The sequence below is a fragment of the Saccharothrix sp. NBAS 001 genome (assembly GCF_056640475.1).
This window is the reverse complement of record NZ_CM153251.1, coordinates 10,159,026-10,389,711: the sequence shown is the minus strand read 5'-3', so window position 1 is coordinate 10,389,711 and position 230,686 is coordinate 10,159,026. Positions and strand designations below refer to the sequence as shown.

199 protein-coding genes and 4 pseudogenes (1 of these 203 running past the window's edge) are annotated in these 230,686 nt (G+C 72.5%); 103 read left to right on the top strand and 100 right to left on the bottom strand.

The annotated features are described in order from the left end of the window. The 3 genes from AC0HI0_RS47120 to AC0HI0_RS47110 form a co-directional block, all read right to left on the bottom strand. A protein-coding gene (locus tag AC0HI0_RS47120) for a S8 family serine peptidase (protein ID WP_480929958.1) crosses the window boundary here: on the bottom strand, positions 1-2,271 show its 5' portion. 1,188 nt of this gene lie to the left of the window's left edge; only the first 2,271 of its 3,459 coding nucleotides appear in the window; its start codon is at positions 2,269-2,271; its stop codon lies off the left edge, out of view. 296 nt (positions 2,272-2,567) lie between these two features. Beyond that, entirely contained in the window at positions 2,568-2,777 is a 210-nt protein-coding gene (locus AC0HI0_RS47115) for a hypothetical protein (protein ID WP_480929957.1), read from the bottom strand. A 98-nt stretch (positions 2,778-2,875) separates the two neighbouring features. Beyond that, on the bottom strand, positions 2,876-3,439 hold the full coding sequence (locus AC0HI0_RS47110; RefSeq protein WP_480929956.1) for a hypothetical protein: 564 nt from the start codon (positions 3,437-3,439) through the stop codon (positions 2,876-2,878). Positions 3,440-3,716: 277 nt separating this feature from the next. Here AC0HI0_RS47110 and AC0HI0_RS47105 point away from each other — a divergent pair, with 277 nt between their 5' ends. After that, positions 3,717-5,084, top strand: a complete 1,368-nt coding sequence (locus tag AC0HI0_RS47105; RefSeq protein ID WP_480929955.1) for a lamin tail domain-containing protein — start codon at positions 3,717-3,719, stop codon at positions 5,082-5,084. Between the two features lie 54 nt (positions 5,085-5,138). On the opposite strand, the gene AC0HI0_RS47100 is transcribed toward AC0HI0_RS47105, so the two are convergent. From AC0HI0_RS47100 to AC0HI0_RS47050, 11 genes are all read right to left on the bottom strand, one after another. Continuing rightward, a complete protein-coding gene (locus AC0HI0_RS47100; RefSeq protein ID WP_480929954.1) occupies positions 5,139-6,035 on the bottom strand; it encodes a GNAT family N-acetyltransferase in 897 nt (298 codons plus the stop codon). Next, positions 6,032-6,925: a hydroxyacid dehydrogenase gene (locus AC0HI0_RS47095; RefSeq protein WP_480929953.1), complete on the bottom strand. Its 894-nt coding sequence runs from the start codon at positions 6,923-6,925 to the stop codon at positions 6,032-6,034. The genes AC0HI0_RS47100 and AC0HI0_RS47095 overlap by 4 nt, the downstream gene beginning before the upstream one ends. A 58-nt stretch (positions 6,926-6,983) precedes the next feature. Beyond that, positions 6,984-7,976, bottom strand: coding sequence for a dihydrodipicolinate synthase family protein (locus AC0HI0_RS47090; RefSeq protein ID WP_480929952.1), 993 nt, complete (start codon positions 7,974-7,976; stop codon positions 6,984-6,986). Position 7,977: 1 nt separating this feature from the next. Next, positions 7,978-8,997 carry an NAD-dependent epimerase/dehydratase family protein gene (locus tag AC0HI0_RS47085; RefSeq protein WP_480929951.1) on the bottom strand — a complete coding sequence of 340 codons (1,020 nt, stop codon included), beginning with the start codon at positions 8,995-8,997 and terminating at the stop codon, positions 7,978-7,980. A gap of 2 nt (positions 8,998-8,999) precedes the next feature. Next, positions 9,000-9,836 (bottom strand): carbohydrate ABC transporter permease, encoded by an 837-nt coding sequence (locus tag AC0HI0_RS47080; RefSeq protein ID WP_480929950.1) that lies wholly within the window; start codon positions 9,834-9,836, stop codon positions 9,000-9,002. Beyond that, positions 9,833-10,735 (bottom strand): carbohydrate ABC transporter permease, encoded by a 903-nt coding sequence (locus AC0HI0_RS47075; protein ID WP_480929949.1) that lies wholly within the window; start codon positions 10,733-10,735, stop codon positions 9,833-9,835. The genes AC0HI0_RS47080 and AC0HI0_RS47075 overlap by 4 nt, the downstream gene beginning before the upstream one ends. 2 nt (positions 10,736-10,737) lie before the next feature. Continuing rightward, a complete protein-coding gene (locus AC0HI0_RS47070) occupies positions 10,738-11,967 on the bottom strand; it encodes an ABC transporter substrate-binding protein (RefSeq protein WP_480929948.1) in 1,230 nt (409 codons plus the stop codon). A gap of 26 nt (positions 11,968-11,993) precedes the next feature. Next, entirely contained in the window at positions 11,994-13,247 is a 1,254-nt protein-coding gene (locus AC0HI0_RS47065) for a Gfo/Idh/MocA family protein (RefSeq protein ID WP_480929947.1), read from the bottom strand. A 32-nt stretch (positions 13,248-13,279) separates the two neighbouring features. Further along, positions 13,280-15,400, bottom strand: coding sequence for a hypothetical protein (locus AC0HI0_RS47060; protein ID WP_480929946.1), 2,121 nt, complete (start codon positions 15,398-15,400; stop codon positions 13,280-13,282). Next, the gene (locus AC0HI0_RS47055; RefSeq protein ID WP_480929945.1) at positions 15,397-17,439 is read right to left on the bottom strand and encodes a hypothetical protein; all 2,043 of its coding nucleotides are present in this window, start codon (positions 17,437-17,439) and stop codon (positions 15,397-15,399) included. Before AC0HI0_RS47055 ends, AC0HI0_RS47060 begins: the two co-directional genes overlap by 4 nt. A 243-nt stretch (positions 17,440-17,682) precedes the next feature. Continuing rightward, entirely contained in the window at positions 17,683-18,480 is a 798-nt protein-coding gene (locus AC0HI0_RS47050; protein ID WP_480929944.1) for an IclR family transcriptional regulator, read from the bottom strand. A 187-nt stretch (positions 18,481-18,667) separates the two neighbouring features. Here AC0HI0_RS47050 and AC0HI0_RS47045 point away from each other — a divergent pair, with 187 nt between their 5' ends. From AC0HI0_RS47045 to AC0HI0_RS47020, 6 genes are all read left to right on the top strand, one after another. Further along, positions 18,668-20,032 carry an aspartate aminotransferase family protein gene (locus AC0HI0_RS47045; RefSeq protein ID WP_480929943.1) on the top strand — a complete coding sequence of 455 codons (1,365 nt, stop codon included), beginning with the start codon at positions 18,668-18,670 and terminating at the stop codon, positions 20,030-20,032. Then, positions 20,026-21,213: a mandelate racemase/muconate lactonizing enzyme family protein gene (locus AC0HI0_RS47040; RefSeq protein ID WP_480929942.1), complete on the top strand. Its 1,188-nt coding sequence runs from the start codon at positions 20,026-20,028 to the stop codon at positions 21,211-21,213. Before AC0HI0_RS47045 ends, AC0HI0_RS47040 begins: the two co-directional genes overlap by 7 nt. Continuing rightward, the gene (locus AC0HI0_RS47035) at positions 21,210-22,052 is read left to right on the top strand and encodes an amidohydrolase family protein (RefSeq protein ID WP_480929941.1); all 843 of its coding nucleotides are present in this window, start codon (positions 21,210-21,212) and stop codon (positions 22,050-22,052) included. Before AC0HI0_RS47040 ends, AC0HI0_RS47035 begins: the two co-directional genes overlap by 4 nt. Then, complete coding sequence (locus AC0HI0_RS47030) at positions 22,049-22,894, top strand: SDR family NAD(P)-dependent oxidoreductase (protein ID WP_480929940.1); 846 nt, start codon at positions 22,049-22,051, stop codon at positions 22,892-22,894. Before AC0HI0_RS47035 ends, AC0HI0_RS47030 begins: the two co-directional genes overlap by 4 nt. Beyond that, on the top strand, positions 22,891-23,709 hold the full coding sequence (locus AC0HI0_RS47025) for a fumarylacetoacetate hydrolase family protein (RefSeq protein WP_480929939.1): 819 nt from the start codon (positions 22,891-22,893) through the stop codon (positions 23,707-23,709). Before AC0HI0_RS47030 ends, AC0HI0_RS47025 begins: the two co-directional genes overlap by 4 nt. Positions 23,710-24,134: 425 nt before the next feature. Further along, entirely contained in the window at positions 24,135-24,959 is an 825-nt protein-coding gene (locus AC0HI0_RS47020) for a trypsin-like serine peptidase (protein WP_480929938.1), read from the top strand. Between the two features lie 517 nt (positions 24,960-25,476). On the opposite strand, the gene AC0HI0_RS47015 is transcribed toward AC0HI0_RS47020, so the two are convergent. After that, positions 25,477-26,262, bottom strand: coding sequence for an ABC transporter permease (locus tag AC0HI0_RS47015; protein ID WP_480929937.1), 786 nt, complete (start codon positions 26,260-26,262; stop codon positions 25,477-25,479). Further along, positions 26,259-27,071 (bottom strand): ABC transporter ATP-binding protein, encoded by an 813-nt coding sequence (locus tag AC0HI0_RS47010; RefSeq protein ID WP_480929936.1) that lies wholly within the window; start codon positions 27,069-27,071, stop codon positions 26,259-26,261. Before AC0HI0_RS47010 ends, AC0HI0_RS47015 begins: the two co-directional genes overlap by 4 nt. A 61-nt stretch (positions 27,072-27,132) precedes the next feature. On the opposite strand from AC0HI0_RS47010, the gene AC0HI0_RS47005 reads away from it, so the two are divergent. Continuing rightward, the gene (locus AC0HI0_RS47005; RefSeq protein ID WP_480929935.1) at positions 27,133-27,999 is read left to right on the top strand and encodes a TetR/AcrR family transcriptional regulator; all 867 of its coding nucleotides are present in this window, start codon (positions 27,133-27,135) and stop codon (positions 27,997-27,999) included. An 82-nt stretch (positions 28,000-28,081) separates the two neighbouring features. Here the strand turns inward: AC0HI0_RS47005 and AC0HI0_RS47000 are convergent, their stop codons facing one another. The 4 genes from AC0HI0_RS47000 to AC0HI0_RS46985 form a co-directional block, all read right to left on the bottom strand. Further along, the gene (locus AC0HI0_RS47000; RefSeq protein WP_480929934.1) at positions 28,082-28,972 is read right to left on the bottom strand and encodes an alpha/beta hydrolase; all 891 of its coding nucleotides are present in this window, start codon (positions 28,970-28,972) and stop codon (positions 28,082-28,084) included. 161 nt (positions 28,973-29,133) lie between these two features. Next, the gene (locus AC0HI0_RS46995) at positions 29,134-30,021 is read right to left on the bottom strand and encodes an alpha/beta hydrolase (RefSeq protein ID WP_480929933.1); all 888 of its coding nucleotides are present in this window, start codon (positions 30,019-30,021) and stop codon (positions 29,134-29,136) included. Further along, positions 30,021-32,441: a beta-glucosidase gene (locus AC0HI0_RS46990; RefSeq protein WP_480929932.1), complete on the bottom strand. Its 2,421-nt coding sequence runs from the start codon at positions 32,439-32,441 to the stop codon at positions 30,021-30,023. Before AC0HI0_RS46990 ends, AC0HI0_RS46995 begins: the two co-directional genes overlap by 1 nt. Continuing rightward, positions 32,434-33,039, bottom strand: coding sequence for a TetR/AcrR family transcriptional regulator (locus tag AC0HI0_RS46985; RefSeq protein ID WP_480929931.1), 606 nt, complete (start codon positions 33,037-33,039; stop codon positions 32,434-32,436). The genes AC0HI0_RS46990 and AC0HI0_RS46985 overlap by 8 nt, the downstream gene beginning before the upstream one ends. A 118-nt stretch (positions 33,040-33,157) precedes the next feature. On the opposite strand from AC0HI0_RS46985, the gene AC0HI0_RS46980 reads away from it, so the two are divergent. From AC0HI0_RS46980 to AC0HI0_RS46945, 8 genes are read left to right on the top strand one after another with little or no spacing between them, the layout of a single operon-like run. Beyond that, complete coding sequence (locus AC0HI0_RS46980; protein WP_480929930.1) at positions 33,158-34,489, top strand: DUF3089 domain-containing protein; 1,332 nt, start codon at positions 33,158-33,160, stop codon at positions 34,487-34,489. Continuing rightward, entirely contained in the window at positions 34,489-36,975 is a 2,487-nt protein-coding gene (locus AC0HI0_RS46975; RefSeq protein WP_480929929.1) for a family 78 glycoside hydrolase catalytic domain, read from the top strand. Before AC0HI0_RS46980 ends, AC0HI0_RS46975 begins: the two co-directional genes overlap by 1 nt. Positions 36,976-36,988: 13 nt before the next feature. Further along, positions 36,989-38,497: an ABC transporter substrate-binding protein gene (locus tag AC0HI0_RS46970; RefSeq protein ID WP_480929928.1), complete on the top strand. Its 1,509-nt coding sequence runs from the start codon at positions 36,989-36,991 to the stop codon at positions 38,495-38,497. Positions 38,498-38,501: 4 nt separating this feature from the next. Continuing rightward, entirely contained in the window at positions 38,502-39,440 is a 939-nt protein-coding gene (locus AC0HI0_RS46965) for an ABC transporter permease (protein ID WP_480929927.1), read from the top strand. Next, entirely contained in the window at positions 39,437-39,640 is a 204-nt protein-coding gene (locus tag AC0HI0_RS46960; protein ID WP_480929926.1) for a hypothetical protein, read from the top strand. The genes AC0HI0_RS46965 and AC0HI0_RS46960 overlap by 4 nt, the downstream gene beginning before the upstream one ends. Next, a complete protein-coding gene (locus AC0HI0_RS46955) occupies positions 39,637-41,475 on the top strand; it encodes a dipeptide/oligopeptide/nickel ABC transporter permease/ATP-binding protein (RefSeq protein ID WP_480929925.1) in 1,839 nt (612 codons plus the stop codon). Before AC0HI0_RS46960 ends, AC0HI0_RS46955 begins: the two co-directional genes overlap by 4 nt. Continuing rightward, positions 41,463-42,278 carry an ATP-binding cassette domain-containing protein gene (locus AC0HI0_RS46950; protein WP_480929924.1) on the top strand — a complete coding sequence of 272 codons (816 nt, stop codon included), beginning with the start codon at positions 41,463-41,465 and terminating at the stop codon, positions 42,276-42,278. Before AC0HI0_RS46955 ends, AC0HI0_RS46950 begins: the two co-directional genes overlap by 13 nt. Beyond that, complete coding sequence (locus AC0HI0_RS46945) at positions 42,275-42,865, top strand: TetR/AcrR family transcriptional regulator (protein WP_480929923.1); 591 nt, start codon at positions 42,275-42,277, stop codon at positions 42,863-42,865. The genes AC0HI0_RS46950 and AC0HI0_RS46945 overlap by 4 nt, the downstream gene beginning before the upstream one ends. Before the next feature lie 8 nt (positions 42,866-42,873). Here AC0HI0_RS46945 and AC0HI0_RS46940 read toward each other — a convergent pair whose 3' ends face one another. From AC0HI0_RS46940 to AC0HI0_RS46925, 4 genes are all read right to left on the bottom strand, one after another. After that, on the bottom strand, positions 42,874-43,239 hold the full coding sequence (locus AC0HI0_RS46940; protein ID WP_480929922.1) for a PLD nuclease N-terminal domain-containing protein: 366 nt from the start codon (positions 43,237-43,239) through the stop codon (positions 42,874-42,876). A gap of 96 nt (positions 43,240-43,335) precedes the next feature. Further along, a complete protein-coding gene (locus AC0HI0_RS46935) occupies positions 43,336-44,199 on the bottom strand; it encodes a hypothetical protein (protein ID WP_480929921.1) in 864 nt (287 codons plus the stop codon). A 25-nt stretch (positions 44,200-44,224) separates the two neighbouring features. Further along, on the bottom strand, positions 44,225-44,752 hold the full coding sequence (locus AC0HI0_RS46930) for a hypothetical protein (protein WP_480929920.1): 528 nt from the start codon (positions 44,750-44,752) through the stop codon (positions 44,225-44,227). A gap of 136 nt (positions 44,753-44,888) precedes the next feature. After that, positions 44,889-45,368, bottom strand: coding sequence for a hypothetical protein (locus tag AC0HI0_RS46925; RefSeq protein WP_480929919.1), 480 nt, complete (start codon positions 45,366-45,368; stop codon positions 44,889-44,891). 265 nt (positions 45,369-45,633) lie between these two features. On the opposite strand from AC0HI0_RS46925, the gene AC0HI0_RS46920 reads away from it, so the two are divergent. The 4 genes from AC0HI0_RS46920 to AC0HI0_RS46905 all read left to right on the top strand — a co-directional run bounded on the left by AC0HI0_RS46920 (position 45,634) and on the right by AC0HI0_RS46905 (position 48,394). After that, entirely contained in the window at positions 45,634-46,275 is a 642-nt protein-coding gene (locus AC0HI0_RS46920; RefSeq protein ID WP_480929918.1) for a response regulator, read from the top strand. Positions 46,276-46,347: 72 nt separating this feature from the next. After that, positions 46,348-47,520 carry a sensor histidine kinase gene (locus AC0HI0_RS46915; protein ID WP_480929917.1) on the top strand — a complete coding sequence of 391 codons (1,173 nt, stop codon included), beginning with the start codon at positions 46,348-46,350 and terminating at the stop codon, positions 47,518-47,520. Further along, positions 47,511-47,837, top strand: a complete 327-nt coding sequence (locus AC0HI0_RS46910; RefSeq protein WP_480929916.1) for a DUF4429 domain-containing protein — start codon at positions 47,511-47,513, stop codon at positions 47,835-47,837. Before AC0HI0_RS46915 ends, AC0HI0_RS46910 begins: the two co-directional genes overlap by 10 nt. Next, the gene (locus AC0HI0_RS46905; RefSeq protein WP_480929915.1) at positions 47,834-48,394 is read left to right on the top strand and encodes a hypothetical protein; all 561 of its coding nucleotides are present in this window, start codon (positions 47,834-47,836) and stop codon (positions 48,392-48,394) included. The genes AC0HI0_RS46910 and AC0HI0_RS46905 overlap by 4 nt, the downstream gene beginning before the upstream one ends. A gap of 52 nt (positions 48,395-48,446) precedes the next feature. Here AC0HI0_RS46905 and AC0HI0_RS46900 read toward each other — a convergent pair whose 3' ends face one another. The 5 genes from AC0HI0_RS46900 to AC0HI0_RS46880 form a co-directional block, all read right to left on the bottom strand. Then, positions 48,447-49,703 carry a DUF7224 domain-containing protein gene (locus tag AC0HI0_RS46900; RefSeq protein WP_480929914.1) on the bottom strand — a complete coding sequence of 419 codons (1,257 nt, stop codon included), beginning with the start codon at positions 49,701-49,703 and terminating at the stop codon, positions 48,447-48,449. Then, complete coding sequence (locus AC0HI0_RS46895) at positions 49,700-50,416, bottom strand: ABC transporter ATP-binding protein (RefSeq protein ID WP_480929913.1); 717 nt, start codon at positions 50,414-50,416, stop codon at positions 49,700-49,702. The genes AC0HI0_RS46900 and AC0HI0_RS46895 overlap by 4 nt, the downstream gene beginning before the upstream one ends. A 54-nt stretch (positions 50,417-50,470) precedes the next feature. Next, positions 50,471-51,304, bottom strand: a complete 834-nt coding sequence (locus tag AC0HI0_RS46890) for a DUF6585 family protein (protein ID WP_480929912.1) — start codon at positions 51,302-51,304, stop codon at positions 50,471-50,473. Positions 51,305-51,410: 106 nt separating this feature from the next. Next, entirely contained in the window at positions 51,411-52,043 is a 633-nt protein-coding gene (locus AC0HI0_RS46885) for a response regulator (protein ID WP_480929911.1), read from the bottom strand. Further along, positions 52,040-53,164, bottom strand: coding sequence for a sensor histidine kinase (locus tag AC0HI0_RS46880; protein ID WP_480929910.1), 1,125 nt, complete (start codon positions 53,162-53,164; stop codon positions 52,040-52,042). The genes AC0HI0_RS46885 and AC0HI0_RS46880 overlap by 4 nt, the downstream gene beginning before the upstream one ends. 198 nt (positions 53,165-53,362) lie before the next feature. Between AC0HI0_RS46880 and AC0HI0_RS46875 the strand changes: the two genes are divergently transcribed. Next, entirely contained in the window at positions 53,363-53,611 is a 249-nt protein-coding gene (locus AC0HI0_RS46875; RefSeq protein WP_480929909.1) for a hypothetical protein, read from the top strand. A gap of 117 nt (positions 53,612-53,728) precedes the next feature. Beyond that, positions 53,729-54,160 carry an organic hydroperoxide resistance protein gene (locus tag AC0HI0_RS46870; RefSeq protein ID WP_480929908.1) on the top strand — a complete coding sequence of 144 codons (432 nt, stop codon included), beginning with the start codon at positions 53,729-53,731 and terminating at the stop codon, positions 54,158-54,160. 72 nt (positions 54,161-54,232) lie between these two features. On the opposite strand, the gene AC0HI0_RS46865 is transcribed toward AC0HI0_RS46870, so the two are convergent. After that, complete coding sequence (locus tag AC0HI0_RS46865; RefSeq protein ID WP_480929907.1) at positions 54,233-55,243, bottom strand: alpha/beta fold hydrolase; 1,011 nt, start codon at positions 55,241-55,243, stop codon at positions 54,233-54,235. A 106-nt stretch (positions 55,244-55,349) separates the two neighbouring features. Further along, entirely contained in the window at positions 55,350-58,025 is a 2,676-nt protein-coding gene (locus tag AC0HI0_RS46860) for an ATP-binding protein (RefSeq protein ID WP_480929906.1), read from the bottom strand. 179 nt (positions 58,026-58,204) lie between these two features. Between AC0HI0_RS46860 and AC0HI0_RS46855 the strand changes: the two genes are divergently transcribed. Together AC0HI0_RS46855 and AC0HI0_RS46850 are read left to right on the top strand one after the other, a co-directional pair. Continuing rightward, positions 58,205-59,827 carry a tannase/feruloyl esterase family alpha/beta hydrolase gene (locus tag AC0HI0_RS46855; RefSeq protein WP_480929905.1) on the top strand — a complete coding sequence of 541 codons (1,623 nt, stop codon included), beginning with the start codon at positions 58,205-58,207 and terminating at the stop codon, positions 59,825-59,827. A 179-nt stretch (positions 59,828-60,006) separates the two neighbouring features. After that, positions 60,007-61,038, top strand: coding sequence for an alpha/beta fold hydrolase (locus tag AC0HI0_RS46850; protein WP_480929904.1), 1,032 nt, complete (start codon positions 60,007-60,009; stop codon positions 61,036-61,038). A gap of 300 nt (positions 61,039-61,338) precedes the next feature. On the opposite strand, the gene AC0HI0_RS46845 is transcribed toward AC0HI0_RS46850, so the two are convergent. The 10 genes from AC0HI0_RS46845 to AC0HI0_RS46800 form a co-directional block, all read right to left on the bottom strand. Next, positions 61,339-61,896 (bottom strand): hypothetical protein, encoded by a 558-nt coding sequence (locus tag AC0HI0_RS46845; protein ID WP_480929903.1) that lies wholly within the window; start codon positions 61,894-61,896, stop codon positions 61,339-61,341. Positions 61,897-61,938: 42 nt separating this feature from the next. Further along, positions 61,939-63,204, bottom strand: a complete 1,266-nt coding sequence (locus tag AC0HI0_RS46840; RefSeq protein WP_480929902.1) for a cation:proton antiporter — start codon at positions 63,202-63,204, stop codon at positions 61,939-61,941. Between the two features lie 101 nt (positions 63,205-63,305). Next, complete coding sequence (locus tag AC0HI0_RS46835) at positions 63,306-64,184, bottom strand: alpha/beta fold hydrolase (protein WP_480929901.1); 879 nt, start codon at positions 64,182-64,184, stop codon at positions 63,306-63,308. 434 nt (positions 64,185-64,618) lie between these two features. Next, positions 64,619-65,350: an alpha/beta fold hydrolase gene (locus AC0HI0_RS46830; protein WP_480929900.1), complete on the bottom strand. Its 732-nt coding sequence runs from the start codon at positions 65,348-65,350 to the stop codon at positions 64,619-64,621. Between the two features lie 41 nt (positions 65,351-65,391). Continuing rightward, positions 65,392-65,982: a TetR/AcrR family transcriptional regulator gene (locus tag AC0HI0_RS46825; protein ID WP_480929899.1), complete on the bottom strand. Its 591-nt coding sequence runs from the start codon at positions 65,980-65,982 to the stop codon at positions 65,392-65,394. 24 nt (positions 65,983-66,006) lie between these two features. Further along, positions 66,007-66,846, bottom strand: coding sequence for an ABC transporter ATP-binding protein (locus AC0HI0_RS46820; protein WP_480929898.1), 840 nt, complete (start codon positions 66,844-66,846; stop codon positions 66,007-66,009). Continuing rightward, entirely contained in the window at positions 66,843-68,699 is a 1,857-nt protein-coding gene (locus AC0HI0_RS46815; protein ID WP_480929897.1) for a dipeptide/oligopeptide/nickel ABC transporter permease/ATP-binding protein, read from the bottom strand. The genes AC0HI0_RS46820 and AC0HI0_RS46815 overlap by 4 nt, the downstream gene beginning before the upstream one ends. Further along, complete coding sequence (locus tag AC0HI0_RS46810) at positions 68,696-69,637, bottom strand: ABC transporter permease (RefSeq protein WP_480929896.1); 942 nt, start codon at positions 69,635-69,637, stop codon at positions 68,696-68,698. Before AC0HI0_RS46810 ends, AC0HI0_RS46815 begins: the two co-directional genes overlap by 4 nt. 64 nt (positions 69,638-69,701) lie before the next feature. Beyond that, the gene (locus tag AC0HI0_RS46805; protein WP_480929895.1) at positions 69,702-71,237 is read right to left on the bottom strand and encodes an ABC transporter substrate-binding protein; all 1,536 of its coding nucleotides are present in this window, start codon (positions 71,235-71,237) and stop codon (positions 69,702-69,704) included. Between the two features lie 267 nt (positions 71,238-71,504). Then, positions 71,505-72,482, bottom strand: a complete 978-nt coding sequence (locus tag AC0HI0_RS46800; protein WP_480929894.1) for a methyltransferase family protein — start codon at positions 72,480-72,482, stop codon at positions 71,505-71,507. Positions 72,483-72,753: 271 nt separating this feature from the next. Between AC0HI0_RS46800 and AC0HI0_RS46795 the strand changes: the two genes are divergently transcribed. Then, the gene (locus tag AC0HI0_RS46795; RefSeq protein ID WP_480929893.1) at positions 72,754-73,476 is read left to right on the top strand and encodes an SDR family NAD(P)-dependent oxidoreductase; all 723 of its coding nucleotides are present in this window, start codon (positions 72,754-72,756) and stop codon (positions 73,474-73,476) included. 71 nt (positions 73,477-73,547) lie between these two features. On the opposite strand, the gene AC0HI0_RS46790 is transcribed toward AC0HI0_RS46795, so the two are convergent. After that, positions 73,548-74,897: an amidohydrolase gene (locus AC0HI0_RS46790; RefSeq protein WP_480929892.1), complete on the bottom strand. Its 1,350-nt coding sequence runs from the start codon at positions 74,895-74,897 to the stop codon at positions 73,548-73,550. Positions 74,898-74,998: 101 nt separating this feature from the next. On the opposite strand from AC0HI0_RS46790, the gene AC0HI0_RS46785 reads away from it, so the two are divergent. The 6 genes from AC0HI0_RS46785 (at position 74,999) to AC0HI0_RS46760 (ending at position 81,476) form a co-directional block, all read left to right on the top strand. After that, on the top strand, positions 74,999-76,108 hold the full coding sequence (locus AC0HI0_RS46785) for a zinc-binding dehydrogenase (RefSeq protein WP_480929891.1): 1,110 nt from the start codon (positions 74,999-75,001) through the stop codon (positions 76,106-76,108). A 17-nt stretch (positions 76,109-76,125) separates the two neighbouring features. After that, the gene (locus tag AC0HI0_RS46780) at positions 76,126-77,082 is read left to right on the top strand and encodes an aldo/keto reductase (RefSeq protein ID WP_480929890.1); all 957 of its coding nucleotides are present in this window, start codon (positions 76,126-76,128) and stop codon (positions 77,080-77,082) included. Positions 77,083-77,111: 29 nt separating this feature from the next. Continuing rightward, positions 77,112-78,089 carry an alpha/beta hydrolase gene (locus AC0HI0_RS46775; RefSeq protein ID WP_480929889.1) on the top strand — a complete coding sequence of 326 codons (978 nt, stop codon included), beginning with the start codon at positions 77,112-77,114 and terminating at the stop codon, positions 78,087-78,089. Continuing rightward, positions 78,086-79,069, top strand: a complete 984-nt coding sequence (locus AC0HI0_RS46770) for an alpha/beta hydrolase (RefSeq protein WP_480929888.1) — start codon at positions 78,086-78,088, stop codon at positions 79,067-79,069. The genes AC0HI0_RS46775 and AC0HI0_RS46770 overlap by 4 nt, the downstream gene beginning before the upstream one ends. Beyond that, on the top strand, positions 79,066-80,280 hold the full coding sequence (locus tag AC0HI0_RS46765; protein ID WP_480929887.1) for a multidrug effflux MFS transporter: 1,215 nt from the start codon (positions 79,066-79,068) through the stop codon (positions 80,278-80,280). Before AC0HI0_RS46770 ends, AC0HI0_RS46765 begins: the two co-directional genes overlap by 4 nt. A 236-nt stretch (positions 80,281-80,516) precedes the next feature. Next, positions 80,517-81,476, top strand: coding sequence for a helix-turn-helix transcriptional regulator (locus AC0HI0_RS46760; RefSeq protein ID WP_480929886.1), 960 nt, complete (start codon positions 80,517-80,519; stop codon positions 81,474-81,476). A 4-nt stretch (positions 81,477-81,480) separates the two neighbouring features. On the opposite strand, the gene AC0HI0_RS46755 is transcribed toward AC0HI0_RS46760, so the two are convergent. Then, positions 81,481-81,891, bottom strand: coding sequence for a hypothetical protein (locus tag AC0HI0_RS46755; protein WP_480934550.1), 411 nt, complete (start codon positions 81,889-81,891; stop codon positions 81,481-81,483). Positions 81,892-82,057: 166 nt separating this feature from the next. Then, positions 82,058-82,804, bottom strand: coding sequence for a class I SAM-dependent DNA methyltransferase (locus AC0HI0_RS46750; protein ID WP_480929885.1), 747 nt, complete (start codon positions 82,802-82,804; stop codon positions 82,058-82,060). Positions 82,805-82,992: 188 nt separating this feature from the next. Here AC0HI0_RS46750 and AC0HI0_RS46745 point away from each other — a divergent pair, with 188 nt between their 5' ends. Beyond that, complete coding sequence (locus AC0HI0_RS46745; protein ID WP_480929884.1) at positions 82,993-84,549, top strand: lipase family protein; 1,557 nt, start codon at positions 82,993-82,995, stop codon at positions 84,547-84,549. Between the two features lie 84 nt (positions 84,550-84,633). Here AC0HI0_RS46745 and AC0HI0_RS46740 read toward each other — a convergent pair. Beyond that, a pseudogene (locus AC0HI0_RS46740) lies at positions 84,634-85,386 on the bottom strand (methyltransferase); the annotation flags it as partial. Between the two features lie 189 nt (positions 85,387-85,575). Here AC0HI0_RS46740 and AC0HI0_RS46735 point away from each other — a divergent pair. Beyond that, on the top strand, positions 85,576-86,157 hold the full coding sequence (locus AC0HI0_RS46735) for a GNAT family N-acetyltransferase (RefSeq protein ID WP_480929883.1): 582 nt from the start codon (positions 85,576-85,578) through the stop codon (positions 86,155-86,157). 1,380 nt (positions 86,158-87,537) lie between these two features. Continuing rightward, the gene (locus AC0HI0_RS46730) at positions 87,538-88,164 is read left to right on the top strand and encodes a helix-turn-helix domain-containing protein (protein WP_480929882.1); all 627 of its coding nucleotides are present in this window, start codon (positions 87,538-87,540) and stop codon (positions 88,162-88,164) included. On the opposite strand, the gene AC0HI0_RS46725 is transcribed toward AC0HI0_RS46730, so the two are convergent. The 3 genes from AC0HI0_RS46725 to AC0HI0_RS46715 form a co-directional block, all read right to left on the bottom strand. Continuing rightward, complete coding sequence (locus AC0HI0_RS46725; protein WP_480929881.1) at positions 88,103-89,305, bottom strand: MFS transporter; 1,203 nt, start codon at positions 89,303-89,305, stop codon at positions 88,103-88,105. The genes AC0HI0_RS46730 and AC0HI0_RS46725 overlap by 62 nt on opposite strands. A 260-nt stretch (positions 89,306-89,565) precedes the next feature. Then, positions 89,566-89,778 (bottom strand): hypothetical protein, encoded by a 213-nt coding sequence (locus AC0HI0_RS46720; RefSeq protein ID WP_480929880.1) that lies wholly within the window; start codon positions 89,776-89,778, stop codon positions 89,566-89,568. 49 nt (positions 89,779-89,827) lie between these two features. Then, positions 89,828-90,316 carry a hypothetical protein gene (locus tag AC0HI0_RS46715; RefSeq protein WP_480929879.1) on the bottom strand — a complete coding sequence of 163 codons (489 nt, stop codon included), beginning with the start codon at positions 90,314-90,316 and terminating at the stop codon, positions 89,828-89,830. 81 nt (positions 90,317-90,397) lie between these two features. Between AC0HI0_RS46715 and AC0HI0_RS46710 the strand changes: the two genes are divergently transcribed. Next, complete coding sequence (locus AC0HI0_RS46710) at positions 90,398-91,456, top strand: SMP-30/gluconolactonase/LRE family protein (protein ID WP_480929878.1); 1,059 nt, start codon at positions 90,398-90,400, stop codon at positions 91,454-91,456. On the opposite strand, the gene AC0HI0_RS46705 is transcribed toward AC0HI0_RS46710, so the two are convergent. The 6 genes from AC0HI0_RS46705 to AC0HI0_RS46680 all read right to left on the bottom strand — a co-directional run bounded on the left by AC0HI0_RS46705 (position 91,443) and on the right by AC0HI0_RS46680 (position 99,254). Further along, the gene (locus tag AC0HI0_RS46705; protein ID WP_480929877.1) at positions 91,443-92,207 is read right to left on the bottom strand and encodes a glucose 1-dehydrogenase; all 765 of its coding nucleotides are present in this window, start codon (positions 92,205-92,207) and stop codon (positions 91,443-91,445) included. The two genes, AC0HI0_RS46710 and AC0HI0_RS46705, sit on opposite strands and share 14 nt — an antisense overlap. A 153-nt stretch (positions 92,208-92,360) precedes the next feature. Further along, positions 92,361-95,174: an AfsR/SARP family transcriptional regulator gene (locus AC0HI0_RS46700; protein ID WP_480929876.1), complete on the bottom strand. Its 2,814-nt coding sequence runs from the start codon at positions 95,172-95,174 to the stop codon at positions 92,361-92,363. 231 nt (positions 95,175-95,405) lie between these two features. Beyond that, on the bottom strand, positions 95,406-96,368 hold the full coding sequence (locus AC0HI0_RS46695; RefSeq protein ID WP_480929875.1) for an iron-siderophore ABC transporter substrate-binding protein: 963 nt from the start codon (positions 96,366-96,368) through the stop codon (positions 95,406-95,408). Then, positions 96,365-97,210 carry an ABC transporter ATP-binding protein gene (locus AC0HI0_RS46690; RefSeq protein WP_480934549.1) on the bottom strand — a complete coding sequence of 282 codons (846 nt, stop codon included), beginning with the start codon at positions 97,208-97,210 and terminating at the stop codon, positions 96,365-96,367. Before AC0HI0_RS46690 ends, AC0HI0_RS46695 begins: the two co-directional genes overlap by 4 nt. After that, entirely contained in the window at positions 97,210-98,238 is a 1,029-nt protein-coding gene (locus tag AC0HI0_RS46685; protein WP_480929874.1) for a FecCD family ABC transporter permease, read from the bottom strand. The genes AC0HI0_RS46690 and AC0HI0_RS46685 overlap by 1 nt, the downstream gene beginning before the upstream one ends. After that, a complete protein-coding gene (locus AC0HI0_RS46680; RefSeq protein ID WP_480929873.1) occupies positions 98,235-99,254 on the bottom strand; it encodes a FecCD family ABC transporter permease in 1,020 nt (339 codons plus the stop codon). Before AC0HI0_RS46680 ends, AC0HI0_RS46685 begins: the two co-directional genes overlap by 4 nt. A gap of 680 nt (positions 99,255-99,934) precedes the next feature. Between AC0HI0_RS46680 and AC0HI0_RS46675 the strand changes: the two genes are divergently transcribed. After that, positions 99,935-100,429, top strand: coding sequence for a hypothetical protein (locus tag AC0HI0_RS46675; protein ID WP_480929872.1), 495 nt, complete (start codon positions 99,935-99,937; stop codon positions 100,427-100,429). Positions 100,430-100,835: 406 nt separating this feature from the next. On the opposite strand, the gene AC0HI0_RS46670 is transcribed toward AC0HI0_RS46675, so the two are convergent. Beyond that, positions 100,836-101,366: a hypothetical protein gene (locus AC0HI0_RS46670; RefSeq protein WP_480929871.1), complete on the bottom strand. Its 531-nt coding sequence runs from the start codon at positions 101,364-101,366 to the stop codon at positions 100,836-100,838. Between the two features lie 452 nt (positions 101,367-101,818). Between AC0HI0_RS46670 and AC0HI0_RS46665 the strand changes: the two genes are divergently transcribed. The 5 genes from AC0HI0_RS46665 to AC0HI0_RS46645 all read left to right on the top strand — a co-directional run bounded on the left by AC0HI0_RS46665 (position 101,819) and on the right by AC0HI0_RS46645 (position 109,423). Beyond that, positions 101,819-103,300 carry a class I adenylate-forming enzyme family protein gene (locus tag AC0HI0_RS46665; protein WP_480929870.1) on the top strand — a complete coding sequence of 494 codons (1,482 nt, stop codon included), beginning with the start codon at positions 101,819-101,821 and terminating at the stop codon, positions 103,298-103,300. Between the two features lie 136 nt (positions 103,301-103,436). Beyond that, the gene (locus AC0HI0_RS46660; RefSeq protein WP_480929869.1) at positions 103,437-104,141 is read left to right on the top strand and encodes a TetR/AcrR family transcriptional regulator; all 705 of its coding nucleotides are present in this window, start codon (positions 103,437-103,439) and stop codon (positions 104,139-104,141) included. Beyond that, on the top strand, positions 104,141-106,759 hold the full coding sequence (locus AC0HI0_RS46655; RefSeq protein ID WP_480929868.1) for an ABC transporter ATP-binding protein/permease: 2,619 nt from the start codon (positions 104,141-104,143) through the stop codon (positions 106,757-106,759). The genes AC0HI0_RS46660 and AC0HI0_RS46655 overlap by 1 nt, the downstream gene beginning before the upstream one ends. Next, the gene (locus AC0HI0_RS46650; RefSeq protein WP_480929867.1) at positions 106,756-108,489 is read left to right on the top strand and encodes an ABC transporter ATP-binding protein; all 1,734 of its coding nucleotides are present in this window, start codon (positions 106,756-106,758) and stop codon (positions 108,487-108,489) included. The genes AC0HI0_RS46655 and AC0HI0_RS46650 overlap by 4 nt, the downstream gene beginning before the upstream one ends. A 118-nt stretch (positions 108,490-108,607) precedes the next feature. After that, on the top strand, positions 108,608-109,423 hold the full coding sequence (locus AC0HI0_RS46645; protein ID WP_480934548.1) for an alpha/beta fold hydrolase: 816 nt from the start codon (positions 108,608-108,610) through the stop codon (positions 109,421-109,423). Between the two features lie 22 nt (positions 109,424-109,445). Here AC0HI0_RS46645 and AC0HI0_RS46640 read toward each other — a convergent pair whose 3' ends face one another. From AC0HI0_RS46640 to AC0HI0_RS46625, 4 genes are all read right to left on the bottom strand, one after another. After that, on the bottom strand, positions 109,446-109,775 hold the full coding sequence (locus tag AC0HI0_RS46640; protein WP_480929866.1) for a plasmid stabilization protein: 330 nt from the start codon (positions 109,773-109,775) through the stop codon (positions 109,446-109,448). 72 nt (positions 109,776-109,847) lie between these two features. Then, a complete protein-coding gene (locus tag AC0HI0_RS46635; protein ID WP_480929865.1) occupies positions 109,848-110,264 on the bottom strand; it encodes a PRC-barrel domain containing protein in 417 nt (138 codons plus the stop codon). A gap of 426 nt (positions 110,265-110,690) precedes the next feature. Next, the gene (locus tag AC0HI0_RS46630; protein WP_480929864.1) at positions 110,691-111,734 is read right to left on the bottom strand and encodes a WxL protein peptidoglycan domain-containing protein; all 1,044 of its coding nucleotides are present in this window, start codon (positions 111,732-111,734) and stop codon (positions 110,691-110,693) included. A 79-nt stretch (positions 111,735-111,813) separates the two neighbouring features. Next, positions 111,814-113,766 (bottom strand): purple acid phosphatase family protein, encoded by a 1,953-nt coding sequence (locus AC0HI0_RS46625; RefSeq protein ID WP_480929863.1) that lies wholly within the window; start codon positions 113,764-113,766, stop codon positions 111,814-111,816. Positions 113,767-114,090: 324 nt separating this feature from the next. Between AC0HI0_RS46625 and AC0HI0_RS46620 the strand changes: the two genes are divergently transcribed. Then, entirely contained in the window at positions 114,091-114,432 is a 342-nt protein-coding gene (locus tag AC0HI0_RS46620; RefSeq protein WP_480929862.1) for a hypothetical protein, read from the top strand. Here AC0HI0_RS46620 and AC0HI0_RS46615 read toward each other — a convergent pair. Further along, positions 114,392-115,273, bottom strand: coding sequence for a hypothetical protein (locus tag AC0HI0_RS46615; protein ID WP_480929861.1), 882 nt, complete (start codon positions 115,271-115,273; stop codon positions 114,392-114,394). The genes AC0HI0_RS46620 and AC0HI0_RS46615 overlap by 41 nt on opposite strands. 222 nt (positions 115,274-115,495) lie before the next feature. On the opposite strand from AC0HI0_RS46615, the gene AC0HI0_RS46610 reads away from it, so the two are divergent. Then, positions 115,496-118,375, top strand: a complete 2,880-nt coding sequence (locus tag AC0HI0_RS46610; RefSeq protein WP_480929860.1) for an AfsR/SARP family transcriptional regulator — start codon at positions 115,496-115,498, stop codon at positions 118,373-118,375. A gap of 79 nt (positions 118,376-118,454) precedes the next feature. Here AC0HI0_RS46610 and AC0HI0_RS46605 read toward each other — a convergent pair whose 3' ends face one another. Then, positions 118,455-120,203, bottom strand: coding sequence for a Xaa-Pro dipeptidyl-peptidase (locus AC0HI0_RS46605; protein ID WP_480929859.1), 1,749 nt, complete (start codon positions 120,201-120,203; stop codon positions 118,455-118,457). Positions 120,204-120,352: 149 nt separating this feature from the next. Further along, entirely contained in the window at positions 120,353-120,928 is a 576-nt protein-coding gene (locus AC0HI0_RS46600) for a dihydrofolate reductase family protein (RefSeq protein WP_480929858.1), read from the bottom strand. Positions 120,929-121,225: 297 nt separating this feature from the next. Between AC0HI0_RS46600 and AC0HI0_RS46595 the strand changes: the two genes are divergently transcribed. Then, entirely contained in the window at positions 121,226-121,852 is a 627-nt protein-coding gene (locus AC0HI0_RS46595) for a maleylpyruvate isomerase family mycothiol-dependent enzyme (protein WP_480929857.1), read from the top strand. Here AC0HI0_RS46595 and AC0HI0_RS46590 read toward each other — a convergent pair. Continuing rightward, positions 121,836-124,601 (bottom strand): AfsR/SARP family transcriptional regulator, encoded by a 2,766-nt coding sequence (locus AC0HI0_RS46590; RefSeq protein WP_480929856.1) that lies wholly within the window; start codon positions 124,599-124,601, stop codon positions 121,836-121,838. The genes AC0HI0_RS46595 and AC0HI0_RS46590 overlap by 17 nt on opposite strands. 296 nt (positions 124,602-124,897) lie before the next feature. On the opposite strand from AC0HI0_RS46590, the gene AC0HI0_RS46585 reads away from it, so the two are divergent. The 9 genes from AC0HI0_RS46585 (at position 124,898) to AC0HI0_RS46545 (ending at position 132,784) form a co-directional block, all read left to right on the top strand. After that, positions 124,898-125,440: a class I SAM-dependent methyltransferase gene (locus tag AC0HI0_RS46585; RefSeq protein WP_480929855.1), complete on the top strand. Its 543-nt coding sequence runs from the start codon at positions 124,898-124,900 to the stop codon at positions 125,438-125,440. A 193-nt stretch (positions 125,441-125,633) separates the two neighbouring features. Then, positions 125,634-126,869 carry an ArsB/NhaD family transporter gene (locus tag AC0HI0_RS46580; protein WP_480929854.1) on the top strand — a complete coding sequence of 412 codons (1,236 nt, stop codon included), beginning with the start codon at positions 125,634-125,636 and terminating at the stop codon, positions 126,867-126,869. 573 nt (positions 126,870-127,442) lie between these two features. Next, positions 127,443-128,243 carry a helix-turn-helix transcriptional regulator gene (locus AC0HI0_RS46575; protein WP_480929853.1) on the top strand — a complete coding sequence of 267 codons (801 nt, stop codon included), beginning with the start codon at positions 127,443-127,445 and terminating at the stop codon, positions 128,241-128,243. 198 nt (positions 128,244-128,441) lie between these two features. Beyond that, a complete protein-coding gene (locus AC0HI0_RS46570; protein WP_480929852.1) occupies positions 128,442-129,407 on the top strand; it encodes an AvrD family protein in 966 nt (321 codons plus the stop codon). A 58-nt stretch (positions 129,408-129,465) separates the two neighbouring features. Beyond that, positions 129,466-130,173, top strand: a complete 708-nt coding sequence (locus tag AC0HI0_RS46565) for an AAA family ATPase (protein WP_480929851.1) — start codon at positions 129,466-129,468, stop codon at positions 130,171-130,173. Further along, complete coding sequence (locus tag AC0HI0_RS46560) at positions 130,170-131,183, top strand: beta-ketoacyl-ACP synthase III (RefSeq protein WP_480929850.1); 1,014 nt, start codon at positions 130,170-130,172, stop codon at positions 131,181-131,183. Before AC0HI0_RS46565 ends, AC0HI0_RS46560 begins: the two co-directional genes overlap by 4 nt. Continuing rightward, positions 131,180-131,422 carry an acyl carrier protein gene (locus AC0HI0_RS46555; protein ID WP_480929849.1) on the top strand — a complete coding sequence of 81 codons (243 nt, stop codon included), beginning with the start codon at positions 131,180-131,182 and terminating at the stop codon, positions 131,420-131,422. The genes AC0HI0_RS46560 and AC0HI0_RS46555 overlap by 4 nt, the downstream gene beginning before the upstream one ends. Continuing rightward, on the top strand, positions 131,419-132,000 hold the full coding sequence (locus AC0HI0_RS46550) for an AAA family ATPase (protein ID WP_480929848.1): 582 nt from the start codon (positions 131,419-131,421) through the stop codon (positions 131,998-132,000). The genes AC0HI0_RS46555 and AC0HI0_RS46550 overlap by 4 nt, the downstream gene beginning before the upstream one ends. 106 nt (positions 132,001-132,106) lie before the next feature. Beyond that, a complete protein-coding gene (locus AC0HI0_RS46545) occupies positions 132,107-132,784 on the top strand; it encodes a thioesterase II family protein (RefSeq protein ID WP_480929847.1) in 678 nt (225 codons plus the stop codon). Here the strand turns inward: AC0HI0_RS46545 and AC0HI0_RS46540 are convergent. From AC0HI0_RS46540 to AC0HI0_RS46530, 3 genes are read right to left on the bottom strand one after another with little or no spacing between them, the layout of a single operon-like run. Next, positions 132,774-133,496, bottom strand: a complete 723-nt coding sequence (locus tag AC0HI0_RS46540; protein ID WP_480929846.1) for an HAD-IB family hydrolase — start codon at positions 133,494-133,496, stop codon at positions 132,774-132,776. The genes AC0HI0_RS46545 and AC0HI0_RS46540 overlap by 11 nt on opposite strands. Continuing rightward, on the bottom strand, positions 133,493-134,551 hold the full coding sequence (locus AC0HI0_RS46535) for an acyl-CoA dehydrogenase family protein (RefSeq protein WP_480929845.1): 1,059 nt from the start codon (positions 134,549-134,551) through the stop codon (positions 133,493-133,495). Before AC0HI0_RS46535 ends, AC0HI0_RS46540 begins: the two co-directional genes overlap by 4 nt. Then, positions 134,541-135,395, bottom strand: a complete 855-nt coding sequence (locus AC0HI0_RS46530; RefSeq protein ID WP_480929844.1) for a ScbA/BarX family gamma-butyrolactone biosynthesis protein — start codon at positions 135,393-135,395, stop codon at positions 134,541-134,543. The genes AC0HI0_RS46535 and AC0HI0_RS46530 overlap by 11 nt, the downstream gene beginning before the upstream one ends. A 120-nt stretch (positions 135,396-135,515) precedes the next feature. On the opposite strand from AC0HI0_RS46530, the gene AC0HI0_RS46525 reads away from it, so the two are divergent. Beyond that, a complete protein-coding gene (locus AC0HI0_RS46525) occupies positions 135,516-136,196 on the top strand; it encodes a ScbR family autoregulator-binding transcription factor (RefSeq protein WP_480929843.1) in 681 nt (226 codons plus the stop codon). Here AC0HI0_RS46525 and AC0HI0_RS46520 read toward each other — a convergent pair. Both AC0HI0_RS46520 and AC0HI0_RS46515 read right to left on the bottom strand, forming a co-directional pair. Further along, on the bottom strand, positions 136,130-136,594 hold the full coding sequence (locus AC0HI0_RS46520) for a flavin reductase family protein (RefSeq protein ID WP_480929842.1): 465 nt from the start codon (positions 136,592-136,594) through the stop codon (positions 136,130-136,132). The genes AC0HI0_RS46525 and AC0HI0_RS46520 overlap by 67 nt on opposite strands. A gap of 103 nt (positions 136,595-136,697) precedes the next feature. Continuing rightward, positions 136,698-137,162, bottom strand: coding sequence for a nuclear transport factor 2 family protein (locus tag AC0HI0_RS46515; protein WP_480929841.1), 465 nt, complete (start codon positions 137,160-137,162; stop codon positions 136,698-136,700). A gap of 219 nt (positions 137,163-137,381) precedes the next feature. On the opposite strand from AC0HI0_RS46515, the gene AC0HI0_RS46510 reads away from it, so the two are divergent. Beyond that, complete coding sequence (locus AC0HI0_RS46510; protein WP_480929840.1) at positions 137,382-138,029, top strand: NADPH-dependent F420 reductase; 648 nt, start codon at positions 137,382-137,384, stop codon at positions 138,027-138,029. A gap of 24 nt (positions 138,030-138,053) precedes the next feature. Here the strand turns inward: AC0HI0_RS46510 and AC0HI0_RS46505 are convergent, their stop codons facing one another. After that, positions 138,054-138,413 (bottom strand): ArsR/SmtB family transcription factor, encoded by a 360-nt coding sequence (locus AC0HI0_RS46505; protein ID WP_480929839.1) that lies wholly within the window; start codon positions 138,411-138,413, stop codon positions 138,054-138,056. Positions 138,414-138,604: 191 nt separating this feature from the next. Here AC0HI0_RS46505 and AC0HI0_RS46500 point away from each other — a divergent pair, with 191 nt between their 5' ends. Beyond that, positions 138,605-140,038, top strand: coding sequence for an MFS transporter (locus AC0HI0_RS46500; RefSeq protein ID WP_480929838.1), 1,434 nt, complete (start codon positions 138,605-138,607; stop codon positions 140,036-140,038). A 94-nt stretch (positions 140,039-140,132) separates the two neighbouring features. On the opposite strand, the gene AC0HI0_RS46495 is transcribed toward AC0HI0_RS46500, so the two are convergent. Beyond that, entirely contained in the window at positions 140,133-141,284 is a 1,152-nt protein-coding gene (locus AC0HI0_RS46495) for an LLM class flavin-dependent oxidoreductase (RefSeq protein ID WP_480929837.1), read from the bottom strand. Between the two features lie 294 nt (positions 141,285-141,578). Here AC0HI0_RS46495 and AC0HI0_RS46490 point away from each other — a divergent pair, with 294 nt between their 5' ends. From AC0HI0_RS46490 to AC0HI0_RS46480, 3 genes are all read left to right on the top strand, one after another. Then, on the top strand, positions 141,579-142,481 hold the full coding sequence (locus AC0HI0_RS46490) for a TIGR03619 family F420-dependent LLM class oxidoreductase (RefSeq protein ID WP_480929836.1): 903 nt from the start codon (positions 141,579-141,581) through the stop codon (positions 142,479-142,481). A gap of 186 nt (positions 142,482-142,667) precedes the next feature. Then, positions 142,668-143,294 carry a TetR/AcrR family transcriptional regulator gene (locus AC0HI0_RS46485; RefSeq protein WP_480929835.1) on the top strand — a complete coding sequence of 209 codons (627 nt, stop codon included), beginning with the start codon at positions 142,668-142,670 and terminating at the stop codon, positions 143,292-143,294. 5 nt (positions 143,295-143,299) lie between these two features. Next, positions 143,300-145,456, top strand: coding sequence for an MMPL family transporter (locus AC0HI0_RS46480; protein WP_480929834.1), 2,157 nt, complete (start codon positions 143,300-143,302; stop codon positions 145,454-145,456). Positions 145,457-145,536: 80 nt separating this feature from the next. On the opposite strand, the gene AC0HI0_RS46475 is transcribed toward AC0HI0_RS46480, so the two are convergent. After that, on the bottom strand, positions 145,537-147,171 hold the full coding sequence (locus tag AC0HI0_RS46475; RefSeq protein WP_480929833.1) for a cation:proton antiporter: 1,635 nt from the start codon (positions 147,169-147,171) through the stop codon (positions 145,537-145,539). 343 nt (positions 147,172-147,514) lie between these two features. Here AC0HI0_RS46475 and AC0HI0_RS46470 point away from each other — a divergent pair, with 343 nt between their 5' ends. Continuing rightward, the gene (locus tag AC0HI0_RS46470; protein ID WP_480929832.1) at positions 147,515-148,585 is read left to right on the top strand and encodes a hypothetical protein; all 1,071 of its coding nucleotides are present in this window, start codon (positions 147,515-147,517) and stop codon (positions 148,583-148,585) included. Between the two features lie 7 nt (positions 148,586-148,592). Here AC0HI0_RS46470 and AC0HI0_RS46465 read toward each other — a convergent pair whose 3' ends face one another. Both AC0HI0_RS46465 and AC0HI0_RS46460 read right to left on the bottom strand, forming a co-directional pair. Continuing rightward, positions 148,593-148,745, bottom strand: a complete 153-nt coding sequence (locus tag AC0HI0_RS46465) for a hypothetical protein (RefSeq protein WP_480929831.1) — start codon at positions 148,743-148,745, stop codon at positions 148,593-148,595. A gap of 59 nt (positions 148,746-148,804) precedes the next feature. Further along, positions 148,805-149,998 (bottom strand): Fic family protein, encoded by a 1,194-nt coding sequence (locus tag AC0HI0_RS46460; RefSeq protein WP_480929830.1) that lies wholly within the window; start codon positions 149,996-149,998, stop codon positions 148,805-148,807. A gap of 302 nt (positions 149,999-150,300) precedes the next feature. Here AC0HI0_RS46460 and AC0HI0_RS46455 point away from each other — a divergent pair, with 302 nt between their 5' ends. The 3 genes from AC0HI0_RS46455 (at position 150,301) to AC0HI0_RS46445 (ending at position 153,932) form a co-directional block, all read left to right on the top strand. After that, positions 150,301-151,311: a hypothetical protein gene (locus AC0HI0_RS46455; RefSeq protein WP_480929829.1), complete on the top strand. Its 1,011-nt coding sequence runs from the start codon at positions 150,301-150,303 to the stop codon at positions 151,309-151,311. Between the two features lie 175 nt (positions 151,312-151,486). After that, positions 151,487-153,526, top strand: coding sequence for a protein kinase domain-containing protein (locus AC0HI0_RS46450; RefSeq protein ID WP_480929828.1), 2,040 nt, complete (start codon positions 151,487-151,489; stop codon positions 153,524-153,526). 31 nt (positions 153,527-153,557) lie between these two features. After that, positions 153,558-153,932, top strand: coding sequence for a hypothetical protein (locus AC0HI0_RS46445; RefSeq protein ID WP_480929827.1), 375 nt, complete (start codon positions 153,558-153,560; stop codon positions 153,930-153,932). Positions 153,933-154,460: 528 nt separating this feature from the next. Here AC0HI0_RS46445 and AC0HI0_RS46440 read toward each other — a convergent pair. Together AC0HI0_RS46440 and AC0HI0_RS46435 are read right to left on the bottom strand one after the other, a co-directional pair. Further along, a complete protein-coding gene (locus tag AC0HI0_RS46440) occupies positions 154,461-155,816 on the bottom strand; it encodes a serine hydrolase domain-containing protein (protein WP_480929826.1) in 1,356 nt (451 codons plus the stop codon). 160 nt (positions 155,817-155,976) lie between these two features. Continuing rightward, positions 155,977-156,225 carry a hypothetical protein gene (locus AC0HI0_RS46435; RefSeq protein WP_480929825.1) on the bottom strand — a complete coding sequence of 83 codons (249 nt, stop codon included), beginning with the start codon at positions 156,223-156,225 and terminating at the stop codon, positions 155,977-155,979. Positions 156,226-156,480: 255 nt separating this feature from the next. On the opposite strand from AC0HI0_RS46435, the gene AC0HI0_RS46430 reads away from it, so the two are divergent. From AC0HI0_RS46430 to AC0HI0_RS46360, 15 genes are all read left to right on the top strand, one after another. Beyond that, positions 156,481-157,152: a hypothetical protein gene (locus AC0HI0_RS46430; RefSeq protein ID WP_480929824.1), complete on the top strand. Its 672-nt coding sequence runs from the start codon at positions 156,481-156,483 to the stop codon at positions 157,150-157,152. 816 nt (positions 157,153-157,968) lie between these two features. Next, positions 157,969-160,962, top strand: coding sequence for an AMP-binding protein (locus AC0HI0_RS46425; RefSeq protein WP_480929823.1), 2,994 nt, complete (start codon positions 157,969-157,971; stop codon positions 160,960-160,962). Further along, positions 160,947-162,479, top strand: a complete 1,533-nt coding sequence (locus AC0HI0_RS46420) for an HAL/PAL/TAL family ammonia-lyase (protein ID WP_480929822.1) — start codon at positions 160,947-160,949, stop codon at positions 162,477-162,479. The genes AC0HI0_RS46425 and AC0HI0_RS46420 overlap by 16 nt, the downstream gene beginning before the upstream one ends. Then, positions 162,479-162,718: an acyl carrier protein gene (locus AC0HI0_RS46415; RefSeq protein WP_480929821.1), complete on the top strand. Its 240-nt coding sequence runs from the start codon at positions 162,479-162,481 to the stop codon at positions 162,716-162,718. Before AC0HI0_RS46420 ends, AC0HI0_RS46415 begins: the two co-directional genes overlap by 1 nt. Before the next feature lie 2 nt (positions 162,719-162,720). Continuing rightward, positions 162,721-163,869, top strand: coding sequence for a hypothetical protein (locus tag AC0HI0_RS46410; RefSeq protein ID WP_480929820.1), 1,149 nt, complete (start codon positions 162,721-162,723; stop codon positions 163,867-163,869). Further along, positions 163,866-164,801, top strand: a complete 936-nt coding sequence (locus AC0HI0_RS46405) for a TauD/TfdA family dioxygenase (RefSeq protein WP_480929819.1) — start codon at positions 163,866-163,868, stop codon at positions 164,799-164,801. Before AC0HI0_RS46410 ends, AC0HI0_RS46405 begins: the two co-directional genes overlap by 4 nt. Further along, positions 164,791-166,254 (top strand): AMP-binding protein, encoded by a 1,464-nt coding sequence (locus AC0HI0_RS46400; protein ID WP_480929818.1) that lies wholly within the window; start codon positions 164,791-164,793, stop codon positions 166,252-166,254. Before AC0HI0_RS46405 ends, AC0HI0_RS46400 begins: the two co-directional genes overlap by 11 nt. Before the next feature lie 8 nt (positions 166,255-166,262). Then, positions 166,263-167,186 carry a TauD/TfdA family dioxygenase gene (locus AC0HI0_RS46395; protein WP_480929817.1) on the top strand — a complete coding sequence of 308 codons (924 nt, stop codon included), beginning with the start codon at positions 166,263-166,265 and terminating at the stop codon, positions 167,184-167,186. Between the two features lies 1 nt (position 167,187). Beyond that, positions 167,188-168,240 (top strand): hypothetical protein, encoded by a 1,053-nt coding sequence (locus AC0HI0_RS46390; RefSeq protein WP_480929816.1) that lies wholly within the window; start codon positions 167,188-167,190, stop codon positions 168,238-168,240. A 32-nt stretch (positions 168,241-168,272) separates the two neighbouring features. Further along, positions 168,273-170,057, top strand: coding sequence for a carbamoyltransferase family protein (locus AC0HI0_RS46385; RefSeq protein ID WP_480929815.1), 1,785 nt, complete (start codon positions 168,273-168,275; stop codon positions 170,055-170,057). A 50-nt stretch (positions 170,058-170,107) separates the two neighbouring features. Further along, positions 170,108-170,392, top strand: coding sequence for a phosphopantetheine-binding protein (locus tag AC0HI0_RS46380; RefSeq protein WP_480929814.1), 285 nt, complete (start codon positions 170,108-170,110; stop codon positions 170,390-170,392). Continuing rightward, positions 170,389-171,837 carry a condensation domain-containing protein gene (locus AC0HI0_RS46375; protein ID WP_480929813.1) on the top strand — a complete coding sequence of 483 codons (1,449 nt, stop codon included), beginning with the start codon at positions 170,389-170,391 and terminating at the stop codon, positions 171,835-171,837. Before AC0HI0_RS46380 ends, AC0HI0_RS46375 begins: the two co-directional genes overlap by 4 nt. Continuing rightward, positions 171,830-173,383, top strand: coding sequence for an AMP-binding protein (locus AC0HI0_RS46370; RefSeq protein ID WP_480929812.1), 1,554 nt, complete (start codon positions 171,830-171,832; stop codon positions 173,381-173,383). The genes AC0HI0_RS46375 and AC0HI0_RS46370 overlap by 8 nt, the downstream gene beginning before the upstream one ends. Next, on the top strand, positions 173,364-173,588 hold the full coding sequence (locus AC0HI0_RS46365) for an acyl carrier protein (RefSeq protein WP_480929811.1): 225 nt from the start codon (positions 173,364-173,366) through the stop codon (positions 173,586-173,588). The genes AC0HI0_RS46370 and AC0HI0_RS46365 overlap by 20 nt, the downstream gene beginning before the upstream one ends. Continuing rightward, a complete protein-coding gene (locus AC0HI0_RS46360) occupies positions 173,585-174,823 on the top strand; it encodes an MFS transporter (protein ID WP_480929810.1) in 1,239 nt (412 codons plus the stop codon). Before AC0HI0_RS46365 ends, AC0HI0_RS46360 begins: the two co-directional genes overlap by 4 nt. A 46-nt stretch (positions 174,824-174,869) precedes the next feature. Here the strand turns inward: AC0HI0_RS46360 and AC0HI0_RS46355 are convergent, their stop codons facing one another. Next, positions 174,870-175,481, bottom strand: coding sequence for an isochorismatase family protein (locus tag AC0HI0_RS46355; protein ID WP_480929809.1), 612 nt, complete (start codon positions 175,479-175,481; stop codon positions 174,870-174,872). A gap of 158 nt (positions 175,482-175,639) precedes the next feature. Here AC0HI0_RS46355 and AC0HI0_RS46350 point away from each other — a divergent pair, with 158 nt between their 5' ends. Both AC0HI0_RS46350 and AC0HI0_RS46345 read left to right on the top strand, forming a co-directional pair. Then, the gene (locus AC0HI0_RS46350; RefSeq protein ID WP_480929808.1) at positions 175,640-175,915 is read left to right on the top strand and encodes a hypothetical protein; all 276 of its coding nucleotides are present in this window, start codon (positions 175,640-175,642) and stop codon (positions 175,913-175,915) included. Positions 175,916-175,964: 49 nt separating this feature from the next. Next, a complete protein-coding gene (locus AC0HI0_RS46345) occupies positions 175,965-176,492 on the top strand; it encodes an SMI1/KNR4 family protein (protein ID WP_480929807.1) in 528 nt (175 codons plus the stop codon). Positions 176,493-176,515: 23 nt separating this feature from the next. On the opposite strand, the gene AC0HI0_RS46340 is transcribed toward AC0HI0_RS46345, so the two are convergent. Next, positions 176,516-176,932 carry a peptidase inhibitor family I36 protein gene (locus AC0HI0_RS46340; RefSeq protein WP_480929806.1) on the bottom strand — a complete coding sequence of 139 codons (417 nt, stop codon included), beginning with the start codon at positions 176,930-176,932 and terminating at the stop codon, positions 176,516-176,518. Between the two features lie 163 nt (positions 176,933-177,095). On the opposite strand from AC0HI0_RS46340, the gene AC0HI0_RS46335 reads away from it, so the two are divergent. Next, positions 177,096-179,894 (top strand): AfsR/SARP family transcriptional regulator, encoded by a 2,799-nt coding sequence (locus AC0HI0_RS46335; RefSeq protein ID WP_480929805.1) that lies wholly within the window; start codon positions 177,096-177,098, stop codon positions 179,892-179,894. 316 nt (positions 179,895-180,210) lie between these two features. Here the strand turns inward: AC0HI0_RS46335 and AC0HI0_RS46330 are convergent, their stop codons facing one another. From AC0HI0_RS46330 to AC0HI0_RS46300, 7 genes are all read right to left on the bottom strand, one after another. Then, positions 180,211-180,561, bottom strand: a complete 351-nt coding sequence (locus tag AC0HI0_RS46330) for a hypothetical protein (protein WP_480929804.1) — start codon at positions 180,559-180,561, stop codon at positions 180,211-180,213. Positions 180,562-180,592: 31 nt separating this feature from the next. After that, positions 180,593-181,249 carry an ABC transporter ATP-binding protein gene (locus AC0HI0_RS46325; RefSeq protein ID WP_480929803.1) on the bottom strand — a complete coding sequence of 219 codons (657 nt, stop codon included), beginning with the start codon at positions 181,247-181,249 and terminating at the stop codon, positions 180,593-180,595. A 15-nt stretch (positions 181,250-181,264) separates the two neighbouring features. Next, positions 181,265-183,223 (bottom strand): hypothetical protein, encoded by a 1,959-nt coding sequence (locus tag AC0HI0_RS46320; RefSeq protein WP_480929802.1) that lies wholly within the window; start codon positions 183,221-183,223, stop codon positions 181,265-181,267. Between the two features lie 102 nt (positions 183,224-183,325). Then, on the bottom strand, positions 183,326-183,667 hold the full coding sequence (locus tag AC0HI0_RS46315; RefSeq protein ID WP_480929801.1) for a lactococcin 972 family bacteriocin: 342 nt from the start codon (positions 183,665-183,667) through the stop codon (positions 183,326-183,328). Positions 183,668-183,814: 147 nt separating this feature from the next. After that, complete coding sequence (locus AC0HI0_RS46310) at positions 183,815-184,561, bottom strand: response regulator transcription factor (RefSeq protein ID WP_480929800.1); 747 nt, start codon at positions 184,559-184,561, stop codon at positions 183,815-183,817. Positions 184,562-185,274: 713 nt separating this feature from the next. After that, positions 185,275-186,654 (bottom strand): MFS transporter, encoded by a 1,380-nt coding sequence (locus AC0HI0_RS46305; protein ID WP_480934547.1) that lies wholly within the window; start codon positions 186,652-186,654, stop codon positions 185,275-185,277. A gap of 570 nt (positions 186,655-187,224) precedes the next feature. Continuing rightward, positions 187,225-187,659, bottom strand: coding sequence for a M15 family metallopeptidase (locus AC0HI0_RS46300; RefSeq protein ID WP_480929799.1), 435 nt, complete (start codon positions 187,657-187,659; stop codon positions 187,225-187,227). 183 nt (positions 187,660-187,842) lie between these two features. Here AC0HI0_RS46300 and AC0HI0_RS46295 point away from each other — a divergent pair, with 183 nt between their 5' ends. Together AC0HI0_RS46295 and AC0HI0_RS46290 are read left to right on the top strand one after the other, a co-directional pair. Continuing rightward, entirely contained in the window at positions 187,843-188,538 is a 696-nt protein-coding gene (locus AC0HI0_RS46295; protein WP_480929798.1) for a response regulator transcription factor, read from the top strand. Next, positions 188,531-189,640, top strand: coding sequence for a sensor histidine kinase (locus tag AC0HI0_RS46290; RefSeq protein WP_480929797.1), 1,110 nt, complete (start codon positions 188,531-188,533; stop codon positions 189,638-189,640). The genes AC0HI0_RS46295 and AC0HI0_RS46290 overlap by 8 nt, the downstream gene beginning before the upstream one ends. Here AC0HI0_RS46290 and vanX read toward each other — a convergent pair. The 5 genes from vanX to AC0HI0_RS46265 all read right to left on the bottom strand — a co-directional run bounded on the left by vanX (position 189,616) and on the right by AC0HI0_RS46265 (position 195,615). Continuing rightward, positions 189,616-190,224, bottom strand: a complete 609-nt coding sequence (vanX, locus tag AC0HI0_RS46285; RefSeq protein ID WP_480929796.1) for a D-Ala-D-Ala dipeptidase VanX — start codon at positions 190,222-190,224, stop codon at positions 189,616-189,618. The genes AC0HI0_RS46290 and vanX overlap by 25 nt on opposite strands. Next, positions 190,221-191,252 (bottom strand): D-alanine--(R)-lactate ligase, encoded by a 1,032-nt coding sequence (gene vanA, locus AC0HI0_RS46280; RefSeq protein WP_480929795.1) that lies wholly within the window; start codon positions 191,250-191,252, stop codon positions 190,221-190,223. The genes vanX and vanA overlap by 4 nt, the downstream gene beginning before the upstream one ends. Then, positions 191,249-192,211, bottom strand: a complete 963-nt coding sequence (locus AC0HI0_RS46275) for an NAD(P)-dependent oxidoreductase (RefSeq protein WP_480929794.1) — start codon at positions 192,209-192,211, stop codon at positions 191,249-191,251. Before AC0HI0_RS46275 ends, vanA begins: the two co-directional genes overlap by 4 nt. A 331-nt stretch (positions 192,212-192,542) precedes the next feature. Beyond that, the gene (locus AC0HI0_RS46270) at positions 192,543-194,006 is read right to left on the bottom strand and encodes a trypsin-like serine protease (RefSeq protein ID WP_480929793.1); all 1,464 of its coding nucleotides are present in this window, start codon (positions 194,004-194,006) and stop codon (positions 192,543-192,545) included. A 58-nt stretch (positions 194,007-194,064) separates the two neighbouring features. After that, positions 194,065-195,615 (bottom strand): S8 family peptidase, encoded by a 1,551-nt coding sequence (locus AC0HI0_RS46265; RefSeq protein ID WP_480929792.1) that lies wholly within the window; start codon positions 195,613-195,615, stop codon positions 194,065-194,067. Positions 195,616-195,845: 230 nt separating this feature from the next. On the opposite strand from AC0HI0_RS46265, the gene AC0HI0_RS46260 reads away from it, so the two are divergent. Next, the gene (locus AC0HI0_RS46260) at positions 195,846-198,683 is read left to right on the top strand and encodes an ATP-binding protein (RefSeq protein WP_480929791.1); all 2,838 of its coding nucleotides are present in this window, start codon (positions 195,846-195,848) and stop codon (positions 198,681-198,683) included. Positions 198,684-198,772: 89 nt separating this feature from the next. Here the strand turns inward: AC0HI0_RS46260 and AC0HI0_RS46255 are convergent, their stop codons facing one another. Continuing rightward, the gene (locus AC0HI0_RS46255; protein WP_480929790.1) at positions 198,773-200,143 is read right to left on the bottom strand and encodes an alpha/beta hydrolase; all 1,371 of its coding nucleotides are present in this window, start codon (positions 200,141-200,143) and stop codon (positions 198,773-198,775) included. 328 nt (positions 200,144-200,471) lie between these two features. Here AC0HI0_RS46255 and AC0HI0_RS46250 point away from each other — a divergent pair, with 328 nt between their 5' ends. After that, a complete protein-coding gene (locus AC0HI0_RS46250; protein WP_480929789.1) occupies positions 200,472-201,377 on the top strand; it encodes a zeta toxin family protein in 906 nt (301 codons plus the stop codon). A 36-nt stretch (positions 201,378-201,413) separates the two neighbouring features. Here AC0HI0_RS46250 and phoU read toward each other — a convergent pair whose 3' ends face one another. Beyond that, positions 201,414-202,100 carry a phosphate signaling complex protein PhoU gene (gene phoU, locus AC0HI0_RS46245; protein ID WP_480929788.1) on the bottom strand — a complete coding sequence of 229 codons (687 nt, stop codon included), beginning with the start codon at positions 202,098-202,100 and terminating at the stop codon, positions 201,414-201,416. Between the two features lie 312 nt (positions 202,101-202,412). On the opposite strand from phoU, the gene AC0HI0_RS46240 reads away from it, so the two are divergent. The 3 genes from AC0HI0_RS46240 to AC0HI0_RS46230 all read left to right on the top strand — a co-directional run bounded on the left by AC0HI0_RS46240 (position 202,413) and on the right by AC0HI0_RS46230 (position 205,373). Continuing rightward, positions 202,413-203,222 carry an ABC transporter ATP-binding protein gene (locus tag AC0HI0_RS46240; RefSeq protein ID WP_480929787.1) on the top strand — a complete coding sequence of 270 codons (810 nt, stop codon included), beginning with the start codon at positions 202,413-202,415 and terminating at the stop codon, positions 203,220-203,222. Then, the gene (locus AC0HI0_RS46235) at positions 203,219-203,980 is read left to right on the top strand and encodes an ABC transporter permease (protein WP_480929786.1); all 762 of its coding nucleotides are present in this window, start codon (positions 203,219-203,221) and stop codon (positions 203,978-203,980) included. Before AC0HI0_RS46240 ends, AC0HI0_RS46235 begins: the two co-directional genes overlap by 4 nt. A 112-nt stretch (positions 203,981-204,092) precedes the next feature. After that, positions 204,093-205,373: a serine hydrolase domain-containing protein gene (locus AC0HI0_RS46230; RefSeq protein ID WP_480929785.1), complete on the top strand. Its 1,281-nt coding sequence runs from the start codon at positions 204,093-204,095 to the stop codon at positions 205,371-205,373. A gap of 63 nt (positions 205,374-205,436) precedes the next feature. On the opposite strand, the gene AC0HI0_RS46225 is transcribed toward AC0HI0_RS46230, so the two are convergent. Continuing rightward, complete coding sequence (locus tag AC0HI0_RS46225) at positions 205,437-205,877, bottom strand: hypothetical protein (RefSeq protein WP_480929784.1); 441 nt, start codon at positions 205,875-205,877, stop codon at positions 205,437-205,439. 366 nt (positions 205,878-206,243) lie between these two features. Here AC0HI0_RS46225 and AC0HI0_RS46220 point away from each other — a divergent pair, with 366 nt between their 5' ends. The 7 genes from AC0HI0_RS46220 (at position 206,244) to AC0HI0_RS46190 (ending at position 213,458) form a co-directional block, all read left to right on the top strand. After that, positions 206,244-206,549 carry a PE domain-containing protein gene (locus tag AC0HI0_RS46220; RefSeq protein WP_480929783.1) on the top strand — a complete coding sequence of 102 codons (306 nt, stop codon included), beginning with the start codon at positions 206,244-206,246 and terminating at the stop codon, positions 206,547-206,549. A gap of 4 nt (positions 206,550-206,553) precedes the next feature. After that, positions 206,554-207,180 (top strand): DUF3558 domain-containing protein, encoded by a 627-nt coding sequence (locus AC0HI0_RS46215; RefSeq protein WP_480929782.1) that lies wholly within the window; start codon positions 206,554-206,556, stop codon positions 207,178-207,180. Further along, complete coding sequence (locus AC0HI0_RS46210; RefSeq protein WP_480929781.1) at positions 207,180-208,442, top strand: WXG100 family type VII secretion target; 1,263 nt, start codon at positions 207,180-207,182, stop codon at positions 208,440-208,442. The genes AC0HI0_RS46215 and AC0HI0_RS46210 overlap by 1 nt, the downstream gene beginning before the upstream one ends. Positions 208,443-208,444: 2 nt before the next feature. After that, positions 208,445-209,164: an ESX secretion-associated protein EspG gene (locus tag AC0HI0_RS46205; RefSeq protein ID WP_480929780.1), complete on the top strand. Its 720-nt coding sequence runs from the start codon at positions 208,445-208,447 to the stop codon at positions 209,162-209,164. A 162-nt stretch (positions 209,165-209,326) separates the two neighbouring features. Then, positions 209,327-210,574: a hypothetical protein gene (locus AC0HI0_RS46200; protein ID WP_480929779.1), complete on the top strand. Its 1,248-nt coding sequence runs from the start codon at positions 209,327-209,329 to the stop codon at positions 210,572-210,574. 27 nt (positions 210,575-210,601) lie between these two features. After that, on the top strand, positions 210,602-211,087 hold the full coding sequence (locus AC0HI0_RS46195; RefSeq protein WP_480929778.1) for a hypothetical protein: 486 nt from the start codon (positions 210,602-210,604) through the stop codon (positions 211,085-211,087). Between the two features lie 130 nt (positions 211,088-211,217). Then, positions 211,218-213,458, top strand: coding sequence for a tetratricopeptide repeat protein (locus tag AC0HI0_RS46190; protein ID WP_480929777.1), 2,241 nt, complete (start codon positions 211,218-211,220; stop codon positions 213,456-213,458). A 46-nt stretch (positions 213,459-213,504) separates the two neighbouring features. Here the strand turns inward: AC0HI0_RS46190 and AC0HI0_RS46185 are convergent, their stop codons facing one another. Next, positions 213,505-214,119, bottom strand: a complete 615-nt coding sequence (locus tag AC0HI0_RS46185; protein ID WP_480929776.1) for a TetR/AcrR family transcriptional regulator — start codon at positions 214,117-214,119, stop codon at positions 213,505-213,507. A 91-nt stretch (positions 214,120-214,210) separates the two neighbouring features. Here AC0HI0_RS46185 and AC0HI0_RS46180 point away from each other — a divergent pair, with 91 nt between their 5' ends. Next, positions 214,211-215,158: a ketopantoate reductase family protein gene (locus AC0HI0_RS46180; RefSeq protein ID WP_480934546.1), complete on the top strand. Its 948-nt coding sequence runs from the start codon at positions 214,211-214,213 to the stop codon at positions 215,156-215,158. Between the two features lie 339 nt (positions 215,159-215,497). Here AC0HI0_RS46180 and AC0HI0_RS46175 read toward each other — a convergent pair whose 3' ends face one another. The 3 genes from AC0HI0_RS46175 to AC0HI0_RS46165 form a co-directional block, all read right to left on the bottom strand. Continuing rightward, entirely contained in the window at positions 215,498-217,951 is a 2,454-nt protein-coding gene (locus AC0HI0_RS46175) for a tetratricopeptide repeat protein (protein WP_480929775.1), read from the bottom strand. Positions 217,952-218,031: 80 nt separating this feature from the next. Beyond that, positions 218,032-218,877, bottom strand: coding sequence for a hypothetical protein (locus AC0HI0_RS46170; protein WP_480929774.1), 846 nt, complete (start codon positions 218,875-218,877; stop codon positions 218,032-218,034). Positions 218,878-219,412: 535 nt separating this feature from the next. After that, positions 219,413-220,951 (bottom strand): alpha/beta hydrolase, encoded by a 1,539-nt coding sequence (locus AC0HI0_RS46165; protein WP_480929773.1) that lies wholly within the window; start codon positions 220,949-220,951, stop codon positions 219,413-219,415. Positions 220,952-221,351: 400 nt separating this feature from the next. On the opposite strand from AC0HI0_RS46165, the gene AC0HI0_RS46160 reads away from it, so the two are divergent. From AC0HI0_RS46160 to AC0HI0_RS46145, 4 genes and pseudogenes are all read left to right on the top strand, one after another. Further along, on the top strand, positions 221,352-221,795 hold the full coding sequence (locus tag AC0HI0_RS46160) for a hypothetical protein (protein WP_480929772.1): 444 nt from the start codon (positions 221,352-221,354) through the stop codon (positions 221,793-221,795). Positions 221,796-222,091: 296 nt separating this feature from the next. Then, positions 222,092-222,337, top strand: a complete 246-nt coding sequence (locus AC0HI0_RS46155) for a hypothetical protein (protein WP_480929771.1) — start codon at positions 222,092-222,094, stop codon at positions 222,335-222,337. 518 nt (positions 222,338-222,855) lie between these two features. Beyond that, positions 222,856-223,116: pseudogene (locus AC0HI0_RS46150) on the top strand (transposase family protein); the annotation flags it as partial. After that, the gene (locus AC0HI0_RS46145; RefSeq protein ID WP_480934545.1) at positions 223,068-223,472 is read left to right on the top strand and encodes a transposase family protein; all 405 of its coding nucleotides are present in this window, start codon (positions 223,068-223,070) and stop codon (positions 223,470-223,472) included. The pseudogene AC0HI0_RS46150 and the gene AC0HI0_RS46145, both read left to right, overlap by 49 nt. A gap of 98 nt (positions 223,473-223,570) precedes the next feature. Here the strand turns inward: AC0HI0_RS46145 and AC0HI0_RS46140 are convergent, their stop codons facing one another. Next, positions 223,571-224,668 (bottom strand): DNA cytosine methyltransferase, encoded by a 1,098-nt coding sequence (locus tag AC0HI0_RS46140; protein ID WP_480929770.1) that lies wholly within the window; start codon positions 224,666-224,668, stop codon positions 223,571-223,573. A gap of 247 nt (positions 224,669-224,915) precedes the next feature. Between AC0HI0_RS46140 and AC0HI0_RS46135 the strand changes: the two genes are divergently transcribed. Next, positions 224,916-225,878, top strand: a complete 963-nt coding sequence (locus tag AC0HI0_RS46135) for a NaeI family type II restriction endonuclease (RefSeq protein WP_480929769.1) — start codon at positions 224,916-224,918, stop codon at positions 225,876-225,878. A gap of 63 nt (positions 225,879-225,941) precedes the next feature. On the opposite strand, the pseudogene AC0HI0_RS46130 reads toward AC0HI0_RS46135, so the two are convergent. Continuing rightward, positions 225,942-226,058 (bottom strand): annotated as a pseudogene (locus tag AC0HI0_RS46130) (7-cyano-7-deazaguanine synthase); the annotation flags it as partial. 183 nt (positions 226,059-226,241) lie between these two features. Here AC0HI0_RS46130 and AC0HI0_RS46125 point away from each other — a divergent pair. Both AC0HI0_RS46125 and AC0HI0_RS46120 read left to right on the top strand, forming a co-directional pair. Then, positions 226,242-226,832 (top strand): DUF6884 domain-containing protein, encoded by a 591-nt coding sequence (locus tag AC0HI0_RS46125; protein WP_480929768.1) that lies wholly within the window; start codon positions 226,242-226,244, stop codon positions 226,830-226,832. 35 nt (positions 226,833-226,867) lie between these two features. Then, positions 226,868-228,149: pseudogene (locus tag AC0HI0_RS46120) on the top strand (IS256 family transposase). Between the two features lie 133 nt (positions 228,150-228,282). Here the strand turns inward: AC0HI0_RS46120 and AC0HI0_RS46115 are convergent. After that, positions 228,283-228,861, bottom strand: coding sequence for a hypothetical protein (locus tag AC0HI0_RS46115; protein WP_480929767.1), 579 nt, complete (start codon positions 228,859-228,861; stop codon positions 228,283-228,285). Between the two features lie 25 nt (positions 228,862-228,886). After that, positions 228,887-230,053 (bottom strand): NucA/NucB deoxyribonuclease domain-containing protein, encoded by a 1,167-nt coding sequence (locus AC0HI0_RS46110; protein ID WP_480929766.1) that lies wholly within the window; start codon positions 230,051-230,053, stop codon positions 228,887-228,889. Between the last annotated feature and the right edge of the window lie 633 nt (positions 230,054-230,686).

The window sequence follows — 230,686 nt, the reverse complement described above, 5'->3', positions numbered from 1 at the left end:
CTGGGACACCGCGTAGATGTCCTCTCCGCCGAGGTCGGTGACCACGAGCGCGCCCTTGACGTCGCCGTCGCGCTCGGCGGTGCGCAGCTTGTGCGGGCCGGGCGCGAAGTACGGGCTGGAGTCGGCGTAGCGCACCGGGAAATCGAACTCCCGCAACGAAACCCGGGGCTGCGCGGCCTTGACCGTGGTCGCGTAGTTCAACTGGGGCAACGGATCGCCGAACGACAGGCCGTAGACCGGCGTGGAACCCTCGACCGCGCCGCCGACGCCGGAGTTCCGGCCGGGTGCCGTCGGCACGCTCAGGTCGACGTCGCGGTGCAGGGGGCGCACCCGGTCGTCGCCGAGGTCGACCGCGATCGGCTTGCCCTGCTTGGCGTTCACCTCGACCGACACGTCCCGGGTCAGCGAGATCCCGCCCGCGACGTCGGTGATCGAGACCGGCGCGTACCAACTGGCGAGCGGGGAGTGCTGTTCCACGCGGCCGAGCACGGCGTAGTCGGAGACCGGCAGGCGGGTCGTGCCGACGCCGTCGGCGTCCAACCGGAGCACGCTGGACTGGCCGGACTTCAGGTCGACCAGGAGCAGGTACTCGTCGAGCGGCGGCTTGCCGTCCCGCCCGACCACCTTGGCGGTCAGCGCGTGGCGTTCCTCCTGCACGTACGCGCCGACGGCGGTGGTGACGGCGATGCCGGGCGCGGAAGCCTTGACGTGCCCGAAGAACGTGCCGTTGCCCTTGGCCGGGTCGAGCCGCACGACGACGGGCGCGGTGCCGTGCGCGGGCACCAGGACGGTCGGCGGCACGGTGAAACCGGTCCCGAGGTCGTGCCGCAGGTCGAGCGTGACGGGCTGGTCGCCGTCGTTGCGGTAGGTCACGGTCTTGTCGACAACGCTGGTGTGCGGCCATTCCAGCAGCCCGAACGACAAGCTGCCGACGTCGGCCCGGACCGCCTGCCCGACCGCGCGCCGCACGTCGAGCAGGCCGGTGCCGACGTGGTCCGGTGTGCCCGCGACCTCCTGGACCGACCCCATCAGCTGCGCCTTGAGTTCCCGCGCGGTCCACGTCGGGTTGCGCTGCGCCAGGATCGCCGCCGCGCCGGCCACGTGCGGCGCGGCCATCGAGGTGCCGGTCAGCCGGGCGTGCAGGTCGTCCACCGCCTGGTCGGGCAAGGTGTCCCTGGCCCGTGCGGCGACGATGTCCGTGCCGGGCGCGGCGATGTCGGGCTTGACCGCGTAGTCGCCGTGGCGCGGCCCGCGCGAGGACGATTCGGCGAGCACGCCCTGCTTGGTGAGGTTCGCGACGGCCAGCGCCTCGTTCGCCGCAGCGGGCCCGGACACCTTGCGGTAGGTGTAGTTGTTGCCCGCCGCGACCACGAACAGCGTGCCGGTCTCCGCCGTGAGCCGGTCCACGGCCAGCGACAACGGGTCGGAGCCGTCGCTCTGGTCGCCGCCCAGGCTCAGGTTCACCACCTTCGCGCCGATGTCGCGCGCGGCCCACTCCATGCCGGCGACGACCGCGCTCTCCGGGCAGCCGAACGCCCCGCAGACCTTGCCGACCGCCAGGTTCGCGCCCTTGGCGACCCCGGTGTACCGGCCGCCGCGCCCGGCGACGGTGGCCGCGACGTGCGTGCCGTGGCCGTCGGTGTCCTGGACGCCCTCCCCGGTGAAGTCCTCGGCCGCCGTGACCACACCCGCCAACTCCGGGTGCGCCCGGTCGTAGCCGGTGTCCAGCACCGCGACGGTGACCCCGCCGCCGTCGAACCCGGCCTGCCACGCGCCCGGCGCGCCGACCATCGGCACGCTCCGGTCGAGCGTGACCTCCGCCTTGCCGTCCAGCCAGAGCTTGTCCGCGCTGCGCACGCCCACCGCGCGTTGCGCCCACCACCGCGCGGCTTCGGCCTTCGGGACGGCGCTCGCGGCGCGGAAACCCTTGGTGAGCAACGGGATCCGGTCGGTGTGCGCGTCGTCGTAGCCGAAGTCGCGCAACGCCGTGATGTCGAAGAACCGGCGGTCCACCCGGTCCTGGGCCACCTCGGCGAGGGCGTCCTCCGGAACGACGTACTGGTGGTCGTCACGCACGTAGCGGGCGAACCGCGCGCCCGGACGGCCCTCGACCCGGACGAGCGCCCCTTGCCCGTCCACCACCACCTTGTCGCCGGTGATCAGCGTGATGGTCCCGGCCTGGCCCTGGACCACCGGGGCCGCCTGCGCCGTGACCGGGTTCGACAACCCGGCGATCAGCGCGACGACCGATAACGAACGTGCTCCGCGCACGTGTCCTCCCCCAGAAGTGGCTCTGCTTCCTCCTTCAATACTCGCCAGGCCGTTCCGGCGTTGCCTCGAAGCGGAGACCGGACACGGTCCCGCCGTGGGAAGAAGGCGGGTGGGCGGGGGCTGGACGGGACGGCCTGCGACCGGAACGGCAGACCGCGCACCACTACGGACGCACCCGTCCCCCACGCCGGACGCAGGGCCGCGCCGCCGAAGCCGAGCACGTCCGCCCCCGGCTCAACACCCTCCCCGGCAGAACTCCACCGGGACCCCGAACCGCCACGCCCCAGGCCGTGCCATCACCGCGAACGCCGCCTGAGGTGGAAGACGACCAGCAGGACGACGCACAGGACCCCGACACCGCCCGCCGCCAAACGCCAGACGTTCTCCAAGCCGAAGAACTGACCGAGTGCGTTGACCCCACAACTGGCCGCCAGCACCAGCCACAACACCACCTGCACCGCGACACCGCCGGTACGAACCTGCTCCACCTGGTTGTGATTGCTCATGACCGGAAACCTACGAGCGCGCCGCGCCCGCGACGATCCCGCGCACAGCCGGACCGGGGTAGTCCTGGCACTACCCGCCGGCCGGGCGCGGACGCCACTCAGGCCGGGGGCAGGCGGTCCAGCACGCGCCGGGCGAGGTCGTCGGCGGCCGGGCACACCTCGGCCTCGGAGCCCTTCACGACCAGGGTGACGGCGAGCGCCGGCCGGTCGTCCGGCTCGCCGGTCGCGGTGTGCACCAGGACTTTCAGCCGGCACACTCCCGGCCCGCCCTGCCGCTTCGCCGGGCGGTCGTCGAGTTCGGCGGCGTCGCCCACCCACGCGACCACCGGGGGCGCCTGCACCAGCAGTCCCGAGTCCGGCCGGCCGTCCGCGCCCTCGCTCAACGCCCACGCGCACGTGCCCGGCGTGGTCACGACCCCGTCCCGCGCCGGCGCGCCGACCGCCGCCGAGACCTCCGACGTGGTGAGCAGGCCGCACAGGTCGTCCGGCAGGTTCCTCGGGTCGGGGACTTCGTGCTCCCGCATCGCCGCCACGTCGGGAGGGAACGTCGACGGCGTGCCGCTGCCGGTCGGGCCGGTGCCCCGGACGGGCTCATTGGTGCAGGCGACGCACAGGGCGAGCGCGACCAGTGCCGCCGCCGACCGTGCCACGAGGTGCTTCACGGGGCGGAATCGTAGCTGGTCAGCACCCCTCCGACGATCATGTTTCCCACTGGCAAGGAATAGCGCCACGTCACGACCTCAAGCCGCCCTTGGTGATCGGTCCGGCACCCGCCCCGCAACGCACCGCCCGCATGTGCAGATGCTGTTGGCCGGACGTTCAATTCTCGGCCGGAGGTGTGCAGCAAGCTGCATCGAGGAGCGTCAGCTCCGGTGTCTGTTGGCCCCCTGCGAGTAGGAGCGGACTTTGCGCGCACCAGGTAGGCGTCTCACGATTGCGGTGCTGGCCGTCGCGGCGGTCGGGTTCTCCACCCTCCCGGCGATCGCGGCACCGGCCGCGGCGGACGTGCGGATCAACGAGGTCGAGTCCAGCGACGGCAGTCCGGGCGACTGGGTCGAGCTGGTCAACACCGGGACCACGGCGGCGGACGTGTCCGGCTGGGTGGTGAAGGACGACGACAACTCGCACGTGTTCACCGTCCCGGCCGGCACGTCGGTGGCCGCCGGCGGGTACCTGGCGCTGGACGTCGACCCGGTGTTCGGCCTGGGCAGCGCCGACTCGGCCCGCCTGTTCCGCCCCGGTGGCAGCACCCTGGTGGATTCGTACAGCTGGACCAAGCACGCCACGACGACCTACGGCCGCTGCGCGGACGGCGTCGGCTCGTTCACCACGACCACCGCCCCCACCAAGGGTTCCGCGAACGCGTGCCCCGGGGGCGGCAACCCCGCCGCCGCGTGGCCCGGCGGTTCGGCGGTCGCGAACGCCGACGCCGCGAACGCGTTCGGCGGCAACCTCAGCGGCCTGGCGTTCGACGGCGCGAGCGTGGTGTGGGCGGTCAAGAACGGCCCCGGCACCCTGTACCGCCTGGTGCCCAACGGCACGACGTGGCGTCCGGACACCGCCAACGGCTGGGGTTCGGGCAAGACGCTGCGCTTCGCCAACGGCAGCGGCGACCCGGACGCGGAAGGCGTCGTGGCCACCCCGGACGGCCTGTTCGTGGCGACCGAACGTGACAACAACGGCAGCGCGAGCGCCCTCAAGGTCCTGCGCTACCCGACGTCCGGCTCCGCCACCACGCTGTCCGCCAACGCCGAGTGGAACCTGACCGCCGACCTGCCCTCGGTGGCGGCGAACAGCGGCCTGGAAGGCATCACCTGGGTCCCGGACTCGTTCCTGACCTCCAAGGGCTTCCGCGACGAACGCACCAACGCCGCCTACACCCCCGCGAGCTACCCGAACCACGGCACCGGCCTGTACTTCGTCGGCCTGGAAGCCAACGGCACCATCTACGCCTACGCCCTGACCCAGTCCGGCGGCAGCTACACCCGGGTCGCCACCATCGCCAGCGGTTTCCCCGCCGTGATGGACCTCGAATTCGAGCCGGGCACCGGCCACCTCTGGGCCGCCTGCGACGACACCTGCCAGGGCCGCACCAAGACCCTGGACGTCAACGCGCAGGGCACCCTGACGGTGACCAACACCTACGACCGCCCCACCGGAATGTCCAACTACAACAACGAAGGCTTCGCGATCGCCCCGCAGTCCACCTGCGCCTCCGGCCGCAAGCCGGTCCTGTGGGCCGACGACGGCAACACCAACAGCCACGCCCTGCGCAGCGGCACCGTGAACTGCACGGCTGCCCGCTGACCGGACCCACGTCGGGCTCGTCGGCGTCCAACGCCGGCGAGCCCGCACCACGGCTCAGAAGTAGTCGGCCGGCCAGTAGACCGCGCGCGGATCCTCCACCAGGCGGGCGTCGCCGAGTACCGGCCGGATCATGCCGGTCCGGTCGTCGGCCTGTTCGGCGGTCCGGAAGAGTGCCGGCAGGGCTGCCCGCACCGCCGGGTCGAGGGGCGCGCGCAGGTGGCCTTCGCGGACGTCGCGGGCTCGGGCTTCGGTTGTCAGCGCGGTGAACAGCGGGGCGGCGGCGCGGTCTTCGGCGAGGGCGATCTCCACCACGTCCCCGTCGCGCCAGTCGACCACGGCGTAGGCGAGCGGGGTGCCGTGTTCTTCCAGGAGGAGGACCTGGTCGTGGCCGTACCAGATCGGCACCCGGTCGGCCCAGTCCTGGGGTGTTCGCACGACGGTCAGCGGGCGGTCGGCGTTGTGGCGGGTGTGGAGCCGGTCCAGTACCGGCCAGTCGCCCAGGCTCCCGGTGGTGACCGTCCACCCCGGTGGCAGGGTGCCGGACGTGAACTCGCCCTTCAGGTGCGGGCGGGCGAAGGTCGACCAGCCCGACCCCTCGTAGACGCCGGGGGTTTCGGTGAACAGCAGGGAGAAGCGGCAGTTCTCGGCGGCCATCGCCGCTGTCGCCAGGCCCAGCAGGTGTTTCACCAGACCACGGCCCCTGGCCCGGGGATCGGATGCCACGCTCGACACGCAGCCGGCGCGGTGGACCTGGCCGTCACCGCGGACCGGGCGCGGTAGCCAGTAGAGCGCGGCCAGGACTTCGTCGCCTTCCCGGGCCACGAAGGTGCGGGAGGCGTTCCGCTGGTCCAGGGTGTGCAGGGCGATCACCGGGGAGCCGGGGAAAGCCTTGTCCCACAACGCGTGCAGGGACGCGATGTCGGCGGCCTTCAGGGTGTCGAAGGTGGTCAACCCATCCTCTTCAGCGACTCGGGGCCGACCTCGTGCCGTAGTGGCCTGCCCGTGCGGAAGCGCTCGATTTCGTCCAGTACGAGGGAGCCTTGGCGTTCGCGCGCCTCCACCGTTCCCGCTGCCTGGTGGGGCGTCAGCAGGACGTTGGGCAGCGTGCGGAACTCGTGTGACCGGGGCAGCGGCTCGTCGTCGAAGACGTCGATCGCGGCGTCGATCCGGCCGGTGCGCAGTTCCGCCAGCAGGGCCGCTTCGTCCACCAGCCAGGAACGGGCGGTGTTCACCAGGGCCGCGCCGTCCGGGACGAGGGACAGTTCGCGGGCGCCCAGCATGTGCCTGGTCTCCGGGAGCACGGGGGCGTGCAGGGCGATGATCCGGCTGCTCCTCAGCAGATCGTCCAGCGGGACGGCCGGGACGTCCGGCTCGCCCGCGAAGTACGGGTCGTAGACCTGCGCTCGCGCGCCCAGCGCCCGCACCAGGTCCAGGTAGGCGCGGCCGGTCCGGGACGCGCCGACCACGCCGATGCGCGCGCCCAGGATCTCGTGCTGCGGCGGGACCCGCTCGGCCTTCGACCACTCGACGCCGCCGCGCAGGGCGTGGTCGAAGCGGTGGACCTGGTGCAGCAGCGCCAGGGTGAAGGTCAGGGCCACCTCGGCGACCGGGCGTGCCATGGCCTGCCCCGCCTGGGTCACCTTGATGCCGCGCGCGAACACCTCGTCGGTGACGAAGAACTTCACGCTCGCACCGATGTGGGCGACCAGCTTGAGAGCCGGCGCGAGGTCCAGGAGCCCGCCGTCCAGCGGGGTCATGCCCCAGCCGGTGACCAGGATTTCGGTGCCGGGCAGGGAGGTCGCCAGGTCGGCGGGGTCGTCCAGGACGCGTGCGTCGCCCACGCCTGCCGGAAAGAGCCTGTCGCGCAACGGCTGTGGCACGCACACCAGCGCGGTGGGATCAAGCGAGCCAGTCATCTCGGTGCTCCGCCACGAAGTCGTCGTCCACGAGCCACGGGTAGGCCGCCGTCACCCTGGTCAGTTCTTCGGCCTGTCCCGGCGAGAGGCCCTCGTCCGGGTCCAGGCACCACGTCCCGGCCAGCAGTCCCTGCCGCCGCAGCACTTCGTGCACACCGGCGATGCAGCCGGCGAAGCCGTGCAGCGAGTCGAAGACGGCGGCGTTGGCGTCGGTCAGCTCCTCCGCCCGCGCGGACCACCCGAGCGGGTCGGTGTGCAGCTTCTCGAACATCTCCACGGCGGCCCGGGTCCACACCGCCCACTGGCCGAGCAGCCCGCCCCGGAACCGCAGGCCGCCGGGGAGCGTGCCCAGCAGGTCGCCGATGATGTGGTCGTCGTTCCCGGTGTACAGCACGACTTCGTCGCGGCGGTCGGCGGCGGCCACGCCGTGCGCGACCTCCAGCGTCCGGTAGCGGTCGAACGGCGCGACCTTGATGGCCACCGTGCCGGGCTGGTCCGCGAGCGCACGCCAGAACGACCGGGACAGGTCGGGGCCGCCGATCGCCCGCTGGAGGTAGAACCCGATCACCGGCAGCACTTCGCCCACGGCCCGCGCGCGGTCGAGCAGGTCCGCCTCGGTGGCACCGGGCACCAGCGGCGACAGCAGGACGGCGTCGTAGCCCAGTTCGGCGGCCAGCTGCGCCTCGGCCACGGCCTGCGCGGTCGGGCCGCACGCGCCGGCGATCTTGACGACCTCGGCGGCGCGGTCGGATTCCGCGATCGTCCGGGCCGCCAGTTCCAGCACCGGCCGCAGCAGGCCGGCGGCGCGGATCTCGAACTGCGTGGTGTGCACGCCGACCGCCACGCCGCCCGCGCCCGACGCCAGGTAGTACCGCGTCAACGCCCGTTGCCGGCGCTCGTCCAGCGCGCGGTCGGCGGTCAGCGCCAGCGGGTGGGCGGGGACGACCGCGCCGGACATCAGGGGTGCCAGGGACACTTCAGAACCTCCCGTCGCGCACGGCGAACTTGGTCGGCTTGCCGGACACCGGCATGCCGCGCGCCAGCCAGTCGGCCTGCCAGTCGAGCAGCACGCCCAGCGGCACCTCGGGGTAGCCGAACAGGGTGTGGCACAGCGTGGCGTCGTTGAGCAGCGCGGTGGGCGCTTCCGCGCCGACGATCTCGGCCTCGGTCCCGAAGCGCTCGGCGAACATCGACGCGATCCTCCGGACCGACGCGGTCTCCGGCCCGGTGAGGTTGAGCGTGAACGTCTCGGTGGAGGCGTGCCCCAGCGAGCGCAGCGCGACCTCGTTGGCGTAGCCCTGCCACACCACGTTGACCTGCCCCGTGGTCACGTCGACGGGCTCGCCCGCCAGGACCGCCTGGCCGATGTCCACCAGGACCCCGTACCTCAGGTCGACCGCGTAGTTCAGGCGCAGCACGCTGACCGGCGTGCCCGTGGTGGCCGCGTGCTGGAACACCCGCTCCCGTCCCAGGCAGGTCATCGCGTACTCGCCGACCGGGCCGACCGGATCGGTCTCCACGCAGCCGCCGGACTCCAGCGGCGACAACGGGTAGACGTTGCCGGTGGAGAAGGTGGCGATGCGGGAACCGGCGTAGCGCTCGGCGACCCGCGCGGGCAGCGCGGCGTTGACCACCCAGGCGAGGTGCGGGGCGGTGGCGGTGCCGAACTTCGCGCCCACCATGAACACCACGTCCGACGCGTCCGGCAGCGCGGCCAGGTCGGAGTTGTTCAGCAGGTCGAACGCGGCGGTGCGCACCCCGTGCCGCTCCAGCAGTTCCGCCTGCGAGCGGTCCGACCAGCGCGACACCGCCCACACCGCGTCGCCGGTGCGGCCGGCCGCGTCCAGGCCGCGCCGGGCCAGCCGGCACAGGGTCGGGCCCATCTTGCCGCCCGCGCCCAGCACGACCAGGTCGCCCGAGCCCTCCGCGAGGTCGGCGACCAGGGCCGGGGACGGCGTGGTGAGCCGGTCTTCCAACGCGGCTTCGGTCTCGAACATTCTCATCCCTTGATTCCGGACATCGTGACGCCCTCGGTCAGGTAGCGCTGACCGACCAGGTAGGCGAGGAAGATCGGCACGAACGCCACGGTGGCGCCCGCCAGCACGACGTTGAGGGGCACGTTCTGCTCCTGCAACGCGGCGATGCCCACGGTCAGCGTGCGCATGTCGGTGCTCTTGCCGACGATCAGCGGCCACAGGAAGTCGTTCCAGTGCCACAGGAAGATGAACAGCCCCAGGGTGGCCAGGATCGGCTTGCACAGCGGCAGCACGATCCGGGAGAACACCCGCCACTCCGACGCGCCGTCCAGCCGCGCCGCCTCGAACAGCTCGTCGGGCAGCGCGCCGATGAACTGGCGCATCAGGAACACGGCCTGCGCGTTGGCCAGCGTCGGCACGATCAGGCCCCAGTACGTGTCCACCCCGCCCACGCCCGCGACGAGCACGAACAACGGGATCAGCGTCACGTGGTAGGGCACCATGACCATGGCCAGGAACGACCAGAACATGGTCTCCTTGCCGGGGAACCGCTTCTTCGCGAACGCGTACCCGGCCAGCGCCGAGAGCAGCAGCACCAGCACCACGCTGATCAGCGAGTAGATCAGCGTGTTGAGCGTCCACAGCGGGATGTCACCGCCGCCGAGCACCCGTTCGTACGCCCCGGTGTCCACCGGCCAGGGCAGCAGGCTGCGCGGGAACTCCACCGCGGCCACCGGCTTCAGGCTCAGCACCACCATGGCGTAGAACGGGAAGATCGTCACCACCGAGGCGACGCCGAGCAGCACGGCGCGCACCACGCGGCCGGTGCGCCCCGGTTCGAGGGCCCGTGATCCGCTCACTTGTCCCTCCCGATCATGAGTCGTTGCAGCAGCGCGACGAACAGGGTCAGCACGAACAGCGCCACGCCGAGCGCGCTGGCGTAACCCAGGTCGAAGTACTGGAACCCCTGGTCGTACAGCTCCATCACCAGGGTGTAGCTCGACCGCGCCGGGCCGCCGCCGGTCATCACGTACACCAGGTCGAACACCTGGAACGAGTTGGTGGTCTCGATGACCGCCAGGAAGAAGATCGCCGGGCGCAGCTGCGGCAGCACCACGTAGCGGAACCTCTTCCACGGCCCGGCGCCGTCGACCAGCGCCGCCTCCTCCTGCTCGCGCGGGATGTCCTGCAACCGCGCCAGGACGATCAGCATCCCGTAGCCGAACCTCGACCACACCGACACCAGCACCAGGGCCGGGATCACCAGCACCGTGGACGCCAGCCAGGACCCGCCGACGAGTTCGCCGAGCGGGCCGGAGGAGGAGAACAGCCAGGTGAAGATCGTCGCGGCGAGCACCAGGCTGGTGATCACCGGCAGGAAGAAGATCGAGCGGAACACCCGCGCGCCGCGGAAGGACCGGCGCACCAGCAGGGCGAGCCCGACCGACGTGCCGACCGACAGCGGCAGGTAGAGCACCGTGAAGAGGACGGTGACCTTCAGCGACTGCCAGAAGTGCGGGTCGTCGAGCATCCGCGTGAAGTTGTCGAACCCGGTGAAGGTCGGGCTGTCGCCGATCGTGTACTCGAAGAAGCTCAGCAGCACGCCGGCGATCGCCGGGCCGAACCGGAACGCCAGGAACAGCAGGAAGCAGGGCAGCACGAACACCAGGCCCCACCACGCCTCGGGCCGCATCCGGCGCGGCTTGCGCCCGCGTCCGGGGAGCGCGCGGCCCGAGGTCCGCTCAGCGATGACCGTCATCGCTACTTGCCGATCTGGCTGTTCGCCGCCGAAGCCGCGTCGGACAGGGCCTGCGCCGGGCTCTTGGCACCGATCAGCGCCGCCTGGATCTCCGGGGCGAGCAGGCCCATCACGTTGCGCGCCTTGTCGTGCACGGGCGCGCCGACCATCTGGTCGAGGGTCTTCTCCATGTCGGCCTTGGGGCCGCTCGGGTACAGCGCGCCGGTCGACTTGTACGGCGAGAAGTAGCCGGAAGCGGTGTCGTACTCCTTGGTCACCGCCGGGCTGGTGGCGAACGCGAGCCACTGCCCCGCCGCCTCCTTCGCCTTGGACGCCTTCAGCATCGACAACCCGCCGACCGAGCCGTAGCCGACCTGCCTGGCGTCCTTGAGCGGCGGGTAGATCTTGATGTTCTCCGCGCCCCAGAACGACTCCACGTCCGCCGGGACCTGCTGCCAGGTGCAGGCCACCTTGTTCTGCGCGAGGTGGGTCTGCTCGAACGCCGGGATGCCGGTGATCAGGTCCTTCTCCACGTACCCGCCGTCGACCAGGTTCTTGAGGAAGGTCAACGCCTTCTGCCCCTCGGGGCCGTCGAACGCGACCTTGCTGCCGTCGGCGTTGAAGACGTTGCCGCCCGCCTGCCACAGCAGCGGGTAGAACGACTGGTTGAGCGTCGCCGACGGGTCGCCGTAGTAGTTGGTGACGTCGTAGCCCTTGGCCTTGAGCGCGGGGGCGATCGACAGCACCTCGTCCCACGTCCTCGGCGCCTGCACACCGGCGTCGGCGAGCACCTTCTGGTTGCACATCAGCGGGTTCGAGCCCATCAGCACCGGCGCGCCGAGCAGCTTGCCGTCGACCGTGACGGCCTGCTTGACGTTGTCCCGGTAGTCGGACCTGCGGTCGTCGGCGAGGTACTCGTCCACCGGCTGGAGGAGCTTGGCGAACTTGGGGATCTGGTCCGGGATCAGGTACACCAGGTCGGGTCCCTTGTTCCCGGCGATGGCCGTGGTCAAGCCCTCTTCGCGCTTGGCCCACGGGTAGATCTCGACCTTGACCTTGACGTTCGGGTGGTCCTTGGCGAACGCGGCGACCTGCCCGTCCCAGAACGCGCGGTGCTGCTGCTCGTTCGGGATGACGGGGTAGACCCACATGGTCACGTTCTGCTCGCCGTCGGCCCCCGACCCGCCGGAACAGGCGGTGGTGGTGGCGGCGATCGCCGCCAGCAGGGCGGTCGCGGTGGTGCGGAGTCGCATAGCGGTCCTTTCGGGCGGGGGTGATTTCAGGGTTGGGGCACGGCGACGACCGAGCCCGAGTGCCGGGCGCGCTCGGCGGCGAACACGGCGAGGTGACTGGCCAGGGACTCGACCGGGCCGGAGCGGATCAGCGCGTCGTCCCCGGTGGCCAGGGCGGTGACGAAGGCGTCCATCACGCCGTCGTCGCCGCCGCCGTGGCCGTCCCCGGCGGTCATGGCGCTGTCCAGGTCGGTCTCCCGGACCTCACTGCGGCCGGTCCGGAAGTCCAGCACGTCGACCCGCTCGCCGTCGCCGATCAGCCGGCCGTGGGTGCCGAAGATCCTGGTCTGCCGGTGGGTCTGCTCGGTGAACGCGGTCATGGTGAAGGTCGCCGTCGCGCCGCCCTCCAGCTCCATCGCCAGCACCTGGTGGTCGACCACGTCGTTGTCGCAGGCGTACACGCACCGGCCGTAGGGCCCGGTGCGCAGCGCCTCGGTCAGCCCGGCCTCGTCGGTGGCGTCGGTGACCGCGGTGACCGGCCACACCGCGCCCTTCTCGCGCAGCACCGGGAAGTACAGCTTCGGCGCGGAGTACGGGCACTCCGGTTCGAGGCGGCAGTCCAGGCAGCGGTCGGCGGCGTCGGCGGGCCGCCGGTCGGGCCGGAAGTGGCCGAGCCCGCCGAAGCTCGCGACCCGGCTGATCCGGCGGCCGGTCACGAACGACAGCCAGTCGACGTCGTGGCACGACTTGGCGATCAGCATCGGGCTGGCCAGCGCCTCGCTGCGCCACGGCCCGCGCACGTAGGAGTGGGCGGCGTGCCACCAGCCGACCGGTTCGAGGTGGTCGACGCTCATGATCTCGCCGAGCACCCCGCTGCGCAGCACGTCCAGCACCAGGTCGGTGTAGGGCGTGTAGCGCAGGACGTGGCACACCGCGAGGCGCACCCCGGCCGCGGTGACCGCCTCGACGACCTCGCGGCACTCCTGCTCGGTGGGCGCGATCGGCTTCTCCAGCAGCAGGTCGTGGCCGGACCGGGCGAACGCGATGGCGGGTGCGACGTGGTCGCGGTCCTGGGTCGCCACGATCACCGCGTCCGCCTCGACACCGGCGGCGTGCATGTCCTGCCACGTCAGGTGTTGCGCCACGCCCGGGTGCGCCGCCGCGATGATGCCCCGGCGGTGCGGGTCGGGGTCGGCGACGGCGACCAGCCTGGCCCGCTCGGGGTTCCGCTCGATCCACGAGGCGTAGGTCTGGCCCCGGTTGCCCGCACCCGCGAGGGCCAACGTAACCGGTCGGGACATGGGTTTCTCCTGCTGCTTCCTGGTTTTCGCGGTCAGAGGACGAGGTTGCCGGTGGTCTGGACGCGCGGTCCGTCGGCCGGTGCGGTCCGGGCCACGCCGTCCTCCACGCAGGTCGTGTGCTGGAGGATCGACGTGCCGCCGAATGCCTCGGGCGCGAGCGTGAGCTTCCCGCCGGAGAAGTGCGCGCCCACGGCGGTGTAGACGTTCTTCCCGTTCGGCACGGCCACGTGCGCGGTGTCGCCGTCGCCGGCCACGCTGCGGTAGTCGCGCAGCTCCCATTGGACGGTGCCGCCCGCCTCGTTGCGCGACAGCAGGGCTTTGGCGCTGTTGGTGCCGGTCAGCACGGCACCGCCGCCGACGTGCACGCGCTGGTCCTGCTTGCCGGACAGCCGGAAGCCGGTGCCGGACACCGTGCCGCCCCGGACCTTCAGCACCGACGCGGACACCGGGAGCGGCGCGCCGCCCTGCTTGCCGTTGAGCGTGCAGTCGGTCAGGTGCAGCTCGCCGGTCCCGTTGCACGCGTTGTTGTCCAGATTGGACAGCGTGGTGCGCACGAGGTGCACCGGCGCGGTGACGTTGCCCTGCACGATCTCGGTGCCCGGTGAGATGGTGAAGTCGCAGCCTTCGATGGTGTTCGGCCGGTTCGACCGGTTGGAACTCTGCGAGACGACCAGCCGGTCGTCGGCCGAGCAGCCGCGCAGCTGCACGCCGTCGGCGTTGACCCAGATCATCCCGGAGCCCGCCAGGGACGGCTTGCGGATGACCCGCACGTCCTCCAGGGTCAGGTCGGTGACCTTGACCCGGGCCACGAACCACGAGCAGACGTGGCGCTTGACGGTGATCCGCTTCGCGGCCGAACCCCAGGCCGCGCCGGAGTTCGCGAAGGTCATCAGGCCGGAGTTGCCGACGTAGACCAGGTCGTGCTCGTACTGGCCGTGCGTGACGAACGGGCCCTGGTCGTCGCCGTCGCCGTGGCAGTTCTCGACCAGGCCGTACGCGGAGGCGGTCCAGTCGTTGAGGTGGCGGGCGTTGGAGGTGTGGCAGTCGGCGACGTGGCCGTAGAGGCAGTAGATCTGCTGGGTCAGGTAGCCCGCGCCGCCGAACGTGACGGACTTCGGGTTGGCCAGCGAGCAGGCCCTGGTCTGGAAGTGCGTGCACCAGCGGCGCATCACGACCGGCCAGAACGTCCCGCTCGCGTCGATCCCCGAGACGTCGCACCAGGTCGCGTACTCGTAGGCCACGGGGTGCGACCCGGTGTACTCGTCGGTCCCGGTGCCGACGAAGACCATGTTGCGCACGTGGACGCGCTCGACCGGCTCGACCCTCGTCCAGGTGATGCTGCGCCCGGCCTTCAGCTCCCAGCCGTTGAGGTAGTTCACGCGGATGTGCGTGCCGTCCACGATCTGGGTGACCTGCAGGAGCTTCTGGAGTTCGCGCTCCCAGCGGCCCGCGCCCTGGTCGACCTCGGCCGCCCACCACTGGCCGACGGCGAACTTCGCCGAGTCGCCGACCTCGAAGACGTCGGACAGCTCGGGGACGTCGGCGGTCAGCCGCGCGGTCACCACCGCGTCGGTGACCTTGCCCTGGAAGAACATCACCGCGCCGAACGGGTTGTCGCGGGTGTTGTTCTCGATGCCCTCGGTGCGGATGGTGTGCCCGCCGAAGTCCAGTTCCAGGTCGGACCGGGTGTACTTGTGGCGACGGGTGAACAGGAGGTCGGTGTGCGCCTCGACGCGCTGGACGGCCGGGTCGCCGACCAGGGCGTCGAGGGCGTCGTCGGCGGGCTTGGCACCGTCGAGGATGCCGAAGGTCCGGAAGTCGCCGACGCCGTCGTGCAGCTGGTGCCAGCGCCCGACGCCGGGGCCGCCGAGGACCGTGCCGCCGTTGGCCTTGGTGGTGGAGACCGAGTTCCAGCGCACGAGCATCCCGCCGCCGTCACCGGCCCGGTGGTACCCGGCGACCTGCACCAGGGTGCCGTTCGGGATCTTCCGGCGGTCCAGCGAGAGCAGTTCGGCGACCGTGGAGATGCCGTAGACGGAGTCCTTGAGCTTGTCCGACTTGTCGGCGCCCGCGATGCCGGGCGCGAGCAGGGCGAGACCGCCCGCGCCGCCGACGGCGAGCAGGGCGCGACGGGACCTGTTGGTTGCGCTCATGTCGTACTCCTGGAGACGGTCAGGTTGCCGGTGGTCTGGACGCGCGGCCCGTCGGCGGGCAGCGTCCTGTCGAGGCCCTCCTCGACGCAACGGGTGTGCAGCAGCGACGACCCGTCGCCGAAACCCCCCTGCGCCAACGTGAGCGTGCCGCCGCGCAACCGCGTGCCGACGGCGGAGTAGTGGTTGGTCCCGGCGGTGACGGCGATGTGGGCGGTGCCGGCGTCGGCGGTGCTCAGGTAGTCGCCGAGCTGCCAGCGGACCACGCCGGTGCCGGTTTCCCGTGACAGCAACGCCTTCGCGGTGTTCGTGCCCTCCACGACCGCGCCGCCGCCGATCGAGATCCGCTGGTCGCGCACGGCGCTGAGCCGGATGCCGGTGTTGCCCCACCGACCGCCGGACACGACCACCTCGGCCGCGCCGACCAGCATCGGCGCGCCGGACCGGCCGTCGACGACGGTGTCGGTGAAGTGCACCGCGCCGGAGCCGCGCAGGACCGCGCCGCTCGCGCCGTTGAACACGCACCGCACGAAGTGGACGGTGCCGGTCACCGGGGTCTGCACGAGCACCTGGTCCGGCGGGAGGTCGAAATCGCAGTCCTCCACGACGTTCGGCCGGGTGGACCGCGCCGAGCGCTGGCCCACCGCGAAGGTCCGCGCCGAGCAGCCGCGCAACCGCACGCCGTCGGCGTTGACCACGAGGGTGCCGCCGGGGTCGAACGTCGAGCGCGGCACGACCCGGACGTCCTCCAGCGTCAGGTCGGTGATCTTCGTGTTGGCCACGAACCAGGAGCACACGTGCCGCCGCACGGTGATCCGCTTCGCGCTGGTCCCCCACTGCGCGCCGGAGTTGGCGATGTCCATCAACCCCGAGTTGCCGACGAACACCAGGTCGTGCTCGTACTGGCCGTGCGTGGTGAACGGGTTGCCGCCGGAGTCGTCGCCGTCGCCGTGGCAGTTCTCCACGATCCCGTAGGCGGAGGCGGTCCAGTCGTTGAGGTGGCGGGCGTTGGAGGTGTGGCAGTCGGCGACCCGGCCGTAGAGGCAGTAGATCTGCTGGGTCAGGTAGCCCGCGCCGCCGTAGAACACGGTCGGCGGGTTCTTCAACGTGCAGCGCTCGGTGGTGAAGTAGCTGCACCAGCGCCGCATCACGACCGGCCACCACGTGCGGCTGGCGTCGATTCCCGTTGCGTCGCAACGGACCGCGTACTCGTAGGCGACGGGGTGCGATCCGGTGTACTCGCGGTCGTCGGGCAGTTCGCCGTTCTGCGGCCCGTCGTACGGTCCCGCGCCGATGAACACCATGTCGCGCACGTGGACGCGTTGGACCGGTTCGACCCTGGTCCACGTGACCGTCCGGCCGGGGGCGAGGTCCCAGCCGATCCGGTAGTCGACCCGGATGCGCGTGGCGTCCACGATCCCGGTGACCTGGACCATCTTCTGGAGTTCGCGTTCGTCGCGGCCGGCCAGGGCGTCCACCACGGCCGTCCACCACTGGCCGACCGCGAACCTCGCCGAATCGCCGACCTCGAAGACGTCGGACTGGTCGGGCATCGGGGCGGTGAGCGTGCGGGTGACCACCGCGTCGGTGGCCTCGCCGTGGAAGAACAGCACCGCGCCGAACGGGTTGTCGTGCGCGTTGCGCTCGATGCCGTCGGTGCGGACGGTGTGCCCGCCGAAGTCGAGTTCGATCCCCGACCGGGAGAACCGGTGCCGGCGCACGAAGAGCAGGTCGGTGTGCGCCTCGACCCGCCGGATCGACGGGTCGAGCACCAGCGCGTCGAGGGCGTCGTCGGCGGGCCGGGAACCGTCGAGGATCCCGAACGTCCGGAAGTCCCCGACCCCGCCGTGCGACTGGAGCCAGCGCCCGGCGCGCGGGCCGCCGAGCACCGTGCCGCCGTTGGCGGGCGCGGTGGACGAGGCGTCCCAGCGCAGCAGCATCCCACCGCCGTCACCGGCCTGGTGGTAGCCCGCCACGCGCACGACCGTCCCATGTGGAGTTTTCGACCGGTCCAGCCGCAGCAGCTCGGAAACCGTTGCCACGGACCGGACCTCGCCGCCCTGCGGCCGTGCCGACCGCTCGTCTTCGCTCACGGGTGCCTCGACTTTCGCGTGCGCGAGCCGCCGCTGTGCGGCAGCCGGGAGGTGGGGAGGTCGGGCGGACACGCGGTGGCGTGCAAGCGGCGGAGCTGCGAGGCCGGATCGTCCGCGGTCGGGGGCTGCGACAGCGCGGGGCCGGGTGTTCGCCCGAAGGTGGCGAACTTTAAGCACGTTGCGCGACGGGCGTCAAGGGCGGTGCCCCAGCCGGGCGGAGATCCGGACCGCCGCGTCGCGCACCTGGCGGCCCAGTTCCTGGTACCGCCACGTGGGCAGACCGAGCTTGAGCCCGGTGATGCTGATCGCGCCGGCGCACGTCCCGGTGTGGTCGTGCAGCGCGGAGCCGATGCAGAACACGCCCTTGGCGTCCTCCTCGTCGTCGAAGGCGTAGCCGGCCTCCCGGATGTCGCGCAGGTGCGCCAGGAGCTGGTCCACGTCGGTGATGGTGCGGTCGGTGCGCCGGGGCAGCCCGACCCGGGTGACCAGCTCGACCACCTGCGCCGGCGCCAGCTCGGCGAGTAACGCCTTGCCCAGCCCCGTGCAGTGCGGCAGCTCGCGCTTGCCCATCCGCAGGTCCACCTGCACCCGGTCGCCGTTGCCGACCTGGTCGACCACCACCGCGTGGTCGCTGTCGGAGACGGCCAGCCGGGAGGTCATCCCGGTCGTCTCGGTCAGCTCCACGAGCACCGGGCGGGCCACGTCGCGCAGCGAGAGCTGCTCGCGGGCCCGCTCGCCGAGCCGGGCCAGGGCCATCCCGAGCCGGTACCGGCGGTTCATCCCCTCGCCGTCGTCGGCGGCCAGTCCGACCTGGTGGAGCGTGTGCAGGGTGGCGAACGCGGAACTCTTCGACAGGCCGCACGCGGCGGCCACCTCGGTCACGCTCAGCCCCCGACCGGGCGCTCCCCCGGCGAGCACCTCCAGCACCTCGGCGGCGCGGGCGACGCTGCGGACCCAGTACCGGGAGTCTTCCCGCTCACTGTTCGTCATGACCGAACAGCGTAGCGCCCTGCCGCACAAATCTCCACAGAACCCGTTGACCACGGCGTTTCCGCGACCTAGGCTGACGCCACTTGTTCGGCCTGGCCGAATAGTGTTCTGAAAGGGTGAACTGCGGCGGAAGATCCGCGTCGTCCGGGGCGGGGCTGGCCCGGGACGGCCACCGAGGAGAAACCACGTGATCCAGCAAGCGAACTCGTCCACCTCCCTGTCCGAGAGGGCCCGCCGGGTCATCCCCGGCGGCGTCAACAGCGGGCAGCGCAACGTGCCCGGCCTGGAGGACCTGGTCATCGCCAGGGCCTCCGGCGCGCGGTTCTGGGACGCGGACGGGCGGGAGTACACCGACTACCACGCGGCCTTCGGCCCGCCCCTGCTCGGCCACGCCGACCCCGAGGTCGACGCGGCCGTGGCGGACGCGGCCCGGCGGCTCGACCTGTGCGGCGTCGGCGTGACCGAAGGGGAGGTCGACCTCGCCGAGACGTTGACCGAACTGGTGCCGAGCATGGAACGCGTGCTGCTCACCAGCACCGGCTCCGAGGCCACCTTCCACGCGCTGCGCGTCGCGCGGGCCGCCACCGGCCGCCGGCTGGTGGTGAAGTTCCAGGGCTGCTACCACGGCTGGCACGACTCGGTCAGCCTCAACGTGATCTCCGCGCCGGACCGCGTCGGCCGGCCCGACCCCATCTCCACCGGCATCCTGCCCGGCGTCCTGGACGCCACGCTCGTGCTGCCGTTCAACGACTCCGCCGCCGTGCGCCGGGCGTTCGCCGAGCACGGCGACGACATCGCCGCCATCATCGTGGAACCCGTGCCGCACAACGTCGGCTGCCTGCTGCCGGAGCAGGACTTCCTGGAGACCCTGCGGTCGGAGTGCACCCGGCACGGCAGCGTGCTGGTCTTCGACGAGGTGATCACCGGCGTCCGGCACGGCCTGGGCGGTTGGCAGGAGATCTGCGGCATCACCCCCGACCTGACCACCATGGGCAAGGCGATCGCCAACGGCTACCCGATCGGGGCCATCGGCGGGCGGGCCGACCTGATGGACATGTTCAGCTCACGGCCCGGCGCGCCGGTGTTCTTCGCGGGCACCTACAACGGCCACCCCTCCGTAGTGGCCGCCGCCCAGGCGACCCTGGGCAAGCTGCGCCGCGAACCCGTGCACGAGCACGTGTTCCGGCTCGGCGACCGGGTCCGCCGCGAACTCGGCGCGCTGTTCGCCGGGCTCGGCGTGCCGGCCGTGGCGACCGGGTACGGCTCGGTGTTCGTCACCTACTTCATGGACGGGCCCGCGCGTCGTTACGACGACCTCCTCGCCAACGACACCGCCATGTTCATCGGCTACCGTCGGAGGATGATCGAGCACGGTGTCTTCGAGCTGCCGTTGAACCTCAAGCGCAGCCACCTGTCCTACGCGCACCAGGAGTCCGATGTGGACCGGCTGCTGGAGGCCACCGAGGCGGCCGTGCGCGCCCAGCTCGCCGACCCCGGCTCGCCGGCCGACCTCGCCGCCGCCTCCACGATGGCCGGAGCGCGCGAGTGCTGACCATCGACAAGACGCGCGCGCCGGGGCCGGCGGGGCGGATCAGCCGGGTCGAGACGCTCATGCTCGGCACCGCGTGGCGGGACTTCGGGTACGTCCGCGTGCACACCGACGAGGGCCTGACCGGCATCGGCGAGATCACCCACCCCTACCGGGGCCGCGAGACGTGCCAACTCGCCGAGGCGATGGCGCAGCGGCACCTGGTCGGCGCGGACCCGTTCGACGTCGAGGAGATCTGGCTGCGGCTCTACCAGGGCGACTTCCTGCGCGGCGGCGACATCGGCGGCATCGTGCTCTCCGGCGTCGACCAGGCGCTGCACGACATCATGGGCAAGGCGCTCGGTGTGCCGACCTACCGGTTGACCGGCGGCGCCTGCCGGGACCGCGTCCGGGTGTACGCGAACGGCTGGTACACCGGGGAGCGCGAGCCCGCGGCGTTCGCCGAACGGGCCCGGCAGACCGTGGCGTCGGGGTTCACCGCGCTGAAGTTCGACCCGTTCGGCGCGGGCCTGGGCGAGCTGTCCCGGTCGGAGCTGAAGCTGTCACTGGACATCGTGGGCGCGGTGCGCGAGGCCGTCGGGCCGGACGTGGACCTGTTCATCGAGGGCCACGCGCGGTTCGCCTTCCACACCGCCGCGCGGCTGGTGCGCGACCTGGAACCGTTCGACATCGGCTGGTTCGAGGAACCCCTGCCGTGGACGCACATCGAGCGCTACGCCGAACTGCGCGCGCGGGCGGCGTTCCCGATCTCCGGCGGCGAGCACTTCCACAACCGCTACGAGTACGCGCGGCTGTTCGCCACCAACGCCGTCGACATCATCCAGCCGGACCTGTCCATGGCGGGCGGGTTCACCGAGGTGCGCAAGCTCGCCGCGCTGGCCGACCTGCACTCGATGGTCGTCGCACCGCACAACTCGAACTCCCCGCTGTGCACCACGGTGTCGGTCCACTCGGTGCTGGGCATCCCGAACTTCAAGATCCTGGAGACGTTCGACGGCCTGCTGGAGCCGTTCGTGTTCGAGGCGCTGCGCGGCACGCTCCCGGTGGTGGACGGGCACGTCGCCATCCCGCAGCGGCCCGGCCTCGGCGTCGACCTGGTGGACGAGGTGTTCGCCGAACACCCGCCGAGCCACGGCTTCTGGAACATGTTCGCCGAAGGCTGGGAGAAACGGAACCGCACATGATCGTGGACGTGCACTCGCACCTGTTCGACTGCCCGGACCACGTCGGCGACCCGTTCGCCGCCGAGTCCGCCCGCGCGCACGGCGGTCACGTCGACCTCACCGTGCGCTGGACGGACTACGCGGCCACCGCGCCGGCGGGCACCCGGACGATCGTGGTGGGCGGCAAGGCGCGCCTGTCCGGCCTGTGGGTGGACGACAGCGCGGTCGCGCAGTACGTCGCGGCCCAGCCGGAGCGGCTGATCGGCTACCTGTCGCTGGACCCGACCCAGCCGGGGTGGCGCGACGAACTGGAGCACGGCCACCAGGACCTGGGGCTGCGCGGCATCAAGCTGATGCCGATGTACGCGGGCTTCGACCCGGCCGCGCCGGAACTGGACGACCTGTACGGCTACGCGGAGCGGCACGGCCTGCCGCTGCTGGTGCACACCGGCACGACGTTCGTGTCGAAGGCGCCGCTGAAGTGGGCGCTGCCGATCCACCTGGACGAGGTGGCCATCCGGCACCCGGAACTGCGGATGGTGTTGGCGCACCTGGGACATCCGTACGAGGGCGAGTGCATCGCGGTGATCCGCAAGCACCGGCACGTGTACGCCGACGTCTCCGCGCTGCACTACCGGCCGTTCCAGCTCTGGCACAGCCTCCGCCTGGTCCAGGACTACGGGGTGTGGCCCAAGCTGCTGTTCGGCAGCGACTACCCGTTCACGACGGTCGACGCGTCGATCGACGGGTTGCGCGAAATCGGCGCGGTGCCGGGGATCCCGGGCCTGGCGCCGCTGGACCGGGACGAGGTCGAGCGGCTGATCCACCGGGACTCGCTCGACCTGCTGGGCCTGTCGTGACCTTCGAGCCGATCGGCACCGCGCTGGTCACCGGGGCGGCCCGGGGCCTGGGCCGGGCGTGCGCGGCGGCGCTGGCCGAGGCCGGGGCCGACCTGGTGCTGCTGGACCGCCCCGGCGGCCCGCCGCTGGACGAGACCCGCGCGCTGGTCGAGTCGTTCGGCCGCGATTGCCGTTGCGTCGCCTACGACCTGGCCGACACCGAGGGGCTGGCCGGCCTGGTCGACCGGATCTGGGCCGAGGGCCCGGTCGACGTCCTGGTCAACAACGCCGGGGTGGCGTGGCTGGAGCACTTCAACGAGATCACCCCGCGCCGCTGGCGCGATCTCATGGCGGTCAACGTGGACGCCGTGTTCTTCCTGTCCCAGCGGGTGGCCGAACACCTGATCGCGGCCGGGCGGCCCGGCCGGATCGTGAACATCTCGTCCAAGAACGGGCTGGTGGCCGAGGCCGGCCTGGCGCACTACAACGCGTCCAAGGGCGCGGTCGAACTGCTCACCAAGTCGCTGGCGGCCGAACTGGGCCCGCACGACATCACCGTGAACGCGGTCGCGCCCGGCATGATCGACACCGCGATCGGCGACGACTTCGCGCTGCGGCAGGGGGAGTTCGAGGCGGCGTGGGAGGAGCGCATCCCGCTGCGCGGCGGCTACGGCAAGCCGCAGGACGTCGCCGGGGCCGTGGTCTACCTGGCCTCCGCCGCCGCCCGCTACGTGACCGGCGCGACGCTCGTGGTGGACGGCGGCGTGCTCGCCGACCAGATGCCCCGGCACCGGTTCATGCCGCCCTACCGGTCGACGCTCGACGGGCCCGACCCCGATGTTGCGCAAGGAGAATCCCGATGAGGCTCGGCATGGTGCAGGCAGGCGCGACGGCGGTCGCGGCCGTGGAGCGCGGTGGCGCGTGGCTGGCGCTGGACGTGCCCGCCGGGCTCGCCCTCCAGGACCTGATCGGGGATCCCGCGCTCCCCCGGCTCGCCATGGCGGCCACCGAACCGGTCGAGGACGCCCGGCCGGTGGCCCCGCTGCGGCCGGGCAAGATCGTCGCCATCGGGTTGAACTACCTCGACCACATCCGCGAGTCCGGCATGGCCGAGCCGGCCGAACCGCTGATCTTCGCGAAGTTCCCGTCCAGCGTCATCGGACCGGACGAGCCGATCGTGTTCGACCCGGAGCTGACCTCGCGGGTGGACTGGGAGGTCGAACTCGCCGCGGTGATCGGGACCCCGCTGCGCCACGCGGGTCCGGACGAGGCGCTCGCGGCCGTCGCCGGGTACACGGTGGCCAACGACGTCTCCGCGCGGGACCTCCAGTTCGGCGACGGGCAGTGGGTGCGCGGCAAGAGCCTGGACACGTTCTGCCCGCTGGGCCCGGTGATCGTCACCCCGGACGAACTCGGCGACCCGCAGCGGCTGCGGCTGGGCACGCGGGTCAACGGCGAGACCGTGCAGGACTCCAGCACGGCGGAGATGCTGTTCGGCGTGGCGGAGCTGCTCGCGCACTGCTCGCGTTCGTTCACCCTCCTGCCGGGCGACGTCGTGCTGACCGGCACGCCGTGGGGCTGCGGCGAGTTCATGGAACCCAAGCGCTCGCTGCGGTCCGGGGACGTGGTCGAGGTGTTCGTGGAAGGCATCGGCACGTTGCGCAACCCGGTCGCGTAAGGCACTCGCGCAAGGCGGGCGGAAATTACCTCCCACACCGACCCGGAAGCGCATTACGTACCGCGCACAACCCGCTCCGGAAAGGGTGCGTGCGTCGCGGCCTTCGCGGCGCACGCACGGCTGTTGGCGATCATGGGATGAGCTACTTGACATCGGTGTCGATCAGAAGTCGGGGGGATTTCCGATCGACCGGGAATTCCCCCGCTTCCATCGCGATCAAGGGGGAAAATGGCCAGGACGATGTGGAGCAGGTGACCAGGGTCGCTGCGGTGAGGGCCGTCGCGCTCGTTGTCGCGGGGGCGCGGCCGGTGCCGCGAACGCCGCGCCGGCCGATCCGGCCGCAGGCGGTTCGGGGGTCTCGACCACCTACGAGGACGCCCGGGGAGATCACCGCGCAGGGCCGGTCCGACGTCGGTGCCGCCGCTGTGGAACAGGCGCAGCGGTGGAACCGGCAGGGCCAGTCGCCAGCCGTGACGTCGGGCAAGCTGTACTCGACCGGGGGCAGCTGCACCGCGTCGATCATCACCGCCGGCAACCGGAACACGGTGTGGACGGCCGGGCACAGCGTCCACCGGGGTGGCGGCGGAGCCGGGAACTACTACGGCAGCTTCATGTTCGTGCCGGACGCCGACAACGGCCGGGAGCCGCACGGCCGCTGGGCGTTCAGGTACGCCAACGCCACCGTGGGCCGGCAGAACGGCGGCGACCTCGACTACGACGTCGCCGCGGTCGCGTTCTGGCCGGCGGACGGGTACCGCAGGACGGACTTCGACGGCCGCAACCTCTGGTACTGCCAGGGCGCGGCGAAGGACGCCGGGCCGTTCGACGACCGCATGGTGATGGGCTGCGACATGGGCCGGGGCTCCAGCGGTCGCGCCTCCACAGGTGGGGGCGCGCCCGGCCGTCAGCCCAGGGCGGCGCGCACGGCCGCGACGGCACGTTCCGCGGCCCGATCGTCGGTGCGCCAGTTGACGACGGAGATCCGCACGGCGCGCACACCGTTCCACGTGGTGCCACCGAACCACGCCTCGCCACCACGTCGCACGCGCTCGATGACGCGGTCGGTGTGCGCGTCGTGGTCGCCGTCCGGGGCCAGGAACCGCACCAAGCCCTGGTTGATCACCGGCCGGGCGAGCACTTCCGCGCCGGGCAGCGCGCCGATCCCGGCCACCAGCCGCCGGGCGTGCTCGACGCAGCCATCGACCATGGCCGCGATTCCCTTGCGCCACAACGACCTGATCGCCGCGTAGACCGGCACCGCGCGGGCTCGGCGAGACCACTCGGGCGTCCGGTCGAGCTGGTCGCGAGCCGGGGCCGGGCGTTCTCGTCGGCGTGCACGAGGTAGCTCGCGCGGGTCGACACCGCCGCGCGGTGCGCGTCCGGGTGACGGACGAACACGAACCCGGAGTCGGACGGCACGTTGAGCCACTTGTGCCCGTCCACGAATCCGCGCGATCGACCCCCGCGACCAGGTGCCGGAGTTGTCCGCTCGCCGCCGCCCACAACCCGAACGTGCCGTCGACGTGCCCCCACGCCCCGCGCCGCCGCCGGCCCGCACGCCTCGGCGAACGGTCGGTACCCAGGCCGAGCAGCCGCACGGCCTGGGCACCAGCCAGGCCCCGCCGCTCGACGTCCCGGCCCGGTGTCGAAGAACCGGCCGCCCGAGCTGCCCAGCAGGCCCTCGGCGGTGTCACTCGCCAACTCGTCGATGAACTCGGCGGCGGCCCGCCGTCGCGCCGGCCGAATCCGGACCACCGCCCCCGGCGCTCACCTGCCCAATGCCCGGTAGCGCCGCACCGCCGGCGGCAGGAAGACCGCGGTGAGCAGGGCCGGCCAGAGCAGCGCGAGCAGGACCGAGTTCGCGGCGGCCCAGCCCTCGGCGTGCCAACCCGGGTTGCCGAACAGGTCCCGGATCGCGGTCGCGGTGGCCGACAACGGGTTCCACGTGCTGATCGCGCCGAGCCAGCCCGGCATGGTCGCCGGCGACACGAACGCGCCGGACAGGAACCCGACCGGCCAGACCAGCACCTGCACGGCCACCGCCGACTCCGGCGTCTTGAGCAGCAGGCCGAGGTAGCTGCCGACCCACGTGAACGCGAACCTCAGCCACACCAACAACCCCACCGCCGCCAGCGCCGGCAGGAACCCGCGGTGCGCGGTCCACCCGACCAGCAGCCCGGTCACCACCATCACCCCGATCCCCACCAGGGCGTTGAGCAGGTCGGCGACGCACCGCCCGGCGAGGACGGCGGCCGTCGAGACCGGCATGGCGCGGATCCGCTCGGTGACGCCCCGCGCGGCGTCGGTGGTGACCGCGACGGTCATCGCCTCCAGGCCGAACAACATCGTCATCGCCAGCATCCCGGGGACGAGGAAATCGAGGTAACGCCCGTCCGGGACGGCCATCGCGCCGCCGAACAGGTACCCGAACATCAGCACCATCAGCACCGGGAACAGCAGCCCCAGCGCGATGGACACCGGCCGCTGCCGCCAGTGCAGCAGGATCCGCCCGGTGAGCGTCGCGGTGTCCCGCAAGCCGATCGCGACCGTCATGCCGCCCTCCGCGTGGCCGGGTTCCCGGTCAGGTGCAGGAAGACCTCGTCCAGGGTGGGTTTGCGGGTGACGGTCTCGACCCGGTCCGGGCCCACCTTCGCCTTCAGCTCGTCCGGGGTGCCCTCGGCGACCACCCGGCCGGCGTCGATCACCGCGATCCGGTCGGCCAGCCGGTCGGCCTCCTCCAGGTACTGGGTGGTGAGCAGGACGGTCGTGCCGGAGCCGACCAGCGACCGGACCGAGTCCCACACGTCGGCGCGCGCCCTCGGGTCGAGCCCGGTGGTCGGCTCGTCGAGGAACAGCACCGGCGGCGACAGGATCAGGCTGGTGGCCAGGTCGAGCCGGCGGCGCATCCCGCCGGAGTACCCGGCGACCGGCCGGTGCGCCGCCCCGGTCAGGTCGAAGCGCTCCAGCAGCTCGTCGGCCCGCCGCCGGGCCGCGGCGGCGGGCAGGTGGTAGAGCCGGCCGAACAGCACGAGGTTCTGCCGGCCGGTGAGGACCTCGTCCACCGAGGCGTTCTGCCCGACCAGGCCGATCCGGTAGCGCACCGCGCGCGGGTCGGCGAGCACGTCGCACCCGGCCACCCGGACCTGGCCGGTGTCCGGCCGGAGCAGCGTGGACAGGATCCGCACGGCGGTGGTCTTGCCCGCGCCGTTCGGACCGAGCAGGCCGCACACGGAGCCCGCCCGGACGGTCAGGTCGAACCCGTCGAGCGCGGGCGAGCCCTGGTAGCTCTTGCCCACGCCGACCGCCTCGATGGCCGGTTCACCGGCCGGGACCGGGAGCGGAGGACTCTCTTCGTATGCCATACGGAGAACTGTAGCACAGCTTTACGTACGCCGTACGGAATAGTGCGCCTACAATGCCCCCATGACCGAGATCAGCGGCGGTGGCGACCCGGCGCGGACGATCGCCACGCTGTGGGGCACCCGGCAACTCCCCCGGCGCGGCCCCAAGCACACCCTGACCACCGCCCAGGTGGTCACCGCCGCCGTCGAGATCGCCGACCGCGACCAGGACCTGGGCCCGCTGTCCATGCGCCGGGTCGCGGAATCGCTGGGCGTGGGCACGATGTCGCTCTACACCTACATCGCGTCCCGCGAGGAACTGGTGGAGGCGATGCTCGACAAGGTCCACGGCGAGGCCGTCGAGCAGCTGGACCGGCCCCGGACCCCACGCGCCGACACCGCACCGGCCGACACCCCGTCCGCCGACACCCCGCCGGCCGACACCCCGCCGGCCGACACCCCGCCGAACGGCGACGCGTCCTGGCAGGACGGGCTGCGCCGAGTCGCGCAGGTGAACTGGACCCTCTACATGCGACACCCGTGGGTGCTGCAGGTGTTCACCGGACGCCCGCCGTTGGGGCCGCACACGATCACCAAGTACGAACGCGAGCTGGCGGTGATCGAGGGCGTCGGCCTGACCGACGTCGAGATGGACTCGGTGCTCACCCTGGTCCTGACGCACGTCGAGGGCGTCGCCCGCCGCCGGGTCGAGGCCGATCGCGCGGTGCGCCGCACCGGCATCAGCGACGAGCAGTGGTGGCAGAAGGTCCAGCCGCTGGTCGCGGAGGTGTTCGACCCGGGCCGGTTCCCGATCGCGGCGCGCGTCGGCCAGGCCGCGGGTGAGGCGCACCAGGCGGCGCACAACCCGGAACACGCCTACGCGTTCGGCCTGGATCGCCTGCTCCAGGGCGTGGCCGCGCTACTATCCGAGCGCGGCCTGCCGTCCTGACCGAGGGCCGACGGCGGCACTGGTCACACGTACGGGTGATCGTCCTCGATTCTCGTACGGTAACAGTGTTCCCGTTACTCGGTTAAAGAAAATTCGAATCCCGCGAACCGCCGGAGTTCTCGGCCAGGAACGCCCCGACCCGGTCGGTCGCCGCGAGGGCTTCCGCCGCACACCAGGCCATGTGCCAGACATGCAGCAACCCGTCGCCGACCTCCAGCGTGACGTCCACCCCGGCCGCGCGCGCCGCCTCGGCGAACCGGACGGAGTCGTCCAGCAGGATCTCCCGGCTGCCGACCTGGATCAGCAGCGGCGGGAGCCCGGCCAGGTCCGCGAGCAACGGCGACGCGAGCGGGTCGCGCGGGTCGTCCGCGAACTGGGCGGACAGCTCGCCGATCCGCTCCGGCCGCAACACCGGATCCGCGTCCGCCAAGGCCCGCAACGACGGCGAGGCGCACGTGAGGTCGGTCCACGGCGACAGCGCCGCCGCCGCGCCGGGCAGCGGGAGCCCGAGGTCGCGGGCCGCGATCACGGTCGCCAGCGCCAGACCGCCGCCCGCCGAATCGCCGGCGACCGTGATCGAGCCCGCCTCGTGCCGCGCCAGCAGCCACCGGTAGGCGGTGATCGCGTCCTCGACGGCCGCCGGGTGCCGGTGTTCGGGGGCGAGCCGGTAGTCCGGCACGAGCACGGCCGCCCCGGCGGCGCGGCCGATGCGCGAGGCCAGTTCGCGGTGGGTGCGCGGGGAGCCGTTCTCGTACCCGCCGCCGTGCAGGAACAGCACCGCCCGCGCCGGGTCGGCCCCGGGCGGGGTGAGCAGTTCGCACGGCACGCCCACGTCCGGCTCGGTCCGGACCACGTCGTCGGGGAGCGGGCAGAGCAGGGCGGCACGGGTCTCCATCCGCGCGCGCCGGGCCGCCAGGGGCGGTTCGGCGACGCCGCGGTTGTCCCGCGCGCCCCGCTCGGTCAGCCGGATCACCGCGCGCATCTTCGAGGAGAGGGGCGTCGACGGGACCGGGCCGGCGGGGGCCGCAGGGCCGGGGAGTGGCGGCGTGGCAACAGGTGGCGTGGTGGCAGGCGGGGTGGTGGGAGGTGGAGTCGGGGCGGGAGGCGGAGTCGGGGCGGGAGGCGGGGTGGGGGTCATAGCGCGATCTCCCGGAGGGTGTGGATCCAACTGGTGACGGCGTCGCGGGAGAACGTCGCGTCCGGTGCGCCGTAGTCGAAACCGTGGAAGCCGCCGGGGAGGAAGTGGACCCTGGTGTCGACCTGCTCGCTCATCAGACGGGTCGCGAACGCCCACCCCTCCTCGCGCAACGGGTCGCCGCTGGTGACGAACACCGACGTCGGCGGCAGGCCGGCCAGGGACTCGGCGCGGGCCGGCGCGGCGTAGCCGGTCACCTCCCGCACCCCGGCCAGGTAGTTGCCCCACAGCCAGCGGACGTCGCTGCGCCGGATCGGGCCGTGCGGGTCGTCCGCGTCGGCCCGGTCGTCGAGGGCCGGGTACACCAGGAACTGCGCCTTGATCCGGGGTCCGCCGCGATCGCGGGCCAGCAGGCACAGGCCAGCGGCGAGGGCACCGCCCGCGCTCGCGCCGGCCACCGTGACCCGGTCCGGACGCACGCCGAGCACGCCCGAGGTGAGCCAGGTCAGCGCCTGGTGGCAGTCGTCCAGCGCGGCGGGGTGCGGGTGTTCGGGGGCGAGCCGGTAGTCCGGGGACACCACGGGGATGCCCAGCTCCGCGGCGAACCGGACCAGGGTGGGGTCGTCGGATGCCGGCTCGCCGAACGTCCAGCCGCCGCCGTGCAGCCACAGCAGACCGGCCTCGGAGGTTCGCACGTCGGGCGTGTACACCCTGGCTCTCAACGATTCCGTGATGTCCACAGTGGACACTTCGACGGGCGTCCCGGCGGGCAGTGGCGGCCGGGCGGCGATGCGCGCGGCGGCCCGCTGCCGCAGCGGGGCGATCAGGTCTGGCGTCAGCTCGACGTCGGGGCGGGGCCCGAGTCCGGCGGCGAGTTCGGCGTCCATCACCGCACCTCCACGGGGTAGCTCGCGACGACGTCGTCGGCGGCGAACCCGAGTCCGAGCCGGAAGGTGCCCGGTTCGACCTGCCAGCCGCCGTCCCAGTGCTGGAACGCCCTGCGCGCCAGGGTGATCGTCACCGTCACGTCCTCGCCCGCACCCGCCGCGACGACCGCGAACCCGGCCAGCCACAGCGAAGGCCGTTCGACGGCGGAGTCCGGCCGGGACAGGTACGCCTGCACGACCGTGCGCCCGGCCCGTCCGCCGGTGTTGCGCAGGCGCGCGGTGACCACGGCGGCACCGGAGACGGTGTCGGGCACGTCCGCGCCGTGCAGGGTCCACTCCGTGTAGCCCAGGCCGCTGCCGAACGCGTACGCGGGCTTCGCCCCGGCCCGCGCCCACGCCCGGTAGCCGACGTGGATCGACTCCTCGTAGGCGAGTTGCCCGTCCACCGGCCGGGTTTCGAGCACCGGCACGTCCTGCTCGGCCGCCGGCCACGTGGTGGGCAGCCGGCCGCCGGGCTCGGCCGCGCCGAGCAGCACGTCCGCGAGCGCGTTGCCGAACTCCTGGCCGGGCAGCCACGCCAGCAGCACGGCGGCGACCTCTTCCCGCCACGGCAGGAGAACGGGGCCGCCGGAGTTGACCACGACGACCGTGCGCGGGTTGACCGCGGCCACGGCCCGGACCAGGTCGTCCTGCCGGCCGGGCAGCGCGAGCCCGACCCGGTCCAGGCCCTCGGTCTCGGTCCGGTCGGTGGTGCCGACGACGACGACCGCCACGTCCGCCTCGGCGGCGCGGGCGACGGCTTCGGCGAACTCCTCGTCCGGGTCGGGCTGGGGCTTCTCGACGCCGATCTTGACCGACGTGACCCGGGACGCGGGGTCCACGACGTGCCGCAGCAGCAACGAAACCCGTTCGCCGGCGACCAGTTCGCACGGCCCGGAGCGCTCCGGCAGGCTCAGGATGCCCTCCGCGATGTCGCCGTCCTCGGCGGGCGCGACCACCTCGTCCACCAGGGTCCGCCCGGACGCGGTGAGCAGGTACCGCCCGATCCCGGCGACGCCGAACCGGTAGACGCCGTCGTGCGGGGCGCGGAAGATGGTCTTGACCTCGACCACGGCGGTGTCGCCGCGCTCCATCTCGTGGATGAACAGCCGGCCGGACTCGCGGTGCTCGGACAGCAGCAGTCCACCGTCCGGGCCGAACCGGCGCATCCGCAGGCCGGGCTCGCCGGTCTCGGGGTCCACCAGGTCGTCCCGCTCGGACAGGTTGACCAGCCCGAACACCGTGCGCGCGCCCCGGGACAGGGTGATCTCGGCGGCGGGCAGGGCGGCGCGGATCCCGTCGACGGGCGAGACCCGGTAGTACGGGTGGACTTCGGCGCTGCCGCCGCCCTGCGCGCGGCCCTCTTCGGCGTTCGGGCCGATCACGGCGACCCTGGCGAGGGTGTCGGGGGCGAGCGGGAGCAGCGCGTTGTCGTTGCGCAGCAACGCCATCGACCGCGCGGCGGCCTGCCGGGCCACGGCGGCGGGGTCGACGTCGGGCACCGGCCACGACACCGGCACGTCCCGCAGCGCGCCGACCCGCGCGGCGAGCCGGAGCAGCCGGCGGACCTTGTCGTCCACGACCGGCTCGGCCACCCGGCCGGCGACGACCGCGTCGACCAGCGCGTCGCCCCACGGCCCGGTGGGGCCGGGCATCACCAGGTCGAGCGCGGCGTTGCCGGCGTCCTCGGTGGTGCGGGTGGCGGCCCAGTCCGACATCACCACGCCGTCGAAGCCCCACTCCCCCTTCAGCGGCTCGGCCAGCAGGTCGTTCTCGGTCATGGTGGGCCCGTTGACGGCGTTGTACGCGGCCATCACGGCCCACGCGCCGCCCTCGACCACGGCCTGTTCGAACGGCGCGAGGTACAGCTCCCGCAGCGCGCGCTCGTCCACTCGCACGGTCATCGTGAAGCGCTCGGTCTCGGAGTCGTTGGCCACGTAGTGCTTGGGCGTGGCCGCGATGCCGTGCTCCTGGAGGCCGCGCACGTAGGCGACGGCGAGCCGGCCGGTCAGCAGCGGGTCTTCGGAGAAGCACTCGAAGTGCCTGCCGCCCAGCGGGCTGCGCTGGATGTTGATGGTCGGGCCGAGCACCACGTGGACGTCCTTGGTGCGCGCCTCGGCGGCCAGCGCCGCGCCGACCGTCCACAGCAGTTCTTCGTCCCAGGTCGCGGCGAGCGCGGTCGGCGACGGGAAGGACACGGACTTGTGGCGCTCCTCCCAGCGCTCGCCGCGCACACCGGCCGGGCCGTCCGAGGTGAGCACGGAGGCGAGGCCGGCCGCCGGTTCGGCGTGGACGTGCCAGAAGTCGGCACCGGTCAGCAGGCGGACCTTCTGCTCCAGGCTCAGCGCCCGCAGTGCTCTTTCGACGGCCGTGTCAGGCATTCGCGCTCCTCGTGCGGATGGAGTCCAGGTACGCGTCGATCTCGCCGGCCAGGTCGAACCCGGGTTCCAGCAGCCACTGGATCTGGAGGCCGTCGAGCGCCGCGATGAGCAGCGGCGCGGTCAGCGCGACGTCGACGTCCGGCCGGATCTCGCCTTCGCGCTGCGCGTCGGCCAGCATGCCGCCGAACAGCTCGCGGCTCTCCCGGTAGCGGTCGCGGAAGTACTCGTGCGCCGGGTGGTCGGGGTCGGTCGACTCGGCGGACAGCGTGACGAACAGGCGGACCAGGCCGGGCACGGTCATGTTGTGCTCGACGAGGCGGCGCAGCACGGACAGGCCGCTGACGCCGTCGGCGCGCTGCTGCTCGTACCACGCTATGTCGGTGTCGTCGCGCTGCTTGAGCACCGCGGCGAGCAGGTCCTCCTTGGACTTGAAGTGGTGCAGGAGGCCCGCCTGGCTGATGCCGACGCGGTCGGCGATGTCGCGCAGCGACGACCCGCGGTAGCCCTGCAACGCGAAGAAGTCGAGCGCCACGTCCAGGATGCGTTGTTTGCGCGCGATCCCCACCGAGTAGGGGCCACGCGAGCCCGGGATGGTCATGCCCTGAAAGCTAACCGAGCACTCGGTCGGTTTCAATATTGAAAACCTACCATGTGCTTGGTACGTTTTGGCCCCCCTCGCCGACGAGGTCGGCGCCCCACCAGGGAAGAGGCACCAGATGGCCTGGATTCGCAGAGTCGCGACCGGACTGACCCTGATGCTCACCGCGACGATCGTGACCGCCACGGGCGCCCGGGCGGAGGAGGCCGAGCTGACCTCCCCGCTGGCCCAGCCGGTCTGGTTGTGCAAACCCGGACTGCCCGACAACCCGTGCGGCCAGGACGCCGACGGCGGGCCGCTGCACCCCGCCGTGCACGGCTCCTTCGCCGCGCGCTACCGCAACGGCACGATGGTGCCGCTGGATTCGACGGTGGTCGCGGCCGACGACACCACCACGCACCAGACGTTCGCCGTCGCCGACGACCGGCCGGTGGACTGCTTCTACGCCTACCCGACCGTCGACCTGCTCAACAACCCGCTGCTGCCGATCGGCAACCTCCCGCCGATCCCGCGCGACAACGAGATCGCGGTGTCCCTGCTCCAGGCCGGTCAGTTCGCCCGCACCTGCCGGCTGTTCATCCCGGTCTACCGGCAGGCGTCGCTGATCCAGCTCGTCACCGGGGCCATCGTCGGCTCGCCGGCGAGCATGGCGGCCGGCATCAAGGACGTCGAGCAGGCGTGGGACCAGTACTGGGCCAACGACAACACCGATCCGGTGACCGGCAAGCGGCGCGGCGTCATCTTCCTCGCGCACTCGCAGGGCAACGGCGGCGTGGCCACCGTCCTGCAGAAGAAGTTCGACAACGACCCGGTGGTGCGCCGGCAGCTGGTCGGCGCGTACCTGCTGGGCAGCAACTTCCAGGTGCCCGACGACCGGCCGGCCGGCGGCGGCGACGACCCGCACTCGTCGTTGCAGCACATCCCCGCGTGCGAACGCGCTTCCGCGCAGGCCCCGATCCCGACCGGTTGCGTCGTCGCGTACGGCAGCTTCGACAAGCCCGAGGGGCAGCACCCGGGGCTGGGCGACGTGTTCGGCCGCAACGGCGCGCCGGGGCACCACAACCTGTGCGTCAACCCGGCGGCGATCCTCGCCGGCACCGCACCGGACGCCGTGACGGCGCTCGACCCCGGGATGATGACCCGGCGGCTGCTGGACGGGAACGTCCTGGTGCCCGGCGGGCACCTCGCCCTGCTGATGAGCACGGTCGACCTCAAGACCTACCCGACCGGTTTCGCCCGCTACCCGGGCCAGCTCTCCGGCCAGTGCCGCAGCGTGGACGACGCGGACGGCAACGCGAGCTGGTTCCAGATCACCGGGCGGATCAGCCTGTTCCCGGAGCACGACCAGACCCGGGCGGGTGGCCTGCACCTGTTCGACTACAACGTGGCGCTCGGCGACCTCGTGCGGTTGGCCGACGCCCAGGCGACCGAGTGGCTGCGGGGCGCGTGATGTCCTGCACGGTCACCTCGCTGCGGGTCGAGCACCTGGACACCGCGTTCGGCATCGGGAACCCGACGCCGAGGCTGTCCTGGACCGTCCGACCGTCCACTTCGGACTGGGTGCAGCGCGCCCACGAGATCGAGGTGACCGACGCCGGGCGCGTGCTGTTCGCGGCCGATCCGGTCCCGTCCACGCGCTCGGTGCTGGTCGACTGGCCGGGACCGCCGCTGGTGTCCCGACAGCGTTGTGACGTAAGGGTGCGCGTGCACGGCGCGGACGGCGCTGTCTCGCCGTGGAGCGCGCCCCTGCCGGTCGAGGCCGGGCTTCTCTCCCCCAGTGACTGGGTGGCCCGGTTCGTGGGGGCTCCCGGCGCGGCCACCCCCGTGCTGCGCCGGGAGTTCGACCTCCCGACCCCGGTCCGCGCGGCGCGGCTGTACGCGACCGCGCTGGGCCTGTACGAGATCCGGCTCAACGGCCGGGTGGTCGGCGACCACGTGCTCGCGCCGGGGTGGACGAGCTACCACCACCGACTGCGCTACCAGACGTACGACGTGGCGGAGCTGCTGGTCCCCGGCCGCAACGCCCTGGAGGCCACCCTCGCCGAGGGTTGGTACCGGGGCCGCGTCGGGTGGGGTGGCGGCGCACGCGGCTACTACGGTGACGAACTCGCCCTGCTGGCCCAGTTGGAGATCGCCCACGACGGCGGCACGACCACCGTCGCGACCGACGAGACGTGGCGCGCCGGCACCGGGCCGCTGCTGGCCTCGGGCATCTACGACGGCGAGTCCTACGACGCCCGCCGGGACACCGCGTTCGACCGCCGGGCCGTGCCCGTCGACCACGACCTGAGCGTCCTTTGTGGACACTTCAGCCCGCCGGTCCGGCGCACGGCGGTGCTGCCGCCGGTCACGACGACCCGGTCCGCGTCCGGCGCGACCATCGTCGACTTCGGGCAGAACGTCGCGGGCCGCACCCGGCTCACGGTGAACGCGCCGGCGGGCACCGAGATCACCGTCCGCCACGCCGAGGTGCTGCACGACGGCGAACTGGTGACCGGACCGCTGCGCCTGGCCGAGGCGACCGACCGCTACACCGCGCGCGGCGGCGGGGAAGAGGTGTGGGAACCGGGCTTCACCTACCACGGCTTCCGCTACGCCGAGGTCACCGGGTGGCGGCCCGACGACGTCCGCGCCGTCGTGTGCCACTCGGACCTGCGGCGCACCGGGTGGTTCGAGTGCTCCGACGAGATGGTCAACCGCCTGCACGAGAACATCGTGTGGACGATGCGCGGGAACTTCGTCGACATCCCGACGGACTGCCCGCAGCGGGACGAGCGGCTCGGCTGGACCGCCGACGCCGCCCTGTTCGCGCCCAGCGCGTGCTTCCTCTACGACGCGGCCGCGATCCTCGGTTCGTGGCTCACCGACCTGGCCGACGACCGGGACCCGGACACGGGTGTGCCGCCGGTGATGGCACCCGCCGTCCGCGACGAACGGCCGCCGCTCGCCGCGTGGTGCGACGCCGTCGTCACCGTGCCGTGGGTGCTCTACGAGCGTTACGGCGACGTGGAGTTCCTGGCACGGCAGTACGAGAGCATGTGCGCCTGGGTCGACCACGTCGCCGCGCTGACCGGCGAACGGCGGATCTTCGACCAGCACTGGCAGCTCGGCGACTGGCTCGACCCCACGGCCCCGCCGGACAAACCCCGGGAGACCAGCACCGACCCGTTCCTGATCGCCACCGCCTACTTCGCCCGGTCGGCCCGGCAGCTGGCGGACGCGGCCCGGCTGCTGGAGCGCCCCGACGACGCACGCCGCTACGCCGACCTGGCCGACGCGGTCCGCCGCGCCTTCCTGCGCGAGTACACCGACGGCGGGGGCCGGCTGCGCGAGGAGACCCAGACCGGGTACGCGCTGGCCCGGCAGTTCGGCCTGCTGGACAACGGATCCCGGCTGGCCGGACTCGTGGCGGACGCCGACGACCACCCCGTGGTGGGCTTCATCGGTGCCGCCGTGGTGCTCGACGCGCTCACCGAGTCCGGGCACGTCGACCTGGCGTACCGCGTGCTGGCCAAGCGCGAGCACCCCTCGTGGCTCTACCAGGTGGTGATGGGCGCGACCACGGTGTGGGAGCGCTGGGACAGCCTGCGACCGGACGGCACGGTCAACCCCGGCGAGATGACCTCGTTCAACCACTGCCCGCTCGGCTCCGTCGCCGACTGGCTGCACCGCGTGGTCGGCGGTCTCGCGCCGGCCGCGCCGGGCTACCGGCTGCTGCGCGTCGCACCCCGCCCCGGCGGCGGTGTCACGTGGGCCCGCACCACGCACCACACCCCCTACGGCGCTGCCGAGGTCCGCTGGCGGATCGACGGCGGGCGCGTGCACCTCGACGTCGTGGTCCCGCCCGGGACCGGGGCCGAGGTCACCCTGCCCATGACCACTTCGCCACCGGTCGTGGTCGGTTCCGGCGAACACCACTGGGACTACCAGGTCTGAAGAAGGAATCCCGATGCCCACTGGAAGAATCCGCGTCACCGCCGCCGTGCTGGCGCTCGCCGCGGCAGCCGCGTCCTGCGGCAAGAAGGACGACGCGGCCGGCGGCGACCGCACGCTGACCCTGGCCGCCGCCGCCGACATGCAGTCGTTCGACCCGCTGAAGTCCGGCGCGGGCAACGCGCTGCAGTACCTCCAGCCGATCTACGACTCGTTGACCAGGATCAACGACGACCAGACCGTGGCACCGTCGCTGGCCACCGCGTTCGAGTACACCGACCCGGCCCGCAAGGTGCTCAAGCTGACCTTGCGCGAGGGCGTCGCGTTCTCCGACGACACTCCGTTCGACGCCGAGGCCGTGCGGCAGAACCTGACCCGGGACGGCAAGGGCCCCAACGCGATCGTCTTCGCGAGCATCGACAAGGTGACCGCGGTGGCGCCGAACGTGGTGCAGATCGAGCTGAAGACCGCCGATCCCGCGCTGCTCTACAACCTCGGTCTGATCGCCGGGATGATGGTCAGCCCCAAGGTGCTGGCCGACCCCAACGCCAACCCGGTCGGCATCGGGCCGTACACGCTCGACCACGGCAAGACCACGCAGGGCGACCACTACACCTACGTGCGCAACCCGAAGTACTACGACGCCAAGGCGTACCCGTTCGACAAGATCGTCATCAAGTCCATCCCCGACACCAACGCGCGGGTCGCGGCGATCCGGACCGGCCAGGCGGACGCGGGCACCGGCACCGCCGGGGTGCTCAACGCCGCCAAGGACGCCGGACTGACCGTGTCGATGCAGCCCGGCCAGGTCGCCGGGATGTGGCTGGTGGACCGGGAGGGCAAGCTCGCGCCGGAGCTGAAGGACGTGCGGGTGCGGCAGGCGATCAACCACGCCATCGACGCCGAGGGCATCCGCAAGAGCATCAACGGCGGCCTGGGCACGCGCACCACGCAGATGTTCTACCCCGGCTCCCCCGCCTACCAAGCGGACCTGGACGGCCGGTACCCGCACGACCCGGCCAAGGCCAGGCAACTGCTCGCGGACGCCGGTTACCCCAACGGTTTCGCGCTCAAGCTGCCCAGCGAGAACGTGTACCTGCCGGCCCTGTACCCGGTGCTGGCCCAGCAGCTGGCCGAGGTCGGGATCACCGCGCAGTACACGCCGGTCGCCGCGAACCAGCTGTCCCAGCAGTACTTCTCCGGCCAGTACCCGGCGTTCATGTACATGTGGGGCACCTCGCAGAACTGGGTGGACGCGTCCTTGTTGCTGAGCAAGGCTTCCCCGGTCAACCCGTTCCACGTCGCCGACCCCACCGCGGACGGCCTGCTCGCGCGGATCGCGTCCTCGGACGGCGCGCCGCAGGCGGAGCTGTACCGCGAGCTGAACCGGTACGTCGTGGAGCAGGCGTGGTTCGCGCCGCTCTACCAGGCCGGGAGCGTGTACCTGTCGAGCCCGAAGGTGAAGGTGACCATCCAGCAGGGCATGGCCGTGCCGTCGATCTTCGGCTACGCGCCGGCGGGGTGACCACGTGGGTTCCTTCCTGCTGCGCCGGTTCGCCGCCGCGCTCGTGCTGCTGGCCGTCGTGTCCGCGCTGGCGTTCTTCCTGCTGGCGCTGCTGCCCGACCCGGCGCGCGCGATCCTCGGCGTCACCGCGACGGCCGAGCAGCTCGACGCGAAGCGGCACGAGCTGGGTCTGGACCAGCCGGTGTTCGCCCAGTACGCGAGCTGGCTCGGCGACGCCGTGCGCGGCGACTTCGGGCAGTCCTGGTTCACCGGCCGGCACGTGACCGACGCGATCACCGACAAGCTCTCGGTCACGCTGTCGCTGACGGTCATCACGACCGCCGTGGCCGCGCTGCTCGGGATCGGCATCGGGATGCTCGCGGCGGTCCGGCGCGGTGTGCTGGACAAGGGCGTGCAGGTGCTGGCGAACCTCGGGTTCGCGGTGCCGAACCTGTGGGTGGCGCTGATCCTGGTCGCGGTGTTCGCGGTGCGGCTCGGCGTGCTGCCCGCGACCGGGTACGTCGAACCGGGCGACTCGCTCGACGGGTGGGCGCGGTCGCTCCTGCTGCCGGTCGCCGCGCTGGCCATCGCGTCGGTGGCGGCGGTCGCGCAGCAGACCCGCAACGCGGTCGGCAACGTGCTGTCCAAGGACTACGTGCGCACGTTGCGCAGCAGGGGGTTGCCCCGCCGGAAGCTGCTGTTCAAGCACGTGCTGCGCAACGCCGCGCCGCTCGCGCTGACCACGGTGAGCCTCCAGTTCATCGGCCTGCTCGGCGGCGCGCTGATCATCGAGCAGATCTTCGCGCTGCCGGGCCTCGGCTCGCTCGCGGTGGCCGCCGCGACCCGGTCGGACGTGCCGACCGTGCTGGGCGTGACCGTGGTGACGGTGGTGATCGTGGTGCTGGTCAACCTGCTGGTCGACCTCGCCGTCGGCTGGCTCGACCCGAAGGTGAGGGTGCGGTGAAACAGCTCCGGAGGGATTCGGTGGCGAGCGGTTCGGCGATCGCGCTGCTGATGGTCGGCGTGGTCACGGTGTTCGCCCGCACGGTGGTCGGGCACCAGCCCGTCACCGGGTTCGGCCCGGCGGCGGTGACCGCGATGACGATCGCCCTGCTGGTGGCCATGTCCGTGGGCTGGCTCGACCCGAAGGCGGGGGTGCGGTGAAGCGGCTGCGGCGGGACCCGGTCGCGGTCGGCTCGGCGCTCGTGCTGCTGGTCGTCGTCGTGGCGAGCGTGTTCGCCCCGGCGCTGGCCGGGCACGACCCGAACGTCGCGGACCTGGCCAACGTGGTCGGCCCGCCGACCGGGGAGCACCCGCTGGGCGGCGACGGCTCGGGCCGCGACGTGCTCGCCCGGCTGCTGCACGGCGGCCGGACCAGCCTGGTCGGCGGCCTGATCAGCACGGCGGTCGCGCTGCTGGTCGGGGTGCCCGCCGGGCTGGTCGGCGGGTACACCGGGCGGTGGCCGGACGCGGTGGCGAACTGGCTGGCGAACCTGCTGATGGCGTTGCCGGGCGTGGTCGTGCTGCTGGCCCTGGTCGCCGTGGACGGGCCCAGCCTGGTCAAGTCGATGGCGCTGCTGGGGATCCTGCTGTCGCCGTCGGTCTACCGGCTGGTCCGCGGTGCGGTGCAACGCGTGCGGGGTGAGCTGTACGTCGACGCGGCCCGCGTCTCGGGCCTGTCCGACCTGCGGATCATCCGGCGGCACGTGCTGCTGGTGGTGCGGTCGCCGATCATCGTCATGACCCCGCTGCTGTTCGGGCTGACCTTGATGGTGCAGGCGGGCATCGACTTCCTCGGCATCGGCGAGCCGAACACGCCGAGCTGGGGCGCGATGCTCAACGACGCATCGGCGCACGTCTTCGACAACCCGCTGCTGTCGGTGTGGCCCGGCACGGCCATCGCGGTGACCGCGCTGTCGGTGATGCTGCTCGGCACGTCGGTGCGGGACGCGCTGGACGACGTCGCGCCGCCCGTCCGCGCGGTCGCCGAGCCGGTCCGCGCGACCGGCGCGCCGGTGCCGAAGGCGTTGCTGGCCATCGAGGACCTGCGCGTCACCTACCCGACCCCGCGCGGTGACGCGCACGTGGTCGACTCGGTGACCTTGACCGTCCACAAAGGAGAGGTCGTCGGACTGGTCGGTGAAACCGGGTGCGGCAAGACGCAGACCGCGCTGGCCGTGCTGGGGCTGCTGCCCGCCACCGGCCGGGTGACCTCGGGGCGGATCGCGTTCGACGGCACCGACGTGACCGGCTGGTCGGAGCGGGAGCTGAACACCCTGAGGGGCCGCCGGATCGGCTACATCTCGCAGGAGCCGATGGCCAACCTCGACCCGAGCTTCCGGATCGGCAGCCAGCTCGTCGAGCCGCTGCGGGCGCACCTCGGGCTGTCCCGGCGGGAGGCGCGGCGGCGGGCGCTGGACCTGCTGGCCAGGGTGGGCATCGGCGAGCCGGAGCGGATCTACCGGGCGTTCCCGCACGAGATCTCCGGCGGGACCGCGCAGCGGGTGCTGATCGCCGGCGCGGTGTCCTGCGAGCCGGACCTGCTGATCGCCGACGAACCCACCACCGCGCTGGACGTGACCGTGCAGGCGGAGGTGCTCGACCTGCTCCGCTCGCTGCAACGGGAACGGGGCATGGGCGTGGTCCTGGTGACGCACGACTTCGGCGTCGTCGCGGACATCTGCGACCGGGTGGCGGTGATGTACTCCGGCGAACTGGTCGAGGTGTCCCCCGCCGCCGAGCTGTTCGCCCGGCCCGCGCACCCCTACACGGCGGCGCTGATCGCGGCCAACCCGGAGACGGCGGTCGGTCGCGGCCCGCTGCCGACGATCCCGGACCGCGTCCCGGCACCACTGGACCGCCCGGCCGGGTGCCGGTTCGCGCCCCGGTGCGCCCACGTGCGCCCGCGGTGCGCCGGCCACCCCGGTCTCGACGACCTGCGGTCCGGCGCGGTGCGCTGCGTCCGCGCCCACGACGAGGTGATCGAATGGGTGCGCTAGTCCCCCTGCTCCAGGTCCGGGACCTGGTGGTGGAGTTCCCGCCGGCCCGCTGGCGCGGCCGGTCCTTCCGCGCGCTGCACGGCGTCAGCATCGACGTGCACGCCGGCGAGACCGTCGGCGTGGTGGGCGAATCCGGCTCCGGCAAGACCACGCTGGGCCGCGCGGTGCTCGGTCTGGCCCCGGTCACCGCCGGCACCATCACCTTCGACGGCAACGACATCTCCCGCCTGCCGCGCCGGGCCCGGCGCGCGTTGGCGGCCGACGTCCAGGTGGTCTTCCAGGACCCGTTCAGCTCGCTGAACCCGGCGATGACCATCCACGACATCCTGGTGGAGCCGTTGGGCGGGCAGCCGGACGGCGACCAGCGGGTGCGGAGCCTGCTCGACGACGTCGGGCTGCCCGCCGACACCGGGACGCGGTTCGCGCGCGAGCTGTCCGGCGGCCAGCGGCAGCGCGTGGCGATCGCCCGCGCGCTGGCCATGCGGCCCCGGCTGATCATCTGCGACGAGCCGGTCAGCGCGCTCGACCCGTCCACCCAGGCGCAGGTGATCAACCTCCTGGTCGAGATCCAGCAGCGGACCGGGGTGGCCTACCTGTTCATCGCGCACAACCTGGCGGTGGTGCGGCACGTGAGCGACCGCGTGGCGGTGATGTCGCGGGGCGAGATCGTGGAACGCGGCGAAGCCCGGCGGGTGACCACCAGCCCGGAACACCCCTACACGCAACGGCTCCTGCTCGCCGCGACCGTGCCCGATCCCGTCCGCCAGGCCGAACGGCGCGCGGCGCGGCAGCGGCTGTCATGACCAGGCGGGAGCAGATCCTGCGGGTGGCCCACGACGCGTTCGCCCGCCAGGGTTTCCGGGGCGCGACCCTGCGCGGGATCGCCGAGCGCTGCGGGATCAGCCAGGCCGGGCTGCTGCACCACTTCAAGTCCAAAGTGGACATCCTCGCGGCGGTGCTGGAGGCCAGGCACGACCAGGACGTCACGCGCTACACCGGGGCGCGGGCGTCCGGGACGCCGGGGCTCTCGGCACTGCGCCGGACGATCGCGGAGAACCTGACCGCGCCCGGTTCCGTGCGGCTGTTCACCACGCTGGCCGCCGAGGCGTGCGACCCGGCCCACCCGGCCCACGAGTTCTTCCGCCGCCGGTACGCGCGCAGCCGCGCCATGTTCGAGGACCTGCTGGCCGAGGCGCAGGAGGACGGCCTGGTCGCCCGGGAGCTGGACCCCCGGTCCGCGGCCTCGGTGCTGATCGCGATCCTCGACGGCCTGCAACTCCAGTGGCTGCTCGACCCCGCGTTCGACCTGCCGGCGGGCCTCGACGCCCACCTGGACAGCCTGCGTCCCACCGCCCGCCCCGACCTCGACGCGGTGCCGGGCGTCGCCTGACCCGCCCGCTACTGGGCTTCGCCCCGCGCCTCGCGGGCCTTGCGGCGCTGCTGCTCGGCGCGTTCCCGGCAACGGCGCAGGAACTCGGCGTCCGACTCGACGTCGGACGCGGCGAAGCGGCCGGGGCGGTCGTACTCCGGGAACTCGGGCGCACGGCGCTCGAACGCGCCCGACCAGCCGCCGCCGACCCGCACCGGGCGGCCCGCGACCAGCCACGCGATCGAGCCCACCAGCGGGAAGAACAGCACGATCAGCAGCCAGCCGGCCTTCGGCAGGTTCCGCGCGTCACCCTCCGCCGTGGTGATCACGTCCACCAGGCAGAACAGCCACAGGCCGAGCATGAGCACCCCGAAGAGGCCACCGAAGTAGAACATCGTCCCCCACCCCCGAATTCGTCACGGCACGATAGCGCAGCGGCCCGACGACCGGACGGGCGTCCGCCGCCTCCGGCGGGGCGGCCGGAGCCGGGGTCAGCGGCCGGGCAGCCAGTCGCTGAGGGCGGGCTGCCGGCGGACCGCCACGAAGATCGAGCGGTCGACGTTCGGGCGCTGCGGGTCGTACAGCACCTGCGCGAGGCCGGGGCCGGTCGGCACGCCCACGTCCGAGGTGTAGCGGGTGGCCCAGTGCCGGACGCCGGCCAGGTCCACGAAGGCCACCGTGACCGTGGAGCCCACCGCCTGACTGCTGCCCCCGTCGCTGGTGGAGATGCGGACCTTGACCTCGACCACGTCGGCCGGCACGCGCAGGCCGTGCACCAGCAGGCGGTCGCGTTCGGCGACCATCGCGGCCTGCTGCCGGGCGTGCTGGACGGTGAGCAGCAGGGCCACCGCGGTGAGCAGGAGCAGACCGGCGGGCACCCACCAGTCGGCGTAGTACATCAGCCAGCCCCAGAATCCCCACTTCTCGTCCTTGTGGAAGACCGGGTCGACCTCGGTGCCCACGGCCAGCGGCGGCAACCAGTCCCGCGACGACACCCACGTCCCGGCGGCGTGCGCGGCCAGGCCGAGGACGACCGGGAACAGCGGCTTCGACGGCCGTCCCAGGTACTGCGCCGCGGTGTGGGCGGCCGCGCCGCCGGCGAAACCCGCGCCGACGAACGCGAAGATGCCCCACATCAACAGCATCGGCGCCAGGCCGTCGTCGCGGTCGTCGAAGACGCTGTCGATCGCCGTGGTCCGGAACATCTCGACCACCTCGCCGAACCCCAGCCCGGCGACGAAGGCGAGCACCACCGTGGCCACCGACGCCGCCACCGACGCGACGAGCACGCCCGTGGCGCCCCGCCGGCGGTCGAGCCGGTCCCGCCGGGCACGGGCCGGGTCCACTGTGTTCACGACGTCCACCTCCGGCGGCAGCGGGTCAGGGCAGGAGTTCGAAGACCCCGACGTTGTTCGGGTTGTCGCGGTCGATGCGGACCTGGTGCCGGGTGCCGGGCGCGTACTGGGCGAAGGTCATGTTCGGCACGAGGTGGGTGATCGTGGTGCGGTACCCGGTGCCGTCGGCGCGGGTGACGTCGAGCACCGACGTGTACTGCGGCTGGGCGGCGACCGTGACGCCCGTCGGGTCGAGCGTGCGGACGACCGCCGTCGCGGGCTCGCCGAACTCGTGCAGCCGGCGCAGGTTCTGCCCGTACTCGTTGGCCAGGCCCTGCTGGCGGATCTGCTCCTCGCCGGGCAGGTTCATGAACTCGACCATCGCGGGGTCCTGGTTCATCATCGCGAACCCCTGCGCCGCCATGCCCTGGGTGGGCATCTGCGGCCGGATGTCGTGGCCCTGGCGGGCCGCATCCTGCTGGAACCGCGCGGCGTGCCACTGGAAGTCCTGCGCGGCCCGCTCGGTCGCCTGACGGGTCGCGTTGTCGATCTGGTCGCGAAGCTTCTTGAACACGGTGCCCCACCCTCTCGAACCGCTGACGTTGTGCGCCCATCGTGCGGCGGGGCCGGCCGCTACCGATCACAGGTTTCGCCTCGCGCCGCCCGCCCGACGATCACCGGACCGGTCGACGGCACGTCCGGGCAGGTCATTACCGGCACTTCCGGGCCTTCTCGAACTCCTCGGCGGTCATCGTCTCCGAGCGGTACCGGACCTTGCCGCCCGCCAGGTCGTCGATCTTGAAGGACTCGTCGAGGTAGAAGGACGAACCGATGCGCAGGGCGGCCACGAGGGTCGCATCGCCGCGCGGAGCCCGCCACGCGACAACTTCCCGGCTCCCCGGAGGCGTCTCGCCCACCACGAACGCGAGGGCCCGCGACTCCGCCTCGAAATCGATCCGCCAGAGCCTCGGGTCGCGTTCGTCCAGCACGCTCCCCTCGTCGGGTTCGATCACCTCGGCCCGGACCACGCCCGCGTGGTAGCACCCGAACTCCACGATCTCCACCGCGCCGGAGGCGGTGAGCCGCACCGCCATCCGGGGGTACTCCGAGCACGCCACCAGGGTGGCGAGCAGACAGACCGGCACCACACCGAGCCCGATCCGGTTCATCGTCCCCCCTCGTCCGGGCATGTCCGGCGACGTTACCCGCACGAACTGCCGGTGCGCGCAACTTCCCGGCAACACGACGGTCTCGGATCGGTCGCGACGAGACGGCCCCGAACCAGATGATCCACATCGGACACAACTGGAGTCCATTGTGGATCGATACGGGAAGGGCCGATGTCACACCCTCCCGGCGACCACGTCCGACAGCCGCGCCGACGACACCCGCGTTCCGGGGCGTGACAGGCCCCTGGCGCCGCGGGCCGCCCGGCGGGCTGCTACACCTGGCACGGTGAACGCCGAACCAGCGACCGTCACCGTGGGGTTGATCGACAACGACCCGTTCGTCCGGGGTGCCGCGCGCGCCTGGCTCGCGCCCGGCGAGCCCGACGTCCGGATCCGGCGCATCGCCGGCGACGTGGCCGAGTACCTCGCCGGCGAGCCGGACGACGTGGTGCTGCTCGACCTCGACCTCAAGGACGGCACGCGGTTCGTCGACAACATCGCGCGGCTGGTGGACCGGGGCTGCCGGGTGCTGCTGGTGTCGGTGCACACCGAACAGCACTTCAAGATCGACGCCGTGCGCGCGGGCGCGGTCGGCTACCTGGTCAAGAGCGCCGACTCGGCGACCGTGCTGCGGACCATCCGGGAGATCGCCGACGGGACCTACGCGCTGGACCAGGAGTTGGCGTTCGCGATCAGCCGCGACCGCAACCCGGACCGGCCCAGGCTCGCGCCCCAGGAGGCCGAGGTGCTGCGGCTGCGCGGACGGGCCGTGCCGATGAAGGTCGTCGCGGAACGGCTCGGTGTCACGGTCAGCACCGCGTACGGTTACCTGCGGCGGGTCAAGGACAAGTACGCCGAGGCCGGGCGGCCGTTCGGCACGCTCGGCGAGTTGCAGCAGCGGCTGCGGGAGGACGGCGTCGACCTCTGAGGCCGCCGACGTCGACGATGACGTCGATTTCGACGTCGCGCGGCGGGGCCGGGGGCGGTCAGGCTGTCGACCATGCACATCGGCGCAGTCGAAACCCAGGTCAGGGCCTGGACGTCCCGTGCGATGGTCCTGCTCTGGGCCGCGCAGGCGGTCCCGTGGGGCCTGCTGCTGTTCTGGTCCGACTCGGACCCGTCGCGCTCCCCCGCCGTCGTGATCGGGAGCTACTTCGGCTACCTGGTGTGGGCGGCGCTCGTGCTGCGGTGGACGACGCGGCGGACGCTCGTCGGTGCCGGTCCGGTGGTGGCGGTGATCGCCGTGATGACGGCGTGCGAACTGCTGGTCGGCTTCGCGCTGCCGCCGGAAGCGGTCGGCACGTGGCAGAACTGGACCCCCGCGCCGGCGACCGGTGTCGCGGTGTTCGCCCAGGTGCACGGCGGCTACCGGTGGGGCGCGACGGCCGCGGTGGTGCTCGGCGGCACGTACGTCGCGACGGGGTTGCGCGACCAGGCGTTCGACCGCGCCGGCCCGCTGCTGGGCGTCGCGGGCCAGCTCGTGGTGTTCACCGTCGCCGGCGGTCTGGTGATCGCCAAGCTCGTCGGCACGGCCCGCCGTGCCGACGCCGAAGCGGAGGACGCTCTACAGGCGCGTGAAGAACAGGCCCGCGCGCGGGAGCGGTTGCGCCAGTACGACGTGCTGCACACCAGGGTCCTCACCACGCTGACCCTGCTCGGACGCGGGCACGGCGGCGTGTCCGAGGAGATGCGCGTGAAGTGCGAGCGGGACGCGCGGTACCTGCGTTCGCTGGTCGACGCGACCACGTCCGGCGACACGCCCGCCCTGCACACCGCGCTCGCCGAGGTCGCCTACTTCCAGGCGGCCAACGGCCTGCACGTCCACTACAGCGCCGACGACCTGCCGAACGACCTGCCGCCGCAGGTGGTGGACGCCGTCGCGCACGCCGTCACCGAAGCGCTCAACAACGTGGTCAAGCACGCGGGCACCACCGAGGCGTGGCTGGTCGCCACCGGCGAGCCGGACGGCGAGCTGGTGGTCACCGTGACCGATCACGGCACCGGTTTCGACCCCGCGACGCCCACCGCCGGCACCGGCCTGGCCAGGTCCGTGCGCGACCGGTCGGCCGAGGTGGGCGCGACCGCGACCGTCGACAGCCGACCCGGCAGCGGAACCGTCGTGGAGATCCGCCGGCCGTCCCGTCCCGACACCGAGGAGCAGCGATGCAGGTAACCACCAGGCGCGGCAGCGTCGAGTTCGACGGCGGCGCGGTCACCATCCGCCCGCCCCGGGGCCTCTCCGGGCTGCTCGGTGGGCGGTCGGTCGTCACGGTCCCGTTGCGGGCCATCCGGTACGTCGAGTTCAGCGAGCCGACCGGGCTGAAGGCCGGGTACTTCCGGATCAACACCGGCGGGCCGCCGCTGACCGGCACCGCCATGCGGCCCGCCTTCCTGGCCGCGAAGGACGATCCGCACGCCATCGTGTTCACCCGCGCCGAGCACGCCGAGTTCGCCCGGCTCAGGGACGCGATCGAGGGAGCCCTCGCGTGACCGGCACCCCGACGACCGCCGACGCCAAGGCGTTGCGGGCGGTCGTGGAAGCGGCGATCGGGTGCGTGCTCGGCGTCTTCGCCTTCAAGTTGCAGCTGGGCGGCGGTGACGAGCACTTCCTCACCTACGCGCTCGGCCTGCTGTGCACGGGTTTCTTCGGCGACAGCCTGAAGAACCTGGCGAAGGCGCTGGCCACCCGGACGCCGGCGCAGGGCGGCGCGAACCTGGGCCGCGTCGCCGGCACCGCGTTCGGCATCACCCTCGTGGGGATCTGCCTGTTCCCGCTGTGCAGCATCCTCGCGGTGTACCTGGACAGTCGCGGGAACCTCGGTGCCGTCGAGATCCTCATCGGGCTCGTCACCTCGGTCACCGCGTTCGCGGGGCCGTTCGTGCTGGGCATCGGGTACTTCATGTGGTTGCAGCAGGCGTTGGCGGACAACGGTTTCACCATCGCCGCCGCCGTGTTCGCCGCGCTGGTCGCCGCCCTGGGGTCGGTCTTCCTGTGGTACTTCCTCAACATCACCTACGGCCCGCGGCTCTACCAACTGCTGGTGTGACCGCCGTGCGGGGCCGGCCGTCGCGGTCGGCCCCGCCGCCGCCGGCGGTCCGTCACGGCACGGGCGGCGCGGGGGTGGTGCAGTCGCGGTGCGCGCGGACGAGTTCGGCGTACCAGGCGGCCTGCCGGTCGGTCGGGCTGCCGACGAGCCGGTCCAGCCGCGCGGCCTGGTCCGCCGGCACCAGCAGCCCGGTCGGCACGTCGGGCCGGACGCGGTGGACGAGCCACCCGGTCAGCACGGCGTCCCCCTCCGCCGCCGGGTACGGGACCGTCGAGTCGCCCCGGACCGCGCACGCGGGCGGTGCCGGCACCAGGCGCAGCGCGAGATCGGTCACCAGGTGCACCTCGTCGGCACCGGGCCGCACCGGGCCGACGCGGCGCGCGGCGGAATCCGGGCGCAGACCGTTCTCCAGGTACAGGTCCGGCACCGGCCCGAGGTCGGCGAACAGCGTCCGGTAGCGGCTGGTCGCGTCGAGCCACGCGGCCACGCTCGTCGCGTGCTCGGGCCACATGCAGACCGTCACGCCGTCCTGGGTCCCGCACGCCTCCGCGACCGCCCGGCGGGCCTCGGTCAGCTGCCCGCCGGTGCTGCGGATCAACGACACCGCGACGAAGCCGAGGACCAGGGCACCGACCGCGAACGGCCCGGCGGGCACGAGCGCGGGCAGCGCCAGGACCGCCACCGCGCCCAGCGCCAACGCCGCGATCCACAGCCACTGCCCCGTCACGGTCGCCGGCACGGGCTGGGACGCCACGTCGCAGCACTCGTGGTCCACCGCGTTGAGCCTGGCGTACCAGGGATTCGCGCCACCGGAGCCGAACGCCAACCCGACCCACACCGCCACCGCCACGATCGGAGCCGCCAGGTAGCGGTGCAGCCGTTGGCCCGCAACGGCTCCGACGAGCGCGGCGGCCACCGCGCAGAACGGGCCCAGCAGCACCACCGACCAGTACGGCGTGCTGTCGCCCTGGACGTTCAACGCCACCACCGTGAACGCGGTGAGCCAGCCCGCGAGACCCGCGAGCACCGGCCCGACGGTGTCGAGCAGCAGCCACGGCAGGGGCGAACCCGGGTAGGTCCGCGTCAGCAGGGGCGAACCGGCGCGGCGGTCCCGCGAGGCGTCCCAGGCGGCGAGGGCGGCGGTGAACGGGGCGAGCAGGACCCCGTGCTGCTGCAGCCGCCCCGACGTCCACCCCCAGTCCACGGCCCACGGGTCGCCGCGCGTCCCGGCGTAGAGGCCGAGCCCGACCAGGAGCGGGACCCCGACGGGGGCGCTGCCCCGGCGCAGCGCCACCAGCAGCGGGGTCACCGGTCGTCCCCGGCGTCGATCAGCTCGTCGTAGGCGGCGTCGACGTCGGGACCCCGCACGCCCTCACCCGCCGTCAACTCCGCCAGGGTGCCGTGGAACAGCACGGCTCCGGCTTTGAGCACCAGCACCCGGTCCGCGGTCGTGGCCACGTCCTCGGGCAGGTGCGTGCCGAGCACGACCGTCCGGCCCTGCCCGAACACCCACACCAGGTCTCGTAAGAGCTTGCGCTGCCGGGCGTCCAGCCCCGCCGTCGGCTCGTCGAGCAGCAGCACCGCCGGGTCGGCCACGACCGCCTGGGCCAGACCGACCCGGCGGCGCAGTGCGGTGGGCAGCTCGGAGATCCTCGCGTCCTTCTTCCGGACCAGGTCGAAGGCCCGCAACGCGGTGTCGACCGCGAGCGGCCGGTCCCGGCGGGGGACGAGTCGCCGCCACGCGGCCGAGGTCACCGCCTCCGCCACGGTCAGGTTGCCCGGCAGCCGGTGGTCCTGCGGCAGGAAGCCGAGCCGGCGGCGGAACTCCGCGCGGTCGCGGGCGCTGTCCACGCCGTCGAGGACGACGGACCCGACCCGCGCGTCCAGCGCCGTCGCCATGATCCCGAGCAGGGTGCTCTTCCCCGCGCCGCGAGGCCCGAGCACGGCGGTGATCCCGGGCTGGAACTCGACGTCGACCCCGCGCAACGCGGTCACACCACCGAAGTGGTGCGACACCCCCATGACCCGCACCCGGTTCCGTCCTCCGCCCGACGACTGGGCACCGACCCTAGTCGATCAGCGGGTGCGCAGGTTCCGCGCGAGCACCAGCAACAGCGGGAAGTTCGGGATGTCGCCCACCGGGTACCGCGCCGCGCGACCGCCCGCCGCGCCGACGAGCAGGTGGCCCGCGCGGACCGGGAGTTCGCCCAGCGCCGCCCACGGCAGGAAGCCCTCGGGCGTGCCGATCCCGGCCGCCGACACCGCCAGGTCGCCGAACCGGGCCGCGCCGCCGGCGTCGATCTCCGCCACCGCGAGCGGGAGCCGCCGGTTGACGACCTCCTCCTCCAGCAGCGGCCCCAGCTCCACGATGTCGGTGGCGAGCGGTTTGTCCGGCTGTTCGAGGCCGTGCACGACGACGTTCTTGCCGTCCTCCCCGACCAGCCGGAAGGAGTAGGTGGTGCCGATGTCCCGGCCGTTGACGTACATGGTGGTCACCGAGCGGTGGACGGCCGGGAAGTCGTCCCAGCGGAACGCCCGCACGGCGCCCGAAGCGCTGTCCGACAGCACGAAACCCCCGGTGAACAGGTGGACCGGGGACGGGGATCCGGTGCTGCCCTTGGTCGCCGGCACCGCCAGACCACCGCCGCCGACCGCCAGGACGAGCAAGGCGACGACGATGGCCGTGCCGACGTTCCCCGTCGCCCACCAGACCAGGCCCAGGGTCAGCAGCGGGACGGCCGCCGCGCCGAGGACGAGCAGTCCGTTGCGCAGTTCGGCGCGTTTGGCCCGTTCCACCTCGCCGGGCGCGTGGACCCGGTGGAACGCCCGCAGCGACGCCCGGACCGCGCCCAGCCCGATGGCCTCCGCCGCCCGCTCCACGTCGATCGACACCCGCCCGCCGGCAGACATGCGTGCTCCCCCCTGGTCGGACCGATCCCACCGCGGCCATCATGGTCGTCCCCGACCGTGCTCCGCTTCGGCCCGCCGCAGGAAGTTTCCGGTTCCGCCGGCGCGGTCAGCCGTCCTGGCCGACCAGCCCGGACCGCCACGCCCACGACGCCACCTCGACCCGGTTGCGGGTGCCGAGCTTGGTCTGCACCGACGAGAGGTGCGTCTTCACGGTCGAGAGCGACATGTGCAGCCGGGCCGCGATCTCCTGGTTCGTCAGGCCGCCCGCGACCTCGCGCACGACGTCCTGCTCCCGGGCGGTGAGCGTGTTCGGGCCGGGGCCCGCGCCGCGCCGGGAGAAGTGCGCCAGCAGCCGCACGGTCACCCGGGGCGAGATCAGCGCGTTGCCCTGCGCCGCCGCGCGCACCGACTCGACCAGCAGCGCGGGCCCGGCGTCCTTGGTGAGGAACCCGCTCGCGCCGTTCTCCAGCGCGGTGTGCACGTACTCGTCGAGGTCGAACGTGGTCACCACGACGATCTTCGACGTCGGCGCGAGCCGCTTGGTGACCTCCAGCCCGTCCAGGCCGGGCATCCGGATGTCGAGCAGGCACACGTCCGGCACCAGCTCGCGCGCGGCCCGCACGGCCGCGACGCCGTCGGGCACGTCCGCCACCACCGTGATGTCGGGCTGCTTCTCCAGGATCATCCGGAAGCCGACCCGGACCATCTCCTGGTCGTCGGCGATCAGCACGGTGATCACCGGCCGCCCGCCCGAGGCAGCTCCGCCGACACGCGCCAGCCCCCGGCCACCGGCCCGGCGGTGAACCGGCCGCCGAGCAGGCCGACCCGCTCGCGCATCCCGACCAGCCCGTACCCGCCTTCGCGGCGGGTCTGGCCGCCCTTGCCGTCGTCGGCCACGACCAGGCGCACGGCGTCCGGCGCGTGGGTGAGCTGCACGTCGACGGCGCTGACCGCGACGGCGTGCCGGCGGGCGTTGGTGAGCGCCTCCTGCACCAGCCTGAGCAGCGAACGGCCCACCTCGGGCGGCAGGTCGGCGGGCAGGTCGACGCGCAGCCGGACCGGGATGCCGGCCTGCCGCGTGCGGTCCACCGCCGCCAGCACGTCCGCCTCCAGGTCCGTCGTCGCCGTCTCCGGGCCGCCCTGCCGCAACGCGCCGACGAGCGTGCGCATGGCCCCCAGCGCCTCCGTGCCGCTGTGCACGATCCCCGGCAGCAGGCGGTGCGCCGCGCCCGGGTCGTCGTCGGACACCTCCAGCGCGGCCTGCGCCTGCACCAGCATCCCGGTCAGGTGGTGGGCGACCACGTCGTGCAGCTCGCGGGCCAGCGCCATCCGCTCCTCGCGCTGCGCGTTCGACACCGCCGACGCCATCCGCGCCTCCCGTTCCCCGTCCCGCGTCCGCAGGAACCAGCCCGCGCCGACCGCGACCGACCCGATCAGCAGCGACGCGGCGATGTTGGTGGTGACGAAGGGGTAGTTGCCGCGCACCAGCGCGCCGTGGAGGCAGGCGGCTACGAGCAGCACCACCGTGCCGGTGACCGCTTTCCACGACGCGGCCCGCACGACGGCCACGACCAGGGCACCACAGGCGAAGGTCTCCGCCAGGGTCAACGGGCTGAGGATGTTGTCCAGGTACAGCCGGTCGGTCGCGATCACCCACGAGGTCGCCGCGATCGACGCCGTCGCCACCACGCTCGCCGTCCACGGCCACCGGTACGCGGCCAGCGCCGCCAGGGCCGTCGGCACGAGGCACAGCCACGCGACGATTTCCAGGCCGCTGTAGGGGCGCAGCCAGACGAGCTGCATCACCAGCATCACGCCGAGGCCCAGCGCCAGGGGCCACTGCCGGCGAAATCCGTCCACGATGGACACCGTACTGAGCCGGGGGTGGTGGCCGCATCGGTCAACCGGCCGACCCGCGACGGCGTTCCGACCCGGTGGGAAGCCCGGCACGCGGGCGGACATCGGTGCCACGGGCGCGTTTCACGGCCGCCCGGCGGGCCGGCTGTGACGTGGTGACCGCGCTGGTCGAGGGCGCGCACGAGGTGGGCGCGGCCGGGGTTGCTGGTCCCGTGGCCGCTGGGCGCGGCGCGCCGGGACCTGGTCGGCCAGTGCGGGCCGGGCAGCGCCGACAGCGGGCTGGTGCCGCTGCCCAGCCGGGTGTGGGCCGTCCCGCCGGTCGCCGCGGGCCACCGCCCGACGACGGCTGTTCGCCCTGGTGGCGGCAGGTGTGCGGGCTCACCGGGGTGGGGCGTGCGGGGCAGTCGGCGCGGGAGCGCCATCCCGATCACGGCGGTCTTGCGCGCGTGACGTACACGCATGACGTCGTGCGACGGTCGCCGGCACGTCCGCCCGGCCCCTACCGTCGGGTCATGCCACGGACGCAGCAACGTGGTTGTCCCCCAACGAGAACAACGAAGGAAAGCCATGTCTGAGATCACGTACACCGCGGTGGCCACCTCGACCGCGGAGGGCCGCAACGGGGGACGGGCCACGTCCGACGACGGCGTGCTGGACGTCGGCCTCGCCGTCCCGAAGGCGTTCGGCGGCTCGGGCAGCGGCACGAACCCCGAACAGCTGTTCGCGGCGGGCTGGGCGTCGTGCTTCGTCGGCGCGGTGCGCCGGGTGGCGGGCGCGAAGAACGTGCCGCTGCACGACCTCGCGGTCGTCGCGGAGGTCACCCTGCACCACGACGGTGTCGCCGACGACTTCAAGCTCAGCGCCGCGCTGCACCTGGAGGCCACCGGGATCGACCAGGCCACGGCGGACGCGCTGGTCGAGGGCGCGCACCGGATCTGCCCGTACTCGAAGGCCACGCGCGGCAACATCGACGTCACCCTCGACGCCACGGTCGCCTGACACCTCCGTCCGGCACCTTCGCCTTGACGCACAAGGGTTCCCCGGCCTGGTGAGCAGGCCGGGGAACCCCGGTCACAGCCGGTCCGCGTCCATCACGGCGCGCGCGAAGGGCTGCGGGGCCTCCTGCGGGACGTTGTGCCCGATGCCGGCGAAGACCCGGTGGTCGTACTTGCCGGTGAACTTGTCGCGGTAGCCCGCGCCGTCCGCCGCCGCGCCGTCGAAGTCGCTGCCGATCGTGATGGCGGGCACGGAGATCGCCGGCGCGGTGGCCAGTTGCCGTTCGTACTCCTCGTACTGCGCCTCCCCCGGTGCCAACCCCAGCCGCCACCGGTAGTTGTGGATCACGATGTCGACGTGGTCGGGATTGGCGAACGCGGCGGCGCTGCGGTCGTAGGTGGCGTCGTCGAAGTCCCACTTCGGCGACGCGGTCTTCCAGATCAGCTTGTTGAAGTCGTGCACGTTGCGGCGGTAGCCGAGCGCGCCGCGTTCGGTCGCGAAGTAGTACTGGTACCACCAGCCCAGCTCGGCGGCCGGGGCCAGCGGCCGGGTGTTCGCCTGGAGGTCGGTGATCAGGTACCCGCTCACCGAGACGACGGCCGCGCAGCGCTGCGGCCAGAGCGCGGCGATCACGTCGACGGTCCGCGCGCCCCAGTCGTACCCGCCGAGCACGGCCCGGTCGACGCCCAGCGCGTCCATGAACGCCACGACGTCGGACGCCGGCGCGGACTGCTGGCCGTTGCGGACCGTCTGCGCCGACCGGAACGCGGTCGGGCCGTACCCGCGCAGGTACGGGACCAGCACCCGGTACCCGGCGGCGAGCAGCGGCCCGACGTCGGCGTAGCTGTTCGGGTCGTAAGGCCAACCGTGCAGCAGCAGCACCGGTTTCCCTTTGTCCGGACCGAATTCGTGGTAGGCCATGGTGAGCGCGCCCGCGTCGACGCGCTTGACCGGGCCGAGCGAGGTGTGCTCGCCGGACCCGGCCCCCGGGTCCGGCGGCGCGGCGGGGGTCGAGGACGAGCAGGCCGCCGTCGACATCGCCACCCCTGCCGCGAGCACCTGCGCGAACCGTCTCCTGCTGATCATCTGGAACACTCCTGCGGGGCGGGAACCGGGACCTCGCCGACGCCAGGCGCGCCGCCGTGACCGCCGCGCCCGTCGGGTGACGCAGCCGCTGTAGGTCACCGGCGGTTCAGCCCAGGGACTTGAGCTTGTCCGCGAGGTCGGCGCGCGAGCTGACGCCCAGCTTGGGGAAGATCCGGTGCAGGTGGGTGCCGACCGTCCGGTGCGACAGGTACAGCCGCTGCCCGATCTCCCGGTTCGTCAGGCCCTCGGCGGCCAGCTGCGCGATGCCCAGCTCGTGCGGGGTGAGGCGGTCGCGCGCGTCCGGGTCGCGGTTCGGGCTCGACTCGCCCGCCCCGCGCAGCTCGCGCCGGGCGCGCTCGGCCCACGCGGTCAGCCCGAGCGCGTCGAACGTCTCGCGCGCCGTGCGCAGGTGCCCCCGGGACTCCACCACCCGCCGCTGCCGCCGCAGCCACTCCCCGAACGCCAGGTGCGCGCGCCCGCGTTCGGCGGGCCACCCGGACAGGTCCGCCCGCAGCGCGGCCAGGAACAGCTCCTCCGCCTGGTCGTTCGGGGCGAGCACGGCACGGGCGTAGCGCAGCCCGATGTGCAGCGCGGGCGACGGGGTGGCGAGGCTCTCCAGCTCCCGCACGACATCGCGCAGCGCGTCGGCCCGGCCGGCCCGCACCGCGGCCTCGGCGAGTTCGGCCACGCAGTAGGCCCGCAGCGCCGCCTGCCAGGCGGGGTCCGCCGGGTCGTGCAGCCTGATCAAGTCGGCGAACGCGTCCTCGAACCGGCCCTCGCCCAGCGCCGAGATCCCGCGCGCGAGCTGGACCGTGGCCAGCACCGGCCGGGCGCCCGCCGCGAGCCCGACCCGTTCGGCCTCGTCGGCCGCCGCCCTGGCCTTCGCGTGGTCGCCGCGCAGCGCGGCGATCTCCGCCTGGACCGCCGTGGCCAGCCCGTACATGAACGGCTGGCCGGTCTCGCGGGCGAGCCGCGCCGCCTCGGCCGCGACCGGCACCGCCGCCGCCACGTCGCCGAGCCGGACCCGGCTCCACGCCTGCACCGCCAACGCCCTGGGCAGCAGACCGAGCAGGCCCCGGGCGCGCAGTCCGGGCGCGGCGGCGGCCGAGAAGCGCGCGGCCAGGTCGAACGCGCCCACCTGCAGGGCCGCGCTGCCCAGGTACCGGTCGACCTCCGGGTCCGCGCCGGTCGCGCCGGCCAGGGCGCGCAGCTCGTCGAGCACCGCCGCGCCCCGCTCGAACGGCGCGACGTACGCGGCGACCGCGACCAGGCGCGGGTCGTCGGGCAGCCGGTCCGCCACGGCGAGCAGCGTCCGACGGGCCCGCGGGCCCGGTTCGGACCAGAAGCAGCGCATCGCGGCACCCCACAGGATTCGCGCGGCGGCCTCGTCCTGCCCGTCGGCGGCGACCTCCTCGGCCAGCGCGGCGAGTTCCGCGACCCGCGCGACGTCCTCGCGCACCCCGTCCTCGAACCCGCTGAGCAGCCAGTTCGCCGTGGCCCGGCGGCGGGGCGAGAGGTCTTCCCGGCGGGCTTCGCCGACCAGGCGACCGGCGGTGTCGCGGCGACCGGCCTCGACGGCCAGTTCGGCGGCGCGCAGCAGCCGGTCGGCCCGCCGGCCGGGGTCCGCGCTCAGCCCGGCCGCCCGCTCCAGGGCCGCGCCGGCGGCCGCCGCGCCACCCCGGTGGCGGGCCCGGTCGGCGGCCCGCTCCAGCTCGGCGGCGACCTCCTCGTCCGGTCCGGTGGTGGCGGCGGCGCGGTGCCAGGCGGCGCGGTCGGGCTCGGGCGAGGCCGTGGCCAGCGCGAGGTGGGCGCGCCGGCGTTCGTCGGGGGTCGCGGCGGCCACGATCGCGGAGCGCAGGAGCGGGTGCCGCAACACCACCGCGCCCGCCCCGACCTCCACCAACCCGGCCGCCACCGCCGGGTCCAGCACTCCCGGACCGTCCGGCGCACCCGCTGCGGCAACGGCGACCGCGAGTGAACCGCTCTGGTCCAACGCCACGATGAGCAAGGTGGCGCGGGTCGGCGCGGGCAGCGGGGTGAACCGGGAGGTGAAGGCGCGTTCGAGGCGTTCGGTGAGGGGCAGTACCGGGTCGGGGGCGTCCAGGTCGGCGGCCGGGAGTTCGAGCAGGGCCAGCGGGTTGCCGGCGGCCTCGGCGAGCACCCGCGCGCGGGCCGTCGGGGACAGGTCCGGCGCGGTGGCGTCGAGGAGTTCGGCCGCGACGTCGTCGGGCAGGCGGGCCAGGGTCAGCGGGGTCAGGCCGGCGTCGCGCAGGGCGCTGGGCGCGTCGTCGCGGAGCGTCGCGACCAGGACGACCGGCTCGGCCGCGATCCGCCGGGTGAGGAAGGCGAGCACGTCCGCGCTCGCGTCGTCGAGCCAGTGCGCGTCCTCCACGACGACCAGCAGCGGCGTGCCGGCGGCCTCGTCGGCGAGGAGCGTCAGCGCGGCCAGTCCGACCAGGTAGGCGCTGGGTCCGGGCCCCTCGGCGAGCCCGAGCGCGGTGCGCAGGGCGGTCCGCTGCGGCGCGGGCAGCCCGGCCACGCCCGCCCGGACCGGGTGGAGCAGTTGGTGCAGCCCGGCGTAGGGCAGGTTGCGCTCGGCCTCGACGCCGGTGGTCCGCAACACCCGCAGCCCCGCCACGGACGCCGCCGCGACGGCTTCGGCCACCAGCGCGGACTTCCCGATGCCCGGTTCGCCGAGGACGAGCAGGCCGCTGCGGTCGGCCGGTCCGCCGACGAGTTCGACGACGTCCTTCAGCTCCGCTTCCCGCCCGTGAAGCGGCACGCTGCCACACCCCTCCCCCGACCCGACTGCACCCGCGACGATACCCAAACCGTCCGGTCGGGACGGTCCGGCGCGGTGGGCGTGACGTACGGCGATGACGTCGTGCGACGGGCGCGTGGGCGGGTGGCGGCTGCCTAGCGTGGCGAGCGCTCGAACGTGCCCACACCGAAGAGGACAACATGAGACGTCTGGCGAAACCGTTCGTGGCGGCCGTGGTGCTCGCCGCGCTGGTCCCGCTGAACCCCGCTGCCCAGGCCCGGACCGCGGACCCGGCCGGGCAGGTGGCGGCCGGGGGTGCGCCCGCCTGCTCGGCGGTCCCGGTCTCGGCACCGGGCGGTGCCCGGGTCGAGTCGGTGGTGGCGGTCCGGCGGGCGGGCGGCACCGTCACGTTCCCGGCCACGCCGTTCAGCCCCGGCTCCGTCATCACCGACGTGCCGGCCTACTGCGACTTCACCGTCACGCTCACCCACCCCGGCGCGAACGACCACGTCAAGGTCGCCGTCGTGCTGCCGGAGACCGGCTGGACCGGGCGGCTGCAGGCCGTGGGCGGGAGCGCGTACACCGCCGGCGACTTCGGCGCGCCGCTCGTCCAGGCGGTCAAGGACGGCTACGCCGGCGTGACGACCGACGCGGGCGTGCCGCTGACGTTCCTCGACACGTCCTGGGCGCTGACCGCCGGCGGCCGGATCAACAAGCCCCTGGTGACGAACTTCGCGACCCGTTCGGTGCACGAGGCCGCGCTGGTCGGCAAGGAGGTGACCCGCGGGCACTACCACCGGGCCGTCACCTACTCGTACTGGAACGGCTGCTCGACCGGCGGACGGCAGGGCTACGCCGAAGCCCAGCACCACGCCGGCGACTTCGACGGCGTCCTGGCCAACGCGCCGGCCGTCGACTGGAGCCGGTTCGCGGTCGCCACGCTGTGGCCCCAGGTCGTGATGAACCAGGAGCACGACTTCCCCGCCCCCTGCGTCTTCGACGCGTTCCGCCAGGCCGCGATCACCGCCTGCGACGCCCGGGACGGGGTCGCCGACGGCGTCGTGGACCGCCCCGACGAGTGCGGCTACGACCCCCGCTCGCTGATCGGCACCAAGGTGGTCTGCGACGGCCGCGAACTCGTCGTCACCGCCGCGAACGCCGAGGTCGTGCGCAAGATCTGGGCCGGCCCGACCGACCAGCGGGGCCACCGGCTGTGGGCCGGGCTGCCCAAGGGCGCGGACTTCACCTGGCTGGCCGGGACCCGGGTCGACGACGGCACGCCGTCCGCGCCGGGCTTCCCGGTCGCGGTGGGCTGGGTGCGGACCTTCCTCGCCAAGCAGCCCGACTTCGACACCTCGACCATCACCTACCGCCGGTTCGCCGAGCTGTTCGCCCAGTCGGTGAAGGAGTACGACGAGGTCATCGGCACGTCCGACCCGGACCTCTCGGCGTTCCGGCGGGCCGGCGGGAAGCTGCTCACCTTCGTCGGCACCGACGACCAGCTCATCCCGCCCGGCGGCACGCTGCACTACCGGCGCGAGGTGGAGCGCGCGATGGGCGGCGCGCACCGGGTGGACGACTTCTACCGCCTGTTCCTCGCCCCCGGCGTCGAGCACTGCGGCGGCGGTCGCGGGCCTGCTCCGGTGAACCCGCTGGGCGCGCTGGTCTCGTGGGTCGAACAGGGCAAGGCCCCGGCGACCCTGCCGGCGGCGACCGCCGACCGCACCCGCACGCGTGACCTCTGCCCGTTCCCGAAGGTCTCCCGGTACACCGGGCACGGCGACCCGGCCGCCGCGTCGAGCTACCGCTGCACGAACGCCTGACCTGTGCCGTGTGTGCCGGCGTCTCCCCTCCGGCACACACGGCACTGCCACGCTCCGGTGGTCCCACCCGACCGGGTGGGCGACGGCTCCCCTGGCGACCGGTGGCCCGATCAGGCAGATTGAGTCCGGAGAACTGCGAGCAGGACTCACGTTCTACTTCCGGAGCGAAAGGGCCACCCGTGACCGAAACCCAGTACCACGAACTCGGTGACTTCACGTTGCAGCACGGCGCCACCCTGCGCGGCGCGCGCCTCGCCTACACGACCTACGGCACGTTGAACGCCGACAAGTCCAACGCCATCGTGTACCCGACGTGGTACTCCGGCCGGCACTGGGACAACGAGTGGCTCATCGGCCCCGGCATGGCGCTCGACCCGGACGAGTACTTCATCGTCATCCCGAACATGCTCGGCAACGGCCTGTCCACCTCGCCCAGCAACACCACCGGCGGCTACGCCGGGTCGCGCTTCCCGCACGTCACCTTCCACGACCAGGTCGAGGCGCAGCACGACCTGGTGACGCGGCACTTCGGCATCGAACGCCTCGCCCTGGTCACCGGCTGGTCGATGGGCGCGGGCCAGACCTACCAGTGGGCGGTCAGCCACCCCGAGGTGGTGCAGCGGATGGCGCCGTTCTGCGGCTCGTCCCGGACCAGCATCCACAACCAGGTGTTCCTGGAGGGCGTGAAGGCCGCGCTGACCGCCGACTCCGCGTTCGCCAACGGCTGGTACGGCGACGACCTGCCCGTGGTCGGCCTGCGGGCCGCCGCGCGGGTGTACGCGGGCTGGGGCTTCTCGCAGGCGTTCTACTGGGAGAAGGAGTACGAGAAGCTCGGCTACACCTCGCTGGAGGACTTCCTGGTCGAGTTCTGGGAGGGGTTCTTCCTCGACGACCGGGACCCGAACAACCTGCTCACCATGCTCCGCACGTGGCAGACCGGCGACGTCGGCCTGACCCCCGGCTTCGGCGGCGACACCGTGGCGGCCCTGCGCTCCATCCGGGCGACGGGCATCGTGCTGCCCGCCGAGAAGGACCTGTACTTCCCGCCGGAGGACGAGGCGTGGGCGGTCGGCCACTTGGCCAACGCCGAACTCCGCGTCATCCCCGGGATCTGGGGCCACTTCGCCGGCTACGGCCGCAACGACCCCGACACCCGGTTCATCGACAACGCGCTGCGCGAACTCCTCAGCCGCCCCGGCGGCCTCGACTGACCGCGCCACGTCCCCGGCGGGCAGCTTCGCGGGCACCTCGGCGGTGACGTCCGGACCCCGCTCGGCAAGCGCTTGCGGGACGGCCGGGTCGACCTGGTCGGCGGGCTCGCAGCCCGCCGGCCGGACCCGGCGTCACGCCGGGCGTTCCACCGCGAACAGCGTCCACAATGGACGAAGCGGGGTTGGAGCGCGCACCGCAAGCCGGACCGAGAGCCAGGATGGGCGTGCGACCTCGGACACCTGGGGCGCGCCCTGCGGATCTTTCTCGTCCACCTCAGGTGAAGATCCGCAGGACAGGTCCTACGTCACGGGCAGGCGGAGGTAACCGGCGGCCCGCAACCGCTCGGTGGCCCGGACGTCGATGCTGACCCGGACCTGGTTCGCGTCCACCGAATCGCCGCCGAGCGCGCCGAGCGCGATGATCACGAAACCCAGCGTGCGCAGGAGCATCGCCCACCCCGCCTTGGCCAACCCCACGCGGCTGCCGTCCTTGATCCGGACCAGCCTGGTGCCCGCGAGCAGCGCGCCCAGGCCGCGCCCGTTGCCGTAGCACCAGCCGTAGAGCAACGGCACCACGACGAGCCCGGCCGCCGCGATCACGGCCGCGCCGACCGCCGGGTCCGCCGTGGCGGGCGCGGAGGAGTAGTACGCCGCGGCGGCGGCGACCGAGATCCCGGTCACCAAGGCGAAGTCGACCAGCCACGCCAGGATCACCGCCGCCCACGTCGCCTCGACGTAGAGCGTCCGGTCGCCGAACGCGTGGATGCGCTCGGCCACCCCCGCCCCCAACGCCTCGGCCGCGTGCGACCGCACGAGTTTCAGGGGGCGCGGGCGGGTGCCCGGCTCGTCGGCGCTCATCGTCGTGGCCTCTCGTTTCGGACGATATGGCCCCGACGCGCGTCAGCGGGCCGTTTCGGCCACTGTGGAGGGTGGGTCGGCGGACCGGCGGGCCAGCAGCGGGAACCCCAGGCCGTGCAGGACGACGCTGCTGAGCACGCACATCACCGTCACCACGAGGACCGTGTCCGCGACCGGGCCGTCCGGCAGGCCGTTGTAGGCCAGCAGGCCGAACACGATCGACGTCGTGCCGCGCGGTCCCAGCGCGGCGACCAGGAACCGCTCGCGGCGGGTGAACCGGGAGCCGGTCAGCACCAGCAGCACCGGAACGGCCCGGATCAGGGTGAGGGCGGCCAGCGCGAACAGCAGCGCCTGCCACGAGAAGCCCCACGACATGATCAGGACCGCGCACATGCCGACCACCAGCCACATCGTCATGCCCAGCTGGGCGCTGACGTCTTCGAGCAGGTGGAAGTCGTGGCGGGAGCGGGCCAGCGCCTCGGACGCGCCGCGCTGCCGGGCCTTGCGGGCGAGGAACACCCGGTGCACGAACCGGAACGCGATACCGCTGACGAACGACGCGACGAACCCGTTGCCGCCGACCCCGACGGTGGTGAAGAAGGTCAGCAGCGGCACCGCGAGCACCAGGATCCGGCGGGACTGCCCGGTCATCCACCCGGCGCTCGCGCACACGTCCATCAGCCAGCCGATCGCGGCGCCGATCAGGAACCCGACCACGACCGCCTTGACCGCGAACGGGATCACCGTGGCCAGCGCCTCCAGCGGGGTGTGCTCCTGGTGGCGGTCGCCGGCGAGGATCATCGCGAACAGGAAGATCGGCGTGACGATGCCGTCGTTGTAGCCGCCCTCGATGTTGAGCACGTTGCGCACCCGCGCGGACAGCCCCCGGTGGCGGACGACCTGCTCGGCGGGCGCGAAGTCGATGGGCACGACGACGCAGGCGAGCACCAGCAGCCCCGCCCAGGACACGTCCGGCGGCAGCAGCGCGGCGCCCAGCACCGCCGCCAGCGCCAGGCTCAGCGGCAGCGCGACCAGCAGCAGGCGGGCGGCGGTGCCGGGGTGGTTGCCCCACAGGCGTCCGCCGCGCACCTCGGTCGCGTCCACGAACAGCAGGACGGCCAGGATGATCTCGGCCACGTACTCGGCGGTCTCGGTGTTGAGCGCGAGCGCGAACTCGTCGCCGACGACGAAGCCGAGCACGACACCGGCGGCCACCATCATCATGGGCGCGCCGATGTGCCACCGGGCCAGCCGGTGGGCGGTCAGCGCCCAGAGGACGATGGCGGTCAGCCCGAGGATCACGGTCATCGCGGACAGTTTCGCACGTCGGCCACGGGCCGCCCGGCGACGGCGGGCGGCCCGTTCGACGCCTTTCGCCGGAACACAGCGGAACTGTGTCCCAGTTCACTCTATTGTGTACTCAACGCGCTGCGCGAGCGGGCGTTCTCGTCGATCGTGTCGACCAGTCGCGGCAGCAGCACCAGCGGCAGGTCGTGGCCCATGTCGGGCAGTTCCAGGTAGGTCGACTCGGCGATGGCGTTGTGCGTGGCCCGGCCGCCGCTGACGTCGATCAGGCCGTCCTCCGCGCCGTGGACGACGGCGGTGGGCAGGTCGAGCCCGCGCAGTCGAGGGGTGCGGTCCACCGCGCTGAGCACCGCGGCGAACTGCCGTTCCGCGCCCCTGGCGTGCAGGCCCCGGTCGTAGGACGCGGTGGCGAACGCCCGCCGGCGGCCCGCCTCGGCGGCGGCGTGGGTGCGCGAGCCGATGATCCGGTAGACCTCGGCGAGGTGGTCGATGGCCTCCTCGCGCCCGGCCGGCGTGGGTTTCGTCACGGCCGCGACCGCTTCCGGGGTCGGGAAGCCGACCAGCGGGTTGCCGGTGGTGCTCATGATCGAGCAGAGGGTCGCCGCGTAGGCGGGGTGGTGGATGGCGATGAGCTGGGCGACCATGCCGCCCATCGACGCCCCGACGATGTGCGCGCGGGAGATGCCCAGGTGGTCGAGCAGGCCGACGGTGTCGGCCGCCAGGTCGACCAGGTGGTAGGCGGGCCCGCCGCCGGGCGGGACGGTGGCGGCGACCTTGTCCGACAGGCCGCAGTCGCGGTTGTCGAAGCGGATCACCCGGTAGCCGCGCTCGGCGAGCCCCTGGACGATCTCGTCCGGCCACAGGATCAGCTGCGAGTTCAGCCCCATGATGAGCAGCAGCGGTTCCCCCTGGGGCTCGCCCTCGTCGCGGTACCACAGCCGCAGGCCGTTGGTGGGCGCGTAGTCACCGGGTTCATCGGGCATGAAGTCGGATTCCTTCCCAGTACCGGGGCAGGCGACCCCGCGCACACGTCCTTCGTGGACGGATGGGCGCCGGAGGTCGCCGTGCGGGCCGACACCGCCGGGACGACGGCGCGACCACCTCATCGTGGCCGGCCCGCCCGGCGCGCGGGAACCGCGATCACCCGCCTGCCGGCCGGAATCACACTCCCGGTTCAACGGCCCGTCGCACGCGGCGGGCCGGCCGACACCCCGCGCACGGGCGACTCCGACCCGACCGGCCCAATCTGTGAATCACGAATCGCGTTCGCACCAAGGCTTCTCCGCGAAACAGCGGACGCGCGACGAACCCGGAGCGGGGCGGCGGCGCGGCGGACCGTCCACTTCGAACCCCGGAAACCACAAAGGCCGCAACGGGTCTTCGCGACCCCGCTGCGGCCCCTGCGGTGACCCGAAGGTCAGATTTCGAGGAACTGGAAGACGGCGGTGCGGAACTCGTCGCCGGACAGGGCGCCGAAGTGGTCGCCCGGGACGTGCTGGAGGCGGGCGCCGGCGACCCGTGCCACGATCTGCTCGACCCCCTGCGCCATCGGGTCTTCCTGGCCGGCCACGAACAGCGTCGGCACGTCGGGCGCGGTCGCGGCCGGGTCGAACGGTTCCCGGGCGAGGCCCTCGACCAGGCGCAGCAGGGACTCCGAGTCCTGGCCCGCGCCGCCGACCATGCCGGTGATGATGCCGGTCAGCGGGTCCGCCGGCGGCGGTCCACCTTGGACGGCCGCGCGGGCCGCGTCGAGGTCCACCGCGCCGAACGGCTCCATCGGGCTCAGGCCGCCGAGCACCAGGCGGCGCACCGGCAGGGCCTTGGACGCCGCCAGGTCCCACGCCAGGCGCGCGCCCAGCGAGTAGCCGACCACGTCGACCTCGCCGCCGCCGACGCCCTCGGCCAGCCGGCGCAGCAGGTGCGCGGTGGTCACCTCGTCCGGCGAGTCGACGGCCGGGCCGCCCACGTGGCCGGGCAGGTGCACCACGACCGCCTCGCGGCCGGCCTCGGCCAGCGGGGTCGCCCAGCGCTCGGCGGGCCAGTCGGAGGTGCCGTTGGCGGCGAACCCGTGGATGAACACGACGGGCGGGCCGGTGACCGCGGAGGTGGGCCGGGTGCGGGTGACCGGCAGCGCGACGACACTGATCATTCTACGAGTGTAGACAAAAAGACCCGGCCGGTCCAGGGAAGTCAGCCCGCGATCCGGTCCATCAGGCCGTCGATGTAGGCGCTGTAGCGGTCCACCAGCTCCCCCACCGGGTGCATCAGGCTGGCCACGTTCGCGCCGATGGTGACCGAGATGATCTCGTCCGCGAGCACGCCCGTGGCCGGCGACTCCGGCGACTGCCCGCCGCCGCGCGCGGCGGCGACCCGGATGCACAGCTCGATCCGCCACGTGGTCAGCAGGTCGCGGTACCGGCGCGCGAGGTCGGGGTTGGCGACCGAGTGCTCCCACAGCACCAGCAGCACCCGCGCGGACGTGATCTGGTGCGGTTCCAGGGGCATGGCCGCGGTGACGAAGCCGCGCAGCGACTCCACCGGGGTCGCGTACGGGCCCAGTTCCGACATGTACTGCGCGGTCGCCTGCAGGACGCTCTCGAACGTCGCCGCGATGATCTCGTCCTTGCTGGCGAAGTAGTGCTTGAGCGCCCCGTTGGCGAACCCGGCGGCGGCGACGATGCTGCGCATCGTGGCCGCCTCGAAGCCACCCTCGGCGATGAGCTTCTTGGCGACCTCGACGATCTCGCGCCGCCGCTGGTCGTGGTCGATGACCTTCGGCATGGTGACGACTCTAAACCACGCTGGTCACGCCGAGTCCCGAAGGCCGAGCCAGGCGGCGCGGCGTTCGGCCTGGCGGGCCGGGTCGGCCACGGGCGCGGCGAGCAGCAGGCGCCGCGTGTACGGGTGCGCCGGGTCCCGCGTGACCTCGGCGGTGTCCCCGGACTCCACGATCTCGCCCTGGTACATCACCGAGACGCGGTGGCAGATCCGCCGCACGACGCCGAGGTCGTGCGACACGAACAGGTACGACACCCCGGTGTCGCGCTGGAGGTCGATGAACAGGTCCAGGATCGTCGCCTGCGTGGTGAGGTCGAGCGCGCTCACCGGCTCGTCGCAGACGATCAGCCGCGGCCTGCGGACCAGCGCCCGCGCGATGGCGATGCGCTGGCGCTGGCCGCCGGAGAACTCGCTGGGGTACCGGTGCACCGAGTCCGCGGGCAGCCGCACGTGGTCGAGCATCTCGCCGACCGTCGCCCGCGCCTTGGCCTTCGACGTCCCGCCCACCTGGAGCGGTTCGGCGAGCACCTCGCCGACGGTCATGGTCGGGTCGAGCGACCCGTACGGGTCCTGGAACACGACCTGGATGTCGTTGGCCAGCCGCCGCCGCTCGGCGCCCTTCGCGTGGGTGATGTCCTTGCCGTCGAAGGAGATCCGGCCGGACGCCACGGCGGCCAGGCCCAGCACGGCCTTGCCGAGCGTGGACTTGCCCGACCCGCTCTCGCCGACCAGCCCGACGCACTCGCCGGACCCGACCGAGATCGACACGCCCTTGAGCGCGCGCAGCTTGAGCTTGCGGTGCAGCCGGTAGTCGACCACCAGGTCCTCCACCGCGAGCAGCGGTGCGGCGTCCTCGGGCGCGATCATCGTGCGTCGTCCTCTCCACCCGCGTGCGCGGCGGCCACCGGGTCGCCCTGCGCCCATGCCTGGTCCAGTTGCCGCCGGTCCTCGACGTCGTCCAGCGACGCGCTGATCAGCTCGGCGGTGTAGGGCTGCTCGGCGCTGTTGAAGATCCGGTCCACCGGCCCGGTCTCCACGATCCGACCGTCCTTCATCACCACGACCCGGTCGCAGATGTCCGCGACCACGCCGAAGTTGTGCGTGACGATCACCAGTGCCATGCCGTACTCCTGCTGCAACTCGCGCAGCAGCTCCAGCACCTCGGCCTGCACGGTCACGTCCAGCGCCGTCGTCGGCTCGTCGGCCACCAGCAGCGACGGCCGCCCGGCGACCGCACCGGCGATCAGCACGCGCTGCGCCATGCCGCCGGAGATCTGGTGCGGGTAGGACCGCAGCACCCGGTCGGGATCGGTGATCCCCACCCGCACCAGGACTTCCCGCGCCCGTGCGCGCGCCTCGGTCTTGGACAGCCCGTGCACGTGCCGCAGCGGCTCGACCAGCTGGCGCTCGACGGTGTAGCACGGGTCGAGGTTGCTCATCGGTTCCTGCGGCACGTAGCCGATCGACCGGCCGAGCAGCGCCGCGCGCTCCCGCGACGAGAGCTTGCCGACCTCCTTGCCGCCGACCCAGATCCCGTCCGCGACCGCCGTGCCGCCGGAGGGCAGCAGGTCGAGCACGGTGAAGATGGTCTGCGTCTTGCCGGAGCCGGACTCGCCGACGATGCCCAGCACCTCGCCGGGGGCGGCGTCCAGCGACACCCCGCGCACGACCTCCTTGACCCCGCTCTGGGTCGCGTAGCCGACCCGCAGGTTCTCCACCCGCAACGCGCTGTCCGCGGTCCGGTGCTCGTGCGTGCCGCTGGTCTCGCGGGCGGCGTCGACGCCCTCGGACAGCTCGGCGGGCGCGGGCGCGGCGAGCGCTTCGCGCACCCGCGCGCGGGCCCGCCGGGTGGGCTGCTCGGCGCGGACGCTGACCAGGTCGGCCAGCGTCGACCCGATGAACGCGAGCGCGGCGATCGTGACGCCCAGGGCGATCGAGGGCCACAGCAGGATCAGCGGGTAGGTGAGCATGTTCTGGAAGCCGTCGTTCATCATCTGGCCCCAGCTCGGCGTGGACGCCGAGCCGATGCCGAGGAACTGCAGGCCCGCCTGCATGCCGATCGCGATGCCGGCGGTCAGCGCCGTCTGCACCAGGATCGGGGCGTAGACCGCGCGCAGCATGTGCGTGCGCAGGATCCGGATGTTGGTGACGCCCGCGACGCGCGCGGCGTCGATGTAGGGCTCCTTGCGCACGGCCAGCGCCCGCGCCCGGGTGATCCGGTAGTAGCCGGGGGCCAGGAAGATGCCCAGCGCGACCATGAGGACCGCGAAGTCCTGGCCGGTGCCCGCCGCGACCACCAGCAGCACGATCATGCCGGGGATCGACTGGAGGGCGTCGCTGATCCACGAGAACACCCGGTCGGTGGTGCCGCCCGCGTACCCGGCCAGCACGCCCGTGGGCACGCCGAGCAGCAGCCCCGCACCACAGGTGATCACCGCGCCGAACAAGGTGGTCTGCGCGCCGTAGAGCAGCCGGCTGAGGATGTCGCGGCCGGCCGAGTCGCCGCCGAGCAGGTGCCCGTTGCCCGGTTCGGCGTGGGTGAGGGTGAACTGCACGAAGTTCGGGTCGAACGGCGAGAGCCACGGCGCGAGCACCGCGGCGACGACGATGACCAGCATGACCGCGAGGGCGATCACACCGAGCGGGCGGCGCAGGTAGCGCCGCGCCAGCGAGATCCGTTTGACGGGTGCCAGCGTGGTGGGGAAAGGGGCAGCGGTCATCGGTCGCGCACCTTCGGGTTGACCCACCCGAGCAACAGGTCGAGCAGGAAGTTGACGATGACGACGAACACCACGGTGACGGCGGTCAGCCCGAGCAGCACCGGGATGTCCCCGATCTGCGAGGCCGACTGGGTCAGGCTGCCGATGCCGGGCAGGTTGAACACGATCTCGACGACGATGGCCCCGCCGAGGAGCCCGACGAACATCAGCGCGAGCACGGTCAGCGCGGCCGGGGAGGCGTTGCGCAGCACGTGCGTGGTGACGCGGCGGTTGGAGAGCCCGCGCGCCCTGAGCGTGCGCACGAAGTCCTGGTTGGTGACCTGGAGGAAGCCGTTGCGCAGCTGCTCGGCCACCATGACGATCGCACCGAGCGCCAGGGAGACCGACGGCAGCGTGATCGAGCTGAGCCACCCGCCGACCGACTGGTCCGGCGAGACGTACCCGATCGCCGGGAACCACCGCAGGTTGATGGCGAACCAGGTGACCAGCACGAGGCTGATCCAGAACCCGGGCAGCGCGAACAGCACCACGGACGCGAGCTTGAGCGCCCGGTCCAGCAGCCCGCCCGGCCGCAGCCCGCAGACGATGCCCACGGCCACGCCGATGACGGCGGAGAGCAGGGTCGCGAACACCACGACCGACAGCGTGACCGGGACGCGCTGCACCAACTGGTCGTTGACCGGTTGGAAGCTGCGCCACGAAGTGCCGAAATCGCCGGTGGCGGCGTGCGAGATCCAGTCGCCGAACTGGACCAGCAGCGGCCGGTCGTAGCCGATCTTGGCGCGCAGGGCGTCCTGCTGGGCGGCGGTGGCGCTGTTGCCCAGCAGGCCGGGGGTGGGGTCCCCGACGGCCAGGTGCGCCAGGAAGAACGTGCCGCTGGTGACGACCACGAGCAGCAGGATCCCGGACAACAGGCGTTTCGCGATGAAGGACAGCATAGTCAGTCGGCTCCTCACCGGCGGGTCCGTCCGATGTGGACGGACCCGCCGGAGCACGGGCGCGTCAGCCGCGCTGGATGAACCGCAGCGTCGGGAACATCATGCCGGTGACCGGCGTGACCGTGATCCCCTTGACGCTGAAGTAGGTGTTGTTGGCCTGGTACCAGGGAGCCCACCACGCCTGGTCGACCAGCTTGACGTTGAGCTGCTTGAGCAGGTCCGTCTGGGCCTGGCCCGGCTCCGCCTTCTCGACCTGCTCCACCAGCGCCTTGATCTCCGGGAAGGAGTCGACCGCCGGGTTCGGGTTGTACCACTGCGCGGTGGTGACCTGGTCGGTGAGGGTGGCCATGTCGTTGCCCGCCAGCGCGATCACCGCGAGGAACATCGGGTAGGTCGGCGCGTTCTTCTGGTAGTCGGGCATGGCCATGTCCTGCCACTCGACCTTGATGCCCAGCTCGCCGAAGGTCTGGTTCGCGGCCGGCTGCCAGGCGGCGAAGATCGGCGACATCGGCATCTTGACGGAGAAGCCGTCCGGGTAGCCGGCGTCCTTGAGCAGCTGCTTGGCCTTGGCCATGTCGGTCTTGTACTTGTCGTTGATCGACTTGTCGTAGACCTGGCCGTCGACCGAGAACACCTGGTTGGTCACGGTGCCGGAGTCGTTGCCGACCGCCTTGAGGATGCCCGCCGCGTCGTAGGCGTAGCTGATCGCCTGCCGGACCTTCTGGTCACCGAGCGCCTTGACCTGCGAGCCGGTCCGGTCGGCGAACTGCACGCCGACCCAGGAGGCCGCCTTGGAGGAGACGTTCCAGCCGTTCTCCTTGGCCTTGGGGAGGTTGGCCGCGTTGGCGAACTGGACGTTGAGCTGACCGGAGAGCATCGCGTTGAAGCTCGCCGTCTGGTCGGTGATCGGGAACAGCTTCACCGACGGGAACGGGTAGGTGCCGGCGTCCCAGTGGTCGGTCTTCTTGGTGAAGACGTACTGCGACTGCGGCGCGGAGTTGGCCTTGTCGTACTTGTACGGCCCGGAGCCGACCGGCTCGGTGGCCAGGGAGCCGGCCGTGATCGCGGCGGGGGACGCCATCCAGCTGCGGCCCAGGCCCATCTGGTAGAGCAGCGCGTCGTCCCGTTTGGACAGCTTGATCTCCAGCGTGTCCGCGTCCTTCGCGGCGGCGTCGGCGACGTTGAGGTACGCCTGGCCGGAGCGGACGCCGGCCTTGAGGTGCTTGATGTTCGCGACCGCCGCGGTGGCGTCGAACTTCTGGCCGTCTTCGAACGTGACGCCCGTGCGCAGCTTCGCGGTCAGGGTCAGGCGGTCCGCGGACCACTCCCAGGAGGAAGCCAGCGCCGGCACCGGCTTGCCGTCCTTGTCCAGGGCCACGAGCGGGTCGTAGACCGCGGAGAGGTACGGCCCGTCGAAGCCGATGTCGGCGTTGGCCGGATCCCAGGAGGTCACGTCGAGGAACACCCCGGCCTTGAGCTCGTCGGTAGCCGTGTTGCCGGCGGCGGTGCCGCCACCGGTGCCTGAGCTGGTACATCCGGCGAGCGCGGTGGCCGCTGCGGCGACTACCGCGACCAGTGCCGCTGTCCGGTTCCTCGTCATGGAGTCCTTCTCTCGGGTGATGGACTGCCGGCGTGGTCCGCGTTCCGCTGGGGCGGGTCGGTCCGCGCCTGGTGCATTTTTAGATCAAGAGGTGAGACCTGGCTCACCGTGGTGCGGGATAGTCTACGTTCGTCGGCAAAAAAATCAACGGTTGACCGACTACAATTCGTCGCGGAAGTAACGGACTGTCAACGTTTTGGCCGCGAGAAGGTCGAACGCGAAGGTCGCACATGGAATACCGACGACCGTAGACCATGTCGGAGGACCTCAGACGGCCTCGGCGACCAGCACGCGCGGGCTGCCCGGCAGCGCCAGGACCTCGCGCGCACGCCAGCCCGTGCCCTCAAGCCACGAGCGCACCTCGGCTTCGGGGTACACGATCGTGCCGTCGATGACGAAGTACTCCCCCGCGTGCAGGGCGTCGATCGGGCGCTGGCGCTCGTCGTCGTCCAGGAAGAAGTCCAGCAGCAGCAGGGTCGCGCCCTCCTTGGCCGCCGCGCGGGCGTTGGCCAGGATGACCTTGTTCTGCTCGGCGTTGAACCGGTGGATGACGTGGTTGACCATCACGATGTCGTGCTCGCCGCCGGGCGCGGCGGTCTCGGTCTCGGCCGGCTCGACGGTCGCCCGGTCGGTGTAGCCCGCGGCGGCCAGCGCGTCGTTGATGCCCTGCGTGGACATCGGCGCGAAGACGAACTTCACGGTCAGGTCCGGGTTGGCCTTGAGCGCGCCGATGGCGAAGTCCGGGGACAGCCCGCCCAGGTCCAGCATGGAGCGGTAGGACGTGAAGTCGAACCCCCGGGCCAGCATCGCCGCGTGCAGCGAGTTGTAGGTCATCACGCCGGACATGAACGTGCCCCATCGGGCGTCATCCATCTGGAGGTCACCCGGCTTGGTGGTGTCCACCGTGGTGTCGAACTGGAGCCAGTGGCCGTAGCTGATCTCGTTGAGGAACCCGAGGAACGGCGCGAGGTCGGTCGCGCCCGTGCCGGCGAGGTACTCCGCGGCGTCGTCGGCCAGCGAGTACCGGCCGTCCCGGCGGTCGAGCAGGCCCTGGGCGTTCATCGCGTCGGCCAGGATGCGGACGATCTGCTCGCTCGCGCCGGTGGCCGAGGCCAGCTCGGTGACCGAGCGGTCACCGTCGGCGAGAGCGCGGAACAGCCCGATCCGGGACGCGGCGAACAACTGCTTGGCACCCATGTAACCGATGGCGATGTCGACGATGCGGTCCGGTGCGGGTCCGGTCATGACGGCTCCTCTAGCGGGATGCGGGCGGCCTCGGACCGCCCGGGACGAGAGAGCGTTAGTCTACGCACGTCGATTAAAAGCGCCACCCCCTTCGCCGGGATCGACCGGCGGTCCACCCGAACGGGCCGCCACCCCCGGCCGACCGGACCCGACCGACCGGACGCGGACGACTGCGACCACGCGGTTCCGCTTGGCGTTCAAGGGGTTTATTTTCTACGCTTGTATACTGAAGGCCCGACCGGACTCCCGGTCCCGCGAGAGGAACCCCACGATGACCTCTGCCCGCACCGTGCTGGTTACCGGAGGAGCCGGCGGCATCGGCCGTGCCATCGCCGCCGCGTTCACCGCCCTCGGCGACACCGTCGTCCTGGCCGACGTGCAGGGCGTCGAGGAGGCCGCGACCACGCTCGGTGTGCGCGGGGTGACCGTGGACATCACCGACGAGGACTCGATCGCCCGCGCGCTCGACGAGGTCGGCCCGGTGGACGTGCTGGTCAACAACGCCGGCATCCTCAGCGTGCACGGCAAGCTGCTCGACCTGCCCGCCGCCGACATGCTCCGCATCCTCCAGACCAACGTGCACGGCACGTTCCTGGTCACCCAGCAGGTCGCGCGCCGCATGGTCGACGGTGGCGTGCGCGGCGTGGTGGTCAACCTGTCGTCCATCGGCGGTCGCCAGCCGACCCCGGGCATGGGCGGCTACGAGAGCAGCAAGGCCGCGGTCGACGCGCTGACCAGGTGGGCGGCCATCGAACTGGCCGAGCACGGCATCCGGGTCAACGCGGTGGCCCCCGGCCCGGTGCTCACCCCGATGCTGGCGGCGGGCCTGCCCGAGGGCTCGCCCGCGCGCCAGGCGTGGGAGAGCCGGATCCCGCTGCGGCAGCTCGCGGCGGTCGAGCAGGTGGCCGCGGCCGTGGTGTTCCTGGCCGGCGACACCGCCGCCCACATCACCGGCACCAGCCTCCCGGTCGACGGCGGCCAGCTGCTCACCTGATCTTCCGCGTTCGCCGAAAGGGGGTCGGACCCGCAGGTCCGACCCCCTTTCGGTGTTCAGAAGCCCGGTGCTCAGGCCCCGCGCTCGAAGACCACCCGACCGCCCAGGACGGTCAGGTCGACCTCCACGTCGGGCAGGTCGGCGGCGGACAGCTCCAGCGGGTCGGCGGCCAGCACGCACAGGTCGGCCACCATGCCCTCGGCCAGCGTGCCCTTCCAGCCGGCGGCGCCGTCCTGGCGCGCCGGGTGCACGGTGTAGCAGCGCAGCAGGGTCTCCACCCGCTGCCGCCGGTCCGCCGCCGGGCCCATCCACCGGTCGGCGGCGGCGACCTCGCGCCGCCAGTCGGGCGGGAGCACCGGCGAGTCGGAGGTCAGGCACAGCGGCACGCCGGCGTCCAGCGCCGCCTGGAACGGCCAGGCGGTCTGCGCCCGGCCCGCGCCCAGGGCCGCGTCCACCACGCCGACCGTGCGCACGGCGATGCCCGCCTGGGCGGACAGGCCCACGCCCAGCCGGGCCATCCGGTCGAGCTGGCCGGCGCTCACCAGGTCGCCGTGGATGACGTAGTGACCCAGGTCGACGTCGTGCTCCGCGCGGGCGCGCTCGACCGCGTCCAGCAGCAGCTCGATCGCCCGGTCGCCGGTCGCGTGCAGGCCCACCTGGAGCCCGGCGTGGTGGGCGTCGAGGACCATCCGGGTCAGGTTCGCCTCGCGCTCGGCGTCGTCGCCGCCCGCCACGAGCAGCTCGGCGCGCGAGCCGTCGGCGTAGCAGTTGTGGGTGTAGGCCGAGCGCATCGGCGGGATGCCGTCGGCGAAGATCTTGACCCCGGCGAAGTTCAGCCGTTCGGGGTCGGGTCCGGTGCCGTCCACAGTGGCCAGTCCGGCCCGGAAGTCGGCCAGCGTGCTCGGGCCGTCCAGCTCGCCGTAGAGCCACAGCGCGGTGACCCGCGCCTTGAGCAGCCCCTCGGCCGCCAGGTCGCGGTACTGCTCGACCACCGACGTGCCGAACGCCCCGGTGCTGCCGGCGTCCTCGCCCGGCCCCAGGCCCGGTTCGGTGTAGCTGGTGATCCCCAGGCCCGCCAACAGGTCCCCGGCGCGCAGGATGGCCGCGCGGCGCTCGGCGGGCGTGGTCAGCGGGCGTTCCGGGGCCATGCCGGGCGCCCCGGTGTCGCCGAACAGGGTGTGCGGCCAGAGCGCGCCCAGCCAGGTCGCGTGCAGGTGGGCGTCGTTGATGCCGGGGATGACCGCGCGCCCGCCGAGTTCGACCACCTCGGTCGCCGGGCCGATCAGGTCGAGCACGTCCTCGTCGGTGCCCACGCGCAGCACCCGACCGTCCCGGACGGCCAGCGCGGTGGCGGGGCGAGAGCCGGCCATGGTGTGGACCGGTCCGCCGCGCAGGACGAGGTCCGCAACTGATGTCCCCACTGGCGCTCCTGTTGTGTCCGGGGTCTCGACATTTTAGTCGACATCCGTAGACTAACCCACCGGGTGGCCTGTTCGCGCCTCCCGCCACCGGAAGGAGTCCGATGTCCGTCCCGACCTCCACCCGTGCGGCGGTGCTGATCGATCACGGCAAACCGCTGCACCTCACCGAACTCCCGCTGCCCGCCGAGGTCGAGCCCGGCGCCGCCCTGGTGCACGTCTCGTGCGCCACGCTCTGCGGCACGGACGTCGAGATCTGGTCCGGGAAGATGAGCTTCCCCGGGATGCTGCCGATGGTGCTGGGCCACGAGATGGTCGGCGAGGTCGTCGCCGTCGGTCCGGGCACCAGGGACGCGCTCGGCCGGGACATCCCGGTCGGCGCGCGCATCGGCTGGTCGGAGTCGACGTGCGGCGAGTGCTACGGCTGCACCGTCCTGCGCGAGCCCGTCGCGTGCTCCCGACGCGGTTACGGCTTCCTGCAACGCTCCGACGTCCACCCCTACGCGACCGCGGGCCTGTGCGAGTACGCCTACGTCGTGCCGGGCGCGGCCAAGCTGCTGCTGCCCGAGGACCTGCCCGACACCTGGGCGGCGATGGCGGGCTGCGCCGCCAAGACCGTGCTGCGCGCCTTCCACGGCGTCGGCGGCGTCGAGCCGGGCTCCCGGGTCGTCGTCCAGGGTTCCGGCGCGCTCGGCCTGTTCGCCACCGCCGTCGCGCACATCTCCGGCGCGGGCAAGGTGATCACGGTCGGCGCGCCCGCGTCCCGGCTGACCCTGGCCGGGCAGTTCGGCGCGGACGCGACCGTGGACATCTCGCTCGGCTCCGACGGCATCGTCGAAGGCGTCCGCGAGCTGACCGGCGGGCACGGCGCGGACCTGGTGATGGACTTCGCCGGCGCGCCCTCGGTCGGCCGCGAGGCCGTGGCCATGGCCGCCCAGCGCGGCCGGGTGGTCATCGTCGGCACCACCGGTCCCGACTCCGCGCCGCTGCCGCTGGGCACGATCATGGGCAAGGAGCTGACCGTCGTCGGCTCGCTCAACGGCGACATCGCCGACTACCACCGCGCGATCGAGTTCTTCGGCGCCTTCGGCGACCGGATGCCGTGGCACGACCTGTTCGGAACCCCGGTGGGGCTGTCCGCCGCGTCCGACCGGATCGAGGCCATGCACCGCCTCGACGAGGTCAAGGCCGTCGTCGACCCCCGTCTCCCCTGACCCTCGTAGGAGGCTTCGTGTCCCCCTTGCCCCGCCGCCGCGTGGGAACGTCCGACCTGGACGTCTCGCTGCTGTCCCTCGGCTCCTGGCACACCTACGACCGGATGGACTTCGCCGACGCCGTCGCGATGATCCGCGCGGCCGTGGACGCCGGGATCAACCTGTTCGACGTCGGCGTCTACGGGTTCCCCGGGATGCCGCCGGTCTTCACCGACGTCATCTGGAGCGCGATCATGCGCGCCTCCGGCATCCCGCGCGACGAGTACCTGGTGTCCGCGAAGCTGTGGATCGAGGGCTTCGGCGACGAGGGCTTCCGCCCGCAGCTGCGCAACGCGTTCCTGCGCGGCGGTTTCGAGGTCGCCGACCTGGTCATCCTCGGCGACCTGCGCCGCGACGACGTCGCGCTGGAGGACCTGGTCGACGACCTGTCCGGGCTGGCCCGCGACGGCCTGATCCGGGCGTGGGGCGTGAACAACTGGTCCGCGGGCAACATCCGCCGCCTCCAGGAGATCGCCGCCGCGCGCGGGGTCGACGGCCCGCAGATCGCGCAGCTCAAGTACAGCATCGGCCGGCGGTCCATTCCGGACGGTGAGCCGTTCGGCGCGCTGTTCGCCGAGGGCTTCACGATGCAGGCGTCCGACGTGCTCGAAGGCGGCATCCTGGCGGGCAGCGACGGCCAGAGCCGGGAGATCGGCCGCGACCCCGGCGGCATCCGGGAGGCGCTCAAGCAGCACGCCGCCGGCATCGCGGCGGTCGCCGAGAAGCTCGGCACCAGCGCCGCCCGCCTCGCGGTCGCCTTCACCCTGACCCACCCGGCCAACGTCACCACGCTGTTCGGCGCGTCCCGGCTGGCCCAGGTCGAGGACAACCTGGCCGCGGTCGACCTGGTCGAGCAGGTCGGCGCCGAGGAGCTGCGCTCGCTGGTCGAGCCGTTCTGGGCGGACCGCGGCGTGGTCGACCCGGAGGGGCCGTGAGCACCGAAACCACTTCCCAGGAGCCTGCCGTGACCCACCCCCCGGTCCCCTTCGACCCCGAGATCGAGCCCGCGCTGGCGCAGATCCTGTCGCCGGACGCTCCGCCGTTCACGCCGGAGACCATCCCCGGGATGCGCGCCGCGATGGCCGCGATGTTCCCGCCCGCCAGTGAGCAGGTCGGCGACGCGCCGGTGCGCGTCACCGAGTGGATGGTGCCCGGTCCCGAGGGCGCGCCGGACCTGGAGATCACCGTCATCTCCCCGCGCGAGGTCGAGGGCCCGGTGCCCTGCCTGTACAACATCCACGGCGGCGGCATGATGGTCGGCCACCGCAACATGGACGTCGGCCGGCTGCTCGCCCTGGTGCTGGAACTGGGCGTGGTCGCGGTCAACGTGGAGTACCGGCTCGCCCCCGAGCACCCGCACCCCGCGCCGGTGGAGGACTGCTACGCCGGTCTGGTGTGGACGGTCGAGCACGCCGCCGAACTCGGCATCGACCCGGAGCGGGTCGTGGTCATGGGCGGCAGCGCGGGCGGCGGCCTGTCCGCCGGCGTGGCGCTGCTGGCCCGCGACCGGGGCGGCCCCGCGCTGGTCGGGCAGCTGCTGCTGTGCCCCATGATCGACGACACCAACACCACGGTCGCCAGCCACCAGTACAGCAACCGGGGCACGTGGACCCGCGAGACGAACCTGGCGGGCTGGCAGTCGCTGCTGGGCGCGGACTACGGGACCGACGCGGTGTCGCCCTACGCCGCGCCCACCCGGGCCACCGACCTGTCCGGGCTGCCCCCGGCGTTCATCGAGGTCGGCAGCGCGGAGACGTTCCGCGACGAGGACACCCAGTACGCGCTGCGGATCTGGGAGACCGGCGGCCAGGCCGAGCTGCACGTGTGGAGCGGCGCGTTCCACGGGTTCGACATGTACGTGCCGGAGTGGCACGTCAGCAAGATCGCCATCGAGACGCGGACGTCGTGGCTGCGCCGGGTGCTCGGGCTGGTCGCGGGATGAGCCCCGACCGGTACCCGCCCGTCCCGTACGACCCCGAGCTGGAACCGGGGCTGGCGGCGTTCCTCGACCTGGTCGAGCGGATCCCGTTGCGGGCGGACACGATCCTGGCCAACCGCGCGCACTTCGCCACCATCGTCCCGCCGGTCGCGCAGATCGTCGGCGACCGGCCGGTCGAGGTGCAGGAGCACGTGGTGGCCGGGCCCGCCGGCGCGCCGGACGTCGAGCTGACGGTGATCCGGCCGCGCGGCGGGGTCGTGGACGCGCCCGCGTTCTACGGCATCCACGGCGGCGGGATGGTGCTGGGCAACCGGTACTTCGGCATCGACGGCCTGATCGCGGACGTGTTGCGGTTCAACGCGGTCGCGGTGTCGGTGGAGTACCGGCTGGCCCCGGAGCACCCGGCGCCGGCCGCGGTCGAGGACTGCTACGCGGGCCTGGTGTGGCTCGCCGAGCACGCCGCCGAACTCGGCGTCGACCCGAGCCGGGTCGTGGTGACCGGCGCCAGCGCGGGCGGCGGCCTGTCCGCCGGGGTTTCCCTGCTGGCCAGGGATCGCGGCGGCCCCGCCATCGCCGGGCAGATGCTGATGTGCCCGATGTTGGACGACCGCAACGAATCCGTGTCCACCCGGCAGTACGACGGGCTCGGCGCGTGGGACCGCAACAACAACGACACCGCGTGGGACGCCATCCTGGGTCCGCTGCGCGGCACCGAAGAGGCGTCGCCGTACCAGGTTCCGGCCCGGATGCGGGACTTGTCCGGGCTGCCGCCCGCGTTCGTCGACGTCGGCGCGGCGGAGATCTTCCGCGACGAGGCGACCGAGTACGCGACGCGGATCTGGGCCACCGGCGGTGAGGCCGAGCTGCACGTGTGGTCGGGCGGCTACCACGGTTTCGCGGGGTTCTCCCCCGACGCCGAGGTGTCCCGCTCGGCGGAGGCCGTCCGGTTGTCCTGGCTGCGCCGGATCCTGCGGGCACCGTGAGCCTGCGCCGCGTCGCCGTCGTGCTGGGCCTGCTGGAGACCTTCGGCCCCATCTCGATGGACCTCTACATGCCCGCCCTCCCCGAGCTGGCGGGCGATCTCGGCACGAGCGAGAGCCTGGCGCAGGCGACGATGTCGGCGTGCATGCTGGGGCTGGCCCTCGGCCAACTGGTCGTGGGCCCGCTCAGCGACCGGTTCGGCCGGCGGCGGCCGTTGTTGTTCGGCGTCGGGCTGTTCGCGCTGCTGTCCCTGGCGTGCGCGCTGACGCCGTCGATCGAACTGCTGCTGGCGGCCCGGTTCTTCCAGGGGCTGTGCGGTTCGGCGGGGATCGTGATCGCGCTGGCGGTCGCGCGCGACCTGACCGACGGCGTGGAACTGGTGCGGCTGCTGGCGATGCTGACCACGGTCGGGGCGCTGGCCCCGATCGTGGCCCCGGTCGTCGGCGGGCAGCTGGCCCCGTTCATGGGGTGGCGCGGCATCTTCGGCGTGCTGGCCGGGATCGGGGTGGCGCTGTTCGTGCTGGCGCTGACCTCGTTGCCGGAGAGCCTGCCACCGGGGGCGAGGTACGCGCAGGGCGGCGTGCGGCAGTTCGGCGCGGTGCTCCAGGACCGGATGTTCCTGCGGTTCCTGGTGGTCGGCGCGTGCGGCGGCGTCGCGTTCTTCACCTACCTCGCCTCGGTCAGCTTCGTGCTGCAGGACAGCTACTCGCTGAGCCCGCAGGTGTTCAGCCTGTGCTTCGCGGGCAACGCGGTGATGTCCGTGGTGGGCGCGCAGATCAACCGGGTCGTGGTGCGCCGCGCCGGGCCCGCCCGGATGTACGCGATCGGCACCACCGTCGGCGCGGTGGCGGCGGTGGCGGCGCTGGTCTCGGTGCTGCTCGACGCGGGCCTGGTCCCGCTGCTCGTCGCGCTGGCCCTGATGATGCTGGCCAGCGGCGGCTCCCAGTCCAACGGCTCGGCCCTGGCGCTGGCCGACCACCGCGACCGCGCGGGGACGGCGGCGGCCCTGCTGGGCACCACGTCGTTCGCCCTGGGTCCGGTGGTGGCACCGCTGGTGTCCCTCAACGGCACCAGCCCGCTGTCGATGAGCCTCACCATGGCCGTGGCCTACGGCTTCGCGGCCGCCCTGGTGTGGCTGGCGGTGCTCCCCCGCCTGCGCCGCCGCCGGCTTGAAGCCGACCGGGTCGAACTGGTCCCGCCCGGCCCCGGGTGACCCGTCGTCCGGCCGACTCGTGGGGCGTCGGTCGGACGACACCGGGAACCGGGCACGCGGTGAAGTCGCCCCGCGTGACCACCCCGGCGCGAGGTCGGCCGGTCCACGGGACGCGCGGCTTCGGGAACGCGACGCGAGCCCGGAGGGCGACGCGCACGTCCTGCCCGGCGATCAGGTCGACCGGACCCGGCGGACTAGGCTGGGTTGCGGACGTTGCGCTTCCGGAATGGGTGCCCATGAACTCCGAGACCAGCCCGACCGCACGGGCCCTGCTGGCGCTGGAGCTGATCCAGGCCGGGCCCGGCATCACCGCCGACCGGCTCGCCGGCAAGCTCGGCGTCACCGAGCGGGCCGCCCGCCGCTACGTCGGCATCCTGCGCGAAGCGGGCATCCCGGTCGACTCCACGCGCGGGCCGCACGGCGGCTACCGGCTCGGCCGCGGCCTGCGGCTGCCGCCGCTGGTGTTCACCTCCGCCGAGGCGTTGGGGCTGGTCATGGCCGTGCTGGACGGCCACCACGACGCCGGCGACCCCACCGGCCTGGTGGGCAGCGCGCTGGGCAAGATCGTGCGGGCCCTGCCGGAGCCGGTGGCCGCCCAGGCGCAGGCCGTCCGCCGCAACGCCGCGCCCGCGCCCGACCGCTCCGCCGCCCGGCCCGACCCCGCGACCACGTCCGACCTGGTGCGGGCCTGCTCGGCGCGCCGCCGGGTGCGGCTGGGCTACCGCTCCGAGGCCGGGACGGCGTCGGTCTCCGAGGTGGACCCGTGGGCGGTCGTCGTGCGGCACGGCCGGTGGTACCTGCTGTGCTACTCGCACGCCGCAGACGCCCTGCGGGCCTACCGGGTCGACCGCGTGCGCGACGTCGAGATCCTCGACGCGGAGTTCCGCCCGCCCGCCGACCTCGACCCGGTCGCCGTGCTCGAAGACCACCTGGCCGTCGGGTGGGAGTTCCACGCCGAGGTCGTGGTGGACGCGCCGGTCGACGTCGTCGCGCGGTGCGTCCCCCGGGCGCTCGGCCGGCTGGAGCCCGTCGACGCCGGCACCACCCGCCTGGTCGGCAGCACGAACAACCCGGACTGGTACGCCGGGCAGCTCGCCACGATCCCCGCGCCGTTCCGCGTGGTGGGCGGCCCGCAGGTGCTCGACGCCGCCCGGCGGCTCGGCCGACGGCTGCTCGCCGCCGCCGAGCACCCGTGACCGGTCAGAAGTCGTCGGCCGCCGTCAACTCGTGCTCGAAGGCGTCCGCGCTGGCCACGAGCATGGTCAGCGGCCGTTCGAACTCCTCCCGCACGTCCAGCTCGCCCAGCTCGCCCGGCTTCGCCAGCAGCACGGTGTGCTTGAGCAGCGCGACCCCGTCCACCACGACCGCACCGCCGACCAGCGCCGTGCCGGCCAGCTCCAGCAGCCGCGCCGGGTCGACCGCGTCGGCCCGGCCCACCGCCGAGGAGATCTCCAGCCACGTCGTGCCGCTGTCGTCGCTGACGTGGTGCACCGCGACCTGCTGGGTGCGCCCGCCCTCCGCGTCGAGCCGGAGCCGCAGCCACGTGTCGGTCTCCTCCAGCACCTCGTACCGACTGCGCACATAGTTGATCACATTGACCCAGGTGGTCACCGTCGTCGCCTCCCGCGTCCGGCCGCTCCCCAAACCGTAGTACGTGCGGCCCGCCGATCCCCGCACCATGGTCACCTTCGACCGCGAGAAGTCGACCCGACCTCACCGCGGGACGGCCTCCGGGGAGGGTCCACAGGGGAGTTCCGGCAGGGGCGGCGGCCCGGGCTCAGGCCGCGGCGCCGGGTTTGCGCCACACCGAGACGTGCCGCACGCTCTCGTTGGTGAACGGTGCGCGCGTCCAGCCCTCCCAGCGCTCCACCAGGCGGAGGCCGGCGATCCGCGCCATCAGGTCCAGTTCGGCCGGCCACGCGTACCGGAACGGGATCGAGCGGTACTCGCCCCGGCCGTCGACCACTTCGACGTAGTTCGAACTCATCTCCTGGGTGGCCACGTCGTAGAGGTCGAACGCCCAGCGCGTCGGGGTCACCTGGAACGGCACGGCCCGCTGACCGGGCGGCAGCGCGCGCAGCTCCGGCACCATCACCTCGACCACGAAGGCGCCGCCCGGTGCGAGGTGCGCGGCGGCGTTGCGGAAGCAGTCGACCTGCGCGTCCTGGGTCGTCACGTTCATGATCGTGTTGAACACCAGGTAGGCGACCGAGAACGTGCCCTCGACCCCGGTGGTCGCGAAATCGCCGATGGTCACCGGGATCGCGTCGCCGCCCGGTTTGGCGCGCAGCCGGGCGACCATGGCCCGGGACAGGTCGATGCCGTGCACCGGCACACCGCGCGCCGCGAGCGGCAGCGCGATCCGGCCGGTCCCGATGCCCAGTTCCAGCGCGCGCCCGCCGCCCGCCAGCCCCGCCAGGAAGTCGACCGCCGGCTCCACCGCGGCCGGCTCGAACATCTCCGCCGACGACTCGTCGTAGCGGGCGGCGACGCGTTCCCCGAAGTACCCGTCCTCATCGGTCACCGCCGGACCGTAGCGCGACGGGTTTCCGCGACGCTCCCGGTTTTTCCGCGCCGGATCCACGCCGGATTCCGCGCCGGATCCGCGCGCCCGCGCTCGTACGTCCGGGTGTCGTCACCCGCCCGGCCGCCCGGCGCGGACGCGGTCCTGCCACGCTGTCGTCGTCGTGTTCCCGGGCCGGTGAGGTGGACGTGGTCGATCCCGGAGCGCGGCCCGCAGGCACCCCGCTCGACGTCGAACCGCTGGACCCGCACCTGTGGCCGGGCGCGGCGGCGGCCGCGCACCGGATCAGGTACCAGGGCGTCGGGTACGACGGCGCGGGGCGGGTGGTGTCCGGCTCGGTCTTCGTGCCGCAGGGCGCCGGCCCGTGGCCGGTGGTCAGCTTCGCGCACGGCACGACCGGGCTGTCCGACGACGCGGCCCCCTCGCGCGCGGGGCTCACCCGCCGGGAACGCGAACTGGTCGACGGGTGGCTGGCGGCCGGGTACGTGGTGGCGGCTACCGACTACGAGGGGCTGGCGACGCCCGGCCCGCACCCGTACCTCAACGGCGAGGCGGTGGCCGACGACGTGGTCGACGTGGTCCGCGCCGCGCACGGCCTGGGCCTCCCGGTGCGCGACCAGTGGCTGGCGGTGGGCTTCTCGCAGGGCGGGCACGCCGCGCTGTTCACCGGCCTGGTCGCCACCCGGTACGCCCCGGAACTGGACTTCCGGGGCACCATCGCCCTCGCGCCGCCCGTGCACATCCCGCAGATCGTGCGCCGGCAGACCGCGCACGACGACGGCCCGGTGACCATCCTGGTGCCGTTCCTGCTGGCCGGGCTCCGGGTCTCGCACCCCGGGTTCGACGCGCGCCGGTTGCTCACCGCGCGGGGCGCGGACCTGGTCGCGCTGGCCGAACGCGCGTCGCTGTTCGACGTGTACAAGGCGACCGCGACCCTGACCAACCGGGACCTGGGCACCACCGGGCTCGCCGGGCGTCCGGGCGTGGCCGAGGTGCTGGAGTCGTGCCGGGTGCCGGTGGCGCGGCTGGACCGGCCGGTGCTGATCGTGGCGGGCGGCGCGGACGAGATCGTGCCGCTGGACGTGGTCCGCCGGTACGCGGCCGAGCTGCGCGACGCGGGGACCGACGTCGTGCTGGTGGCGCACGAGGGAGCCGACCACGCCGGCCTGCTGTCCGCCGATCTCCCGGCGCTGACCCGGTGGGGCTCCGAGGTCACCTCGGCTCCTCCGCCGGCCGATCCGCGCCCGGACCGGTTCGCCCTGCTCGACCCGACCGGCGACGGCCACCTCACCCGGGACGACTACGAGGCGTTCGCGCTGCGCCTGGTGCAGGCGTTCGGGGAACCGCCGGGGTCGCCACGCGCCCGCGCGGTCCGGGAGGGCTACCGGGCGTTGTGGCGGGCGGTGTCCGGGCGGGCCGATGCCGACCACGACGGCCGGGTGACCGAAGCCGAGTTCCGGAGCCGACTGGCCGGGACCGCGCCGGAGCGCGAGGTGCTCCCGTTGGCGCGGGCCGTCCTGGCGCTGGTCGACACCGATCACGACGGGGTGGTCACCACCGGCGAACTCCGCCGCCTGCTGGCGGGCTGCGCGGTGCCGGAGGACGAGGCCCGGGAGATCGTGGCGCGGCTCGACTCCAGCGGCGACGGGCGCTTGTCGGCGGCCGAACTCGTCGACGCCATCCGGGGTTTCTGCCGCGCCCCGGACCGCCGGCACCCCGGCCGCTGGCTGTTCGGCCGTTTCTGACCCGTGCCCGGGATCAGGCCGGGACGCCCCCACGATCGACAGCCGGGAGCCGGTCGGGATGATCCGGGCCGGCCGGAAGCCGGGCCGGGCGAACAGCTCCTCGAACTCGGCGCGGGTGCGTTCCCGGCCGGGCAGCGAACTCATCATCAGCAGGTCCATCGGCTTGCCGTGGTCGGGGTCGTCGCCGGGCGGGATCACCGCGTCCACCACGAGGACGCGGCCGTGCTCGGACACGTTGTCGCGGCAGTTGCGGAGGATGCGCACGGACTGCTCGTCGTCCCAGTCGTGCGGGATCCGCTTGATCAGGTAGAGGTAGCCGGCCGCGGTCACCCAGCGGTCGTCCGCGCCGAGTCCGCCGAGCAGGTGCCCGGCCAGCGCGTGCGGCTGGTCGTGGAGCCCAGGTCCACCACGACGCCGGAGGGCGGGAATTCGTAGGCGGCCGGCGATCAGCGGGTTCTCCGGGCCGGACATCGACGCCATGCCGACGTGGAAGACCGCAGCGGTGTCCGCGTCGCCCGCGAAGTGCTCGAAGAACGGCACCCCGAACAGCTTCTCGAACGACGACGTCCCGGTGCGCACGGTGTCGGCGAGTTCGCCGGCGGGCCGCCAGAACGTCGGGTCGGTGATCATCAGGACGGCCGGGCCGAGCGAGTCCGGCGCGTCGGTGCGCAGCAGGTCGCCCAGCGGGGTCGACGCGAACCGCCCGACCTCCGCCTCGGTCACCACCCCGCGCGTCGCGACCAGCCGCAACACCCGGTGCGGGTTGAGCCGGTCGGCACCGACCGCCGCGGCCAACTCCGCGACCGGCCGGGGTTCCCGGGTGAGGTGGTCGGCCACGCCCAGCGCCGTGACGGCCCGCAGCGCGGCCGGGAACAGGAGGTCCAGCGCGTGGTTCAGCAGCACGAACCGGAGGTCGTCCTCCGGCTGGCCGACAGCCCGACCGGTAGTCACTCAACGCACCACAGTGACTACCTTTCGTGATCACCAGCGCCGATCGACCCGATTGGAACGGGTATCGTCACGATCATGGCGGACATCCGGCGCGCGACCCCGGACGACGTCGAGGCGGCGGTGGAGACGTTGACCTCGGCGTTCGCGGGAACCCCGTTCATCCGGCACGTGGTGGCCGACGACGACCACGAGCACCGGGTGCGCGAGCTGCAGCGGCTGTTCCTGGTCCACGTCGGGCTGGAGCACGGCGAGGCGTGGGTGTCCGACGACTGCGGCGCGGTCGCGGTGTGGACCACGCCGGACACGGACGTCGAGGCGGCCTTCGGCCCGATCGCCCGACGCGCGGCGGACCTGGCCGGCGACCGGGCCGGAGCATCGGCCTCGGCCGACGAACTCCTGACCCCGTACCGACCCACCACCCCGGTGTGGTTCCTCGGCACGGTGGGCGTGCGACCGGACCGCCAGGGGCAGGGCCTGGGCACCGCCGTGATCGGCCCCGGCCTGGCCGCCGCCGACCGGGCAGGTGTGCCCGCGTACCTGGAGACGTCGACCGAACGCAACGTCCGCCTGTACCGCAGGCTCGGCTTCGAGGTGACGGCGGAAGTCGAGTCTCCCGACGACGGCCCGCGAACGTGGTGCATGCTCCGCACCGCCTGACGCATCCGGCCACCACACCGACAGACCCCAACTCCCCCAACAGAACCCGATCCCGCCCCGTCCCGCCCTACCCGGCAACGCGACGCCCTTGCCCAGCACCGCCTCCCACGCACAGCCCCGCCCCGCCCCGCACACAGCCCCACTCTCGCGGAGCCGAGCACGCGCACCGACGCGCAGCCCCACCAGCGCACGGCCCCACCAGCGCACGGCCCAGCACGCGCATTGCCACCCGCCCGCACCTCGGACCTCGGACGCCAGACGCCAGACGCCAGACGCCAGACGCCAGACGCCAGACGCCAGACGCCAGGATGGCTCCCCACCTCGGCACCAGCCTTGGCCCAGTCCACCCGCGCACAGCCAAGCCCGCGCTTGCGCAGCCCGGCTCGACCTCGCACAGCACAGCCCGCCCTCGCACCGCCCGACCCCGCACGGCCAAGCCCGCGCTCGCACAGCCCGGCCCGACTCCGCCCAGCCCGGCCCGACCCCACACGGCCAAGCCCGACCCCACACGGCCAAGCCCGACCCCACACGGCCAAGCCCGACCCCACACGGCTCGACCCGCGCTCGCACAGCCCAGCCCGACTCCGCACAGCCCGGCCCGACTCCGCACGGCCCGCCGCAGCCCGAACTCACACAGCACGGCCCGACCCGGCCTCACACGGTCCCCACCCCGGGCCCGGCCTCGCACAGCCCAGCCCAGGAACGGCTCCGCTCTCCGGAACCAGCCCTCCGGTGGGCCGGGGGTCACGGTTCTACCTGGCACTGCCCAGCAATGCGGTCGCGTTGTGGGCCAACAGGTCCAGCCCACGGCTTCCGGCGAACTCCAGTGTTCCGACCAGGTCCTCCTCCAGCGAAGTCGTTGCGACGTAAGCCTGTTCGAGACCAGCACCAGCTCCTGGCCACGCCCACGAGCAGCGCACGCGGGACACGCCGGTTTCGAGGATCAGGCAGTGGTCCGCACCCTCCGCACCCTCCGCACCACCGGCCCGCACCACCGGCCCGCACCACTCAGCCCCGCCCGACCAAGGTGTACCGCTCCTCCCAGCGGCCCTCCGCCTGGACCGGCTTGCAGCGGAAGCGCTCGACCGGCGTCGGCCCTCCTCCCTCTCCCGCATCCGCTGCGGGCGTTCGTCCATCGTCGACCCTCCTGAACTCCTCACAACACGCTTATCGCGCAGGGCCGCGCGACCGGTTCGGCTTCGGGATGACCCGATCCGGTGAAGACGGGCCGGGTCGGCAGGGTGCTGTACTCCGGTTTCGGCTTGTCGCACCGTGGCAGCCGAAGTCCCCGCGCGGAGTGCGTGCGGCACCCCGGGCCACGTGATGCCGGACCGGCAACTTCTGTAGCCGGGTCGGGGACGTGGGTGGTGTCCTGGCGGCATGGCACCGTTCGACGACCTCGCGGTCGCGCTGGCCCGGGTCGGCCCCCGGCTCAACCGGCTGCGCACCCAGCGCGGGCTGAGCCTGGCCGCGCTCTCCGCGCGGACCGGGATCTCCAAGAGCACGCTGTCCCGGCTGGAGGTCGGGCAGCGCCGGCCGAGCCTGGAGTTGTTGCTGCCGATCGTCCGGGCCTACCGGATCCCGTTGGACGAGCTGATCGGCGGCCCCGAGGTGGCCGACCCGCGCGTCCGACCGACGCCCGGGCGGGTGGACGGCAGCGTCGTGCTCCCGCTGACCCGCCGCCCCGCGCCGCTGCACGCGTTCAAGACGATCATCCCGCCGGACCGGCGCACGCCCGAGCCGTGCACGCACGAGGGCCACGAGTGGCTCTACGTCCTCTCCGGCCGGCTGCGCCTCGTGCTGGCCGATCAAGACCTGGTGCTGGAGGCCGGCGAGTCCGGCGAGTTCGACACCCGGCTCCCGCACTGGTTCGGCAGCACCGGCGCGGACCCGGTGGAGGTGCTCAGCATCCTCGCCCCGCACGGGGAACGCATCCGCTCCCGGATCACGCCGGACGGCGACGACCGGACCGGGAACGGGCGTCGAACAGGACGGCCGGGATGGTGAGGACGGCCAGCCCGGCACCGATCCACGGCATGGCGGTGAGGCTCGCGCCGGCACCGAGCGCGATCGCGGCGAGCACCGGCACGAGGCTGATCCCCAGCTGGAACACCGACACCGTGACCGAGCCGGCCAGGGTCGGCGCCCGCGCCGCGAGCGCGAACACCCGCCCGTAGATGCCCGGGTTCAGCACGAAACCCGCGACACCGAGGCACAGCACCAGGATCGCGACCGCCACGTCGTGCTCGGCGAACACCGCCAGCCCGACCGAGCACACCGCGATCCCGACCGCGCCGGAGATCAAGGCGTGGAACGGCCGGACGTCCGCGACCCGCCCGCCGACGGAGATGCCGACGAACGCACCGACGCCGAACAGGGCCAGCACCGGCGGTACCCACACCGGGTCGAGCCCGGTGACCTGGACCAGCAACGGCGAGAGGTAGTTGTAGGTGATCATGTAGGACGCGGTGCTCAGCAGGGTGGTCGCGTACACCGCGATCAGGCGGGGCTGCTTGACGACCCGGAGTTCTTGCCGCACAACGGGTTCGCCGACAGGTCCGGTCGCGGGCACGGCCACCGACGTCAGCACCGCACCGACGACGGTCAGCGCGACGACGGCCCAGAACCCGCCCCGCCGCCCGGTGAAGTGGCTGAGCAGCGCGCCCGCCGGGCCGCCCGCGATCATCGCGACGCTGAGCCCGCTGACCACCACCCCGGACGCGCGCGCCGCGCGATCCGTTGGCACCAAACCGATCGCGGTCACCGCCGCGACCGCCCAGAACCCGGCGTAGGCGATCCCGCAGACGAACCTGGCCACCAGGATGAGCGCGTAGTCGTCGGCGAGCAGGCTCACCGCCACCGCGAGCGCGAACACCAGTTGCGTGGCCACCAACGTGATCCGGCGCGGCAGGCGCAAGGTCAGCACCGCCATCGGCGGCCCGCCGACGACGACGGCGATCGCGAACGCGGTGATCAACGCGCCGGCGGCGGACAGCGTGATGCCCAGGTCGTCGGCGATCGCCGGCAGCACCCCGGCGACCAGGAATTCGGCGCTGCCCATGGCGAGCAGGCTGAACGCGAGCAGGTAGACGCCGAGCGGCAGCCTCCTGCCCGCGATCGCGTCGGGCGCTGTGGTTCCCGCGCTCATCGAGCAGCGCCCGGGATCGAGGTGACGGCGAAGTCTTTGGTCATGTCCTGGCACCGAATCCGTTCTGCCCGCGGAGTCCGGGAGAGTTCCCGCGCGGCCGACCCCTCGGCCGACTCCGCCACCCAGAGTGGATTCCGCCCGCGACGCCGGACAAGCTTCGTTGCCGAAAGCGGGACACGACCCGGGGGGCCGCCACCGCTCGGCACGGCGGCGGTCGGGCGCGCCGGTGCGTCCGCAGTGGACTGCGCCTCGTCGCGGAACTACGGATTGTCGAGCACCTTCTCCAGGCGACGGTGGAACCTGCGGCTCCGGCCCAGCCGGCCCGCCCGGGTCGCCGAGTACGTCACGACGAGGTTCGCCTCGCCGAGCGGCAGCACGCCGCAGGCCCCGAGCACTGCCGCGCACGCCGTCGTCCCGCACCCCATGCCGCGCAACCGGGTCAGGACGGTGTCGACGTCGGCACCGTCGTCCACCCACTGGCGGACCGCGTCCAGATCGACGTCCCCCGAAGGTCTTCGACCCTCATCCGATCCCCTTCACGCGCTCCGCCGCCGTTCTCCGGACACGTTTCGTCCGGCCGTCCGACGCGAGCACGGCCAACGTCGCGCGGTGCTCGACCTCCGCCGCGAGCCGTGACTGGAGCCAGTCCGTCCACGACCGGACGCCCTCCGCCAGCTCCTCCGGTGGCAACGGCCCGTTCCGGGCGCGGCGGAGGACGCCGATCTCGGCGCTGCGCCGCCGGCTGTACGCCTGGTTCGACACGTCCAGTGCCCGCAACCACTTCTCGTGCGCACCGTCCGGCTCGACCTCCAGCACCCGCACCACGACCGACGCGGCGAGCGGGTGGTCCTCCTCCAGTTCCACCGCCCGCAGCAGGAGGTCGAGCGCCGCGCGCTCGGCGATCACCTGTTCGTAGAGCTGCCACCGCACGTGGTCCGCGCCGAACCCGCGCGCTTCGCGGCGCACCGACGCGGCCAGCTCTTCCAGCACCGAGAGGAGATCCGCCTTCACCGCTCCCCCTCCGCGCGCCGCACGACCTCGACCAGCCGAACCTACCTCCGGCACCGGGTTGCCTCGCGTAGGTTTTCCGGCATGGAGTCGGAGGAACGGCCCGCGCGCGAGATCCCGGTCATCGCGACGACCGTGATCGACCACCGCGCCTACTACGGGCGGGCGTGCGGCGACGGGTTCGTGCTGGTGTCCCCGGACGGGGCGCTCACCGTTGTGGACCAACGGTTGCGGGTCGTGCGGCGGCTCGACCTCGGCGGCCCGGTCGGTGATGTCGCGGTGTCGCAGGACGGTGGCCGGTGGGCGTGGGTGGTCGACGGGCGGCTCCGGCTCGGCGACCCCGGAGACCCGGACGCCGTCTCGGTGCCGTCGGCCGGCGAGGTCGCGTGCCGGTGGCTGCCGTCCGGCCGCGCGGTGTGGGTGGCGCACGGCACCGGGGACGGGATCCGGGTCGAGGTCCGCGCGCCGGACGGCCGCGTGCTGGGCGCGGTGGCGGTGCCGGACGCGTTCGGCGGCTCCTCGGTGATGCTGTGCCCGCACCCCGACCCGGACGCGGTCGTGCTGTGGATCGCGGCCGGGCAGGACGGGCAGCAGTCCTGGCTGCTGCACGGCCCCGACGCCCCGACCGCCGAACACCTGCCCGCCGACGACGGCCTGCCCGCGCTCTTCGGGCCCGCCGGCACCTGGCTGCTGACCGCCGACGACGACCGCCTGGTCCGCCGGTCGTGGCCGGCCGGCGTGGAGACCGGCGCGCTGGACTGGTCGCGGGTCGACCCGGACGCCGACCGGGACGGCACCGACGTGCCGGGCGCGGACCTGGTGCTGCTGCCCGGTGACGCCGTCTCGTGGAGCACCGGGAACGGCCGGTTGCGCACGGTCGACCTCGCGACGATGTCCGTGGTGGACGAGATCGCGCCGGCCGGGCACCCGGTCCGCACGACCGCGCAGCTCTATCCGGCGCTCAAGGACGACCACAGCCCGTGCGGGGACTTCGACTACTCGGTGCTCGGCGCGGCGGGCACCGTGCTGACCGTGCACCGGCGGCGCACGCTGGTGCTGTCCGACCTGCGGGACTGGTCACCGCGACCGCCGTCGGCCGGTCGTCCGCCGGGCGGGCCCGTGCCCGGCGTCACTGCCCCATGACGTAGCGGACGGTCGGACCGGTGGTCCAGCCGCCGTCGACGGCCAGTTCCGCGCCGGTGATGTAGGAGGCCGCGTCGGAGAGCAGGAAGACCATCGCGGCGGCGATCTCGGGCGCTTCGCCGACCCGGCCCATCGGCGTGTTCGGGTAGTTGCCCTCGCCGCGCTGGATGCCCACGCCCGACGTCATCGGCGTGTAGGTCATGCCGGGGTGCACCGAGTTGACCCGGATCCGGTCGGTCCCGTTCTCCACCGCGGCGATCTTGGTCAGCCCGCGGACGCCCCACTTGGACGCGCCGTAGCTGCCGGTCAGCGCGAGCCCCATCAGGCCCGCCGCCGAGGAGATGTTCACGATCGACCCGCCCCCGCCGGCCTTGAACTCCGGGATGACGGTCTTCATCCCGAGGAACACGCCGACCAGGTTGATCTCCAGCACCTGCCGGAAGTGCTCGACGCTCTCGGTCTCCAGCGGCTGCCCGGTCGACACGCCCGCGTTGTTGACCAGCCCGTGCACACCGCCGAACTCCTGCCGGGCGAACGCGACCACGTCGGCCCACTGCTGTTCCGAGGTCACGTCCAGGGCGCGGAACGCCGCGTTGCCGCCCAACGCGGCGGCGGTGGCCTCGCCGTCGTCGGTCAGCACGTCGGTCAGCACCACCCGCGCCCCCGCCTCGACGGCCTGCCGGGCGGCTTCCGCGCCCAACCCGCGCGCGGCACCCGTGATGACGATGGTCTTGCCGGACAGATCGGTCAACGGTCCTCCCCGGTAGCACCCGAACGCACCTGACGCTGCCAGTCTGGGGCGAACGGCGCGCGCTCCGCACGCCGGCAACCCCTGAACGGGTGACCGCCGGGTTCGACCTCCACACACCTCCCGGACCATCCACAAAGGACATCCGGGTCACGGCTACCCGGTGCTCCCGAGGCCGTCGAGTTGGTGCCGCAGGCGTTCGGCGTCGAGGGCGCGGCGTTGCGAGAGGCACAGCTCCACGGCGTGTTCCCAGGCCGCGCGGGCCTCGGTGTGGTCGCCGACGGCCGCGTAGGCGGTCCCCAGGTGTTCGAGGACGTCGACCTCCAGGAAAGCGTTGCCGATCCGGCGGCACACGTCCAGCGCGTCGCGGAGGTGTTGCGCGGCAAGGGTGTACCGGCCGGTCCGGGTGGCGATGTAGCCGAGGCTGTCCAATGTGGCCGCTTCGCCGTCGCTGTCGTGGTGCTCCCGGTTGATGACCAGGGCGCGCTCGCAGCACGACCGCGCGTTCTCGTGCGAACCGAGCATCGCGTACTCCCAACCCGTGTGGTTGAGCGCCCGCCCCTCCGCCACCGGGTCGCCCAGTTCCCGGTACAGGCGCAGGGCGGCCACCGCGTGCCGCAGAGCCTGCGCGTGGTCGTCCAGCAGTTCCCAATGGGCGGTGAGGGCGTGCTGGCAGTGCGCCTGGGACTGGAGGTCACCGGCCAGTTCGGCCAGGGACAGCGCCTGGCTCAGGTGTTCGTAGCCCAGCTGGTGCCGGCGGATCCGGGTGTGCGCGGTGCCCAGGTGCCGGTGGGCCTGGATCTGCGGGCCGAGCGCGTCGAGTTCGCGGGCGGCGGCCAGGCCGGTCCGCCAGCCTTCGATCAGGTCGTGGAACAGGCCCTGGCGGGCCCGGAACGTGTGCAGCGCCCAGGAGAGCCGCCAGACCGCGGTGTGCCAACCCCGGTCGGCCGCCGCCTGCTGGAGGGCCACCAGGCACGGGCCCTCCACCGCGAACCAGGCGGCGGCCGAGTCGGCGTCGGTGAGCCGGACCGCCGCGCACCCCTCGACCGGCGGGTCCAGCTCGATGGCCGGGCGGTGCGGTTCCAGCAGGCGGTCGCCCGCGTGCGCGGCCTGCGTCAGGCAGTCGACCAGCCGGCGCAGCGCCGCGTCCAGGTCGGCCGGCGACAGGTCCTGGCGCCCCTGTTCGGCGGCGTACAGGCGGACCAGGTCGTGCATCCGGTACCGATCGGGCACGTGCTGCTGGACCAGGTGCATCTCCTCCAGCTCGCGCAGGACTTTCCGGCACCGGGCCACGGGCAGCCCGCACAGCGACGCCGCGGCGGGCAGGCCCAGGTCCGGTCCGGGCGCGCAGCCCAGCAACGCGAACGCCCGCGCGGCGGCGGCGTCCAGCGCGCGGTAGGAGCAGGCCAGGACCGAGCGGACGTTCGCCGTCAGGTCGCCGGTGTCCAGCGCGTCCAGCCGGTTGGCCACGTCGCGCAGTTCGGCGCTCAGGGCACCCAGCGGGAAATCCGGGTGGGCCGCGGCGCGGGCCGCCACCACGCCCAGCGCGAGCGGCAGGCCCGCGCAGCAGTCCAGGAGTTCGGCGACCGCGGCGGGTTCGGCGTCGACCCGGTCCCGGCCCAGCCGCCGGGCCAGCAGGTTGCGCGCCTCGTCGTCGGAGAGCCGGTCGAGGTCCGCGGCGAACGCGCTGTGGTTCGTGGTCAGCGCGGTGAGCCTGCGCCTGCTGGTGACCAGCACCGCGCACGCCGGGCTGCCGGGCAGCAACGGGACCACCTGCGCGCTGTCGCGGGCGTTGTCCAGCACGATCAGCATCCGGCGGCCGGCCATCAGGCTGCGGTAGAGGTCGAACTGGGCGTCCAGGTCGACCGGGACGGCGGCCGGGTCGACCCCGAGCGCGTCCAGGAACCGCCGCACCGCCGTGGCCGGCGTGATCGGCGCGCCGAGCGGGTCGAACCCGCGCAGGTTGACGAACAGCTGGCCGTCCGGGAACAGGTCGAGGTTGCGGTGCGCCCAGTGCAGGGCCAGCCAGGTCTTCCCGATCCCGCCGATGCCGCCGATCGCGGAGATCACCACGGTGGTGCCCGCGTCCACGTGCCGGCCCAGCGTCGTGGTGAGGAAGGCCAGTTCGGCGGCCCGGCCCGCGAACAGCCTCGGCGCGGAGGGCAGCTGGCGGGGCACCGGCGCGCCACCGGCCCGGACGGGGGCGACGACCGGGGCGTTCGGCAGGGACAGCACGGGATCGGCGGTGATGATCCGCTGGTGCAGCAGGCGCACCGACGCGGCGGGGTCCGTGCCCAGCTCCGCCACGAACCGCCGGCGCAGGCCGTCGTAGTGCGCCAGAGCATCGGCCGCGCGTCCGCTGCGGTACAGGGCGAGCATGTACTGGGCGGCCACCCGCTCGTCGAGCGGGTTCTCCTTGGCCTGCGTGGCGAGATCGGCCAGCAGCGACGCGTGCGCGCCCAGCCGCAGCCGGACGTCGACCAGGTCCAGCCGGGCCGCGTGGAGTTCGCCGACCAGCGTGGAGCGCACGCCGTTGAGCCACGGGACGTCCAGGCTGCCGAACGGATCTCCCCGCCACAGCGCCAGAGCGCGTTCGTACAGGTCCTCGGCGTCCTCGTCGCGGCGCGCGGCCCGGGCCTCGCGGGTGAGCGCCCGGAAGCCGTGCAGGTCGACGCTGCGGGGGTCGGCGACGAGCTTGTACCCCTTGGAGAGCCGGACGATCCGCACGCCGTCGGCCGCCGCCAGGCCGCCCCGGAGGCGGGAGATGTAGCTCTGCACGATGGCGGCGGGCCGCTGCGGCACCCGCAGCCCGCCCCACACCCGGTCGACCAGCTGGTCCACCGACACCGGGTGGTCGACGTCGATCAGCAGGACGGCCAGCAGGCACCGGCCCTTGGCCGAGCCGACCACCACCAACCGGCCGTCGACACTGGCTTCGATCTCGCCGAGCAGCCGGAATTCGACCGTCATCCCGACCTCTCGCGTCGATGGCGCGGTGCGGATCCCCGAACGCTTCCTATCCGCTCCGCCCCGCCGGCTCAAGGGCTACTGAAGGGTCGCGAACGTTCGACCGCAGCCCGTGGGCCATGCGGCAGCGGATCATGCGTCACCTCGGCCCAGCACGGTCGCGCCCGTCCCGGCCGCCTCCCGCCGCGTGGTCGCGCGCCCGCGCGACGGCCCGGGTCGGTGCTCCGGTCGGGGCTACTTCGCCAAGGTCGTGGCGAACAGCGGGACGGCTTTCCCGATGGCGTACAACGTGCCCAGCGTCGACCCGCTGCTGAACGCGTTGACCAGCGTCCGGTCGTCCATGATCAGCAGGTGCCCGGCCCGTGCGGACGGGATCTGGTTGAGCACCTGGTCGGCGCGCAGCGGCGCGGCGTCCGAGCCGATCGGGAACACCACGGTCAGGTCCGCGCTGAGCAGTTCGATCTGCTCGCGGGACAGGTCGACCGCGAAGGTGGTCCCGGCCAGCGCCTGCACCTCGGGCTTGTTCTTCAAGCCCAGGCCCTCCACGAAGTCGACCCGCGAATCGCCGCGCACGTAGGCGGAGTACTTCTCCGAGTAGTACGCGCCGACCGCGACGGACTTGCCCGCGAACGACGGGTTGTCCGCCTTCGCCTCGGCGAACGCCGCGTCGACCTCGCCGATCAGCTCACGGCCCTTGTCCACCTTGCCCAACGACTGCGCCACCAGCTCCATCTGCTGCCGCCAGGTCGTCCCGTACGACACCACGCCCGCCGGGGCGGACACCGTGGGGGCGATCTTGCTCAGCTCCCGGTACTTCTCCTCGGAGTTGTCCGAGCGGGTGTTGAGGATCAGGTCGGGCCGCAGCTGCGCGATCGCCGCGTAGTCCGGTTCCAGCGTCGGCAGGATCGTGGGCGCGGTGGTGTACTTGCCCGCCGCCCACGGCCCGACGCCCTCGCCGCCGAAGGCCAGCCAGTCGGCGGCGGCGATCGGCTGCACGCCCAGCGCCAGCGCGGTCTCGGCGTCCGACCAGCCCAGGGCGACGACCCTGGTCGGGTTCGCGGGCACCGTGACAGCGCCGAACATGGTCTGCACGGTCGCGCCGGAAGCGCTGCCGGAGGGGCCGGCCGGCTCCTCGACCTGGCCGCACGCGGCCAGCAGCGCGGCGGCGGCCACCAGGGCGGCCAGGCGGAGTTTCACGGAGTTCCTCCTTGTGCGTCGCGCGGTTCCCCGGTCCGGGGATCGGCGCAGTGGTGCCGCCCGACGGGGACGACCATGGGCGTGCCGGACAGCGGGTCCGGCACGATCCGGGACCGCAGGCCGAAGACGCGTTCGACGACGTCCTCGGTCACCACCTCGGCGGGCGTGCCCTGGGCGACGATCCCGCCGGCGCGGAGGGCGACGAGGTGGTCGGCGTAGCGGCAGGCCAGGTTGAGGTCGTGCAGCACGACGACCACCGTCGTGCCCTGGGTCCGGTTGAGATCGGTGAGCAGGTCGAGCACCTCGACCTGGTGGGTGAGGTCGAGGTAGGTGGTGGGCTCGTCGAGCAGCAGCAGGTCGGTGCGCTGGGCCAGCGCCATCGCGATCCACACCCGCTGCCGCTGCCCGCCGGACAGCTCGTCCACCGGCCGGTCGGCGACCTCCAGCGTGTCGGTGGCCGCCAACGCCTCGGCCACCGCCTCGTCGTCGCCCCGGCTCCACCGCCGGAACCAGCCCTGGTGCGGGTACCGGCCCCGGCCGACCAGGTCGGCGACGGTGATGCCCTCGGGCGCGACCGGGGTCTGCGGCAGGATGCCGAGCACCGCGGCCAGTTCCCGGTTGGGGATGGTGTGCAGGTCCCGGTCGTCCAGGTACACACCGCCGGACACCGGGGCGAGCAGCCGGGCGAGCCCGCGCAGCAGGGTGGACTTCCCGCACGCGTTGGGCCCGACGATCATCGTCACCCGGCCCGGCGGGATGGTCAGCGACAGCCCCTTGACCACCTCGCGGCGGTCGTAGGCCAGGCGCAGCGCCTCCGTGCGCAGGGTGTGCTCCGCGGTCATCATCCGCCCTTCCCGGTCCGGTTCGCCCGCGCCAGCAGCAGGAGCAGGTAGGGGGCGCCGACCGCCCCGGTCAGCACGCCGACGGGGTACGCCTGCCCGCCGGGCAGGTTCTGCGACGCGCTGTCGGCGGCCAGCACGATCACCGCCCCGACCAGCCCGGACACCGCGAGCGCGGGCCCGCCGTCGCGGACCAGCCGGCGGCCGATCGGCGCGGCGAGCAGCGCCACGAACGCCACCGGCCCGGCCGCCGCCGTCGCCGCGCCGGCCAGCGCGACCGCGCAGGCGAGCAGGCCGAGCCGGACCGGTTCGACGGCCACGCCGAGCCCCCGGGCCGCGTCGTCCCCCAGGGTGAGCAGGCCGAGCGCGCGGGCCAGCGCCGCGACGGCGGGCAGCAGGAGGGCCAGCAGCACCGCGAGCGGCACCGCCTGCGTCCAGTTGCGGCCGTTGAGGCTGCCGGTGAGCCAGACCAGGGCGTCCTGCGCGGTGTTGACCTGGGTCCGGGTCAGCAGGTAGGAGACGACGCTGAGCAGGATCGCCGCCAGCCCGATGCCGACCAGCACCAGCCGCGCCCCGGTCACGCCGCCGCGCCACGTCAGCAGGTACATCACCAGCGCGGTGAGCAGCGCGCCGGCCAACGCCAGCCCGGACAGCGCCGGCCCGCTGAACCCGAGCACCGCCAGCCCGAACACCGCCGCCGCACTGGCCCCGGTGCTGATCCCGATCACGTCCGGGCTGGCCAGCGGATTGCCCAGCAGGCTCTGGAACACCGCGCCGGACACCCCGAACGCGAACCCGACCAGGACGGCCACCAGCGCCCTGGGCAGCTTCAACTCCAGGACGATGTAGTCGGTGGCCCGGGAACCCTGACCGGCCAACGTGGACAGCACGTCGGGCAGCGACACGTGCCCGCGCCCCAGCGTCAACGCCACCGCCACGAGCACGACGAGCAACGCGACCAGCCCGCCGGCCACGGCCACCTGGCGCTTGTGGACCCGGAGCCGGGCCCGCGCGATCACCTCGGCGCTCACGGGGCGGCCACCTTCCGGCCGCGCACCAGCGCGATGAACACGGGCGCGCCGATCGCCGCCGTCAAGATGCCCACCTGCAACTCGCCGGGCCGCGCGATCACTCGGCCGAGGACGTCCGCGCCCAGCAGCAGGACCGGCGACAGGACCATCGAGTACGGCAGCAGCCACCGGTGGTCCGGGCCCGTGACGGCCCGCGCCAGCAGCGGCACGGCCAGGCCGACGAACGCCACCGGCCCGACGCTCGCCGTGGCCGCGCCGCACAGCAGGACGACGGACGCGCCCGCGACCACCCGGCTGCGCGCCACGTCCTGCCCGAGCGACCGGGCCAGGTCATCCCCCATCGCCAAGGCGTTGAGCGCGCGGGCCGAGCCCAGCGCGAGCACCAGGCCGAAGGCGATGAACGGCAGCACCTGCCAGAAGATGTCCATGGACCGGCCGGCCAACGCGCCCACCTGCCAGAACCGGAACTGGTCGAACGCGTCGGTGCTGGTCAGCAGCACGGCGGTGGTCATCGACACGAAGGCCGCGTTGGTCGCCGCGCCGGACAGGGCCAGCTTCAACGGCGTCGCGCCCTCACGTCCGAGCGCGCCCACGCCGTAGACGAGCACCGCCGCGACGGCGGCACCGGCGAAGCCGAACCACACGTACCCGGTCAGCCCGGACACGCCGAACACGGTGATCCCGACGACCACGAACAGCGCCGCGCCCGCGTTGATCCCGAGGACGCCCGGGTCGGCCAGGGGGTTGCGGGCCACGCCCTGCATCACCGCGCCCGCGACGCCGAGCGCCGCGCCGACCAGCAGCCCGACCAGGGTCCGGGGCACCCGCTCGGCGCGGATGAACAGGTGGTCGTTGTCGGTCGGGTCGAACCCGGTGAAGGCGTCGACCACGGTGGCGAACGGGATCGGCTTGGCGCCGACGAACACGCTGAGCACCGCGACGCCGGCCAGACCGAGCAGCGCGACGACCAGCCAGGCCGACAGGCGTCCGGCCCGCCCCGCACCCGCCCGTGCCATGCCACCTCCACCAGCCTCGTCCGATCGGGGCCTTAGGTTAGGCTAACGAGACAGCGGGCCGTAGCCGCGACGCCGGAGTTCCTGCTCACAGCCGTCGACCGGGTCACTCTCCGTCGCGAGCCCGCCCGCCGCCACCTCGTCACCGCCGGATTCGGGCGGATCGGATCGCCGGACCGCGTCCCGGTGCCACGCCGTGGCCGGGCTATTCGTCACCCGGAACCCATTCGAGTGAAAGGACGAACGGTAAAACCGTCGCGGCCCGTATCGACCACTTCGACCGGACCCCCGTCCAGGCGTTTTCCGGTCGGGCACAACGGCGCGGACGGTTTGCCCGGGGCGACCCAAACGTGGCGGACCTGCGGGTACCGACCGGTATCGCCGCACGGGCCCGGCCCGCCGGTCCGGTTGCCCGCGACGCCCGACCGAGGCCGGCCGTTCACCCTTGCCGCCCAACGTTTTCGCTGATCAAGGCGATCTTTCGGGAAATCGGCCGACGGCGTGGACGACGGTTACCGTCCGGCGGCGAATATTCACTAATTCGGGTGACTTGTGTACACCATGGCGCTATCCGGCGATTTCGGGCCGGCGCATCCCGATAGTCTCCCCGTCGTTCGACATCCGATGCGTTTCAACGGACCTCGTCGGGCTTTCGCCAGGAAATCGAAGGAGAACCTACAGTGTTGAAGAAGGCCGGTATCGTGTTCGCCGGGGTCGCCAGTCTGTTCATGATTGGTGGCACCGGCATGGCCTCCGCCGGTGAGGTCGAGGGTCACGACTTCGCGCCCGGCGCCCGGGAGATCGTGCACAAGGACAACGTGATCGGCGTCGACCAGGTCAGCGTTGCGGACGGCGCGGCGGCCAACGCGCTGCAGTGCGTCACCGTCACCAAGCCGCAGATCCCGGTCGCGCTGACCGGTATCGGCGCGTCCATCCCGGTCGCCGCCCAGCAGATCCAGCCGAACCTGGGCCTGCCGGAGATCAACGTCCTGGGTGGCCACAACGGCGACACCAGCACCAGCACCGTGATCAACGAGCAGAGCGGCAACAACGCCTGCGCCGGTGGCAACGGCAACGGCGCGGGTGGCAACGAGGACAGCGACGGCGCCGGCGCCGTGGGCGTCAGCGACGCCTCGGGCGTGGACATCGCCACCCTGACCGGCAAGCGGAACGGCTGAGCTTCGCTCACCGTGTCCGACCCCGTCCAGTGAGGACGGTCGGCCGAGGGGCGTCGGGTCACGCGGACACCACAGGCAAGGGGAGCCCGGCCTCAACACCGGGCTCCCGATTCGCGGAGGCGGTATCGGGTATCCCGATCCTGCCACTCCGGGGGTGGGATCGAGACCCCCAGCCCAGCAGTCCGCCCGCTGCCCCACCCGGTCGACCCGTCCGGCTCCGCGGACACCGCGCCACCGGCTCCGTCCGGTGCGCGGTGTCCCGGAGATATCGGGAAAAGGTCGTGGCTACAACGGATCCCGCTGAACGGGCAACTGCCCGTTCAGCGGGATTCCGCACGTTCCGGGGACCTCTCGCGTCCCCGGCCCCGCGCTCCGGGCGGTGAGCCGACGGGCGCGCCGGACGCGCTCAGCAGTGGGAAGTGCCCGCGGTGTCGGGCTTCCGGTCGTGCGGGGCGGGGTTGGGCAGGCCGGCCGACGTCCGGTGGGCGACCGGGTCGTGGTTCCCGACGGTCCAGCGCACCAGGGTGTCGGCCGCGGACTCGAACGCCTCGGTCAGCGCGGTCGCGGTGCCGACCAGCCACTCCTCGCTGCGCACCACGTGCATGTTGTGGTCGGGCTCGCACCAGCACGCGACCTCGATCGCCGCCGACACCGTGAAGCGCGGGCGCCGCTCGCGGTAGACGTACAGCGCGAGTTCCAGCCAGTCGTCGCCCTCGGCGTGGAACGTCGACGCCGTCCCGAAGACGGCCGACACCCCTCGGCCCTCGGCCGGTTCCTCGGCCAGCTTCTCCGGCCACCAGTCCCAGCGCGGGCCGCCGTCCGGCACCCGCTTCGCCTCCAGCCGCCCGGCGGCCCGGCGGGTCCTCGTGGCCTGCTCCCCGGTCAGCTCGGGGAACAACGCGGTCAGGTCGATGCGGTCGAACGTCTCCAGCGCCACACCCCGACCCTAGCGGCACCCCGACCGGCGCGCCGGTCCGCGACGGCGGGATCACCAAGTGGAGCAAGGGAAAGCACGGGCCGGCGGCCGAACAGCGCACCCGGTCGACGCCGTCGCGACCGGGCCGGTCGGCCGACCGGCCGCGCCCGCGCGCGTGCATCGGATCCCTTGCCGCGACGGGCATTCGGCCGTCCCGCTACGACCGTTCGGGCACTCGGGACACACCTCGGCGCGTGGTTTTCCGGACGGGCCAAGGAGATGCAATCCGGTCACCGCCCGCCGAACAGGACGATCACGACGCGGTGCCGGGAGCCGTAGTGACGTTGGGCGACAACCGCCCGCTGATCGGCGGGCGGGAGCCGTGCCGGTTCGGGACCGTGTTGAGCACGGGCGCGGAGGTGGTGTAGGTCAACAACGACGTGCACCGCAGGTCGACCCGAGGGGACTGTCCGATGACCGCGAACCTGGCCGGATACCTGGCGCTGCGGGCGCTCGACCGCGGCTGGCACCCGCTGCCCGCGTTCCACGTCGGCGACGACGTGCACACCTACGAGGACGTCCACCGGGGTGCGGCGCGGTTCGCCGCCGCGTTCGCGGCGCGCGGGGCGGGGCCGGGCAGCCGGGTGCTGCTGACCATCCCCGACGGCATCGACCTGGTGTGGGCGTTCCTCGGCGCGGTCCGGCTGGGCGCGGTGGCGGTGCAGCTCAACGGCGCGATGCACCCCGACGAGATCGTGCGGTCCGCACGGGTCGCGCAGCCGGACCTCGTGGTCGCCGAAGCCGACCTGGCGGGGCTGTTCGACGCGGTGGTGGATCCGGCGGAACTGCGCGCGGTGCGCGAGGAGGCGCCGGTCGCGGAGGTCACGCCGGACACCCCGGCGTACGCCGTGTTCACCTCCGGCACGACCGGCGAACCGAAGCTGTGCTTCCACGCGCACGGCGACCCGGCGGTGTACGAACAGGGCATCGGCGAGGTGCTCGGCACCACCCCGGCGGACGTGACGTTGTCGGTGTCCCGCATGTACTTCGCGTTCGGACTGGCCAACTCGCTGATCGTCCCGCTGCACCGGGGCGGCTCGGCCGTGCTGTCCCGCGAGCGGGCGAGCGAGGACGAGGCGCTGCGCCTGGTGCAGCGCCACGGGGTCACCCTCTTCTACGGCCAGCCCAGCTTCTACGCCCGGCTGCTGCGGCACCCCGACCACGGGAAGCTCTCGGGGCTGCGGCTGGCGATGGTCGGCGGCGAGGTGCTGCCCGAGGCGTTGGAGGCCAGGGTGCGCGAGGTGCTGGGCGACCGGCTGCTCAACGTCTTCGGCAGCACCGAGATCGGGCACGCCGCCATCTGCGGATCGCCCACCGCGGCACGGCCCGGCACGGTCGGCCGGGTCCTGCCGCCCTACCGGATCAGGGTCGTGGACGAGCGGGGCGTCCAGACGCCGCCCGGCGTGGAGGGCAGGCTGGAGGTGGCCGGGCCGTCGATCACGCCCGGTGTGCGCAACGGCGGTGACGCGCCGGTGCGCGCGGAGGGCTGGTACGTCACCGGCGACGCCGCGAGCGTCGACGCGGACGGGTTCGTGCGGCTGCTCGGGCGGCTGGACGACGTCGAGATCGTCGGCGGGCAGAACGTCCACCCCAGCGAGATCGAGGACCTGCTGATGCGGCACCCGGACGTGCAGGAGGTCGGGGTGTGCTCGGTCCGGCGGGAGACCGGCGTGACGACGTTGCGGGCGTACGTGGCGCTGAAGGACGCGGCGCTGACGGACGCGGCGGGGGGCGCGGCCGAGCCGGACCGGGTGGGCGCGGAACTCCTCGCCGCCGCGAAGGAGGAGCTGACCTGGTACAAGGTCCCCGAGGACGTGGTGTTCGTGGCCGCGCTGCCGCGCACGCCCAGCGGCAAGCTGCGCCGCCGCGAGGTCCGCGCGCTGGCCGCGCGGTGATCGCGGCGAAGGGCGTGCGCGGGTTCGTGCCCGGGGGCGGGGTGCGCGTGGCCGCCTGAACCCGTGCTGGACAACCGGCGGACCCGGAGCTAAGTTACGGCCCTAACAAAGGGTGCCCTAACTTCGGGGGTTTCGAGTGTCGTCACGGGGACGGGTCGGTGGCCGGCCCGCGCGGATCGGCGCGGCCGACATCGAGCGGGCGGGCCGGGAGATCGGGTTGGCCGATCTCACCGTGCAGGCCGTCGCGACCGCGCTCGGGGTGACGCCGACCGCGCTCTACCGGCACGTCGACGGCCGCTTCGGGCTGGAGACGCTGGTCGGCGAGAGCGTGCTGGCAGAGCTGCGGGTGGTGGACGACCCCGCGCACGACGTGGCCGGGCACCTGGTGTCGTTCGCCGGGCAGTTGCGGGACTTCGTGCTCGACCACCCGGGGCTGTCCACCTACCTGCACGTCCTGTTCCCGCGCGGGCCCGCCGGCGCGGCGCTGCTGGAGGCCGAGATCGCCGCCCTGGTCCGGCGCGGCTACCGGCCCGACGCGGCGTCGGTGGTGTGCGGCACGGTCGCGCTGCTCGCGATCAGCCTCGCCGCCGCCGAGGAGCGCCAGCGGCAGGGCATCGCCGCCACGCCGGGGTTCGAGCGGCAGCTCGCCGAGTCGCGCCGGCTGCTCGGCTCGGACGGGCTGCTCGCCGAGGCGCACGCGGAGATGCCGGACATCGGCACCGACGCCTACTTCCGCCTGGTGATCGCCGCCTGCCTGGGCGGCATCCTCACCACCGCCCCCGCGGGTCGCTCGGTCGCCGAGATCACCGCCGCGCTGGGCCTGTCGACAGGAGACCGCTGATGGCGGCACGAGGGTTCCAGGGCGCCGTGCTGCGCGGGTTCGGCGCGCGCGACCACGTCGCCACCGTGGTCGCGGTGTCCCGGATCGCGCCGAACTTCGTGCGGGTGCGGCTGTCCGCGCCGGAACTGGTCGAGGGGCTCAAGCCGGAGCCGACCGAGTGGCTGCGGTTCTGGTTCCCCGACCCGGCCGGCTCGGACAAGGAGCACCAGCGCGCGTACACGATCGTCCGGGCGGACCGGGAGACCGGCGAGTTCGCCGTGGACGTCGTGCTGCACGAGCCCGCCGGCCCGGCGACGGCGTGGGTGCTCGCGGCCGAGCCCGGCGCGCGGGTCGCGGTCACCTCGTTCGGCTCGTCCCGGTTCGCGCTGCCCGACCAGCCGCCCGCCGGGTACCTGCTGGTCGGCGACGCCGCCTCGATCCCGGCCGTCAACGCGATCCTGGCGGCGGTGCCCGACGACGCCGACGTCGAGCTGTACCTGGAGCAGCAGCACGCCGAGGACGAGCTGATCCCGCTCACCGGGCACCCCGGGCTGCGCGTGCACCGCGTGCCCCGGCAGGGCGAGACGTCGCTGGCCGCCGCCATCGAGGACCGCGACTGGTCGGACTGGCACGCCTGGGTGGCCACCGAGTCGGGCACCCTCAAGCACGTCCGCAAGCTGCTGCGGGACGGGTTCGGCTTCCCCAAGACCGACCTGCACGCCCAGGCGTACTGGGCGCACGGCCGGGCGATGGGTTCGTTGCGCCGCACCGAAACCGAGCCCCCGGCCGCCGAGCACGAGACGACGACCGAGCACGAGACGACGACCGGGCCCGAGCCGACCACCGGGCCCGAGCCGACAGCCGGGACGCCGGCCCCGGGCGCGGCCCGGCAGGCACCGCGGGCCGGGCGCTGGCGGTCGCAGGCCGCCGGCGAGCTGTTCGCCCCGGTCAAGGCGACCATCATCGCGTCGGGCGTGCTCCAGGTGGTGATCACGCTGCTCCAGCTCGCGCCGTTCGTGGTGCTGGTCGACCTGGCCCGGCTGCTGGTCGAGGGCGCGGACGCGCAACGCCTGCGCGGCACCGGCATCGCGTTCCTCGTGCTGCTGTCGGCGGGCACCGTGCTGGGCAGCGCGCTCATGCTGTGGCTGCACGTCGTGGACGCCCGGTTCGGCGCGGACGTGCGGCGCGGCCTGCTCGCCAAGCTGACCCGGCTGCCGCTGGGGTGGTTCACCCGGCGCGGCTCCGGGTCGGTCAAGAACCTGGTGCAGGACGACACGCTGGCCCTGCACACCCTCGTCACGCACGCGATCCCGGACGCCGTCGCGGCCGTCGTCGCACCGGTCGCCGTGCTGGCCTACCTGTTCGCCACCGACTGGCGGCTGGCGCTGGTGCTGCTCGTGCCGATCCTGGTGTACCTGCTGGCGTTCGCCGCGATGATGCTCCAGAGCGGGCCGAAGATCGCCGAGGCGGCGCGCTGGGCCGAGCGGATGACCGCCGAGTCCGCCGCCTACCTCGACGGGCAGCCGGTGATCCGGGTGTTCGGCGTGGCCGCGTCGTCGTTCCGCCGGGCGCTGGCCGAGTACACCGCGTTCCTGGCGGACTGGCAGAAGCCGTTCATCGGCAAGAAGACCTTCATCGACCTGGTCACCCGGCCGACGACGTTCCTGTGGCTGATCGCCGCGGTCGGCACGCCGATGGTGGTCGGCGGCGCGGTCGAACCGGCCACGCTGCTGCCGTTCCTGTTGCTGGGCACCACGTTCGGCGCGCGGCTGCTCGGCATCGGCTACGGGGTGGGCGGGGTCCGCGCCGGAGTGCTGGCCGCGCGGCGGATCGCGGTCGTGCTGGGCGAGACCGAACTGGCGGAGCGGGAGTCCGCGCCGCGCGAGGCCGAACCGGGCACGGTCGAGTTCGACCGGGTGTCGTTCGGCTACCGGCCCGGCCGGCCGGTCGTGCACGACGTGACGCTGACCCTGCGGCCGGGCACGGTCACCGCGCTGGTCGGCCCGTCCGGGTCCGGCAAGTCGACGCTCGCGGGCCTGCTCGCCCGCTTCCACGACGTCGAGGCGGGCGCGATCCGGGTCGACGGGCGCGACGTCCGCTCGCTCACCGCCGACGAGCTGTACCGGCGGGTCGGGTTCGTCTTCCAGGACCCGCGACTCGTGCGCGGCACGGTCCGCGAGAACATCGCGCTGGCCCGCCCGGACGCGACCGACGCCGAGGTCGAGGCGGCCGCGCGGGACGCCCGGGTGCACGACCGGATCACCCGGCTGCCGGCCGGCTACGACACCGTGCTCGACGCGGACGCCGCGCTGTCGGGCGGCGAGCGGCAGCGGATCACCATCGCCCGCGCGCTGCTCGCCGACCCGCCCGTGCTCATCCTCGACGAGGCCACCGCGTTCGCCGACCCGGAGTCGGAGTACCTCGTCCAGCAGGCGCTGAGCCGGCTCGCCCGGGACCGCACGGTCCTGGTGGTCGCCCACCGCCTGCACACCGTCACCGACGCCGACCGGATCGTCGTCCTGGACCGGGGCCGGGTGGTGGAGGCCGGCACCCACGCCGACCTGCACGCCGCCGCCGGCCGTTACCGGGCGCTGTGGGACAGCCACCGCGCGCCCGCCCGAGCGGAGGCCACCCGATGATCGGCACCCTGATCGGCCTCGTCCCGGCCGAGGAGCGCGGCCGGGCCACCCGGTACGCGGTGCTCGCGGTCGTCTCGACGGTGTTGCGCGCGACGAGCTGCCTGCTGCTGATCCCGCTGGTGTCCGCGCTGTTCTCGGCCACCCCGGCGGACGCCTACGGCTGGCTGGGCGCGCTCACCGCCGCCACCGCGCTGTCCTGGGCGGTCGACGCGGTGCTGGCCCGGCTGGGGTTCGCGATCGGCTTCGCCCTGCTCGACCGGACGCACCGGGAGACCGCCGAGCGGCTCACCCGGATCCCGCTCGGCTGGTTCACCGGGGACCGCACCGCGACCGCCCGGCGGGCCATCGCGGCGGGCGGGCCGGAACTGGTCGGCCTGGTCGTCAACCTGCTCACACCGCTGCTCAGCGCGGTGCTGCTGCCCGTCGCGCTGGCGGTCGGGCTGCTGTTCGCGGCGTGGCCGCTGGGGGTGGCCGCGGCGCTCGCGGTGCCCGCGCTGCTGTTCGCGCTGTGGGCGGGCGACCGGATCAGCCGGGCCGCCGACGCGGCGGACGCCCGCGCGCACAGCGCGCTGACCGAACGGGTCCTGGAGTTCGCCCGCACCCAGCAGGCGTTGCGGGCGGCCCGGCGGGTCGACCCGGCCCGCAGCGCGGCGGGCGACGCCGTCGCCGCGCAGCGCGGCACCACCCTGCGGCTGCTGCTGCTCCAGGTGCCCGGTCAGCTGCTGTTCGGCGTGGCGGCCCAGATCGGGCTCCTGCTGCTGGCCGGCACGATCGCAGTCCTGGCGGTGCGCGGCGAGCTGTCCGGCCCGCAGGCCGTGGCGCTGGTCGTGGTGGCCGTGCGGTTCCTGGAGCCGTTCACCACCCTGGCCGAGCTGTCCCCGGCGCTGGAGACGGTCCGGGGCACCCTGGCCGACCTCGGCGCGGTGCGGGCCGCCGAGGCCGAACCCGAGGCGGGACCGGCGATCGAGGTCGACGTGCCGCCGGGCGTGGAGTTCCGGGAGGTGTCCTTCGGCTACGGCGGCGCGCCGGTCGTGGACCGCCTGTCGTTCACCCTGGAGCCCGGCACGACGACGGCGGTCGTCGGGCCGTCCGGTTCGGGCAAGAGCACCGTGCTGGCCCTCCTGGCGGGCCTGCACCAGCCCGACAGCGGCCGGATCCTGATCGGCGGTGTCGACACCACCGCGCTGCCCCCGGCCGAACGCCGACGCCTGTGCAGCATGGTGTTCCAGCACCCGTACCTGTTCAACGGCGGCATCCGGGACAACATCCGCGCGGGCGACCCGACCGCCGACGACGACGCCGTCGACCGCGCCGCCGCACTGGCCCGCGCCGACCTGATCGCCGACGTCTCCGCCCGGGTCGGCGAAGCCGGGACGGCCCTGTCCGGCGGCGAGCGCCAGCGCGTCACGATCGCCCGCGCCCTGCTGAACCCGGCCCCCGTGCTGCTCGTCGACGAGGCCACCAGCGCGCTGGACGCCGAGAACGAGGCCGCCATCACCGCGGCCCTCGCCGACGACCCGAACGCCCGCACCAGGGTGATCGTCGCCCACCGCCTCAACGCCATCCGCACCGCGGACCAGGTCCTCTACCTGGAGGACGGCGCGGTGGTGGAACGGGGCACGATCGCCGAACTCACCGCCGCCGGCGGTCGCTTCGCCGAGTTCCGCGCGCACCACGAGCGCAGCGCCACCTGGCGGGTGGGTCGGGAGACCGGACCGGCCGTGGAGTAGCCGGGGAACGGGTCGTGCCGAGTGCCCGGAGCCGGTGGTCGACGGGTGCGGCGGGTGCGCGCGGCCGAAGTAGGGACGTGCCAGAATTTCGTCGGTGGCCGAAGCGGACGGGGGCCGGATGTCGCGGGCAACGCAGGAGGTCCCGGCGCACGCGGTGGCGGGTGACGGGGTCCGCATCGCCTACCAGCGGGCGGGTGCGGGGCCCGCGCTGCTGCTGTTGGCGGGGCAGGCCAACAACCACCACTGGTGGGACGGTGTCCGGGAGGACTTCGAGTCCGCGCACACCACGATCACCATCGACTACCGGGGCACGGGCGACAGCGACAAGCCCGAGAACGCTTACAGCACACCGATCTTCGCCGACGACGTCGTCGCCGTGCTCGACGCGCTCGGCATCGACCGCGCGGACGTCTACGGCACGTCGATGGGCGGCCGGGTCGCGCAGTTGCTCGCCGCGCACCACGCCGACCGGGTCGGCGCGCTGGTGCTGGGGTGCACCTCGCCCGGCCGTCCGCACGGCGTGGAGCGCGACGTCGCCGTCCGCCGCTCGATGGCACGCCCGGAGCCGGGCGCGTCCCGGCAAGCGTTGCTGGAGTTGATGTACACGCCCGGGTGGCTGGCCGACCACCCCGGCCCGCACACCACGCTCGGCGACCCGACCATGCCGTCGCACGCCCGGCGCGGCCACCTGCTCGCGAGCGACCGGCACGACGGCTGGGACGCGTTGCCCGCCATCACCGCGCCCACGCTCGTCGTGCACGGCGGTGACGACCTGCTCAACCCCGTGGCCAACGCGCCGCTGCTCGCCGAGCGCATCCCGGACGCCCGGCTGCACGTGATCCCCGGTGCCCGGCACGCGTACTTCGAGGAGTTCCGGGCCGTCGCCGGCCCGCTGGTCCTCGACTTCCTCGCCGCCGCCGGGCCGCCCGCCTGATCGGGCACCGCCGGCGGGGCGGTCAGCGGCCGAGCGCGGAGGCGAGTTCCTTCTTGGACATCTTCGAGCGGCCCTTGATGTTGCGCTGCCGGGCCTCGTTGTAGAGCTGGTCGCGGGTGGGCCCCTGCGGGCCTTGGCGGTTGCCCGACCGCAGGCCGCCCCGCCGCTGCGACGAGATGTCCTCGATGGACGACCGGCTCGCGGTCTTGGACTCGCCCGCCCGCGCCCGGTTCTTGTTCACCGTGCGGGCGGCGATCTCCTCGGCCGTCCTGGTGGACTCGCCGCGCTTCTTCACCGAGTCCTTGATGTGCTCGTACTGGCGTTCGCGTTTGGCGTTCGATCCGCGTGGCATGGCGACCTCCCACTCCTCGGGTACCCGCGCCGGCGGGTGTCCACACACGACTCCTACCAGCCGGAACGCCTGCTAGAGCATCGGCGGGATGAGGCGGTAGCTCTCGGCGTAGTAGGCGTCGGTGCGGCTGCGGAAATCGGCGTGGTCGGGGCCCGCGGGGTCGTACTCGGGCGCGGCCTTGATCTGCTCCTTGGTGCGGTCGACGTGGATGGTGCGCTCCTGGTGGTCGACCTGCCGGACGGTCCCGACCGGCAGCACGACCGTGCGGCCGAAGATCCACGGGCCGGTGTCGACCAGCAGGCAGCCGTCGGGGACCTCGCCGTTCGCCGCGTCGACCTTGCCGATGCGGCCGTCGGTGGCTTCCACGTGGTAGCCGGTCAGTCCGTGGTCCGGCTGCTCCTGCCCCGCTTCGGCACGCAGCCCGTCGATCGCGCCGGGCAGCCACGCCTGGTCGCGCCACGTCCACGGGGTGAATGCGAACTGGTCCATCTCGTCCTCCCACGTCCGGTGCGTCCGCTCGCCGGTTACCCCGCCGGCCGCGGCGGAACACCCGATCGGCCGAGCCGGACCGCCGAAGCCCGGTGCCGGACGACGGGTCCGGGGCGTTTCGTCGGTCAGGAGGTCCGGCGCGCGCGGGTGTCGCCCCGGCTTCGTGGGCCGGCTGTACTGCCCTGGGAGGTGGTGAACGGTCCGACACGTAGTCGGATGATCTCGGAATGGCGTCCACCGCCAAGCGGTGGGCCGACCGGTCGCGCACCCAGTCCACACCGCACCCCGACCCGTACCGGGCGGCGGATCGTGAAGGCGTGGGTTCCGCGCCGAAGGAGCCCGGCCAGGATCACCTGGCCCGCCCGTCGCAGCCACACCGCGCTCAAAGCGCCAACCACACGCCGGCCGCGTCCCCGACCTCTCAGGTCAGTCCAGCTGGCTGCCGGCCGGCGCGCGGTCGCCGTCGAGGGCTTCCTGGACCGCCTCGGCGATCCGCCGTTCGGTGGCCGCCCGACGCCGGCGGGCGCGCAGCCGGAGCACCACGACCAGACCGGCCGCCGCGACGAGCAGCACCAGCACGCCCCACGGCACGGCCCACCCGCTCGCGGTGGCGGTGACGTCGGCCGGGGCCTGGGCGGCGGTGGCGCCCGCGACCTTCGGGGTGAGCCGGACCGCGGCCTCCAGCCGGACCAGCGGCGCGACGTCGGTCAGCTCGACGGTGAAGTCCAGGTGGGCGCCGGGCAGCAGTTCCGGCACGGTGAGCGCCCGCTCCTGCCCGCCGAGCCCGAACAGGCCCTCGACGGTGACCGCCTGCTCGGCGCTCATCCGGAGGTTGCCGGTGTTGGTCACCCGGAAGGTGACCGCGGCGGAGCCGAGGCCGACCGGGTTGACCGTGCCCCGGTAGTCCACCGCGAGGTCCTCGATCGCCAGCGCGGGCTTGGCCTCGCCGGAGACCCGCAGGTGGATGCGGGTGCCGAGGCGGCGGTCCACGTTCACCCCGCCCGACTGCTCCGGGACGGCCAGCGACGTGACGATGCCTCCGGTGTGGTCACCCGGTCCGGCGTCGGCGGGCACCACGACGGTGAACGGCACCTCGACCGTCGACTGGGCCGCGACCTCGACCTGGGCCTGCGCCGGGGTCACCCACGTGCCCAGGCCGGTGGAGGGTTCGCCGCGCGGGCGCAGGTCGAGCTGGCCGCTCGCGGTGGTGAAGCCGTCGGCGGCGTAGACCAGCAGGGTGATCGGCTTGTCGCCGTGGTTGGCGATGGCCACCGCGTCGCGGACGGTCGAGCCCGGCTCGGCGGCGTAGCTGTAGTTGGGGCGGTTGTCGCCGTGGTCGGCGCTCGCCGCCGGACGCACCCCCCAGGTCACCGGGTCCTGCGCGTGGGCCGGTGCCGGGGCGCACAGCAGGCAGACCCAGGCGAACGCGGCGGCGACCAGGACGAGCAGCGGGCGGAGGGGGCGTGGCATTCGTTGTCTCCCAAGGCGAAAGCCGGTGGAGCGGCGCGTGGCGCGCCGCTCCACCGGGACGGACTCGGCCGGGGCTGGATCAGCCCAGGGCGGTCAGGGTGAGGGTCGCGCGGTAGGTGCCGTCGGCCACCGTGACCGGCAGCTTCAGGTCGAGACCCGCCCGCAGGACCGCGGACCCGCCCGCGTGGCCGACCGGGGCGCTGCCCAGGGTGGCCGACTGGGACAGACCGTTGCCGGCGACGAAACCGGAGACGACCTCGGCACCCGGGACGGCGCCGCCGTCGTTGCCGCCGAGGAACGGCGTCCAGCCCAGGTACTTGCCGCTGAACGTCTTGCCCGCCGACGTGAAGTCGCCGATCTGGCCGGACAGCGACCACTGCGGGCCGTTGATCCGGGTGTCGGTGACCCGCACCGGGTTGAGCGAGCCGGTGGCGGCGAAGTGGTCGCCGGACTCCTTGGCGGTGCCGAGGTCGACCACGCCGTTGCCGCCGTCGATGCTCCACACCAGCTCGCCCGGGGCGCGCTCGGGCACGGTCACCTTGACGCGCTGCTCGCCGTCGGCCGCGGGCGGCTCGATGCCGGCCTCGGTGACGTGCTTGACGCCGCCGCGCTTGGTGATGGTGAAGGTGTCGTACAGGTCGCCGACCTTGACCGACTCGGGCGAGTTGGCGGTCTTCTCGACCACGTAGGAGCGGTAGGTGACGGCGTCGCCGTTCACCGAGACCACCTGGTAGGTGGTGATGCCCTGGCCGCGCTTGACCTGGGTCGCGCCGTTCTTGGTCCAGACGTTGTTGTCCGCCGGGGCCAGCGTGTAGTGCTTCGCGCCGGAGTTGCTGACCGCGTACACCGGGCCGGTGGTGATGCCCGGGGTGCCGGTGGCGTCGCTGTTCTTGTAGCCGCGGGCGTAGGTGTGGTCGTGGCCCATCAGCACCAGGTCGATGCTGTGCTTCTCGAACACCGGCACCCAGTTGTCGCGCAGGATCGGCTCGTCACGGCCTTCGGCGCTGCTGTAGACCGGCTGGTGGAAGGTCACCACGGACCACTTGTTCGGGTTGTTGCCCAGGATGTGGTCCAGCCACGCGGCCTGGAACTCGACCCACAGCGAGGCGGGGTCCGGGCAGGCCACCGAGCACGCCGGCAGGTTGGCCGGGCGCAGGTAGCCGACGCTCTGGGTGGCGTTGAGCGTGATGAAGCGGACGTCCTGGAAGTCGCTGAAGTACACCGTCTCCCGGGCGACGTTGTCCCAGTGCGCGAAGTACGCCGCGGTCTGGCGGGCGGCGTCGGTGTCACCCTTGGCGCGGTCGGCCAGTGCGCCGATCGTGCTCAGGTTGGGGTGGTTGGCCGGGTACTCGAAGTTCATCTTCCAGTTGCGCAGCGCGCCGTCGCCGTTGTACTCGTGGTTGCCCGGCGCGGCGAGCACCTGGGTCGTGGCGGCGCTCTCGCCCATGCCGTTGAACCAGCTGGTCCACTGGACCTGGGTGCTGCTGTCGATCAGGTCGCCCGCGTGCACGCTGCCGGCCGCGTTCGGCGACTTGGCGTTCGCGGCGGCGACGACGGCCGGCCACGTGGAGTCGAGGCCGATCTGGGCGTCGCCGTAGTAGAAGAACTCGAACGGCTTCGCGCCCTTGGCCGCGGAGCGGAACGCGCGCCAGCGGCTCCACTCGTCGCCGGTGCCGACCCGGTACTCGTACGCGGTGTCTGCGGACAGCGCGGTGGCCGTGGCCGAGTAGTGGGTGTAGTTGACACCGTTAAGGGTGCTGGTGTCGACGGCGTGCGCCTCGATGGAGATCGCGGCGCCGCCCGCCGGGCGGAGCTGGACGGTCCCGCCGCCGGCGTCGGTGCTGCGCCAGGTGAAGTTCTGCGAGTCGTTCGGCGTGGCGGTCGGGGTCAGGATCACGCGGCTGACGTTCGACGTCTCGGCCGAAGCCGGAACGGCCAGGGCGAGGGTGCCCGCGACGACCGACCCGACGATCGCGGCGGCCACTGCGGTGCGCGAGGGTCTGCGCACACCGCGTTTCGGCTGGGAAGACATGCTGCGGATTGCTCCTTTTGTCGGGGTGGTGCCCGCAGACGCTCGCAAGCGACCCCTGCCAACTGAGGAACGCTCATGAAACAGCGGATGACGATCGATGAACGACCGGAAATATGTCCGGACGGACTCCCCCCGGACGTGGGTAGATGGCGGGTTTCGTCGCACAGCCCGCGACTGGTCCGAACCTTTGCGTCACCGTTACCGATCTTCCTGCGACCCGCGTCACGTGGCCTCGACGCGCGGACCGGCCGGGAATCGCAACGTCCGGCGGCCCTGGAGCGCTCGTCCGGTGGGCGACGGGAAGGGTGGGCGACGGGTGGACGCGTGTTCGTCGGCTGCCGGCGCGGTGACACCCGTCATCCGATCGGGCGGCACGGCGGTCCGCTGTCCGCCGCGATGGACTTCGTCGCCGTCAAGGCGGTAACGGCCGGCACCACCGGCCACCTCTCGCCCGAGCAGGTCCGGGGCGACGCGGTCGCCGCGCGCAGCGACGTCCGCGCCGCCGGGCGCGTGCTGTTCGAACTCCTCACCGGCGACTCGCGGCCGGCCGCCGAGCTGCGCGCCGCCCCGCACGGCGCGCGGGTGGGCGCCCCGGGGGAGCGGGGCACCCACCCGCGCCGGGCGGTCAGGCCGCGGCGATCGCGGCGGCCGGGCCGCCCACCTTGACCCAGTTCTCGCCGCCCGTGTTCCGCCAGATCCCGGACTTGTCCGGCCGCAGCCCGAAGACCTGGTGGTCGCGCGAGACCCGGAAGTCCGCGCCCGGCCCGCCGATCTTGTACCAGTCGGTGCCCGAGTCGGCCCACCGGAAGACGTCACCGGTGTTGGGCTGGGTCGCGAGCAGCACTCCCCCGCTCCCGCCGCCCGCCAGCCAGCCCGCCGCCCCGCCGATGTAGTCCCAGTTCTCGCCGCCGGTCCAGTGCCAGACGCTCGACCCGTCCGGGCGCAGGCCGTACAGGCCGCTGGTGGTGGCGACGAACGTCCGGCCGGGGCCGCCGACCTTGCCCCAGCTGGTGTTGTTGAACCGGAAGATGTCCCCGTTGCCGGGAGCCGTGGCGAACAGGCCCACGGTGCTGCCGTAGAGCCAGTGGGCCGGACCGCCGATGTGCTTCCACGTCTCGCCGCCCTGCCACTCCCAGACCGCGCCCCGGTCCACGGACAGGCCGAACAGGTGGCCGCCCGCCATGGCGAACGTCGCGCCCGGCCCGCCGACCTTGGTCCAGCTGTTGGGCGAACCGTTGTAGCGGATGAGGTCACCGGTACCCGGCGACGTGGCGAACAACCCGGCGGAGCCCGCGTACAGCTCGCCGGCCGGGCCGCCGACCTTGATCCACGACTCCCCGCCCTGCCACTCCATCACGGCGTCCTTGTTGGGCGTCAAGGCGTACAGCGTCTTCACGGCCTGCGGCGCGATCTCGGGCGCGGCGGCCGCCAGTGGCGCGGTGGCCACCGCCCCGAACAGCGTGGCCGCGGACAGCGCGACCGCGAGCAGACTTCGCGACAACCTCATCTGGATCCCCCTTCTGGCGACGGTTCCCCCGTCGCCTGCGCATCGCCTGCGGCACGCGGAAACCACCGCGCCGCCGGCACCCGGCGCCCCGTCGGCCGGGCACGGCGAACACTGCCCACCGGGCCTCACCCCGTCCTTGCACGGCCCTTGCACCGGCCCGCCCCGGCGGGTAGACGTGTAGCCGGAACCGGGGAGGGTTCCGTCCGCTTCGGGGGGTGGGGGATGGTGACGCGCTTCGCGCTGCTCGGCGACGTCCGCGTGTGGACCGGCGGTCGGGTGCTGGAGATCCGCCAACGGCAGTTGCGCTCGGTACTCGCCGCGCTGCTCGTGGACGTGAACAGGGCGGTGTCCCCGGACGCGGTGGCGGACCGGGTGTGGGGCGAGCAGCTGCCGCACCGGCCGCGCGAGGCCCTGTACAGCTACCTGTCCCGGCTGCGCACGACGTTGAAGGACAGCCCGGACGTGACCATCACCCGCCGGTCGGGCGGCTACCTGCTCGCCGCCGAGCCGGAATCGGTCGACCTGCACCGGTTCCGCCGGCTGGTGGCCGACGCCCGCGCGGCCGACGACCGCGCCGCCACCGGGCTGCTCACCGAGGCGCTCGACCTGTGGCAGGGCGAGGCGTTCGCCGACCTCGACACCCCGTGGTTCGCGGCCGGCCGCGACGCCCTCGCCCGGGAGCGGTTCTCCGCCCGGATGGACCTCACCGACCTGCGGCTGCGCGCCGGCGGGCACGCCGCGCTGGTCGCCGACCTGACCGCGCTGGCCTCGGCGCACCCGCTGGACGAACGGGTCGCCGGCCAGCTCGTCCTGGCCCTGTACCGCAGCGGGCGCCAGCAGGACGCCCTGCGCCAGTTCGAGCGGATCCGCCGGGCGCTGGTCGACGAACTCGGCGTCGACCCGGGACCGCCGCTGCTGGAACTGCACCGGCAGCTGCTCACCTCGGACCCGGCCCTGCTCAGCCCCGCGCCCGCCCGGCGCGCCGAGCCGTCCCCGGCCCGGCCGCCGCGCCAGCTGCCCGCCGCCCCGCGCGGGTTCGTCGCGCGCGAAGCGGAGACCGCCGCGCTCACCGAGGCGCTCGACGGCGCGGCGGCGGACGGCGGCGGGTCGTCGTCCGCCGTGGTGATCTCGGCGATCGCCGGCAGCGGCGGGATCGGCAAGACCTGGCTGGCGCTGCACTGGGCGCACCGGAACCTGGACCGGTTCCCCGACGGGCAGTTCTTCGTCAACCTGCGCGGCTTCGACCCGTCCGGCGCGCCGATGTCGCCCCAGGTGGCGCTGCGCGGGTTCGTCGAAGCGCTCGGCGTCGACCCCAAAGCGGTGCCGCTCGGCCTGGACGCCCAGGCGGCGCTCTACCGCAGCCTGATCGCGGACAAGAGGCTGCTGATCGTGCTCGACAACGCCGCGGACACCGAGCAGGTGGTGCCGCTGCTGCCGGGCGGCCCGTCCGTCGTCCTGGTCACCAGCCGGGACCGGATGGCCGGGCTGGTCGGCGCGCACGGCGCGCGCCCGCTGCGGCTGGACGCCCTGTCCGAGCCGGACGCGCGGTCCCTGCTGGTCGCCCGCCTGGGCACCGTGCGGCCGGCCGCCGAGCCCGCCGCGGTGGCCGAGCTGCTGGAGCGCTGCGCGGGCCTGCCGCTCGCGCTCAGCGTCGTCGCGGGCCGCGCCCAGGCGCAGCCCGGACTGCCGCTCGCGACGCTCGCCGCCGAACTCCGCGACGCCGCCACCCGGCTGGGCGCGCTGGACGAGAGCGACGACGCGGCCAGCGTGCGGGCCGTGCTGTCGTGGTCGGTCGCCGCGCTGACCGCCGACCAGGCGCGGATGTTCGGGCTGCTCGGCGTCGTGCCGGGGCCGGACGTGGGGCTGCCCGCCGCCGCGAGCCTCGCCGGCACGACCGTCCCGGAGGCGCACCGGGTGCTCCGGGCGTTGGAGCGGGTGTCCTTGGTGCAGCAGAGCGGCGGGCGCTACCGGATGCACGACCTCGTCCGGCTCTACGCCACCGAACAGCCGCTGCCCGAGGAGGAGACGGCGAGCGCGCTGCGCAGGCTGGTCGACTTCTACACCTACACCGCCTACACCGCCTCGCTCCTGACCTTCCCCACCCGCATCGAGAGCGTGCTCGACCCGGTGACGGCCGGGAGCCACCCGCACGGGCCGGCCGACAAGGCCGCGGCGTGGGCGTGGTTCGAGGCCGAGCACGACTGCCTGGTCGCCGTCGAACGGGCCGCGCTGCGCCACGGTCTGCACGTCCAGGTGTGGCTGCTGGCCTGGCACCTGACCGCGATGCGCGGGTGGCAGGGGCACTTCGGCGAGAACCTCGCCGCGTGGCGGGCCGGCCTGACCGTCGCCCGCCGGCTGGGCGACCCCGACGTCCTGGGCAGCACGCACCAGCTGCTCGGCTACGCGCTGGGCAGCGTCGGCCGGCACGACGAGGCGCTGGACCAGCTCCGCCAGGCGCGGCCCCTGGTGGTCCGGGGCGGTCGGGCGCAGCGGCTGGGCGACCTGGAGATCGCGTTCTCCGTCGTGCTGGGCCAGCGGGGCGACCCGCGCGCCGCGCTCGACCACGCGCACCGGGCCGTGCGGGTGCTGCCCGACGAGGACATCGCGTTGCGGGCCAAGGCGTTCAGCATGGTCGGCTCGCTGTCCACGATGCTCGACGACTACGCGCCGGCGCAGGAGGCGCTGGGCCGGTCCGCCGAGCTGTACCGGCGGGTCGGCGACCCGGACGACCGGCAGGTCAACCGCGCGGACCTGGTCGACCTGGCCCACATCGCCCGCAACACCGGGCAGCCCGCCAAGGCGCTGGAACTCTACGAGCGGGCGCGCGTCGGGTTCCGCGCGGACGGCAACGCGGTCCGGGAGGCCAACACCCGGGTGGTGCTCGGCGAGGTCCACCTCGACCTCGGCGACGAGACCGGCGCCCGCGACGCGTGGACCCGGGCGCTGGAGATGCTGGATGCCCAGCACCGCGTCGCCGACGCCGGCCGGCTGCGGCAGCGGCTGGACGACCTCGACGCCCACGTCCGCATCCCGCCGGACGAGCTGCGGACCAACGTGTGGACGGGCTTCGCCACCGGGTCGGCGGACCGGCGCGACCCGTGACCCGGGGCGGGGCACCGTCCGGCGGCGGTGCGGGCACCGCTCCGGACGGCCCGGCGGGACCGCCCGGAGCGGCGGCCGGTCAGGTCAGCGGCACCGTCACCGAACTCCCGGCGGCCAGCCGCAGCCTGGTCCCGGCCGCCGGCCGCAGGGTGTAGTCGTAGTCGGTGGAGATCACGACCACGCCGATCCGGCGACCCGCCGCGAACACGTGGTCCTTCGGCTCCAGGGGGAAGCGCAGGTCGTACTCCTGGCCGCGCACCACCTTCGCCCCGGTCGCCGCCGAGTCGCGGTTCTGCGGGTCGATCCACCCCCTGGTCACCACGACCGGCGCGGCCGTGCTGCCGACCGGGCCGTAGTCGACCAGCAGCGCGGTCACGTTGGCGTCGTCCCGGTTCTCCACCGCCACCCGCAGGGCCACCGTGGCGACGCCGGACAGGCGGGACGCGGTGGTCAGCGGGTCGGAGCGGAAGACCAGCCGGTTCGGGTCGGCGGCGTCCGGGCGGGCGACCAGCTGCGCCGCGGTGCGCGTGCGGCCCTGGTCCTCGAACGACTGCGGCACACCGGATCCGGGCGCGGGCGCGAGGCGGCCGGGCGCGGTGGCGGAGGTCGCGGTCAGGTGCAGGGTGGTCGGCCGGGCCGCCGGGTCGGGCCAGTCGGCGAGCTTGCGCCAGCCGTCGGTGTGCTCGACCTCGGCCACCGGCTCGCGCATGATGCCGTTGTCGGTTCCCTTGAGCCAGTAGTCGAACCAGCGCAGCAGGGTGGCCTGGTAGTCCGCGCGCGACGGTGCGCCGTGGCCGCCCCGGTGCAGCCAGATCTTGCGCGGAACGTTGTTGCGGCGCAACGCTTCCCACCACTGCGAGTACTGGGTGCCCTTGACGTTCCAGTCCGCGTGCCCGTGCACGACGAACACGCTCGCCTTCACCTGGGCGGCCTGCCGGGCGTAGTTGCGCTCGTCCCAGAAGGCGTTGTAGTCGCCCGAGACGCGGTCCTGCCGCTGGGTGAGCGCGGCGATCTCGTCCGCGCAGCCGGCGCGCGTGACGACGGCCTTGGCCAGCACGTCGGCGTCCTCGCCCTGGTAGCCGCCGGGCGCGACGACCAGGCCGTTGGCGCGGTAGTAGTCGTACCAGTTCGACTGCGCGGCGATCGGCACGATGGTCTTGAGGCCCGGCACGCCCGTGGTGGCGACCATGTTCGGCAGGGTGCCGTTGTAGGAGATGCCGGTCATGCCGACGTTCCCGTCGCTCCACGACGCGGCGACCGCCCGGCCCGCGCTGTCGAACCCGCGCGCCCGGCCGTTGAGCCAGTCCACGACCGCCTTGCCCGCCAACGCCTCCTGCTGGTCGCCGCTGGTGGGGCAGCCCTCCGACGCGCCGGTGCCGATGCTGTGCCCGAGGACGACCGCGTAGCCGCGCGGCACGAAGTAGTCGTCCAGCCAGCCGGGCAGGTTCGGCGACGCGGCGCGCACCGCCCCGCGCCCGCCGGCCGCCGCCGGGAACAGGCCCTCCTGCGGCAGCCGGTCGACGGTCACCGGGTACATCGGCGGCGAGCCCAGCCCGGTCCGGTAGGGGCTGTGCTCGAAGACGACCGGGTAGCGGCCGGTCCCGGCCGGGCGGGCGATGTCGAGCGCGATCCGGTCGGGACGGCCGTCGTGGTCGCTGTCCACCGTCGACTCGACGTAGACGCGCTCCTCGACGGCGGACGCGGCGGGCGGCGCGGCGGACGCGGCCGGTGCGCCGGCGGCCGCCAGCAGGACGACCACGCCGAGCCCGACCAGGGTTTTCAGGGGGCGGCGCGGGCCGGAGGGCGGCGCGCCGGGAGGTGGTGCCATCGCAGTCTCCTTCACAGGGACCTCGCGGGCCCGCGAGGGTGGAGAAGCACGGCGGCGGCACCGACCAGTCTGGCGCGGCGACCGGAGTGCGAGCCCCGTCCGAAAGGACCGAATTCGCACCTCGGGGCCGGTGGTCGGCCCGGACGGCGTCAGCGCGCGACGTCGTAGACCAGCTTCTGCACCCCGTTGGAGTAGGACTCGCTCTCCACCAGCCGCAGGCTCTGCTTGTCCTTGTCGGTCTCGCTGAACAGCCGCTTGCCCGCGCCCAGCAGGACCGGGAAGACCAGCAGGTGGTAGCGGTCGATCAGGCCGGCGTCGGACAGGTTCCGGTTCAGCGTGGCGCTGCCGTGCACGCTGATCGGGCCGCCCTCGCCCGCCTTGAGCGCGGCGACGTCGTCCAGCGAGCGCAGGATGGTGGTCTCGCCCCAGTTGGTCACCAGGTCCTCGTCGCGCAACGTGGTCGACACGACGTACTTCGGCATCGCGTTGTAGCCGGGGAACTCCTCGGTCATGCCCGGCCACACCGGCGCGAACGCCTGGTAGCTGACCCGGCCCAGCAGCATCGCCGCGGCCTCGCCCTGCTCGCGCCCCTTGATCTCGTAGGCGGCCGGGTCGAACTCGACGTCCTGGAAGGTCCAGCCGCTGTTGCGGTAGCCCGGCTCCCCGCCGGGTCCCTCGACGACGCCGTCGAGCGAGACGAACGCGGTGGCGATCAGGGTGCGCATCAGGTGCTCCTCGGTCGGTCTTTCGTGCGGTCACCAGTGCGTCGAACGGGGCCGGCCGGAATCGACACGCCCCGCCGGAGGTTTTCCGGCGCGGTCGCGCGCGCACGGCGGTTGCGCCGTCCGGACGCCCGGCGACGCACTCTTCCGCCGTAGCGGTGTCCATCGTGCGGGACGTCCAACCAGGGCGTCCGGTGGACCACACCCCCGCCGGAAGTGATCCCGGTCACTCGGCGACGAGTCCGGGGCGCGCCGGGAGTCCCACCCGACGACAGACCCCGGTCGAGTGGAGGAGGAGCCGTGAAGGACGAAGTCTGGTCGCTGGTGCACGCGGAGCGGGCGGCGCTGATCGAGGACCTGGCCCGCCTCGACGCCGGGCAGTGGGACACGCCGTCGCTGTGCGGGCAGTGGACGGTGCACGACGTGGCCGCCCACCTGGTCGACACCGCGCGGACCACGCGCGTCGGCTTCGTGGTCGGCATGGTCCTGGCCCGGTTCGACTTCGACCGCCAGAACGCGCGCGGCGTGGCCCGCGAGCGCGGCGCGACCCCCGAGGAGACGCTGGACCGGCTCCGCGAGGTCACGACGCGGACGTCCACCCCGCCGGCACCGCTGGACAGCCGGCTCGTGGAGGAGGTCGTGCACGGCGAGGACATCCGCCGCCCCCTCGGCCTCACCCGGGCCTACCCGGCCGAGGCCGTCGTGCGGGCGCTGCGCCACCAGACCGGCACCCCGGCGTCCCTCGGCGGGGCCAAGGAACTCGTCGGCCGGATCCGGCTCCGGGCCACCGACGCCGACCTGTCCATCGGCGACGGCCCGGAGGTGACCGGCACCGCCCTCGCGCTGCTCCTGGGCGTCTACGGGCGGAGGGTGGCGTCCGCCGGGCTCGCCGGCCCCGGCGTCGCGACCCTCACCGGACCGGCCTGACCGGCTGCCCGAGGGCGGCCACCCGCTCCTCCAGCCGCGCGACCTCGGCGGTGCGGTGCTGGGCCCGGAGCAGGTCCGCCGCGCGCTGCCAGACCTCGCGGGCCCGCGCGCCCTCGCCCAGTTCGAGGTGCACGCCGCCGAGCGCGACCAGGGCCGTGGCCTCGTTGAAGGTGTAGTTCGCCGCGCGGCTGACCTCGGCGGCGGCCCGGTAGTGCGCCACGGCCCGTTCGGGCCGCCCGGCCACGTGCTCGACCTCGGCCAGCCAGCGCAACGTGCCCGCCTGGCCGTACAGGTCACCGGTCCGGCGGTCCACCTCCAGCGCCCGCTCCAGGGTGGCGAGCCCTTCCTCGTGGTCGCCCAGCAGGCCGGACAGCGACCCGACCATGCCCAGCACGGCCGATTCCAGCCCCGGGTCGTCCAAGTCCGGGAAGAGGTCGGCCGCGCGCCGGGCGTGGGTCAGCGCCCGGCGCAGTTCGCCGCGCCGGGCCAGCACGATGGAGAACGCGACGTCGAGGCGGGCCGGGTCCACGGGGTTCCCGGTCAGATCGGCCGTCCGCGCCGCCTGCCGCAGGTGGACCAGCCCCTCGTCGTGGTGGCCGGCGGCGCTGTAGGCGTGGCCGAGCAATTGGTGGGCGAGGAACAGCACGTCCACCCGGCCCAGGCGCTTCGCGCAGGCCAGGGCGTTGAGCCAGACCGCCACGTTCTCCTCGACCGCGCCCTGGTTCACCCGGAACGCGACCAGGTGCCAGGCCAGGTGCCACACCCGGTCGTCCAGGCCGTGCGCGGTCGCCGCCCGCTCGATCGCGACCAGCCCGGCGTGCTCGGCGAGGTACCACGCCCACGCCTGGTCGCGGTCGGGCAGCGGGTCGGGGCGCACGGGGTCGATCACGCACGCCTGGCGGGAGGGGAAGGCCGCCGCCGACACGGCGTGGGCGTGGTCGGTGTAGTGGTCGACCAGCCGGACCAGCGCGGCGCGCCGCTCCCCGGCGGGCAGCGGCTGCTCGGCCGCGTAGAGCCGGACCAGGTCGTGCAGGTGGTAGCGGCCCGGCGGCCCCTGGTGGACCAGCGACACCCGTTCCAGCGCCCGCAGCGCCGCCGCGGCCTCCTCGGTGCTCCGGTCGGTCAGCCGGGCCACCGCGGCGAGGCCGATGTCCGGCTCCGGTGCGACGCCGAGCAGCGCGAACGTCCGCGCCGACTCCGCGCCCAGGGCGGTGGTCGACCACGACAGCACGGCCCGGACGCCGACCTCGGAATCGCCCGCGTCCAGGCCGCTGAGCCGGCCGGCGGCGTCGCGCAGGTCGCCCGCGACGGCCGCCAGCCGCAGCTCCGGGTACTCCTGGGCGCGGGCGGCCACGATGCCCAGCGCGAGCGGCAGGCCGGCGCAGCGGGCCACCAGCTCGTCGACGGCGGCGGGCTCGGCGGCCACCCGGTCCGCGCCGAGCCGGGCGACCAGCAGCGCCCGGGCGTCGGCGGCGGGCAGGGCGCCCAGCCGCAGCGGGTGCGCGCCGTGCGCGGCGACCAGGCCGGCCAGGCCGTTGCGGCTGGTCACCACGACGGTGCAGGTGTCGCCGCCGGGCAGCAGCGGGACGACCTGGTCGGTGTCGGCGGCGTTGTCCAGCACGACCAGCATCCGCCGGTCCGCGACCAGGCTCCGGTAGAGCGCGGCGCGGGTGTCCGCGTCCGGCGGGATCGCCTCGGGCACGACGCCGAGCGCGACCAGGAAGGCGCGCAGCGCCGCGTGCGGCGGCAGCGGCCGGTCCACCGGGTCGAAGCCGCGCAGGTTGACGAACAGCTGGCCGTCCGGGAACCGGTCGAGGTGCCGGTAGGCCCAGTGCAGCGCCAGCCACGTCTTGCCGATGCCGCCGATCCCGGACAGCGCCGACACCACGACGGTGCCGGCCCGGACGGTGGTCAACGCGGCCAGCTCGCCCTCGCGGGCGGTGAACGCGCGCGGCGCGGCGGGCAGCTGCCGGGGCACCGGGAACGTCCGCCGGGCGGCCGCCGGGGTGGCCAGCGAGGTGCTCGCGGTGAGGATGCCCCGGTGCAGTTCCAGCAGGCGCGGGCCGGGGTCCACGCCCAGTTCCTCGGCCAGGCCCCGGCGGATCCGCTCGTAGCACCGCAGCGCGTCCTGCTGCCGCCCGCTCTGGTAGAGCGCCAGGACGAGCTGCCCGGCGATGCGCTCGTCCAGCGGGTGCGCCGCGGCCAGTTCCGAGAGCCCGGCGATGAGCGCGGCGTGCCCGCCGTGCCGCAACCGCAGGTCGTTCAGCTCCAGCCGGGCGTCGAGGCGTTCGCGCGCCAGGACTTCGCGCGTGCCGGTGAACCACGGGGTGTCCAGGTCGGCGAACGCCTCGCCGGTCCACCGCGCGAGCGCGTCGGTGAGCAGCGCCATCGTCCGGTGGTCCGCCTCGGACGTGCGCGCCTCGGCCACCAGCCGGCGGAACTCGTGCAGGTCGACCGAGTGCCGGTCGGTGGTCAGCACGTAGCCGCCCATGCGCCCGTCGATCGTCGTCCCGGGGCACGCCGCCAACAGCGCGCGCAAGCGGGACACGTGGCTGTAGAGGGCTTCTCGCGGGCGTCGGGGCGGGCTCTCGCCCCACACGCGGTCGGTCAGCACGTCCAGCGGGACGACCTTGTCGAGGTCCACCAGCAGCGCCGCCAGCACGCTCTGCTGCCGGCGCTGCGTGAGCACGACGGGACCCCCGTCCGCCTCCACCCTGATGTCGCCCAGCACGGCAAAGCGCACAGCCATCGCCGATTCCCCTCTGCGGCGCGCGCTGCTCCCCCGGCACGCCGCTCCCCGCCACAGTTCTTACCCGCCGGGACCTTGCGGTGCAAGGACCGCGCAAGGGCCGTGCAACGGTCGGGCGGAACAGCCACCGCACAACCGGATCGCAGCGGCGGCCGCGCCCGGACGCCCGGCGCGGCGGTGCCGGGCGCCGCGTCCGGTCCGCTGCGCGGGAGTGCCGACCGGACCCACCCCCACTGTCCACTGTGGACTTCCACCTCGCCGCACGAAGAGTGCGCCGACGTGCGACAGTACGTGCCGTGACGACCACCCGGTGGAACGGCGACGAGTACCAGCGACGCTTCGACGAACTCGCCGCCGGCGGAGCCGACGTGCACGGCGAAGCCGCGTTCGTCCGCGCCTACGGCCCCACCACCGTGCTCGACGCGGGCTGCGGCACCGGCCGGGTCGCGATCGAACTCGCCCGGCACGGCGTCGAGGTCGTCGGCGCGGACCTCGACGCCTCCATGCTCGCCACGGCGCGCGGTCTCGCCCCCGGCATCACCTGGGTCGCCGCCGACCTCGCGGACCTCGACCTCGGCCGCCGCTTCGACGTCGTGGTGATGGCGGGCAACGTCCCGCTGTTCACCGCGCCCGGCACGCAGGCCGCGCTGGTCGCCGGGGTCGCCCGGCACGTCGGCGGGTTCCTGGTCGCGGGCTTCGGCCTGGGTCGCGGCTACCGCCTCGCCGACTACGACGCGCACGCCGCCGCGGCCGGCCTGACCCTCGTCGAGCGCTTCGCCACGTGGGACCGCGCGCCCTTCACCGGCGGCGACTACGCCGTCTCCGTCCACCAGGTCTGACCACCGGGCCTGACCGCCGGGCCGGGCCGCCCGAGCACGGGTGTGACGACCGGAACACGGGTACTCGTGGGTACCCTGGGCCGCCCGCGCCGGAAGACGCGGCCGGGCCAGGTGCGACGCGGTGGCCGTGCGAGGCACGCCGCCACGCGTCGTGGTGGTCTGGAGGTGTCCGGTTCTGCTCGGGTGGACAGGCGTGGCGGCGGGTGCGCTGCTGGTGCTGGTGCTGGTTTTCGCCGTGGTGCGGCCACGCGGGTGGCCGGAGGCGGTCGCGGCGGTGCCGGCGGCCGTGGTCGCCGTCGTGTTCGGGCTGGTCCAGCCGGACCACGTGGTGGCCGAGGCGTCCCGGCTGGGCCCGGTGGTCGGGTTCCTGGCGGCGATCCTGGTGCTGGCCCGCCTGTGCGACGACGAAGGGCTGTTCCGGGCGTGCGGCGCACGGCTCGCGCGCGGGGCGGCCGGGAGCGCGCCGCGCCTGCTCGTCGGCGTGTTCGTGGTCGCTTCCCTGGTCACCACCGTGCTGAGCCTGGACGCGACGGTGGTCCTGCTGACCCCCGTCGTGCTGGCCACCGTGACCAGGCTCGGCGTCCGCCCCGATCCACATGTGTACGCGTGCGCGCACCTGGCGAACACCGCGTCGCTGCCGCTGCCGGTCTCCAACCTCACCAACCTGCTCGCCTTCGCCGCCAGCGGCCTGGGCTTCCTGCACTTCGCTGGCCTGATGGCGCTGCCCTGCCTGGTCGCCGTGGCCGTGGAGTACGCGGTGTTCCGCCGGTTCTTCGCCGCCGACCTCGCCGTCCGGCCGACCGTCGCGGCGGACACCGACCCCGTGCCCCTGCCGAAGTTCGCCACGGCGACGCTCGCCGGCACGCTCGCGGGTTTCGTGCTGTTCCCGGCGGTCGGGCTGGACCCCGTCTGGGCGGCCGTCGCCGGCGCGGTCGTGCTCGCCGTCCGGGGCCTGGTCCGGGGCACCACCTCGGTCGGCGACCTGGTGCGGTCGACCGCGCTGCCGTTCCTGGGATTCGTGCTGGCCCTGGGGATCGTCGTGCGCGCGGTGGTGGACAACGGCCTGGACGACGTGGTCGGCGGTCTCGTCCCGGCGGGCGCGACCCTGCCCGCGCTGCTGGGCACCGCCGCGGTCGCCGCGGTGCTGGCCAACGTGATCAACAACCTGCCCGCCGTGCTGGTGCTGCTGCCCTTGGCGGCCCCGCTCGGCCCCGGCGCGGTCCTCGCGGTCCTGATCGGCGTGAACCTCGGGCCCAACCTCACCTACGCCGGGTCGCTGGCGACCTTGCTGTGGCGGCGGGTCCTGCACGACCACGGCGTCCGCGTCGACCTCCGCCGGTTCACCGCGCTCGGGCTGCTGACCGTGCCCGTCGCCCTGCCGCTCGCGGTCGTCGCGCTCTGGCTGTCGCTGCGCGCGTTCGGCGGCTGACCCGGCTGCGCGGGGGATGCCCGCGACGACGGCTGCGGCGATCGGCGCGACCACGCGGATGATCCGCACAATCCCCACAAGTCGTCCGGTGGGACCGGAAGGCGAATTCCGCCCCGCGCCCGCGACCATCCCGGGAAACGCATTCACGACCGCCGGCGGCCCGTGTCCGGCACCTTGCCCAGCTTCGCGAACGTAGCCGTCCGCCAACCGCGCCCACAACCGAATTCGGCCCTTCCCACCTGGAGAGACGCACGCCGCAACGGCCCGCAGTCGCCGTGCTCGGCCAAGCGGATCACCCACACCGCCCGCACCACCGCCCATTCGGCGGAAGTGCGCGATCGGGCGGCCGAATCTCCGACCCGAGTGGGTGTCACCTGGCGGCAAGTGGCGCAACAGGCTCGTAGCGCGGTGGTCGCCGAGCCCGGGCGGTGGCACGTCCGAGCAGGTCAGAGACGTCGTGATGAGCCCGACACGCCCCGTTCAAGAAAAAAACCTTCCGGAAGGTTTGACACCCTGGCAGGCCCTCGCTAACTTCGGTTCGGCAGTGCTCGACGACTCTTGTTGGGGGAAGTCGTGAGACGAAGCAGAAGATCACTCGGACATTTCCTGCGCTCCCGCCGTGCACGCCTTTCTCCCGGTGAAGCGGGATTGGCGACGTCCGGCCGGCGGAACACCCCGGGCTTGCGGCGGGAGGAAGTCGCGGTGTTGGCCAACGTGAGCGCATCCTGGTACACGTGGCTGGAACAAGGGCGTGACATCAACGTCTCCGAGAACGTCCTGGACGCGATCAGCTCGGCATTGCGGCTGGACGACACCGAACGCGCGCACCTCTACCGGCTGGCCGGCGTCAACCCGCCGGAACTGATCACCGACAGCTCCGCCGCCGAGGTCGAACGGCTGCGCCACGTCATCGCGGGACTGCCCGACCCGGCCTACCTGGTGGACCGCCACTGGACGGTGCTCGCCGCGAACGCCGGGGCGCGCACCCTGCTGGGCCTGCACGGCGAGTCGCCGGTCAACCTGCTCGCCGAGCTGTTCGACGGGCACGGACCGCCGGACCGCTACGTCGAGTGGGGCGACCTGGCGACCCAGCTCGTGGGCCACTTCCGGGTGCAGTCCGCGCGGTTCGACGACGACCCGCTGTTCGAGCGCATGGCATCGCGGCTGTGCGCGGCGAGCGACCGGTTCGCCCAGATGTGGTCCCGCCACGAGATCCCCACCCGCGCCGCGGCGCGGTTCGCCGTGCGCGGCGACACCGGGCCCCGTGCGTTCGACCAGGTGATGCTCGGCGTCGCCGACCGGACGGGCCTGGTGCTCGTCATGTGCGTGCCGGTCGCGGCGGAGGTGGTCGCCTCGGCGCAGTCCGCCGCCTGACCGATCCCGACCGCGCACCGGCGGGAGAGCACGACCAGGCCGGCCCCGACCACGGGGCCGGCCTCGTCGTACCCGGTCTGTCCACAATGGACTGGTGGTGGGACAACCAGAGCGGGCACCACGGGGACAACCCGACTCTGGGGCCTCGGTGCGCCCGACCCGGACAGTGGTGGTGGCACCCGACCGGAGGGAAGCGCTGTGACCACCACCAACGTGACGTTCGACCTGGAGTCGGTGGACGACTACCTGGGCCCCCGGGCGCACCGGTTCTTCGGCGAGGGCTTCAAGCGCGCCGCGCACCGGCTCACCGGCACGCGGGTCGAGCCCGCTCCCGACGGCGGCGGGGCGGTGTCCGCGACCGCGTCCGTGGACTACCCGGTCGACTGGTCCCGCAAGGGGAGCCACGACCAGAAGCCGCACCTGTCCACAATAGACGTCGTCGTGCTGGGCGGCTGGCTGGTGCAGCTGCACCTGGCCCGCACGCGCGGCCTGACGCCGGCCGACCTGGCCGGCGCGGAACTGCTGTCCGCGCGGGTCAAGGCCGGCACCACGCCCGTGGAGGACGACCTGACCGGCTTCCCCGTGTGGGCGCAGGTCTCCCCCGGCCAGGCCGACGGCGACGCGGTCGTCACCACGGCGGTGTGCCGGATCGGCAACCTGACGCTGCGCTGCGCGGTCCGGCACGCGCCCGGCACGCTGGTCGAGGTCGGCGGCACCGGGTCCGACCTGGCGCTGGGCCCGCACGACCTGCGGCTGTTCGCGGACGGCCACACCCTGCGCGCGCAGCACGTGGAGCACGTGACCATCGACGCCGAACGCGCACGCGCCACCGCGCACGTCCGGTTCGACGGCCTGGTGTGCCCCATCGCCCCGTCCACGGCGGTCGTGGACGCGTTCGCCGTCGGGCTCCAGCTCGGCCAGGTGCTCCTCTACGAACTCGACGGCGTGCGGCGCGCGGACAGCCACACGCTGTGGATGCGGCAGACCACCTTCGACTGCACGGCCGGCGAGCACGTCGTGCCCGGCCCGGTCCCGGTCGGGTTCGGCCTGGAGGGCACCAGGTTGCTGCGCAACGGCAAGGGCGAGACGTGGCGGCTGGCCGACGTGGTCGGCTCGCTGCTGGGCGTGGCGGTGCGCTGCTCGGTCGCCCACCGCGTCGCCTGAGCCCGTGACGCCCCGACGCACCACACCCGTGACACCGCACCGACGAACAGGAGATCCCATGAGGTTGGCCATTTCCGGCACCTACTCGGTCGGCAAGACGCTCACCACGATGGCGGTGGCCCACTTGACCGGGCTGCCGCGCAGCGCGGCGGCGACCATGCGCGAGCTGCTGCCGATCTCGGTGCCCGGCAAGACGTTGGAGGAGTGCACGGCCGCCGAGATCATCATGCTGATCACGCGCCGCAACCAGGCGCGGGCGGTCAACGAGAGCCAACTGCCGGTCGGGTTCGTGTCCGACGGGTCGTCGTTGCACGAGTGGTGCTACGGCACCGTGCGCGTGCTGGTCGGCATCAACCCCAACGAGTCCGTGCACCTGGACAAGGTGGAGATGACCGACGAGATCCGGTTCTACGCCGAGGTGATGCGCCAGATCGGTGTTCCGGCGCGGCAACACGCGAAGGCGTCCTACGACGCGTTCGTGCACCTGCCGATCGAGTTCCCGCTCGTCGCCGACGGGCACCGGCCGGTCAACGAGCGGTTCCGCGCGCTGGCCGACGAGATGCTGCTGCGCCAGCTCGCCGAGCTGGAGATCCCGGTGCACACCGTCGGCGGTTCGGTGGCCGAGCGGCTGGCGAAGATCGTGGAGATCTTCGGCTTCCGGCCGCAGGTGTCGATCCCGGAGGCGATCGAGCGCGCGGAGGAGGAGTACGCGCTCATCGACACCACCGGCGAGCTGGACCGCGAGCAAGCGGTCATCCGGGCATGACCGGCGCGGCGGTCCTGGCGGGCCTGGGCACCGCCCTGCCCGCCCGGCGGGTGGACAACGCCGAACTGGCCGCGCGGCTGGACACCAGCGACGAGTGGATCCGCTCCCGCACCGGCATCGGGCGGCGGCACTGGTCGGCGGGCGAGTCCACCGGCGACCTGGCCGTCGCGGCGGGCGGTCGCGCGCTGGCCGACGCGGGGGTGGCCGGGGTGGACCTGGTGGTGCTGGCCACCACGACCCCGGACCACCCGTGCCCGGCGACCGCGCCGGACGTCGCCGCCCGGCTGGGCCTGCGCGGCGTGGCCGCGTTCGACCTGGCCGCGGTGTGCAGCGGGTTCGTCTACGCGCTGGGCGCGGCGGCGGCCCACCTGAAGGCGGGCCAGGCCGGTTCGGCGCTGGTGATCGGCGCGGAGACGTACTCGACGATCCTCGACCCCGACGACCGCACCACGTCGGTGATCTTCGGGGACGGCGCGGGCGCGGTCGTGCTGGTGGCGGGCGAGGAGGCCGAGCCGGGCGCGCTGCTCGCGTTCGACCTGGGCAGCGACGGCACCGGGCGGGACCTGATCACGGTGCCCGGCGGCGGTTCGCGCGCCCGCACCTCGCCGGACGGGCAGCCGGCCGGCGACCGGTTCACCATGCGCGGCAAGGAGGTCTTCCACTCGGCCGTCACGCACATGGCCGGGTCGGTGCGGGCGGTGCTGGACACCGTCGGGTGGCGGGCGCGGGACGTGGACCGGGTGGTGGGCCACCAGGCCAACGTCCGCATCCTGCACGCCCTGGCCGACGACCTCGGCGTGGACCGCGCGCGGGTGGTGCTCGACCTGGACCGGGTGGGCAACACCTCGGCCGCGTCGATCCCGCTCGCGCTGGACCGGGCGCGGTCGGACGGTCTGCTCGGGCCGGGCGACCGGGTGGTGCTCACCGCGTTCGGCGGCGGGCTCACCTGGGGCTCGGCCGCACTGCGATGGCCGGCGGCACGCCGGGACACGGGAGGAGGACCGCGGTGATCGACCAGGTGGTGGACCGGATCATCGAGGAGTTGGCGGGCCAGGCGGACCCGGACGCGGGCGCGCTGTCGGCCGACTCGGAGTTCGAGGCGATCGGCATCGACTCGCTGGTGCTGGTGGAGCTGTCCATCGTGCTCAACCGGGAGTACGGGGTCGAGGTGGACGACGAGGACCTGGCCGCGAGCGGCACGATCGGCTCGGCGGCGCGACTGGTCACGAGCCGGCGCGTGGCGGTGTGACGGGCCGCCGGATCGCCGTGGTCGGCGCGTACGGCAACGGCAAGACCACGCTGACCCTGGCGCTGGCGGACGCGCTCGGCCTGCCCCGGCTGCACGGCGGGCCGATGCGCGACCCGGTCGGCGGCCCGCCCAAGCCGCTGGACGAGTGCACGTCGCCGGAGCTGGTGCAGCTCGCGCTGCGCCGGTTCACCGAGCGGGTCGACGCCGAAGCCGCCCACCGCGACGGGTTCGTGTCCGACGGCTCCTGCCTGCACGAGTGGGCGTACCTCACGGTGCGGCTGGCCGTGGGCCGCCACCCGGGGCCGGCCGACGTGCTGCCCGAGCACCCGGCGGACGACTACCAGCAGGTGTGCCGGCAGTGGGGTTTCGTGCTGGCGGGCCACGTGCGCGACGCCTACGACCTCGTGGTGCACGTGCCCGCCGACGTGCCGCTGCCGCCCGGCGAGACCGCGATCAACGAGCGGTTCCGGGCGTTGTCGGACCGGGTGCTGCTCGACGTGCTGGACGCGGCGGACCGGCCGGCGGTGGTGGTGCGCGGCGACCTGGAGGAGCGGGTGCGCCGGGTGCTGTCGGCGTGAGGCGAAGGGCCCGGGACAACGCCGTCCCGGGCCCTTTCCTGGTGGCACGACTGCCGGCAGAACACGACTCTGCCGGTGCGGCGACCGGGGTTCGTAGGTTCGGTGCATGGAGTCGAACGAAGTCCGGAGGCTGTTCGCCTTCCACCACGCGGGCGGCGGCACGACCACGTTCCTGGGGTGGCAGCGGGGTCTGGGACCGTCCGTCGAGGTGATCCCGGTCCGGCTGCCCCGGTCGGGCGTGGCCGACCTGGCGGACGCGCTGCTGCCCCTGCTGCGCCCGCCGTACCTGTTCTACGGCCACAGCACGGGCGCGATCGTGGCGCACCGGGTGGCGGGCCTGCTGCGCGCGCGGGGCCGGACCGGGCCGCGCCGGCTGCTGGTCGGCGCGTCGGCCGCGCCGCACCGCGCGCCGGGGGTGATCCGGGCCCTGGGCGACCTGCGGCAGCTGGTCCCGCCGGCGCCCCCTTCGGTGCGCGAGCGGATGCTCGACGCCGTGCGCCGAGACCTGGCGCTGTGCGCCGACCCGGCGCCCGCCGGGCCCGTGCTCACGTGCCCGATCGACGTGTTCACCGGCACCGACGACCCGTTGGTGGGCTCGTCCGACGCGGCCGGGTGGGCCCGGTACACCGACGCCGAGTGCCGGGTGCACAGCGTGCCCGGCGGCCACTTCTTCCACCGCCGCCCCGACCGCCGGTTCCTGGACCACCTGCGCGCGCTGGCGCACGGGGACCCGGCGGACGGCGCGGTGGCGCGCGAAGGCGTGCGGCGGCAGCTCATCCCGTGAGCAGCGGCCCCGGGGTGTCCGGCAGGGTCGGCCACCCCTGGTCCTGGGCGTAGGTCGCGAGCGCCGCGCCGACCGCGACCGGGTGGTCCACGGCGTGCAGCATCGGCAGGTCGCTGTCGTGGTCGCCGTACCCGTGGCTGCGCACGGCACCGGCGACGCGCAGGACGTCCTCGACGGCCCGGCGCTTGGCGTCGCCGATCACCGGCTCGACCACCTCGCCGGTCAGCACGCCGCCGGCGGCCACCAGTTCGGTGCAGACCACCACGTGCGCGCCCAGGAGTTCGGCCACCGGCCGCACCAGGGGCGTCATCGAGCCGGACACCAGGACCACCACGTCGTCGGCGGCGACGTGCCCGCGCAGGGCCGCCGCGCCCGCCGCGACCAGCGGTGCCGGCCCGCGCGCGAAATCCGCGAACCACTCCGCCGCGGCGGCGGCCACCTCGTCGGCCCGCGCCCCGGCGAACCGGCGGTAGAACGCCCGGTTCAACGCCTCGCGGGGCGCGCCCGAGGCCCGCAACCGGTCCATCCGCCGCACCGCGTCCTCGGCCCGGCGCGTCTGCGGGCCGGTCAGCCTCGGCCGCCACACCTGCCAGAACGCGAACATCGTCTTGGCCGCCACGACCGTCTCGTCCACGTCGAAGAACGCCACCCCGGCCGGGCGGTCGGGCCAGGCGCGCACCTCCTGCCACCGGGCGGTGGCCGGCCGCTTCACGCGGCACCGCCCCGGCGGGCGCGGACGTAGGCCGCGGCGGCGCGCTCGGAGGACAGCGCCGCGTGCGACGCGCCGGCCGTGATGTCGCGCCAGCGCCGTTGCACGGGGTCGTCGGCGGCCTGCCCCCGGCTGCCCGAGGCGCGGAACAGGCGGTCCACCGCGTCCGCGCACAGCCGGACCGCGCGGGTGCTGTCGCGCTGGTTCTCGGCACTGGCCAGCTCGGTGGCCTCGGCGTGGTCGGCGCGCCGGGCGGCACCGGCCAGCAGCAGTCCCGCCGCCGCGATGTCCGCGCCCGCCTCGGCGAACAGCAGCGCCCGGGTCGGCTCGTCCAGCCGCTGGTCGTCGGCGCGGGCCCACTCCCGTTCCAGCGCCTGGGCCGCGCCGAGCAGGGGCGCGGCGAACATCAGCGCCGCGACCATCGGGTACGGCACCCGGTGGCACCGCGCGCCGCCCTCGACCGGGTCCAGCAGCCGGCTCAGCCGCACGCTGCGGTGCGCGGGCACGGGCACGTCGTGCAGCACCACCGAGTTGCTGCCGGTCGCCCGCAGCCCGAGCGAGTGCCACGTGTCGCGGACGGCGACCTGGTCGCGCGGTACCGCGAAGATGGTGTGCTCGCCGTCCACCAGTGCGGCCAGCAGCAGCCACTGGGCCGCGTCCACGCCGCTGGCGGTCCGCCACTGGCCGCTGAGCCGCCACCCCGTGCCGTCCGGGGTCGCGACGCCCTGCGGCGGCATCAGGGACGCGGCGACGAGCACGTCCGGCCCGGCCGCCCACAGCTCGTGCCTGCCCTGCTCCGGCAGGTAGGCGGCCAGCCGGCCGTGCACCGCGTAGAGGGTCGCGCACCAGGACGTCGAGGCGCAGGTGTGCGCGACGGCGCGGGCGGCGTCGACCAGTTCGGTGAAACCGCCGGCCGTGCCGCCGTGCTCCCGGGGCACGAAGTGGCGGGCGAACCCCGCCGTCACCACCGAGGCCACGACCGGGGCGGCGAGCCGGCGGTCCCGTTCCATCTCCGCGAGCAGCGGGGCGGCGGCCACCCGCACCGGCTCAACGTCCACGGTGCCCGTCCGCCCGACCGGAGGCGACCACCAGGCCGTCCTGGAGGGCGTGCAGCTCGACGTGCGCGCCCCGGTCGTCGGCGGTGATCCAGACCGGCCGGTCGGGCTCGGCGAAGCGGTCGAACCGGCCGGACAGCGCGGTGACCTGCCACCCCCGGGCGGTCGCGGCCTGGCGGAACGCCTCCAGCAGCGGCATCCCCGACACGTGGTCGTTGTGGTGGTCGAAGAACACCGGGTGGCCCGGCTTCAGGCGTAATCGCCAGGCCGGGTTGCCCGGCGCGTGGGCCAGCACCACGTCGTCCACGCGGCGCTGGCCGACCAGCGTCGGGTGCACCGGGCACAGCCGCTCGACGGCGGGCTCCGCGCCCGGCCGGGCCTTGCGGACCCGCCGGTACAGCACCGGCGCCAGCGCCGACCAGCGCAGCGTCGCGTGCCCGGCGGGCTCGCCGGCGAGCCGCGCGGTCACCTCCAGCCACGCCTCGACCCGGCGCGGTCGCACCACCAGGTCCACGCAGGCCGCGGTCAGCTCGACGTCGCCCCGGGTGAGCCGGGCCGAGGTGGCGGTGCTCAGCTCCGAGAGCACGAACACGTGGTCGCGCGGCACCCCCAGCCGGCTGTGCGCCGCGTAGATCACCAGCTGCCGGGCGGTTTCCAGCAGCAGCAGCGGGTCGGTCGGGCCGCCGTCGTCGTGCACGCCGACGTACCGCTGCCGCGCCCACCTGGGCTCGACGCGGAACCGCAGGTCGCCCTCGTCCTCGACGCGCGCGAGCATCACCTCGCCCGGCGCGTGCTTGTGCACCAGGTCGGCGGCGACGCCGGCGTACGCGAACAGTTCCCGCGCCATGCGGGTCCACCCCCAATGGACACGCACCGCCCGGAGCGGGCGGCCGCAGATCAAACCTTCGAGAAGGTATGTTACCGGCATCGCCCGGTACGCGAAACGTGGCGAAGTGAGGAGACTGCGGTGATCCACCCCAACTCGGGCAGAGGCGCCGAGACGTCCGCGCGCGGTGCGGTGCACCAGGAGCGCGCCGCGCACACCAGGGCGCAGGTGCTGCTCAGCGCCTCGGAGCTGTTCGCCGAACGCGGCTTCGCGGGCACGTCGATGCAGGACGTGGCGCAGCAGGCGTCGGTGACCAAGGGCGCGGTGTACTTCCACTTCCCCACCAAGGAACGGCTCGCGGTCGCCGTCGTGGACGAGCACTACGCGCGGTGGCCGGGCATCCTCGACGACCTCGCCGCGCACCGGGAGGACCCGCTGGACACCGCGCTGCGGATGCTCGACCGCGCGGCCGTGGAGTTCCGCGACAACCCGGTGATCCAGGCGGGCGCACGGTTGCAGAACGAGTGGACCGCCGTGCACGCCGACCTGCCCACGCCGTACGTCGGGTGGACCGACATGCTCCAGGCCCTGTTCGCCGACGCCGCCGAGCGGGGCGAGCTGCGGCCGGGCGTCGACCCGGCCAAGGCCGCGCGCCTGGCCGTGTCGACGTTCTTCGGGTTGCAGCACATCTCCTACCGGCTCAACAACCGCGAGGACATCCTCGAACGGTGGGCCGAGGCCCGCGAACTGCTGCTCTACTCCTTCCGGGCGGTCGCCCCCGGCGGGGCCGGGACCGGTGCCCGCCCGGACAGCCGGGCGTAGCGCCCCCGGAAGAACAGCAGCGGGTGGCGGTCGCCGGCGACCGCCAGGTCGAGCACGCGGGCCGACACGAACAGGTGATCGCCGGCAGGCACGACGTCCGCCACCTCGCACTCGATCCACGCGGCCACGCCGTCGAGCACCGGGGCGCCGTTGGCCCCCGGCCGCCAGGCCAGGTCGGCGAACTTGTCGCCGCCGCTGGTCGCGAACGCCGTGGACACCGCCTCCTGGTGCTCGGCCAGGACGTTGACCGCGAACGAGCCGGCCCGTTCGATCCGGGGCCAACTGGTGGACGTCCGGCTCGGGAAGAAACCGACGATCGGCGGGTCCAGCGAGACCGACGTGAACGACCCGACGGTCAACCCGACCGGCCCGTCCCGGTCGACCGCCGAAATGGCCACCACACCTGTCGGGAAATTCCCCAGAACGGTCCGGAAATGCGTCTGGTCGAAAGCCGTTCCGGCTATTCGGGTCACCATTTCAACTCCCGGGGGAAGGGCCGGCTCAACCGCCGGCGGCACGGGCGAGATCGCGGACGTGACGATTTCCCTCGGCCCAGCGCAGGATCATCGCGAGCGCGGTGACCCGCCAGCCGCCCGCCGTGCGCGCCAGGCCGTAGCGGTAGTCGCCGCCCAGCCGCCACAACGGGCCGCCGTGCGGGTTGGGCAGGTACTGGGTGGCCTGGAACATGGCCGTCGCGGTCGCCCGGTCGCCGTCGACCTCGACCAGCTGGTTGGAGATCATGTGCTGGCTGGCGGCGAGACCCTCGCGGCTGCGCCGCCACCCCTTGATCACCTCGTCGCGGGCCACGGTGGCCGGTTCGCCCCCGGTCAGGCTGCTGTAGTCGAGCAGCACCTCGTCGGCGAACAGGTCCGCCAGCTCGTCCCACGCGCAGTGGTCCAGGTACCACCCCACTCGTCGGCACACGTCGGAGATCTCCGCGCGGTCGTGCAGCAACTGGATGTCCATGGGCCGAACGTACGGCGGAAACCGCCGCGTGCGGAGAGTCGCCCCATCCTGGTCTCCGGTCACCTGGTGGCCGCCCGACCGGTACCCGGAACACCACTTTAATAGCGCCTTTGACACCTTTCGAAGAGCGCTGCTACGTTCGAATCGCCGATTCCGGCGTGAATTCCCCGAGCACCGGCCGGGGTTCGTTCCCAGTCCAGCGAGAAGGAGCCCGACACGATGACGAACTCCACGACGAGGCGCAGGATCGCGGTGCTGGGCGCGGGCGACCTCGGCCGGCCGATCGGCCGGCACTGGGTGGCGGCCGGCCACGAGGTCGCGTTCGGCTCGCGCACCCCCGACCGGCTCGCGCCGACCGTGACGCCGTGGGGTCCGGGCGCGCGGGCCCTCGACCTGGCCGAGGCCGCGGACTTCGGCGACGTCGTGCTGCTGACCGTGCCGAACCCGGCGCTGGACGGCCTGCTGGCGGCGCTGGGCGACCGGCTGGCCGGCAAGGTCGTCATCGACGCGACCAACCCCATCGGCCGCGCCGCGGACGGGCGGATCGTCTCCGTCCTCGACGCCGGCCTCACCCAGGGCCGGCGCACCGCGAAGTTCCTGCCGGACAGCGCGGTGGTCCGCGCGTTCACGCACGTGATGTACGAGCTGGTGTGGTCGCGCGGCACCCGGCAGCGGGGCGCCTGGGGCGTGGCGGTGGCGGGCGACGACGCGGCGGCGAAGGCGGTGGCCGCCGACCTGGTCACCGACGCCGGTTTCACGCCGGTCGACATCGGCGGACTGGACGACTCGGCGGTGCTGGAGCCGGGCGGGGTGCTCTTCCCCGGCATGTACTCGCCGGCGGACCTGCGCGCGGCGGTCGCCGGCTGACGGCCGGCCGGGCTCCGGCACGCGTCACGGCGCGGGTCGGAGCCCTCCCGCCGCCGCTTCCCGGCGGGCCGCGTCGATGATCGCGTCGAGCAGCCCGGGGAACGCGCGGTCCAGGTCGGCGCGCCGCAGCGCGTTGAGCTTCACGGTCCCCTCGTAGTGCTGCCACAGGACGCCCGCCTGCCGCAGCACCTTGAAGTGGTGGGTGCTGGTGGACCGGGTGACGTTGATGTCGAAGGTGCCGCAGGCCATGTCCCGCTCGGCGTCGGCGAGCTGGCGGACGATGCTCCGGCGCACCGGGTCGACCAGCGCGTCCAGGACGGCCTGCAACGTGATGTCCGGGGCCGCGACGTGATCGGTGATGCGCTCGCTGGTCTGTGCGGTCACGTGGCCCGGCCTCCCTGCGTTCCGACTCGGTGGACCCCATGGTACGACAGCGGTCAAAGGTTGACCGCCATCAAGTTTGACAGCCATCGTCATAGCCGATTCAATGGTCGCGGGAAGACCTCCCCCGCCGCGGCCGGCAATGACCTGCGGTCGCTTTTCGTCCCTCGAAAATCCTCCGTAGGAGAACAGCGATGTCGAGCGCCGAATCCCCTGCCGCGCCGTCGCCCGGGAGTGCGACACCGGCCCAGCGCAACGCCTCGTCCGGCCTGAAGATCACCGCGCTCGCCACCGGCTTCATCATGGCCGCGCTGGACGTCACCGTGGTCAACGTCGCGGGCGCGGCCGTCCAGGAAGACCTGCACGCCTCGCTGACCGAGCTGACCTGGATCGTCGACGGCTACGTGCTGATCTTCGGCTCCCTGCTGATGCTGGCGGGCAGCCTCGCCAACCGGGTCGGCGCGAAAACCGTCTACCTGTGGGGAATGGCGGTCTTCTTCGTCGCCTCGCTCGGCTGCGCGCTCGCGCCGAGCGCCGACCTGCTCGTCGTGGCGCGGCTGGTGCAGGGCGCGGGCGCGGCGCTGTTCATGCCGAGTTCCCTGTCCCTGCTGGTGTTCTCGTTCCCGGACAAGCGCGAGCGCACCCGGATGCTGGGGCTCTGGTCGGCGATCGTGGCCACCTCCGCCGGCCTCGGGCCGACCATCGGCGGCCTGCTGGTCAGCGCGTTCGGGTGGCAGAGCATCTTCCTGCTCAACCTGCCCATCGGCATCGTCGGCATCCTGCTGACCCGGCGCTACATCGCCCCGTCCGAGGGCCGCGCCGCGAAGCTGGCCGTCCCGGGCCACCTGCTGTGGATCGTCGCGCTCGCCGTGCTGAGCTTCGCCCTCATCGAAGGGCCGCGCCTGGGCTGGGCGGCGGACGAACTGCTGATCTCCTACGCCGTGCTGGTGATCGCGGTCGGGCTGCTGGTGGCGCGCGAACGCCGGGCCGAGAACCTGGTCATGCCGTGGGGCCTGTTCCGGCTGCCGAGCTTCGCGGGCGCGAACCTGGTGGGCTTCCTGTTCAACTTCGCCTTGTACGGCAGCATGTTCATGCTCAGCCTCTACCTCCAGCACGCGCGCGGCGCGTCGGCGTTCGAGGCCGGGCTGCAACTGCTGCCGATGACGATCTGGTTCCCGCTGGCCAACGTCGTCTACTCGCGGATCTCCGCGCGGTTCTCCAACGGCGCGCTGCTGACGATCTTCCTGCTGATCGCCGGCGTCGCGTCGCTGACCATGGTCACCGTGTCGGCGGCCACCCCCTACTGGGTGGTGGCGCTGGCCGTCGGCATCGCGAACATCGGCGCGGGCATCATCTCGCCCGGCATGACCGCCGCCCTGGTGGACGCCGCCGGGGCGCGGCACGCGAACGTCGCCGGGTCGGTGCTCAACGCCAACCGCCAGATCGGCACGCTGGTCGGCATCGCCGGGATGAGCGTGGTGCTCGGCACCGTCGCCGACTGGGACCGGGGCCCGGCCGCGTCCTTCGCGTTCATCGGCGTCGCGTACCTCGCCGCCGCGATCGGCGCGTGGCTGCTGATCGCCCGGCCCGAGCGCCGGGAAGCCGCGGTCGTCGCGGCGACCGCCTGAAACCCAGGCCCCGCAGGCGCAATCCCGCGACGGACCCCGACCCGCAAACGCTTCCGCCCCCGGCACCGGTGCCGGGGGCGGAGGTGCTGCGCGGTCAGGACGAGCGCGGGACCGACTTCTGGTCCGGCAGGGTGCGCTCGGGGAACAGGTGGCGGTTGTCCTGGTACCACCGCGCGGAGTCGATCAGCGGGCGGGTGGACCCGGTGAAGTGCGGTGCGACGTACCGCGCCAGCAGGTCGTAGCTGCGCCGGGTCCGCTCCGGGTCGGCCCAGTCCTGCACGTACACCAGCAGGGTGCCGAAACCGCCGGTCTCGTCGAGCATCCGGCGGATGCCCGCCACGGCGTCGTCGACCGAGCCGACGATCGCGCTGCCGGCGTCCACCGCCGCCTCGATGGCGTTCGCCGGGTCGACGCCGGGGATGTCCACGTCGAGCCCGCGCACCTGGCCCCAGTAGTCGTGGGCCCAGCGCTGGTAGCCGGCGCGCACGTCGGCGATGGCCTCCGCACGGGTCTCCGCGACGTACACCGGCAGCGTGATCCGCCAATTGGCGCGGTCGACGGTCTTGCCGTGCTCGGCGGCGGCGTCCACGGCGTACTGCCACTGCGCCTTCATGTCCGGCGGGCGGTGGCCCGGCCGCGACACCCCGAACGAGACGGTGCTGATGCCGTGCTGCCCGGCCAGCCGGATGCTGTGCGGCGACGCGACGCTGGCCGCCGCGATCTCGATCTTGCCGGCGCGGTAGGGCGCGAGCTGCAGCCGCGCGTCCTGGAGGGTGAACCACGACGTCTTCCTGGTCACCGGCTCGTTGCCGTGCAGCAGTTCCACGACCGCTTCCAACGACTCGCCGAACATCCGCCGCATGTCGCTCCACTCGCGACCGAGCATCCGCGCGTCCACCGGGATGCTGCCCGCGCCGACGCCGAGGATGAACCGGCCCCGGGTCAGGTGGTCGAGGTGCACGGCGCGGGCGGCCACCATGTACGGGTGGTGGTACGGCAGCGTCATCACGCCCGTGGCGAGCTTGATCTGCCGGGTGCGCGCGGCGGCGGCGGCCACGAACAGGTCGGGGAAGCCGATGCTGTTCCAGCCGAGCGAGTGGTGCTCGCCGATCCAGAACTCGTCGTAGTCGAGCCCGTCGAGCGTTTCGATCAGCTGGAGGTCGCGCTCGAACTGGAGCGTGGGGTCCTCGCCGACCGGGTGGAACGGCGCCAGGAAGGCGCCGAACTTGAGCCGTTGCGGGTGCATCAGGTGTCCTCTCGGGAATCGACCGGGCGATCGCCGGACCGCGGCCCCGGAATCCGACGTCGGGGCGCACGAGAGGAACGTATGGGCGGTGCCGCGACAGCGGCCAGGGTCGCCCCGTCCTGGTGGCCGCACCACCAGTCCCGGCCCGGATCCCGTTGCCGGGCCGACCGGAGTGGTGGTGCGGGCACCAGGAGACCGCGACTCTCCCGCCGCGCCCGACCGGGCCAATAGCGTCCACTCGCGGTACCCGGCCGGGTACCGGCGAGTCGGCACGCAGCGGACGGAGCAGACCAGATGCGCCTGGGTTTCGGCCTCCCGACATTCGGTTCGGCGGCCAATGAGGTGAACGGCATCGCCAGGTTCGCCGCGGCAGCGGAGGAACTCGGCGCGAGCAGCCTGTGGGTGGGCGACCGGCTGCTGACCGCGGTGGACCCCGTCGTCGGCTACTCCCCCGGTTCCACGGCCATCCCCGAGGTGTTCCGGTCGGCGGCCGACCCGTTGATCGCGCTGGCCGTCGCGGCGGCGGCCACCCGCGAGGTCACGGTGGGCAGCAGCGCGATCAACGCGCCCTGGTACCCGCCCGCGCTGCTGGCCCGCGCGCTGGCGAGCATCGACGTGGCCAGCGGCGGCCGGCTGGTGCCCGGGTTCGGGATCGGGTGGTCGCCGGAGGAGTACCGGGCGGCGGGCGTGCCGTTCGACGGGCGCGGCGCCCGGCTGGACGAACTGCTCGACGTGCTCGAAGCCTGGTGGACGGCCAACCCGGTGGCGCACGACGGCCCGCTGACCACGATCCCGGCCAGCCACGTCGAGCTCAAGCCGGTGCAGCGGCCGCGACCGCCGATCTACCTCGGCGCGTTCGGCGAGCCCGGGCTGCGCCGGATCGGCCGCCGGGCCGACGGCTGGCTGGCGGTGTGGTGGGTGCCGGAGGCGTTCCCGGCCGAGCAGCTGCTCCAGGGGCGGGCGACCATCCGGCGGGCCGCCGAGGAGGCCGGCCGCGACCCCGACGTGATCCGCTCGGTGCTGCGGATCAACGTGGCCGCCGGCACGCCGGTGGAGGTGGTCGCCGACGGGGTCAAGCGGATCGCCGGGATCGTGCCCGCCGACGACACCCTGATCGACTTCACGTTCGTCGCCGACGGCGTGGACCACACCCTCGACCTGGCCGGCCGCGCGCTGGAACTCGTCGCGACCGGCTGACCACGTCCGACCCACCCGCACGGCGGCACGCCACCCCTCGGCGTGCCGCCGTTCGCCGTGTGCGCCGTTCGGATTGCCGGTTACTCCGAACGGGGGTTACATGGCCGGGACGAGGTGACACAGCCCACCTACCGATCCGGTCGGAATCCCGATCGATCCGGTCGGTGACTACGTACCGTTGGAGCCATGGCACGTTCACTGCGCCTCCAAGTCGACGAGCAGATCCTCGATCGCGCCGCCGGCCTGTTCGCCCGGCACGGGTTCGCCCACACGTCGCTGAAGGCGCTCGCCGACTCGGTCGGCCTGTCCAAACCCGGGCTGCTGCACCACTACCCGAGCAAGGAAGCCCTGTTCGAGGCCGCCGTCGAACTCGGCCGCGCGCAGAGCGCGCACGTGCTGGAGCGCACCGCGCCCCTCCCGGCCGGCGTCGTGCGCGACCGGCGGGCGGTGGAGCTGCTGGTGGACTTCGCGCTCGCCCGGCCCGGCCTGATCGCCCTCGCGTCCCGCGCGATCAGCACGCTCGGCGCGGACACCGACATCGACCCCCGGGACCGGGGCCTCGACGGCATCGACCGGATGGTCTTCGCGATCTTCGGCGTCGAGCCCGAGGACGAGGGCACCGGCGCGGCGGACACCGAACGGCTGGTCCGGGTGGTCGGCATGCTCGCCGCCCTGGCCGTGCTCAGCCTCGCCGCCAACCACGGCGACGCGAACGCGGCGTGGCGACCGCACATCATCACCACCTGCCTCGACGCGCTCGGTCACCGCGGCCCGGGCCACCTCCCGTCCGACCTCTCCCAGGTGGAGGACTGATCACCATGGCTCGTCTGCTCTACCGGCTCGGTTCCGGGGCCTACCGGCACCGGCTGCTCGTCGTCCTGGTCTGGCTGGTGGTGCTGGTCGGCTCGGCCGTCGGCGCGGTCACCCTGGCCGGCGCGACCTCGACCACGTTCTCCATCCCCGGCCAGGAGTCCACCACCGCGCTGGACAAGATCAAGGACCAGTTCGGCGGCGGCGGCGCGACCGCCCGGGTCGTGGTCGCTCCCCCGGCGGGCCAGGAGGTGGTCGCCCCGCAGAACGCGGCCCGGATCGCCGAGCTGGTGGGCCGGCTCGGCGCGCTGCCCGGCGTGACCTCGGCGAGCAACCCGCTGGACCCGAAGGCCCCGGCGGTCAACCCCGAGCGGACCATGGCCTACAGCACGGTCACCTACGACGCCAAGGTCGGCGAGGTCACCGACGCGCAGCGCGCCGAGCTGACCGACGTCGTGGCCGACGTGCGCGAGGGCGGCTGGACCGCGGAGGTCACCGGCGAGGCCATGCAGGCCCCGCCGCACGTCGGCGGCGTGGTCGAGGTCGTCGGCGTGGTGATCGCCCTGGCGATCCTGGCTCTCACCTACGGCTCGCTGGTCATGGCCGGGATGAACCTGCTGACCGCCGCCGTGGGCGTCGGCATCGGCACGCTCGGCATCACCATCACCACCGGTTTCCTGGAGCTGTCCTCCACCACCCCGATCCTGGCCGCGATGCTGGGCCTGGCGGTCGGCATCGACTACGCCCTGTTCATCATCAACCGCTACCGGCAGGAGCTGCGGCGCGGCCGGGACGTCGGCGACGCGATCGGCACCGCCGTGGGCACCGCCGGGTCGGCCGTGGTCACCGCCGGCCTCACCGTGGTCATCGCGCTGGCGGGGCTGGCCGTGGTCGGCATCCCGTTCCTGACCCAGATGGGCATCGCCGCCGCCGCGACCATCGTGGTGGCCGTCCTCATCGCGATCACGCTGGTGCCCGCCGTGCTCGGGTTCCTCGGCCGGCGCGCCCTGCCGCGCAAGCAGCGCGACGCCGCCGCCGAGAGCCACGAACGCGGCTTCTTCCGGGGCTGGGTCGGGGCCGTCGTGCGCCGCCGGGTCGTGGCGCTGCTGCTGGCCGTGGTCGCGTTGGGCGTGATCGCCGTCCCGGTGGCGTCCATGCAGACCACGCTGGTGCAGACGCCGCCCGGCAACAGCACGCAGGCCCGCGCGCAGCAGCTGCTGGCCGACGGCTTCGGCGAGGGCTTCAGCGGGCCGCTGCTGGTCCTGTTCGAAGGTCCCGGCTCGGTGCCGGCGGCGAACGCCGCCGCCAAGGAGTTCATCGACGTCGACGACGTCCACCTGGTCGCCCCGCCCGTGCCCAGGCCGGACGGCAGCGCCGCGCTGCTCACCGTGATCCCCGATTCCGGCCCGACCAGCGAGGCCACCGAACGCCTGGTCGACGCCCTGCGCGAGCGCCTCGCCGACACGCAGGGCGCCACCGCGTACGTGACCGGCGCGACGGCGGTGAGCGTCGACGTGGCCGTGGCGCTGGACGAGGCCCTGCCCGTCTACCTGGCGCTGGTCGTGGGCCTGGCGCTGATCCTGCTGGTGCTGGTGTTCCGCTCGCTGCTGGTGCCGCTGGTCGGCGTGCTCGGCTTCCTGCTCACCATCGGGGCGTCGCTCGGCGCGACCGTCGCGGTCTTCCAGTGGGGCCGGCTGGCGGGCGCGGTCAACCTGGACACCACCGGTCCGCTGATCAGCCTCACCCCGATCCTGGTCATCGGCATCCTGTTCGGCCTGGCCATGGACTACCAGATCTTCCTGGTCTCCCGGATGCACGAGGCCCACCACCACGGGGCGGCACCGCACGACGCCATCCGGACCGGCTTCCGCCAGGCGGCCCCGGTCGTGGTGGCCGCCGCGCTGATCATGTTCTCGGTGTTCGCGGGCTTCGTCCCGTTCGGCGAGCCGACCATCAAGTCCATCGCCTTCGCCCTGGCCGTCGGCATCCTGGTGGACGCCTTCGTGGTCCGCATGGTCCTGGTGCCGGCGGCCCTGGCGCTGATCGGCGAGAAGGCGTGGTGGCTGCCCGGGTGGCTGCGGTGGCTGCCCGAACTCGACGTCGAGGGCGCGGCCCTGGAGCAGCACTCCCCCGACCGGGAGAAGAAGCCGGTCGACGTCGGCTGACCGTCCACCGCGGATCGTCCCGCGCACTGTCCACAGTGGAACCGCGGCGGCCTCGGCGGTCGTCCCCGGGCCTGCCGGGGTCAGCCGGTGGGGCCGCCGCGCAGTTCGAGGGTGATCTGCGCGGCGTCGATGTTGCGCAGCGCGGCGGACAGCGCGTCGGCGTCGAAGGTCCCGTCGTCACGGGCGTCGAGCAGCGCGTCACGCTGCACGGCGAGCACCTTGAGGTAGTGCTCCTTGGCCGACATGCCCTCCGGGCGCGGGACGTCGGCGGAGGCGTCGTGCAGCAGCGCCTTGATCTGACCCCGCTCCACGTCCTCCTCGCGCGCGTCCTCCTCGTCGACCGGGGCCGGGAACAGCCGTCCGACCAGCGGTCCGACCGTGCCGCCCTGCACCAGCAACGAGAGCGTGGCGACGGCGAAGGCGACGAAGACGAGCAGGGGCCGTTGCGGGGTGTCCTCCGGGAGGGTCTGCGCCGCCGCGACGGTGACCGCGCCGCGCATCCCCGCCCACACCACGACCACGCCCTCCTTGCCGCCCAACGGCTGTTTGAGCAGGTAGTCGATGTCGGCGAGGGAACGCCGGATCCGGGTGGCGAAGCGCTGCACGTCCCGCTCGGTCAGCTCCCGGCCGCGGATCCCGCGCCGGCGCCTGCCGACGAAGTCGCCGGACTCGATCCGCTCCCCCACCGCGGCGATGCGCGGCTGGATGGCCCGCCCGCGCGCCGCGCGCATCCGCAGCCCCCACAGCAGGGGCGCCACGTAGGCGGCGCGGACCAGCAGCGTCACGGCGAGCGCGCAGGCCGCGATCCCGATCGCCGGCCCGATCCCGGTGTGCTCGCGCTGCACCTCGCCCAGCACGGTGGACAGCTGGAGCCCCATCCCGAGGAAGACCACCCCTTCGAGGACGAGTTCGACCGTCGCCCAGTTCTGCGCGTCCGACATCCGGTGCTGCGGCGGCAGCTCGCGAGGCGCCCGCGACCCGGTGATCAGCCCCGCCACCACCGCCGCCACCAGACCGGAGCTGCCCAGCAGTTCGGCCGGCACCGCCGCGACGAACGGCACGGTGAACGACAGGATCGTGTTCACCGTCGCGTCGGCCACCCGCCGGCGCACCACCAGGTTCACCCGCCCGACCAGGTACCCGATCACGACGGCGACCGCGATGGCGTACGCGAAGGTGCCCAGCGCGTCCCAGAACGAGAACGCCGCCGCCGTGGCGACCACCGCCGTCCGCAGCAGCACCAGGGCGGTCGCGTCGTTGAGCAGGCTCTCCCCGTCGAGCAGGACGACCGCGCGCCGGGGCAGCCCGGTGCCCTTGATGATCGAGGTGGCCACCGCGTCGGTCGGGCTGATGATCGCGCCGAGCGCCACCCCCCACACGAACCCGAGACCGGGCACCAGCCAGGCGAACAGCGCGCCCAGCACCAGCGCGCTCGCGATCACCAGCACCACCGACAGCCCGCTGATGGCCCGGAACTCGCGGCGGAAGTTCATCGCGGGCATCGACACCGCCGACGAGTAGAGCAGCGGTGGCAGCAGCCCCTGGAGGATCCACTCCGGATCGACCTCCACGCCCTCCAGCACCGGGGCCACCGCCACCCCGATCCCGACCAGGACCAGCACCAGCGGTGCCGCGACCCCGACCTTGGGCGCGACCACGGCGGCGGCGGCGATGACCACCAGCGCCAGCACCGCCACGGCGACGACCTCCAGCACGCGCCCTCCCTCGACCGTCCTCGATCACCCATGCTGGATCACCGACGCGGTTCGCGCCTCTCGCCGTCGCCGTTCGACAGTGTGATCGAACACCTCTGGCGGACAACTGACCCGAACTGGTTGACTTTCCCGATGATCTTGACCGGCGACCCGGGTGTTTCCGCTGGTCCGCACCACGTCGACGGCGTGCGGTCGCGCCGGGCCCATTACGGAGAACGGAGGAATGGGGGATCCGTTCGGGGCTCGGGGGCGGAATGATCAGAGGTTGCGCCACGACGGGGAAGGGGCGGCACGCGCGGCGGCCGAGGGCGGGGTTGGACGACCGACGAGGGAGTTGTGGCCGGTGAGCGACGCTCAGGACGAGTCCACCGCCGTCGAGGACCTGCCCGCGCTGTTCTGGCTGCTGGGCGTGGACGCCGTCCCGCCGTCGCTGGTGGCGGCGGCCGGCCTGGACCTGGCCGAGGTCCGGCGCACGCCGCTGTACGAGCTGTTCCCGCTGGCCACCGCGTCCTGGCGGGCGGACGGCTGGCTCGTCGCGTCGACCGTCGAGCGGCCGGCGCGGTTCCCCGCCGGACGCGCCCGCGACCTCCTCGACCGGATCGGCCGGCACCTGGCGGCCGACCTCGGCGCGCGAACCTCCGCCGCCGACCGCGACGTCGCGCTGGCCGTCGTCCGGGCGGCGGTCGCGGCGGGCACCCCGGCCGTGGCCGCGTCCCTGGCCGCCGGGTTGTGGGCCGCCGAGGACGCGCCCGGGTTCACCGCCGACTTCGCCCACGACCTGACCACCGCCGGCGCGCGGGCCGCCGTCGCCGCCCGCGAGCCCCGGCGGCTGGCCCTGCTGCTGCGGGCCGCGTCCCGGTGGTTCCAGGCGCACGGCGACCTCGTGACCGCGGAGGAGCTGGCGGCGCGGGAGTGGGACGTGTGGCGTCGGGCCGAGGACGTGCCGATGGCCGCGGCCACCCTGTGGCGACGGGCCGCCATGTTCGCCGCCCGCCGGCGCGGGGACCGCGAACTGGGCTGCTACGAACGCCTGGAATCGCTGTACCAGGGCGAAGGCGCGCGGGAGCAGGCGGAACTGGTCCGGGTCTGGACCGCGATGGGCAGCGCCCTGCTGGCCTACGACCGGGCCGTGCCGGCGGCGGGCTACCTGACCCGCGCGGAGAAGCTGGTGCGCAGCCTGCCCGACTTCCCGGCCGCGCAGCAGGCCGCGGTCTTCGAGTGGTCGGGGCGGGCGCTGTGGGCCACCGGCGCCCCCGGCCCCGCGCGGCGGCGGTTCTTCGACGCGCTGGCCCTGCTCGTGGACCTCGACGACCGGGCCGCCGAGCGCATCCGCGGGCTGCTGGCCAACGACCAGGACCGGGCGTTACCGCAGGCGTCTCCGAACCGCTTCGGCGGCCCGGAGACGCCGCCGTGAGACCTGGTCAGCCGTGCTGCCGCAGCCACGGGATCAGGTGGTCGAGCACCAAGTTCGCCACGCCGACCGCGAAGGAGGCCGCGCGCAGCAGCACCTCCACCCGGGGCGGCACGGCGGGAGCGGGCGGCGGAACGCGTCGGGGACGTCGGTGGTGCGACACGAGCGGTCGTTCTCCTTCCAGGGGTGGACGAACGCGGCGCGGTCGCCGCGCGGGACCGGTCAGCCCCCGAACGCCTCGGCGTCGCCGCGGGGCAGGGAGACCGGTTGCAGTGCGAGCACATCCATCGCCCGGTCGCAGACGAAGATCCGGAACGGGTGTTCGGCGAGCACCCGCAGCACGCCCCGGGCCACCAGGTCGCGGGTGGACCGGGCGGCCGTCTTCTGGCTGATGCCGTGCAGGTCGCACAGCGCCTGGATGCTGGTGACCGGCGAGGTGGGCAGGGCGGCGACCACCTTCCGCAGCGACGGCGACCCGTCGGTGAGCCCGGCCAGCTCGGCCCGGAGCAGCGCCTGGGACCCGATCAACGCGGTGTGCGCCCGGGCCTGCTCGCGGACCGCGCGCGCGTAGAACTCCACCCACGCCGACCACTGCCCGGTCGCGGCGACGACCGCGAGCTGCCGGTGGTAGGCGTGCAGGTTGTCGTCCAGCCACCGCGACAGGGACAGCACCGGGCTGTCGACCACGCCCTGGCGCACCATCTCCGCCGTGGAGAACAGCCGGGCCACGTGCCCGTTGGCCTCCGGGTAGGGCTGCACCAGTTCGAGCGCCGCGTGCGCCACGGCGATCCGGATCAGCCGGGGCCCCTCGTACGGCGCGGCCACCCACCGGTCCCACGCGCCCAGCGCGGCAGCCAGTTCGTCCGGCGGTGTCGTGCGGGCGTACGGGGGCCCGTCCGGCCCGGTGGTGACCACGCTGTCGACCCGGCGCAGCCCGTCGCGCGCCGACCTCGGCCGGACCCCGGTCAGCGTCGCGCTCACCGCGCCCAGCAGGTCGATGTCGACGGGCTCGCGCCCCGCCGCGGCGGCGAGCTGCCGGGCGGCCAGGACGAACCGCGCCACCGGGTTGTCGCGGACCGAGCCGTCGAACTCGTCGCCGGCCCCGGCGCGGTGGTGGACGACCAGCAGCGCCACCGACCAGGTCTCGATCGGCGAGACGGTGTGCCCGGCCATCCGGATCGAGCTGACGATGTCGCGCCACTGCAGGCACGTCACGAGCGCTTCCGGGTCCGGGACGCCGTGCACCGCGCGCTCCAGGCCGCCGGCCGCGTGCTCGGCCAGGCACGTCATCGCGTGGGCCCGCGCGGACACCTCGACCTCGGCCGGCAGGTCCCGGAGCCGGAACACCGGCAGCCCGTCCCCGGACGCCCCGACCGCGCCCGGTGGACCGGACGCGGACTCAAAGCCGTTGTGCATGAGCCAAGGTTGACGTGTTGGGACAGAATTATCAAAGCTGGGCCATCCGCCACCAACAAGATCATCTGTACCGTCGAATGCCCCCGATCAACCGCCTGACCTGCAACGACAAGACCAGGAACAGAAAACCCGGCGATGTCACCGCAATAGTGCGGAGCCGATCAATCCGGCGCTGCACCACTGGAATGAAACCGCGCGGCCGGCTTCCGGAGCTGCTGCATTCCGGTGGCCGTGGAAAACGGATCCCGCCCACGCCGGTCCGGGGCCCGGTTCACTCGATCGTGGAAGCTAGCCTTACCGGCGTGATCGTCTCGGACGCCCAACACGCCCTGCTGGCCACCGACCGCTGGGCCTGGCTGTCCGACGTGGTCGGCCGCTGGTACGCCGAACCCCTGTGCGCGGCGGACGGCTCCCCCGCCGACGAGATCGCCGCCGCCGCCGAACGGGTCGGCGCGGACCTCCCGCCGGGCCTGGTCGAGTGGTTCACCCTCGTCGGACGCCGGTTGCGGCCCGTGCAGGACGCCGCCACGACCCCGGCCACGCTCGGCGCGCACGGCGACGGCGTCGTGGTGTGGACCGAGAACCAGGGCGTGTGGTCGCTGGTGGCCGCGCCGGACGGCACCTGCACCTCGGACGACGAGGGCTTCCCGTTCCCGCCCACGCCCCTGGAGCGGACCCTGCACGGCATGGTGCTCAGCGACACCGTCGTCGGGGTCTGGGCGGGCACCCGGATCGGCCCCCTCGGCCCGCTGGCCCCCGGCGTGCGCGGCGGCACCGTCCCGGACGCGGACGCCGACGACTTCGCGCGTCTCGCGGGCTACCCGGAACTCCCGGTACCCGGCAACCCGTTCTGGGGCGCCCCGCCCCGGGGCGACGCCGACGCGGTGCTGCGCGGCGACGAGGACAGCGGCTCCGGCCTGGAGTGGATGACCGCCTCCCCGGAGGCGTTCGCCCGGCTGTCCGCCCTGATCGCCCTCGACCCGCCGGACGGCCCGCAGGAGATCGTCGTCGACTTCGCGGACCTGACCCCCGCCGAACGCGCCGGCCTGACCCGCGAGCACGGCGTCCCCGACACCGACCGCGTCGCCGCCGCCATCGGCGACCTCGGCCGGATCCGGATGGGCGCGGGCACGCCGACCGGCGTCCGCTTCCACCTCACCACCACCCGCCCCGCCGAGACCATCGCGGCCCTGCGCGCCACGATCCCGCCGGAGCTGGTCGACAAGGTCGTGCTGGCGGTCCGCCCCGAGCGGATCAGCACCTTCCGCGTCGTCCACCCGGCCGACCGCGCCGACTACGTCCTGCCCGACTGACCGCGACCACGCCGTCAGGTGCGGTCCGGATCGCGGGTGCCGGTGGCACGGTCACGACGTCCCGGCGGTCCGGAAGTCCTGCCCCCGGAAGTCCGACACAGCGATCCGGTCGCCCTCCGACACCCGCCCGCGCCGCAAAACGACGGCCCGCGCAACGAGATTTAGACTGCGCGCCGTGCAGACCTCGCATCCCCTGGTGCCCGGGTACTCGATCGTCGACGTGGTGGGCCGCGGCGGGTTCGGCGTCGTCTACCGGGCGGTGCAGGTCACCGTCGACCGCGAGGTCGCGATCAAGGTCGACAGCCGGGTGGTGCTCGACGAGGACGACCGGCGGCGGTTCCTGCGCGAGGCCCGCGCGGCGGGCCGGTTATCGGGGCACCCCCACGTCGTGGACGTCTACGACGCGGGAGTGCTCACCGACGGCCGCCCGTACCTGGTGATGGAGCTGTGCACCGGCGGGTCGCTGTTCGACCGGCTGCACGACGCCGGACCGCTGCCCGTCGCCGAGGCGTGCGCGCTGGGCGTGCAGATCGCCGACGCGCTGACCGCCGCGCACGAGGTCGGCGTGCTGCACCGGGACATCAAACCGGCGAACATCCTCGTCAACCGCTACGGCATGTACGGCCTGGCGGACTTCGGCCTCGCCGCGCTGGCCGAACCCGGCCGCGAGTCGTCCGCCAGCCTCACCGCGCTCACCCCCGCCTACGCGGCCCCGGAGGCGTTCCGGCAGGAGAAGCCCACCGCGCAGGCCGACGTCTACGCGCTGGCCGCCACCCTGCACGCGCTGATCACCGGCCGGCCGCCGAGGTTCCCCGACACCGGCACGCCGAGCCTGCCGGAGATCATCCGCCTGCACGACGAACCCGTCCCGGCCCTGCCGGGCGTGCCCGAGGGCGTGACGGCCGTGCTGGTGCGGGCCCTGGCGACCGATCCCGCGCGGCGGCACGCCACGGCCGCCGCGTTCCGCGACGCCCTGGCCGCCGTCGCCGCCGAGGAGCCCGGCGGGACCGTGCCGGTGCGGCCGGCCGACGACGCCGGCCCCACCAGGTCGTTCGGGTTCGGCCCGCGCCGCGACGAGGAGATCACCCACGGCCGGGTCGTCGCCCCGGACCCGGAGGAGGCCGGCGCACCGGCCGCCGCCGAACCGCCCGCCGACGACACCGAACTCGTCGGGCGCAAGCCGAAGCGGTGGCGGGTCCTCGGGCGGGGCGTGGTGGCCCTCGCCGCCGTCGTCGTGCTGCTCGGCGCGGGCATCACGTGGGTGACGTTGAGCAACCTGGAGGGCGACGTGACGCAGCCCGGCGTGCTCGACGTGCCCAACAGCCCGGACGCCGGCGACGGTGCCACCGACATCCTGCTGGTCGGCAGCGACAGCCGGACCGACGTCGACGGCAGGCCGCTGCCCGACGACGTGCTCCGGCAACTGCGCACCGAGCAGTCGCCCGGGTCGAACACCGACACCCTGCTGCTGGTCCGCGTCCCCGACGACAACCGCAAGGCGGTGGTCGTGTCCATCCCGCGCGACGTCCGCGTCGCGATGCCCGGCGGCGGTCAGGGCCCCGTCCGGAAGGTCTTCGACCAGGCCCGCACCAGCCCCGACCGCGAGGGTGACCTGGCGGGCCGGAAAGCGCTGGTGCAAGCCGTGCAACAGCTCACCGGCGTGCGGGTGGACCGGTTCGCCGAGCTGAACCTCTACGGCTTCTACCTGATCAGCCAGGCCATCGGCGGCGTCGAGGTGTGCCTGAACGCCCCGGTGCGCGACTCCGGTTCGGGCGCCGACTTCCCCGCCGGCAGCCAGTCGCTGTCCGGCGCGGACGCCCTGTCGTTCCTCCGCCAGCGCCGGGGTCTCCCCCGCGGCGACCTGGACCACCTCGACCGCCAGCAGGCGTTCCTGGCGGGCCTGGCCGCCAAACTCCTGTCCGCGGGCACCCTGACCGACCCGAAGACGGTGTCCGAACTGGTCACCGCCCTGCGCAAGTCGATGGTCATCGACGAGAGCTGGGACGTGCCGGGCTTCGCCGCCCAGCTCGGCGCGCTGACCGCGAAGGACGTCCGCTTCACCACGATCCCGGTGGGCACGCCGACCGCCGCCGACCCCGACATCGTCCCCGTGGACGAACAACGGGTGCGCGCCCACGTCGCCGACCTCATCAGCGGCACACCGAAGTTCGCCACCCCGGCAGCCGCCCCTCAGGCGATCCGCTGCGTCAACTAGTGGAGTGTCGCGGCTGATTCTCGGGGGATGGGTGCCGGAGTTCGTCCCGCGCGTTGTCGGTGGTGACCTGCCGGCGGACTCGACGTTGCTCTGCGTTGATGGCGTACGGTCAGTAGCCGTCGTACGGCCGGGCATGGACGGCGAGCACGTCTTCCATGCGGGCGGCGAACTCCGCGTTCGCCTTCCCAACGACCACCGGGCACGCCCCGCCGGCGGTGCCGAGCACGCCAGGGCGATCAGCCGGGCCTCCACCTCGCCGGTCACCGGCGACGGCACCGGCGGAAGGTCACGCCTCTTGCATGACACCGTGGCCGGCGCGTCACCGCCGGTCTCGTCGAACCACCCGGCGACCAGTCGCAGCGTCTCGCCCGACACCTCAAGCCTGTCCGCGATCACTTCCTTCTGATCGGGTTCGCCCACCGGGGTGTCGAGCGCGAGCAGCACCCGTGCCCGCCTGATCGCCGAAGCCGGATGCACACCACTAGCGACAAGCCGGACCAACTCTTCACGATCCCGCGCCGACGACCTGACCGGGCCGCTTCAACTGCGGGGCCATGACAACAGCCTCCCAGTCAACGGCACCAAAACCGGGCAGCCACAACAGTAGTGCTGTGTCACGCGACCTCGGCCGGGCAATCGGTCCAGGTGCGGATGGGTGAGCCGGTGACGAAGCCGGTCCTGGGGCGGGCCCGTGTGTCGTGCCGGCGGGATGTGGGCGGCGACGGCGGCGTTCTGCTCGGCGTGGCTGCGGTGCCGCGGTCGCCGGGCCGGCTGCCGGCCCTCCTCCGGCGACGACGGCCGGACGAACACCTCCGGACGGCGACCCACGACCACCTCCCGCACACGATCTGCGGAAGCAGCTCGGCCGGTCACCCGACCAGGACGATCACCGGGTCTACGTTCGGAGACGCAGCACCAGGTCCGGGTCGGCGCGCTACCGCGCCGCCGTGGCCGACCCCTCCTCCAGCCGGGCGGTCCGACCGCCGAACTCCACCATGGCCACCCGGCCGGCCGCGTCCCGGACGAAGCGGGCGGCGGCCTTGCGGGTGTCGGCGGCCCGCGCCACCACGTCCTCGTCCACGAACACCACCTCGAAGGCGGGCGGGACGTCGCCGAGTTCCCCGTTGAGCAGCATCTGCACCCAGAGACCGTTGTCCCGCACGGTGAAGTCGAAGGCCAGGTCGCCCGTGCGGTAGCAGCCGGCGTACTCGGCGAGCCGCCCGGCGGGCAGCGGCAGGACCGGTTTGGCCGGGACCGGGGCGACGCCCGCCAGGTTCTCCAGGCACCAGTCGACCACCCTGGCCCCCAGCGCCGAGCCACCGACGCTGTTGGTCAGCACGGTCACCGCGAACTTCTCGCTCGGCAGCGTGACGAACTCCGAGACCTGGAGGTTGCTGACGTTGCCGCCGTGCCGCACCAGCGCGGCGTCGCCGTGCCGGGTGCGCAGCCAGCTCAGGCCGACCTCGTCGAACGCCAGCGCGGCCCGCCGCTGCGGCTGCCAGAGCGCGACCCTGGACTCCTCGTTGATCGGCGCGGTCCCCGATGCCTCGCCCAGGAGGAAGAACCGGGCCCACCGGAGCTGGTCGCGCGCCGAGGACCACAGCCCGCCGGCGGCGGCGGTCGTGCGGGCCAGGCCCACCGTCCGCGCGACGGCCGGCGAACCGTCCTTCGTCACGTGCCCCACCGAGTGGCGGCGGGTGAGCACCTCCCACGGCAGGAACACCGAGTCGTTCATCCCCAACGGCTCCAGCAGCCGCTCCCGCACCAGGTCCTCGTAGGACTTGCCGGAGACCACCTCGGCCACGTACCCGGCCAGCATGAACCCGCTGTTGCTGTAGGAGAAGACCTCGCCGACCGGGAACACCTGCGGCAGGTCGCCGAACCCGTCGACGGCCTCCGCCAGCGCGCCGTCGCCCCAGCCGGTGTCGATGTCCACGTCCCCGAGGAACCCGCCGGTGTGGGTGAGCAGGTGCCGCAACGTCACCCCGGCCCGCGCGGCCGGGTCGGCCAGCCGCAGCCCGGGGAGGTACTCGACGACCGGCACGTCCAGCCCGACCAGACCGTCCTCGACCAGCGCCATGACCACGGCCGCCGTGAACGTCTTGGTGGTCGACCCGACCATGAACAAGGTGTCGCCGTCGGCGGGCAGCGGCGAGTCCACACTGGACACCCCGGTGCCGAGCACGAACTCCTCACCGTCGCTCAGGACACCCACCACGGCGCCGGGCACCCGCGCCTCCGCCGCCCAGCCGTCGAGCAACGCCTGAAGTTCCCCACGAGATCCCGACATGCGGCGGCCTTTCACGTAGTCCGGTCCGGACCCCCATGGTCCACCGACCGCGGCGGGCACCGGTTCATGCGACCCGACGAACATCCACACCCGGTCTCGTAACTTCCTCCAATGCCATCCGCACGCCCGACCCGGACGTCGCGCGCACGCGGGTCGGGCGTCAGCCCCGCGAGTGGTCCAGGACGTTGCCGTTGGCGCAGTGGTTCGCGGAGTCGCCGGTCCACGGGCCGCCCACCGGCACCACGGCCAGTTCCTGGAAGCACACCGACGCGGCGTCGAAGCTCCAGTTCGCCGCGCCGGCGGCACCACCGGCATCCGGGCCGTCCTCGGCGAACGCGGGCGCGGCGGTGGTCAACACGGTGCCGGCGGCGGCGAGCAGCACCCCGGCGATACGAGAGTAAGCGGACACGGCGAACACCCTAGGGGCGATCAGGTTCGAAATTCACGCACACCACCCAAACAGGTGGTTTCCCGACACCCATCCCACCCCGGAACATCCACAAAGGACTATTCGCGCGGTACTCCCGTCGGCCGACGCCGATCGGCCCCCTTTGGCTCGGGAAGTCCTTGCCCCTGTTGAGACATCCACGATCAGGACCCGTGCACCCCGCACCAGCACAACAAGATCACCAACGCCTCCCGTCGATGTGCTAGCTTCCCGAGAATGCGCGGAAGTTGGACGTATGGTCGTACAAAGGTCGCGTTCACCAAGAAGTTCGCGGCATTCGCCTACCTGTTGACCTTGTTCCTCGTCGGCTCGACCACGGTCGCCCACGCGGACACCCCCACCCCCGGCGGCCCGGACGGCAGAGCGTCCGTCCCCCGGGCCTGCGAGTGCACGAGCCCCTCGATCGACCGGTTGCAGCAGTGGCTCGCCTCCGGCGAGGGCACCACCGTACCGGCGACCGGAAGCCTGTTGGTGCGCCAGGACAACGGCTACGCCGCGAAGGTCACGTTCCTCAAGGCCGAGTGGCACGTCATCGTCGTCTGGCTGGGCAACAAGTTCGACGCCCAGGCCAACCTCTCCCGGTCCTCCGGCTTCTGGCTGACCTACAGCGCGACCGACGACCTCTACGTCCAGCTGCGCCCCGCGTCCCGCTGGAGCGGCGGCGACAAGTGGCTCACCCAGATCCCCTCCACGGGCGGCAAGCTCGTGCGCAAGTTCTTCAGCTTCGCCCCCGACAAGTGGACCTGGCTGCCCGAGCTGGGCAAGCCGTCCTACACCTTCGCCTCCGCCCTCACCGAGGCGCGCGGCCTGGTCTTCGTCGGCAAGACCCCGAACAAGCTGGACTTCCGCGCACTGCCCATCGACGGCTACCAGCCGCCGTGCGTGTGACGTCCCGCCGAGAGCACCACGAGCACGACCCACGCTGAGCACCACCGGCCGATCCGTCGGCCGACCCCCCGGCTCGGGGACACCGGCGATGTGCGCCGCGCGTCCCCGAGCCGGGCCGCATCCGGCGGAGTCCGCCGACCGCGCGCCCGGCCCGGACGTATATTCCAAATGACCGGACGGCTAATTGCAGATCGCCGTCCGATGACCTGCCGGCACTGGCCGCCCGCGCTCGCCGAAAATCGGCGAAATACGTGTTCCCGAACCCCCGTCACACCGGTTCGGGGATCGCTTCGGGCGCTTTTCGATATTTACGGCGACCACCCCCAGGCGTTACCACGACCAGCAGAAGCTGTGACTCCGGTGGTGCGCAGCTGTCCGGACAAAATGCCGTGATCCCCATTACGGGGTCGCCATCCGCCGATCAGACGCGCGCGTTTGGGCCGCTCAGAGGCCCGCGCCGGCAGCCGCACACAATGCGGAACGTCCCTGGTGGACATATTTGGCGCGGACCGCGCCGCGCTGGGCCGTTGGGGTGACCGGCGCGTTCCACATTGCTGCCGACAGCGACCGTGACTACCATTCGGGTGGTTCGACCGGGCACGGTGGTTTTCCTCCTCGGCGCGTGTCCATAATCTAGGCGAGTTCCGGGGGAATAACTGCGACCAAGTGCCACCACGTGCGTTCGGGACAATGCGTCGACCGATCGGGTCCGAATGGAGTAGGCGAACCCGGTGGATGACGGAGCCCGATCGGCCCGGCTATTTCCGAATGTCTGAGGAGTCATGCGCCCCACACCCATGCCCACCGGGTACGACCATGCCCGGTGACCGTTCCGGCCGCCTCCCGGCGCGCGTCCGCGAGCGCCTGGACCGCCGACCGGGGGAGGTGGCGTTCACCGACGGCCGAGGGACCACCAGCCTCGCCGACCTGGCCGACCTGGCCGGGGCGCTGCTCGGCCACCCCGCGCTCGTCGGCGTCGAGCGCGTGACGATCGTCGGCCGGCAGTCGTTGCGTCTGGTGTCGACTGTCGCCGCCGCACACCTGGCCGGCTTGGAGTTCGCGGTGGTCGACGCCGGGGAGTCGCCGGAGATCCAGCGCGCGCACGTCGAGGCGTTCCGGTCCGGCGCGGTGGTCGACCTGTCGGAGGGCGGCACCGCGTTCCACGCCGACCACGCGCCGGTCGTCTCCTGGGACGGACTCCTCGGCGCGGCGCGCGGTGACGCCGCGCCGACGATCTCCGCGCACGCCTACACAGTGCGCACTTCGGGCACCACGGGCACGCCGAAGCTGGTGCAGCCGACCCGGGTCGCGTTCGACCAGTACGTCGACCAGTTCGTGGACCGGTACGCGCTCACCGGGGACTCCCGGCTCGCGGTGTGGGCCGCGCCGACCTACGACGCCCACCACTGCCAGGTGTTCGCCGCGCTGGCGTCCGGTGCCGTGGGGGTGGTCGCGGGGCTCGACGTGCGGCGCAGCGGTCGCAGCGTGCTGGAATGGCTGCGCGCCAACGGGATCACCCACTTCGAGACCACGCCGTCGATCCTGCGGGGCCTGGTCGCGGCGGCGGTCGAGGACGGCCGGGGGCTCCCGCCCGCCCTGGCCCACGTGATGTGCAGCGGCGAGCGGTTCGAACCGGCGCTGGCCCGCGCGGTGGCCGGGCTGGCCGGCGGCCTCGGCGACCGGATCCGGCTCACCAACGAGTTCGGCCCCACCGAGTGCGTCCTCGCGACGTGGCACGAGATCACCGCCGACGACCTCGACCTGCCCGACCTCCCGCTGGGCACGGCGATTCCCGGCAGGACGGTCGACGTGCTGCCGCCGCCCGGCACCGCCGCCGCGTCCCGGGAGGACCCCGGCGAGATCGTCATCCGGTCCCGCTTCCTGTGCCCCGGCTACGGCATCGAGGGGGCGCGCACCGGGGACCCGTTCCCGGTGGACGGGGACGGCGTGCGGACGTTTCACACCGGAGACCTCGGCTACGTCGACGAACGCGGGCTGCTGCGGCTGCTGGGCCGCCGCGACCGGGTGGTCAAGCGGCGCGGCGTGAAGATCGACCTGGACGACGTGGAACGCGCTTTCCGCGCGATCCCGTACGTGGTCGACGCCGCCGCCCTCGCCGACGAGACCGCCGGCGGCACGTCGGCGCTGCGCGTGTGGGTCGTGGTGGGCGAACCGGGCCGGACCGAGGACGACGTGCGCGGCGACGCGACGCGCCACCTCGCCGCCGCGAGCGTGCCCGAGCACATCGGGTTGAGCGACGCGTTGCCGCGCCTGCACTCCGGCAAGGTCGACTACCGCGAACTGTTGCGCCGCAACGCCACCCACGACGACACGGCCGCCGCGCGGACCGACACCGAGGTCGGCGTCGCCGAGGAGTTCGCGCGGGTGCTGGGGGTGGCGGTGTCCTCACCGGACGCCAACTTCTTCGGCCTGGGCGGGCACTCCCTGCTGGCGCTGGACCTCAACGACCGGTTGGCGCGGCGGTTCGGCGTGGACGTCACGCTGCCCGACGTGCTGCGCAACCCGAGGGTGAAGGCCCTCGCGCAGGTGATCGACGGCCGCCGCGCGGAGGTCCGCACCGCCCCGGACGACTCCCCCGCCGCGGCCCCCGGGCTGACCGCCGCGGAACGGCCGATCTGGACGTGGACCCAGCTGTTCCCGCACGACGGCTCGGCCAACGTCGTCGCGGGCTTCCGCACGGCCGAAGCCCTGTCGGACCGGGAGATCACCGCCGCGCTCGACCGGCTCGTCCGCGACACGCCCCAGCTGCGCCTCAACTACGGCGACGAGCAGGGCCGCCCGGTCCGCGTCGTGCGCCCGCCCCGCCCGGCAGTGGTGCGGGCGGTCGTGGTGCCCGGCCCGGTGGACGACGGCGGGCACCCCGAGGTGCGCGGCGAGTTCTACCGGCCGTTCGACATCGCCGGCGAGCAGCTCGTGCGCGCCGTGGTGGTCCGCTCGACGGACTCGGCGGACCTGGCGGTGTGCCTCGTCGTGCACCACATCGTGTGCGACGGCCTCGGGCTCGCGACGCTGGTCGCCGACCTGCGCCGGATCCTCCTCGACGGCGTCGGGCCGCGCCCCTCCGAGGTGGCGGCCGTCGCCGACCCGGGGCCGGGCGACGCGGCCCGGTACTGGCGGCGGGTCCGCGACCGGCTGCGGGCCACGCCGCGTTCCCCGGCGTTGAGCGACGTCCACCCCCGTCCCGAAACCGCCGTCGAGACCTTCGCCGTGCCGGCGGCACGGGCCGTCGCCGCGCGCGAGGAGCTGGGACTGCCCGCCGTGCTCGTCGAGTTCGTCGCCGAAGCGCTGCTGCGGACCCTGGGCACGGACGCGGTCGTCGTGGAGACGCCGGTCTCCCTGCGCACGCCCGCGCAGGCCCGCGCGGTCGGCAACTTCGTGGTCGACGTGCCGATCGTGGTCACCCGCACCACACCGGAGGGCCGCCCCGAGCGGCGTCGGGCGGTCGCCGCGGAGCTGCTCGACGCGATCGCGGCGGCGCACGCCGCACCGGGCTTCGGCGCGGCCCGCCCCGACCAGGGCCTGGCCCCGGTGGGTGACGCGGTCGTCGTCCTCGAACACCGCACGACCGCCGACGAGAGCGGTGCGACCACGCCGGTCCGGGTGCCCGGATCGCCGCCGCGCAACCCCTTCGCCTTCTACGTGGTGGCCGACGACGCCCACCTCGACTGCCGGGTGCTGAGCCGGGTCGCCCCGGCGCTGGCCCGGCGCACCACGACCGAATTCCGCCGTTCGACGGCCGAGGCCACGCAGCCCTCGGTGGGACAGGAGTGCCAGTGGCCACGTACGTGATCGAGCCCGACGACCGTTGGGACCTCGCCGACCTGCTCCAGGCGGCGCGGCCGGGGGTCGAGGTCCGGCTCTCCGAGCAGAGCCGGCAGGCGATCGCCCGCACGTCGGACTGGGTCGAGGGCCTCTCGACCGGACCGGACCTGGTGTACGGGGTGAACACCGGCTTCGGCGCGCTCGCCGACGTGCGGGTGCGCGCCGGCGACGAGCACGAGTTGCAGCTGCGCCACATCCTGTCGCACGCCTGCGGCGTCGGGGACGCCTCGCCCTCGGCGGTGGTCCGGATGATGCTGCTGGTCAAGCTGCTGACGTTCCGGACGGGGCAGACCGGGGTGTCGCTCGCCGTCGCCGACCGGCTGGTCGACATGCTCAACCACGGGGTGCACCCGATCGTGCCCGAGCGCGGCACGGTCGGCGCCAGCGGCGACCTCTCGCCGCTGGCCCACCTCTCGCTGCCGGTGCTGGGCCTCGGTTCGGTCGAGTACGGCGGCGAGGTGCGCGACGCGGCGTCCGTGCTGGCCGAGCTGGGCTGGCCGGCGCTGCGGCTGACCGCCAAGGACGGCCTCGCCCTCACCAACGGCACGCAGTACATCACCTCCGTCGCCGTGCTGGAGCTGGGCCGGATCGTCGCGCTGGCCGAGACCGCCGACCTGGTGGCCGCGATGAGCCTGCAGGCGTTCAGCTGCGCCGACAGGTTCTTCCACGAGCGCTACCACCGCCGGTCGGGCAACCCGTGGCGCAGGGTGGTCGCGGAATCGCTGCGCGAGCACACGCGCGACGGCAACCACGCGACCCTGCCCACGGCGGTGCCGTCGATGCAGGACCCCTACTCGTTCCGGTGCATCCCGCAGGTGCACGGGGCGGCGCGCGAGCACATCTCGTTCGCCCGCGACTCGATCCTCAACGAGGTCGACACCGTCGCGGACAACCCGCTGTTCTTCCCCGACGACGAGATCGCGCTGTTCGGCGGCAACCTGCACGGCGAGTCCGTGGCGATCTCCGCCGACCTGCTCGCGATCGCGGTCAGCGAGCTGGGCTCGATCTCCGAGCGGCGCACCTACCAATTGCTGTCCGGGCGGCGCGGGCTGCCGGACTTCCTGACCGCCGACCCCGGCGTCAACTCGGGGCTGATGATCGTGCAGTACACGTCGGCCGCGCTGGTCAACGAGATGAAGACGCTGTGCCACCCGGCGAGCGTCGACTCCATCCCGACCTGCCAGTTGCAGGAGGACCACGTGAGCATGGGCGGCACGTCGGTGCTCAAGCTCCGCCGGATCGTGGACAACCTGGAGACCGTGCTGGCCATCGAGTGGCTGACCGCGTGCCAGGCGGTCGACCTCCACGACGACCTCGTGCTGTCCGACCGCTGCCGCGCCCTGCACCACGCCTACCGCGAGGTCGTGGGCTACCTCGAAGAGGACCGGGTGCTCAGCGACGACATCGCGCGCACCACCGGGTTCATCCGCGACGTGGTGACCCGGCCGGTGGACCGCGACCTGGCCGGGCAGGGGGCCCGCTGATGTCCCGCGACACCGTGCTGGAGCAGGTCGCGGAGTGCTGGCGGGGCGTGGCCCCCGACCCGGACTTCGTGCCCGCCCCGGACGACAACCTCTTCCGCCACGACGTCGACTCGTTCGTCTTCATCCAGTTCGTCCGGGCGCTGGGCGCGCGGTTCGAGGTGGAGCTGCCGCTGGTGGAGATCTTCCGGAACCCCACGTTCCGGACCGTCGCCGACTGCATCGGCCGGACCGGGAAGTAGCCGTGGCGACCGTCGCGACCGAGGCCACCCGCGAGGAGTTCGGCCTGTGGTACGAGGAGCAGGCCGGGACGCCGGTCCGCCGGCTGCTGTGCGCGTTCGCCGCGCGCGTGGCGGCCGGCCCGGCGTTCGGGCCCGAACGGGTCGCCGGCGCGCTCGCCCGGGTGCTCGACCGGCACCCGGAGTGCCGGGCGCGCTTCGCCGTCGACGCGGACGGCCGGCTGCTCAAGACGCCCGGCGCGGGCCCCGTGGACGGGATCGCGCTGTTCGGGCCGGAGCACACGGTGTCCGACGTCGTGGGCGCGCTGACGCGCGAACCGCTGTCGGCGGTCACCGGCCCGGTGGTGCGGCTCGCCGTCCGCGTCGACCGGTCGGGCTCGGTCGACCACGTCTGCGGCGTCGCGCACCACGTGGTGTGGGACGGGCGGTCCGAGGACCTGTTCTGGGCCGCGCTCACGCGCGAGCTGGCCGTGCAGCCCGTCGACGGCGCGCCCCTCGCACCGGCCCGGCCTCCCTCCAACGGATCGCCGGACGCCTCGCCCGATCCACAGTGGACGGACGTGGTCGGCGACGAGACCTGGGCGGGCGCGCGGCGGCGGGCGCGTGAGCACGGCGTGACACCGTTCGCGTGGATCGTCGGGCACCTCGCGGCCGGCGTCGGCACGTGGTCGGGCCAGGCGGTGACCCCGTACGTCGACGTCGACCTGCGCGCGCTCGACGACGGCGCGCGCGACCGCATCGGGTACTTCCAGACCCAGCGCCGGCTGCGCGAGATCGACCCGGGCGTGCCCGGACCGGAGGCCGCCCGCCGGGTGCTGGACGACGTGGCGGGCCTCGCCGCGCAGGCGATGGCCGGAGCCCTGGCCCCCGATCGCGAGACCCCGCGCACGGACAGCCGCACGTGCAAGTTCTACCTGCGCGGGCCGCGGCCCGACCGAGCGGACACCGTGCTGCACCCCGTCGACGTGGCGGTTCCGTTCGCGCGCAACGACCTCGCGGTCGGACTCACGCCCGAGGGGTCCCGGGTGCACCTGACGGTCACCGCACGACAAGAGCTGTTCGGCCTGGACGAGTTGCGGCGGCTGGGTCGCCGCCTGCTCACCGCTCTCGACACGGCGGCGCACGGCAGCCGGCAAGGAGACGAGGACGCATGAGACATCTGGAGGTCGACCGCGAGGTCGGCGACTGGTGGACCGCGCACGGCGAGGAGGTGGAGTCGTGCCTCGACCGGGACGGCGGGGTGGTCCTCGACGGCCCCGGCCTGTCGGACGTGGCGAACTTCCAGGTCCTCGCCGCGCTCGCCTGCGGACCGCTCTCGCGCGACAACCCAGAGCACCCGCTGGTCGGCGACGACCCGACCGGCACGGTGAACCGGCCCGTCGAGTACTCCAGCAGCCGCAAACTGCTGTGGCACAACGAGAACACGTTCGCCGCGGAGTGGCCTCGGCGGATCGCGTTCGGCTGCCAGCTGGCCGCCGACCGGGGCGAGACGCCGACCGTCGACATGACGGCGGTGCACGACCGGCTGGACCCCGCCGTGCGCCGCCGGTTCGAGGAACTCGGCGTGACCTACGTGCGCCGGCTCGGCACGGACCTCGGCCTCGACTGGCAGACCGTGTACGGCACGGACGACCGGCACGCCGTCGAACTGCGCTGCGAGCGGGACGGCGCGCGGTGGCAGTGGGACGACGACGGCCGCGTGCTGACCACGTGGCAGCGCCGCGCCGCCGTGATCACCCTGCCGGGCGGGCTGCGGTCGTTCGTCGCCCAGGTGCTGCACTGGCACCCGCGCGCGCTGGACCCGGACGTGCACGAGGCGATGGCCGCGCTGATGCCGCCCGAGGAGTTCCCGAAGACGTGCACGTACGGCGACGGCAGCCCGATCCCGGACGAGGACGTGGCCGAGCTGCTGTCGGTGTGCGGGCGGCTCGAAGAGGTCGTCGGGTGGACCGAGGACCGCGTGATGCTGCTGGACAACCTGCGCCGCTCGCACGCCCGCAACCCCTACACCGGGGAGCGCCGCCTGCTCGTCGCGATCGGGCGTCCGATCGGCCACGCCGAGGCGGGGCGCGGTCATGGCGGCTGAGCGGGACCTCGTCGCGCGGATCCGCGACGGGCGCGGCGAGGCGATCGCGGAGGCGGGGACGACCACGTCGTACGCGACCATGCTGGACGACGCGTCCCGGCTCGCCGCCGCGTTGCGCGAACGGGGGGTCGGCCCCGGCACGGTCGTGCCCGTGCAGGGGATCGCCTGCCGCACGACGGTGACCCAGATCGTGGCCGTGCTGTCGACGGGTGCCGCGTACGCCCCGATCGACTCGCGCACGCCCGACGCGGCGGTGGCCGCCTTCGCCCGCCTGTGCGGGGCGTCGGTCGTGCTGGGCGAACGGCGGGACGCCGGGCACGGGGTGCGGTGGCTGGACTCGGCGGACGTCCTGGCCGACGACGGTCCGGCGTTCGTGACGGAGACCGTGCCGGAGGGCACCGCCTACGTGATCGCGACTTCCGGGACCAGCGGCACGCCCAAGGGCGTCGTGGTGCCGGACTCGGCGGTGACCGCGTACCTCACGTGGTCGATGGCGGAGTACGACATCGGCCGGGGGTACGGCGCGCCGCTGTTCACCTCGCTCGGGTTCGACCTGACGGTGACGAGCCTGCTGGGCCCGCTGGTCTCCGGGCGCCGGCTGGTCGTGCTCGACCCGATCCGCTGGCCGCTCGACGTCGCGACGAACCCCGATCCCTTCGACGGCGCGAGTTTCGTGAAGCTGACGCCCAGCCAGCTCGACCTCGTGTGCCGGATGATGGCCGACCTCTCGGTGCGGTCGAGCGCGCCCGTGCTCGTCGTCGGCGGCGAGGCGATGCGCGGCCAGAACGTCGCCCGGTGGCGCGCCGCCTTCCCCGTGGCGGAGATCGTCAACGAGTACGGCCCGTCCGAGGCCGCCGTGGGCTGCTGCCGGTACACCGTGCCGGAGGACTTCGCCGGCGACGACGTGCCGATCGGCACCGCGCCGCCCGGCGTGACCCTGAGCTTGGGGCCGTTGCCGACCGGCCTCTCCGGTCTCGGCCCGGAGCACGGCGAACTGGTCATCGAGGGCGACCAGGTGGCGACCGGCTACCTGGTCGGCCGCGAGGACGGCAGCGGCGGGCTGGTGCCGTTCGCCTCGCACGGCGGGCGGCGGCGCTACCCGAGCGGCGACCACGTCGCGCTCGGCCCGGACGGGCTGTTCACCTACCACGGCCGGATCGGGCGCGAGGTCAAGGTCAACGGGTTCCGCGTCAACCTGTCCGCCCTCGAAGCGCGCCTGGCGTCCTACCCCGGCGTGGTCAACGCGGCGGTCGGCCAGGCCGACGGCGGGCTGACCGCGCACGTCGTGGTCGCGGACGCCGGGATCACGTCGAAAGCGCTGCGGGGCCACCTGCGGGAGCTGTTCCCGGTGTACGCGCTGCCCGCCGAGATCGCCATCAGCCAGGACATCGCGACGACCGAGCGCGGCAAGCTCGCGGTCGCGCTGCCGTCCACGGACCAGGAAGGCCGGTGATGACCGCCATGACGAAGACCCTTACCCCGGCGGACCTCGACCACGACGTGCGGACCCCGTTGCCCGAGCGGGTGGCGCACGACCTGCGCGCCGCGCTCGCGGACGCCGGCGCGGTGCTGCTGCGCGACTTCGAGGTCGACGGCACCGACGACTTCGCCCGCGTCGTCACGGCGATCGGCGGGGAGCGGCTGGAGTACTCGGAGCGGTCGTCACCGCGCCGGGCGCTGGGCGAACGCGTCTACACCTCGACCGAGTACGCCAAGGACAAGGAGATCTTCTTCCACAACGAGAACTCCTACCAGTCGAGCTGGCCGCGCTGGCTGTTCTTCTACTGCGACCTCCCGCCGGCCGGCGGCGGCGCGACCCCGTTGGCGGACATCCGGGAGGTCACCCGGCTGCTCGACGCGGACGTGCGCGAGGAGTTCCGCGCTCGCGGGTGGCTGCACGTGCGGACCTACCAGCCGGGCTTCGGCCTGCCGTGGACCGAGGTCTACGGCACCTCGGACCGGGCGGCCGTGGAGCGCTACTGCGCGTCGGCCGGGATCACGCCGACCTGGCGGCCCGACGGGGTGTTGCGGACCAGCGCCCGGCGCAGCGCGTTCCAACCGCACCCCGACACGGGGGAATCGTTGTGGTTCAACCACATCGCGTTCTTCCACCCGAGCACGCTGCCGCCCGCCGCGTACGAGGTGATGCACGGGATGTTCGGCCCGGACGGGCTGCCCAACGACACGCGGTTCGGCGACGGCGCGACGATCCCCGACGACGTGTGCGAGCACATCAGGGACTGCTACCGCCGGGCGTCGTCCCGGTTCGACTACCGGCGCGGCGACGTGCTGGTGGTCGACAACATGCGCACCGCGCACGGCCGCGAGCCGTTCGACGGCGACCGGCGGATCGCCGTCGCCATGACCGACCCGGTGCGGGCCTGACATGGCGAACCCGAGCGCAACGGCCCTGCCGTCGCCCACCGGCCGGGTGCGGCTGCCGGTGAACGAGGACGTGATCACCCGCGCGTACCACTTCTACGCCTTCCCGACGGCGATCATCGAGGCGAACGACCCGTCGAGGGTCGCGTGGACGTTGACCAACTTCATCCACCTGGCCTACGACACCAGGCCGCAATCGCCGGTGCCGATGTGCTTCTACCTGTTCGACTACGCGATCAACCCGCACCTGGAGACCCAGCGGACCGACGCCGAGCTGATGCACGACCTGATCGGCCCGGGGCTCGCCGATTTCGCCGCCCGGCAGATCTCCAACGGCTGGTACCTGTACCTGAACGTGGACGAGCACGACATCCCGCACCGGTTCTCCTACGGCCGCAAGCGCTTCTCGCACGACCTGCTGGTGCACGGGTTCGACGCCGAGGCGGGCACGGTCGACGTGCTGGGCTACGACGACACGCCGGCGTTCCGCTCGGTGACGATCCCGGCGCGGGCGTTGGACAGGTCGTTCTCGTCGCACCGCGAACTCGGCAGCCCGTGCCGCCAGTTCGTGATGTACCGGTTCCTCCCCGACAGCGCCTACGAGTTCGACAAGGCGTTCGTGGCGCAGGAGATCCGCACGTACCTGCGTTCGGAGAACCCGACCGCCGCGCTGCGCGTGCTGCGTGAACCGTGGGGGCGTGAATACGGGCTCGCGGTGTGGCGGTGCTTCGCCGACGAGTTGGCGGCGTGCCGCGCGGGCGAACGGGAGTACGACCTCCGGTCCTCGCGCGTCCTCTACGAGCACTCGCACCTCATGTTGTCGCGCATCGAGTTAATGCTCTCCGACGAACCCGACGCCGCAGCGGACGCCGTGCACGAGTACCGCCCGGTCGTCCGCTACTGCCGCAGTCTCGGCTACGCGGCGCTGGCCGCCGAGAGCCTGGGCGACCACTCGTCGATCGACCGGCTGGCCGCGCAGTTCGACGACGTCGTGGACCGCCACGCGCGGGTGCTGCGGACGCTCGTCGGCGACGAGGTCGTGGCCACCGCCCGATGAGGGCCACCGATCACCGATCTCAAGGAGATGTCGTGTACGTACTGGGAATCAGCGGCCTCGGGCAGAGCGAGGCCCGCATGCGGAGGACCTTCCCGGGGCTGGAGGAGAGGCACTACCGGCTGGCGCAGGGCGCCGACGCCGCGGCCGCCCTGGTGACGGAGGACGGCATCGTCGCCGCCGCCGCGGAGGAGCGGTTCGTCCGCTCGAAGGGGACCGGGCGGTTCCCGCGCCAGGCGATCGACTTCGTGCTCGCCGAGGCCGGCATCAAGCCCCGCGACGTCGCGTACGTGGCGCACAACTTCGACTTCACGCCGTACCAGCGGTTCTTCGCCGCCCAGGGCACCCAGGACGAGTACGACGAGGTGTACTCCCCCGAGGCGCTCAAGCGCGAGCTGTTCGCCGAGCACCCGCGCGAGTCGTGGGACTCGGCGCTGGAGGTCGTGCCGGTGGCGCACCACCTCGCGCACGCCGCGAGCGCGTTCTACTGCTCCGGGTTCCCCGAGGCCGACGTGCTCGTGGCGGACGGCATCGGCGAGTTCGAGAGCACCTCGCTCTACCGGGCGGGCGGTGCCGGCATCGAGCTGGTGTCCCAGGTGAAGGGCCTGCACTCGGTGGGTCTCGCGTACGGGCTGATCACCCTGCACCTCGGGTTCTGGATGAACATGGACGAGTACAAGGTGATGGGCCTGGCCCCGTACGGCGACCCGGCCCCGCTGCGCGACGCGCTCGCCGAGATCGTCCAGGCGCAGGAGAACGGCCAGTACGCCACGCCGTTCACCTACCTCAACCAGACCTCGCGGGAACGCGCGACCTACACGCGGTCGTTGGAGCACCTCGCCGAGGTGCTCGGCCCGGCCCGGCGGCCGGGCAGCCCGATCGAGCAGCACCACCTCGACCTCGCCGCCGCGTTGCAGGAGTCGGCGGAGCGCACGATCCTCGGTTTCCTCGGCGCGCACCGGGAAGCGCCGCGCTCCGACGTGCTGTGCCTGGCCGGCGGGGTGGCGCTGAACTGCGTGCTCAACAAGGTCATCCGGGAAACCGGGCTCTACCGCCACCAGTTCGTGCAGCCCGCTTCCGGCGACGACGGCACGGCGCTGGGCGCGGCGCTGGCCGTGCTGCACCGCAGCGACCCCGCCCTGCCCGCGCACGCCGGGCAGCCGTCCGCCGCGGCCCGGCGGCCCCGGCTCGGCCCGCCCTACCTCGGCCCGTCCTACGACTCCCGCGAGGTCGAGGCCGCCCTCGACGGGATCGACGCGCGGGTGCGCAAGCTCGACGCGGACGCGCTGGCCGTCGAGACCGCGCGGCTGCTCGCGGACGGCAAGGTCGTCGCGCTGTTCCAGGGGCGCATGGAGTACGGCCCGCGCGCGCTGGGCAACCGCAGCATCCTGGCCGACCCGAGCACCACCGAGATGCGCGACCGGATCAACTCGATGGTCAAGCACCGCGAGGAGTTCCGGCCGCTGGCGCCCGCCGTGCTGGAGGAGCACACGCGCGAGTGCTTCGACGTGGCCGACCCCGCCGACTACCTGTGGATGACCGAGACGGTCGACGTGCACCCGCACTGGCGCGAACGGCTCGGCGGCGTCACCCACGTCGACGGTTCCGCGCGCATCCAGGTCGTGCGGCGGGCCGACAACGAGCGGTACTGGCGGATCATCGACGAGTTCCGCCGGCTGACGGGCACGCCGGTCGTGCTCAACACGTCGTTCAACGTCCGCGGCGAGCCGATCGTGTGCTCGCCCGCCGACGCCGTGCGCACGTTCCTCGACAGCGACGTCGACGCCCTCGTGGTGGAGGACCACCTGGTCCTGCGATGAGCCCGCAGCCACCGACGACACACCGCGATCAGAGACTGGGAGCAGCAGCCATGCCAGAGCAAGGCCCCCACGCGACGGACGCCGCCCGGTCGGGCGCGGCCGGGCTGACGGCCGCCGAGCAGGTGATCGGGCAGATCTGGGAGGAACTGCTCGCGATCGACCCGCCGGGGCGCGACAGCAGGTTCTTCGCGGTCGGCGGAGACTCGATCACGTGCGTGCGCTTCGTCGCGCTCGCCTGCGGCCGAGGAGTCCGGATCACGTTGCGGGACGTGCTGGTGGACGACCGGCTGCACGCGATCGCGGAGCGGGCGCAGCGCACCGCGGAGCTGCCGTGAGCGGCCCGGTCGTGGCCACCGGGTGGGGCGACGAGGTCGCCGACGCGGCCGACGTGCCGGACGACCACTGGACCGGCGTGCCCGCGTTCGGCCTGCTCGGCCCGGCCGACCGCGCGCTGGTCCCGGCGGGCGCGGTCGACGCGTTCCCGATGACCGGCCAGCAGGTCGCGATGGCCACCCAGATGGTCCTGGGCAACGCGCGGCGGCGGAAGGGCGCTTCCGGCGTGCCGCCGTACCACAACGTCGCCATGTCACGGCTGTCCGTGCCCGAGGTCGACCTGGACCTGTTCGTCGCGTGCGCCGACGCCTTGGCCGCCCGCCACGAGATGTTCCGGTCGGTCCTCGACCTCGACGCGTACTCCGTGCCGATGCAGGTCGTGTTCGCGGAGCCGCCCGAGCCGGTGCTCACCGTGCACGACCTGCGCCGGCTCGACGCCCGGGAGCAGGACGCCGAGCTGGAACGCTTCGCGGCGGCCGAGAACGCCCGGACGTTGTCGCTCACCACCGCACCGCTGACCAGGTTCACCGTGCACGTGCTCACCGACCACCGGATCACGTTGACGATCACCGAGCCGCACGCGATCGCGGACGGCTGGAGCACGCACCTGAACTTCATCGAGTTCTTCGACACCTACGTCACCGCCCTGCGCAACGGCGGCCCTCCCGTCGACCCGGCACCGCCGCCGTTGTGCCGCTTGCGTTTCCACAGCGCGCAGCAGCGGTGCGTGGTGCGGTCGCGCACCGACCTGGACTGGTGGCGCGAGCAGCTCGCGCCGTGGACGGCCGACGCCGACGAGCAGAGCCTGCGGCACGGCACCACGGCCGGCACCGCCTGGCACCGGACGTTGACGATCTCCGGCGCGGAGTGCGCGGCGCTGCTCGACCTCGCCCGCAGCTCGGGCGTCGGCCTGAAGACCGTCCTGCTCACGGCCCACTTGACCGCGCTGCGAGGGATTCCCGGTGCCGCCGGCACGCTCACCGGCATGACCGTGAACACCCGGCTCGCGGTCGAGGACGGCGTGGACGCGCGCGGGATGTTCCTCAACGTCGTGCCGCTGCCCCTGCGCGCCGACCGGACCGCACCGGCCGACGTGCACCGGGACGTCATGCAGGTGACGGCACGCGGACGGGTGCCGCTGGCGCACCTCGTGCGCGAGTTCGGCCGTGCCGTCGCGCCGCAGTCCTTGTTCGTGTTCAACAGCTTCCACAGCGTCGCCGGTGCCGCCGCCCGCCTGGGGATCGACACCTTCGAACAGGTCTCGGACTGGTCGCGCACCGATTTCCCGTTCGAGGCCAGCTTCAACCGCAGCGAGGAGGCCGCCGACCGGATCGACCTCCAGCTGTACTCGGACGGTCGGTTCGCGGACGAGCCGACCGCCGTGGACGCCTACCGCGCCGCGGTGAGCGGGATCGCGAACCACGGAGTGCGAGCACGACATGGCTGAGCAACGGGCGGGCACGTGCGCTGCGGCGCTCTGGGACGCGCTGTGCGCCGCAGCGGCGTCGGCACCGCATCAGCGGGCGATCCACGACGGGCGGCGAGCGCTGACCAACGCCGAACTCGCGGTGGCCGTGGGCGCGACGGCGCTGCGGCTGCGTGAACTCGTCCCGGCGTCCTCCCGCGTCGGCGTCCGGCTCACGCCCGGTGTCGACCAGCACGTCGCGGTGCTCGGCGTGGTCGTCGCGGCGTGCGTGTACGTGCCGTTCGACGTCGCCTGGTCGACCGAGCGGACCGGTTACGTCTGCGCGGACGCCGAAGTGGCGCTGATGATCGAGGACCAGGGCGACACCCCCGGGGTGAAGTCGCTGCCCTTCGACCGGCTCGGGCCCTGTAGCGTGACCGTGCCCGACGCGACCGTGCCCGATCTCGCCGCCGCCGTCGCGCGTCTCGACATCACCCCCGCCCCGGCGGTCTACGTGATGTACACCAGTGGTACCACGGGAGTTCCCAAGGGCGTGCAGACGTCGTGGCCCGCGCTGCGCAACCGGCTCCGGTGGATGCAGGAGGTCCACGCGCTGGGCCCCGGTGACACCGTGCTGGCCAAGACCTCGTGCGGCTTCGACGTGTCCATCTGGGAGTTCTTGTGGCCACGCCTGCACAACGCGTCCACCTCGGTCCTGGACGTGCGCGACGCGGGCGGCTGGTCGGCGCTGTGGAACGTGCTGCACGACGACCGCGTGACGGTGTGCCACTTCGTGCCGTCGGTCGCGCGTTCGGCGATGCGCGACCCGAACGTGCGGCCGGTGCCGAGCCTGGAACTGGTCGCGCTCAGCGGCGAGGTGCTCGACCGGGACACGGCGGCGCGCCTGCAACAGCTCGCGCCCAACGCCCGCATCGTCAACATGTACGGCCCGACCGAGTGCGCGATCGACGTGAGCCACTGGACGTTCGACGAAGCGCAGCAGTGGGACCCGGTGCCGATCGGCGGCGGGGCGGCGAACTGCACGCTGACCGTGCGCGCCCCGGACGCCGCGCCCGCACCGCGTGAGGGCCTGCTGGTGATCTCCGGAATCCAGGTCGCCGACGGGTACATCGGCGCCGCAGCGGGTTCCGGCGGCTTCACGTCGGTCGACGGGCTGGGGCCGAGCTACGACACCGGTGACGTCGCGGTCGAGGTCGCGCCCGGCGTGCTGTCCGTGCTCGGCCGGTCCGACCGCCAGGTCAAGCTCAACGGCGTCCGGGTCGAACTCGACGGGCTGGAGACCGTGGTGCGCGGCCACCCGGCGATCCAGGACTGCGCCGTCGTGCTCGACACCGACGACCCGTCGATCTCCCGGGTCGTCGTGATGTGCGTGCCGCGCGAACCCGGCGTCCTGCCGCCGACCCGCGGCGTCCGGCAGTTCGTCCGCGACAGCTCGGCCATGGAGGACTTCGCGTTCCGGCTCGTCGCGGTGGACCGCCTGCCGCTGACCGCCTCCGGCAAGACCGACTACCCGGCCCTGGAGAACCACGTCCGTGAACGGAGCAACGGTGGACAGCGCATTGGCTGATCTGGAACGCGAGTACGCGGTGGTCGTCGGCCGGCCCCTCGACCGGCCCGACCTCGACATCTTCGACCTGGGACTGGACTCGATGGCCGTGCTGGCGCTGATCGGCAGGCTGCGCGACCTGGGCTACCCGGTCCGGATGGACGACTTCGTCAACGCCGAGAACCTGCACGCGGTCGCGCGCGCCATGGCCGGGACGCGTGCGTGAACCTGCTGCGCGCCAACAGCCGCTTCCGGCTGCTCTGGGTCATCAACCTGGTCTCGTCGATGGTCGGGTGGTCGCTGGGCATAGCGCTCGCCGTCCACATCTTCCTGTTCACCGAGTCGGCGCTGCTGACCAGCGTCCTGGCCGCCACCGGGACGGTCGCCGGGATCGCGTTCGGCGCGGTCGCCGGTGCCGTCGCGGACCGCGTCGACCGGCTGCGCGTCGTCCGGTACGCCCTGCTGGCCCGCGCGGCGCTGCTGGTCGGCCTGTTCGGCGTGGCGGAGTCGGTGCCGGGCCTGATCGCCATCGTCTTCCTCCAGGCGACCGTGCAGCAGTTCTACGGTCCCGCCGAACAGGTCCTGATCGCCTCCTACGTGCCCGGCCGGGACCTGGCGGAGGCCAACGGGCTGAACTCCCTGGCGTCCAACGCGACGCGGCTCGTGGCCCCCGCGCTCGGCGGCTTCGTCATCGCGTGGGCGGGCTTCCGCTGGACGGTGCTGGGCATGTCCGTGCTGATGGCGACCTCGTTCCTGCTCAGCGTCCTGCTGCCGCGCGACGGCGGCGGCCGGGACCCCGACGGCGGGGCCGCCGAGCCGGTCGCGCACGGGTTCCGGGAGATCATGCGCACCAACGCCCGCGCGCGCGGCCTGGTGCTGCTGCAACTGCTCGACGCGGTCAAGGAAGGACCGCTGTCCGCGCTGTTCCCGGTGCTGATGCTGGGCGTGATCGGCGGGTCGGCGGCCGAGATGGGCCTGGCCAACAGCTCGTTCGCGGTCACCGCGGTGATCGCCGGCCCGATCGTCGGCATCACCCTGCGCCGCCTCGGCTACCGCCTGCCGGTCGTGCTCGGCGCGGCGATCGCGAACTCGCTCATCGTCGTGCTGGCGATCTGGCCCTCCACACCGATGGCGCTGATCACGTTCTGCCTGTCCGGCCTGCCGTTCACCATCTCGTGGGTGGGCACGCAGACCTGGCTGCTGCTCAGCGTGCCGGATTCGGTGCGCGGCCGGGTCGTGGGCACCTCCGGGGCGCTGTACGCGGCCGTGCTGCTCGCCACGATGCTCGGCTCCGGCGCGCTGGCCGACGTGGTCGGCGTCCGCTGGGTGCTCGGGGTCGCGGCGGCGATCTCGGTGATCGGCCTGACGGCGGTGGACCGGCTGGTGCGCGCACCGTCCGGGGCACCGGTCCCGCTGGACCCCGACAGCCCGGAGGCAGGTGCGCGGACGAACGTGCCGTGACGGCGGACCAGCCACGGCGACGGACGCCCGTTGCCGGAAAACGCGCTCACCGCGCCAATTCGGCGGCGAGTTCCGCAGCGGACAGCACCCGTCCGAAGAACGTGCGGATCGAACGGAGCGTGGCCTCCTGGGCGTCGTCGGACAACGCGCCGGTCGCGTCGGAGAGAAAGGCCACGCGGTAGTCGTGCATGTACGCGCTGCGCGCCGTCGACTCGCAGCACGCCTCCGTCAGCGTGCCGATGATGATCACCGTGTCGACTCGCCGCAGACCCCGGATCGTATTCAGGACGCTGTGCAGCGGCGTGTTGTGGAATGCGTCGTAACGGTGCTTGCGGACGACCATTTCGTCCGGCTGCGGCGCGAGTTCGTCCACGATCTCCGCGCCGTACGTGCCGTCCCGCATCCCGGCTTCGAGCAAACGCGGAATGTAGGCGGTCTCCAACGGCGAGACGTCGAAGCTGTCGTAGAGAATGTGCTTCGTGTAGATGACCGGAACGCCGGCCGCGCGGCACGTGTCGACAACGTCCCGCATCGTCGTCAGCCGTTCACGCGCCATCGGCACGGCCATCGGGAAGCCTTCACGCACGAAGTCGTTCTGCATGTCGATGACCAGCAGCGCGCAGGACTCCGGGTCGACGCTCCAAAGCGGGTTCGTCATGCCACTCCTCCACGGCCGCCGGACGTTCCGGGACGTTAACACGACGACCACCCCGTCCCAGGCGGGTCACACAGTCGAGTGGTGTGGGGCCGGTCCGCGGCTGAACCCCGGCTGGGCGGGAACTCCTCCACGTGAACAACCGACCACTTGGAGGAGTCGTGAACCACCGCATCGCCGCCGCGCTGATCGGCACCGCCCTGTGCTTGTCCACGTTCGCGGGCCCGACAGCCGCCGCGACCACCGCGACCACCGCGCCCGAACCGCCCCAGCCGACGCAGGACCGCGTCTCCGAGCTGATTTGCGGTGTGCTGGAGGATCTGGGCCTCCTCGACCATCCGGAATTGGCCGACCTGGTCCAGAAGTTGGGCTGCAAGGACGTCGCACCGACCACGACCACTGCGCCGTCGACACCCGCTGAGCACAATCGGCTCTGATCCGGCGACGCCCTGCCGGCCTTGTCCGGCGCACGTGGAAAATGGAGTCGTGAACGAGATCGCCTACCTTCGCTCCGCTTTCGACGGCCATGGCGCAGCGCCGCTGGGCTGGGACGCGGTGCGCGCATTCGAGGCGGAGCACGGCGTGCTGCTGCCCGAGCCCTACCGGACCTTCGTCGCGGAGATCGCCGACGGCGCACCGGCCGGCCCGCCCGAGCACGGCCTGGTGCGGATGGCGGAACTCCCGTCCGACTGGGGCGCGAATCGCCCGGAACGCGCGCTGGACCGCCCGTTCCCGCTCACCGCGACGTGGGTGTGGGACGACGACCCCCGCCCGGAGGAGGAGGTCGAGAAGCAGCTCGAAGGGGTCCACGACCACGGGTCGATCGTGCTCGGCACGGACGGCTGCGGCATGTACTGGCACCTCATCGTGACCGGCCCGCACCGCGGCCACATCTGGTACATCACCGGGGAGGGCGCGCTCCCGTTCGGAGCGGAATTCGGCACCACCACGGCGAAATCGGGCTTCACCGGGTGGGTCGAGCACTGGAAGGCGGGCCAGGACTGGTTCATCTGACCCACCACGCGGTCGCGCGCTGATCAGAAGCCGTGCGAGGCGTTGTTGTCGTAGGTGACCGAGAGGTCGTGCTTGGACCCGGCGGTGATGACGTCGAAGTCACCGCTCTCGTAGGAGTTGTAGAACACCCAGACGTGCACGTCGAGCCGGTTCCACGCCGAGCGCGCGTTGTTCTTGACGCACTGGCCCTGCCCGCCGCCCGGCCCCTTGAAGTCGTAGCAGGACGGCTGGGAGGTGCCGTAGTTCCCGACCGACGTGGTGAAGTCCGACACCGAGCCGTTCAGCCCGGTGTAGTAGTACAGGCAGAACTCGCCGACCTCGCAGACGCCGTTGCGGGGTGTCGCGGCCGACGCGCCGGGAGCCGTCGAGAGCGCGAGCGCGGCCACCGCGCCGATGGCCGCAGCCGCTTGCACGAGCCTTCTGCCGATGGGGTTCATCATTGGTCCTTCCGCCGACCTGATTGGGCCTTCACGACGACACCGGTGGTCCGTCTGGCGTCATCGTCACCGACCTGTGGTGTGAACCGCTTGCAGCGTTTCTGCATCGCGCAGCTAAAACGGCTATCTCTTGAGTCCGGTAACCGCTGTCGCGCTGGGGGCTGTTGTGGTTTTGCTGCGTCTGTTGGGCGAGGTGGCCGCGTACGTCGACGGCCGCCGCGTCGACCTCGGTCCGACCCGGCAGCGGTGCATGCTGGCCGCGATCGCGGTCGACGTGGACCAGGTGGTGCCGGTGGACCGGCTGGTCGAACGGGTCTGGGGCCAGGACGTGCCGCGCCGGGCGCGCGCCACGCTGCACAGCTACATCTCCCGGCTGCGGCGGGCGTTGGCGGACGTCGACGGGGTGGCGATCGTGCGCCGTTCCGGCGGGTACGCCCTGATCACCGACGCGACCGGGCCCGTGGTCGACCTGCGGCGCTTCCAAGACCTGTGCGCGCGTGCCGCCCGCGAGGACGACGAGCGGGCGATCCTCGCGCTCACCGAGTCGCTCGCGCTGTGGCAGGGCGAGGCGCTGACCGGGCTGGACGGCGAGTGGGCCGCCGCCGAGCGCGCCCGGCTCGGCGACCGGAGGCTGGCCGCGCAGCACGACCTGGTCGACGCGCGCCTGCGTTGTGGCCACGGCGAGGAGCTGGTGGTCGAGCTGGCGGCGCGCGCGGCGGCCCACCCGCTGAACGAACGGGTCGCCGGCCAGTACCTGCTCGCCCTCTACCGCGCCGGCCGCGCCGCCGACGCCCAACAGCACTACCGGGTGCTGCACAGGAAGCTGGTGGACGAGCTGGGCGCGGACCCCGGCTCCGCGCTCCAAGAGCTGCACCAGCGGATCCTGGACGCCGATCCCGTCCTGACCGCGGCCCGCACCGCCCCGGGTGCCGTGCCGCGGCAGCTGCCCGCCGCGCCCGCGTCGTTCGTCGGCAGGCACGGCGAACTGACCCGGCTCGACGACGCCGTCGGCACCGCCGGTCCCGGTGCGGTCGTGATCTCCGCCATCGCCGGCACCGGCGGGATCGGCAAGACGTGGCTGGCCCTGCACTGGGCGCACCGCAACGCCGACCGGTTCCCGGACGGCCAGCTGTTCGTGGACCTGCGCGGCTTCAGCCCCGAGGGCGAGCCGATGAGCCCCGCCGTGGCCGTGCGCGGCTTCCTCGACACCCTCGACGTCGACCCGGGCCGCATCCCGGGCGACCCGCACGCGCAGGCCGCGCTGTTCCGGAGCCTGCTGGCGGGCCGGAAGATCCTGCTGGTGCTGGACAACGCGGCCGACACCGCGCAAGTCACGCCGCTGCTGCCGGGCAGCGAGACCTGCGCCGTGCTGGTGACCAGCCGCAACCGCCTGCCGGGCCTGGCCACCGGCTACGCGGCCCGGCACGTGCCGCTGGACGTGCTGTCCGACGACGAGGCCCGTGCCCTGCTGACCGACCGGCTCGGCGCGGCCCGGGTGGCGGCCGAACCCGACGCCGTGGCCGGACTGGTCGGCCTGTGCGGGGGTTTCCCGCTCGCGCTGACCATCGTCGCGGGCCACGCGGCCACCCGCCCGGAACTCCCGCTGGCGGTGCCGGCGGCGGAACTGCGCGACCTCGGCCTGGCCGCGCTGCACGACGAGGACGACCCCACCGCGAGCCTGCCCACCGTCCTGTCCTGGTCGCACCGGGCCCTGACCCCCGACCACGCAACGACGTTCGCGCTGCTCGGCGTCGCGCCGGGAACCGACATCGGCGTCGGCGCGGCCGTCGCCCTGACCGGCCTACCCGCGATCGAGGTGCGGAAAGCCTTGCGGGGTCTGGAACAGGCGTCGCTGCTCACCGTCGACCGCAACGGCCGTTACCGCATGCACGACCTGATCCGCGCGTACGCGAACACCACCGCGCACCGCGACCTGACAGCCCGGGCACGCCGATCCGCGCTGCACAGGCTGTTCGACTTCTACACCCACACCGCGCACGCCGCCGACAGGTTGCTGAGCCCCCACCGCCAGCCGATCGAGGTCGGCGCGCCCGGGTTCGACGTGGACACCCACCCGTTGCCCGACGCCCAGGCGGCGATGACCTGGTTCGACACCGAACACGCCAACCTGCTGGCAACCCTGCACTCCGCAGCCGGCCACGAACGCCACGACACCGTGTGGCGACTGGCGTGGGCGTTGAGCACCTTCCACATCCGCCGCGGCCACCTGAACGACCGCATCACCGTGTGGAACGCCGCGCTCGACGCCTCGGCGCACCTGGACCAGCCCATCAGCCGCACCCTGGCCCACCGCTTCACCGGCCGGGCCCACGCCGACGCCGGACGCCACGACGAGGCGACCGGTCACCTGGACCAGGCGTTGGCCCTGGCCGAAGCCCAGGACGACCCGACCCAGCGCGCGCACGTCCACCACGACCTCGCCCGAGCCTGGGAACAACAGCAGGACGACACCAAGGCGCTGGAACACGCGTCCAGGGCACTGGACCTGTACCGCACCCTCGGCCGCCCGGTGTGGGAAGCCGACGCCCTGAACCAGGTCGGCTGGTACGCGGCCCGCCTGGGCGACCACGCCACCGCCCGCGCGCACTGCCAGGCCGCCGTCACCCTGCACCACGACCACGACAACCCCGACGGCGAGGCCGCGGCCCTCGACAGCCTCGGCTACATCGACCACCACAGCGGCGACCACAGCGCGGCCGTCGAACACTACGAACGCGCCGCCGCCCTGTTCCGCGACACGGGCGACACCTACCAGTTCGCCGACACGCTGAACGCCCTGGGCCACCCCTACGCTGCGCTCAACCTGCCCGAACGCGCGTCCGCCGTGTGGCAGGAAGCCCGCGAGCTGTACACACAACAGGACCGAGCCGCCGACGCGCACCGCGTGCAACGACAACTGGACGCCCTGCCAACCGCGACGGCAGAGCGCCCTCCCGGAACCTGACGCCCGGCTCCAGGGGCTGTGTGGGGTTCGGATCTGGGTTCGCTGCGGTGGTGTGCTGGTTGGGGTTGGTGGAACATGGTTGCCGTGGCGGGTGCGGGAGCGGTTCGACGGGATCCTGTGGCGGTTCCGCACCGGGTCGGGTTGGAACTGGTCGGCGTGGGCTCCACGATCGTGCGGGTGTATCACGAGTCGGTCGGCCTCGCACCTGTCCGGACGCGGTGGCCGCGGACAAGGCGTACTCCTCCGAAGCCAAGAGGAGCGATCATGTGGCTGAAAACCCTGGCCCCAACCACATGATCCAAACCCCGAACAGCTCCTAGCGCTCCACCAGGTGAACCGGCACGCCGAACCCCGTACCGTCCGACAGCACCCGCCGCACCGCTTCGCGCTCGTCCGCCGTGCCGTAGGCGACCTGCACCAACGCCCGGTCACCGTCGCACGGCCGGCCCACGTCGACCGAGACGCCGCCGCCGACCGCGCGGATGTCCTCGGCGAGCTTGGGATTGCCCGCCAACCCGGCGGAGACCTCGGCGGCCGTGGGCAGCGTGTCGCACGGCGGATGGACGTCGTTGGAGGACGAGCCGAGACCCGTCAGGGCGAACGTCACCCCTCCCGCCACCACGAGCACCGCGACCGCACCGACGACGATCTTGTGGACCGTTTTCACAACGACACCCTCCCGCACTGGTGTGACAACGTCAGGCCGCGACGGCGCGCGCGGAACCGATCTCGTACCGGGCCCCGCACGCCTCGATCATCTCGGCGTCGTGCGTGGACACGATCACGGTGCAACCGTCGGCGGCGAAAGCCGCGAACAGGTCGATGACCTTGCGCCGGTTGGCCGCGTCGAGCGACGCGGTCGGCTCGTCGACGAACACGACCCCGGCCTGCTTGTAGATGGCGCGGGCGAGCGCGAGCCGCTGCTTCTCCCCGCCGCTGAGGTGCCCGGCCGCCTCGTCCTGCCGCCCGCCCAGGCCGGTCTGGTCGAGCACTTGCGCCAACCGCTCCAGGTCGCCCGTGACGCGCCGCCCGAACACCCCGGACCGCATGGTGACGTTGAAGGCCACCGACTCCTCGTCCATGATCCCGTAGTCCTGGAGCACGAAAGCCGCGTGGTCGCGCCAGAACCGCCGACGCGCCCCCGAGCCGTACCCGGTGACGTCGTCGCCGCCGATCACGATCCGCCCCCGGTCGACCGGCAGCAGCAGCCCGAGGCAGTGCAGCAGCGTGGTCTTGCCGGACCCGCTGGGCCCCACCAGGGCCGTCATGACCCCCGGCGCGCAGCGGACGGTCTCGCCGTCGAGCACGGGCCGGCCGCCGATCGACACGGACACACCCTCGGCCTCAACCAGCATCTTGGAGCACTCCGATCAGATCCGACGCCGACCGACGCCGGCGAAGCACCAGCGGGCGGCGAAAAAGTGGCTCAACGGCACAGCGAGCAGCCCGAACGCGGCGACCACGAGCACCGCGCCCATCGCCCCGGGTCCCTGGAACAGCAACGCGATCACGACCAGCCCCAGCCCCACCAGCAGCTCCCTGGCCACCCGGCCGCCCAGGACCTGCGTCCACGACCGGCCGGCCACCCGCAACGGGAAGTCGCGCTTGGCGTGCAGCAGCGCGGTGATCAACGCGCTGATCCCGGCGGCGACGGCGAACGCGACGACCAGCGCCACCAGGGAGAGGTTCAGCAGCCACGTCACGTACGCGGTGAACTGGGCGAGCAAGAGGCCGTCCTCGGCGATGTACACGACCCTCAGCACACCCTTGAAACCCTCGTCCCGCAACGTCTTCAGGTCCAGCCCGTGGCGCTTCATGAGGTCCTGGGTGGCGGCGACCCCGGTGAACACGACGTTGCGGGTCGACATCATCGACGTCAGGTTCCGGTCGTTGAAGGCGTCGTGCGGGGAAGGCACCACGACGACGAGCGCGCTGTCCAGGAATTCGAGCTGGCCACCTCCGCCGGCGGTCGCGACGGGCAGCCGGTAGCCGGCCGCCGGCCGGAAGAACCCGAACCCGCCGAGCACCTGCTCGCCCGGCAGCCGGTCGCGCGACCACAGCTCCAGGTTCGCCGCCAGTCCGCTGCCGTTGCGCAGGGCCTCCTCGCGCGGGACGGGCTCAAGCGCCGGCTGCGGTGCGCCCTTGGTCACCAGGTCCAGCCAGCGCTGGTTGACCAGGGAGACCGCCGAGTAGTCGGTCAGGCCGGGCAGCCCGTGCTGCTGGGCGAAGGTGTAGGAGAAGGCCAGCACCCCGCGCGACTCCGCGTCCCGCACCAACTCCCCGATCCGGGGCTCGACCGCGTCCATCTCCTTCTCCGACACCCCGAACGTGATGCCGACCTGGTCCGACAGCCGCTGCCACATGGCGGTCTCGGCGGCGGTGGCGGACGCCTGCCGGTAGGCCGTCCACGCCGGGCCCGCCGAGGAGACGACCAGCAGGAAGGTCAACGCCTGCACGACCACGGCCGCCGTGCGCAGGCTGCGGACGGCGGGCTGCCGGGTCGCGAGCATGCGGGCGCTGGGCCACGCCGAGGCGGACATGACGAGCACCGCGGCCATCGCCGCGCCGATCACCGCGATCTCCAGTCCGAGCAGCACCCGGACGAACGGCCCGACGTAGATCCAGTCGTGCGCCGACCCGATGTAGAGGCTCGCGCCGACCAGCACGACCGCGCCCGAGATCAGCAGGGCACCGACGAACCCGCCGAGGTCCTGGACCTGGATGCGCCACACCGGGCAGCCGGCGAGCACCCGCAGCGCCCGCCCCCGCGCCTTCATCGACAGCCAGAACAGCGCCAACGCCACGATCAGCGCGAACGCGGCGAGCAGCGCCGCGAGGAAACTCCCCTCCCCCACCACGAAGTCCAACGACTCCGCGACCGAAGCCGCCCGCACCTGGACCTTCACCCCGGCCCCGGTCAACGCGGCCTCGAACCGGTCCACCTGGCCGTCGGCCCTGGTCACCAGGTAGGACCCGGAGGCGTAGGAGTTGGCCAGCCGCTCGCGCCCGACCACCTCCGCGGCACCGCCGCCGAACCAGCGGAACTCGCCGGGCAGGGATCCCCGGTCGAAGGCCACGAACACCTTGCGGTCCACCGCGCCGTCACCGGTCAGATCAGGGGCGATCTTGACCAGCCCGAGCCCGAGGTCGGCGTCCAGCCGCGCCAACTCGTCGAATGCCTCGTCATCGGTGAATCGCGACGAGCTGAAATCCAGGCCGATTCGATCATCGACCCCGATGGCCTGCGGATACTCCCGGTCGTACAGGTCGGTGACCACCGTCGCCACCAAAGCCAGCAGCGCGAATAACGCCCCCGAGACAACCACCACTACACGCCTGTGCAACGACCCTCCCGAAGCGCCCCGCCCTGGCACAATACCGCACCCCCCAGCGAGAAAGCCGCTGGGGGGCGGTCAATGCGATACCCGAGGTTAGCAGGTGCGATAGTAGTAGTTGGCCTCCAGGCCCGCCGAGTTCACCGTCCAGATCTCGGCGATCGAGGTCTGGCCGCCGGCGGTGTCCGCGCTGCGGCTCCGGTCGGTCTCCCCGCCGTCGATGTACTTGATGACGGTCGAACCGTGGCACAGGTTGTTCCGGAGGTAGTAGGAACGCAACTTGACGTCCCAGAACCCGTATTCCCAGGTGCCCCCCTCGGCCGGGTACTGGGTGTTCTTGCCCACCGAGACCCAGGCGCTCGCAGGTGCCGCGGCGGCACCCAGCACCGCGGCGGCCAAGGCCGTCACGGTCACCGCCTTCTTGATCACACGACGCACAGAATTCCCTCCTCCGACAATCGGCCCCGAATTCCGGGACCGTCTGGTCGGGCGCGGCCGGAAACCGCATCCCGGGTCGCCGCCGAAACGGTGACGACACGAGTCAAACCGCCGAACGGCCCGCTGTCCCGTGTCGTTCGGACAGTTTCACCCCTGGTCGTTCGGGAAATGCACCGGCAACGCCCCTGCCCGAATGGACAGGTTGACCAGGTGCGCCCGATTGCTGGCCTGGAACTTGGCCATGAGGTTGGCCACGTGGTACTTGACCGTGCGCTCGCTGCGCTGGAGGCGGGTGGCGATCCGGCGGTCGGTGTGGCCGTCCGCGACCAGCAGGAGCACCGCGCGCTCGCTGGGCGTCAGCTGGGCGGTCGTGTCGACGTCGGCCCGGACCGGCTCGCGGTCGCGCTGCGCGAAACCGGCCAGCAGGAGGGCGCCCAGCGTGGGGCTCACCCACCGGGAGCCCGCGCGGACCGAGTCGACCGCGTCCACCAGTTGCGCCGGGTGGTCGTCCACCGACACTATTCCGTCGACCCCCGAACGCACGAGCGCGGACAGCCCGTCCGCCGCCGGCGGATCACCCGGCACCATCGCGAGCACCGCGACACCCGGAATCACGCCGGCCGACCTGGAATCGAGCAGCTCGCGGATCGATTCCCCTTGCGCGACATCCACCAGAACGACCTCGATGGATTTCTCGCAGACCATCTCCAGCAGTCCGGAAAACGATCCCGACACGTCCGTCGCCTCGAAGTCCCGATGTTCATTGAGAACCGAGGAGATTCCCGCGCCCAAGACCAGCGTGCGCGCCGCCACCAGAATGCGAATGAATCCGTTCGAACCGAACTCGCCTTCGCGACCAGGTGGCAAACGGCCTAATACGGATACCGCCTCCACAATGGAGCCCCTTCACGTCGCCCCCGACCTGAGACTGGGCTCCAGCGAGTCTAGCTTCGCGTGATCGAGCCAGTCAATCGATTACCCATGAGGTATCGGAGAGCGCAATCAAATGCCTCACGACCAGCGTTGATCACGGCCGGTGATCTCCAAACGGACGAATTGCTCCGAACGAGCAGAGCAATGCACCGCGAAACCAGCGGGCCACCCGATCGCACCGCACGCCCCGACGACGCACCCGACCACCGGCAGCCTTAAACCGCGGCGCGCCCACAGCCGGCCGACACCCAAAGCGGGTACGTGAAGAATTCATGCACGTGGCACACTGGGATTCACCCGTCCCGAAATCCGTCGGACGCGGGGAACGACCCGGACCCCGGCCCGACGGCCGCCCCCACGAAAGATCAGCGGAAAGCCCCGGCATCCACGATCCGGGGCCGGCGCCCTCCACGACAGTGCTCGACGGCTCACCCGCGACCCGGCGGCGTGCGGTCTCCACCACCACCCCGCTGGAGCCGGCGATGAAGAACGCGGAGAGCGACGTCGCCGTTGCAGGCCGGGTCGCGGTCGAGTTCCTCGGCCGACGTGCCCCGGGGTTCGGCCGCGACGTCTCGCCGGCGAGACGGATGACGGGCACGGAATGGCCGTCGACCCCGGGAAGCCGGTCCTCGGCGAACATCGCTTCCTCGCGAAGCGCGGTGCCCGACGGGCGTCTACGCGTCCGTCACCTCGGGCGCGACCGTCGTGGGCACGTCGTTCTCGGGGCGTGGGCCGCGGAAGATGCCCCACCCCACGAGAGCTGCGGACAACAGGGTGAGTGCGAGGCCGGCGCAGGTGATTGCCGCGCGGAAGTCGCCGGTCTGCCGCGCACTCCACGAGGCCGTGGTCAGCGCGTCGGAGACGAACGCCGCCAGGATCGTTCCGCTCAAGGCGATGCCGATCCCGGTGGTGACTTCGCCGGCGGTGTCGACGAGCGCGGCCCCGATGGTCGTGCGGTTCTGCGGCAGGCCGCGCATCACGTTGTTGCCCGCCACGACACCGACCACGCGCATACCGGCCGCGACGAGGACGAGAGCGAGCGCGATCCAGACGTAGCCGAGCCGCCCGAACGCGGTGTAGACGGCGAGTCCGCACACCACCGCGCCCGAACTGAGCCAGGCGGCCCCGGTGAGGCCGACACGCGTGATCAACGGGCCGATGAGGGCACCGCCGGCGATCAGGACGACGACCTGCGGCAGCATCCCCACGGCCGCCTGGGCGGGTGTCCAGCCCAGGTCGAGCTGGAGTTGCAGGGTCACCAGGTAGCCGAGCCCGGCGGTCGCCAGTGCTGCCGAGGCTTTGAGCGCCAGGCCGCCGGACACGAGGGGACGGGCGACGAGCGCCAGGTCGAGCAGCGGGTGCCGGGCGGTCTTCTCCCGGATGACGAAGCAGGTCCCGGCGACGAGGGCCGCCGCCGAGGCACCCCAGGGCAGCACCGAGGCCGCGCCCGCTTCCAGGAAGAACGTGGGGGTGAGCAGCGCGAGGACGATCGTCGCGGTTCCCAGCACAGCGCCTACCACGTCGATCGGATCGCGGTGCAGGTCGGCGGGGTCGTCGACGGGGATGCCGGCGCGGAGGCCGATGAACGCGAGCGCGGCGACGGGCAGGTTCACCACCAACAGCGCCTGCCACGGCGCGAAAGCGAGCACGAGCCCACCGACCGCGGGGCCGATGGCCAGGCCCACCAAGCCCACGGTCGAGATCAGCGCGGTCGCACGCACGCGCAGCCCGTCGTCGGCGAACAGGCGGAACGCGAGGGCGAGCGACCCCGGTGTCGTCATCGCGGCCGCGACGCCCATGACCGCCCGCACGGCGATGAGCTGCCACGCGACCGTGACGAACACCGTCGCCAGGCTCGCCGCACCGAGCAGCACGAGCCCGATGAGCATGACCTTGCGTCGACCGGCACGGTCGGCCAGCGCGCCGAGCGCCAACATCAGCCCGCCGAACACCACGGAATACGTCCCCGTCACCCATTGCAGGGTCGTCGTGGACGCGGACAGCTCACGACCGATGGTCGGCAACGCGACGTTGAGGATCGAGTTGTCGAGCATCTCGAACAGGAACACCGCCGAGAGCCCGGCCAGCGCGGGCCACACCTCGGCCAGCGAACGCGGGGGGCGGGACGGCGCGGGTGTCGTGCGAGGACTCTCGCCGGACAGACCGCGAACACGGGGAGACACAGCGCAACTCCTTCGGGGTGAAGGAGTGACGGCGTCGTCCGATGCCGTGTATACGCGTGCCCCTGGCTGGACGCCCAGCCCCAGAGCACGTTTCTACCCCGATACTCCGACCATACAACACCTCGGGACGCCCGTCGCCACCTCAGGCCCGGGAACTGGTCGCGGGCGGTGGTGGCCGGGGGCTTCGCGTACGGGACGTTCACGATGTGGCCGGACCCCGCGTCGGGCGAGCAGATCGAGATCGTCTACGACCCGGCGAACCCGACGTCGGACGTCGACGACGTGCGGGCGCGGGACGACCGGACTGCCACCTTCCTGTTGCCCGGCATCACGATCGCCGGCGGGCTGGGTGCGCGGTGGCCACCTGGCGTCTCGCGCACGTGTCGCGACGCGGCGGGGACAAACCCGTGCAGCGACGCTGAAACACGACGGGCAGGCCGTTCACCGCCGCATCCTCGGATCGTGCGAGGGGTCGGGATACATGGGCGGGCAGCCACCGTCGACGGCTTCGGGCCGCAGTTCGTAGTGCCAGGGTTCGTTGCGATAGATCTGGCACAACCCGTACTTCGCGCCGTGCGCGGACAGCCACGCCGCGGCGACGGGCGGCCCGATGTCGACCGCGTCCCCCGACACGTGAGCGGACGTGTCGGGCGTGGCCACCCATCGGGCCGCTTCCTCTTCCGAACCGGATTTCGCGATCACCTCAAGGCGCAACTGTTCCTGGTACCGCGGAGAACGCCACCCGCCGTTGACGAACAACTCGACCCCCTCGTCCGCGGCATCGGTCGCGGCTCGGCGCAGGGCACCGAGCAGGTCGGGATCGAGGTTGGCCACCGCCGGGGTCTCGTCGTCGAAGACCGGCACCGGTTCGGGCACGGCACCGTGCGCCTTGCCGAGACCACGCCGCACGGCGGAGGACGCCGACGACCGGGTGTAGCCTGCTGCCGTTCGTGCCGGTTCGCTGTTCGCCATGCCTCCAGTCGAGGCGGCACGGCGTTGTCGGCCCGTATGTGGTTTTCGATATGCCGACGACATGCGGCAGGCCGTAACGTCGAGGGCATGCGTGTGTTGATCGTCGAGGACGAACCCTATCTGGCAGAAGCCATCCGGGACGGCCTACGTCTGGAAGCGATCGCGGCGGACATCGCGGGGGACGGTAACACCGCGCTGGAAATGTTGAGCGTCAACGCCTACGACATCGCCGTCCTCGACCGCGACGTCCCCGGCCCCACCGGGGACGAGATCGCCCAGCACATCGTCGCTTCCGGCAGCGGGATCCCGATCCTCATGCTCACCGCCGCCGACCGGCTCGACGACAAGGCTTCGGGGTTCGGGCTCGGTGCCGACGACTACCTCACGAAGCCGTTCGAACTGCTGGAACTCGTGCTCCGGCTCCGGGCGCTCGACCGCAGGCGCGCCCACAACAGGCCGCCGGTGCGGGAGATCGCGGGCCTGCGGCTGGACCCGTTCCGCCGCGAGGTCTACCGCGACGGCCGCTACGTCGCGCTGACCAGGAAGCAGTTCGCCGTGCTCGAAGTCCTCGTCGCCGCCGAGGGCGGTGTGGTCAGCGCCGAAGCGCTGCTGGAGCGGGCGTGGGACGAGAACGCCGACCCGTTCACCAACGCCGTGCGGATCACGGTCTCGGCCCTGCGCAAACGGCTGGGGGAACCGTGGATCATCGCCACGGTGCCCGGCGTCGGCTACCGCATCGACGCGGCACCGGATCCCGGGCGTGCGGGAGGCGGCCGTGGATAGGGTGCCCGGCTTGAGCGTCCGCCTCAAACTCACCCTCAGCTACGCGGCGTTCATCATGCTCGCCGGTGCCCTGCTGCTCGCGGTCGTGTGGGTCTTCCTGCTGCGCTACGTGCCCGAGGTGTTGCTGAACCCGACGATGCGCGCACCCGACCGCACGGAGCTGGTGCGGGCGTTCGCCCCGAAGGCGGTCGCGGCGCTGGCGTTCCTGCTGGTGTTCGGCCTCGTTGGCGGCTGGTTCCTGGCCGGCAACATGCTCGCGCCGCTGACCCGCATCACGCACGCCACGCGCTTGGCCGCGAACGGGTCGCTCTCGCACCGGATCCGGTTGGAGGGCCGCGAAGACGAGTTCCGCGAACTCGCCGACGCCTTCGACGCCATGCTGGCGCGGCTGGAAGCGCACAGCGCCGAACAGCGGCGGTTCGCGGCCAACGCGTCCCACGAACTGCGCACCCCGCTGGCGATCACGCAGACCCTCCTCGACGTGGCCCGCAACGACCTGAACCGCGACAACGACGAACTCGTCGAGCGCCTCCACTTCGTCAACACCCGGGCGATCGACCTCACCGAGGCGCTGCTCCTGCTCACCCGCGCCGACCAGCGTTCCTTCACCCCTGAACACGTGGACCTGTCGCTCGCGGCGGAGGAGGCCGCCGAGGCGCTGCTCCCCCTCGCCGAAGAACGCGGCATCACCATCGAGACCTCCGGCGACATCGCCCCCACAGTCGGCTCGTACACGCTCCTGCAACAGATGACGACGAACCTCATGCACAACGCGATCGTCCACAACCTGCCGGAGCAGGGCACGGTGTGGGTCACCACCAGCGTCGGCTCCGGGACGGTGCTGCTCACGGTCGAGAACACCGGCGAGAAGCTCACCCGGCAGTTGGTCGCCACGCTGGTCGAGCCGTTCCAACGCGGCACCCGGCGCGTGCGCACCGGCCACGCGGGGGTCGGCCTCGGCCTGGCGATCGTCAAGAGCATCACCCAGGCCCACGACGGAACGCTCACCCTCGACGCCCGGCCCGACGGAGGACTCCGCGTCGCCGTGCGACTTCCCGTCGCGCCACCCGATCCCGACTACGTGACGGGGAAGTCGAAGTAGCTGTCCGGATACGGTTCGTCTTCCAGCGTGTAGTGCCACCACTCGAACGCGTAGGAGCGAAACCCGCAGGTCTCCATGATCGAGCGGAGATGCTGCCGGTTCTCCCCTTCGAGTCGGGTGACCCCTTGCGCCCCGTGATGCGAGATCGGATCCATCAGGTCGTGGCCACCGCCCATCGGGACGAGTTCGCCGGTGGCCAGGTGGTAGAGCGTCAGGTCGACCGTGCTGCCCCGGCTGTGGCCGGACTTGGCCGCCACGTAGCCCTTCTCGACCATCTCGGCACGGTCGATGTTCGGGTAGAACCGCTGCTTCGTCCGGCCGTCCTCAGGCTGTGCCGACCAGCGCAGAAAGCACTCCACGGCGCGTTGCGGGCGATAGCCGTCCCAGAGCAGCAGGCCGAAGCCGAGGCACGCGGCCTTCTCCTGCGCCGCTTCCAAGGCCGCGCCCAGTTCCTTGGTGCCGACGATCCGGTTTGCCAGGTACCCCTCCACGGGTCGGCCGGTGAAGTTGTCCCCGGTGACGTACTTGGCGTCCCACCGCAATCCGGGCACGACCTCGTCGAGGTGGACGAAACCGTCCTTCATCGGACTCTTCCGGCCACGGCCAGCGCCACGACCCGGTCGATCACCCCGGCCAGCGGCAGCCCGGCGGCGGCCATCATCCTCGGGTAGCGGCTGTACGAGGTCAGGCCGGGCAGGGTGTTGACCTCGTTGAGGAGCACCGTTCCGTCCGCCTTGAGGAACAGGTCCACGCGCGCGAGGCCCGTGCACCCCAGCGCCCGGTACACGGCCTTCGCCGTCTCCTGGACGAGAGTGCGCTCCGCTGCCGAGATCTCCGCGGGCACGGTGATGGTGGAGTTCTCCGAACCGCTCTCCGGGTCGTCCTCCTGGTGGATCCGGAAGATGCCGTGGGACAACGTGATCTGGTCCGGCTCGCCGGCGATCAGCTCCGCGCCGGCCCCCAGGATCGCGCAGCCGACCTCACTGGCGACGACGCCCTCTTCGATCAGCACCTTCGAGTCGTACTGCCGCGCGATCTCCACCGCGCTGCGCAGTTCTTCCGGGCGGGACACCTTGGTGACGCCGAACGACGACCCCGAGCGCGCCGGCTTCACGTAGACCGGGTAGTCGAACCGGTCGGGGTCGACGTCCTCGCCCACCGGGACGACCCGGAAGCCGGGCGTGGCGATCCCGGCGTTCCGCACGACGGTGTAGGTGAGCGACTTGTCCATGCACAACGCCGAACTCTGCACGTCGCACCCGACGTAGGGGATGCCGGAGAACTCCAGCAGGCCCTGCACCGCGCCGTCCTCGCCGAGTTTGCCGTGCAGCACGGGCAGCACGACGTCCAGGCCGATCGTCTCGTACTTCCCCTCCTCCAGGACGAGCAGGCCGTGGACGTCGCGGTCCGGCGACAGCACGACCGGACGGCAATCGCCGTCCTCCCAGTCCGGGTCGGGGCCGGCGCAGAGCCGCCACGCACCGCCCTTCGTGATCCCGATCCAGAACGGCTCGTACTTCCCGGTGTCGAGGTGCCGGGCGACCTCCTGCGCCGACTTCACCGAAACCGGGTGCTCCTCGGAAGATCCGCCGAAGACAATGCCGATTCTCATATCCAGTGCCGCCTTTCGCTGGCGAAGTTCACGCAGTTGACGAGGGTGTTCTCCACGGTGTCGTGCAAGGCGTGGTCCGTGTAGTAGGCGGTGTGCGGACTGACCAGCACGTTCGGCAGGCTCTGGAGCCGCGGCAACGCCCCGCTCGCGATGGGCTTGTCCCGGCAGTCGGCGTAGAAGACGCCCTCCTCCCCTTCGAGGACGTCCAACGCCGCGCCACCCAACCGCCCGCTCTCCAACGCCTCGATGAGGGCCTCGGTGTCGACAAGTGCCCCGCGCCCGGTGTTGACGACGAACGCGCCGTCTTTCAGCAACGCGATACGTCGACCGTCGAGCAGGTGGTGCGTGTCCGCGTTCAACGGGGTGTGGAGCGTGACGATGTCACTGCGCCGCACCAAGTCGTCGAGCGGAACGAGGTCGGCGGCGGCGTCACGCCGGTTGTCGCAGGCCAGCACGCGGCAGCCGAACCCGCGCAGCCGGTCCAGGACCGCCGCGCCGATGCGCCCCACCCCGACCACCCCGACGGTCAGGTCGCGCAGTTCCTTCCCGCGCACGTCGCCCAGCCGGTAGTCGTGGGCATCGGCCCGGCGGATCACGGATTTCGCGCTGCGCACCGCCATCAGCATCAACATCAACGTGTAGTCGGCGACGCTGTCGGGCGAGTAGGCGACGTTCTCCACGGAGATGCCGACGCTCCGCGCGTACTCCACGTCGATGTGGTTGTACCCGACGCTCCTGGTGGAGACGTAGGTCACGCCGACCTGGCTGAGCGCGAGAAGGGCGGTGTTCGGGATCCGGCTCTTGTGACCGACGCTGATGCACCGGTTCCCGGACGCCAGGTCGGCATTGGCCGCGGATACCGCCGCCTCGGTGATGATCGGCGCCACCCCGAATCGCGGGGCCAGCTCCCGGAACAGGACAGCCTCGTCCTGTTCGCACCCGTAGACCGTGATGCCCATTCCCGGGACGGCCGGAGGCGACGAGGACGCCGGCAACCTGGTGCGGCGGGCCGCCTTTCGTGCTGGTTCGCCGTGAGTCACGCGCCCCAGTCAAGGCGAGGCGGTGTTGCCGGCGCGTATGCGGTTTTCGATACACCGACGATAAGCCGCCGTCCGACAACCCGAAGGGGCACGCCCCGATTGCGCACCAGCCGTCCCATCGGATCGCATCCCGACCCGAAGAGCCGTGGCAGGACACGGCCGTGGAGCCCGCGACCGCAAGGGCGGTCACGGGCTCCACGGGTCTACAGCGGGCTTCGGTCCGCGATCACGGACCCCGCCGGTCGGAGGATCACCGGACGGTGAGGGTGTACTCCGCGGTGCCGGTCTTGCCCGCGCTGTCCGTCGCGGTGATGGTCACCTTGTAGGTGCCGCGCTGGTACGGGCCCATGAGCGTCATCCGCGAAGTGCCACCGGGGTTGACGGTCTGCGGCGAGAACATCGGCGTTTGGGCGATGCCCGTGCCGCTGAGCCGGATCGGACCCGTGCCGCCGGTCACGGTGACCGTCGCGTTGGCGTAGCCGCCGGGCGGGACGCTGCCGGAACTCGGTGACACGGACGGCTTCGGGCCGTTGGTCGTGCCGCCGTCGCCGACCGTGAGCGTGAACTCGGCGGTCTTGGACGCGGAAGCGCCCTTGGCCGTGACGGTCACCTTGTAGGTGCCCGCCGGGGTGCTCGCCGAGGTTTGCAGGCTCAACTTGGCCACCTCGCCGGAGTTGACCGACGTGGGCTGGAAGGTGGCCGTGGTCCCGGCGGGCAGGGTGGACGCGCTCAGGTCGAGCTTCTCCGGGCCCTGGTCGCCCGCCGTGGTGGTGACGCTGGTGGAGACGTGCTTGCCGGGCGCGGCCTTGCCCGACGACGGCGACAACGCCACCCCGAACTTGCCGTCGCCGGGCTGGGTGCCGCCGATCTCGCCCTTGGCCCAGTCGCCCATCGAGTTGGTCAGCCGCGCCATGATGCTGTAGCGGTTGCAGGCGCTGGCACCCCACGACGAGACACCGACGATCACGCCGTCCACGATGAACGGACCACCGCTGTCGCCCGAGCAGTTGGCGGTGCGCCCGTCGTTGTAGCCGGTGCACACCATCAGGTCACCGTTGACCTTGATGTCGAAGACCTGGCAGCCGCCGGGGTCGTTGACCGGCAGGGTGGTCTTGCGGAGTTCGCCGGAACCGCCGCTCGACGACGTCTTGCCGTAGCCCAGGGAGGTGCCGGACTTGCCCGGCTGGGTGAGCGCGCTGTCCCCGGAGCCCGCCACCTTGGCCCACTGGCTCTCCGGCACCGGCAGGTCGTCGACGGTGGTGACCACCGCGACGTCGTTGCCGGTCTTCCAACCGCCGACACCGGTGTACCCGGGGTGGGTCTTGAACGACGCGACGGCCGTGCGGAACGTCTCGTCGCCCGGGGTGTTCAGGTCGTCGTCGCCGTAGATGTAGCTCTTGTCGCCGGTGGCGTCGATCATGCAGTGCGCGGCGGTGATGATCTTGCGCTTGGCGACCACGGAAGCGGTGCAGGACTGCCCCTGCGGGCCGCCGCCACCGACGCGCATGCCCGCGATGACGAACGGGTACTCCTTGACCGTGGTGCGCTCCCCGTTGATCATCTGGGTGCCCACGTCCGGCGGCCGGAGCTGGTCGGTCGGGGTCGCCGCGATGCTGATGTCGTCGGCCGGCGCGGCGTCGGCGGCGTTCACGACGGGCAGTGTGATCGCGGCCAGCGCCAGGGCCACCGCCGTGGCGAAGCGTGGGGTTTTCATCGTGCTCCTTCAATCGCAGGGTAAGAGAAAGAGGGACTGGGATGTCCGTCCACTGTGGTCAGAACGTGATCGACCAGCCGGTGAGCGTGCCGGCGTCGAACCGGTGGACGTCCCGCACCGAGAGCTGCCAGGTGCCGTTCGCGTCCTCGCGCGAGGCGTCGACGGTGAAGCTCTGGTGCACCCCGCCGGACTCGCCGACGCCGCCCGAGCGCTTGAGCGGGTAGGACGTCCCGCTCGGTCCGACCAGGTCGACGGCGAGGTCGGCGGTGTAGCCGTGGTCGATGTCGACCCGCACCGGCAGCGTCGCCGAAGCCTTGCCCTGGCAGGAGTCCTGGCTCACGGAGCTGCCCACCGCCGTGCCGTCGTCGGGGATGGCCACGTCCTGGTCGTTGGCCTTGGCCCCGCACTTGGGCGGGGTGCCGCCGCCGATGTCGCCGACGTAGAGCAGCTTGTTCGGCGAGTCCGTCCCGGGGTTGGTGAGCAGGTCCGGGCTCGCGCTGCGCACCAGCGCGTCACCGACCTGCTGCGGGGTCGCGGTGGGGTTCGCCGACAGGTACAGCGCCGCCGCGCCCGCGACGTGCGGTGAGGCCATGGACGTGCCGCTGCCGGTGCGGAACGCGCCGGTGTTGTCGCTGGAGTAGATGTTGCCGCCCGGCGCGAAGAGGTCGACGCAACGGCCGTAGTTCCCGCTGCGGGTGCGGTCCTTGTTGAAGTGGCCGACGGTGAGCGCCTCGGGGACGCGGGCCGGGCTGACCCCGCACGCGTCCTTGCCCTCGTTCCCGGCGGAGACCGCCACCACGATCCCCTTGGCCACCAGGGCCTTGACCTGCTCGTCGCCGACCCCGGCGGTGTCCATGCCCAGGCTCATGTTGACCACGGCGGGCTTCACGGCGTTCTTGGCCACCCACTCCATCGCGCTGACCGTGGCCGAGTCCGGGCCCGAGCCCTTGCAGTCCAGCGAGCGCACGGCCACGACCTTGGCCTTCTTGGCCACGCCGACGGTCTTGCCGGCGATCGTCCCCGCCACGTGCGAGCCGTGCCAGAAGCAGTCGCTCGCGTCGGTGTCGTTGTCGAGGAAGTCGTACCCGTAGCCCGCCCTGCCCTCGAACTCGGAGTGCTGGGCGTAGACACCGGAATCGATGACGTAGGCGGTCACCCCCTCACCCGAGTTCGGGTAGGTGTACTTCTTGTCCAGGGTGACGTTGCGCTGGTCGATCTGGTCCAGGCCCCACGACGGCGGGTTCGTCTGCTCGCCCGTCGCCCTGGTGGTGCCGTCCTGGTGCACCGATTTCACCGACGGGTCGGCGGCCAGCCGCCGCGCCTGCCGCTCGGAGAGACCCCGGACCGCGAACCCGTTCAAGGTGACCGAGTACGTGTCGGTCACCTCGCCGCCGTAGCGCTGGGTGAGCGTCGCGGCCTGCGCGTCGGACGTGGCGCGGGCACCGTCCCGGAACACCACGATGTACTGCCCGGGATAGGGCCGATCGGCTTGGGCGACGGCCGATTCCGCCTGCTGCGCCACGGCTTCGCCGCTCGCGGTCGCCACCGCGGCGGTGGCGACCGCGACGGAGAACAGGCTCGACATCCACCGCTTTCTGCGTTCTTGCATCGATTCCTCCATCGAGCGTTCGAGCGGCCGTTGCAGGGTTGTTCGGACATCGGGCCGCTCGGGCACCACCCTTCGGCTTGGCATAAACGGGAACAAGTGTGGTGATGACCCGTATTCGCCCCGGGTCGCGCGCGGGGCGGGTGCTCGTGCTCGCGGGGTTACGGTGCCCGGCCCGGCCGACCTATCCTGTCGGGCATTCCGCTGCGGGTGGACCACCGACAGGAGCGAGCATGGGTCATGATCGCGCGAACCCCCGTCCCGTCCGGTCCGGCTCGGCGCCGATGATCGGCCGGGACGCGGAACTGGCCGCCGTGCTCGACGCCGTGGGGCGCGCGCCGTCGGTCGTCTTCGTGGAGGGTCCGGCCGGGATGGGCAAGACCAGGCTCGTCGCGGAGTTCGCCGCCGCCCACGACGGGAACGCGCGGGTGGTCGTGGGCACCTGCCAGCCGCTGTCCGAGCCGTTCCCGTACGGGGTGCTCCTCGACTGCCTGAGCCAGTGCGGCGACCACCTGGACGATCCCGGTCCGGTGACCGGCGCGCTGCGGGCCCACCTGCCCGAACTCGCCGACCGGCTGCCGCCCGCGCCGCGTGCCCTGGGCGATCCCGACGCCGAGCGGCACCGGGTCTTCCGCGCCGTGCGCGACCTGCTCCGCGCCCTGGGGCCCACCGTGCTGGTGCTCGAAGACCTGCACTGGGCGGACGAGGAGACCCGCCGGGTGCTGCGGTTCGTGATGGGGAACCCGCCGCCGGGCCTGTCGGTCGTGGCGACCTACCGCCGGGAGGACCTGCCCACCGGTGCCCCGTTCGGCCACGCCTTCCACGTCCCGCACGGGGTGGCCGGGGTCGACCTGGTCCTGCGCCCCTTCGGCGCGGTGGAGGTGCGCGCCCTGGTCGACGCGCTCGTGGGGGCGTCGGTGACCTCGGAGCGGTTCGCCGAGGCCGTGCTGCACGAGACCGCCGGAATCCCCTTCGTGATCGAGGAAACGGTGCGTGCGCTGCGCGATCCGGTGCGTGATGTGCGCGCCGGGGACGACCTCGCCCGGCAGGTGCTGGACGGGATCGACGTGCCGGTCCGGGTCGCGGAGGCGATCGCGGAACGGATGGCGGCCCTGCCCGCCGCCGCGCGGCGCGTCGCCGAGGCCGCCGCGGTGCTGGGCGTGCCGGAGACGGCCGACGTCCTGGGCGCCGTGGCGGGGAAGCCGGCGGCCGAGCAGGTGGCCGTGCTGGTGGAGTCCGGCGTGCTCGTGGAGGAGGCGGCGAACAGGTTCGGCTTCCGGCACAACATCGCCAGGCGCGCGGTGTGCGCTTCGCTGCCCAACCGGCGACGGCGGGAACTGCACGAACGTGCCGTGGCGGTGCTGTCCGCACTCGACCACGCCCCCGCTGCCCGGCTGTCCGCGCACGCCAAGGCGGCGGGTCTGAAGGCCGAGTGGCTGCGCTACAGCGAACTCGCCGCCGAGGCCGCCGAAGAGGTCAAGGACGTGTTCACCGCGGTCGACCTGCTGTCCGAGGTGCTCGCCGATCCGGAGACCGGTCCCGAGGACGCGAACCGGCTGGCCACCAGGCTGTGCGCCTACGCCCTGACCGGACTGCCCGGCGGGGCGCTGACCGCGCGGGTGGAGGGCCTGCTGGCCGATCCCCGGCTGGCCCCGGACGTCCGGGGCGAGGTGCACCTGTGGTTCGGGCTGCTGCTGCAACGCGAGACCGGCGAGGTGGACCGCGGTGCCGAGGAGATCACCCGGGCCCTCGACCTGCTCGGCGACCAGCCCGAACGCACCGTGCGCGGCCTGGCGGCGATGGCCGGGCCGTACCTGGGCACCGGGTCCATCGCCGAGCACCGGGCCTCGCTCGGCCGGGTCGAGGGGATCGTCGACCACCTGCCCACCCAGGCGCTGCGCACCGCCCTGCTGGCCACGACGCTCGGCGGCCGGCTCGTCGTCGGCGACCCGAGCACGTGGGACCGCATCGCCCAGCTCCCGTCCGCTTCGGACGTGCACGACCCGGACGAGATCCACCACCTGGCGCGGGCGCACTGCAACCTGGCGGACGCGTGCTCGTGGATCGGGCACTACTCCCGCGCGCGGGAGTTCCTGCGCACCGGGATCACCCTGGCCGAACGGGTCGCCGCCTCCTACGTCGTCGGCACCGCCGAGGCCACGGCGGTGCGGCTCGACTGGCTCGACGGCCAGTGGTCCGGGCTGGAGCAGCGGATCGACCGGCTGGTCGGCACCTACGCGAACCTGCTGCTGACCACCGACCTGAACCTCACGCGAGGCTGGCTGGCGGCGGCCCGGGGCGAGTGGGTGCAGGCCGAGGAGGCGTTCCGGGCGGCGGGTTCCTACCCGCTCGCCCAGGTCTTCCCGGTGGGCGTCTCGGCCGCCGGGGGCATGGCGGGCATGCTGCTCAGCCGCGGCGAGACCGCGTCGGCGGAGGAACACGTGGAACGCGGCGTGGCGATGTTGCGGAGCAAGGGCGCGTGGGTGTGGTCGGGCGACATCCTGCCCCAGGCCGTCGACTGCTACCTGGCGGTCGGCCGCGTCGACGCCGCGCGACTGCTCGTCGAGGAGACGACCGCCGGTCTGACCGGTGTCGACGCGCCGCTGGCCCACGCGGCGCTGACCGCGTGCCGGGCACGGCTGGCCGCAGCGGACGGTCGCGAGGAAGCGGGCGTGCTCTACCGGGAGGCGATCGACCAGCACCGGGACCTGGGCTTGACCTACCGGGCCACCCAGCTCGCCGAGCAGGCCGAGGACGCGGCCCTCGCCGACGCCACGGCGCTCGACGTGCTCGCCCGGTCGTACGAGTCGCTCGGCGCGACCGTCGACGCCGCCCGCTGCCGGCACCGCATCCGCAGCACCGGCGCGGCCACGCCGTCGCGTCGTGGCAGGCGTGGCTACGGCAGCGAACTGTCCCCGCGTGAACAGGACGTCGCCCGTCTCCTGGCAGGCGGCCACACCAACCGCGAGATCGCCCAGGCCCTGTTCCTGTCCCGCCGCACGGTGGAGGAGTACGTCGTCAAGGTCCGCCGGAAGCTCAACGCCACCTCACGCCACGACGTCCACCTCTGATGAGCCGCGGGGCGCGGCAACTCCGCTGAGGCAGGCCGGCGGCCCGGTCGATCACCGGGCCGCCGGTCGTCACGCGCCGGGAGGCAGGTTCACGCTCGGCAGTGAGTGCTCGGTCGCGGTGTCGTGCCGTCCACGACGTAGGCGGTGAACACGGCCCGCGTGCAGTCCGTGCGGTCCAGCACGCCGTGACCCCAGCCGTCGTAGGTCAGCAGCACGCTGCCGCGCAGCTGCCGGTTGACGCTGCGCGCCCATTCAAGACCGGTCGCGGGGTCGTGCTGCGCGTTCATGATCAGCACCGGCGGCACTCGGTCGACGGTCGTCCGGTGTTGCGGGTTGGGGGTCGCGGCGGGCCACGCCGAGCACAGCGAGACCAAGGCGAACGCGAAGTGCGTGCGGACGGTCGGTGCCGCCGCGTTCTGCGCGCGCCACCACCCCTCCCACTCCTGCCGGCCCGAGATCCGGACCCGGTGGTCGGCGCAGAACGCCGCCTGCGGGAACGGCACGGTCTCGGCCGCCTTCGCCGTGGCCGGCCCGTCGGCGAGCGCCTTGAGCCGAGCGGCGGCACCCGCCCAGTTCGGCCGGTAGAAGAAGTCGACCACGTTGCGCGCCAAGGTCATGGGCGTGAGCGGCAGTTCCCCGCGCACCGCCTTGTCCCACAGCTCCCCGTACACCCGGCCCGGGTCCTGGCCGTGCAACGCGCACGTCGTGTCGGCGGCGCACCACTTCTCGAACTCGTTGAACGAGTCCTCGCCGAAACGGGCCGCGGCACCGACGAACCGCGCCGGCGTCAGGCTGTGGTCGAACACGCTGTCCAGGACCAACCCGCGAACGCGGTGCGGGAAGGTCTCCGCGTACATCTGGCCGGTGAGCGTGCCGTAGGACCGGCCGTACAGCGTGATCTTCCGCTCCCCCAGCGCGGCCCGGATCGCGTCGATGTCACGTGCGACGCTGACGCTGTCGATGTGGTCGATCAGAGGGCCGGTGTTGCGTCGGCAACTGTCGCCGAGGTCGCGCGCGTAGTCCCGGACGACCGCGAGCCGGGCGCCCGCGTCCAGGACGAACTCGGGCAGGTTCGCCAGCAACCCCAGGTCGCACACGACCGGATGGCTGCGGTTGGTGCCGCGCGCGTCGTAGCTGACCACGTCGAAGCGCTCGGCCACCGCCGGCGGCACGACGCTGCGGTCCAGCAGGGAATCGACGCCCGAGTCCCCCGGCCCGCCCGGCATGTACACCAGGGTGCCCTGCTTGCTGCCGGTCGCCTTGACGCGGGCGACCGCGACGTCGATGGTGCCGCTCGCCGGTCGTGCGTGGTCTATCGGCACGGCGATCGTGCCGCACTCGACCGCCGTGTTCTCCGCACACGGCCGCCAGGCGATGCCGGGTGCCGCTTGCGCGGTGGCTGTCGCGGTGGTGGAACTCGCCAGCAGCAGTGCGGCGAGCAGGACAGGGGCACGTCTCACAGGTCCTCCTGGTGACTGCGGATCTCTCCAAGAGCGAGTATGTGGGCGCAAAATCCTTGCGGTGTCGGGGAAAACCCTGAGATGACCCCGATCGCCGACCGAGGGGACCACCAGGGCAGGACCGGCCGACGCGCGCGGGCCCGCGCGGGCGACGACCGTGCGTGTCGGCGTTCACCCGAACCTCGGCGGGGCGCAACCTGTCCAGGTGACGCACCGCCCGTCGACTGGCAGGACTCCCGTGGTGCCACGACTATGCGTCCACAGGACGCCGCGACGGCGTCCCGTGACGTCCGGAGGGGACAGGATGCGCCGAGCAAGGATGGCCGCGATGTCGGAGAAGCCCCAACGCCCGTGGTGGTCGCGGCTCGCGCTCGCGGTGCTGGCGACGGTCCTGTGGGCAGCGGTGCCGGTCACCGCGTCGGCCGGCGTGCCGGGCAGCCCGGCGCCGCTGTCCGACGAGCAGTGGGCCGCCCACGTCCGCGAGGTCGACGCCAAGGTCGCCGACGCGCTCGCGCACGGCAGGGCCACCTCGGTCACGCACACCGTCGACGGCGACGGCGTGCACTGGCTCCCCGAACGCGCGGCGTGGCAGCAGCGCATCGCCGGCGAGCTGTACGCGCGGGGCGAGTGGGCACCCGACGAAGGGGAGGTGCTGTTCACCGGCGGCCTGCCCGGCGCGGGCAAGACCACGGCGCTGAACCAGAACCCCGACGTGGACCCGAGCCGGTACCTCGTGCTCAACGCCGACGACGCCAAGGAGAAGCTGTGCGAGCACGGCCTGGTCCCGGAGATCGACGGGATCGCGCCGCTGGAGGGCTCGGAACTGGTCCAGAAAGAGGCGTCGGTGATCGCCGACCTGGTCGCCGGGCTGGCCGCCCGGGACCGCAAGAACGTCATCTGGGACACCACGATGAGTTCCCACGACGGGGTGGACCGGCGGCTCGACCGGTTGCGCGACGACGGCTACGACCAGTTCACCGCGCTGTTCCTCGACGTGCCGATCGACGTCAGCCTCCGCCGCGTCGACCAGCGCCACCGCCAGGGCTACGAGAAGTACCGCAACGGTGACCGGTGCGAGGGCCGCCACGTGCTGGCGTCCTACATCCAGAGTTCCGCCGACCCGGACTACACCAGCGTCAACCGCCGGGTCTTCGAGGACCGCAAGGACCGCTTCGACCACTGGTACCTCTACGACGCCACCGACATCCCCGCCACCCTGGTGGACCGCGGCTGACCCGGGGCCGCGCGGGCCGTGGCCGATCCACCGTTCCTAAGACCGATGCCCCGTCCGGAGATCGCGCCGCTCCGGGCGGGGCATCACCACTGCCCCGGTGAACGCCTGCGCGCTGCGGTGCGCGACGGACACGGCGTGGTCGGCGAAACGCTCGTAGTACCGGCTGATCAGGATGACGTCCACGGCGGTCGGGACGCCGTGGTCCCAGTCCCGGACGCCGACGACGGTGAACAGCGACCGGTGCAGGTCGTTCACCTGGTCGTCCACCGAGACCAGGGCTCGGGTGAGCGCCGGGTCGGGTTCGCGGACCAGGCGGCCGGCGGTGCGGGCCATCCGGACCGCGAGGTCGCCCATCTGCTCGAACCTGTTGCGCAGCAGGCGGGGCACGGCGGGTTCGGGGTGTCGGCGGCACACCGCCAGCGCGACGTGGTGGGCCAGGTCGCCCATCCGTTCGGCGTTCTCCGCGCCGTGCACGACCGACAGGATGGTCCGCAGGTCGCGGGCCACCGGGGATTGCAGCGCCAGCAGGACCTGCGCGTCGTGCTCGGCGCGCACCCTGGCCTCGTTCAGCTCGTGGTCGGCGTCCACGACCCGTTCGGCGAGCGCGAGATCGTTGTCCAGCAAGGCCCTGGTCGCCTTCTTCAACGCGGTGCCCGCCAGGTCGCACATCCGGGCCAGTTGCAGGACCAGGACGTCTCGTCGGTGCTGGAAGGCGTCGCGCATCGGAACTCCTCTCCGTGCCGGTGGGTTGGACCGAGGTCGCACGCGCCCTGCACGCGTACCGCGACCGATCCTCATCCGCCATGAAATCCCTTCCCCGCAAGGACGACAAGGGTTCCGGCCGCGAACTTACGCGTTCCTTCCGCTCGCCGGGGCTTGCGCCGACGCCACTAGTCAGTGTTACCGTGTACCAGTACTCAGCAGCACCGAGTAGCTGCACGGACCTCGTCGAGGCGGGGCCGGATCGCCCTGGAGCGGCAACGGCCGACCCGCCGCGATCGCACGCGCCCAGAAGACGGACAGGAAGACCCACCCATGACAGCCCAGGCGCCAACCGGGCCCGCGATCCACGTGCAGGGCCTGGAAAAGTCGTACAAAGAACTCAGAGTGCTGCGCGGCGTGGATTTCGCCGTGGCACGCGGCAGCATCTTCGCCCTGCTCGGGTCGAACGGAGCCGGCAAGACCACGGTGGTGAAGATCCTGTCCACCCTGCTCAAGGCCGACGCCGGGACCGCCGGCGTGCACGGCTTCGACGTCGCCACGCAGGCCGCCGACGTGCGGGAGTCCATCAGCCTCACCGGCCAGTTCGCCGCCGTGGACGAAATCCTCAGCGGGCGGGAGAACCTCGTGCTGATCGCCCGGCTGCGGCACCTCAAGGACCCGGGCCGGATCGCGGACGGCCTGCTCGGGCGGTTCTCGCTGACCGACGCGGAAGCGCGGAAGGTCTCGACGTACTCCGGCGGCATGCGCCGCCGCCTCGACATCGCGATGAGCCTCATCGGCGATCCGCCGGTCATCTTCCTCGACGAGCCGACGACCGGGCTGGACCCCCAGGCGCGCATCGAGGTCTGGCAGGCGGTCCGGAAACTCGCCGAGCACGGCACGACGGTCCTGCTCACCACGCAGTACCTGGACGAAGCCGAACAGCTCGCCGACCGGATCGCGATCCTCCACGAGGGCCGGATCCTGGTGGACGGCACCCTCGCCGAGCTCAAGCAGCTGCTCCCGCCCGCGAACGTCGAGTACGTCGAGAAGCAACCGACCCTCGAAGACGTCTTCCTCACCCTCGTCGGTACCACCGGCGACGACGCGGCGTCGGAGCCGACGAGCGAGGCCCGACGATGACCAGACGCTTCCTCGGCGACACCACCGTCCTGTTGGGACGGTCACTGCGTCACATCACCCGCAGCCTGGACACCATCATCACGACCGCGATCATGCCGATCGCCTTCATGCTCCTGTTCGTCTACGTGTTCGGCGGCGCGATCAGGACGCAGTCCGCTTCCTACGTGGACTACCTGCTGCCCGGCATCCTGATCATCACGGTCGCGTCGGGCATCTCCTACACCGCGTTCCGGCTGTTCCTGGACATGAAAAGCGGCATCTTCGAACGCTTCCAGTCCATGCCGATCGCACGCTCCGCCGTGCTGTGGGCGCACGTGCTGACCTCGCTGGTCGCCAACCTGATCTCACTCGTGGTCGTCGTCCTGGCCGCCCTGCTCATGGGATTCCGCTCGGGAGCCGGCGTTCCGGCGTGGCTCGCGGTCGCGGGCATCCTCGTCGTGTTCACCCTCGCGTTGACGTGGCTCGCCGTCATCCCCGGCCTCACCGCGAAGTCGTCGGACGGCGCGAGCGCGTTCTCCTACCCGCTCATCTTCCTGCCGTTCCTCAGTTCCGCCTTCGTGCCGACCGACACCATGCCGGGTCCGGTGCGCGCCTTCGCCGAACACCAGCCCGTGACGTCCATCGTCAACGCCATCCGCGACCTGTACACGCAGCAGCCGGTCGGTACCGACATCTGGATCGCCCTGGCCTGGTGCGCCGGAATCCTCGTCGTCGCCTACACCTTCGCCACGATCACCTACCGCCGCAAGATCTCCTGACACCGTTGCACGTGATCCACTCCGTGCCCCATGAAAGGACCACCGCATGGCAGACGAGGAAAGCGTTACGCCCGAACAGGGACACGTCCGACGCAGGACCGTGTTAACGGGCATGGTGGGCGCGGGCGCGCTCGCCGCCGTCGACAGCCCCGCCGACGCCGCGCGCGGTGGCTGCGTCGACAACGGCGTGGAGCACGGCTGGGGCAAGGTCGCCGACGCGTTCCGCGCGAACTTCAAGGGAAACCCCGGCGAGATCGGCGCGGCGTGCAGCGTCTACGTGGGCGGTCGCCCGGTCGTCGACCTGTGGGGCGGCCTGGCCAACCGCAAGACGAAACAGCCCTGGCGCAAGAACACCATCGTCCGGGTCGCCTCCACGACGAAGGGCGCCACCGCGATCTGCGCCCACATGCTGGTGCAGCGCGGCCGGCTCGACCTCGACGCCCCGGTGTCGAGGTACTGGCCGGAGTTCGGCGCCAACGGCAAGGACCGGATCCCGGTGCGCTGGCTGCTGTCGCACCAGGTCGGCCTGCCACTGGTGGACGGACCGCTGACCTTCGAGCAGGCGTGCGCCTGGCACCCGGTCATCCGCGCGCTCGAAGCGCAGGAGCCGCTGTGGCAGCCCGGCACGCAACACATGTACCACAGCCACTCCTACGGGTTCCTGGTCGGCGAGATCGTCCGCCGGATCACCGGCAAGTCCCTCGGCACGTTCTTCGCCGACGAGGTCGTGCGCCCCCTCGGGCTGAGCACCTGGATCGGGCTGCCCGAGGAGCAGGAGCGACGGATGGCCCTGATCGAGGACGCCGCGCCGCTCGGCCTGGAGGAGCTGACCGCCGGGATGATCGCGTTGACCGGGCTGGACGCGGACACCGTCACCGCGTGGATCAAAGCCACCTACAGCCCGGACTCGGACCAGACCCGCGCCGCCGAACTCGGCGGAGCCTTCGACGTCACCACCGAGTACTGGACCACACGTGCCTGGCGCGCGGCGGAGTTCCCCGCAGCGAACATGCTCTCCGACGCCCGTTCGCTGGCGCGCATGTACGCCGCGACGGTGAGCGACGTCGACGGCGTGCGCCTGCTGAACCCCACGACGGTGGCGAGGGCGACAGTCGTCCAGACCGACCGGACGCCGATGCACGGCCTGCCACCGGGCCTGAACGTCCCGGCCGACCGCTCCTTCTACATGTCGCTGGGTTTCATGCGGGCCTGCCGGCCGATGCCGATGGTCGGGCCGGGTTCGTTCGGCCACCCGGGATCCGGCGGCTCGATCGGCTTCGCGGACCCCGACGCCGGCGTCGGCTTCGGCTACGTGACCAACCTCTGGTCCTACCGGCCCGACGACCCGCGCGCGGCGAGCCTGGCCAAGGCCGTCCGATCCTGCCTCGGGTGACAAGGCCCCCGGCCGCTCCACAGGGTCGGCTTCCTGGGACGGCGGCGACCACGTGACCTACGTCTAGGTGTCGTAGTCGCCGCTGTCCCAGGGCTCCGAGAAGGCCATGTAGTCACCGGGGTGGAGTTCGACCCACCACGGATCGTCCTCGTCGTCACCCGGCCTCGGGATGAGGCCGAACGTGGTGCCGAAGCGCTCCACGCTGAACGGTTCCACCTCGATCCGGGTGAAGGTCACCTCGCCGAGTTCACGCAGCCGGGCCTCGTACCGGGCCCGGCGCGCGGCCCGGTCCATTTCGGACCGTGGCCCGAACTCGTCGATCCTGGCCTCCAGGAACTTGCCGGACTCGTCGAACAGGAACAGCGCCACGAACTCGCTGCCCGGCCCCTCCCCCGCCGACTCGAACGGCGTGGTCAGGAAGAACTGCCTGCCGTCGCCGGTGCGGCCTACGTGCTCAGCGTGGTAGTCGTCGTGGTTGATCGCGACTCTGTCGGGGGCGCCCATGGCGGCCAGCCTATGACGACCCCTCACATGTCGTTCGGGTCGCACGACGTGATTCCCCCACCGACGCGACCCACCCGTCGACCTCCCGCACCGGCGGGCCACACCCACCTTCGGGACACCGAAGTCGGCCCCCTCGCCACGCCCCATTCGTCCCGGCCGTGAATCCTGCGATGATCAGCACCCGATCACTCGGACGGTCCAGCGACTCACAAATCTCTTGATAGATCGTCACATTCGACGCACTTGAGTAAGTGTTTCGCATTTGGGACACTGCACCGCGTACTCGCCGACAAGAGGACTCCGCCAGGCGTCGAGCGGGTGACGAGACACGACTACTATTCTTTTCGAATTGGAATAGAGAGCCGAATGGGCACGGTGGAAGTCGACCTGGACGTCATGAGACGAGCGGCTGCCGAGTACTTGGAGGTCCTGAAGGAGTTGCAGTCCATCAAGATCTCGACGGAGATGCTGAACCAAGTCCAACCACCGGGGAATGACCTGTCGAGTCGACTCTACGCCGCTGCGGCGAACGAACGCGGCGACAACTGCCAGCAGGCCAACGATTTCCTGTGGAAATCGATCGACAAGCACATGAGCGAGTTGCAGAAGACCATTGACCAATACTCCGCGGTGGACCACGGCAACGCCACCTCCTTCACGTCGAACGGCTGACCACGTGCGGTTTTCAGTTCTGGTGGCGAGCGGGCTGCTGTTCCTGCTCTCGGGGTGTTCCAACACGACCGGCGGGACGCCGTCGGCGGACACCGGCAGCACCCGATCCTCGACCAAGGCTTCCGCCGACAGCGCGACCACGGAGCACGGCGCCCCCAGGGTCTCGAACCCGGTGGACTTCCGCGCGGCCGAAGCCGATTCCTGCGCGGTTCTCACCGACGGCCAGTTGCAGGGTCTCGGCATCGCCGGTGCGGAGAAGCGGGACAACAGCGGACCCGCCGGCAAGGCATGCGTCTGGAGCGACCTGGCAGGGCCGAGCGGGCTCACCCTCGGCTTGTCCTTCGTCGCCGGAGGCGGCGGGCTGGACAGCCTCTACGACCGGCGACAGAGCTTCAAGTTGTTCGAGCCGCAGCCGGCGCTCCACGAACTGCCGACGGTGTTCGTGGCGTTGCGGGACGCCCGGGACAACGGCGAGTGCGGGCTCGCCGTCGGCCTCACCGACACACAGCACATCCTGGTCAGCGTCCTCGCCCGAACCGGCTCGAAGCCCTCCCCGCGGATCGGTGAGCCGTGCGTGGTGGCGCGTGAAGCCGCCGACCTCATGGTGACCAGCATCAAGAAGGGATCCTGATGGCTCCGACGCCGCCGTCCGAGGCGCAGGACGACACCCGCGCCGACGGGATGACCGGCAAGGAGATCTTCGACCTGCTGACCGGCGGCCACGGATCCGGTTCCCTGAGCAGGGCGGCGGACGCGGCGGCCCAGGCCGCCGGCCGGTACTCGCGGGTAGAGGACGCGCTGAGCCGGATCAGCGCCTCCTTGGGCGAGAACTGGACCGGCTCCGCGGCCGACGCGGCCGGGCAGGCGCTGACGCCGATCAACAAGGCGATGCGCGATCTCCAGGAGACCCTTCCCCGTTTCAACCACTCGGTCGCCAACCAGTCCTACCAGTACGACTTCAACCGCGAGCAACTCCGCGACATGCCCGCGGAACCGCCGACGAAGAGCGTGTGGGACCACGTGACGCCGTGGGACACCGACACCGAGGACGCGATCAACAGCTATCACGCCTGCGAGGCCGAGAACCGACGGGTCTACACCGAGTACCAGGCGACCAGCCGGGTCAACCGGAGTGAGCTGCCGGCACCCATCGCCGGCACCACGGCCCAGGGCGTCGACTCACAGGCCGTCGACACGACCTACCAGAGCGGGCAGGTGCCCGGGATCCCTCGCGATGGGGTGGATTACGGCCAGCCCGGCGACGACGGCCGTCCGCCCGCGCACGGCCAGTACGCCACTCCGTCGAGCCAAGGCCAGAACCCGGTGGCCCCTGTCCCGGGCGCCTCGTCCACGACCGTCCCCGCGGCCGCGCCTGGCGATCCCGGTGCCGAGCACGCCGGCCCGCGCACATCGTCCGCCCCTCCAACACCTTCCGAACCCCAAGGCGGCCAATCCACTCCGCGCACGTCGGGAACCACCGCGCCGTCCGGATTCACGCCCAGCGCGTCATCGACTGCGCACTCCGTGATCGGCACTTCTCCGACGCCCTACTCACGTACGACCGGTCAGCCCGGCACAGGCCGGCATGACGCATCGTCGGGGGCGGGCAAGGCATTCGGCGGGGGTCCAGGTGACGGGCCGTTGCCCGCAGGGCCGCGATCGGGGGTGCTGGGGGCGCAGACCGAGGTCGGTCGCAGCGGCAGTGGAGCAGGCGCGGTACGGAACATGCCGCTCCCACAAGGGTTTGGTGGGTCTCCGATGGCGCCTGTCGGGCGAGCGGACCAGCACGAGGACAGTGAGCACGGCACGCCGGAGTACCTCGTCACCGAAGAACACGGCAACGACATCGTGGGTCCCTTGCCGATGCCCGCTCCCCCGGTCCTGGGCGGCTGACGTTGCTCCGCACCTCCATCAGCCTGACCGAACTCGCCTACGACGTCCTGTGGAGACACGACAACAACGGCACGCAGCACACCGCGCTCACCGTCGCCTCGCCCGGTGCCACCCACACCGAAAGAGAACACATCGTCCGGGCCGTCTTCGACCAACTGGAACGGGACGGCCTGGCCGACCGCGGAACACCGCACCCGGAGTTGCGGTCGGCGTTGGCGCTGGTCGCGCGTGCCGATACCGAGTTCTACGGCTGGCTCGCCGATGGCCCCGATCAGCCACGCACCGCCGTCGTCTCGGCGAACCACCACGACGCGGTCCTGGTCGAGAGGGACAGCGGTGTGCTCCGGTTCGGCCCCGCGTCCCCGACCCACCCCGCGGAAGCGCTGGTCGAGCGGCTCCCCGCGCTGCGAGCCGGCCGCGGGCTGTCGCTCAACCTGCGCAGCAGCGACGTGAACGATCCCGACAACCTCGACGCTCGCGCCCTGCACCGTTTGACCGCCGAGCCACGCACCGGTCTGGCCAAGCTCTACACCGCGCGGCGGGACGGAACGGGCAAACTCCGCCGTGCGGAAGGGTTCCTGACCATCCTCGACGTCCCGACCGGACGGTGGCTCATCACGACGGAGACAGATTCGGCCGGACAACGCTGGGTCATGGTCAACCCCGGCTCCGACCAGACCATCGCCCGACACCTCTACAAGCTGAACAACGCCCTCCCGTAGATCTTCGGCGATTGAAGGCGACCTGCCCGGATCCGGCACGACGGAGCACAGCTCGCTGTGCCGTCCGAGGCGTCCTCGACCCCAGGCGGTTCCGACCTCGTGGCCGGCCCGGTCAGCCGAGTGTTCATCAAGCAGGACAAGAGACTACGAACGGGGAGAAACGTGGGTTTTGAAGTCGACCAGTCCGCGGTCGCCGACTTCGGCCTCTACCTCGGGGCGGAGGCCGGCTACACACTGCCGACCATCGAGACCCTGGCCCGCGACGAAGGCATGAGTGCGCACGGCTTCACCGGGTTGCTCAAGCCCCTCGGCGAAATCGTCGAAGGTGAGGCGTCCGTGCTCGTCGGCTCGGCGTTCAGCCTCATGCAGCGCAAGCTCTGCGATCTCGGCGACAGCGTCCGCGCGGCGGCCGGGGACTACGGGCACGTCGAGCAAGGCAACATCTCGATGTTCGAGTACAACAAGCTGGGCGAGGACAACGCCGAGAAGATCACCTTCGGTGCGGGTTACGGGCACGACGGCTACGCGAACTACACCGAGGGTGGCCAGTCGAAGTTCCACTACACGAACCTGGAGATCGGCGAGATCGACCGGCCGGACACCGACTACTCCGACGAGTTCGGCGACCTCGGAGCGGCGCTGACCGTGCTCGACTGGATCTGGGAGGAGTGCGACGTCGACGGCGGCAAGGGTTTCACCGACTCGCTCATCTCGCCGATCGCCGGCAACTACAACAGCATTTCGGCCAACGGCGAGGCATGGACGAGCGTCGGCAAGAATCTCGGGCTGCTCGCCGCGAGCCTGCTGGGCAACGGAACCAGGCTGGCCACCGACCACTGGCGGGGTGACGCGGCAGGGGCATTCACCCAGTTCCTCGACGTCTTCTGGCAGAAGGGTGCGGTCTGGGCAGGCGAGAAGCTCGGCGCGTTCATCGCCACCGGCTTCGCCAAGGTCGCCGAGGTCTCCAAGAAGATCGCCCGGACGGCCATCGGGGCGATCAAGGCCATCATCCGGGCGGCCCAGCGCATCGCCACGAAGGCCGTCCCGTTCATCGGTTGGGCCTGGGGCCTGCTGGAGTCGACCGCCAAGTGGGTCGGCAAGCTCTTCGGTGTCGACATCGAAGACCTGATGGACGACGTCGCGGCCATCCTGGAGATGGTCCCGAGGGTGTTCGAACTCTTCGAAGCGATGCGGAACATCGTGGAGACGATGCGGAGCTACTTCGCCACCATCGAGGAACTCCTTGACACGATCAAGCGGATCCCGGAGATCGACAACCTCTCGGACGCCACAGCGACGGCCGAGTCGATGCACGACGGTGCCACCCAACTGAACGAGCAGAAGACCCGGCTGGAAGAACACGCCGCCAAAGCCGGTGAGGCGCTCACCCGACTCGACAAGATTCCTTAGGGGCAACGAAAGCCGGAGGCTGTTCGCATGCGATTGGACCGGGGCCAGTACACACCCGAGATGGACCAGGCGGAGCGGGAACTCGACGCCCGCAGCGACTACGCGCTCAACCTGAGCCGCAACCTGGAAGCGAAGGTCGAGCAGTTCGAGCAGCGGTTCGCGGAGAAGGAACCGCCCGCGGACGAGGACGTCGAGCGGATGAGGAAGTACATCCTCGGCCACGCCATGACCGAGCAGTGGCGGCAAGTGGTCAAGCGGATCGACCGCGGTGAGCTGACGTGGCGGGAAATCGTCGACGGGCTCTTCCACGGCACCCCCGACAGCGAGGTCGCCGCCGCGTTCCGGTCGTTGAGCCGGGTGCCACCGGCGAGCATGGAACAACTGGTCCAGCTCGGCGTGCTCCCTCACCCACCGTCGGATCAGCTGCCCACCGGACTCCGGACCCCCGCCCGCCGCGACGACGATGACGACGAGTGGTTCGACGAGGATCCGTTGGGCCGTAGGACCCGCTGACCTCGTCTGCGAGGTCCTCAAGCAACCGACCCGCACCGAACCACGTAGACCACGCTCCCGCGCATCGGTGCCACCACGGGCAGATCACGAACCGGTCACCGGTGACCGGCCGTGCTGGTAGGAAAGTCCTGTGGCAGATCAGTTCGCGACCGCACTGCGCCGATTCCGCTCCCGCACCGGACTGACCCAGGAGGCCCTCGCGGAGAAGTCCGGCATCTCGGTCAGGACCATCCGGGGGTTCGAGACGGGCCGACGCCGCAACCCCCAACTCACCTCCGTGCGCCACCTCGCCGACGCGCTCGGCTTGTCGGCCGAGGACCACGAGGAGCTGGTCACAGCGGCGGTCGGGGTCGTCCGACGACCGACCGCGCCCGTCCCCCGCCAACTGCCCGCCGCCCCGCGCTGGTTCACCGGACGCCTGGACGAACTCGCCGCCCTGGACGAACTGGCCGCCCGCCCGGGAACGGCGGTGATCTCGGGCAGCGGCGGCATCGGCAAGAGCACGCTCGCGCTGCAGTGGGCGCACCAGAACGCCGACCGCTTCCCGGACGGCGCGCTGTTCGTCAACCTGCGCGGCTTCGACCCGTCGGGCAGCCCGGTACCGCCGCCGGCCGCGCTGCTGGCCTTCCTCGACGCGCTGGGCGTCAAGCGCGACACCATCCCGCCCGACCTCGACGCGCAGGCCGCGTTGTTCCGCAGCCTCACCACGGGCCGCAGGCTGCTCGTCGTGCTCGACAACGCCGCCGACACCGCCCAGGTCACACCGCTGCTCCCCGGTGCCGGCTGCGCCGCGGTCGTCACCAGCCGGCACCGGTTGCCCGCGCTGGTCACCGCGCACGGGGCGGTGCCCGTGCCACTCGACGCGCTGACCGCCACCGAAGCCCTGACGCTGCTGGCCGAACGGCTCGGCGACGAGCGCGTCGCCGCCGAGCCCGACTCCGCCGACGACCTGGTCGGGCAGTGCGCGGGCCTGCCGCTGGCGCTGAGCATCGTGGCGGGCCGGGCCCAGGCGCGCCCGACGTTCCCGCTGGCCGCGTTCGCCGTGCAACTGCGGGACGTCGCCACCCGGCTCACCGAATTGGACGAGGACGACCCGGCGGCCAGCGTGCGGACCGTGCTGTCCTGGTCCACCGAGGCCCTGGACCGGGAGCAGGCCCGGGTGTTCGCGCTGCTCGGCACCGCGCCCGGCCCCGATACCAGCGTGGTCTCGGCCGCCTGCCTGGCCGATCTGCCGATCCCCCGCGCAACGGCCGTCCTCCGCGCCCTGGAACGGGTTTCGCTGCTACAGGAGCACCGTGCGGGCCGCTACCGGATGTACGACCTCGTCCGCCTGCACGCCGCAGAGCAGGACATCCCGCAACAAGAGCGGGACGCCGCCGTGCACAGGGTGGTGGATCTGCACGCGCACAGCGCCTGTTCGGCCACCATGCTGGTCTGGCCGTACCGCAGGCCGAGCCCGCTCGGCCCGGTGACACCGGCCAGGCACAGCCAAGTACCGCAGGACCTGGAGGCGGGCATGGCCTGGTTCCGCACCGAACGGGCGTGCCTGACCGCGACCGTGCAAGCCGCGGCCGACCTCGGCCTGCACACCGAGGTGTGGCAGTTGGCGCGACACCTGACACCGCTGTTCGACCGGACCGGATGCATCCAGGACATCGTCGACGCATGGCGGCTCGCGGTCACGGCTTCGCAGCACCTCGGCCGGGACGACGCGCTGGCAGATGCGTTGCTGGCACTCGGTTACGCCTGCGGCCAGCTCGGTCGGTTGGACGAGGGGCTCGACCACCTGCGCCGCGCGGTCACGCTCGCCCGGCGGTCCGGCGACGAGATGGTCGAGGCGATCGCCGAGAACTCCCTGGCCATCGTGGTCGAGTGGACCGGCGACTTCACCACCGCGATGCGCCACGCGAAGCGGTCGCACGAACTGCTCAGCAGGCAGGGCAACGAGGTGTTCGAGGCGCAGTCGCTGAGCCAGGTCGGCTGGCTGGCCGCGCGCCTCGGCGACCACGACACCGCGCTCACCGCGTGCCGGACCGCAGCCGAGGTGTTCCGCGCGCGCGGCGACCGGGACAGCCGGGCCATCTCCACCAGCGCGTTGGCCTACGTCGCCCGCGCGACCGGCAACCTGGGCGAAGCGCGTGACCTCTACCAGGAAGCGACCGACCTGCTCCGCGACGTGGGCAACTCGCGCCGCGAGGCGACCACGATCGAATCGCTCGGCGAGGTCAACGCGGAACTCGGAGACCACGCCCGCGCGCGGGCAGCGTGGGAACGCGCACTGAGCCTGTTCCGCGCCCAACACCGTTTCCCGGACGCCGAACGCGTCGAGGCACGCCTGGAACACCTAGACACCGCCCCGGAACCAACCTGATCTCCGTACTCGACCCTGATCCCCGTACTCGACACCGTGCCACTGCCTACACTTCGTGCGCTTCTGCTTCCGAAGACGTGCGGACGGCCGCCGAGTGCGAGCTGCGAAGCCCGTCCAGCACAAGGGTTATGACATCGTCGGCCTCGGCCCGCCAACCGGGTCGGTCGTGGGCCGCACCGATGCCGTGCAGCGCCATCATGACGGCACCGGCACCCACGTCGTCGCGGACGGTGCCGTCCTGCACGGCGGCGGCCACCAGGTCGGCGACCGCCCGTTCCAGCGCACGACCGCCCTCGGCGAGGGCACCCGAGTGATCGGCCACGAGCGTGGCCAGCGTCCGAGCCAGGCCCTGGTGGGCGGCGATGTGCTCGATCATGCCGCGCAGGAAGCTCGCCAGGGCCTCGTGTGCGGGCAGCGTGGCCTGCAACCGGCGGGCGTGGTCGCACAGCGCGACGATCTCCTGGTCGTAGACCGCCACGGCCAGCGCCTCCCGGGTCGGGAAGTGGCGGTACAGCGTGCCGGTGCCCACGCCCGCCAAGCGGGCGAAGTCGTCGAAGCGCAGGTCGAAGAAGTCTCCGGCGTCGAAGACCTCCCGGGCGGTGGCGAGCAGGGCCTCGCGCTTGCGCCGGGCGTCGGCCCGCAGCGGCTTGGGTGCGGTCATGCGCTACCTCGCGTTGACAAGTGGAGATAACCTCCATATTTTCGAAAGTGGAGATTGCCTCCAGATCGATCGTATCCCACCGAGGTGCAGCGTGAAGATCCTGATGTTCGGCCGAGGCGCGATCGCCACCGTGCACGGCTGGGCACTGCAACAGGCCGGGCACGACGTCGAGTTCTACGTCCGACCGGGCCGCGCGGCGACGTACGGGCACGAGGTAGACCTCGACCTGCTCGACGCACGACGTCGGGTGCGGGCGCAGCGCGTAGTCGAGAAGTGGCCGGTGCGCTACCGCGAAGAACTGGCCCCCGACCACGACTACGACCTGATCGTGCTCAGCGTCCAACACCACCGCTTGGCGGAGGCGACGGCGTTCCTCGCACCGCGCGTCGGCAACGCCACCGTGCTGGTCTTCGGCAACCTCTGGTCAGAGCCGCTGGACGCCATCGACGCCATCCCCGTCGACCAGGTCGCCTGGGGCTTTCCCCAAGCGGGCGGCGGCTTCGGCGAGGACGGCGTGCTCCGCGGCGTGGTGCTGCCACGGGTCATCTTCGGCACCCTCGGACAGCCTCCGACCACCCGTGAACGGGCCGTGCGCCAGGTGTTCCGCGAGGCCGGTTTCCGCCTGCGGGAGCGGCCCGACTTCCGAGCCTGGCTGTGGCTCCACTTCGTGACGGACGCGGGCCTGCACTCACAGGGCCTGCGAGTGGGCACGTTGGCCAACCTGATCGGAGCGACGGACAACCTTCGCGAGGCACTGCTGACCGCACGCGAACTCCTGCCACTCCTCAAGGCCCGGGGCCTCGACCTACACCCTCACCGGGCAGGCGGCCTGCTGCTCCGCGCGCCCACCTGGCTGACCGCCCGCACGCTCGCCTGGCTGACCACCCACGTAACGCTGGTACGCATGAGCTTCGCAGCACACACCGACCCCAACGCCGAAGAACCACGCGAGGTCTGCCGGGACACCCTGGCCGAAGCACGACGACTGGGCATCGCGGTACCACGATTGGAAGCAGCAGAACCGAACTTCGCCGGCTAAGGGCACAGACCCGAATCCACCGAGGCGGTGGACCGAACTCCTTGCCCAGAGTCACGGCATCGCAGCGGCAAGCGCTCCGAAGCCCGGTGGCACCGCCAGACCGCAGCGGTGGCGGTTCCGGCGGCTCACCCGCATCAAGAACCTCGCTAGCGGCGGTCTGCACGTCCTCGCCGTCGACGGCCGTCCCGGCTCGGTCTTCGCGAGATTTGCGAGTGCCGCAGCGGGGTTAGCAGGCTCTGGCCCCAACCCGAACAGTTTGATCTCGATGGTGTCCGGGCCACCGTTGTCCAACTGGGTTGTCGTCGGTGTGGGCACGGAGTTGGTGCGTGCAGGTAGGCGTCATCCAGCTGTGTCCATGCCCTGCTGCTCCAGCCTTTCTCGCCACCGGGCGAGCTTGGCGCGGGTGTTCAGGGTGCCGGGGTGGTCGGGGCCCAGAATCCGCAGCCGGTCGGCCAGCACCACCTCGAACTCGGCGACCGCTCCGGCAGGGTCACCGGCCTCACCCCGCCAGTGAGCGAGGTTGTGGCGGGTGGTCAGGGTGTCGGGGTGGTCGGGACCCAGAACCCGTAGCCGCTCGGGCAACAGGACCTCGAACTCGGCGAACGCGCCCGCCGAATCTCCGGCCTCACCACGCCGGCGCGCGAGGTTGTGGCGGATGGTCAGGGTGCTGGGGTGCTCGGTGCCCAGGACCCGCAGCCGGTCGGCCAGCAGCACCTCGAACTCCGCGATCGCGCCGGACGGGTCACCGGCCTCACCACGCCAGTGGGCGAGGTTGTGGCGGGTGGTCAGAGTGCTGGGGTGATCGGGACCCAGGACCCGCAGTTGATCAGCCAGCAACACCTCGTACCCGACGACCGCGCCCGCCGAATCACCGGCCTCACCCCGCCAGTAGACGAGGTTGCTGCGGGTGATCAGGGTGCTCGGGTGGTCGGGACCCAGAACCCGCAGCCGGTCGGCCAGCAACACCTCGTACTCCGCGATCGCACCGGCCGAATCACCGGCCTCACCCCGCCAGCGTGCGAGGAGGCTGCGAGTGATCAGGACGTGCGGGTGGTCGGGGCCCAGGACCCGTAGCCGCTCGGGCAACAGCGCCTCAAGCCCGGTGACCGCGCCAACCGGGTCACCGGCCTCACCACGCCAGTGGGCGATGTTGTGGCGGGTGGTCAGGGTGTGGGGGTGGTCGGGACCCAGGACCCGCAACCGCTCTGCCAGCAGCACCTCGAACTCCGCGACCGCGCCCGCCGGGTCACCGGCCTCACCACGCCAGTAGGCGAGGTTGTGGCGGATGGTCAGAGCGCTGGGGTGGTCGGAGCCCAACTGTGGGTCGGTGTGGTTGTGGAGGGTGTGCCAGTAGGTGCGGGCGGCGTGGACTTGGCCGCTGCTGCCCAGGGAGTCCCCAGCGCGTTCGAGCACGTCGTGGAGTTCCGGAGTGAGGAGCGCGGGTGTGGTGTGGCTGTGGAGGGTGGTGGTGTTGGAGCGCAGGGCTTGGGCGAGGTCTGGGTGGACGGTGTCGATGTCGGGCCAGATGGTGCGGAGGGTGTCGGCGGACGTGTGGGCGAGGTGGCGGAGTTGGTCGGGGGTCAGGGTGTCGCGGACGGCGCGTTGGACCAGGGCGTGCGCCGCCACCGCCCGTGCCGGACGGCCTGGGGTGAGGGTGATCAGGTTGAACCGGTGTAGTCGGGTCAGGCCGTCGTGGACGTCGTCTGGGACGACCGGCCTGCCGGTGAGGGTGGCGAGGTGGTCCAGGACGGGGTGGACGGTGAACGCGGTGAGGGGGATGCCGTTGGGGTCGAGCAGGGCGGCGATCTCCAGCAGCGGGCGGGCCAAACCCGCGCCGCGCGGCCTGGCGGGATCTTCGACCCGGTCGGCGCGGTCGATGGACACCGACCAGGTCGCGGCGATGGTGAGTTGGTGTTCGGGCAGGGCGTGCTCGGGCGGGGTGAGGTCGGCCAGGGTGCGTCGCCGGTCGGCCAGCAGACCCCGGTAGGCGGTGACGGTGAGCAGCGGCTGGTCGGCCAGGTACGCGGCGGCCTGGCTCAACGCCAACGGCAGGCACCCCAAGTCCTCCGCCAACCCCGCCAGCCGGTCCTGGTCACCTCCGTCGGTGGTGCCGGCCAGGGCTTCGGCGAGATAGGACAGCGCTTCGGCGGCGGTGAACACGTCCAGCTCGATCACCCGGTGACGGCCGCGCCCCGCCGCCGCGTCGCGTCGCCGACTGGTCACCACGACCTGCCCACCCGCGCCGGGCGGCGGGTCCAGGCCGCGCAGGTCGGCTGGGTCCTGCACGTCGTCCAACACGATCAGCCAGCGGCGCGGCGTGCCGGCCAACCACTCCCGGAACCGCTCCGCCGCCTGCTCCGGTGGCCGGTCGGCGATCAGCGGGTCCTGCTCGACCAGCACCCGCGTGGCGGCTTCGGCGTAGGCGGTGACGATCGCGTCGCGCGAGAGGGCCGACACCCACACCGCCACGTCCAACTCCTCGTCCGCCCAGACCGACCAGGCGTGGTGGGCGGCCATCTGGGTCTTGCCGACCCCGCCCATCCCCGACACCACCACACCCGCACGCCGCCCGGCCCCGACCAGCACGACCGGGAGTCCGGCGAGCAAAGTGTCCACCAGCTCCGCGTGGGCCCGGCGCTGCTGGTAGTGCCCCGCCGGGGTGTGCGGCACCCCGACCCGCACCGGCCACACCACCCGACGACGGGCCTGGTGGTAGTGGACGTTCCCGGCGACCGCGCCGATGGCCAGGCCCTGGCCGGTCGCGGTGATCGCGCCGTGGACATGGACCGCCACCCGCGCCGCGGCGGGTGCTCCGGCGGTGTCGTCGTGGGCGGGATCGGACGCCGACGCGGTGGGCCCGTGGTCCGCGTCGGCTAGCTGGGGCGTCCAGGCTCCGCGGTCGACCCGGGTGGTGGTGTGCCGATGGTGAGGTGGTCGCCGGTGGCCGCGCCGATGGTGATGCCGGGCCCGCTGCCGTGCACGTCGCCCGCGATGTGCACGCCGCGCGGCCCGACACCCTCACCCCGGCCTTGTGCCGAGGGATCGACGACGGAGCTGCCGCCCGCGTGGTCGCCCGACGCGGACGGTGTGGCGGCGGGCGGTCGTGCTTCCAGGACTGCGGGATCGGACGGATGGGGGTGATCGGGCAGCGCGATCCAGGCCAGGTCCCGGAACCCCTTGACGGTCGCCTGGACAGGCCGGAACGTGGCCGGGTCGAGCGTGGCGCAGTGCCGCACCACGTCCTCGAAGACCAACCGGGACACCACCATCGCCAGCACACCGGGCGAACCCGCCAGCGCCTCCTTCACCGCGCCGGCGTCGAGCAACCGGAACGCATCGATCAGGGCGGTCGAGGTGACACCGTGACCGTCGAAGGCGACCTCGCCGGCGTGCACGGCCAACCGCAACCGCACCCCGGCGGCGTCGTGACTGGTGTTGTTGTGCCCCCGCACCGCCCGCGCCAACGCCTCGGGCAGCACCTCCACCAACGGCGCCTTCGGGTACTCGGGCGGGACCAGGACGAACACGCCGTCGCCCCGATCCTCGTGGTAGCACGCGTCCCACGGGACCCCGGCCGCGGCCAACGCCTCGGCCACGACCGCGTACAGGCCCTCGCGGGTGTCGAGTTGGTGGTGCAGCGTCCGGTCCGGGGCGCTGAAGCGCTCCACGTCGACCAGGACCATCGTGCGGTGAACCGCGTGCCGCCCCGTACCCGCCATCCCAAGCCTCCGCCGGTGCAAGACCGCGTGGTGTCGTGCCGATGGCCCGAACTTCTACCGACTCGGACGGAAGTGTTCCGCGTCATTTGACGCAGTAGTCCCTCGTTCGGCCGCACGAAATCACCCGACCGCGTCCTGCCATCGGCGGCGGCACGGTGACTCGCCGGTCCCTCGGGAATCGGTGAATCCAGCCTCTTCGCTGGATCGTTCCCAGTCCACCGGGCCGGCTACGGCGAGCCGGCCCGGTGTTCCGGGAGGACGAGCGAGATGGGCCGTGAGTCGACACCCACGGCACCAGTAGGCCGCTCTCGTACCCGATACGAGACCACTCCCAGAACGAGAGCGGGCCGAGGTCGGCGTCGACCTGGGTTACGAACCGTCGTTGCACTGCCTCCAGGCACGCGTGAGTCCGCCTGCGCAACCCCGGCTCCCACCCCGCCGACACCCGCCCAGGACGCAACCGGGGTGAACACGACGGACAGCGCGCGTAGGGCTGGAACATCGACCGGTCGCCCTCCAGCCACCGTCTACAGGGTCATGCCCCTGCAACGTGTCGCGGAAAGCCGGTGATGGCCAGTGGAGTCTTGGTCCGGCTTCGACTGGTCGGGTCGGGCAGGGGGACCCCCGGGCAGGTCGAGTCCTCCTTCGGGGTTCTTCCGTCCACGATGAAGGATTCGACCACGTCGTCCACGCACGGGTTGCCGAAGGCGTACACGCCGTGGTCGCCCTCGTCCGTCACGGTCAGCAGGCGGGAGTTCGCGAACTTCCGGTGGGCTCGTTGTGCTCCCTCCAAAGGCGTTGCGGGGTCTCGGGCCGACTGCACCATCAGGACCGGCGGCACGCCCTTGCCGGTGGGAGCCTTCAGTTGGAGGGGCGGTCGCTTCCAGAAAGCGCACGGGGCCGTCGTCTGGTACCAGCCGGCCAAGGGGTACTGCCTGCCGAGGCGTTCCGCTTCCCTTGCCAGGTAGTCACGGCCTCCGTGGAACTTCGTGTCGTTGCACGAGATGGCGAACGCGGTGGCGCTCGCGGCGTCGGGGTAGTGGACCGGGGCCGCGGCTGCGACCGAGGGCTTGGTGGCAAGTCGGACGAGTTCCGAGAATGTCTCTGCCGTGTAAGGGAAGTTGGTCTTGCTGTACAGCCCCTGGATCAAGAGCAGGTCGAGCATGACGCCGTTGTAGACGGTGCCGTCGGGGCCTTGGATCGGGGCCTTCGCCAACTTCGCCCGGGTTTCCTCGTACTTCCGGCGGACCTGTTCCGCGGTGGTGCCCAGGGCGTAGAGGCTGTGGTACTTGGCCACCCACGGGAGAAAGTCGACCCGGAACCGGCGTTCGAAGCCCCGACCGAACTCGGCCGAGGAGTTCTGGAACGTGGTGGTGAACTCGGTGTTCGAGTCGAACACGAACTTGTCCACCCGGTTCGGGAAGTACGTCGCGTAGTAGGCACCGGTCCAGGTCCCGCCCGAGTAGCCGATCCAGCTGATCTTGTCCCGGCCGAGCAGGTGGCGGAGCAGGTCGTAGTCCCGGACCGTCTGCTCGGTGTTCACGACCTTGCCGAACTCGCCCGAGTGGAGCTGGCACGCGGCGGCGTGCAGCGCCGCCGCGTCGTAGATCAACTCGACGTTCGCCCGGCTCCGGTCGCGGGGGTCGGTCACTGTCAGGGAGTCGGCGTTCGCGCAGGTGAGGTTGGTGCCGGCACCGGTGCCGCGCGGGTCGACCCCGATGATCTCGAAGTTGTCGACCAGCCTCGACCTGTCCTGGAAGTGCAGGGGCAGGGTCCGGCCCGGTGCGCCGGGCCCGCCCGGGTTGGTCACCACGCTGCCCCTAACCCGACCGGGCTTGGGCTTGAGACGGCTGATCGCGATGGTGATCGTCTTGCCGTCACCGGGGCTGCGCCAGTCTTGCGGCGCGGTGAAGGTGCTGCACTCCAGGGTCGGTTCGGGGATGTCGTCACACGGCACCCAGGCGAGGCGTTGAGCGTGCAGCGGGGTTCGTTGATCCTGTTCCCGGGCCTGCGCCGGGGTCGGGAGGGTCGCCGCCAAGACGACTGCCGACACGGCCACCACAACTCTTCTCATGAGCACCCCTCTGGTCGTGGCACCACCTCATACGCGTGGCGGGGTGGAGGACAACCTGTGGAGCGACGGGCATTCGGATCCACGAAACAACCCAAGCCGATGCTCGGCTCCTGGGTGCGCTCCGCAGGGCGGGCCGCGCCTGGCGACGCCGAGGACCACTTGGTGCCCGGACCGGTTTCCTCCAGCCCTGCTCGCCGCTCCCCGTCTCTCGGGAGCTGTGTTCGTCGTCCGGAGACGACCCGCGTCGGCAGATCCGTTCGGCCGCACAGGACTTGGACCGTTGGCGCGTCAACGAGCCCCCTGCCGTGGCAACCGGCTTGATCTTCACCGAAACGGTCCACACACCGGTGTTGCGCCGGCATCCTGTGCGCCCCGCGACACCGAGCGGATCGGAGTGGACATGGCGTCGGACCCGGACAACAGCGAGGTCTTCAGACTGGAGCACGTCTTGGAGGTGAACAAGACCCCAGGCGTCGTGGGGTCCACGTTCGTCGCGCACACCGTGAAGGTGGAACGCCCGGACGACGGCGTCCACGCGGCAAGAATCGTGTGCCCGACCTGCGACCAACACTTCCTGTTCGACATGCGCAGCACCGCAGCCACCAAGGCCCGCCGCCGGAATCTGCTCATCGCGGGTGCGGCGGTCTCCCTACTGGTCTTCGGCGCCACCCAGGCAGACTTCCTGTCCCCGTTCGCCAAGGCCCTGATCGTGGCACTCGGCGGCCTGTTCGTAGCCCTGCCGCTGCTGCTGAGCGGGTTCACCTCCAAAGGCGCGAGCGGGTGGCGTCGGGTGGCGCCGGACGGAACGACCCTCAGCGACCTAGGCGGCCACCGGATGTCGTGACACCGTGCGCTCGCCAGCGGCCAGCGGCGTTGGCGGCGGGACCGTCGAACCCGCGAGGTCGTACCACCGCCACCGCGCTCCTCAGCGGGTCTGCCGACACCGGGCTAGTCGACGGGACCCGGCAGACAAATACCCCAATTGCCTCCGCCACCGCACCCAGCACACGGCGACGCGAATCCAGCCGCCACCTGCGTCCACGCCGGTGTGCACGCACGACGAGCAGTTCCGATCTCGACGCCTCTGCCTCAGACGAGGCAAGGATCGGGGCCGCACCGACATCGTCGGTGGTTGTCGTGATGATCACTCCGTCGACGCTGAACATCGAGTCGTCTACGGGGATCGCGGCGACCGAGCCGTACTGGGTCGCATGGGATCGGCGCAAGGTCGCCCCCATCCACCACCTCCAGCGCATTCCCGGACGCGGCTCGCCGAGCACCACCCAGCGCTACCTCCACCCCAACAAGAGATCCGTCACCGACGCCGGCGAACTGCTCTCCGCACACCTCAGGTCCCCACGACGGCCGAACCTCCGGGCCTCGTGAGACGTGGTCCCCAGCTAGTCCCCCAAGCACCGCAATCGACAGTCTTGCGATGATCGATCCCGGAGCCACAGAAACGCCCTCTTACCCGGTTCTTAAGTCAAGTCAGAGAGCGTTCCAATGACCGTCGGGGCGACAGGATTTGAACCTGCGACTCCTCGACCTCCAGTCGTAGAACGACTGAGCGACGTGCTTGACCCTGTTCTTCCAGGTCGAGGTTCAGTGTAGCCAGCCGAGTAAAGGAATTATGGTCCGGACCAGATCCAGCGGACTACTCCCCCGAGCCGGCCGTCCACCAAGCGGGCCAGGCCTCCAACCGTCCTCACGAAACACGGATCGAGGAGAACGACAGGACCTGCCCAAGGCCTACATATTGCTGGCCAGCACAGAGCGCTATTCGTTTGCGTTTTCCGTCCTGGTGGACGACTGCGAAAACAGGGGAATCGCCCATTTCAGGGCGCGTCCCGGCCGGGGGCCGGGGCGGATCGAGGGGACCGCAGCGAATCCGAGGGGATCACGCCGTGCGCTATCACACCGCCACCGGGTTATCCGAAGACCAGCTTCGCGACCTCACCGACGCCGTGTGCCGCGTCATCGCGCCGCGCGCCAGCCGCAGCGGGCCGTCGAGGCGAGCGTGGCGGGACGGCCGGCGGCCCGTGCTGGAGCCCCACCAACAGGTCGAGGTGACCCTGATCCTGTTGCACACCAACGTGTCCCAGGCCACGGTCGGCGACTGGTACGGGGTGTCGCAGTCCACTGTGTCCCGCGCGTACCGGCGCGTGCTCACGGTGCTTCCGGAGCTGCCGCGCCGTTTCGTGCCGAGCATGGAACTCGCGGTGCGCCGCCGGGTGGTGCTGGTCGACGGAACCCTCGTCCCGACGGGGAACCAGACCGGGCACCGGAGCAACTCAACGGCAAACGCAGGCGGGCCGGGATCAACGTCCAAGTGCTCGCGGACCTGCGCGGGGTGCTGCTGGCGGTGTCGCGGCCGACGCCAGGCTCCATGCACGACCGGCGCTCCTACGCCCGCACGGGGTGGGAGTACGCGCTGCGCCGCGCCACCGTGATCGGCGACCTGGCCTACATCGGCACGCGGGTGATCACCCCGGCCAAACGGCAGCCTGAGCGGGAACTGTAAACGCGCTCGGATCAATCGGATCTACACACCAGCGCATCAGTGTCCTTAGATCAGCCTTCTGAAGGCTGATCAGCCAGCCCGACGCTCGCTATCGGCACTCAGTCATCATCGGATGACCTCAACGGTTTACTGTCCTTCGTGTCTTGCCACAGACCATCGACAGCGGCGTCGAGTGCGCTTTCATCCAGCTGCCTGCCGAGCGCAGCGGCGAGGACATGCGCTGCAAGTCGGGGCGGGATAGCGTTGCCGATCTGCTGAGCGATGTCACCGCCGGACCAAGGATAGTCGATGGGGAAGGTCTGTAGCCTGCCTGCTTCGGCGGTAGTGAAACGGTCGAGTTCAAGGCCGTTTTCTGTCACCAGCCTGTTACGGGAGACCTTGCCGGTGACGGTCGCGGCAGGCTCGTCGGACGTGCGTCGACCACGCGCCTTCGGGTCGCCGCCCGTGCCGTAGTTCGAAATTACGATGAACGAGTCATCACGCTTCAGCGCTTGCCCCATCGTCTCCCATGGACGAAGGCCTGCCTCACCTTGCGAGCGGGGGACTCCCTTTCGGTACCGACAGTGGGTCGGCTTGGGAAGTTCAGGCTGACGATCACGGCGGGCGATCAGGATTGCTCGGCGCCGAGTCTGAGGAACACCGAACTCTTCGGTGTTCAGGATTCCACAGTCGGCCTTGTAACCAATCGCTCCAAGCGCTTCTTTCATCGCTTCCCAAACGGGCAGGACAGCCGGAACCTGCTCCAGCACGATGACCTCGTACGGGCGGCCGAGCTTCTCTGCCGTCAGCGCCCACCGCAGCGGCTGCAGTACCAGGCCTGTGCGTTCATCATCCAGGAGGTCCAGGTCTTCGGTGACCTTCTCGTCTCCGGCGGCCATCCGCTTGACGAACGACAGCACTCGATCAAGCGCACGGCGACCCGCCCCACTTCCGGCGACCGTGTAGGTCTGACAGGGAGGGCCACCCGCGAGCATGGTTGCGCCGGGGAAGTCGCCGGGGCCGTACCTTCGCACGTCGTCTGGTTGCGTGCTGAGCCCGGCCGCAGCACGAGTTGCACACGCGTTCCTATCCCACTCGACCCCGTGCACCGTCAACCCCAGCCAGTGCGCGGCGACGTCCAGCCCACCCGGCCCGGCGAACAAGTCGACCATGTGGACCCGTTCGGGGTGGAACAGCTGCAGCTGCGAGGAGGCCATGGCGACGGATTTTATAGGGTGCCGGGCGTTGGGATCTCCAGCGACACCACCGAGGGACCAGATGTCCGAACCGGCATGCCGGGGTGCCAGTTGGTCGCCTCCCTCAAGACGGACGAGTGCTGCCCCGTCGATCAGCTCATCCGAGCCGTACCGCTTGACAACGTCGCCGTCCCGGCAACGGCAACGAGTTGGCCGCGATGTCTAGATCCAGCGGACGTCGAGGCGCGCCAAGGGATACGGTCCCTCGGTGAGTGACGACTCGACGCTGTTCGACATCGGACCGGTCAGCCGCAACCTCGATACAGACAGCCAGTCAGATGAGCACGCCGATGCAGGGCTCGCGGCGGTCGTCACCTGGTTCCGCAGTCAGCCAAACGTACAAGACCGTTTCGGTGTGCTTCTACGTCAGTCCCTGGACGAGGTACTAGACGGCCAACGAACCGGGCGCTACGACGTCGAGACCTTGGAGAAAACCGAGAAGACCTATCTGGGCACCAAGGTCGAGATCATGATCAGGGCGGCATTCAATCTCCCCCGCGGCAAGCAGATGGACTACCACGTCGCCGGACACGAGATCGACTCAAAGTTCTCGTTGCGAGCCTCATGGTCGATTCCCACAGAAGCCATGGGGCACCTGTGCCTGCTATCCGCCGCGGACGACCGTAAAGGCACGTTTGACATTGGTTTTATCCGCATCACCGAGGAGGTCTTGAACAAAGGTCGCAACAAAGATCAGAAGACGACAATTGCCGCGGCCGCCAAGAGTAAGATCGTATGGCTGGCGCACAACTCGCCCTTACCACGAAACCTCCTCCTCTCCCTGCAGCCACAACTTGTCGAAGCGATCATGAGCCCGAGATCCGGCCAACAACGGATAAACGAGCTGCTCAGACGGGTGCACGGACGCGTCATCGAACGCAACACAGCAGTTACGGTGGCCATGCAGGCCGACGGCCTCAAACGGTGCCGCGATGCCAGACCTCAACTCGCCGCGGAAGGAATCGTCGTCCTGGGTCACCAGAACGACTCACCGAACGTGGCTCGAAGCCTGGAACTACCTATACCGCACAAGGGCGCTTTTCTCGCCGTACGCTTGGTCCGCGTAGCGGCAAACACGACTGACCGCCCCGTCGTGCAAGTCGACGACTACACCTACGCCGTCGCTCGCGAGAACGAGCCCGTCGAGCATGCACCTCGAATCCGCTGCTGACCTGCGATAATCATCGAATCCAGGGTCTCGTTCCTGTGACATGCCTCCTGCGACCAGCCCGGCCGACCGCAACTCCGTTCGATGCCTCTGCCCGCAGTCGACGCTCAAAGCGTACGACTCGAAACCCCGATCCCCGGCTATCGCCATGACCGCACAGGAGTCGAGACAGCCACTCAACATAACGATACCCGCAGCACCATAAACACCGCTCTATGACTTCAGGATTAACCAGTCACTAATCACACGCTTCTCCACGGCCCACCAGAGAGCGAGGTGATGTAAGTACCAGGCACGCAATGCGCAATAATGCGGTCCTGCCGACCTGAGGCGACGACGCCAGCCGGTGCGACATGAACAGACCCTATGACCTCGCGTGTTCGGGCAGGCGGTGAGACGAACGTGAGCAGAACGCTCTTCGTGATCCCGTGTGGAGCAGCGAAGCTCTCTCGGCCGAGCCCCGGGCGAACTCTCTACACAGGGTCGATGTTCCGGTACTGCCTCACCGTGGTCGAGGAGGAGGCCGAACTGTCCAGCACCGCAGGCCGCAGTGCAGCGGTGAGGATCCTGTCGGCGCAGCACGGCCTGCTCGACCTCGACAGGTATGTCGAGCCCTACGACCGGAGGATGACGGACCGGGATGCGGTCCCGGCGACAGTCATAGCCGATCAGCTCTTGCTGTTGGCTGAGGCTGGCGACATCGACATCCATGCCTTCCTCCCACGCTCCTACCTTGCCAGGCTGCTGGCCGCCCGCCAGATGATCGAACAACGCCGCCACTCCATCCGCGTCCACGATCACTACCTGGGCACCCGAGGTATCGGCTACCAACGGCAGATACTGGCCGCGCTCCGCTCGACTCGAGGCACGGACGACACCCGCGCGCCTTGGCGCCGTCCTGACTCGGATGGGCGGCCAGCCGAAGTCGAGTGCGGGTCTGTACAACGGTCGGTGTAAGTCCTGATCAAGGATGAGCGCTGATGGAAGAGATGATGTCCGGCGTGGAGAACGTCGAGGACCCGAAGCCCGGGACCGGCCTGGACGGCCCGGACGAGCAGTTGATCGACCGGCTCGTGGGCCAGGCCCGGGCCGGTGGTCTGAAGCTGACCGGTGAGGGCGGGGTGTTGCAGCAGCTCACGAAGCGGCTGCTGGAGTCCGCGCTGGAAGGCGAGATCACCGACCACCTCGGTTGTGACAGGCACGACCCGGCCGGTCGCGGGACCGGGAACTCGCGCAACGGCAGCCGGTCCAAGACCGTGTTGACCGACGTCGGCCCGGTGGAGATCGACGTGCCCCGTGACCGCAACGCGGAGTTCGAGCCGCGCATCGTGGCCAAGCGGCAGCGGCGCCTGACCGGGGTGGACGAGATGGTGATCTCCATGTCCGCGAAAGGTTTGACCACCGGGGAGATCTCGGCCCACCTGGCCGAGGTCTACGGGGCCGAGGTGTCCCGCCAGACCATTTCCACCATCACCGACAAGGTGGTCGAGGGCATGGTCGAATGGCAGAACCGACCCCTGGACCCGGTCTATCCGGTCGTGTTCGTCGACGCGATCCACGTCAAGGTCCGCGACGGCCAGGTCGCCAACCGGCCCGTCCACATGGCCATGGCCGTGACCGTCGAGGGCCACCGCGACATCCACGGGCTCTGGGCCGGGGACGGCGGAGAGGGCGCCAAGTACTGGCTCCACGTGCTCACCGAGCTGCGCAACCGCGGCGTCGCCGACGTGCTCATGCTCGTCTGCGACGGTGTGACCGGGCTGCCCGACGCGGTGACCGCGGTCTGGCCCCGCACGGTCGTGCAGACCTGCATCGTCCATTTGTTGCGCAACAGCTTCCGCTACGCCGGCCGCCAACACCGGGCCGCCGTCTCCAAGGCCCTCAAGCCGGTCTACACCGCCCCGACCGAGGCCGCCACCAGGGAACGGTTCGCCGAGTTCACCGAAGCCTGGGGCGCGCGTTGTCCGGCGATCGTCCGGCTCTGGGACAACGCCTGGGCGGAGTTCGTCCCGTTCCTCGCATTCGACACCGAGATCCGACGGGTGATCTGCTCCACCAACGCGATCGAGTCGGTCAACGCCCGCATCCGCCGCGCGGTCAAGGCCCGAGGCCACTTCCCCAACGAGCAGGCCGCCCTCAAATGTGTCTACATGGCCGTCATGGCCCTGGACCCCACCGGGACCGGACGCAAAACGCTGGACCATGCGCTGGAAACCCGCCCTGAACGCCTTCGACATCGCCTTCGACGGCCGCCTCACCACCGGACGCGAGTAACACCCACCTTTCCGACCCGACCTACACCCAACACTGGACAGACCCAAGCATGCCGCTTGACCAGCAGCGATGACTTTTCGAGCGGCACAGGGTGCTCCAATCGGAGCCGCTGCTGCGACCAGGTGTTCGGGCCCTATCGCGGTTCGCTGCGGGTGGGCAGGACGGGCTGCGGGGTGTCGTGGACGGGTAGACGGTCTTGGGCGCGGGCACGGAGTCCGGTGCCGTATCGGTCGATCTGTTTGTGGACGACGGTGGGGGCGTCCGGGGCGGGCCAAAGAGCGAGTCGGTAGAACTCGACGGGTTCCTCGGCGACCTGGTCAACGGCGGTGTCGCGGCCTCGGACGTGGACGCGCACCCGGTAGGTGCCGGGGCCGGCGTGGGTGAGCGTGGGCAGCCCGTCGGGTGGGTTGCGCATGAGCCCGGCGGCGAGGACCTCGCCCTGTGGTGCTTCGAGGGAGATTTCCACGACTTCGTCCCACGGCCGGGTGTCCGGTTCGGGCGCGTGGTCGTGCAGGTCCACGGACAGGTCGACACAACCGGTGTGGATGCCGGTGAGGACGACCACGGCCCCAGGCTGGGCGGCCACCAGCCCGTTGGCGTACGCGGCGTCCAACGTGGGTGCCGAGACGGCGTCCGCGCCGCGGTCGACGAGGTGGAACTGGTGGTAGCTCAGACGTAGGAGGACGTGGGCGTTCCTCACCGGCTCGTTCACAGCGTGTCCACTCCGTATCCGTGGGTCAGGGGACGATGGTCACCAGGAAAGCATCGTGGTCCAGGATCCGGTTGCTGCTAAAGAAGGACGACAGCACGCCACCTCCACCGGTGTTCTGCCTGTCGTCGATCATCCGCCGGCTAAAGTTGCCCCCGCCGGTGACCGCGCCTTCCCAGGTGGAGGCCATCGGGTACTCGTCACAGCTCTTTCCGGGAGGGCGCGGCAGGTCACTGGGGCAGGCGACAGCCCGGTTGCGTTCGTGGAGGGCGTCGTCGGTCAGGCGGTGCAGCGGCGCGTCGTCCCGTCCTCCGGGCAGTCCGGCCGCCTGGGCGTCGCGGATGTGTTCGGCCAGTTCGTTGTACGGACCGGTGAGACTGAAGACCACTGCCGGCCGGTAGGTGGCGAACACGCAGCCGCCGTCGTGGACGGAGATGCCGGGAAGGGCGTTGTCGCACCGGACCGCCGGCGGCGTCGCGGACACCGTGTTCGTGGTCGCCCAGCGCGGGTGGGTGAACCAGTAGGTGAGGGTGGTCGTCGCGCTGCCGATCGCGCCCCTCGCTCTGGCGGTCGTGTCGATGTAGAACTCGCCGTTGGCCTTGTCCCTGGGGTTCACCGACTGTGAGGGGAAACTGCCGGTGATGTTGGTGCAGTCGCCGGTGCAGTTGAGCCCTCCCTGCGCACTGGCTCCCAATGCCGCGCCCCAGCCCGAGTACGGGCTGATGGTCGCCTGATGCGCCCAGGTGATCTGCCTGCTGTTGGTGTAGGAGTAGTGGATCTCCCAGTAGTCCAGCTCGCCGACGACGGTTCCGGACGGCACTTGGCGGACGGTGAGTCGCATGTCCTTCTGCAGGCACGAGCCGGAGCGGGTCAGCCACCAACTGCCGTCGGGTTGGCACCAGGACGGGATGGGCTGGATGGCCGACGGTGTCGGCCGATCGGGAGGAGTCCGGCGGTTCGGCGCGGTACAGGCCACGGTCGCCGCTCCCGACGCGACCAGTTGTGCCCACATCCGATCGACTTCCCCGCACCCGTCCACCGCGTGGTGCGCGACCCGTACCGCTGGCGTCCCGGACGCCTGGTGCGCCACGTCACCCCTGTGCGGGATCTCCTCGGCCGCTGCCACATCGCCGTTCACCAGCGACAGCGACAGTATTACAGCGGTCACACCGACGGCACGTAACCGGTATCTCATCGTCAGCCCCCTCTTGTTGCAAAGAAATCGGAACACAGTTCTTCAGGCGGGAGTAACAACCGTTACTCCATTCGAATGCCACACCCCCGCGCCGACCGGATATGCCACCTGCGCCATGACGGGCCTCTTCGCACGGAGCAGGGCGTTTCGGGCATAACCGACCGGCGCACCCGACCCGGGAGACACTGCACAACAGTTCTCGTGAACGGTGCCTCAGCTCGGAACAGCGCTTCCCACCGCCAGCACACGGACCGTTCCCACACGACTCGGTAGAAGGTCTACAGCCACCTTCCACATATCGACCCCGTGTCAGCCGCACCACATCCGCACCGAGAACAATATCGCCAACCGGTTCACCGGGGAAAGAAGAAGAGAAACTCACTCAATCGGCCCAGCGTTCACATGAGCACGGTTCACAGACAGTGGCGGGGCGATATCGAATACATGACACACGGGCGATAGAGTCATTTCACATATAGGTGAAATCTCACGCCCATCAAGAGATCCCGAGTACCCCCTGAACAATTGTTGTTCAATTCTCCACACGCTGTACTACCCTGCTGCGCCGTGGGGGAAGAACTCGCGGAAAAGTACGCCAGACACGCTGTCGACGCATTGGCAGACAGCGTCCGA

Bases quoted from the DNA above. Each gene is read 5' to 3' on its own strand.
- AC0HI0_RS46635 (WP_480929865.1), bottom strand. From the start codon at position 110,264: ATGGACCAGTTCGCATTCACCCCGTGGACGTGGCGCGACCAGGCGTGG.
- AC0HI0_RS47015 (WP_480929937.1), bottom strand. From the start codon at position 26,262: ATGACGGTCGCGATCGGCTTGCGGGACACCGCGACGCTCACCGGGCGG.
- AC0HI0_RS46855 (WP_480929905.1), top strand. From the start codon at position 58,205: ATGAGACGTCTGGCGAAACCGTTCGTGGCGGCCGTGGTGCTCGCCGCG.
- AC0HI0_RS46975 (WP_480929929.1), top strand. From the start codon at position 34,489: ATGTCCTGCACGGTCACCTCGCTGCGGGTCGAGCACCTGGACACCGCG.
- AC0HI0_RS46985 (WP_480929931.1), bottom strand. From the start codon at position 33,039: ATGACCATCCCGGGCTCGCGTGGCCCCTACTCGGTGGGGATCGCGCGC.
- AC0HI0_RS47050 (WP_480929944.1), bottom strand. From the start codon at position 18,480: ATGACGAACAGTGAGCGGGAAGACTCCCGGTACTGGGTCCGCAGCGTC.
- AC0HI0_RS46490 (WP_480929836.1), top strand. From the start codon at position 141,579: ATGCGCCTGGGTTTCGGCCTCCCGACATTCGGTTCGGCGGCCAATGAG.
- AC0HI0_RS47085 (WP_480929951.1), bottom strand. From the start codon at position 8,997: ATGTTCGAGACCGAAGCCGCGTTGGAAGACCGGCTCACCACGCCGTCC.
- AC0HI0_RS46225 (WP_480929784.1), bottom strand. From the start codon at position 205,877: ATGGGCGCCCCCGACAGAGTCGCGATCAACCACGACGACTACCACGCT.
- AC0HI0_RS46165 (WP_480929773.1), bottom strand. From the start codon at position 220,951: ATGAGAAGAGTTGTGGTGGCCGTGTCGGCAGTCGTCTTGGCGGCGACC.
- AC0HI0_RS46460 (WP_480929830.1), bottom strand. From the start codon at position 149,998: ATGCACAACGGCTTTGAGTCCGCGTCCGGTCCACCGGGCGCGGTCGGG.
- AC0HI0_RS46870 (WP_480929908.1), top strand. From the start codon at position 53,729: ATGTCTGAGATCACGTACACCGCGGTGGCCACCTCGACCGCGGAGGGC.
- vanX (WP_480929796.1), bottom strand. From the start codon at position 190,224: ATGAAGGACGGTTTCGTCCACCTCGACGAGGTCGTGCCCGGATTGCGG.
- AC0HI0_RS46990 (WP_480929932.1), bottom strand. From the start codon at position 32,441: ATGCCTGACACGGCCGTCGAAAGAGCACTGCGGGCGCTGAGCCTGGAG.
- AC0HI0_RS46835 (WP_480929901.1), bottom strand. From the start codon at position 64,184: ATGCCCGATGAACCCGGTGACTACGCGCCCACCAACGGCCTGCGGCTG.
- AC0HI0_RS46785 (WP_480929891.1), top strand. From the start codon at position 74,999: ATGTCCGTCCCGACCTCCACCCGTGCGGCGGTGCTGATCGATCACGGC.
- AC0HI0_RS46125 (WP_480929768.1), top strand. From the start codon at position 226,242: ATGACCTCGCGTGTTCGGGCAGGCGGTGAGACGAACGTGAGCAGAACG.
- AC0HI0_RS46640 (WP_480929866.1), bottom strand. From the start codon at position 109,775: ATGCCACGCGGATCGAACGCCAAACGCGAACGCCAGTACGAGCACATC.
- AC0HI0_RS46865 (WP_480929907.1), bottom strand. From the start codon at position 55,243: ATGATCAGCAGGAGACGGTTCGCGCAGGTGCTCGCGGCAGGGGTGGCG.
- AC0HI0_RS46210 (WP_480929781.1), top strand. From the start codon at position 207,180: ATGGCTCCGACGCCGCCGTCCGAGGCGCAGGACGACACCCGCGCCGAC.
- AC0HI0_RS46235 (WP_480929786.1), top strand. From the start codon at position 203,219: ATGACCAGACGCTTCCTCGGCGACACCACCGTCCTGTTGGGACGGTCA.
- AC0HI0_RS46950 (WP_480929924.1), top strand. From the start codon at position 41,463: ATGGGTGCGCTAGTCCCCCTGCTCCAGGTCCGGGACCTGGTGGTGGAG.
- AC0HI0_RS46995 (WP_480929933.1), bottom strand. From the start codon at position 30,021: ATGGACGCCGAACTCGCCGCCGGACTCGGGCCCCGCCCCGACGTCGAG.
- AC0HI0_RS47005 (WP_480929935.1), top strand. From the start codon at position 27,133: ATGACCGAGATCAGCGGCGGTGGCGACCCGGCGCGGACGATCGCCACG.
- AC0HI0_RS46380 (WP_480929814.1), top strand. From the start codon at position 170,108: ATGCCAGAGCAAGGCCCCCACGCGACGGACGCCGCCCGGTCGGGCGCG.
- AC0HI0_RS46400 (WP_480929818.1), top strand. From the start codon at position 164,791: ATGGCGGCTGAGCGGGACCTCGTCGCGCGGATCCGCGACGGGCGCGGC.
- AC0HI0_RS46565 (WP_480929851.1), top strand. From the start codon at position 129,466: ATGAGGTTGGCCATTTCCGGCACCTACTCGGTCGGCAAGACGCTCACC.
- AC0HI0_RS46155 (WP_480929771.1), top strand. From the start codon at position 222,092: ATGATCACTCCGTCGACGCTGAACATCGAGTCGTCTACGGGGATCGCG.
- AC0HI0_RS46615 (WP_480929861.1), bottom strand. From the start codon at position 115,273: ATGAGGTTGTCGCGAAGTCTGCTCGCGGTCGCGCTGTCCGCGGCCACG.
- AC0HI0_RS46600 (WP_480929858.1), bottom strand. From the start codon at position 120,928: ATGCGCACCCTGATCGCCACCGCGTTCGTCTCGCTCGACGGCGTCGTC.
- AC0HI0_RS46840 (WP_480929902.1), bottom strand. From the start codon at position 63,204: ATGACCGTGATCCTCGGGCTGACCGCCATCGTCCTCTGGGCGCTGACC.
- AC0HI0_RS46515 (WP_480929841.1), bottom strand. From the start codon at position 137,162: ATGGACATCCAGTTGCTGCACGACCGCGCGGAGATCTCCGACGTGTGC.
- AC0HI0_RS46430 (WP_480929824.1), top strand. From the start codon at position 156,481: ATGCGCGGAAGTTGGACGTATGGTCGTACAAAGGTCGCGTTCACCAAG.
- AC0HI0_RS46810 (WP_480929896.1), bottom strand. From the start codon at position 69,637: ATGCTGTCCTTCATCGCGAAACGCCTGTTGTCCGGGATCCTGCTGCTC.
- AC0HI0_RS46510 (WP_480929840.1), top strand. From the start codon at position 137,382: ATGACGAACTCCACGACGAGGCGCAGGATCGCGGTGCTGGGCGCGGGC.
- AC0HI0_RS46725 (WP_480929881.1), bottom strand. From the start codon at position 89,305: ATGAGCGCGGGAACCACAGCGCCCGACGCGATCGCGGGCAGGAGGCTG.
- AC0HI0_RS46945 (WP_480929923.1), top strand. From the start codon at position 42,275: ATGACCAGGCGGGAGCAGATCCTGCGGGTGGCCCACGACGCGTTCGCC.
- AC0HI0_RS46495 (WP_480929837.1), bottom strand. From the start codon at position 141,284: ATGCACCCGCAACGGCTCAAGTTCGGCGCCTTCCTGGCGCCGTTCCAC.
- AC0HI0_RS46940 (WP_480929922.1), bottom strand. From the start codon at position 43,239: ATGTTCTACTTCGGTGGCCTCTTCGGGGTGCTCATGCTCGGCCTGTGG.
- AC0HI0_RS46890 (WP_480929912.1), bottom strand. From the start codon at position 51,304: ATGTCTGCCGGCGGGCGGGTGTCGATCGACGTGGAGCGGGCGGCGGAG.
- AC0HI0_RS46270 (WP_480929793.1), bottom strand. From the start codon at position 194,006: ATGAAAACCCCACGCTTCGCCACGGCGGTGGCCCTGGCGCTGGCCGCG.
- AC0HI0_RS46545 (WP_480929847.1), top strand. From the start codon at position 132,107: ATGGAGTCGAACGAAGTCCGGAGGCTGTTCGCCTTCCACCACGCGGGC.
- AC0HI0_RS46735 (WP_480929883.1), top strand. From the start codon at position 85,576: ATGGCGGACATCCGGCGCGCGACCCCGGACGACGTCGAGGCGGCGGTG.
- AC0HI0_RS46340 (WP_480929806.1), bottom strand. From the start codon at position 176,932: ATGATGAACCCCATCGGCAGAAGGCTCGTGCAAGCGGCTGCGGCCATC.
- AC0HI0_RS46915 (WP_480929917.1), top strand. From the start codon at position 46,348: ATGCACATCGGCGCAGTCGAAACCCAGGTCAGGGCCTGGACGTCCCGT.
- AC0HI0_RS46710 (WP_480929878.1), top strand. From the start codon at position 90,398: ATGGAGTCGGAGGAACGGCCCGCGCGCGAGATCCCGGTCATCGCGACG.
- AC0HI0_RS46425 (WP_480929823.1), top strand. From the start codon at position 157,969: ATGCCCGGTGACCGTTCCGGCCGCCTCCCGGCGCGCGTCCGCGAGCGC.
- AC0HI0_RS46895 (WP_480929913.1), bottom strand. From the start codon at position 50,416: ATGGGGGTGTCGCACCACTTCGGTGGTGTGACCGCGTTGCGCGGGGTC.
- AC0HI0_RS46610 (WP_480929860.1), top strand. From the start codon at position 115,496: ATGGTGACGCGCTTCGCGCTGCTCGGCGACGTCCGCGTGTGGACCGGC.
- AC0HI0_RS46220 (WP_480929783.1), top strand. From the start codon at position 206,244: ATGGGCACGGTGGAAGTCGACCTGGACGTCATGAGACGAGCGGCTGCC.
- AC0HI0_RS46405 (WP_480929819.1), top strand. From the start codon at position 163,866: ATGAGACATCTGGAGGTCGACCGCGAGGTCGGCGACTGGTGGACCGCG.
- AC0HI0_RS46690 (WP_480934549.1), bottom strand. From the start codon at position 97,210: ATGACCGCGGAGCACACCCTGCGCACGGAGGCGCTGCGCCTGGCCTAC.
- AC0HI0_RS46980 (WP_480929930.1), top strand. From the start codon at position 33,158: ATGGCCTGGATTCGCAGAGTCGCGACCGGACTGACCCTGATGCTCACC.
- AC0HI0_RS46815 (WP_480929897.1), bottom strand. From the start codon at position 68,699: ATGACCGCTGCCCCTTTCCCCACCACGCTGGCACCCGTCAAACGGATC.
- AC0HI0_RS46730 (WP_480929882.1), top strand. From the start codon at position 87,538: ATGGCACCGTTCGACGACCTCGCGGTCGCGCTGGCCCGGGTCGGCCCC.
- AC0HI0_RS46485 (WP_480929835.1), top strand. From the start codon at position 142,668: ATGGCACGTTCACTGCGCCTCCAAGTCGACGAGCAGATCCTCGATCGC.
- AC0HI0_RS46500 (WP_480929838.1), top strand. From the start codon at position 138,605: ATGTCGAGCGCCGAATCCCCTGCCGCGCCGTCGCCCGGGAGTGCGACA.
- AC0HI0_RS46440 (WP_480929826.1), bottom strand. From the start codon at position 155,816: ATGTCGGGATCTCGTGGGGAACTTCAGGCGTTGCTCGACGGCTGGGCG.
- AC0HI0_RS46295 (WP_480929798.1), top strand. From the start codon at position 187,843: ATGCGTGTGTTGATCGTCGAGGACGAACCCTATCTGGCAGAAGCCATC.
- phoU (WP_480929788.1), bottom strand. From the start codon at position 202,100: ATGCGCGACGCCTTCCAGCACCGACGAGACGTCCTGGTCCTGCAACTG.
- AC0HI0_RS46110 (WP_480929766.1), bottom strand. From the start codon at position 230,053: ATGAGATACCGGTTACGTGCCGTCGGTGTGACCGCTGTAATACTGTCG.
- AC0HI0_RS46560 (WP_480929850.1), top strand. From the start codon at position 130,170: ATGACCGGCGCGGCGGTCCTGGCGGGCCTGGGCACCGCCCTGCCCGCC.
- AC0HI0_RS46650 (WP_480929867.1), top strand. From the start codon at position 106,756: ATGATCGGCACCCTGATCGGCCTCGTCCCGGCCGAGGAGCGCGGCCGG.
- AC0HI0_RS47115 (WP_480929957.1), bottom strand. From the start codon at position 2,777: ATGAGCAATCACAACCAGGTGGAGCAGGTTCGTACCGGCGGTGTCGCG.
- AC0HI0_RS46530 (WP_480929844.1), bottom strand. From the start codon at position 135,395: ATGGCGCGGGAACTGTTCGCGTACGCCGGCGTCGCCGCCGACCTGGTG.
- AC0HI0_RS46800 (WP_480929894.1), bottom strand. From the start codon at position 72,482: ATGACCGGACCCGCACCGGACCGCATCGTCGACATCGCCATCGGTTAC.
- AC0HI0_RS47070 (WP_480929948.1), bottom strand. From the start codon at position 11,967: ATGCGACTCCGCACCACCGCGACCGCCCTGCTGGCGGCGATCGCCGCC.
- AC0HI0_RS46625 (WP_480929863.1), bottom strand. From the start codon at position 113,766: ATGTCTTCCCAGCCGAAACGCGGTGTGCGCAGACCCTCGCGCACCGCA.
- AC0HI0_RS46630 (WP_480929864.1), bottom strand. From the start codon at position 111,734: ATGCCACGCCCCCTCCGCCCGCTGCTCGTCCTGGTCGCCGCCGCGTTC.
- AC0HI0_RS46355 (WP_480929809.1), bottom strand. From the start codon at position 175,481: ATGACGAACCCGCTTTGGAGCGTCGACCCGGAGTCCTGCGCGCTGCTG.
- AC0HI0_RS46805 (WP_480929895.1), bottom strand. From the start codon at position 71,237: ATGACGAGGAACCGGACAGCGGCACTGGTCGCGGTAGTCGCCGCAGCG.
- AC0HI0_RS46605 (WP_480929859.1), bottom strand. From the start codon at position 120,203: ATGGCACCACCTCCCGGCGCGCCGCCCTCCGGCCCGCGCCGCCCCCTG.
- AC0HI0_RS46390 (WP_480929816.1), top strand. From the start codon at position 167,188: ATGGCGAACCCGAGCGCAACGGCCCTGCCGTCGCCCACCGGCCGGGTG.
- AC0HI0_RS46140 (WP_480929770.1), bottom strand. From the start codon at position 224,668: ATGGCCTCCTCGCAGCTGCAGCTGTTCCACCCCGAACGGGTCCACATG.
- AC0HI0_RS46170 (WP_480929774.1), bottom strand. From the start codon at position 218,877: ATGGCGGGTACGGGGCGGCACGCGGTTCACCGCACGATGGTCCTGGTC.
- AC0HI0_RS46925 (WP_480929919.1), bottom strand. From the start codon at position 45,368: ATGCCCGGACGAGGGGGGACGATGAACCGGATCGGGCTCGGTGTGGTG.
- AC0HI0_RS46825 (WP_480929899.1), bottom strand. From the start codon at position 65,982: ATGCCGAAGGTCATCGACCACGACCAGCGGCGGCGCGAGATCGTCGAG.
- AC0HI0_RS46655 (WP_480929868.1), top strand. From the start codon at position 104,141: ATGGCGGCACGAGGGTTCCAGGGCGCCGTGCTGCGCGGGTTCGGCGCG.
- AC0HI0_RS47025 (WP_480929939.1), top strand. From the start codon at position 22,891: ATGAGGCTCGGCATGGTGCAGGCAGGCGCGACGGCGGTCGCGGCCGTG.
- AC0HI0_RS47010 (WP_480929936.1), bottom strand. From the start codon at position 27,071: ATGGCATACGAAGAGAGTCCTCCGCTCCCGGTCCCGGCCGGTGAACCG.
- AC0HI0_RS46260 (WP_480929791.1), top strand. From the start codon at position 195,846: ATGGGTCATGATCGCGCGAACCCCCGTCCCGTCCGGTCCGGCTCGGCG.
- AC0HI0_RS46185 (WP_480929776.1), bottom strand. From the start codon at position 214,119: ATGACCGCACCCAAGCCGCTGCGGGCCGACGCCCGGCGCAAGCGCGAG.
- AC0HI0_RS47035 (WP_480929941.1), top strand. From the start codon at position 21,210: ATGATCGTGGACGTGCACTCGCACCTGTTCGACTGCCCGGACCACGTC.
- AC0HI0_RS46645 (WP_480934548.1), top strand. From the start codon at position 108,608: ATGTCGCGGGCAACGCAGGAGGTCCCGGCGCACGCGGTGGCGGGTGAC.
- AC0HI0_RS46680 (WP_480929873.1), bottom strand. From the start codon at position 99,254: ATGGCACGGGCGGGTGCGGGGCGGGCCGGACGCCTGTCGGCCTGGCTG.
- AC0HI0_RS46830 (WP_480929900.1), bottom strand. From the start codon at position 65,350: ATGATCAGTGTCGTCGCGCTGCCGGTCACCCGCACCCGGCCCACCTCC.
- AC0HI0_RS47075 (WP_480929949.1), bottom strand. From the start codon at position 10,735: ATGACGGTCATCGCTGAGCGGACCTCGGGCCGCGCGCTCCCCGGACGC.
- vanA (WP_480929795.1), bottom strand. From the start codon at position 191,252: ATGAGAATCGGCATTGTCTTCGGCGGATCTTCCGAGGAGCACCCGGTT.
- AC0HI0_RS46250 (WP_480929789.1), top strand. From the start codon at position 200,472: ATGTCGGAGAAGCCCCAACGCCCGTGGTGGTCGCGGCTCGCGCTCGCG.
- AC0HI0_RS47065 (WP_480929947.1), bottom strand. From the start codon at position 13,247: ATGTCCCGACCGGTTACGTTGGCCCTCGCGGGTGCGGGCAACCGGGGC.
- AC0HI0_RS46370 (WP_480929812.1), top strand. From the start codon at position 171,830: ATGGCTGAGCAACGGGCGGGCACGTGCGCTGCGGCGCTCTGGGACGCG.
- AC0HI0_RS47060 (WP_480929946.1), bottom strand. From the start codon at position 15,400: ATGAGCGCAACCAACAGGTCCCGTCGCGCCCTGCTCGCCGTCGGCGGC.
- AC0HI0_RS46240 (WP_480929787.1), top strand. From the start codon at position 202,413: ATGACAGCCCAGGCGCCAACCGGGCCCGCGATCCACGTGCAGGGCCTG.
- AC0HI0_RS46770 (WP_480929888.1), top strand. From the start codon at position 78,086: ATGAGCCCCGACCGGTACCCGCCCGTCCCGTACGACCCCGAGCTGGAA.
- AC0HI0_RS46305 (WP_480934547.1), bottom strand. From the start codon at position 186,654: ATGCTCGACAACTCGATCCTCAACGTCGCGTTGCCGACCATCGGTCGT.
- AC0HI0_RS46760 (WP_480929886.1), top strand. From the start codon at position 80,517: ATGAACTCCGAGACCAGCCCGACCGCACGGGCCCTGCTGGCGCTGGAG.
- AC0HI0_RS46910 (WP_480929916.1), top strand. From the start codon at position 47,511: ATGCAGGTAACCACCAGGCGCGGCAGCGTCGAGTTCGACGGCGGCGCG.
- AC0HI0_RS46230 (WP_480929785.1), top strand. From the start codon at position 204,093: ATGGTGGGCGCGGGCGCGCTCGCCGCCGTCGACAGCCCCGCCGACGCC.
- AC0HI0_RS46700 (WP_480929876.1), bottom strand. From the start codon at position 95,174: ATGACGGTCGAATTCCGGCTGCTCGGCGAGATCGAAGCCAGTGTCGAC.
- AC0HI0_RS46480 (WP_480929834.1), top strand. From the start codon at position 143,300: ATGGCTCGTCTGCTCTACCGGCTCGGTTCCGGGGCCTACCGGCACCGG.
- AC0HI0_RS46160 (WP_480929772.1), top strand. From the start codon at position 221,352: ATGGCGTCGGACCCGGACAACAGCGAGGTCTTCAGACTGGAGCACGTC.
- AC0HI0_RS46275 (WP_480929794.1), bottom strand. From the start codon at position 192,211: ATGGGCATCACGGTCTACGGGTGCGAACAGGACGAGGCTGTCCTGTTC.
- AC0HI0_RS46845 (WP_480929903.1), bottom strand. From the start codon at position 61,896: ATGAGCGCCGACGAGCCGGGCACCCGCCCGCGCCCCCTGAAACTCGTG.
- AC0HI0_RS46265 (WP_480929792.1), bottom strand. From the start codon at position 195,615: ATGCAAGAACGCAGAAAGCGGTGGATGTCGAGCCTGTTCTCCGTCGCG.
- AC0HI0_RS46395 (WP_480929817.1), top strand. From the start codon at position 166,263: ATGACGAAGACCCTTACCCCGGCGGACCTCGACCACGACGTGCGGACC.
- AC0HI0_RS46325 (WP_480929803.1), bottom strand. From the start codon at position 181,249: ATGCTGGTTGAGGCCGAGGGTGTGTCCGTGTCGATCGGCGGCCGGCCC.
- AC0HI0_RS46795 (WP_480929893.1), top strand. From the start codon at position 72,754: ATGACCTCTGCCCGCACCGTGCTGGTTACCGGAGGAGCCGGCGGCATC.
- AC0HI0_RS46590 (WP_480929856.1), bottom strand. From the start codon at position 124,601: ATGGCTGTGCGCTTTGCCGTGCTGGGCGACATCAGGGTGGAGGCGGAC.
- AC0HI0_RS46415 (WP_480929821.1), top strand. From the start codon at position 162,479: ATGTCCCGCGACACCGTGCTGGAGCAGGTCGCGGAGTGCTGGCGGGGC.
- AC0HI0_RS46195 (WP_480929778.1), top strand. From the start codon at position 210,602: ATGCGATTGGACCGGGGCCAGTACACACCCGAGATGGACCAGGCGGAG.
- AC0HI0_RS46820 (WP_480929898.1), bottom strand. From the start codon at position 66,846: ATGATCGCGCCCGAGGACGCCGCACCGCTGCTCGCGGTGGAGGACCTG.
- AC0HI0_RS46970 (WP_480929928.1), top strand. From the start codon at position 36,989: ATGCCCACTGGAAGAATCCGCGTCACCGCCGCCGTGCTGGCGCTCGCC.
- AC0HI0_RS46665 (WP_480929870.1), top strand. From the start codon at position 101,819: ATGACCGCGAACCTGGCCGGATACCTGGCGCTGCGGGCGCTCGACCGC.